This is a genomic window from Micromonospora zamorensis (genome assembly GCF_900090275.1).
Taxonomy (GTDB): Bacteria; Actinomycetota; Actinomycetes; order Mycobacteriales; family Micromonosporaceae; genus Micromonospora; species Micromonospora zamorensis.
This window is the reverse complement of sequence record NZ_LT607755.1, coordinates 5744887-5972212: the sequence shown is the minus strand read 5'-3', so window position 1 is coordinate 5972212 and position 227326 is coordinate 5744887. Positions and strand designations below refer to the sequence as shown.

General features: G+C 71.9%; 212 protein-coding genes, 1 tRNA gene, 2 pseudogenes and 2 riboswitches (2 of these 217 running past the window's edge). Of the genes and pseudogenes, 128 read left to right on the top strand and 87 right to left on the bottom strand.

What is annotated here, in order from left to right:
- The 8 genes and pseudogenes from GA0070619_RS26685 to GA0070619_RS26655 form a co-directional block, all read left to right on the top strand.
- Positions 1–145: the final stretch of a hypothetical protein gene (locus tag GA0070619_RS26685; protein WP_088950575.1), read on the top strand. The gene continues 338 nt to the left of window position 1, outside the view; 145 of the gene's 483 nt are visible here — the last part of the coding sequence; its start codon lies off the left edge, out of view; its stop codon occupies positions 143–145.
- A gap of 44 nt (positions 146–189) precedes the next feature.
- Positions 190–345 carry a DUF4177 domain-containing protein gene (locus tag GA0070619_RS26680; protein WP_088950574.1) on the top strand — a complete coding sequence of 52 codons (156 nt, stop codon included), beginning with the start codon at positions 190–192 and terminating at the stop codon, positions 343–345.
- A complete protein-coding gene (locus GA0070619_RS26675) occupies positions 342–803 on the top strand; it encodes a RidA family protein (RefSeq protein ID WP_088950573.1) in 462 nt (153 codons plus the stop codon). Before GA0070619_RS26680 ends, GA0070619_RS26675 begins: the two co-directional genes overlap by 4 nt.
- A 133-nt stretch (positions 804–936) precedes the next feature.
- Positions 937–1773 carry an MBL fold metallo-hydrolase gene (locus GA0070619_RS26670; RefSeq protein ID WP_088950572.1) on the top strand — a complete coding sequence of 279 codons (837 nt, stop codon included), beginning with the start codon at positions 937–939 and terminating at the stop codon, positions 1771–1773.
- A pseudogene (locus GA0070619_RS34185) lies at positions 1770–3338 on the top strand (adenylate/guanylate cyclase domain-containing protein); the annotation flags it as partial. The gene GA0070619_RS26670 and the pseudogene GA0070619_RS34185, both read left to right, overlap by 4 nt.
- A gap of 141 nt (positions 3339–3479) precedes the next feature.
- A pseudogene (locus GA0070619_RS34180) lies at positions 3480–5489 on the top strand (ATP-binding protein); the annotation flags it as partial.
- A 269-nt stretch (positions 5490–5758) separates the two neighbouring features.
- Positions 5759–6262 (top strand): hypothetical protein, encoded by a 504-nt coding sequence (locus tag GA0070619_RS26660; RefSeq protein WP_088950570.1) that lies wholly within the window; start codon positions 5759–5761, stop codon positions 6260–6262.
- 30 nt (positions 6263–6292) lie between these two features.
- Positions 6293–7792 carry a serine/threonine-protein kinase gene (locus GA0070619_RS26655; protein WP_088950569.1) on the top strand — a complete coding sequence of 500 codons (1500 nt, stop codon included), beginning with the start codon at positions 6293–6295 and terminating at the stop codon, positions 7790–7792.
- Here GA0070619_RS26655 and GA0070619_RS26650 read toward each other — a convergent pair.
- On the bottom strand, positions 7776–8111 hold the full coding sequence (locus tag GA0070619_RS26650; RefSeq protein ID WP_141911636.1) for a hypothetical protein: 336 nt from the start codon (positions 8109–8111) through the stop codon (positions 7776–7778). The two genes, GA0070619_RS26655 and GA0070619_RS26650, sit on opposite strands and share 17 nt — an antisense overlap.
- A gap of 177 nt (positions 8112–8288) precedes the next feature.
- Between GA0070619_RS26650 and GA0070619_RS26645 the strand changes: the two genes are divergently transcribed.
- Together GA0070619_RS26645 and GA0070619_RS26640 are read left to right on the top strand one after the other, a co-directional pair.
- On the top strand, positions 8289–9230 hold the full coding sequence (locus GA0070619_RS26645; RefSeq protein WP_088950567.1) for a transporter substrate-binding domain-containing protein: 942 nt from the start codon (positions 8289–8291) through the stop codon (positions 9228–9230).
- The gene (locus GA0070619_RS26640; RefSeq protein ID WP_088950566.1) at positions 9227–10417 is read left to right on the top strand and encodes a hypothetical protein; all 1191 of its coding nucleotides are present in this window, start codon (positions 9227–9229) and stop codon (positions 10415–10417) included. Before GA0070619_RS26645 ends, GA0070619_RS26640 begins: the two co-directional genes overlap by 4 nt.
- A gap of 137 nt (positions 10418–10554) precedes the next feature.
- On the opposite strand, the gene GA0070619_RS26635 is transcribed toward GA0070619_RS26640, so the two are convergent.
- From GA0070619_RS26635 to GA0070619_RS26600, 8 genes are all read right to left on the bottom strand, one after another.
- Complete coding sequence (locus GA0070619_RS26635) at positions 10555–11718, bottom strand: acyl-CoA dehydrogenase family protein (RefSeq protein ID WP_088950565.1); 1164 nt, start codon at positions 11716–11718, stop codon at positions 10555–10557.
- Positions 11715–13787 (bottom strand): acetyl/propionyl/methylcrotonyl-CoA carboxylase subunit alpha, encoded by a 2073-nt coding sequence (locus tag GA0070619_RS26630; protein ID WP_088952073.1) that lies wholly within the window; start codon positions 13785–13787, stop codon positions 11715–11717. Before GA0070619_RS26630 ends, GA0070619_RS26635 begins: the two co-directional genes overlap by 4 nt.
- A 14-nt stretch (positions 13788–13801) precedes the next feature.
- Positions 13802–15403, bottom strand: a complete 1602-nt coding sequence (locus tag GA0070619_RS26625) for an acyl-CoA carboxylase subunit beta (protein WP_088950564.1) — start codon at positions 15401–15403, stop codon at positions 13802–13804.
- On the bottom strand, positions 15400–16596 hold the full coding sequence (locus GA0070619_RS26620) for an acyl-CoA dehydrogenase family protein (RefSeq protein WP_088950563.1): 1197 nt from the start codon (positions 16594–16596) through the stop codon (positions 15400–15402). Before GA0070619_RS26620 ends, GA0070619_RS26625 begins: the two co-directional genes overlap by 4 nt.
- Positions 16593–18209 carry an acyclic terpene utilization AtuA family protein gene (locus GA0070619_RS26615; RefSeq protein WP_412769121.1) on the bottom strand — a complete coding sequence of 539 codons (1617 nt, stop codon included), beginning with the start codon at positions 18207–18209 and terminating at the stop codon, positions 16593–16595. Before GA0070619_RS26615 ends, GA0070619_RS26620 begins: the two co-directional genes overlap by 4 nt.
- Before the next feature lie 56 nt (positions 18210–18265).
- Positions 18266–19063, bottom strand: a complete 798-nt coding sequence (locus GA0070619_RS26610; protein WP_088950561.1) for a TIGR03084 family metal-binding protein — start codon at positions 19061–19063, stop codon at positions 18266–18268.
- Between the two features lie 37 nt (positions 19064–19100).
- Entirely contained in the window at positions 19101–19706 is a 606-nt protein-coding gene (locus GA0070619_RS26605) for a TetR/AcrR family transcriptional regulator (RefSeq protein ID WP_088950560.1), read from the bottom strand.
- A gap of 315 nt (positions 19707–20021) precedes the next feature.
- On the bottom strand, positions 20022–20699 hold the full coding sequence (locus GA0070619_RS26600) for a Crp/Fnr family transcriptional regulator (protein WP_007466162.1): 678 nt from the start codon (positions 20697–20699) through the stop codon (positions 20022–20024).
- A 143-nt stretch (positions 20700–20842) separates the two neighbouring features.
- Between GA0070619_RS26600 and GA0070619_RS26595 the strand changes: the two genes are divergently transcribed.
- The 6 genes from GA0070619_RS26595 (at position 20843) to GA0070619_RS26570 (ending at position 26132) form a co-directional block, all read left to right on the top strand.
- Positions 20843–21505, top strand: a complete 663-nt coding sequence (locus GA0070619_RS26595; RefSeq protein WP_088952072.1) for an adenosylcobinamide amidohydrolase — start codon at positions 20843–20845, stop codon at positions 21503–21505.
- A 56-nt stretch (positions 21506–21561) separates the two neighbouring features.
- Positions 21562–22740 carry a CapA family protein gene (locus GA0070619_RS26590; RefSeq protein ID WP_088950559.1) on the top strand — a complete coding sequence of 393 codons (1179 nt, stop codon included), beginning with the start codon at positions 21562–21564 and terminating at the stop codon, positions 22738–22740.
- Between the two features lie 40 nt (positions 22741–22780).
- Positions 22781–23569, top strand: coding sequence for an endonuclease III (nth, locus tag GA0070619_RS26585; protein ID WP_088950558.1), 789 nt, complete (start codon positions 22781–22783; stop codon positions 23567–23569).
- Positions 23566–24201: a TlpA family protein disulfide reductase gene (locus tag GA0070619_RS26580; protein ID WP_088950557.1), complete on the top strand. Its 636-nt coding sequence runs from the start codon at positions 23566–23568 to the stop codon at positions 24199–24201. The genes nth and GA0070619_RS26580 overlap by 4 nt, the downstream gene beginning before the upstream one ends.
- Entirely contained in the window at positions 24198–24890 is a 693-nt protein-coding gene (locus GA0070619_RS26575; RefSeq protein ID WP_088950556.1) for an NUDIX hydrolase, read from the top strand. Before GA0070619_RS26580 ends, GA0070619_RS26575 begins: the two co-directional genes overlap by 4 nt.
- A 63-nt stretch (positions 24891–24953) precedes the next feature.
- Positions 24954–26132, top strand: a complete 1179-nt coding sequence (locus tag GA0070619_RS26570) for a MarP family serine protease (protein WP_088950555.1) — start codon at positions 24954–24956, stop codon at positions 26130–26132.
- Positions 26133–26145: 13 nt separating this feature from the next.
- On the opposite strand, the gene GA0070619_RS26565 is transcribed toward GA0070619_RS26570, so the two are convergent.
- The 4 genes from GA0070619_RS26565 to eccCa form a co-directional block, all read right to left on the bottom strand.
- A complete protein-coding gene (locus GA0070619_RS26565; RefSeq protein ID WP_088950554.1) occupies positions 26146–26853 on the bottom strand; it encodes a phosphatase PAP2 family protein in 708 nt (235 codons plus the stop codon).
- 37 nt (positions 26854–26890) lie between these two features.
- Entirely contained in the window at positions 26891–27682 is a 792-nt protein-coding gene (locus GA0070619_RS26560; RefSeq protein WP_088950553.1) for a phosphatase PAP2 family protein, read from the bottom strand.
- 52 nt (positions 27683–27734) lie between these two features.
- Entirely contained in the window at positions 27735–29075 is a 1341-nt protein-coding gene (mycP, locus tag GA0070619_RS26555; protein ID WP_088950552.1) for a type VII secretion-associated serine protease mycosin, read from the bottom strand.
- Between the two features lie 74 nt (positions 29076–29149).
- The gene (eccCa, locus tag GA0070619_RS26550; RefSeq protein ID WP_088950551.1) at positions 29150–33133 is read right to left on the bottom strand and encodes a type VII secretion protein EccCa; all 3984 of its coding nucleotides are present in this window, start codon (positions 33131–33133) and stop codon (positions 29150–29152) included.
- Between the two features lie 101 nt (positions 33134–33234).
- Here eccCa and eccD point away from each other — a divergent pair, with 101 nt between their 5' ends.
- Entirely contained in the window at positions 33235–34638 is a 1404-nt protein-coding gene (gene eccD / locus GA0070619_RS26545) for a type VII secretion integral membrane protein EccD (protein ID WP_088950550.1), read from the top strand.
- A gap of 32 nt (positions 34639–34670) precedes the next feature.
- On the opposite strand, the gene GA0070619_RS26540 is transcribed toward eccD, so the two are convergent.
- Complete coding sequence (locus GA0070619_RS26540) at positions 34671–35177, bottom strand: inorganic diphosphatase (RefSeq protein WP_088950549.1); 507 nt, start codon at positions 35175–35177, stop codon at positions 34671–34673.
- Positions 35178–35479: 302 nt separating this feature from the next.
- Between GA0070619_RS26540 and dacB the strand changes: the two genes are divergently transcribed.
- The 3 genes from dacB (at position 35480) to tilS (ending at position 39438) form a co-directional block, all read left to right on the top strand.
- The gene (dacB, locus tag GA0070619_RS26535) at positions 35480–37261 is read left to right on the top strand and encodes a D-alanyl-D-alanine carboxypeptidase/D-alanyl-D-alanine endopeptidase (protein ID WP_414855616.1); all 1782 of its coding nucleotides are present in this window, start codon (positions 35480–35482) and stop codon (positions 37259–37261) included.
- Between the two features lie 103 nt (positions 37262–37364).
- Entirely contained in the window at positions 37365–38435 is a 1071-nt protein-coding gene (locus tag GA0070619_RS26530) for a zinc-dependent metalloprotease (protein ID WP_088950548.1), read from the top strand.
- 10 nt (positions 38436–38445) lie between these two features.
- Positions 38446–39438: a tRNA lysidine(34) synthetase TilS gene (gene tilS / locus GA0070619_RS26525; RefSeq protein ID WP_088950547.1), complete on the top strand. Its 993-nt coding sequence runs from the start codon at positions 38446–38448 to the stop codon at positions 39436–39438.
- 7 nt (positions 39439–39445) lie between these two features.
- On the opposite strand, the gene GA0070619_RS26520 is transcribed toward tilS, so the two are convergent.
- The gene (locus tag GA0070619_RS26520) at positions 39446–40408 is read right to left on the bottom strand and encodes a GlxA family transcriptional regulator (protein WP_088950546.1); all 963 of its coding nucleotides are present in this window, start codon (positions 40406–40408) and stop codon (positions 39446–39448) included.
- A 150-nt stretch (positions 40409–40558) separates the two neighbouring features.
- Here GA0070619_RS26520 and GA0070619_RS32895 point away from each other — a divergent pair, with 150 nt between their 5' ends.
- From GA0070619_RS32895 to folE, 4 genes are all read left to right on the top strand, one after another.
- The gene (locus GA0070619_RS32895; RefSeq protein ID WP_172862125.1) at positions 40559–40696 is read left to right on the top strand and encodes a hypothetical protein; all 138 of its coding nucleotides are present in this window, start codon (positions 40559–40561) and stop codon (positions 40694–40696) included.
- Between the two features lie 100 nt (positions 40697–40796).
- Entirely contained in the window at positions 40797–41372 is a 576-nt protein-coding gene (gene hpt, locus GA0070619_RS26510) for a hypoxanthine phosphoribosyltransferase (RefSeq protein WP_088950544.1), read from the top strand.
- A gap of 529 nt (positions 41373–41901) precedes the next feature.
- Positions 41902–43920: an ATP-dependent zinc metalloprotease FtsH gene (gene ftsH, locus GA0070619_RS26505; RefSeq protein WP_088950543.1), complete on the top strand. Its 2019-nt coding sequence runs from the start codon at positions 41902–41904 to the stop codon at positions 43918–43920.
- Between the two features lie 35 nt (positions 43921–43955).
- Positions 43956–44615 carry a GTP cyclohydrolase I FolE gene (folE, locus tag GA0070619_RS26500; RefSeq protein WP_088950542.1) on the top strand — a complete coding sequence of 220 codons (660 nt, stop codon included), beginning with the start codon at positions 43956–43958 and terminating at the stop codon, positions 44613–44615.
- Between the two features lie 89 nt (positions 44616–44704).
- Here folE and GA0070619_RS26495 read toward each other — a convergent pair whose 3' ends face one another.
- Both GA0070619_RS26495 and GA0070619_RS26490 read right to left on the bottom strand, forming a co-directional pair.
- Positions 44705–45424 carry a hypothetical protein gene (locus tag GA0070619_RS26495; RefSeq protein WP_088950541.1) on the bottom strand — a complete coding sequence of 240 codons (720 nt, stop codon included), beginning with the start codon at positions 45422–45424 and terminating at the stop codon, positions 44705–44707.
- Positions 45425–45452: 28 nt separating this feature from the next.
- On the bottom strand, positions 45453–48014 hold the full coding sequence (locus GA0070619_RS26490) for an FtsK/SpoIIIE domain-containing protein (protein ID WP_088950540.1): 2562 nt from the start codon (positions 48012–48014) through the stop codon (positions 45453–45455).
- 195 nt (positions 48015–48209) lie between these two features.
- Here GA0070619_RS26490 and GA0070619_RS26485 point away from each other — a divergent pair, with 195 nt between their 5' ends.
- A complete protein-coding gene (locus GA0070619_RS26485) occupies positions 48210–48767 on the top strand; it encodes a hypothetical protein (RefSeq protein WP_088950539.1) in 558 nt (185 codons plus the stop codon).
- A 3-nt stretch (positions 48768–48770) separates the two neighbouring features.
- Here GA0070619_RS26485 and GA0070619_RS26480 read toward each other — a convergent pair whose 3' ends face one another.
- The 7 genes from GA0070619_RS26480 to GA0070619_RS26450 form a co-directional block, all read right to left on the bottom strand.
- A complete protein-coding gene (locus GA0070619_RS26480; protein WP_088952070.1) occupies positions 48771–49370 on the bottom strand; it encodes a hypothetical protein in 600 nt (199 codons plus the stop codon).
- Between the two features lie 13 nt (positions 49371–49383).
- Positions 49384–50544, bottom strand: coding sequence for a M23 family metallopeptidase (locus GA0070619_RS26475; RefSeq protein WP_088950538.1), 1161 nt, complete (start codon positions 50542–50544; stop codon positions 49384–49386).
- Positions 50541–51098 carry a hypothetical protein gene (locus tag GA0070619_RS26470; protein ID WP_088950537.1) on the bottom strand — a complete coding sequence of 186 codons (558 nt, stop codon included), beginning with the start codon at positions 51096–51098 and terminating at the stop codon, positions 50541–50543. The genes GA0070619_RS26475 and GA0070619_RS26470 overlap by 4 nt, the downstream gene beginning before the upstream one ends.
- Entirely contained in the window at positions 51095–53050 is a 1956-nt protein-coding gene (locus GA0070619_RS26465; protein WP_088950536.1) for an MraY family glycosyltransferase, read from the bottom strand. The genes GA0070619_RS26470 and GA0070619_RS26465 overlap by 4 nt, the downstream gene beginning before the upstream one ends.
- 1 nt (position 53051) lies before the next feature.
- The gene (locus GA0070619_RS26460; RefSeq protein ID WP_088950535.1) at positions 53052–56465 is read right to left on the bottom strand and encodes an ATP-binding protein; all 3414 of its coding nucleotides are present in this window, start codon (positions 56463–56465) and stop codon (positions 53052–53054) included.
- Between the two features lie 70 nt (positions 56466–56535).
- A complete protein-coding gene (locus GA0070619_RS26455) occupies positions 56536–56898 on the bottom strand; it encodes a hypothetical protein (protein ID WP_007466101.1) in 363 nt (120 codons plus the stop codon).
- Between the two features lie 13 nt (positions 56899–56911).
- Positions 56912–57226 carry a hypothetical protein gene (locus GA0070619_RS26450; protein WP_074315118.1) on the bottom strand — a complete coding sequence of 105 codons (315 nt, stop codon included), beginning with the start codon at positions 57224–57226 and terminating at the stop codon, positions 56912–56914.
- A gap of 356 nt (positions 57227–57582) precedes the next feature.
- On the opposite strand from GA0070619_RS26450, the gene folP reads away from it, so the two are divergent.
- From folP to GA0070619_RS26415, 7 genes are all read left to right on the top strand, one after another.
- Complete coding sequence (gene folP / locus GA0070619_RS26445) at positions 57583–58485, top strand: dihydropteroate synthase (protein ID WP_088950534.1); 903 nt, start codon at positions 57583–57585, stop codon at positions 58483–58485.
- Positions 58482–58850 carry a dihydroneopterin aldolase gene (gene folB / locus GA0070619_RS26440; protein WP_088950533.1) on the top strand — a complete coding sequence of 123 codons (369 nt, stop codon included), beginning with the start codon at positions 58482–58484 and terminating at the stop codon, positions 58848–58850. Before folP ends, folB begins: the two co-directional genes overlap by 4 nt.
- The gene (gene folK / locus GA0070619_RS26435) at positions 58847–59374 is read left to right on the top strand and encodes a 2-amino-4-hydroxy-6-hydroxymethyldihydropteridine diphosphokinase (RefSeq protein ID WP_088950532.1); all 528 of its coding nucleotides are present in this window, start codon (positions 58847–58849) and stop codon (positions 59372–59374) included. Before folB ends, folK begins: the two co-directional genes overlap by 4 nt.
- 19 nt (positions 59375–59393) lie before the next feature.
- Positions 59394–59933: a DUF3180 domain-containing protein gene (locus GA0070619_RS26430; protein WP_088950531.1), complete on the top strand. Its 540-nt coding sequence runs from the start codon at positions 59394–59396 to the stop codon at positions 59931–59933.
- Positions 59934–60051: 118 nt separating this feature from the next.
- On the top strand, positions 60052–61266 hold the full coding sequence (locus tag GA0070619_RS26425) for an ABC transporter permease (RefSeq protein WP_088950530.1): 1215 nt from the start codon (positions 60052–60054) through the stop codon (positions 61264–61266).
- A 53-nt stretch (positions 61267–61319) separates the two neighbouring features.
- Positions 61320–61628 carry a hypothetical protein gene (locus GA0070619_RS26420; protein ID WP_088952069.1) on the top strand — a complete coding sequence of 103 codons (309 nt, stop codon included), beginning with the start codon at positions 61320–61322 and terminating at the stop codon, positions 61626–61628.
- 65 nt (positions 61629–61693) lie between these two features.
- Positions 61694–62185, top strand: a complete 492-nt coding sequence (locus GA0070619_RS26415) for a hypothetical protein (protein WP_088950529.1) — start codon at positions 61694–61696, stop codon at positions 62183–62185.
- Between the two features lie 102 nt (positions 62186–62287).
- Here GA0070619_RS26415 and GA0070619_RS26410 read toward each other — a convergent pair whose 3' ends face one another.
- Positions 62288–63292: an ABC transporter ATP-binding protein gene (locus tag GA0070619_RS26410; RefSeq protein ID WP_088950528.1), complete on the bottom strand. Its 1005-nt coding sequence runs from the start codon at positions 63290–63292 to the stop codon at positions 62288–62290.
- Positions 63293–63294: 2 nt separating this feature from the next.
- On the opposite strand from GA0070619_RS26410, the gene GA0070619_RS26405 reads away from it, so the two are divergent.
- The 4 genes from GA0070619_RS26405 to GA0070619_RS26390 all read left to right on the top strand — a co-directional run bounded on the left by GA0070619_RS26405 (position 63295) and on the right by GA0070619_RS26390 (position 67664).
- Positions 63295–63981, top strand: a complete 687-nt coding sequence (locus GA0070619_RS26405) for an ABC transporter permease (protein WP_088950527.1) — start codon at positions 63295–63297, stop codon at positions 63979–63981.
- The gene (locus GA0070619_RS26400; protein WP_088950526.1) at positions 63978–64718 is read left to right on the top strand and encodes an ABC transporter permease; all 741 of its coding nucleotides are present in this window, start codon (positions 63978–63980) and stop codon (positions 64716–64718) included. Before GA0070619_RS26405 ends, GA0070619_RS26400 begins: the two co-directional genes overlap by 4 nt.
- A 201-nt stretch (positions 64719–64919) precedes the next feature.
- Complete coding sequence (locus GA0070619_RS26395) at positions 64920–65924, top strand: glycine betaine ABC transporter substrate-binding protein (protein WP_088950525.1); 1005 nt, start codon at positions 64920–64922, stop codon at positions 65922–65924.
- Between the two features lie 108 nt (positions 65925–66032).
- A complete protein-coding gene (locus GA0070619_RS26390; protein WP_197699572.1) occupies positions 66033–67664 on the top strand; it encodes a hypothetical protein in 1632 nt (543 codons plus the stop codon).
- A 19-nt stretch (positions 67665–67683) separates the two neighbouring features.
- On the opposite strand, the gene GA0070619_RS26385 is transcribed toward GA0070619_RS26390, so the two are convergent.
- Positions 67684–68871: an NADH-quinone oxidoreductase subunit D gene (locus GA0070619_RS26385; protein ID WP_172862124.1), complete on the bottom strand. Its 1188-nt coding sequence runs from the start codon at positions 68869–68871 to the stop codon at positions 67684–67686.
- Positions 68868–70022, bottom strand: a complete 1155-nt coding sequence (locus tag GA0070619_RS26380; RefSeq protein ID WP_088950523.1) for an SAM-dependent methyltransferase — start codon at positions 70020–70022, stop codon at positions 68868–68870. The genes GA0070619_RS26385 and GA0070619_RS26380 overlap by 4 nt, the downstream gene beginning before the upstream one ends.
- 253 nt (positions 70023–70275) lie before the next feature.
- Here GA0070619_RS26380 and GA0070619_RS26375 point away from each other — a divergent pair, with 253 nt between their 5' ends.
- The 6 genes from GA0070619_RS26375 (at position 70276) to nadC (ending at position 76371) form a co-directional block, all read left to right on the top strand.
- The gene (locus tag GA0070619_RS26375) at positions 70276–71250 is read left to right on the top strand and encodes a Rossmann-like and DUF2520 domain-containing protein (protein WP_088950522.1); all 975 of its coding nucleotides are present in this window, start codon (positions 70276–70278) and stop codon (positions 71248–71250) included.
- A 114-nt stretch (positions 71251–71364) separates the two neighbouring features.
- Entirely contained in the window at positions 71365–72213 is an 849-nt protein-coding gene (gene panC / locus GA0070619_RS26370; protein ID WP_088950521.1) for a pantoate--beta-alanine ligase, read from the top strand.
- 41 nt (positions 72214–72254) lie between these two features.
- On the top strand, positions 72255–72683 hold the full coding sequence (gene panD / locus GA0070619_RS26365) for an aspartate 1-decarboxylase (RefSeq protein WP_088950520.1): 429 nt from the start codon (positions 72255–72257) through the stop codon (positions 72681–72683).
- 98 nt (positions 72684–72781) lie between these two features.
- Complete coding sequence (locus GA0070619_RS26360; RefSeq protein ID WP_088950519.1) at positions 72782–73675, top strand: septum formation family protein; 894 nt, start codon at positions 72782–72784, stop codon at positions 73673–73675.
- Positions 73676–73783: 108 nt separating this feature from the next.
- Entirely contained in the window at positions 73784–75478 is a 1695-nt protein-coding gene (locus GA0070619_RS26355; RefSeq protein WP_088950518.1) for an L-aspartate oxidase, read from the top strand.
- Positions 75475–76371, top strand: a complete 897-nt coding sequence (gene nadC / locus GA0070619_RS26350) for a carboxylating nicotinate-nucleotide diphosphorylase (RefSeq protein ID WP_088950517.1) — start codon at positions 75475–75477, stop codon at positions 76369–76371. The genes GA0070619_RS26355 and nadC overlap by 4 nt, the downstream gene beginning before the upstream one ends.
- Before the next feature lie 17 nt (positions 76372–76388).
- Here nadC and GA0070619_RS26345 read toward each other — a convergent pair whose 3' ends face one another.
- Positions 76389–77480: a hypothetical protein gene (locus GA0070619_RS26345; protein WP_141911562.1), complete on the bottom strand. Its 1092-nt coding sequence runs from the start codon at positions 77478–77480 to the stop codon at positions 76389–76391.
- A 117-nt stretch (positions 77481–77597) separates the two neighbouring features.
- Between GA0070619_RS26345 and GA0070619_RS26340 the strand changes: the two genes are divergently transcribed.
- Positions 77598–78356 carry a type III pantothenate kinase gene (locus GA0070619_RS26340; RefSeq protein WP_088950515.1) on the top strand — a complete coding sequence of 253 codons (759 nt, stop codon included), beginning with the start codon at positions 77598–77600 and terminating at the stop codon, positions 78354–78356.
- Between the two features lie 33 nt (positions 78357–78389).
- Here the strand turns inward: GA0070619_RS26340 and GA0070619_RS26335 are convergent, their stop codons facing one another.
- Complete coding sequence (locus GA0070619_RS26335) at positions 78390–79130, bottom strand: class I SAM-dependent methyltransferase (protein WP_088950514.1); 741 nt, start codon at positions 79128–79130, stop codon at positions 78390–78392.
- Positions 79131–79218: 88 nt separating this feature from the next.
- Between GA0070619_RS26335 and lysS the strand changes: the two genes are divergently transcribed.
- The 3 genes from lysS to GA0070619_RS26320 all read left to right on the top strand — a co-directional run bounded on the left by lysS (position 79219) and on the right by GA0070619_RS26320 (position 84252).
- Complete coding sequence (gene lysS, locus GA0070619_RS26330; protein WP_088950513.1) at positions 79219–80727, top strand: lysine--tRNA ligase; 1509 nt, start codon at positions 79219–79221, stop codon at positions 80725–80727.
- A gap of 112 nt (positions 80728–80839) precedes the next feature.
- Positions 80840–81184: a histone-like nucleoid-structuring protein Lsr2 gene (locus tag GA0070619_RS26325; RefSeq protein WP_088952068.1), complete on the top strand. Its 345-nt coding sequence runs from the start codon at positions 80840–80842 to the stop codon at positions 81182–81184.
- Between the two features lie 518 nt (positions 81185–81702).
- Entirely contained in the window at positions 81703–84252 is a 2550-nt protein-coding gene (locus GA0070619_RS26320) for an ATP-dependent Clp protease ATP-binding subunit (RefSeq protein ID WP_088950512.1), read from the top strand.
- A 309-nt stretch (positions 84253–84561) separates the two neighbouring features.
- On the opposite strand, the gene GA0070619_RS26315 is transcribed toward GA0070619_RS26320, so the two are convergent.
- Positions 84562–85473: an HhH-GPD family protein gene (locus GA0070619_RS26315; RefSeq protein ID WP_088950511.1), complete on the bottom strand. Its 912-nt coding sequence runs from the start codon at positions 85471–85473 to the stop codon at positions 84562–84564.
- A gap of 96 nt (positions 85474–85569) precedes the next feature.
- Here GA0070619_RS26315 and GA0070619_RS26310 point away from each other — a divergent pair, with 96 nt between their 5' ends.
- From GA0070619_RS26310 to GA0070619_RS26300, 3 genes are all read left to right on the top strand, one after another.
- Positions 85570–86082: a glycine cleavage system transcriptional repressor gene (locus GA0070619_RS26310; protein ID WP_088950510.1), complete on the top strand. Its 513-nt coding sequence runs from the start codon at positions 85570–85572 to the stop codon at positions 86080–86082.
- Positions 86079–86663, top strand: a complete 585-nt coding sequence (locus tag GA0070619_RS26305) for a peptide deformylase (RefSeq protein WP_088950509.1) — start codon at positions 86079–86081, stop codon at positions 86661–86663. Before GA0070619_RS26310 ends, GA0070619_RS26305 begins: the two co-directional genes overlap by 4 nt.
- 118 nt (positions 86664–86781) lie before the next feature.
- Positions 86782–87495: a hypothetical protein gene (locus GA0070619_RS26300; RefSeq protein WP_088950508.1), complete on the top strand. Its 714-nt coding sequence runs from the start codon at positions 86782–86784 to the stop codon at positions 87493–87495.
- A 7-nt stretch (positions 87496–87502) separates the two neighbouring features.
- Here GA0070619_RS26300 and disA read toward each other — a convergent pair whose 3' ends face one another.
- The 4 genes from disA to GA0070619_RS26280 form a co-directional block, all read right to left on the bottom strand.
- Positions 87503–88687, bottom strand: a complete 1185-nt coding sequence (disA, locus tag GA0070619_RS26295) for a DNA integrity scanning diadenylate cyclase DisA (RefSeq protein ID WP_088952067.1) — start codon at positions 88685–88687, stop codon at positions 87503–87505.
- A 131-nt stretch (positions 88688–88818) separates the two neighbouring features.
- Complete coding sequence (gene radA, locus GA0070619_RS26290; protein ID WP_088950507.1) at positions 88819–90276, bottom strand: DNA repair protein RadA; 1458 nt, start codon at positions 90274–90276, stop codon at positions 88819–88821.
- 84 nt (positions 90277–90360) lie between these two features.
- On the bottom strand, positions 90361–91140 hold the full coding sequence (locus tag GA0070619_RS26285; protein WP_088950506.1) for a hypothetical protein: 780 nt from the start codon (positions 91138–91140) through the stop codon (positions 90361–90363).
- Positions 91141–91280: 140 nt separating this feature from the next.
- Entirely contained in the window at positions 91281–92120 is an 840-nt protein-coding gene (locus GA0070619_RS26280; RefSeq protein ID WP_088950505.1) for a UbiA family prenyltransferase, read from the bottom strand.
- A 46-nt stretch (positions 92121–92166) separates the two neighbouring features.
- On the opposite strand from GA0070619_RS26280, the gene GA0070619_RS26275 reads away from it, so the two are divergent.
- From GA0070619_RS26275 to GA0070619_RS26260, 4 genes are all read left to right on the top strand, one after another.
- Entirely contained in the window at positions 92167–92940 is a 774-nt protein-coding gene (locus tag GA0070619_RS26275) for a class I SAM-dependent methyltransferase (RefSeq protein WP_088950504.1), read from the top strand.
- 42 nt (positions 92941–92982) lie between these two features.
- Positions 92983–94149 (top strand): acyl-CoA dehydrogenase family protein, encoded by a 1167-nt coding sequence (locus tag GA0070619_RS26270; RefSeq protein ID WP_088950503.1) that lies wholly within the window; start codon positions 92983–92985, stop codon positions 94147–94149.
- A 94-nt stretch (positions 94150–94243) separates the two neighbouring features.
- The gene (locus GA0070619_RS26265) at positions 94244–95293 is read left to right on the top strand and encodes a type III polyketide synthase (RefSeq protein ID WP_088952066.1); all 1050 of its coding nucleotides are present in this window, start codon (positions 94244–94246) and stop codon (positions 95291–95293) included.
- A 32-nt stretch (positions 95294–95325) separates the two neighbouring features.
- Positions 95326–95970, top strand: coding sequence for a hypothetical protein (locus GA0070619_RS26260; protein WP_088950502.1), 645 nt, complete (start codon positions 95326–95328; stop codon positions 95968–95970).
- A gap of 136 nt (positions 95971–96106) precedes the next feature.
- On the opposite strand, the gene GA0070619_RS26255 is transcribed toward GA0070619_RS26260, so the two are convergent.
- Positions 96107–96793 (bottom strand): hypothetical protein, encoded by a 687-nt coding sequence (locus GA0070619_RS26255; protein ID WP_088950501.1) that lies wholly within the window; start codon positions 96791–96793, stop codon positions 96107–96109.
- A 328-nt stretch (positions 96794–97121) separates the two neighbouring features.
- Between GA0070619_RS26255 and GA0070619_RS26250 the strand changes: the two genes are divergently transcribed.
- From GA0070619_RS26250 to GA0070619_RS26235, 4 genes are read left to right on the top strand one after another with little or no spacing between them, the layout of a single operon-like run.
- On the top strand, positions 97122–97607 hold the full coding sequence (locus tag GA0070619_RS26250; protein ID WP_088950500.1) for a CarD family transcriptional regulator: 486 nt from the start codon (positions 97122–97124) through the stop codon (positions 97605–97607).
- A 56-nt stretch (positions 97608–97663) separates the two neighbouring features.
- The gene (gene ispD / locus GA0070619_RS26245) at positions 97664–98359 is read left to right on the top strand and encodes a 2-C-methyl-D-erythritol 4-phosphate cytidylyltransferase (protein ID WP_088950499.1); all 696 of its coding nucleotides are present in this window, start codon (positions 97664–97666) and stop codon (positions 98357–98359) included.
- A 16-nt stretch (positions 98360–98375) separates the two neighbouring features.
- Positions 98376–98858 carry a 2-C-methyl-D-erythritol 2,4-cyclodiphosphate synthase gene (ispF, locus tag GA0070619_RS26240; protein WP_088952065.1) on the top strand — a complete coding sequence of 161 codons (483 nt, stop codon included), beginning with the start codon at positions 98376–98378 and terminating at the stop codon, positions 98856–98858.
- A gap of 10 nt (positions 98859–98868) precedes the next feature.
- On the top strand, positions 98869–99897 hold the full coding sequence (locus GA0070619_RS26235; RefSeq protein ID WP_088950498.1) for a tetratricopeptide repeat protein: 1029 nt from the start codon (positions 98869–98871) through the stop codon (positions 99895–99897).
- Positions 99898–100033: 136 nt separating this feature from the next.
- On the opposite strand, the gene GA0070619_RS26230 is transcribed toward GA0070619_RS26235, so the two are convergent.
- On the bottom strand, positions 100034–101200 hold the full coding sequence (locus GA0070619_RS26230) for a homogentisate 1,2-dioxygenase (protein WP_088950497.1): 1167 nt from the start codon (positions 101198–101200) through the stop codon (positions 100034–100036).
- Between the two features lie 94 nt (positions 101201–101294).
- Here GA0070619_RS26230 and GA0070619_RS26225 point away from each other — a divergent pair, with 94 nt between their 5' ends.
- From GA0070619_RS26225 to GA0070619_RS26200, 6 genes are all read left to right on the top strand, one after another.
- Complete coding sequence (locus tag GA0070619_RS26225) at positions 101295–102164, top strand: hypothetical protein (RefSeq protein ID WP_088950496.1); 870 nt, start codon at positions 101295–101297, stop codon at positions 102162–102164.
- The gene (fahA, locus tag GA0070619_RS26220) at positions 102161–103357 is read left to right on the top strand and encodes a fumarylacetoacetase (RefSeq protein ID WP_088950495.1); all 1197 of its coding nucleotides are present in this window, start codon (positions 102161–102163) and stop codon (positions 103355–103357) included. The genes GA0070619_RS26225 and fahA overlap by 4 nt, the downstream gene beginning before the upstream one ends.
- Positions 103358–103531: 174 nt before the next feature.
- On the top strand, positions 103532–103741 hold the full coding sequence (locus tag GA0070619_RS26215; RefSeq protein ID WP_088950494.1) for a DUF397 domain-containing protein: 210 nt from the start codon (positions 103532–103534) through the stop codon (positions 103739–103741).
- A gap of 143 nt (positions 103742–103884) precedes the next feature.
- Entirely contained in the window at positions 103885–104367 is a 483-nt protein-coding gene (locus GA0070619_RS26210) for an SRPBCC family protein (RefSeq protein ID WP_088950493.1), read from the top strand.
- Positions 104368–104468: 101 nt separating this feature from the next.
- The gene (locus tag GA0070619_RS26205) at positions 104469–105725 is read left to right on the top strand and encodes an outer membrane protein assembly factor BamB family protein (RefSeq protein ID WP_088950492.1); all 1257 of its coding nucleotides are present in this window, start codon (positions 104469–104471) and stop codon (positions 105723–105725) included.
- 100 nt (positions 105726–105825) lie between these two features.
- Positions 105826–106191, top strand: a complete 366-nt coding sequence (locus GA0070619_RS26200; protein WP_088950491.1) for an LPXTG cell wall anchor domain-containing protein — start codon at positions 105826–105828, stop codon at positions 106189–106191.
- 87 nt (positions 106192–106278) lie between these two features.
- On the opposite strand, the gene GA0070619_RS26195 is transcribed toward GA0070619_RS26200, so the two are convergent.
- The 6 genes from GA0070619_RS26195 to hppD form a co-directional block, all read right to left on the bottom strand.
- Entirely contained in the window at positions 106279–107199 is a 921-nt protein-coding gene (locus tag GA0070619_RS26195) for a hypothetical protein (RefSeq protein WP_197699571.1), read from the bottom strand.
- A gap of 130 nt (positions 107200–107329) precedes the next feature.
- Positions 107330–107884, bottom strand: a complete 555-nt coding sequence (locus tag GA0070619_RS26190; RefSeq protein ID WP_231927163.1) for a hypothetical protein — start codon at positions 107882–107884, stop codon at positions 107330–107332.
- A gap of 136 nt (positions 107885–108020) precedes the next feature.
- Positions 108021–109124 (bottom strand): histidinol-phosphate transaminase, encoded by a 1104-nt coding sequence (gene hisC, locus GA0070619_RS26185; RefSeq protein WP_088950489.1) that lies wholly within the window; start codon positions 109122–109124, stop codon positions 108021–108023.
- On the bottom strand, positions 109121–110176 hold the full coding sequence (locus GA0070619_RS26180; protein ID WP_088950488.1) for an RDD family protein: 1056 nt from the start codon (positions 110174–110176) through the stop codon (positions 109121–109123). Before GA0070619_RS26180 ends, hisC begins: the two co-directional genes overlap by 4 nt.
- Entirely contained in the window at positions 110173–110880 is a 708-nt protein-coding gene (locus GA0070619_RS26175) for an RDD family protein (RefSeq protein ID WP_088950487.1), read from the bottom strand. The genes GA0070619_RS26180 and GA0070619_RS26175 overlap by 4 nt, the downstream gene beginning before the upstream one ends.
- Before the next feature lie 11 nt (positions 110881–110891).
- Positions 110892–112097 carry a 4-hydroxyphenylpyruvate dioxygenase gene (hppD, locus tag GA0070619_RS26170; RefSeq protein ID WP_088950486.1) on the bottom strand — a complete coding sequence of 402 codons (1206 nt, stop codon included), beginning with the start codon at positions 112095–112097 and terminating at the stop codon, positions 110892–110894.
- Positions 112098–112236: 139 nt separating this feature from the next.
- On the opposite strand from hppD, the gene GA0070619_RS26165 reads away from it, so the two are divergent.
- The 5 genes from GA0070619_RS26165 (at position 112237) to GA0070619_RS26145 (ending at position 120734) form a co-directional block, all read left to right on the top strand.
- Positions 112237–112740, top strand: a complete 504-nt coding sequence (locus GA0070619_RS26165) for an Lrp/AsnC family transcriptional regulator (RefSeq protein ID WP_088950485.1) — start codon at positions 112237–112239, stop codon at positions 112738–112740.
- A 70-nt stretch (positions 112741–112810) separates the two neighbouring features.
- On the top strand, positions 112811–114256 hold the full coding sequence (locus GA0070619_RS26160) for an outer membrane protein assembly factor BamB family protein (protein WP_371409946.1): 1446 nt from the start codon (positions 112811–112813) through the stop codon (positions 114254–114256).
- A 126-nt stretch (positions 114257–114382) separates the two neighbouring features.
- The gene (locus tag GA0070619_RS26155) at positions 114383–116050 is read left to right on the top strand and encodes a fumarate hydratase (RefSeq protein ID WP_088950484.1); all 1668 of its coding nucleotides are present in this window, start codon (positions 114383–114385) and stop codon (positions 116048–116050) included.
- 257 nt (positions 116051–116307) lie between these two features.
- The gene (locus GA0070619_RS26150) at positions 116308–119289 is read left to right on the top strand and encodes an AfsR/SARP family transcriptional regulator (RefSeq protein ID WP_088952062.1); all 2982 of its coding nucleotides are present in this window, start codon (positions 116308–116310) and stop codon (positions 119287–119289) included.
- 35 nt (positions 119290–119324) lie between these two features.
- Entirely contained in the window at positions 119325–120734 is a 1410-nt protein-coding gene (locus GA0070619_RS26145) for a class II fumarate hydratase (protein WP_172862123.1), read from the top strand.
- 17 nt (positions 120735–120751) lie between these two features.
- Here GA0070619_RS26145 and GA0070619_RS26140 read toward each other — a convergent pair whose 3' ends face one another.
- Positions 120752–121042, bottom strand: coding sequence for a hypothetical protein (locus GA0070619_RS26140; RefSeq protein ID WP_088950483.1), 291 nt, complete (start codon positions 121040–121042; stop codon positions 120752–120754).
- Positions 121043–121330: 288 nt separating this feature from the next.
- Between GA0070619_RS26140 and GA0070619_RS26135 the strand changes: the two genes are divergently transcribed.
- From GA0070619_RS26135 to GA0070619_RS26125, 3 genes are all read left to right on the top strand, one after another.
- Positions 121331–122143 (top strand): helix-turn-helix domain-containing protein, encoded by an 813-nt coding sequence (locus GA0070619_RS26135; RefSeq protein WP_088950482.1) that lies wholly within the window; start codon positions 121331–121333, stop codon positions 122141–122143.
- Positions 122134–122316: a DUF397 domain-containing protein gene (locus GA0070619_RS26130; RefSeq protein ID WP_414855615.1), complete on the top strand. Its 183-nt coding sequence runs from the start codon at positions 122134–122136 to the stop codon at positions 122314–122316. Before GA0070619_RS26135 ends, GA0070619_RS26130 begins: the two co-directional genes overlap by 10 nt.
- Positions 122317–122492: 176 nt before the next feature.
- A complete protein-coding gene (locus GA0070619_RS26125; protein ID WP_088950481.1) occupies positions 122493–123074 on the top strand; it encodes a GNAT family N-acetyltransferase in 582 nt (193 codons plus the stop codon).
- On the opposite strand, the gene GA0070619_RS26120 is transcribed toward GA0070619_RS26125, so the two are convergent.
- Entirely contained in the window at positions 123041–123586 is a 546-nt protein-coding gene (locus GA0070619_RS26120; protein WP_088952059.1) for a CGNR zinc finger domain-containing protein, read from the bottom strand. The two genes, GA0070619_RS26125 and GA0070619_RS26120, sit on opposite strands and share 34 nt — an antisense overlap.
- 85 nt (positions 123587–123671) lie before the next feature.
- Between GA0070619_RS26120 and GA0070619_RS26115 the strand changes: the two genes are divergently transcribed.
- From GA0070619_RS26115 to GA0070619_RS26105, 3 genes are all read left to right on the top strand, one after another.
- A complete protein-coding gene (locus GA0070619_RS26115; RefSeq protein ID WP_088952058.1) occupies positions 123672–124637 on the top strand; it encodes an EamA family transporter in 966 nt (321 codons plus the stop codon).
- Positions 124638–124742: 105 nt separating this feature from the next.
- Positions 124743–125534, top strand: coding sequence for an HAD family hydrolase (locus GA0070619_RS26110; protein WP_088952057.1), 792 nt, complete (start codon positions 124743–124745; stop codon positions 125532–125534).
- Between the two features lie 97 nt (positions 125535–125631).
- The gene (locus tag GA0070619_RS26105; RefSeq protein ID WP_172862122.1) at positions 125632–127323 is read left to right on the top strand and encodes a S8 family serine peptidase; all 1692 of its coding nucleotides are present in this window, start codon (positions 125632–125634) and stop codon (positions 127321–127323) included.
- Positions 127324–127505: 182 nt separating this feature from the next.
- Here GA0070619_RS26105 and GA0070619_RS33615 read toward each other — a convergent pair whose 3' ends face one another.
- Positions 127506–128129: an endonuclease domain-containing protein gene (locus GA0070619_RS33615; protein ID WP_231927161.1), complete on the bottom strand. Its 624-nt coding sequence runs from the start codon at positions 128127–128129 to the stop codon at positions 127506–127508.
- 859 nt (positions 128130–128988) lie between these two features.
- Entirely contained in the window at positions 128989–129786 is a 798-nt protein-coding gene (locus GA0070619_RS26095) for an IclR family transcriptional regulator (RefSeq protein ID WP_269458533.1), read from the bottom strand.
- 63 nt (positions 129787–129849) lie between these two features.
- On the opposite strand from GA0070619_RS26095, the gene cysS reads away from it, so the two are divergent.
- Positions 129850–131265: a cysteine--tRNA ligase gene (gene cysS, locus GA0070619_RS26090; RefSeq protein ID WP_088950478.1), complete on the top strand. Its 1416-nt coding sequence runs from the start codon at positions 129850–129852 to the stop codon at positions 131263–131265.
- Entirely contained in the window at positions 131265–132398 is a 1134-nt protein-coding gene (gene rlmB, locus GA0070619_RS26085) for a 23S rRNA (guanosine(2251)-2'-O)-methyltransferase RlmB (protein WP_088950477.1), read from the top strand. Before cysS ends, rlmB begins: the two co-directional genes overlap by 1 nt.
- A gap of 49 nt (positions 132399–132447) precedes the next feature.
- Here rlmB and GA0070619_RS26080 read toward each other — a convergent pair whose 3' ends face one another.
- Positions 132448–133044, bottom strand: coding sequence for an NUDIX hydrolase (locus tag GA0070619_RS26080; protein ID WP_088950476.1), 597 nt, complete (start codon positions 133042–133044; stop codon positions 132448–132450).
- Between the two features lie 168 nt (positions 133045–133212).
- On the bottom strand, positions 133213–134304 hold the full coding sequence (locus GA0070619_RS26075) for an ABC transporter ATP-binding protein (RefSeq protein WP_088950475.1): 1092 nt from the start codon (positions 134302–134304) through the stop codon (positions 133213–133215).
- Between the two features lie 351 nt (positions 134305–134655).
- Here GA0070619_RS26075 and GA0070619_RS26070 point away from each other — a divergent pair.
- Positions 134656–134732 (top strand) — tRNA-Thr (locus GA0070619_RS26070).
- 61 nt (positions 134733–134793) lie between these two features.
- Here the strand turns inward: GA0070619_RS26070 and GA0070619_RS26065 are convergent.
- Both GA0070619_RS26065 and GA0070619_RS26060 read right to left on the bottom strand, forming a co-directional pair.
- Positions 134794–135519 (bottom strand): tyrosine-type recombinase/integrase, encoded by a 726-nt coding sequence (locus GA0070619_RS26065; RefSeq protein ID WP_231927160.1) that lies wholly within the window; start codon positions 135517–135519, stop codon positions 134794–134796.
- 126 nt (positions 135520–135645) lie between these two features.
- Entirely contained in the window at positions 135646–136143 is a 498-nt protein-coding gene (locus tag GA0070619_RS26060) for a hypothetical protein (RefSeq protein ID WP_088950474.1), read from the bottom strand.
- Positions 136144–136333: 190 nt separating this feature from the next.
- Here GA0070619_RS26060 and GA0070619_RS26055 point away from each other — a divergent pair, with 190 nt between their 5' ends.
- Positions 136334–136597: a hypothetical protein gene (locus GA0070619_RS26055; protein ID WP_197699570.1), complete on the top strand. Its 264-nt coding sequence runs from the start codon at positions 136334–136336 to the stop codon at positions 136595–136597.
- 214 nt (positions 136598–136811) lie between these two features.
- Here the strand turns inward: GA0070619_RS26055 and GA0070619_RS26050 are convergent, their stop codons facing one another.
- The 3 genes from GA0070619_RS26050 to GA0070619_RS26040 form a co-directional block, all read right to left on the bottom strand.
- A complete protein-coding gene (locus GA0070619_RS26050; RefSeq protein WP_088950473.1) occupies positions 136812–137261 on the bottom strand; it encodes a hypothetical protein in 450 nt (149 codons plus the stop codon).
- Positions 137262–137314: 53 nt separating this feature from the next.
- Positions 137315–138079 (bottom strand): ATP-grasp domain-containing protein, encoded by a 765-nt coding sequence (locus tag GA0070619_RS26045; protein WP_088950472.1) that lies wholly within the window; start codon positions 138077–138079, stop codon positions 137315–137317.
- 149 nt (positions 138080–138228) lie between these two features.
- On the bottom strand, positions 138229–138849 hold the full coding sequence (locus GA0070619_RS26040) for a CGNR zinc finger domain-containing protein (RefSeq protein WP_172862121.1): 621 nt from the start codon (positions 138847–138849) through the stop codon (positions 138229–138231).
- 92 nt (positions 138850–138941) lie between these two features.
- Here GA0070619_RS26040 and GA0070619_RS26035 point away from each other — a divergent pair, with 92 nt between their 5' ends.
- Genes GA0070619_RS26035 through GA0070619_RS33870 form a run of 3 tightly spaced genes read left to right on the top strand, consistent with a single transcriptional unit; the run spans position 138942 to position 140457 of the window.
- Positions 138942–140159 carry an MFS transporter gene (locus GA0070619_RS26035; RefSeq protein WP_088950470.1) on the top strand — a complete coding sequence of 406 codons (1218 nt, stop codon included), beginning with the start codon at positions 138942–138944 and terminating at the stop codon, positions 140157–140159.
- Positions 140156–140314 (top strand): hypothetical protein, encoded by a 159-nt coding sequence (locus GA0070619_RS33610; protein ID WP_231927159.1) that lies wholly within the window; start codon positions 140156–140158, stop codon positions 140312–140314. Before GA0070619_RS26035 ends, GA0070619_RS33610 begins: the two co-directional genes overlap by 4 nt.
- 17 nt (positions 140315–140331) lie before the next feature.
- On the top strand, positions 140332–140457 hold the full coding sequence (locus GA0070619_RS33870; protein WP_269458532.1) for a hypothetical protein: 126 nt from the start codon (positions 140332–140334) through the stop codon (positions 140455–140457).
- On the opposite strand, the gene GA0070619_RS26025 is transcribed toward GA0070619_RS33870, so the two are convergent.
- Positions 140450–141106 (bottom strand): type 1 glutamine amidotransferase domain-containing protein, encoded by a 657-nt coding sequence (locus tag GA0070619_RS26025; RefSeq protein WP_231927158.1) that lies wholly within the window; start codon positions 141104–141106, stop codon positions 140450–140452. The two genes, GA0070619_RS33870 and GA0070619_RS26025, sit on opposite strands and share 8 nt — an antisense overlap.
- Before the next feature lie 132 nt (positions 141107–141238).
- Between GA0070619_RS26025 and GA0070619_RS26020 the strand changes: the two genes are divergently transcribed.
- The 4 genes from GA0070619_RS26020 (at position 141239) to GA0070619_RS26005 (ending at position 143491) form a co-directional block, all read left to right on the top strand.
- Positions 141239–141640 carry a helix-turn-helix domain-containing protein gene (locus tag GA0070619_RS26020; RefSeq protein WP_088950468.1) on the top strand — a complete coding sequence of 134 codons (402 nt, stop codon included), beginning with the start codon at positions 141239–141241 and terminating at the stop codon, positions 141638–141640.
- 35 nt (positions 141641–141675) lie between these two features.
- Positions 141676–142095 carry a VOC family protein gene (locus tag GA0070619_RS26015; RefSeq protein WP_088952055.1) on the top strand — a complete coding sequence of 140 codons (420 nt, stop codon included), beginning with the start codon at positions 141676–141678 and terminating at the stop codon, positions 142093–142095.
- A gap of 11 nt (positions 142096–142106) precedes the next feature.
- Positions 142107–142778 carry a DUF998 domain-containing protein gene (locus GA0070619_RS26010; protein WP_088950467.1) on the top strand — a complete coding sequence of 224 codons (672 nt, stop codon included), beginning with the start codon at positions 142107–142109 and terminating at the stop codon, positions 142776–142778.
- 68 nt (positions 142779–142846) lie between these two features.
- Positions 142847–143491 carry a histidine phosphatase family protein gene (locus tag GA0070619_RS26005; protein ID WP_088950466.1) on the top strand — a complete coding sequence of 215 codons (645 nt, stop codon included), beginning with the start codon at positions 142847–142849 and terminating at the stop codon, positions 143489–143491.
- Here the strand turns inward: GA0070619_RS26005 and GA0070619_RS26000 are convergent.
- The gene (locus tag GA0070619_RS26000) at positions 143479–144048 is read right to left on the bottom strand and encodes a hypothetical protein (protein ID WP_088950465.1); all 570 of its coding nucleotides are present in this window, start codon (positions 144046–144048) and stop codon (positions 143479–143481) included. The genes GA0070619_RS26005 and GA0070619_RS26000 overlap by 13 nt on opposite strands.
- Positions 144049–144215: 167 nt before the next feature.
- Here GA0070619_RS26000 and GA0070619_RS25995 point away from each other — a divergent pair, with 167 nt between their 5' ends.
- The 4 genes from GA0070619_RS25995 to GA0070619_RS33145 all read left to right on the top strand — a co-directional run bounded on the left by GA0070619_RS25995 (position 144216) and on the right by GA0070619_RS33145 (position 149700).
- Positions 144216–146603 (top strand): M4 family metallopeptidase, encoded by a 2388-nt coding sequence (locus tag GA0070619_RS25995; protein ID WP_088950464.1) that lies wholly within the window; start codon positions 144216–144218, stop codon positions 146601–146603.
- A gap of 66 nt (positions 146604–146669) precedes the next feature.
- Positions 146670–147446 (top strand): enoyl-CoA hydratase/isomerase family protein, encoded by a 777-nt coding sequence (locus GA0070619_RS25990; protein WP_088950463.1) that lies wholly within the window; start codon positions 146670–146672, stop codon positions 147444–147446.
- Positions 147447–147499: 53 nt separating this feature from the next.
- Positions 147500–148087 carry a hypothetical protein gene (locus GA0070619_RS25985; protein ID WP_088950462.1) on the top strand — a complete coding sequence of 196 codons (588 nt, stop codon included), beginning with the start codon at positions 147500–147502 and terminating at the stop codon, positions 148085–148087.
- 77 nt (positions 148088–148164) lie between these two features.
- A complete protein-coding gene (locus tag GA0070619_RS33145; RefSeq protein WP_231927157.1) occupies positions 148165–149700 on the top strand; it encodes a serine/threonine-protein kinase in 1536 nt (511 codons plus the stop codon).
- A gap of 70 nt (positions 149701–149770) precedes the next feature.
- On the opposite strand, the gene GA0070619_RS25975 is transcribed toward GA0070619_RS33145, so the two are convergent.
- The 4 genes from GA0070619_RS25975 to GA0070619_RS25960 form a co-directional block, all read right to left on the bottom strand.
- Positions 149771–150214 (bottom strand): HNH endonuclease, encoded by a 444-nt coding sequence (locus GA0070619_RS25975; protein ID WP_088950461.1) that lies wholly within the window; start codon positions 150212–150214, stop codon positions 149771–149773.
- Between the two features lie 212 nt (positions 150215–150426).
- Positions 150427–151635, bottom strand: a complete 1209-nt coding sequence (locus GA0070619_RS25970; RefSeq protein ID WP_088950460.1) for a hypothetical protein — start codon at positions 151633–151635, stop codon at positions 150427–150429.
- Positions 151636–151702: 67 nt separating this feature from the next.
- Entirely contained in the window at positions 151703–153256 is a 1554-nt protein-coding gene (locus GA0070619_RS25965; protein ID WP_088950459.1) for an FAD-dependent oxidoreductase, read from the bottom strand.
- Between the two features lie 32 nt (positions 153257–153288).
- Positions 153289–153771, bottom strand: coding sequence for an MSMEG_6728 family protein (locus GA0070619_RS25960; protein WP_088950458.1), 483 nt, complete (start codon positions 153769–153771; stop codon positions 153289–153291).
- Between the two features lie 95 nt (positions 153772–153866).
- Here GA0070619_RS25960 and GA0070619_RS25955 point away from each other — a divergent pair, with 95 nt between their 5' ends.
- The 8 genes from GA0070619_RS25955 (at position 153867) to GA0070619_RS25925 (ending at position 163186) form a co-directional block, all read left to right on the top strand.
- On the top strand, positions 153867–155837 hold the full coding sequence (locus GA0070619_RS25955; RefSeq protein ID WP_231927156.1) for an NAD-binding protein: 1971 nt from the start codon (positions 153867–153869) through the stop codon (positions 155835–155837).
- Between the two features lie 61 nt (positions 155838–155898).
- Entirely contained in the window at positions 155899–156135 is a 237-nt protein-coding gene (locus GA0070619_RS32570; RefSeq protein ID WP_143743126.1) for a hypothetical protein, read from the top strand.
- Entirely contained in the window at positions 156113–156916 is an 804-nt protein-coding gene (locus GA0070619_RS25950) for a tetratricopeptide repeat protein (protein ID WP_157744086.1), read from the top strand. The genes GA0070619_RS32570 and GA0070619_RS25950 overlap by 23 nt, the downstream gene beginning before the upstream one ends.
- On the top strand, positions 156900–158048 hold the full coding sequence (locus tag GA0070619_RS25945; RefSeq protein ID WP_157744085.1) for a DUF416 family protein: 1149 nt from the start codon (positions 156900–156902) through the stop codon (positions 158046–158048). Before GA0070619_RS25950 ends, GA0070619_RS25945 begins: the two co-directional genes overlap by 17 nt.
- 44 nt (positions 158049–158092) lie before the next feature.
- Positions 158093–158404: a hypothetical protein gene (locus tag GA0070619_RS25940; protein WP_197699569.1), complete on the top strand. Its 312-nt coding sequence runs from the start codon at positions 158093–158095 to the stop codon at positions 158402–158404.
- 109 nt (positions 158405–158513) lie between these two features.
- Positions 158514–161384 carry a BTAD domain-containing putative transcriptional regulator gene (locus GA0070619_RS25935; RefSeq protein WP_231927155.1) on the top strand — a complete coding sequence of 957 codons (2871 nt, stop codon included), beginning with the start codon at positions 158514–158516 and terminating at the stop codon, positions 161382–161384.
- Positions 161385–161414: 30 nt separating this feature from the next.
- On the top strand, positions 161415–162404 hold the full coding sequence (locus tag GA0070619_RS25930) for an ATP-binding cassette domain-containing protein (RefSeq protein WP_088950454.1): 990 nt from the start codon (positions 161415–161417) through the stop codon (positions 162402–162404).
- Entirely contained in the window at positions 162401–163186 is a 786-nt protein-coding gene (locus tag GA0070619_RS25925) for an ABC transporter permease (RefSeq protein WP_088950453.1), read from the top strand. Before GA0070619_RS25930 ends, GA0070619_RS25925 begins: the two co-directional genes overlap by 4 nt.
- 27 nt (positions 163187–163213) lie before the next feature.
- On the opposite strand, the gene GA0070619_RS25920 is transcribed toward GA0070619_RS25925, so the two are convergent.
- Both GA0070619_RS25920 and GA0070619_RS25915 read right to left on the bottom strand, forming a co-directional pair.
- The gene (locus tag GA0070619_RS25920) at positions 163214–164452 is read right to left on the bottom strand and encodes an APC family permease (protein WP_088950452.1); all 1239 of its coding nucleotides are present in this window, start codon (positions 164450–164452) and stop codon (positions 163214–163216) included.
- Between the two features lie 11 nt (positions 164453–164463).
- Positions 164464–165210: a phosphatase PAP2 family protein gene (locus GA0070619_RS25915; protein ID WP_088950451.1), complete on the bottom strand. Its 747-nt coding sequence runs from the start codon at positions 165208–165210 to the stop codon at positions 164464–164466.
- Positions 165211–165312: 102 nt separating this feature from the next.
- On the opposite strand from GA0070619_RS25915, the gene GA0070619_RS25910 reads away from it, so the two are divergent.
- Positions 165313–166524, top strand: a complete 1212-nt coding sequence (locus GA0070619_RS25910; protein ID WP_370453056.1) for a DUF4032 domain-containing protein — start codon at positions 165313–165315, stop codon at positions 166522–166524.
- Positions 166525–166916: 392 nt separating this feature from the next.
- Here the strand turns inward: GA0070619_RS25910 and nagA are convergent, their stop codons facing one another.
- From nagA to GA0070619_RS25895, 3 genes are read right to left on the bottom strand one after another with little or no spacing between them, the layout of a single operon-like run.
- Entirely contained in the window at positions 166917–168026 is a 1110-nt protein-coding gene (nagA, locus tag GA0070619_RS25905; RefSeq protein ID WP_088950449.1) for an N-acetylglucosamine-6-phosphate deacetylase, read from the bottom strand.
- Complete coding sequence (locus GA0070619_RS25900) at positions 168023–168988, bottom strand: ROK family protein (RefSeq protein WP_255509063.1); 966 nt, start codon at positions 168986–168988, stop codon at positions 168023–168025. Before GA0070619_RS25900 ends, nagA begins: the two co-directional genes overlap by 4 nt.
- Positions 168989–169043: 55 nt before the next feature.
- The gene (locus GA0070619_RS25895) at positions 169044–169973 is read right to left on the bottom strand and encodes an SIS domain-containing protein (RefSeq protein WP_088950448.1); all 930 of its coding nucleotides are present in this window, start codon (positions 169971–169973) and stop codon (positions 169044–169046) included.
- 200 nt (positions 169974–170173) lie between these two features.
- Between GA0070619_RS25895 and GA0070619_RS25890 the strand changes: the two genes are divergently transcribed.
- The 9 genes from GA0070619_RS25890 to GA0070619_RS25850 all read left to right on the top strand — a co-directional run bounded on the left by GA0070619_RS25890 (position 170174) and on the right by GA0070619_RS25850 (position 176969).
- Positions 170174–170959 carry a DeoR/GlpR family DNA-binding transcription regulator gene (locus tag GA0070619_RS25890; protein ID WP_088950447.1) on the top strand — a complete coding sequence of 262 codons (786 nt, stop codon included), beginning with the start codon at positions 170174–170176 and terminating at the stop codon, positions 170957–170959.
- 121 nt (positions 170960–171080) lie between these two features.
- A complete protein-coding gene (locus tag GA0070619_RS25885; RefSeq protein ID WP_088950446.1) occupies positions 171081–172091 on the top strand; it encodes an ABC transporter ATP-binding protein in 1011 nt (336 codons plus the stop codon).
- Positions 172088–173104, top strand: coding sequence for an ABC transporter permease subunit (locus tag GA0070619_RS25880; protein ID WP_088952052.1), 1017 nt, complete (start codon positions 172088–172090; stop codon positions 173102–173104). The genes GA0070619_RS25885 and GA0070619_RS25880 overlap by 4 nt, the downstream gene beginning before the upstream one ends.
- Positions 173105–173215: 111 nt before the next feature.
- The gene (locus tag GA0070619_RS25875; protein ID WP_088950445.1) at positions 173216–173626 is read left to right on the top strand and encodes a DUF3263 domain-containing protein; all 411 of its coding nucleotides are present in this window, start codon (positions 173216–173218) and stop codon (positions 173624–173626) included.
- A 178-nt stretch (positions 173627–173804) separates the two neighbouring features.
- Entirely contained in the window at positions 173805–174440 is a 636-nt protein-coding gene (locus GA0070619_RS25870) for a hypothetical protein (protein ID WP_088950444.1), read from the top strand.
- Entirely contained in the window at positions 174437–174832 is a 396-nt protein-coding gene (locus GA0070619_RS25865) for a phage holin family protein (RefSeq protein ID WP_088950443.1), read from the top strand. Before GA0070619_RS25870 ends, GA0070619_RS25865 begins: the two co-directional genes overlap by 4 nt.
- Positions 174833–174854: 22 nt before the next feature.
- Positions 174855–175454: a DUF3618 domain-containing protein gene (locus GA0070619_RS25860; RefSeq protein WP_088950442.1), complete on the top strand. Its 600-nt coding sequence runs from the start codon at positions 174855–174857 to the stop codon at positions 175452–175454.
- On the top strand, positions 175423–176310 hold the full coding sequence (locus GA0070619_RS25855; RefSeq protein ID WP_088950441.1) for a hypothetical protein: 888 nt from the start codon (positions 175423–175425) through the stop codon (positions 176308–176310). The genes GA0070619_RS25860 and GA0070619_RS25855 overlap by 32 nt, the downstream gene beginning before the upstream one ends.
- A 149-nt stretch (positions 176311–176459) precedes the next feature.
- Positions 176460–176969, top strand: coding sequence for a GNAT family N-acetyltransferase (locus GA0070619_RS25850; protein ID WP_088950440.1), 510 nt, complete (start codon positions 176460–176462; stop codon positions 176967–176969).
- A gap of 69 nt (positions 176970–177038) precedes the next feature.
- Here GA0070619_RS25850 and GA0070619_RS25845 read toward each other — a convergent pair whose 3' ends face one another.
- From GA0070619_RS25845 to GA0070619_RS25810, 8 genes are all read right to left on the bottom strand, one after another.
- Positions 177039–177962 carry an SMP-30/gluconolactonase/LRE family protein gene (locus GA0070619_RS25845; RefSeq protein WP_157744084.1) on the bottom strand — a complete coding sequence of 308 codons (924 nt, stop codon included), beginning with the start codon at positions 177960–177962 and terminating at the stop codon, positions 177039–177041.
- A 102-nt stretch (positions 177963–178064) separates the two neighbouring features.
- A complete protein-coding gene (locus GA0070619_RS25840) occupies positions 178065–180290 on the bottom strand; it encodes an AAA family ATPase (RefSeq protein ID WP_088950438.1) in 2226 nt (741 codons plus the stop codon).
- A 36-nt stretch (positions 180291–180326) separates the two neighbouring features.
- Positions 180327–180854 (bottom strand): hypothetical protein, encoded by a 528-nt coding sequence (locus GA0070619_RS25835; RefSeq protein WP_088950437.1) that lies wholly within the window; start codon positions 180852–180854, stop codon positions 180327–180329.
- Positions 180855–180892: 38 nt separating this feature from the next.
- Positions 180893–181654, bottom strand: coding sequence for a GTP-binding protein (locus GA0070619_RS25830; RefSeq protein ID WP_172862120.1), 762 nt, complete (start codon positions 181652–181654; stop codon positions 180893–180895).
- Positions 181632–182117 carry a DUF742 domain-containing protein gene (locus GA0070619_RS25825; protein WP_088950436.1) on the bottom strand — a complete coding sequence of 162 codons (486 nt, stop codon included), beginning with the start codon at positions 182115–182117 and terminating at the stop codon, positions 181632–181634. Before GA0070619_RS25825 ends, GA0070619_RS25830 begins: the two co-directional genes overlap by 23 nt.
- A complete protein-coding gene (locus GA0070619_RS25820) occupies positions 182114–182587 on the bottom strand; it encodes a roadblock/LC7 domain-containing protein (protein WP_088950435.1) in 474 nt (157 codons plus the stop codon). Before GA0070619_RS25820 ends, GA0070619_RS25825 begins: the two co-directional genes overlap by 4 nt.
- Positions 182584–185151 (bottom strand): sensor histidine kinase, encoded by a 2568-nt coding sequence (locus GA0070619_RS25815; RefSeq protein ID WP_088950434.1) that lies wholly within the window; start codon positions 185149–185151, stop codon positions 182584–182586. The genes GA0070619_RS25820 and GA0070619_RS25815 overlap by 4 nt, the downstream gene beginning before the upstream one ends.
- The gene (locus GA0070619_RS25810) at positions 185138–186310 is read right to left on the bottom strand and encodes a hypothetical protein (protein WP_088950433.1); all 1173 of its coding nucleotides are present in this window, start codon (positions 186308–186310) and stop codon (positions 185138–185140) included. The genes GA0070619_RS25815 and GA0070619_RS25810 overlap by 14 nt, the downstream gene beginning before the upstream one ends.
- A 373-nt stretch (positions 186311–186683) precedes the next feature.
- On the opposite strand from GA0070619_RS25810, the gene GA0070619_RS25805 reads away from it, so the two are divergent.
- Both GA0070619_RS25805 and GA0070619_RS25800 read left to right on the top strand, forming a co-directional pair.
- Positions 186684–189548, top strand: coding sequence for an alpha/beta fold hydrolase (locus GA0070619_RS25805; RefSeq protein ID WP_088950432.1), 2865 nt, complete (start codon positions 186684–186686; stop codon positions 189546–189548).
- A complete protein-coding gene (locus GA0070619_RS25800; protein ID WP_088950431.1) occupies positions 189548–190444 on the top strand; it encodes an ABC transporter permease in 897 nt (298 codons plus the stop codon). Before GA0070619_RS25805 ends, GA0070619_RS25800 begins: the two co-directional genes overlap by 1 nt.
- 10 nt (positions 190445–190454) lie before the next feature.
- Here GA0070619_RS25800 and GA0070619_RS25795 read toward each other — a convergent pair whose 3' ends face one another.
- On the bottom strand, positions 190455–191153 hold the full coding sequence (locus GA0070619_RS25795) for a DUF4232 domain-containing protein (RefSeq protein WP_172862119.1): 699 nt from the start codon (positions 191151–191153) through the stop codon (positions 190455–190457).
- A 452-nt stretch (positions 191154–191605) separates the two neighbouring features.
- On the opposite strand from GA0070619_RS25795, the gene GA0070619_RS25790 reads away from it, so the two are divergent.
- Complete coding sequence (locus GA0070619_RS25790; RefSeq protein ID WP_088950429.1) at positions 191606–192067, top strand: DoxX family protein; 462 nt, start codon at positions 191606–191608, stop codon at positions 192065–192067.
- 77 nt (positions 192068–192144) lie between these two features.
- Here GA0070619_RS25790 and GA0070619_RS25785 read toward each other — a convergent pair whose 3' ends face one another.
- Positions 192145–192450, bottom strand: a complete 306-nt coding sequence (locus GA0070619_RS25785; protein WP_088950428.1) for an ArsR/SmtB family transcription factor — start codon at positions 192448–192450, stop codon at positions 192145–192147.
- A gap of 91 nt (positions 192451–192541) precedes the next feature.
- Between GA0070619_RS25785 and GA0070619_RS25780 the strand changes: the two genes are divergently transcribed.
- The 4 genes from GA0070619_RS25780 (at position 192542) to paaN (ending at position 198171) form a co-directional block, all read left to right on the top strand.
- Positions 192542–193510, top strand: coding sequence for a DMT family transporter (locus GA0070619_RS25780; RefSeq protein ID WP_157744083.1), 969 nt, complete (start codon positions 192542–192544; stop codon positions 193508–193510).
- 67 nt (positions 193511–193577) lie between these two features.
- Positions 193578–193713: riboswitch (SAM riboswitch) on the top strand.
- Between the two features lie 10 nt (positions 193714–193723).
- Positions 193724–195010 (top strand): threonine synthase, encoded by a 1287-nt coding sequence (thrC, locus tag GA0070619_RS25775; RefSeq protein ID WP_088950426.1) that lies wholly within the window; start codon positions 193724–193726, stop codon positions 195008–195010.
- 323 nt (positions 195011–195333) lie between these two features.
- Positions 195334–196353, top strand: a complete 1020-nt coding sequence (locus GA0070619_RS25770; RefSeq protein ID WP_088950425.1) for a GNAT family N-acetyltransferase — start codon at positions 195334–195336, stop codon at positions 196351–196353.
- Between the two features lie 144 nt (positions 196354–196497).
- The gene (gene paaN, locus GA0070619_RS25765; RefSeq protein ID WP_172862118.1) at positions 196498–198171 is read left to right on the top strand and encodes a phenylacetic acid degradation protein PaaN; all 1674 of its coding nucleotides are present in this window, start codon (positions 196498–196500) and stop codon (positions 198169–198171) included.
- Between the two features lie 177 nt (positions 198172–198348).
- On the opposite strand, the gene GA0070619_RS25760 is transcribed toward paaN, so the two are convergent.
- Complete coding sequence (locus GA0070619_RS25760; protein WP_088950423.1) at positions 198349–198879, bottom strand: GNAT family N-acetyltransferase; 531 nt, start codon at positions 198877–198879, stop codon at positions 198349–198351.
- Positions 198880–199217: 338 nt separating this feature from the next.
- On the opposite strand from GA0070619_RS25760, the gene GA0070619_RS25755 reads away from it, so the two are divergent.
- The 3 genes from GA0070619_RS25755 to groL all read left to right on the top strand — a co-directional run bounded on the left by GA0070619_RS25755 (position 199218) and on the right by groL (position 202550).
- Positions 199218–199421 carry a cold-shock protein gene (locus GA0070619_RS25755; RefSeq protein WP_088950422.1) on the top strand — a complete coding sequence of 68 codons (204 nt, stop codon included), beginning with the start codon at positions 199218–199220 and terminating at the stop codon, positions 199419–199421.
- Positions 199422–199518: 97 nt separating this feature from the next.
- Positions 199519–200655 carry a hypothetical protein gene (locus GA0070619_RS25750; RefSeq protein ID WP_157744082.1) on the top strand — a complete coding sequence of 379 codons (1137 nt, stop codon included), beginning with the start codon at positions 199519–199521 and terminating at the stop codon, positions 200653–200655.
- A 272-nt stretch (positions 200656–200927) separates the two neighbouring features.
- Positions 200928–202550: a chaperonin GroEL gene (groL, locus tag GA0070619_RS25745; protein WP_088950420.1), complete on the top strand. Its 1623-nt coding sequence runs from the start codon at positions 200928–200930 to the stop codon at positions 202548–202550.
- Between the two features lie 56 nt (positions 202551–202606).
- On the opposite strand, the gene GA0070619_RS25740 is transcribed toward groL, so the two are convergent.
- The 3 genes from GA0070619_RS25740 to GA0070619_RS25730 all read right to left on the bottom strand — a co-directional run bounded on the left by GA0070619_RS25740 (position 202607) and on the right by GA0070619_RS25730 (position 206520).
- Positions 202607–202855 (bottom strand): hypothetical protein, encoded by a 249-nt coding sequence (locus tag GA0070619_RS25740; protein WP_088950419.1) that lies wholly within the window; start codon positions 202853–202855, stop codon positions 202607–202609.
- Positions 202856–202933: 78 nt separating this feature from the next.
- Positions 202934–203869, bottom strand: a complete 936-nt coding sequence (locus GA0070619_RS25735) for a GNAT family N-acetyltransferase (protein WP_088950418.1) — start codon at positions 203867–203869, stop codon at positions 202934–202936.
- 68 nt (positions 203870–203937) lie between these two features.
- Positions 203938–206520 (bottom strand): S8 family serine peptidase, encoded by a 2583-nt coding sequence (locus GA0070619_RS25730; protein WP_088950417.1) that lies wholly within the window; start codon positions 206518–206520, stop codon positions 203938–203940.
- 161 nt (positions 206521–206681) lie between these two features.
- Between GA0070619_RS25730 and GA0070619_RS25725 the strand changes: the two genes are divergently transcribed.
- Both GA0070619_RS25725 and GA0070619_RS25720 read left to right on the top strand, forming a co-directional pair.
- Positions 206682–208496, top strand: coding sequence for a glycerol-3-phosphate dehydrogenase/oxidase (locus GA0070619_RS25725; protein ID WP_088952050.1), 1815 nt, complete (start codon positions 206682–206684; stop codon positions 208494–208496).
- Between the two features lie 88 nt (positions 208497–208584).
- A complete protein-coding gene (locus GA0070619_RS25720; RefSeq protein WP_088950416.1) occupies positions 208585–209121 on the top strand; it encodes a hypothetical protein in 537 nt (178 codons plus the stop codon).
- Positions 209122–209133: 12 nt separating this feature from the next.
- Here GA0070619_RS25720 and GA0070619_RS25715 read toward each other — a convergent pair whose 3' ends face one another.
- Complete coding sequence (locus GA0070619_RS25715; protein ID WP_088950415.1) at positions 209134–210534, bottom strand: FAD-binding oxidoreductase; 1401 nt, start codon at positions 210532–210534, stop codon at positions 209134–209136.
- Between the two features lie 68 nt (positions 210535–210602).
- On the opposite strand from GA0070619_RS25715, the gene GA0070619_RS25710 reads away from it, so the two are divergent.
- A complete protein-coding gene (locus GA0070619_RS25710) occupies positions 210603–210887 on the top strand; it encodes a DUF4031 domain-containing protein (RefSeq protein WP_088950414.1) in 285 nt (94 codons plus the stop codon).
- On the opposite strand, the gene GA0070619_RS25705 is transcribed toward GA0070619_RS25710, so the two are convergent.
- A complete protein-coding gene (locus tag GA0070619_RS25705; RefSeq protein WP_231927154.1) occupies positions 210859–211515 on the bottom strand; it encodes an HD domain-containing protein in 657 nt (218 codons plus the stop codon). The genes GA0070619_RS25710 and GA0070619_RS25705 overlap by 29 nt on opposite strands.
- Positions 211516–211621: 106 nt before the next feature.
- Here GA0070619_RS25705 and GA0070619_RS25700 point away from each other — a divergent pair, with 106 nt between their 5' ends.
- The gene (locus tag GA0070619_RS25700; RefSeq protein ID WP_088952049.1) at positions 211622–212857 is read left to right on the top strand and encodes an FUSC family protein; all 1236 of its coding nucleotides are present in this window, start codon (positions 211622–211624) and stop codon (positions 212855–212857) included.
- An 18-nt stretch (positions 212858–212875) separates the two neighbouring features.
- Here the strand turns inward: GA0070619_RS25700 and GA0070619_RS25695 are convergent, their stop codons facing one another.
- Entirely contained in the window at positions 212876–214120 is a 1245-nt protein-coding gene (locus GA0070619_RS25695) for an aminotransferase class V-fold PLP-dependent enzyme (protein WP_088952048.1), read from the bottom strand.
- Between the two features lie 76 nt (positions 214121–214196).
- Positions 214197–214317, bottom strand: a riboswitch (SAM riboswitch).
- 23 nt (positions 214318–214340) lie between these two features.
- Between GA0070619_RS25695 and GA0070619_RS25690 the strand changes: the two genes are divergently transcribed.
- Complete coding sequence (locus GA0070619_RS25690; protein WP_088950412.1) at positions 214341–215822, top strand: PrsW family intramembrane metalloprotease; 1482 nt, start codon at positions 214341–214343, stop codon at positions 215820–215822.
- Positions 215823–215842: 20 nt separating this feature from the next.
- On the opposite strand, the gene GA0070619_RS32890 is transcribed toward GA0070619_RS25690, so the two are convergent.
- Positions 215843–216010, bottom strand: a complete 168-nt coding sequence (locus tag GA0070619_RS32890) for a hypothetical protein (RefSeq protein WP_172862117.1) — start codon at positions 216008–216010, stop codon at positions 215843–215845.
- A gap of 93 nt (positions 216011–216103) precedes the next feature.
- Positions 216104–216442, bottom strand: a complete 339-nt coding sequence (locus GA0070619_RS25685) for a GroES family chaperonin (protein ID WP_088950411.1) — start codon at positions 216440–216442, stop codon at positions 216104–216106.
- A 160-nt stretch (positions 216443–216602) separates the two neighbouring features.
- Between GA0070619_RS25685 and GA0070619_RS25680 the strand changes: the two genes are divergently transcribed.
- Positions 216603–217913, top strand: a complete 1311-nt coding sequence (locus GA0070619_RS25680) for an AI-2E family transporter (RefSeq protein ID WP_231927153.1) — start codon at positions 216603–216605, stop codon at positions 217911–217913.
- 108 nt (positions 217914–218021) lie between these two features.
- On the opposite strand, the gene GA0070619_RS25675 is transcribed toward GA0070619_RS25680, so the two are convergent.
- Complete coding sequence (locus GA0070619_RS25675) at positions 218022–220226, bottom strand: ATP-dependent DNA helicase (protein WP_172862116.1); 2205 nt, start codon at positions 220224–220226, stop codon at positions 218022–218024.
- Between the two features lie 102 nt (positions 220227–220328).
- Here GA0070619_RS25675 and GA0070619_RS25670 point away from each other — a divergent pair, with 102 nt between their 5' ends.
- Positions 220329–220835, top strand: a complete 507-nt coding sequence (locus GA0070619_RS25670) for a DUF402 domain-containing protein (protein WP_088950409.1) — start codon at positions 220329–220331, stop codon at positions 220833–220835.
- Positions 220836–220858: 23 nt separating this feature from the next.
- On the opposite strand, the gene sigJ is transcribed toward GA0070619_RS25670, so the two are convergent.
- Positions 220859–221821, bottom strand: coding sequence for an RNA polymerase sigma factor SigJ (gene sigJ, locus GA0070619_RS25665; protein WP_088950408.1), 963 nt, complete (start codon positions 221819–221821; stop codon positions 220859–220861).
- 134 nt (positions 221822–221955) lie between these two features.
- On the opposite strand from sigJ, the gene GA0070619_RS25660 reads away from it, so the two are divergent.
- The 3 genes from GA0070619_RS25660 (at position 221956) to GA0070619_RS25650 (ending at position 224664) form a co-directional block, all read left to right on the top strand.
- Positions 221956–222897 carry a PPK2 family polyphosphate kinase gene (locus GA0070619_RS25660; protein ID WP_088950407.1) on the top strand — a complete coding sequence of 314 codons (942 nt, stop codon included), beginning with the start codon at positions 221956–221958 and terminating at the stop codon, positions 222895–222897.
- Positions 222898–223025: 128 nt separating this feature from the next.
- Complete coding sequence (locus tag GA0070619_RS25655; RefSeq protein ID WP_053655020.1) at positions 223026–223652, top strand: DUF47 domain-containing protein; 627 nt, start codon at positions 223026–223028, stop codon at positions 223650–223652.
- A 4-nt stretch (positions 223653–223656) separates the two neighbouring features.
- A complete protein-coding gene (locus GA0070619_RS25650; RefSeq protein WP_088950406.1) occupies positions 223657–224664 on the top strand; it encodes an inorganic phosphate transporter in 1008 nt (335 codons plus the stop codon).
- 54 nt (positions 224665–224718) lie between these two features.
- Here GA0070619_RS25650 and GA0070619_RS25645 read toward each other — a convergent pair whose 3' ends face one another.
- Positions 224719–225687 (bottom strand): Gfo/Idh/MocA family protein, encoded by a 969-nt coding sequence (locus GA0070619_RS25645; protein WP_088950405.1) that lies wholly within the window; start codon positions 225685–225687, stop codon positions 224719–224721.
- 137 nt (positions 225688–225824) lie between these two features.
- Between GA0070619_RS25645 and GA0070619_RS25640 the strand changes: the two genes are divergently transcribed.
- Complete coding sequence (locus GA0070619_RS25640) at positions 225825–226658, top strand: NUDIX hydrolase (protein WP_088950404.1); 834 nt, start codon at positions 225825–225827, stop codon at positions 226656–226658.
- Positions 226659–226805: 147 nt separating this feature from the next.
- Here GA0070619_RS25640 and pstB read toward each other — a convergent pair whose 3' ends face one another.
- Positions 226806–227326, bottom strand: partial view of a phosphate ABC transporter ATP-binding protein PstB gene (gene pstB, locus GA0070619_RS25635; RefSeq protein ID WP_088950403.1) — the 3' portion only. It continues 256 nt past the right edge of the window; 521 of the gene's 777 nt are visible here — the last part of the coding sequence; the start codon falls outside the window, past its right edge — the gene reads right to left on this strand; the stop codon is at positions 226806–226808.

The window sequence follows — 227326 nt, the reverse complement described above, 5'->3', positions numbered from 1 at the left end:
GAACAACCGGCACCGGGTGTTCTGCGACCTGCTGCTGCCCGACCGCTCCCGCTGCCCCCAGGGATACGAGCACGAAGGGCTCTGCGGGGAGCTGCCGGCCGCTCCGGAGCAGCGTCCCGCACCTCGCCCCGCCAGCGGACCGTAGGCTGTCCCTCGAACAATTCCGCACCGAGAGGGAGCCCTTCAGCGATGCAGAAGTGGGAATACTCCACGGTCCCGCTGCTGGTCCACGCGACCAAGCAGATCCTCGACAACTGGGGCGAGGACGGGTGGGAGCTCGTCGCCGTGATCCCCGGGCCCAATCCGGACCAGCTGGTCGCCTACCTGAAGCGGCCCAAGGCGTGAGCAACGGTCCGCACGCGAAACTCGCCGAGCTGGGGTTCGAACTGCCCGAGGTCGTGCCACCGGTGGCCAGTTACGTGCCGGCCGTACAGTCCGGGCAGCACGTGTACGTCTCCGGCCAGCTGCCGATCGCCGAGGGCAAGCTGCTCGCGACCGGCAAGGTCGGCGCCGGGATCTCCGCCGAGCAGGCGAAGGATCTGGCCCAGCGGTGCGCGCTCAACGCGCTGGCCGCTGTCGACTCGCTCGTCGGCCTGGAGAACGTCGTCAAGGTCGTCAAGGTGACGGGTTTCGTGGCCTCCGCGCCCGGCTTCACCGGTCAGCCGGCGGTGATCAACGGTGCCTCCGACCTCTTCGGGACCGTCTTCGGCGAGGCTGGCCGCCACGCCCGCAGCGCGGTTGGAGTGGCTGAACTGCCCCTCGACGCCCCGGTGGAGATCGAGCTCATCGTCGAGGTCGCCTGACGCGTCACCAGCACCCCCGCGATCCGCGCTCAGGAGGGGCCCCTTCCTCGCCACCAGGCGTCGACGGGGCCTTCCTCCGGGTTCGGTGGGCAAGATCGTGGGGTGTTGCGGGCGGGGCCGTACCATCGCAGCCATGAGCGGGCACGTGACGGCACCGGCTGCGGCGCTGGCCGACGAGCTGCCGACCTGGGTGACACTGCTGCGTGCACCGAACCCGGGGCCGATGACCCTCGACGGCACCAACACCTGGGTTCTGCGCGCCCCGTCGGCCGAGCAGGCCGTCGTGGTCGACCCGGGGCCGGCGGACGAGGGACACCTGACCCGGATCGCCGAGCACGGCCCGATCGGGCTGGTCCTGATCACCCACGGCCACCCCGACCACACCGAGGGCTCCGCCCGGCTGAGCGAACTGCTCGGCGGCGTGCACGTCCTCGCTGTCGACCCGGCGCACACCATCGGCGGCGAGCCACTGACCGAACCGGGCGAACGCCTCGGCGGTTTCGGCCTGGAGATCAGCCTGCTGGGCACTCCAGGGCACACCGCCGACTCGGTCTGCTTCCTGGTCGGGCACGGTGACGAGCGGGTGGTGTTCACCGGCGACACCATTCTCGGCAGGGGCACCACCGTGGTCGCCCATCCGGACGGGCACCTCGGTGACTACCTGACCAGCCTGGAGCTGCTGTCCGCGTACCGGGGGATCCCGGCGTTGCCCGGGCACGGCCCGGCGCTGGCCGACTGCGCCGCCGCCGCCGACTTCTACCTCGCGCACCGTCGCGCCCGGCTCGACCAGGTCCGGGCGGCGGTCGCGGCCGGCGCCCGCACGCCCGCCGACGTGGTGGCGGCGGTCTACGCGGACGTGGACCGCTCGCTCTGGTGGGCGGCCGAGTGGTCGGTCCGTGCGCAGCTTGAGTATCTGGGTGTCGGCATCGGGGAATCTGCGCCGGGGGTCAGTGGGTTGGAGCACATGTGACCTGCCCCGTGTGTGGAACCGTCGCCGTTCCCGGCGCGCGGTTCTGCCACAACTGCGGTGCCGCGCTGCCGGCCGCCGCCACGTTGCCGGCAGCCGAGCGCCGGGTGGTCACCGTGCTCTTCGGCGACCTCTCCGAGTTCACCTCCTGGTCGGAGGACCTCGACCCGGAACGGGTCGGTGCGGTCACCGACCGGGTGCTCGCCGCGCTCGCCGGTGCGGTGAAGACCTTCGGCGGGCACGTCGACAAGCTGACCGGCGACGGGATCATGGCCGTTTTCGGCGCCCCGGTGGCGCACGAGGACGACGCCGAACGCGCCGTCCGGGCCGCCCTGTCCATGCAGCGGGCCGTCCGCCGGGTGCTCGACGACGAGCGGGGCGGCGGCGCGCCGCTCGGGCTGCGCGTCGGGTTGAACACCGGCGACGTCATCGCCGGCATCCAGGCCGCCATCGAATACACGGTCATCGGCGACACGGTGAACACGGCCGCCCGGCTGGCCGACGCCGCAGCGGTCGGCGCGGTCTACGCCGGCGGCCGCACCGCCGCCGCCACCCGACACGTGTCGTCCTGGCGGGCGCTGCGCCCGCTGCGGCTCAAGGGCAAGCGTGAGCCGGTCGAGGCGTACGAGCTGCTGGGCCTGCTGGACGCACCGGGCACCCGCTCGGGGCTGGGCGACGAAGCGCCGTACGTCGGCCGGGAGACGGAGATCGGTCGGGTCGCCGGCCGGCTCGCCGAGGTGATCGACCAGGGTGACCCGCGGGTGCTGCTGATGACCGCCGAGGCGGGCATCGGCAAGTCCCGGTTCGCCGCGGAGGTCGAGCGCCTCGCCGCCGGGTACGACGTGGGCGCTGGCCGGTACGCGGCGCACACGGGCGCCCGGGTGCTGTCGGTGCGGTGTGCCGCCTTCGGTGAGCGACGTCGGCTCGCGCCGCTGGCCGACCTGGTGCGTGCCGCCGTCGGCCTGCCCAGTGACGCCTCCACCGCACTGACCCGACCGGCGGTGGACGAGAGGTTGCGACGGCTCGGGCAGCGGCTCGCCCGCTCCGGCGGCGAGACCACCCCGATCGCCGTCGAGCAACTGCTCGCCCTGCTCGGCTACGGCGAACTCCCGGCCCACGGCGGCACCGACTCGGGCGAGTGGGGCGGGTCGAGCGTCCCGGCCGCGGATGCCGAGGCGGTGCCGAACGCTGTCGCCAACCTGCTCAGCGGGCTCGCCTCGGAAGCGCCACTGGTGATCGTGGTGGACGACCTGCACGACGCCACCCCCGAGACGATCAGTGCCCTCGGGCTGACCCTGTCCCGGCTCACCGGCCCGGTGCTGGTGCTGCTGCTCGGCCGGCCGGAGCTGGTGCGTACGGCCGGCGCGCTGACCCGGGTCGCGGACGCCGAGGTGCACTCCCTGCCGCCACTGCGCGGTGCCGACGCGGCGCGGCTGCTCACCAGTTACCTCAGCGGCGGCAAGCTGCCGCAGGCCGACACGGACCGGCTGCTCGCCACCGCTCAGGGCAACCCCTTCTACCTGGCCGAGCTGGTCACCCTGCTCATCGAGCGCGGAGCGCTCACCACGGAAACAGCGCGCGGTATCCGCGCCTCGGAGGCGGCGCGCGGTGCCCGTGCCTCGGAGTCGGCGTTCGGTGTCGGTGCCCCGGAGGAGGCGCCCGGTGCGCGCGCCTCGGTTGATCGTCCCGGCTCCGGCGAACGCGACCAGAGCCCGTCGACGGGTTGGCGGTTGGTGCCCGGGTCGCTGGGCAGCCGGCTGCTCTCCCGCGACCTCGCCGCCGTCCTCGCCGCCCGGATCGACGCGCTGCCACCGGACGCCCGTTCGGTGCTGCGTGACGCCGCGGTCATCGGTGACACGGTGCCGACCGGGGCCCTGGAGGCGATGCGTGAGCAGCGCGCCGGCCGCGACGGCCGGCCGTCGGCCGTGGTCGCCGTGGAACTCGACAGGGCTGTCGAGGAGCTGCTGCAACGCCGGATGCTGCACCGCTCCCGCACCGGCTACTCGTTCGCGACCCCGTTGATGCGGGAGGCCGCGTACGCAGGGGTGAGCAAGGCGGAACTGGCCGAGCGGCACGCCGCGCTGGCCCGCTGGGCGGCGCCCGCGAACGAGGCCGCCGCCGGGGCGCCGGGCGGGTTCACCGACGAGGCCCGGGACGACTTCGTGGCGATGCACGTCGAACGGGCCGCCACGCTCGCCGACGCGGTGAAGCTGCGCCCCGACGCGCCGGCCCGGGCGGTGGTCCCGCTCGGCGTCGCCGCGCTCGGCCGGGCCGCCCGCCGGTCGCTGTCCGCCGGTGAGCCGGTGCTGGCCGTGGAGTACGCCGAGCGCGCCACCGAGTTGGCTCGCGACGGCATGCCGGCGGCCGATCGGGTGGTGCACGCACGGGCGCTGCTCCAGGTCGGCCGGGTGGCCGACGCGCTGGCGTACGCCGAGAAGATCGCCGCGAACGCGGGGGACGAGGTCACCCGGGTCAGCGCGCTGCTGCTCGCGGGGCAGGCCCAGGAAACCCTCGGTGATCAGGGTCGGGCGGTGACCGCCTGGCAGGAGGCGTTGCAGGTGGCCACGGCGGGCCAGTTGCCCATCCAACGCGCCACGGCGATGCGCCGGCTCGGCATGGCCGACTTCGTGGCTGGCCGGCTGAGTCAGGCGAGCAGCCGGTTGGCTGCCGCGTACCAGGTCAGCCTCGGCGCGAAGGACCGACGCGGGCAGGCCTGGTCGTTGCAGAACCTGGCCTGGGTGACCACCACCCGGGGTGACTTCGCCGGCACCGACGCGGTGCTCGGCCGGGCTGCCCGGCTCTTCGCCGAGCTGAAGGACCCGTACGGGCGGGCCTGGCTGCGCGGCACCACGGCGTTCGCCCGACTGCTCGCCGGCCGACTGCGCGAGGCGTGTCGGATGGCGCAGGTGTTCCTGCCCTTCGGAGAGCGGGTCGGTGAGGCGTGGGCGGTGGGCACGCTTCGTGCGGTGGCCGCCTTCGCCACGGCCGAGCTGGGTGACCTGGCCGAGGCGGACCGGGAGGCCCGACGGGCGTACCGGGAGTTCGCCGCCGCCTCCGACGACTGGGGGCGCGGGTTCGCGCTGGTGGTGCGCGCGGTGGTGGCGCGTGGGCTGGGCGAGCCGGCGCACGCGGCGGACCTGCTCACCGACGCCCTGGCGTACGCGGAGCGCACCTCGCACCCGTTGCTCACCGGGATGGCCGGCACGCTGCGCGGCTTCGTCGCGTTGGACATGGGCGACTGCGAGACGGCCGAGCGGGTGGCCCGCTCGGTGCTGACCGCTGTGGAGCCGCACAACCCGCAGGCCCCGGCGCAGGTGGCGCCCCGGGTGCTGCTGGCGACGGCCCGTCTGGCCGCCGGTGACTCGGCGACTGCGGTCGGGTTGCTCGCTCCGGTGGCCACGGCCGCCGCGAACGCGCCCTCGCTGCTCTTCTCCCGTCGCCAGACGATGGCCCAGTACGCGGCGGCGCTGCTCGCCCACGGTCAGCGGGAGCAGGCGTTGGACTGGGCCCGCCGGGCGGTCACCGCGCCGGCCGAGGACGTGCGTAGTCAGGTGATCGCGGCCAGCGTGCTGGCCGAGGCGCTGGCTGCCTGCGGCCAGCCGACGGAGGCCCTGGCCAGCGCGGACGAGGCGGTCCGCCTGGCGTACGCGACCGAGCAGCGCAGCGAACGCGCCGCTGCCGACGCCCTCCGCGCCCGCCTGACCCCCGCCCTCACCTGACCCCACCACCCACCCTGCCCCACCCACCCCCACCCCGCCTGACCCTCGGTGATCAAGAGGTTTGCGTCAGGAATCAGGCTCCCGGTGACCGAAACCTCTTGATCAACGCGGCAGGCGAGTGCGACGACCGCACCGATCAACGCGGCAGGCGCGTGGGTGGCACGGTTTCTGCCGGTTCCGGGGATGTGGCGGTCGGGGTGAGCGGCTAGCGTGTCACCACCGTGTGCCGGTCCACAGTGTGATCGTCGCCGTGCCTGGGGAGGCCCTTCATGAAGCTGCCGCGTTCCATCGCGGGCTGGACCATCGCGGTCTTCGGCGTGTTGGCGCTGGTGATGGGCACGGTCGGGCTGCTCTGGCCGGAGGCGCAGTTGCGCATGCTCGGGTTCGAGGTGCCGGAGACGCGTGCCGTCGGTGACCACACCGGCACGTTCCTGCTGGCGTCCTCGATGGCGGCGTTCAACATGGGCGTCTACTACCTGCTGGCCACGGTCACCGAGTGGCGGGTGTTCTACCGGTTCACCGTCGTCTTCCGGCTGGTCACGTTCACCGTGTTCACCATCGCGGTGCTGGCCGACATCGCTCCGGGCCGGTTCTTCGGCGTGGCGGCCTGGGAAGGCCTGGGGGCGGTGGCCACCGCCGTCGGCCTGCGCCTGGACGCCCGCCGGGGCGCGCCGGCTGGCGACGTGGTGACGTCCGACGGTGCCGGGGCGACTGCGGACGCTGAGGAGGGTACCGGTCCGGCCGGTGCCGCTCCGGCGGACGCGGTGCGCTGAGCCATCGGTCGGGTTGGGTATTTTCGAGCGGTGACCGACACCCCGACCGGCGGCTTGCGAGTTCCGATCGTGCCCGGTCTGACGGATTTGCGGGTCTTTGCCCGAGGCGGCTACGCGACCGTCTACCAGGCCACCCAGATCTCGGTGGGTCGCGAGGTCGCCGTCAAGGTAGAAAACCGGACGCTGGACAGCGAGCGGGATCAGGCCCGTTTCCTGCGCGAGGCGCGGGCTGCCGGCCGGATGTCGTCACACCCGCACGTGGTGGACCTCTTCGACGTCGGGGTCACCGTCGACCAGCACCCCTACCTGATCATGGAACTCTGCGACGGCTCGTACGCCGAACGGATGCGTACGTCGCCGCTGGGCCCGGTGGAGGCCCGTGACCTCGGCATCAAGATCGCCGACGCGCTGGCCCACTCGCACGGGGCCGGAGTGCTGCACCGCGACGTCAAGCCCGCCAACATCCTCCACTCGCACTTCAACTCGGCAGTGCTCGCCGACTTCGGGCTGGCCGTGCTCGCCGAGCACCGGGACGCCTCGGTCACCCTGGAGGTGCTCACCCCGGCGTACGCGCCACCGGAGATGTTCAGCCACAGCCCGCCGTCGCCGGCCGTCGACGTGTACGCGCTCTGCGCCACCCTCTACGCGGTGATGCACGGCCGGCCGCCCCGCTGGCAGTCCGAGCGCAACCCCAGCCTGGTCACCGTGCTGGAGTTGTTCAACCAGCCGCTTCCCGCCCTGCCGGGCGTACCGGACGAGCTGATCGACGTCCTGCGCCTCGGCATGGCCAACGACCCGGCCGCGCGTCCCTCCGCCCTCGAACTGCACGACCTGCTCGCCAACCTGCCCCTCGGCTCACCGTCGGCCCCGGTCAGCGGTGCCCCGGTCAGCGGCGGCGTGACCCTCTCCGGCCCGTACGCGGCCAGTCAGCCGGTGCCCCGCCCGCCCATTGAGGACACTCAGCAGGTGGTGACCGGCGGCCGGCGCTGGCGGCGCTGGTTCCTCGGCGGCGCGGGAGTGCTGGCGCTCGCCGCTTCCGCCACCGCCGGGGCCTGGGTCGCCGACCGGGCGCCATCACCCACCCCGAGCCCGTCGGTCACCCAGGTCGCCGCCCCGGCCACCGGCCCGCTGCCCGGCTGCGTGACCGGCGCCGGCTCGCCGACCGCCCTGCCCGAGGGCGCCCGCTGCCTGCCCGAGCTGGAGTGCTTCGGCCCGGTGCGGATCCGCGGCAGCCGCGCCGAGGCAGTCCGGCTTCCCTGCGCCGGCCGGCACACCTGGGAGACGTACGCCGAGGGGATTTTGCCGGTGGCGCTGGTCGGTGCCGACTACGACGAGGTGGTCGCCGCTGCCCCGGTCCGGCAGGTGTGCAGCGCCACGACGTTCCGTTTGACCACCGGGATCGCCGAGCCGAGCGGCTGGCACCTGGAGGTGCTACCGCCGGTCGACGGCAGCATCGACCGGACGTACCGGTGCCTGGCCGGGCGGGGCGTGGACGCGCTCGCCGCGCCCACCCTCACCGGCCGCCGCTGAGTCCGTTCGACCCGCGCCGCCGGTCACGTACCGCACGCAGGGTGGCCCGGCTGTCCAGGGCGTCGAGGGTGTCCGCGTCGATCCCGTACGGCATCAGCTCGGGCGGCCCGACGGTCGCCGACCGGTCCGCCGGCTCCGGGTCGTCGGCCTGACGCGCGGCGGAGACGGCGACCCCGGCCACCATGGTCAACAGGACGCAGAGTAGCGCGAGGACCACGCCGACAAGATCTTGTCGGCGCCAGATGACCAGCATGACCAGCGGCGCGAGGGCTCCCAGCGCCGCGAGCACCGCCACCGTCCGCGCATCGGGTCTGGGCAATCGACTCACCTGTCCAGCATGTCGCCACGGGGCCGGCTGTCAACCGCAGAACCGACCGCCGCGCAGATCGCCGTCGATCCGCCAGGACCCGCCGACAAGGCCGACGACGTCCACACTCAATGGACAAGAGCCGCTACTCTCGGTGTCCCGCAAGCTCATCCGGCAGCGAGGTCGCCCATGAACGCAGGCAGTTCGCAGTCCCGGCTCCGCTCGGTCGCGTCGACGCTGGCGGTGGCCCTCACGCTCACCCTTGCCGCCGCCGCTGGGTGCGACAGCCGGCGGGAACCGGACCTGCCCTCGGTGCAGGAGAAGATGCGCGAGACGCACATCTACGGTCAGTCGAAGTTGCGCATCGGCGTCGCCACGAACGAGCCGCTGATGGGTGAGCTGCGCAACGGGCAGCACGTCGGGTTCGACGTCGAGATCGCCAAATACATAGCGGCCTCCCTCGGCTACGAGGGGGACCAGCGGCTGGAGTTCGTTCCGGTGGCCACCGAGGAGCGGATCCCCGCGTTGCAGGGCGGCACTGTCGACCTCGTGGTGTCCAGCTTCTCCATCACCGAGGAGCGTAAGAAGGTGGTGAGCTTCGCCGGGCCGTACTTTGTCACCACGCAGGAGGTGATGGTGCCGACGCGGCTGAGAGGCAAGATCAGCACCATCGAGGACCTCCGTAACCCGGACTACAAGATCTGCACCAGTGGCGGCTCCACCTCCGAGGCCGAGCTGGGAGGTCACCAGGTCAAGGCCCTGGTCGTGAAGACCGTCGGTGACTGCGTCGCCGGCATCCGGGCGGGCCGCTACGACGCGGTCAGCTCCGACGAGACGATCCTCGCCGGCTTCCTGGCGCGCCACCCGAAGGAGTTCGAGATCGTCGACATGCCGTTCGGCACCAGCGAGCTGCTGGGCGTCGGCGTGCCGATCGGTGACCCGGCACTGCGCGACCTGGTCGCGTTCTTCCTGCAGAAGAGCTACCAGCAGGGGCGCGACGAGCAGGCGAGCCCGTGGCAGACCTCGTACAACCGGACGCTGGGTCCGTGGCTCAAGGCCGAGAAGCGCCAGCCGCAGCCGCTGGAGGTGCCGAAGCTGGTCGACTTCGACGACAAGGCGCCCACGAAGTGAGCGCGGCGACCACCGCCGCCGGCGGCGACGGCACAGTCCCGCCGCCCCGCAGCTCCGTGCCGGGCGTCGCAGCCGCACCGGCAATCGACGGTACGGAGTCGGCGCCGCCCGCCGGGGTGGACGGTGTCGACTGGCCAGCCGGTGTGCCCGTCGCCGAACCCGCCGAGCCGATCATCGCCGACGTCGAGCCCGGGCGGGTCCGCTGGGACCCGGCGGAGCGACGCGCTCGCGCCAGCCAGTCGTTCTGGACCGCCGTGGTGGGCGTACCGGCGATCTTCTCGGTGCTCCGCCTCGGGGTGGAGGCCGGCGGCGAACTCCAGACCACACTGCTGCTGGTGGCGAACGTCGGGCCGGTCAATCTGCTCGCCGGCTTCCTGACCACGGCAGCTCGGCTGCTCTCGACCGGCCTGGTCGCCGTCTTCGCGCTCGGCGCGGTGCTGGCCGTCAGCGCCGACCGGCTGCCGCCGGGTGCCCGTCGCCGTCCGCTCTTCGCCCGCTGGGCCGACATCACCCCCGCCTGGGTGGTGCTGGCCAGCTTCCTGCTCGCCCTGATCACCTGGCCGCTGCTCTATCTCCCGCTGCTGCTGCCGGCATTCGTGGCCGCGTTCCAACTCCGTCCCGCGCGCCTGCACGAACGGGTGCTGCCACGGCTGCTGATCATCGTCGCGCTGCTGGCCGGGTACGGCTGGCTGATGCTGCCCACCCTGCGAGAAGCGGTGCGGCAGGGCGACGAGGGGCTGGTGCTGGCGCTCATCGTGGTGCCGCCGCTGCTGGCCCTGTTCATCGCCGGACCGCTGCCGGGTGTGGTGATCCGGCCGCTGGCGTCGGCGACCGAGGTGGCGGTCCTGGCCACGCTGGTCTGGGCCGCGGTGCCGGTGATCAGCACGCCGGTGTTGCCGCTGACCGTCACCACCGTCGGCGAGGAGAACGGGCCGACCGAGGACGTACGCGGGCACGTGGTCACCACTGACGACGTCAACATGGTGATCCTTCAGGAGCAGGGCGGCGTCCGGTACGTGCCGGTCGATCTGGTCCGCGCGCAGGTGCTCTGCCCGAGCGAGGAGGAGTTGCCCCGCCACCAACTGCGCATTCACGACTTCCACGTCGAGGATTCACTGTTGGAGGGCATGGGTCGGCGGGTCCGCCCGGTCCACCGCATCGATGCCACCTGTCGCACCCCGGGCTGACCACCGCCACGCGTGGCTCGCGCTGATCGACTCGGCTTCCTGGAAATCGGGGTGTCATTGGCTCTCGGACACCCCGGAATCAAGAAATCCGAGTCGATCATGCAGCGAGGGCACGTGCGGGAACGCGGGGGCCCGGGTCAGTACGACTTGTCCTGGCCCAGGACGTGTTGCGCCACGAAGTTGAGGATCATCTCCCGACTGACCGGGGCGATCCGGCCGGCCCGCACCGCGCCGAGCAGGGTCGCCACCCCGTACTCGGTGGTCATGCCAGCCCCGCCGAGCACCTGGACGGCGGTGTCCACGGCGAGCGCGGCGGCCTCCCCGGCCGCGTACTTCGCCATGTTGCCAGCCACCCCGGCCTCCAGGTCACGGCCGGCGTCGTACAGGGTGGCAGCCTTCTGGATCATCAGGCGGGCAAGCTCCACCTGCACCGCCGCGTGCGCCAACGGGTGCGACACCCCCTGGTGGGAGCCGATGCTCCGACCACCCCAGACCTTGCGGGTGGCGGTGTACTCGCTGGCCCGTTCGATGGCGTACCGGCCGGTGCCGGCCCCCATCGCGGCCACTGTGATCCGCTCCGGGTTGAGCCCGGCGAAGAGCGCCGGCAGCCCGGCGTCCAGCGACTCACCGAGCAGTGCGTCGGCGGGGACCCGGACGTCGTCCAGGTAGAGCAGGAACTGGTTCTCCGGAGACAGGATCTCCATGTCCAACTTGGACCGGGTCAGCCCGGCCGCGTCGGTCGGCACGAGGAACAGCGCCGGCTTGAGCTTGCCGGTGGAGGAGTCCTCGGTCCGGGCCACCACCAGGACGTGATCCGCCTCGTCGACGCCGGAGATGTAGCACTTGCGGCCGTTGAGCACCCAGCCGTCACCGTCGCGGCGGGCCACAGTGCCGAGGCGGTGGAAGTTGGAACCGGCCTCCGGCTCGGTGATCGCGAAGACGATCTTCTGGGAGCCGTCGGCGAGGCCGGGCAGGTGCCGTTTGCGCTGTTCCTCGGTGCCGTGCCGGCTCAGCACGGTGGCCGCGATCGCGGGGGAGACCACCAGCAGCAGCAACGGACAGCCGACCGCCGCCAACTCCTCGCAGACGATCGCCAGCTCGGTGATGCCACCGCCCCCGCCGCCGTACTCGGTGGGGATGTTGACGCCCAGGTAACCGAGCCGTCCGGCGTCGGCCCAGAGCTCGGTGGTGTGTTCGCCGGACTTCGCCTTCTCGACGAAGTAGCCGTGGCCGTAACGACGGCCCAACGCCCGCACGGCGTCGCGCAACTGGTCCTGCTCGGGGGTGAGGTCGAAGGTCATCGGGGGTCCTCCTCGGGATTCGACGGCTCCAGGTCGCCGGTGGCGGGGGAGCTGTCGATGACGGCCAGCACGGCGCCCGTCTGGACCTGACCGCCGGCCGGCACCGGCAGTTCGGCGACCACACCGTCGGTCGGGGCGAGCACGGGATGTTCCAGCTTCATCGCTTCCAGCGTGAGCAGTGGTTCGCCGGCCGTGACCCGCTGACCGACCTGAACATGCACCCGGGTCACCGCGCCGGGCAGCGGCGCGAGCAGCGACCCGGCGGCCACCTCCGCCGTGGGCAGGGGGAGACGCGGCAGCTCGGCCAGGCTCGCCGCCCCGTCCGGGCCGTCCACGAAGACCGCCGACCCCACCCGGTGTACGCGGTACGCGCACCGCACCCCGTCGACGTCGAGCACCACCCGGTCCGGGGTCGCCTCGACCAGTGCCACGACGGGCTCGGCGGCCGGTTCGGGAGCTTCGGGTCCATTTGCGGAGCCCCCGGAGGCCGTCGCCGAGGTGCTGGACCACTCGGCGAGCCCACCCGTGCGATCCAGCCGGTAGCGGATCTCGATCTCGGTGCCGTCCGGGCCGGTGAAGCGGGCGACCTGGGGAAACGCGGCCACGTTGCGCCAGCCGGAGGGGAGCCCGGCAAGCACCGGGGCGGTCGACCGGCGGTGCGCGGCACCCGCGAGCGCGGCGGCGAGGGCGGTGAGCGGAACCTGATCGGCGGGCAGGAGCGGGGCGAAGACCTCCGGGTGCCGATCCAGGAAACCGGTGTCGATCTCTCCTGCCGCGAACTCCCGACTACGCAGGACGCGGACCAGCAGATCGCGGTTGGTCGCCACCCCGTGGATCTCGGCCCGGGCCAGCGCGCCTGCCAGGGCCCGGGCCGCCTCGGACCGGGTCGGTGCCACGGCGATCAGCTTGGCGAGCAGCGAGTCGTAGTGCACGCCCACCACCGAGCCCTCCACCACGCCGGAGTCGAGCCGTAGACCCGCCCGCTGGATCCAGCCGAACTCGCGGTCCACCCCCGGCACGCTGAAGCGGTGCAGGGTGCCGGTGGCGGGCCGCCAACCCTGCGCCGGCTCCTCGGCGCACAGCCGTACCTCAATCGCGTAGCCGCGCGTGGCCGGGTAGTGGTGATGTGCGGGCAGCGGTGCGCCCTCGGCCACCAGCAGCTGCATCCGAACCAGGTCCAGCCCAACCGGGGTGACCAACTCGGTGACGGGGTGCTCCACCTGGAGTCGGGTGTTCATCTCCAGGAAGAAGAACTCGCCGGTCGGCGCCAGCAGGAACTCAACAGTGCCGGCGCCCACATAGTCGACCGCCCGTCCGGCAGCCATGGCCGTCTCGTGCAGGCGATCATGCAGCCCCGGCGGGAGATCACCCGGAGCCTCCTCAATGATCTTCTGGTGTCGGCGCTGGATCGAGCACTCCCGGACACCGAGCACGTGCACGGTCCCATGGGTGTCGCCGAAGATCTGCACCTCGACGTGCCGGCCGCGTTCGACGTACCGCTCGATGAAGACCGTGCCGTCGCCGAACGCCGCAGCCGCCTCGCGGCGCGCGGACGCGACGGCCTCGGCCAACCCCGCGGCGTCCCGGACGATCCGCATCCCCCGCCCACCACCGCCGGCGGACGCCTTCACCAGCACCGGGAAGTCCGAGATCCCATCGGTGTCGGTCCAGCTCGGCAACATCGGCACGCCCGCCTCGGCGAGCATCGCCTTGGCCGCCAGCTTGTCGCCCATCGCCGCGATCACCTTGGCCGGCGGACCCACCCAGGTCAGCCCCGCGTCGGTCACCGCCGCCGCGAACTCGGCGTTCTCGGCAAGGAAGCCGTAACCCGGATGGACGGCGTCCGCGCCGCTGCGCCGGGCCGCGTCCAGGATCTTCTCGACCTGAAGGTACGTCTCGGTCGGCGTGGCCCCGGGCAGCCGGACCGCCTGGTCGGCCTCGCCGACGAACGGCTCGGCGGCGTCCGCGTCCGAGTGCACGGCGACCGTCTCCACGCCCAGCGCACGACAGGTCGCGAAGACCCGACGCGCGATCTCACCGCGATTGGCAACGAGCAGTTTCCGAATCATCATCAGTTCGCCTCTCACATCCGGAAGATGCCGTAGCCGTCGGCACCCTTGACCGGGCCGTTGTGGATCGCCGAGAGGCAGAGCCCGAGGACGGTCCGTGTGTCCCGGGGATCGATCACGCCGTCGTCGTAGAGCCGGCCGGAGAGGAACAGCGCGCCCGACTGGGACTCGATCTGCTGCTCGACCATCATCCGCATCGCCGCGTCGGAGTCCTCGTCGTAGTCGCGCCCCCGTGCGGCCGCCGCCTGCCGGGCCACGATGGACAGCACCCCGGCGAGCTGCGCCGGGCCCATCACCGCCGACTTGGCGTTCGGCCAGGTGAACAGGAACCTCGGGTCGTACGCCCGGCCGCACATGCCGTAGTTGCCGGCCCCGTAGGAGGCGCCCAGGTTCACCGTCAGGTGCGGCACCGTCGAGTTGGACACCGCGTTGATCATCAAAGCGCCGTGCTTGATGATGCCGCGCTGCTCGTACTCGGTGCCGACCATGTAGCCGGTGGTGTTCTGGAGGAAGATCAGCGGGGTGTTCGAGGCGTTCGCGAGCTGGATGAACTGAGCCGCCTTCTGCGCCTCCTCGCTGAACAGCACACCGCGGGCGTTGGCCAGCACGCCCACCGGGTAGCCGTGCAGCTCGCCCCAACCGGTGACCAACGCGCCCCCGTACGCGGGCTTGAACTCGTCGAAGTCGCTGCCGTCGAGGATCCGGGCCAGCACCTCACGGGGATCGAACGGCACCTTCAGGTCGGCGCTGGCGATGCCGAGCAGCTCGTCCGGGTCGTACTTCGGCGGCTGCGGCACCGCCGTACGGGGCGACGGGCCGTGCTTGCGCCAGTTCAGCCGTCGTACGCACTGCCGGGCCAGCCGGATGCCGTCCCGCTCGTCCTCGGCCAGGTGGTCGGCGAGCCCGGACGTGCCGGCGTGCATCGCCGCACCGCCCAGCGACTCGTCGTCGGTGACCTCGCCGGTCGCCATCTTCACCAGCGGCGGCCCGGCCAGGTAGACCTGTGACCGGTCCCGGATCATGATCACGTGGTCGGACATCCCCGGCACGTACGCGCCACCGGCCGTGGCGTTGCCGAAGACCACGCTGACAGTGGGGATGCCCGCGGCCGAGAGTCGGGTCAGGTCACGGAACACCCGACCACCCGGGATGAAGATCTCCGCCTGGGTGGGCAGGTCCGCCCCGGCCGACTCGACCAGGTTGACCATCGGCAGCCGGTTGGCCAGCGCGATCTCACCGGCCCGCCGCGTCTTCGCCAGCGACCACGGGTTGACCGCGCCGCCGCGTACCGTCGGGTCGTTCGCGACGATCAGGCACTCCACGCCCTCGACCACGCCGATGCCGGTGACCACGCTGGCGCCCACCGGGAAGTCCGTGCCGTACGCGGCGACCGGCGACAGCTCCAGGAACGGGCTGTCGGCGTCCACCAGCAGCTCGATCCGCTCCCGGGCCAGCAGCTTGCCCCGCTTGTGGTGCCGGGCCACGTACTTCTCGCCGCCGCCCGCGCGGGCCTGGTCCAGCGCCGCGTCCAGCTCGGCGAGCCGTTCCAGCAGCGCCGCCCGGTTCGCCACGAAGCCGGGCGCGGACGGATCGACCGTGGTGTCCAGTGTGGTCACAGGCCCATCCCCTTCACGATGATCTCGTTCATGATCTCGGTGGCGCCGCCGCCGATGCCGAGGATCCGGGCGTCGCGGTAGTGCCGCTCCACCTCGGCGTCGCGCATGTAGCCGAACCCGCCGTGCAACTGCAACGCCTGGTCGACGACCTCGTCGCAGGCGGCCACCGCCACGTTCTTGGCCATCGCCACCTCGGTCACCACCGGCTCACCGGCCGCCACCCGAACGGCGACCTCGTGCACGTACGCCCGGGCGGCCTCGGCGCGGGTGTGCATCTCGGCCAGCCGGTGCCGGACCACCTGCCGGCTGGCCAGCGGACGCCCGAAGGTCTCCCGGTCCCGGCACCAGCGCACCGCCAACTCGACGCAGCGCTGCGCGGTGGCGTACGCCTGGGTGGCCAGCGAGAGCCGTTCCGCGGCGAAGTTCTGCATGATCGCCAGGAAGCCGGTGTCCTCCGCGCCGATCCGGTTGGCCACCGGCACCCGCACGTCGACGAACGACAGCTCGGCGGTGTCCGAGCAGTGCCAGCCCAGCTTCTCCAGCCGGCGCCCGACCGTGAACCCGGGCAGCCCCTTGTCGATGACCAGCAGGGTGAGCTCGCCGCTGCCGGGGAAGTCGGTGCAGACCGCCGTGGTCACGAAGTCCGCCCGGTGGCCGCTGGTGATGTACGTCTTCGACCCGTTCACCACGTAGTGGTCGCCGTCGCGGCGGGCGGTGGTGCGAATGCCGGCCACGTCCGAACCGCCGTCCGGCTCGGTGATCGCCAACGCCCCGATCATCGTGCCGGCCAGGGTCGGCCGGACGTACCGCTGGACCAGGTCGTCGTCGCCGGGCGCCGAGGTGCCACCGAGCCGGCCGCCCAGCGAGCCGCCGATGCTCACACCGGCGGCCGCGACCATGTGCGGCAGGGCAATGCCGTGCGTGAACAGGGCCGCGATCAGGCCGGACGAGCCGCCGGAGCGGATCACCTCCTCGGTCACGATGATCGAGTCGAGCAGGTCACCGCCGCTGCCGCCGACCGATTCGGGGAAGCCGACGCCGAGCAGGCCCAGCTTCGCGGCGGTGGCGTGCAGGGCCCGCGGCACCTCGCCGGCCCGTTCCCAGTCGTCCAGGTGCGGCAGCACCTCGCGGGTCACGAAGGCGCGGGTCAGCTCCCGCAGCTGCCGCCGTTCCGGAGTGTCCACGATGCTCATCGGGCCACCCCCGTCGGCGCGTCGGCGGGCAGGTCGACGATCCGGGCGCGCAGCAGCTCACCGAGCGCCTTCGCCTGCGGGTCGAACCGGGTGGACGCGGCCACCCCCGCACCGAGCAGGCCCTCGATCACGAAGTTGACCGCGCGCAGGTTCGGCAGGTCATAGCGCCGCACCGACAGCGGCGCGGTCTCCGGGAGCAGCTCGGCCAGCCGTGCGACGGTCAACCAGCCGCGCAGCCACGCGTACGCCTCGTCGTTACGCGCCCAGACGCCGAGGTTGGCGTCCCCGCCCTTGTCCCCGGAACGCGCACCGACCAGCTCGCCGAGCGGGCCGCGCCGGGTCGGACCGTCGTGGGTCGCGTCGCCCTCCGGAGCCGTCTCGGCCGCCGAGATGGGCGCGGTGCGGGTCGGCGCGGCGATCGGGACCCGTGCGCCGCCGGGCAGCACCGCCACGTGTGGCACCGCGTCCTGCGGCACCACGTCGGCGGTGAAGACGCCATACGCTGTCGCGTCGCCCGGGAGGGTGGTCAACGTGCAGCCCGGGTACGAGGCCAGGGCCAACTCCACGGCGGCGGCTGAGAAGGCCCGGCCGGCCCGCGCCTTGTCGCCGTCGCGCAGGTGGACGTGCAGCAGGGCGCTGGCCGCCTCGGTGTCGGCGGCGTCCGGGTGGTCGGTCCGGGCCAGCACGAACTCCAGGCCGTCCTTGCCGACCGACTCCTCGACCTGCCCGCGGACCAGCGCCGCCTTCGCCTCGATGTCCAGTCCGCAGAGGACGAACGTCATCGAGTTGCGGAAGCCGCCGAGGTTGTTGACGCCCACCTTCAGCGTGGGCGGCGGCGGGGTGCCCCGGACGCCGGAGACCCGGACCCGGTCCGGCCCGTCGGGGCGCAACGTCACCGTGTCCAGTCGGGCGACCACGTCCGGTCCCAGGTACGCCGGCCCACCGACCTCGTAGAGCAGTTGTGCGGTGACCGTCTCCACGGTGACCGCGCCACCGGTGCCCGGATGCTTGGTGAGCACCGTCGAGCCGTCGGCGGACACCTCGGCGATCGGGAAGCCGGGCCGGTGCCCGCCGTCGGGCAGCTCGGTGAAGAAGCTGAAGTTGCCTCCGGTGACCTGTGCGCCGCACTCGATGAGATGCCCAGCGACTGTTGCCCCGGCCAGTTGGTCGAGGTCGTCGCGGCCCCACCCGTACCGGGCGATGGCCGGGCCGACCACCAGCGACGCGTCGGTGACCCGGCCGGTGACCACCACGTCCGCGCCGCCGTCCAGGCAGGCGGCGATGCCGAAAGCGCCGAGGTAGGCGTTCGCGCTCAGCGCGTCCGGCCGTTGGATCGTGTCGCCCTCGACGTACCCCACCTTGGCGGGCAGGCCCAACCGGGTGGCCAGGGTGTCGATGGCTGCGGCCAGGCCGGCCGGGTTCAACCCGCCGGCGTTGGTCACGATCCGCACCCCACGGTCGAGGGCGGTGCCGAGACAGGTCTCCAGTTGACGGAGGAACGTCTTCGCGTAGCCCAGGTCGGGGTCGCGCAACCGGTCCCGGGCGAGAATCAGCATGGTCAACTCGGCCAGGTAGTCGCCGGTCAACACGTCCAGCTCGCCGCCGTCGAGCATCTCCCGCCAGGCGGTGAACCGGTCACCGTAGAAGCCGGAGGCGTTGCCGATCCGGATCACGCTCGTGCTCCGTCCGCGCTGGCCGGCTCGCGGCCGACACCCGGCGGGCCGGCGAACGCCTGCGCCACGTCGAGCCATTCGTCGGCGATCGGACCGGTGGCGACCAGGGCGAGGTCCGCGCGGTGGCGGCGCTGGGTGACCAGCAGGCAGAAGTCCCGTGCCGGGCCGCTCAGTCGGTCGGCGGCGTCCGCCGGACCCCAGCTCCACGTGTCGCCGCCGGGCCCGAGCAGCTCGACCCGGACCGGCGACGTCGGTGTCGCCCGGCCGTGGGCGGCGAAGCCGTGCCCGAGGGTACGCACACCGAGGTGCGCGACGTGCCGGAGCCGGTCAGTGGCGGGACGGACGACGCCGAGCGCGTCGGCCACGTCCTCACCGTGTGCCCAGGTCTCCATGATCCGGGCCGTCGCCATCGACGTGGCAGACATCCGGGTGCCGTACCAGGGCAGCTTCTCGCCGACCGGAACGGCGGCCAGCGCGTCGGCGAGAGCCGTCCGGCCGGCCCGCCAGCGTTCGAGCAGCTCCACCGGCGGGGCGAGGAACTCCTCGGCGCCCGCGTCGACCAGCCGGGTCGCGTTCGGGGCGGTGGTCACCGTCGCGTAGAACGCCTCGGGATCGGTGGCGGCGAGCAACGCCACATGATCGGTCCAGGCGAGGTGGGCGATCTGGTGCCCGATGCTCCAGCCCTGCGCAGGGGTTGGCCGGGCCCAGTCGGTGGCCGGCAGCGGAGCCACCAGGGCATCGAGCTGGGCGGACTCGGCGGCCAGATCCGCGAGCAGGTCGGTGAGGTCGACCATGGTGCCTCCGGTCGGTGGTGGCCGGTGCGGCCGGCGGTCAGGGCGTGAGCAGGGTGGCGAGCTGGCGTTTCCAGGTGGTCAACAGGGCGGTACGACGGGCCGAGTCATCACTGAGCAGGTTGGCCACCCCGAGCCCGCGCAGCAGGTCGAGGGTGGCCTGCACCGCCTCGCGGACGCCGGGTCGACGCTCGTCGACGCCCAGCAGGGCAACGGTGAGCCGGTGCATCTCCCGGCCGACCATCGCCTCCAACGGCACCAGGGCGTCCCGGAGTTCCCGATCGGTGCGGGCGGCGACCCAGAGCTCGAGAGCGGCCACGAACAGCGGCCCGGTGAACGCCACGCCAAGCAGGTCGATGACCCGGTCCAGCCGCTGCGGCCCGGCCGGCAGGGCTTCGGCTTCGCTGCGCAACTCGGCGGCCCGTCGCTCGGCGAGATGGGCCACGGCGGCCGTGACCAGCGCGGCCTTCGTCGGGTAGTGGTGCAGCTGGGCCCCGCGCGAGACACCGGCCCGCGCGGCGACGACGGTGGTCGTGGTGCCGGACCAGCCGTGCTCGATCAGGCAGTCGACGGTCGCCTCCAGCAGCCGGGCCTGAGTGGCGCGGCTGCGTTCCTGCTGAGGGACGCGGGTTGATGCGGGGGACACGCGAACAGCCTGCGGCCTGAGAAACAAACAGTCAAGACTGACTTTTTCTGTGTCGCTCGGCGCGGGGGGACGGCTCAGGGGGGTGGGTTACGGACTGTTGGCTCGCTGTGGAGCTGATATCGCAAGCGAGTCATCCAGCCGAACGCGCCGGCCGATGTCGCAGACGACTCAGCTCCAAAGGACGCTGACCCAGGTCCCCGACCGGCCGGGTCAACGGCCGTCGCGTGGGCCGAAGACGGCCAGCGTTTCTGCGCCGGGCAGACGAAACGTCCCCGCCGTCCGTCGGTGACGGAAGGCGGGGACGGGACGTACCGCTCAGACGCGGGCGCGACGGGCCAGGCGCTCCGGGTCCAGGATGATGATGCTCTTGCCGTCCAGACGCAGCCAGCCGCGCGAGGCGAAGTCGGCGAGCGCCTTGTTGACCGTCTCCCGCGAGGCGCCGACGAGCTGGGCGATCTCCTCCTGGGTGAGGTCGTGGGTCACCCGCAGGACACCGCCGTCGCGGGTGCCGAACCGCCCAGCCATCTGGAGCAGGTTCTTGGCGACCCGGCCCGGCACGTCCGTGAAGATCAGGTCGGCGAGCGAGTCGTTGGTCCGACGCAGCCGCCGGGCGAGCACCCGCAGCAACTGCTCGGCGATCTCCGGGCGGTTGTTCAGCCACGGTCGCAGCGCCTGCTTGCGCAGTCGCACCAACCGGGTGTCGGTCACCGCGGTGGCGGTCGCCGTACGCGGGCCAGGGTCGAAGAGCGACAGCTCACCAACCATGTCCGACGGCCCCATCACCGCGATCAGGTTCTGCCGGCCGTCCGCTGCGCGGCGACCAACCTTGATCTTCCCGGACAGCAGGATATAGAGGCTGTCACCGGGCTCGCCCTCATTGAAGACGATCTCGCCCTTGCGGACCTCGATCGTCTCCATCTCCTTGGCAAGCGCCTCGGCAGCTTCCGGGTCAACACCCTGGAAGATCCCGCTGCGGGCCAGTACCTCGTCCATCGCGCACCTCCGCTTACGCGTGCCGTCCGTCGGCCGGGTCCGCCGTCCGCTGATCCCCTCGCGCGCCGCCAAGTCTAGGCGCACGTGAGCACGAATCGGAGGTCGCCCCTGGAATCTTGATCGGTGGGCGTAACCTGCCCGACGTGCTGAGCGAGCCGACCCTGACCAGCCGCGCCGAGGATGGGCTTCACATTCCGCTGCTCGTCTGGCGCGCGGAAGTGCCCCTACGAGCTGTCAGCAGCGGCCCACTGGGCGGTGGCATCGGCGTCCGGCACTGGGTGCTGAACGCGACCGTACCGATGTCGTACGACCGGGATGACCCCGCCGCGCACCTGACGGCCCTCGCCGCCGACCTGGCCCTCGACGGGCCCGGGGTGGGTCTGCTGACCGGGGTGGACGTGGGCGAGGTGGTGGCGCGCACCGACACCGGCGTGCGGGCCTGGGCGACGGTCGGGCTCGGCACGCCGGTGCTCGCGGCCGCGCCAGCTCCGGCCGGGCTCGTGCAGCGGGTCGGCACGGTCAACATCGTGGTGTACGTGCCGGCGCGTCTCGCCGACTCGGCACTGGTCAACGCGGTGGCCACCGCGACCGAGGCGAAGACCCAGGCGATCAGCGAGCTGGGACTGCCGGGGACCGGCACCCCGACCGACGCGGTCACCGTCCTCTGCCCGGTCGACGGGCCCGAGGCCGCGTACGGGGGACCGCGCTCCAGTTGGGGCGCCCCGCTGGCTCGCGCGGTGCACGCGGCGGTGCTCGCCGGGGGTTCACGGGCGGTCGTGCCCTGGTCGGACCAGCTGACCAGCTGAAGATTCGACCGATCGGCTGTCGTCGGCGCGTTTGCCGACCGGTAGGGTCGCGGACGATGTATGCTCCCGCCCCCCTTGCGTCCCGCCCGCGTCGCCGCGTCGCCCTCGGCCTCGCCGCGCTGCTGGCTGCCCTGCTCGTCGCCGGCTGCTCCGATGCGGGCGGCGAGGCCCCCGTGTGGCAGCCCGGCGCCGGTGGTGGTGGCACGGGCGCTCCGGTGGCCACGGCCGGCCCGGATGCCAGCGGGGGCGCGACCTCCGGCGCGGGTGGCGCGATCTCGCTCTCCGCCACCGGCGACATCATCATGGGCAACGCGCCGAGCCGGCTGCCCTCAGCCGGCGGCAAGGGCTTCTTCACCTCGGTCACCGAGGCGCTCAAGGCCGACCTGGTGATGGGCAACCTGGAGGAGCCGTTGACGGTGGACACCGGCACCGGCAAGTGCGGGGCCAACTCCACCCGTTGCTTCCAGTTCCGGGCCCCACCGGAATACGCCGCACACCTGCGTGACGCGGGTTTCGACGTGCTCAACCAGGCCAACAACCACGGCTACGACTACGGGCCGAAGGGCTACGAGAACACCCAGAAGGCGCTGGAGAAGTACGACCTCAAGCACACCGGTGCCCCGGACCAGATCACCGTGGTCGACGTCAAGGGCGTCAAGGTCGCCGTGGCCGGCTTCTCGTCGTACGTCTGGTCCAACAGCCTGGTCGACATCGCCAAGGCGAAGACGGTGGTCGCCAAGGCCGCCACCATGGCCGACCTGGTCGTGGTGCAGGTGCACATGGGTGGCGAGGGCGCGGAGAAGACCCGGGTGAAGCCGGGCACCGAGATGTTCCTGGGCGAGAACCGGGGCGACCCGGTCAAGTTCTCCCACGCCATGATCGACGCTGGCGCCGACCTGATCGTCGGGCACGGGCCGCACGTGCTGCGCGGCATGGAGTTCTACCAGGGGCGGCTGATCGCGTACAGCCTGGGCAACTTCGCCGGTGGCGGCAACTCGCTGAACAACGACGGCCGCCTCGGTTGGGGCGGAGTGCTGAAGGTGTCGCTCAAGCCGGACGGCACCTGGGCCGGCGGCTCGTTCACCTCGACGTACATGAACGACGCCGGCAAGCCGACGATGGACCCGAACGACCGGGGTCTGGGCCTGGTCACCGAGCTGAGCCGCACCGACTTCCCCAAGGGCGGCGCCCGGCTCGACGGGCAGGGCAAGATCTCGCCGCCGGCCGGCGGTTGACCCGCCAGGAACGTCCGGGGCGCGACGTAGGCTGACCGTCGTGACCGACAGTCCTCCCGGCGCCAGCGAGACCGACCTCGGGCGCACCCGCCGTGCCCGCAAGATCGGTCGAGTGCTGACCGAAACGCACCCCGACGCGCATTGTGAGCTGGACCACTCCAACGCACTGGAGTTGGCCGTCGCCACCATCCTCTCCGCGCAGTGCACGGACAAGAAGGTCAACGAGGTCACCCCCAAGCTCTTCGCCCGCTACCCGAGCGCCGCCGCGTACGCCGGGGCCGACCGGGCCGAGATGGAGGAGCTGATCCGGCCCACCGGGTTCTACCGCAACAAGACCGACTCGCTGCTCAAGCTCGGCCAGGCGCTCCTCGACCGGTACGACGGCCAGGTCCCGGGCCGGCTCGTCGACCTGGTGACCCTGCCCGGCATCGGCCGCAAGACCGCCAACGTGATCCTCGGCAACGCGTTCGACGTCCCGGGCATCACCGTCGACACACACTTCCAGCGGCTGGTCCACCGGTGGCGGCTGACCACCGAGACCGACCCGGTCAAGATCGAGCATGCGGTCGGCGCCCTCTACCCGAAGCGCGACTGGACGATGTTGTCGCACCGGATCATCTTCCACGGGCGACGGGTCTGCCACGCCCGCAAGCCCGCCTGCGGGGCGTGCACACTCGCGAAGCTCTGCCCCTCGTACGGCACCGGGCCCACCGATCCGGCAGCCGCCGCGAAGCTTCTCAAGGGCCCTCGGGCGCGTGACCTGGCGGTGGCGGCCGGGGTCGACCCGGAGCTGGTGCCCGCACAGGCGATCGCCGCGGAGGTGCCGTGAACCGGCGGCTCGCCCTGCTCGCCCTGCCGCTGCTGCTGGTCGTCGCCGGCTGCACCGCAGGAAAGGCCGACGACGACCCGGCCCCCCGGCCGCCGGCCGCCGCTGAGCGGCCGTCGCCGTTCCGGGACTGTTCCAAGCTCGGCACCGCGCCGACGTCGACCGCGACGACGGCCCCCACCACGACCGGCACGACGGCCGCCGCCGGTGGAAAGGCGCTGCCGGAGCTGACGCTGTCCTGCTTCACCGGCGGCGCCCCCGTCGCCCTGCGGGACGTGGCCGGGCCGGCCGTGATCAACGTCTGGGCGTCCTGGTGCGGGCCGTGCCGCAAGGAACTGCCCGCCTTCCAACGGCTGAGCGAACGGACCGCCGGCCAACTCCAGGTGGTCGGGGTGAACACCCGCGACAGCCGGGGCGGCGCCCAGTCCATCGGCGAGGACTTCGGCGTACGCTTCCCGATCCTGGTCGACCAGGGCGACGCGCTGCAACGGGAGTTGAAGCGCAACGCCTTCCCGCTCACCCTCTTCGTCGACGCGCAGGGCCAGATCCGGCACATCGACGCCACCGGCGCGCTCGACGATGCCCAGCTCGCCAAGCTGGTCCGCCAGCACCTCGGCCTGGCGGTGCCGGCGTGACCCGTCGACCACCCGAGTGGATCGAGCCCCTGCTGACCCGGCTCGGCACCGCCCGCGCCGAGGACTTCACCCGGCTGACCACCCCGGCCGAGGGCGGCCGGGAGAGCGCCGTGCTGGTGCTGCTCGGTGAGCAACCCGGTGCCGGCCCCGACGTGCTGGTGCTGCAACGCGCCGCCACCCTGCGCAACCACGCCGGCCAGCCGGCCTTCCCCGGCGGCGCTGCCGACCCGGAGGACGCCGACGTCCGCGCCACCGCCCTGCGCGAGGCGAACGAGGAGGTCGGTCTCGACCCGACCAGCGTGACCGTGCTGGCCGAGCTGCCGAAACTGTGGATCCCGGTCAGCGACTTCGTGGTCACCCCGGTGCTGGCCTGGTGGCACGACCCGCACCCGGTGCACCCCCGGGAGCCGGCCGAGGTGGCGCACGTCGCCCGGTTGCCGGTCAGCGAGCTGGTCGACCCGGCCAACCGAATGCGGGTCCGCCACCCGAGCGGCTGGATCGGGCCGGCGTTCTCGGCGCGCGGGATGCTCGTCTGGGGCTTCACCGCCGGGGTGCTGGCCACCCTCCTGGAGATGGGGGGCTGGGCGCGTCCGTGGCCGCACGGCCGGGTGGTCGAGCTTCCGCCGAGCGGGGCGACGCCGGCGCCCTCGGCGGGCACCGACAACGCGGACGAGACAGCCCTGCGCTGATCGCACGGTCACCTTCGGCAAGCGATGGTCATCCGGGAGGCGCACTGCCCGTACGCTTGACTCGTGTCCGTCGTGGATCTCGTCCTCCTGCTGCTCATGCTCGTGTTCGCGATCAGCGGATACCGCCAGGGTTTCGTCATCGGCATCACGTCGCTGTCCGGCTTCTTCCTGGGTCTGCTGCTGGGCCTCCAGCTCGGGCCGCTGTTCGCCCGACAGTTCGTGGATGCCGGCACCCGCGTGCTGATCTCGCTCGTGGCGATCTTCGGGTTGGCCGTGGTCGGGCAGGCGCTGGCCGGTTGGCTCGGGTCGCACCTGCGTAAGACCATCACCAGCGACGTGGGCAAACGGGTCGACGACGTGGGTGGGGCGTTCGTCTCACTGCTCGCGGTGCTGCTGCTCGCCTGGCTGGTCGCGGTGCCGCTCGGCTCGTCCTCGGTGCCCTGGCTCGCGGCCGCGGTGCGCAACAGCGCGTTGATCTCGGTGGTCAACCGGGTCGTGCCGGAGCAGGCCCACCAGTTGTCGACCGCGCTGGAGGACACCGTCGACACCGACGGGTTCCCGGACGTCTTCGGTGACCTCACCCCCACCCGGGCCCGGCAGGTCGACCCACCGGACCCGGCCCTGGCCGGCTCGCAGGTCGTCGTCAACGGCCAGAAGTCGGTCGTCAAGGTGCTCGGCTCGGCGCCCAGCTGCTCGCGCCGCATCGAGGGTTCCGGCTTCGTGTACGCCGACGACCGGGTGATGACCAACGCGCACGTCGTCGCCGGCACCCGCTCGGTCGCTGTGGAGCTGGGCGGCGAGCGGTACGAGGGCAAGGTGGTGGTCTACGACCCGGACCGGGACCTGGCCGTGCTGCTTGTGCCCGGGCTGCCCGGCCCGTCCCTACGGTTCGCCGCGGGCAACGCGGGCAGCGGCTCCGACGCCATCGTGCTGGGCTTCCCGCTCGACGGCCCCTACAACGCGCAGTCGGCGCGGGTCCGCGACGTCGACCGGATCAAAGGCCCGGACATCTACTCGTCCGGCGACGTCACCCGGGAGATCTACACCATCCGAGCGCTGGTCCGCAGCGGCAACTCCGGCGGCCCGCTGCTCTCCGCCAACGGCCTGGTGCTCGGCGTGATCTTCGCGGCGGCGGCCGACGACCCGAACACCGGCTTCGCGGTGACCGCCGCGGAGGCCCGCCCGGTGGCGTTGGCCGGCGCCGAACGCAACCGGCAGGTCGCCACCGGCGAGTGCACCTGAGAGCCGCGCGGGGTCAGCCCCGGGTCGACAGCGCCGGCCGCCCCACGGTCGGCAGCTTCGCCCGCCCCCACCGCAGCCCCCGGTCGAGGACGGCCCGAGCCATGATCACGACGCAGGTGCCGCCGTTGAGGAAGGACGCCACCACATCGCTCGGGTGGTGCATCCCCCGGTACATCCGGGTCAGCGCCACCCCCAGCGGCACCGTCAGCAGCAGGCTCCACCAGGCGACCTTCGCCCCGGTGCTGCGCGCCCGCAACGCCATCAGCACGGCAATGCCGACGTAGAGCGCCACCGCCGCAGAGGTGTGCCCGGACGGAAAGCTCGACGTGGGCGGTGAGACGTCCATGTGCTCCACCGCCGGCCGCTGCCGGTCGATCGCCAGCGTGGTCAGCAGGAACACCAGCGCCTGGGCGATCACCGCCGCGCACAGGAACAGCGGCTCCCGCCAGCGCTTCAACCAGAGCCGCAGCGCCAGCGCCACCAACACCGTGACCACGACGATCATCTGGGTGCTGGCCAGCGTGCTGAACACCAGAGAGACGTCGTTCCATCCGCCGGTGCGGTCGGCGGCCAACTCACGGTTCACCGCGTCTTCCACTGTGAACGGCCATGTTCGGGCGAACACGCGGGTGACCAGCACCCCGAGCAGGACCATGACGCCGAGCAGGAGGGACACCGGCAGCAGCACCCGGCGGACGATCTGGAGCGCGGTCTCGGACATGCGCCGCCCATTACCCGGCCGACCCCGTCGGCACGCCTCAGGCCGATCCCGGGTGACGCTCCACCTCGGGAGCGACGCCGTCACGGGTCGGTCGGACCGGCCGGAGGCCGGTGTGCGCCCGCCAACTGGTGAACGCGGCGGTGGTCGCCGCCAGCACCGCCACAGCGAGCAGCCAACCGCCCAGCACGTCGCTGGCGAAGTGCACGCCGAGCGCCACCCTGCTCAGCCCGGTCAGCACGGTGATCAGCAGCGCGGCGGCCCAGAGCGCGGCCCGCGCCGCCCCCCGCCCGGCGAACGGCAGGAACACCAGCAGCAGCACCCCGGCGGCCAGGGTGGCGTTCGACGCGTGCCCGGAGGGGAACGAGTAACCGGCGGCCCGCGCCACCGGGTCCAGCAGCTCCGGCCGGTCCCGGCCGACGAGCAGTTTGAGGAGCGGACCGATCAGCCCACCGACCACCATTGTGGTGGTCGCCCAGAGGGCCAACCGACGGGCACCCCGGCGCAGCAGCCAGATCACCAGGAGCAGTGCGACGGCGCGCATCGGCATCGGGGCGAACACCTCGGTCCAGATCCGCATCAGCGTGACCCAGGCAGGGTGGTCGAGCGCGTAGCCGTGCAACGCGTGGGTGACCGCCGCGTCCAACCGGTGCAGCGGCGCCCAGGCGCCGAGCACCAGCAGTGTGAGCAGCGCGAAGGGCACCAACACCAGGAACGCCGCCGTCGCGGCCAGGGTCAGCCGCAGACCCAGCGAATGGTCCGGATCAAGCCGGCGCCGCCGCCAGGACGGCTGGCCGGCGGGGGCGAGGGTGGGCGGCCGATGCGTACTCATGCGTCGGTTCTACCCGACCTGGCGGTCGGTCAGGCCTGACGGTGGGCAGCGATCAGCGGGCCCGTTGCCGGAGCCGGCGCACCACCAGGGCAGCGCCCCCGACCAGGGCGACGAAGAGCACGACTCCGGTCCACAGCTGTTCCGGTGCCGAGGTGTCCTGGCCGCCCGCCGCCCGGGCCGTCCACCTGGTCTGCTGGCGGGGTGCGGCGAGACCGAGCGGGTCGCTGCCGGCGCCGGCCACCGGCTCGTCGTCGGCCGAGCCGGGGGCGGGGCCGAAACCCGTCACGCCCGGCGACGTCTGGTCGTCCAGTGGGTTGGCGGTCACCGGCGGCACCTGGGCGGTCAGCGCGGCCACCGGGTCGACCACCCCGTACCCGAAGCGGTCGTCCCGCCCGGTCGGGCCGAGGTCCCGGGCGGTGGCCAGCAACCGGTTGACGACCTCGCCGGCGGGCATCTGCGGGTAGCGGGACCGGACCAGCGCGGCGGTGGCCGTCACCAGTGGCGCGGCGAAGCTGGTGCCCTGCACCCGCCAGTACCCGTCGGGAGACTTGGCGCCGACGAGCCCGCTGGCGGGAGCGGTGAGCACCGTCGCCTGGCCGGTGATCGACCCGGACCACAGGTTGTCGCTGCTGCGTTCGAGGCCGGCGACCGCGATCACGCCCGGCTCGCGGGCCGGGTACCAGACCTTGGTGCTCGTGGAGGTCGCCAGGTTGCCGGTGCAGGCGATCACGACCACGTCCCGCACGAACGCGTAGTCCAGGGCCGCGGCCAGGGCCGGGCTGTCGCCGCTGCCGCCCAGGGACAGGTTGATCACGCGGGCGCCGTTGTCGACGGCCCAGCGGACCCCCTGGGCGACGATCAAGGCGTCGTCGTAGCGGTTCTGCTCGTCGAGCACCCGGACCGGCAGGATCCGGGCGTCCGGTGCCAGGCCCACCACGCCTCGTTTGTCGTCGCTGCGCCCGGCGATCAGGCCGGCGACCGTCGTGCCGTGCCCCACCGGATCCGGACCAGCCCCACCCTCGGGGCCGACCAGATCCTTACCGGGCAGCACCTGGCCGACCAGGTCGGGATGATTGCCGTCCACTCCGGAGTCGACCACCGCGACGATCACGCCCCGGCCGGTCGAGCTGCGCCAGGCCGTGTCGGCCCGCAACTCGTCGAGCTGCCACTGCTCGTCGCGGACCTGGTCGGTGCGGGTGACGGTGTCACCGGGGGCGAACGCCATCGGCGCGCCGGCGAGCTGTCCGCCGTTGGTGGGCGCGGTGACGGGGGCGGCCGCCGCGGTCGGGGCCACGACAGCGAGCGCCGCGGCCACACCGAGCAGCGCCCGGCCTGCCGTCCGGCGGGCCACTGACGGACCGCTGTGCCGAACCCCAGTCACATCCTCAGCCATTCATCCCGACGGAACCATGACGATCGGAGATTACCGGTTTCCCCACCTGTCACGGGAAGAACCGGCGAGTCAGGTCACGGTGGCGGAAGTTGCGCGAGCTGAACGAGGCGTACGCCCTCTCGCCGGGTGACCAGTCGGCCACGGCCCGGCGGCAGCGGGCCGGGTCGCACCGATCCGACGAGCGCGCCCTCCTCGGGGCTGCCCGCCATCACCAGACCAGCTGTGGACAGCTCCCGCAGTCGCTGCACGATCGGCTCGTACTGGGCACGGCCCGCGCCACCGGAGCGACGGGCCAGCACCAGGTGCAGCCCGACGTCACGGGCGTGCGGCAGGTGCTCCTCCAGCGCCCGCAGCGGGTTCGCAGGACCGGACGCCACCAGGTCGTAGTCGTCCACCAGCACGAACAGCTCCGGGCCAGACCACCAGGAGCGGTCCCGCAGTTGTTGCGGGGTGACCTCCGGCCCGGGGGCCCGCCGTTCCAGATAGCCGGCGGCCGACTCGACCAGCTCGGCGGTGTGCGCCGCAGCGGTGCCGTACCCGATCAGGTGTGGCGTCTCGATGGCGCCCAGCAGGCTGCGCCGGTAGTCGACCAGGATCACCCGGGCCTGCTCGGGAGTGAACCGGGTGGTGATCGACGTGGCCAGCGCGCGGAGGAACGAGGACTTGCCGCACTCCGAGTCCCCGAAGATCACGAAATGTGGCTCGGTGGCGAAGTCGAGCAGCACCGGGCGCAGGTCCGCCTCCGCGATCCCGATCGGCAAGCGCAGCCCGGTCGTCGCGGCGAGGTCCAGATCGGCGTACGGCAGCACGGGCGGGAGCAGCCGGACCCGAGGCGCCGGAGGACCCGCCCACCCGTCGGCAGCCCGTTTGACCAGGTCGGCGGTGTCCCCGTTGGTGGCGGCGAGCTGAGGTAGCGCGGTGAGGAAGTGCAGCCCCTCCGCGGTCACCCCTCGACCCGGGCGCTCCGGCACGTTCGCCGCCGCACGCCTGGCCACGAGCGAGTCGGACGGGTCGCCGAGGCGCAACTCCAGGCGGGAGCCGAACAGGTCCCGGATCGCCGGGCGGAAGTCCAGCCAGCGCAGAGCGGTGGCGACCACGTGCAGCCCGTACGACAGGCCCCGGGTGGCCAGGTCGGTGACCAGGGGTTCCAGGTCGTCGTACTCGCCTCGGACGGTGCTCCAACCGTCGATCACCAGGAACACGTCACCGAACGGGTCGGTGCCCGGCTGGTTGGTCGTTCCCGCCGCGGCGCGGCGCTGCCGGTACGTGGCCATCGACTCCACGCCCAGCTCCGCGAAGCGGCGCTCCCGATCGGCCAGCAGGGTGGTCATCTCGCCGACGGTGCGCCGGACGGCGGTCGGGTCGGCCCGGCCGGTGACCCCGCCCACGTGCGGAAGGTCGCGCAGCGCGGCCAACCCGCCGCCACCGAAGTCCAGGCAGTAGACCTGCACCTCGGCCGGTGTGTGGGTGAGCGCCAGCGCGCAGATCAGCGTGCGCAGCGCGCTGGACTTGCCGCTCTGCGGCGCGCCGACCAGCGCGACGTGCCCGGCGGCGCCGTCCAGGGCCAGCCAGAGCAGGTCCCGGCGTTGCTCCAACGGCTTGTCCACGACGGCCAGCGGCACGCCGAGTGCGCCGTGCAGCTCCGGGTTGCCCACGGTCAGGCCGCGTTGCGGGTCCACCTCGACCGGGCCGAGCAGCTCGTCCAGGGTCGGCGGCTGACCGAGCGGCGGGAGCCAGACCTGGTGCGCCGGTGGGCCCTGCCCGACGAGCCGGTCCACCAGCAGGTCGAGCAGTGTGCCCCTGCCCTCCTCCTCGGCGACGACGGGCACGACCGGGGCGGTCGGCTCGGGCACCGGCACGACGTGGGTGGTGAAGGTGAGCAGTCGCGCGCCGCCCTCGACGGCGACGCCGGCCGTCGCGCTCCGACGGCGGACGGCGCCGGAGACGTACGCGGCCTTGAACCGGGCCAGCGGGTCGGTGCCGGCGCGCAGGTAGCCGTGGCCGGGCGAGCGGGGCAGCTCGTGCGCGTCCGGCACCCCGAGCACCGTGCGGGACTCCAGCGCGGAGAAGGTACGCAGCCCGATCCGGTACGACAGATGGGTGTCCAGCCCGCGAAGCCGTCCCTCCTCAAGTCGCTGACTGGCGAGCAGCAGGTGCACACCGAGGGACCGGCCCAGCCGGCCGATCTGCACGAACAGGTCGATGAAGTCGGGCTTGGCGGAGAGCAGCTCGGAGAACTCGTCGCAGATCAGCAGCAGCGACGGCAGCGGGGCCAGTGGGCTGCCGGCCGCCCGGGCCCGCTCGTAGTCGCGCACGCTGGCGAAGTTGCCGGCGCGCCGCAGCAGCTCCTGGCGGCGGACCAGCTCCCCGTTGATGGCGTCGACCATCCGGTCGACCAGGGGCAACGCGTCGGCCAGGTTGGTGATCACGGCCGCGGTGTGCGGCAGCCGGTCGAACGAGGCGAAGGTGGCACCACCCTTGAAGTCGACCAGCACGAAGTTGAGCTGCTCGGAGCTGTGGGTGGCGGCCAACCCCAGCACCAGCGTGCGGAGCAGCTCGGACTTGCCGGAACCGGTCGCCCCGATGAGCAGGCCGTGCGGGCCCATCCCGTCCTGGGCGGACTCCTTGAGGTCCAGTTCGATGGCACCGCCGTCGGTGCCCACCCCGATCGGCACCCGCAGCCGCTCCCGCGCCGAGCGTGGCAGCCAGCCCTGCTCGGCCGTGAAGCTCTCCGGGTCGCCGAGACCGAGCAGCTCGGGAAGGCCAAGGTCGGCCTGGAGCGGGGCGTCCGGCCCGCGTGCCGTACCGGCGAGCCGGAGCGGTGCCAACCGTCGGGCGACCGCCTCGGCGTCGGCGAGGTCGAGCTGGTCGGCGATGCCCACCTCGGCATGCCCGTCGGACGACCGCGAGTGCAGTCTCCGGCCGTGCAGCTCCAGCAGCAGCGCGTACCGGTCGAGCAGCCGGGGCGGCGGAGTGTCCAGGTCCAGCACGGTGACCGCGTCGATGCCGCCGTCACCGGTCAGGTCACTGGCCCCGGTCAGTTCGCCGCCGTCGAGGACCACCACCACGTGCGGGCCGTCGGTGGCCGGGCCGGCCGGGCTGAACCGGGAGCGGCTGGCCAGCACGTCGGCCAGCAACGCTTCCAGGTCGGCGGCGGAGCTGGTCACCAGTCGTACCGGGCCGAGCGCGTCGGTGCGGCTGGGGTGGTGGGCGTGCGGAAGCCATTTCACCCACTCCCAGCAGGTGCGGCGTTCCGGTCCCGCGCACACCGCGACGAGCAGCTCGTCGGGGGCGTGGAAGACCGCGAGTTGGGTCAGCACGGCCCGGACCAGCGCCTGCGCCCCCGGGTCACCGGTGGCCGGCCCGCTGGCGGCCGGCCCGCCACCCCCGGTGCGGCCGGCGGGCCGGACGTGCACCCGGGCGAAGCTGCGCAGCGACAGCGCCACCGGCAGGTCCGGCACCACGGAGTACGCGTCCAGGAAGCGACGCAGCGCGCCGGCGGTCATCGGCTCCAGCTCCTCCAGTGGCCGGGTGACCGGCGGGACGAGCGGGGTGGCCAGTGTCTGTGGCCCGACGGCGACCCGCACCACCGCGAAGTCCGGGTCGGCGGGGCGCCGCTCCCAGACCCGGTGGCTGTCCACCGTCGACCAGAGCCCGCCCGGGTCCGGGTGCCGGTAGAAGAGCCCGGCCCGCTGCTGCCCGGCGGTCCGCCGCACCCGCCGGCGCAGCGTGGCCAGGTGCCGCAGGTACTCCCTGCGGGCGGCCATCATCTCGGACTTCTTCGGGGTGCCGGAGGCGCTGCCCCAGGACGTCACCAACATCGCCAGCGAGGAGAGCCCGAACATCCCACCCACCACGTACGAGTAGGCGCCCCCGCCCCGGCCGAACATCATGGCCATCGCCACCGTGCCGCCGAGCATGGGCAGCAGCATGAGCATCTGCTGCCACCGCCCGCCGGCCACCACGGGAATCTCCGGTGGGGCCTCGACCGGCAGCTCGCCGCTGGGGATCTCCGGCGCTGGTCGACGTGGCGGACGCTTGATGACGACGGTGGACACTCGGCCTCCTGACAGCGCTGGGTAACCCGAGCCGGACTCATGGTAGGTAAAGTCCTGTCGTCCGCGCAGCCTCCGATCCCCCTCGATATGGAGACCAGTCGATGACTACCGGGCTGGCACGCGTCACCATCAGCGCGCCGCAACGACGGGTGGACGTCGCCCTGCCGGAGCAGGTACCCCTGGCCGAGTTGCTGCCCGACGTGCTCCGGCACGCCGGTGTCGGGCTGGCCGACGACGGCGAACAGCACGGCGGCTGGGTCCTGCGCCGCACCGACGGCGCGTTGCTCGCGACCGCCCAGGCGCTGCTTCCCCAGGGCGTCCGCGACGGCGAGGTGCTGCACCTGGTGCCGGCCCGCGCGCACTGGCCCGAGCTGGAGTACGACGACGTGGTCGAGGCGATCGCCGACGGTGCCCGTCGCCGGGGCGGCGCATGGTCGCCCACCGCCACCCGGGCCGCCGGTCTGGCCGGTGCCGCCGTGCCGCTCGCCGTCGGGCTGCTCGCCCTGCTCGCCGGTGGGCCGACGTACCGGCCTGGCTGGCTGGCGGCCGCTGCCGTGGCGCTGCTGCTCACCGTCGCCGGCGTGGTGGCCTCCCGCGCCAACGGCGACGGCACCGCCGGGGCGACGCTCGGCGGCTACGCGCTGCCGTACGCGTTCACGGCCGGCGCCCTCGCGGTCGGCTCCGGCGACCCGGTCGTGCCGTTCGGGCCGGCCCGCTGGGTGGGCGCTCCCGAGCTGCTGGCCGGCTCGGTGGCGCTGCTGCTGGTGGCGTTGATCGGCCTGCTCGGGGTGGCCAGCCGGCTGAGGGTCTTCGTGGCCGGTGTCACGGTTGGGCTGACCGGCGCCTGCGCAGCGCTCGGCGGGCTGCTGCTGACCCCGGCCGGCACGGCGGCGGTGCTGCTCAGCGCACTGGTCTTCGCCGTCGGCGTGATCCCGCTGCTGGCCATCCGGCTGGGCAAGTTGCCCCTGCCGCCCATCACCCTGCCGACCTCGGCCCTCGCCGAAGAGCCGGAGCGGGCCCGGGACCTGCCGGACCGGAGTCGGGTACACGCCGCGGTGACCCGCACCGAGGAGATGCTCACCGGGATGTTGATCGGGCACGCCCTGCTGGCGGTGGCCGCGGCGGTCGTCCTCGGGGCGGTCGGCGGAACGGCCGGCCGGGTGCTCGTGGCGGTCACCTCGGCCGTGCTGCTGCTGCGGTCGCGGCTGTTCGTGGCACTGCGACACCGGGTCCCGACGGTGCTCGCCGGGCTGGCCGGCTACGCGGTGCTGGGCACGGCACTTGTCGGCCGGGCCGACGACACGGGGCGGCTGGCGCTGGTCCTGGCCGGTGCGGCGCTGGCCCTGGTGGCCGCCGCGGCCGGCACCTCGTACGCCCGTCGGCCGGTCTCGCCGTACGTCGGAAGGGTCGCGGACCTCACCGACACGGCCCTGGTGGTTGCCGTGGTGCCGATCGCCTGCGCGGTGCTCGACCTGTACGACCGGGCCCGGGGGCTGCTCGGTTGAGCGGCCCCCGGGCCCGGTGCGTCAGCGGTCGGTCAGTGCATGGATTCGCCGCGCGCCTCAGCGTCCCGGGCCCGCTTGTAGGAGGCGTGGACCTCGGCCTCGGCCTCGGTGCGGCCGACCCAGGTCGCGCCCTCCACCGACTTGCCGGGCTCCAGGTCCTTGTACACCTCGAAGAAGTGCTGGATCTCCAGCCGGTCGAACTCGCCGAGGTGGTGGATGTCGCGCAGGTGCTCCTGGCGAGGATCCTCGTAGGGCACGCAGAGGACCTTGTCGTCCCCGCCCTTCTCGTCGGTCATCCGGAACATGCCGATGGTGCGGCAGCGGATCAGGCAGCCCGGGAAGGTCGGCTCGGGGACGAGCACCAGCGCGTCCAGCGGGTCGCCGTCCTCGCCCAGAGTGCCCTCGATGAACCCGTAGTCGGCCGGGTACTGAGTCGAGGTGAAGAGGGTGCGATCCAGCCGGATCCGGCCGGTCTTGTGGTCCACCTCGTACTTGTTCCGGTGACCTTTGGGGATCTCAACCGTCACGTCGAAATCCATCTGCACGCTCCCTCGTCTGCCCACGCTGGCTAACGGAACCACTGGCGCCCCTCCGGACAGGTGAATGCCCACCCGCCGACTCCGGCCGCCGCATAGTCTTCGGACCGAAGTAGTGTCACCCAAGCCGATTTTCGCTGGGGGAGGAGGGGGTCGTGGGGAGGGAAGATTCACACTACCGCCCGGACGGGGGCTCCGCGCACGGTACCGGACGATCCGGATCCGGCGGTGCGACGGGGCGGGTCCCGGTGCCCGACGCCCACCTCCCACGGGCCCCCGAGCCGGCGAATCCGGGCCCGGAGCGGATGCCCGAGCGGCCCGCGCCGCTGCCCTGGCGCTCGCCGACCGGGTCGCCCTCGCCCAGCCCGAATCCGGGTCGCTTTCCGGTGGTCGGTGGCGACCGGCCGGTGAGCGGTCCGTCGCGCGGCAGCGCCTCGGTCCCGGTGAGCCCCGCCTCGGGCGGCCCGTCGCGTGGGAGCGCCTCGGTTCCGGTCAGCCCCGCCTCGGGCGGTCCGTCGCGTGGGAGCGCTTCGGTTCCGGTCAGTCCGGCACCGACCGGCCCGCAGGGCCCCGGTCCGAGTGACCTCGGTCGGGTTCCACCGCTGGGTCCGCCGATCTCCGCACTGCCCGCGCCCGGTGACGCCGGGCCGGCGCCCGCGCCCGTCGCGTCGGGCCGCCGACGGCTACCTGTGGTGTTGGCGGTCGTGCTGCTGCTGGTGCTCGCCGGCGTCGGAGTCGTCGTCGCCCGGCCCGGCCCGGTCGCCGGGTGGCTGGGCGACGAGCCCGAGTCTGCGTCGAACGCCGCCGGGGCGACCCCGGAGCCCAACCCGTCGGACGTGCTGGCCGGCCCGGACCCGAACGCCCCGGTGCCCACCCCCGACGGGGTACGTGCCGCGCTCGACCCGCTGGTCGGTGCCGCCGTCCTGGGCAGCCGGGTGAACGTCTCGGTGGCCGACGTGATCTCCGGCCAGACGCTGTTCGCCAAGGGGGCGGACGACGGCACCGTGCCCGCCTCGGTGACCAAGCTGGCGACCGCGGTGACCGTCCTGGCGGCCCGGGAACCCGGTTACCGGATACCCACTCGCGCGGTGGCCGGCGCGAAGGCCGGCGAAGTGGTGATCATCGGGGGCGGCGATCCGACCCTGGCGATCGACAAGAAGGGCTACTACCCGGGAGCTGCGCGCCTCGACGACCTGGCCGCCCAGGTGCGCACCGCGCTCGGCGGCACCACCCCGACCAGCGTGACAGTGGACGGCTCGGTCTATTCCGGCCCGGTCTACGGCCCAGGCTGGGACGCCGACATCCCCACCGGCGGGTCCGGGGGCGCGGTGACCGCGTTGATGACCGACGGCGGGCGCAGGGACCCGGGCGCCGAACACGGGGCCGCCGCGCGGTTCGCCGAGCCGGACCTGGCCGCCGGCAAGTCGTTCGCCCGACTGCTCGGCGTGCCCACCGACGCCGTGAAGCGTGGCGCGGCGCCGGCCCAGGCCGCCGGTGGCACCCCGGCACCGGGCACCGAGCTGGGCGTGGTGCAGTCCCCACCGCTGATCCGGATGGTCGACATCATGATCAGTGAGAGCGACAACCTGGTGGCCGAGGCGCTGGCCCGTCAGGTCGCGCTGGCCCGCAACCAGCCGGCCTCGTTCGACGGGGGCGCCGCCGCGATGGACGCGGAGGTGGCCGAGCTGGGCCTGCCGGCGGACGAGATCACCCTCTCCGACGGCAGCGGGCTGTCCCGACGCAACCGGATCAGCCCGTCGCTGCTGACCGACCTGGTCCGGCTGGCGGCCAGCCCGGACCACCCGGAGTTGGCCGGCGTGTTCGGTGGTCTGCCGGTGGGCGGCTGGTCCGGGACCTTGGACGAGCGCTACCGCACCGCACCCGGCACCGCTCCCGGTGCGGGCAGCGTCCGGGCCAAGACCGGCACGCTGACCGCCGTGCACTCCATCGCGGGCCTGGTCACCACCGCAGACGGTCGGCTGCTCACCTTCGCGGTGCTCACCGACCAGGTGCCGGGCGGCAAGGAGACCGCCCAACCGGCGCTGGACCGGATCGCCGCCGCCCTGGCCGGCTGCGGCTGCCGCTGACCGTCGCCGGGCGCGGGTCTCCGCGCCTGCCGGCGACCGCCATCGGTGTCGATCGAGGGCGCGAGGCCGGGCCGGGGTGTCGCGGCGCGGGTACGGTGGGTCCATGGCGCAGTTCGTGGACTGGGATCTGGCCGCCGCCACTGCGGGGGCGCTGAGTAAGTCGGGCCCCCGGGTGTCGTACACCGAGGCCACCGACGTGGTCGGCGACCTGCGTCGGCTGACCGACGAGGCGGCCGGGCACGTGGCCGACTACACGGGGTTGAAGGCGCAGGTGGCGCACCCGCCGGTGCGGGTGGTCGACCGGCGTGACTGGGCCGCGACCAACATCGCCGGTCTCCGCGAGGTGATCACTCCGCTGGTGAGCCGGCTCTCCGGTGACAAGCAGCCGGGCGCCTTGACCGAGGCGATCGGGTCCCGGTTGACCGGGGTCCAGGCCGGCACCGTGCTGGCGTACCTCTCCGGCCGGGTGCTCGGCCAGTACGAGGTCTTCTCGGCCGACCCGGGCCAACTGCTGCTGGTCGCACCGAACATCGTCGAGGTGGAGCGCAAGCTCGGCGCCGACCCCCGGGACTTCCGGCTCTGGGTCTGCCTGCACGAGGTGACCCACCGCACCCAGTTCACGGCGGTCCCGTGGATGCGCGCGTACTTCCTGAGCGAGGTGCAGGCCTTCGTGGACGCCTCGTCCAGCGGCGGCGAGCACATGGTCGAGCGCCTGCGGCGGGGCGTTTCCACGCTGTCCGACGTGGTCCGCGACCCGGACAGCCGCACGAGCGTGCTGGACATCGTGCAGACCCCCGCGCAGAGGGCCGTACTGGACCGTCTCACCGCGTTGATGACCCTGCTGGAGGGGCACGCCGAGTTCGTCATGGACGGCGTCGGCCCCCAGGTGATCCCGAGTGTGGAGCGGATCCGGGCGTCGTTCAACCGACGCCGGGAGGCGGGCAACCCGGTGGAGAAGGCGATCCGCCGGCTGCTCGGGGTGGACGTCAAGATGCGCCAGTACGCCGAGGGACGCAAGTTCGTCCACGGTGTGGTGGAACGGGTCGGCATGGAGGGGTTCAACTCGATCTTCAACTCGCCGCTCACCCTGCCCCGGCTGTCGGAGTTGGGTGACCCGGACGCCTGGGTCGCCCGGGTGCACGGCCCGGCCGGCACCATCCCGGCCGCTGGCTGATCACCCGCCGGTGGCCGCGCTCGCCCCGCCGGTGGCCGCGATCCGGGTGGCGGTTCGCCGCGCTCTGATTGGTCTGTCGTCCGACGGGCCGGTGCTGGTCGCCTGCTCCGGCGGCGCCGACTCACTCGCCCTCGCGGCAGCCACCGTGTTCGTGGCGCCTCGGATGGGCCGCAGCGCGGTGCTCGTCACCGTCGACCACGGCTTGCAGGACGGCTCCACCGAGCGCGCCGAGGCGGTGGCCGCCTGGGGCCGCGAGGTCGGGTTCTCGTCGACGACAGTGGTGCCGGTGGAGGTGGCCGGGCGCCCAGGTGGGCCGGAGGCGGCCGCCCGGGAGGCCCGCTACGAGGCATTGGCCGAGGCGGCCCAACAGCAGAACGCGGTAGCGGTGCTGACCGGGCACACCCGCGACGACCAGGCGGAGACGGTGCTGCTCGCCCTTGCCCGGGGCGCCGGCCCCCGCGGGTTGGCCGGGATGCCCGCCCGGCGGGAGCTGGACGGTGTGCCGCTGCTGCGCCCTCTGCTGGAGATCAGCCGGGACCAGACGCGGGCCGCGTGCGCTGTGCTGGGGCTGAGCCCATGGCAGGACCCGCACAACGCCGACCCGTCGTACGCCCGGTCCCGGGTGCGGGCCGACCTGCTGCCGGCGCTGGTACGCGCGCTCGGTCCCGGCGTGGTGGACAACCTCGCGCGTACCGCCCGGCTGGTGGCGGCCGACAACGCCGCGCTGGACGAGTTGGCGCAAACGGCACTGGCGGCGGTCCGGCACCCTGCCGGCGGCCTGTCGGTGCCGGAGCTGCTCGGCCTGGTCCCCGCGGTGCGTGGCCGGGTGCTGCACTCCTGGGCTCGTGAGCTGGGCGCCCTGCCGGGGGCGCTGTCGCACCGGCACGTCGCCGCGCTGGACGCGCTGGTCACCGACTGGCACGGCCAGGGCCCGACCGATCTGCCGGGCGGTGTCCGGGTGCTCCGCCGCGCCGACCGACTGTCACCCGTCACCGCGGGCTGAGTCCTGGTCAGGCGCTGTGCGCCCGGTCCCGGAAGGTGGTCCGGTAGCTGTGCGGGGTCGCACCGACCCGGCGGCTGAAGTGGTGCCGCAGCGCCGCCGCGTCGCCGAAGCCGGCCTGGTCGGCGACCGCCTCCACGCTCAACGGGGTCTCTTCGAGCAGCCGTCGGGCGAGGAGCACCCGCTGGTTGGTGAGCCAGTCGTGCGGGGTGGTGCCGGTCTCGGCACGGAAACGGCGGGCGAACGTGCGAGGCGCCATCCCGGCGCGGGCGGCCAACTCCTCCACGGTGATCGCCCGGTCCAGGTGACCCATCAGCCACTCCAGCACCGGCTCCAGGGTGGGCGCCTCGGGTGCCTTCGGGATGGGCGCCTCGACGTACTGGGACTGGCCGCCGTCGCGGTGCGGCGGGACCACCATCCGCCGGGCCAGTCGGGTCGCGGTGGCCGAGCCGTGCTCCTGGCGGATCAGGTGCAGGCAGGCGTCGATGCCGGCTGCGGTGCCTGCACTGGTGAGCAGGCGACCGTCCTGGACGTAGAGCGAGTTGCAGCGCACCCGGGCGAGCGGGTGGCGGCGTTGCAGCTCGTCCACGTACCGCCAGTGGGTCGTGCACTCCCGGCCGTCGAGCAGGCCTGCCTCGCCGAGCAGGAAGGCGCCCGAGCAGACGCTGAACAGGTGCGCCCCGCGCGCGTCGGCCCGGCGCAGCGCGTCCAGCACCGGGCCGGGAACTGTGGTGCCCTGGCTGTGCGCGGGGATGGCCACCAGGTCGGCCTCGTCGACCGGGCCGAGGTCGGCGTGCGGGGTGAGGTGGAAGCCGGACGACGTACGCACCGGAGCACCGTCGGCGCTGCACACCTGGAAGCGGTAGCCGGGGAAACCGTCGGCGGTGCGGTCGGTGCCGAACACCTCGGCGAGCACGCCGAGCTCGAAGGGGGCGACCTGGTCGAGAGCGAGAACGGCGATGGACCGGAGCATGTGACGAGGGTAACCCGACGGGTGGCAGTAAATCGATGACCAATGGCATTGCTGCCACTGTCCGGTCGGCGTGAGTGGTCGCAGACTGGTCTCAGTCCGGTGCGCACCGGCGGCGAAACCGACAGCAATCATGCGAAAGCGAGCGCCGCCATGGAGTTCCTGCTCTTCCTCCTGTTCCTCGTCCTGCTCGTCGCCGCCTCGGCCGCCGGCCTCACCGCCGACAGCCACGACTCGGCCGACTGGAAGCCCACCGACGACGGCCGCCGCTGGCGGTCACGCACCAACTGATGTGATTAGCGTAATTTGCCGAGAAAATCCCCGGCGGGACCGCGCCAAAAGGTGCGGCCCCGCCGACGGAGGCCATCCGACGTACGGCAGGCTAGGAGCCATGGCTGACGGCTCCTGGTACGACGCCGACATCGACCACGTGATCATCTCGGAGGCGCAGATCCGCGAGAAGACGGCGGAGCTGGCCAAGCAGGTCTCCGCCGACTACTCCCACGTGACTGACGGCCTGCTGCTGGTGTGCGTACTCAAGGGTGCGGTGATGTTCATGGCGGACTTCGCCCGTGCGTTGGGTCGCAACGGCCCGCCGGCCGAGCTGGACTTCATGGCCATCTCCTCCTACGGCCAGGGCACCACCTCCTCCGGGGTGGTCCGCATCCTCAAGGACCTGGACCGGGACATCGCCGGCCGGCACGTGGTGGTCGTCGAGGACATCGTCGACTCCGGGCTCACCCTCTCCTGGCTGCTGCGCTACCTGGAGTCGCGTTCGGCGGCCAGCGTCGAGGTGGTCGCGCTGTTCCGCAAACCGGACGCGGTCAAGGTGCCGGTCCCGGTGAAGTACGTCGGCTTCGACATCCCCACCGAGTTCGTGGTCGGGTACGGCCTGGACTTCGGTGAGCGCTACCGGGAGCTGCCGTACGTCGGTGTGCTCAAGCCCGAGGTCTACGCCCGCACCTGACGCGGGACGCGAGCTGTCGGGGCGACCCGGCGGCGTCGTGAGGCAAACTCGCATCGGCATCCATCAAGCCGACGTTCAGCGCGCTCTCAGCTCTTGCGGTTACCGTGGACCACGGTGGCCCGGAGGTAACTCCGCGCCCGACCCCCTCGACCGCGTGACCGGGCGTTCAGGTGGCCGGGCAGGACTCCCCGCCACGCCGGTTCCTACCCGGACCCGCCGTACGTTCGGTGCCGGGCTGGTGGGCCTGCCCACGGTGCGTGCCGTCGATCCCGAAGGTGCGCCTGGTGCGGAGGCTCGCAAGCTCGCTTCTCGCGTACGCGCGGCTTTTGATGGTGCACGACTGCGGGGCTCGCAAGCTCACTCCTCGCGTACACGGTGTACCGTCGAATGACCGCGGCGCGGCAGTTTCGCGCCTCGGGGTCGAGGCCGGCCCGCACGGCGGCTCCGGCTGCCGCTCACCGCGGCGACACCATCAGACGGTCAGGACGTCGATCAGGAGGATGCGGGCGCCCCGGCGCTCGACAACAGTATGGAACGTACGCGTTTCTTCCGCCGACCGGTGGTCTGGATCATCCTGGTCATCCTCGGCGCCGTTGTGCTCAGTCAGCTGTTCACCGCTGGTCCCAGCTACCACCGCGTGGACACTTCCGTTGCGCTCGATCAGCTGCACACCGCCAAGATCAACAAAGTTGTCTTCCAGGACAAGGAGCAGACGCTCCAGCTCGACCTGGCCCAGAAGACCAAGTTCGGTAAGACCGAGACCAACAAGATCGAGGCTCAGTTCCCGTACCAGGCTGGCGACCAGATCTGGAACGAGGTGCTGGACGCCAAGGCGAACAACCGGGTCACCGGCCCGGCCGACGCCAAGGTCTCGTCGGACAGCATCTGGGTGAGCCTGCTGGTCAACCTGCTGCCGATCGCGCTGCTCGTGCTCCTGCTGCTGTTCTTCATGTCGCAGATGCAGGGCGGCGGCTCCCGGGTGCTCAACTTCGGCAAGTCCAAGGCCAAGATGATCACCAAGGACACTCCGAAGACGACCTTCGCGGACGTCGCGGGTGCCGAGGAGGCCGTCGAAGAGCTGTACGAGATCAAGGACTTCCTGCAGAACCCGGCGAAGTACCAGGCCCTGGGCGCCAAGATCCCGAAGGGCGTGCTGCTGTTCGGCCCGCCCGGCACCGGCAAGACGCTGCTGGCCCGCGCGGTCGCCGGCGAGGCCGGGGTGCCCTTCTACTCCATCTCCGGCTCCGACTTCGTGGAGATGTTCGTCGGCGTCGGCGCCAGCCGGGTCCGTGACCTGTTCGAGCAGGCCAAGACGAACGCCCCGGCGATCGTCTTCGTCGACGAGATCGACGCCGTCGGCCGGCACCGTGGTGCCGGCATGGGTGGCGGCCACGACGAGCGGGAGCAGACGCTCAACCAGCTGCTCGTCGAGATGGACGGCTTCGACACCAAGGGTGGAGTCATCCTGATCGCGGCCACCAACCGGCCGGACATCCTCGACCCGGCGCTGCTGCGCCCGGGCCGGTTCGACCGGCAGATCCCGGTGGACGCCCCCGACATGGAGGGCCGCAAGGCAATCCTGCGGGTGCACGCCAAGGGCAAGCCGTTCACGCCCGACGTCGACCTCGACGCGGTGGCCCGTCGCACGCCGGGCTTCAGCGGCGCCGACCTGGCCAACGTGATCAACGAGTCGGCCCTGCTCACCGCTCGTAAGGAGCAGCGGGCGATCACCAACGACTCGCTGGAAGAGTCGATCGACCGGGTGGTCGCCGGTCCGCAGCGACGGACCCGGGTGATGAGCGACAACGAAAAGAAGATCACCGCGTACCACGAGGGTGGGCACGCGCTGGTCGCCTGGGCGCTGCCGCACGCCGCGCCGGTGCACAAGGTGACGATCCTGTCGCGTGGCCGCTCGCTGGGCCACACCCTGGTGCTCCCGACCGAAGACAAGTACACCCAGACCCGCGCCGAAATGATCGACACCCTGGCGTACGCGCTGGGCGGCCGGGCCGCCGAGGAGCTGGTCTTCCACGAGCCCACCACCGGTGCTGGCAACGACATCGAGAAGGCCACCCAACTGGCCCGCGCGATGATCACCCAGTACGGCATGAGTTCCAAGCTCGGTGCGATCAAGTACGGCACCAGCGGAGACGAGCCGTTCCTCGGTCGCAACATGGGCCACGAGCGGGACTACTCCGACTCGGTGGCCGCCGAGATCGACGGCGAGATGCGGGCACTGGTCGAGCTTGCGCACGACGAGGCCTGGGAGATCCTGGTGGAATACCGGGACGTCCTGGACAACATCGTGCTTGAGCTGATGGAGAAGGAAACCCTCTCCACGGCCGACATGGCGCGGATCTGCTCCCGGGTGGTCAAGCGCCCGCCGCTGGCTCCGTACAACGGCTTCGGCAAGCGCCAGCCGTCCACCGAGCCGCCCGTGCTCACCCCCGCGGAGAAGGACAAGCTCAAGGCGCAGGCCGAGGCTGACGGCGCGCAGGCGTCCGTCGGTGGCGGGGCGCCGTCCAACAACTCGGACGGCACGCACTGAGCAACGACCCGACGGCCAGCTCCCCCCACCGGGAGCTGGCCGTCTCCGCGACCGAACCCGACGACGAGCTCGACTTCGTGGCCGCGCGGCTGATCAGCGGCAAGCTGACCGGCCGCCCGGTCGAGGACGCCGTCGACCTCGGCCGGATCGAGAAGGCCGTCCGCGAGATCCTGATCGCCGTCGGTGAGGACCCGGACCGCGACGGCCTCCAGCAGACCCCGGCCCGGGTCGCCCGCGCGTACGCCGAACTCTTCGCCGGCCTGCGGGTCGACCCGGCTCAGGTGCTCAGCACCACCTTCGAGGCCAACCACGAAGAGCTGGTGATCGTTCGGGACATCGACGTGATGAGCCTCTGTGAGCATCACCTGCTGCCGTTCCGCGGCAGCGCGCACATCGGCTACATCCCCGGCCCGGACGGGCGGATCACCGGCCTGTCCAAGCTGGCCCGACTGGTCGAGGTCTTCGCCCGTCGACCCCAGGTGCAGGAGCGGCTCACCTCGCAGGTCGCCGACCTGCTGATGAGCAAGCTCGCCCCACGCGGCGTCGTCGTCGTGCTGGAGTGTGAGCACATGTGCATGGCGATGCGCGGCATCCAGAAGTCCGGTGCCAAGACCATCACCTCAGCCGTGCGCGGCATCCTGCAGACGGACTCAAAGTCGCGGGCCGAGGCGATGGCGTTGATCATCCCCCGTTGACACCCCTGGACACACCACGGCCGGCCGACCCCCTCCCGGGACGGCCGGCCGTTTCCGTTGCTGCCCGTCCTCCCGGGAGACCCCGGTGGTCAGCCGGCCAGCAGGGCCAGCAACAGGCCTGCCGTGACCAGCACCGCCGGCACCAGGCACACCAGCGCGCCGAAGCGCACCGTACGGTCCAGCCGCTCGGCGGGGCCCACACGGAACAACCGACCGATGCCCACCCACCCGGCGACGAACGCGACCGCCGGCATCGGCAGCCCGCAGATCAACGCCGCCACACTGGCCGGCCCGATCCCCGTGGCCGCGTAAACCGCGACCTGGATCAGCGGCACCACCAGCGCGAACGGCCCGTACACCAGGAGGTTGCGGGCCCGCGCCGGCCACGACCCCGGCCGGAACCGGCCGCGCGCGGCCAGGGCCGCGTCCGCCGCCTCGGCTCGACCCCGCGCGGCCCGCAGCGCCGCCAACACCGCAGCCGGGCCGCCCGCCATCGACCGGGCCGCCTCGGTCAGCTCCGGCGGCGACGGCACCAGGGAGATCGCCGGTACGCCCAGCTCCCGCAGAAGTTCCTGCTGACTAGCGAGCCCACTACGGACCACCGTCAGCTCCTCCCGGGCAGCCTCCGCCGACCGGGCCTGCTCACCCGCTGCGGCAGCCGCGCTGCGGCGTACCCCGTCCAGCTGACGTGCCGCGGCCAGATACTCACCCCAGGCCGCGCCGGGCTCGACCGCCGTCGGCGTGGCGTCTCCGCCCGCCGCAGCGGCCCGCTGCCGCCCCGGCCCGGTCACCGTCGCGTTCGGACCCATCTCGACACCCCCCGCTCGCGTCACCGGATCAGCCGGCCTCGTCGGCGAACGGCACCAGGACCCTGCCCCGCTCGTCCGGGCCGTCCCAGAGCACCGCCCGGTCGGGGCGGGCCCGCCACTCCACCGGCCGCCCGAAGACCGGAGTGAGCTGCGCGACCGGCACGTCCAACACGACCACGGCGGCAAGCTTGTCGACCTCGCCCGCCGGCTCGAACAGCGCAGCGAACGGCGGCACCGCCCGCCACCAGCCCAGCAGGTGTCTGCCGGCCGGCGGCCCGTCCCGCAGGAGCGCCCGCAGCCGGTCCACCGGCAGCTCCCGGGGACCCGGCCGGTCCAGGCCGAAGACCACCAAGTACGTCGGCAACTCGTCGGGCGGGTCCGCGAGCAGCGTCGGCAGATCCACCATCTCGGCCGAATGCCGGGCCGCCAACTCGGCCGTCAACGCCTCCGCCAGCGCTCGGGAGCCCGGGTCCGGTGCCGCCACCAGGAAACGGGCGGTGCCCGGCGGGTGATGGTCCGCGGTGCTCCGGGCCGCCGTGACCAGCAGCCCGCCCGCTGCGACACCCGACCCCAGCACCGCCAGGTTGCGCCCGGCCGCAGGCCCCAACGGCACGGCGACCGTCGAGCGGGTCACGTCCACCGCACGACCCAGCAGAGCGGCCGGACCGTGGGCCTGCCCCGCCAGGGCCGCCCGGTGTCGCGGATCGTTGCTCAACAGGGGTCGGGCGTAACCGGCGAAGACCACCGGTGGGACCGAACCGGCCGGCCGGGCCGCCCACAGCTCGTGCCGCAGCGCCTCCACCACATCCGGGTGGTCCTGCGGGTCGGGGTGACGGATCAACCGTTCGTGACCTCGGATCGCGCCCCGGGGACCACCGAGCCCACCAGCGGTGTTGACCACCGCGCTGCCCACCGGCAGACCAGCCGCCGAATCGTTCGTCGGCTCCAACACCGGGCTGCCACCCGGCAACGCCACCCGCACCGGGAACTGCCCGAGCACCGAATCCCGGTGACCGGCATCCGCGCGGGCACTCAACCCCAGCTCACCCGCACCGGCCAGCACCAGATGCACGCCGTACGCCCGACCGGCCCGGGCCAGCCCGTCCAACTGCGCCGCCACCTCGGCCGCCAACCGGTCCCGTTCGGCGAAGAGCAGCGGCACATTATCCAACACACAGACGATCCGCGGCAGCTGCCGATGCTGACGCAACTCCGCGAAGCGCTGCCCGCCAGCCCGCGCACCGGCCTCCGTCCGCCGCTGCACCTCGGCCGTCAGCTCGTCGAGCAGATCCCGGACGTACTCCCGGTCGGCGGCCATCGCGGCAGCGCGCACCTGCGGAATCCACGACCGGTCGCGCTCGGTCTGCAGGAACTCCACGAAGGACTCACCGTCACCGAGATCCGCCAGGTAGAGCGCCAGATCGTCCGGGCCGTACCGGGCGGCCAGACCGAGCAACGCGGTGGTCAGGAACGCCGCGCGACCTCCGGCGGACCGGCCGCTCACCAGCCAGTGCGGAGTCAGCTCGGTGAAGCCCAACGGCACCGACCGGCCCCCGGCGTCACCGACTGTAGTCGTCAACCCGTCCGCGGAACTCGACTCCCACAGCCGCTCACCCGTCACCGGCAACAGGGCCGCCAACCCCAACCGGGAACCCGCCTCCACCTGCTCGGCGAGCCGCCGACAGACCGCATCGACCAGCTCAGCCGGCGGGTCCGACTCGACGAAGACCGGTGAGTTCAAGCCACCCGGCGGATCGGCGCCCGGCCCGGCGAAGGACGCCCCCGGCGGATCACCGAGCAACGCGTACGCGTTGCGCAGCACCAACGAGGTGGTGTGCGGCAGCGGCGCCCGGGCCGAATACGGGCCGGCCGGCGGCCAGCCCGCCACCACCAGGTGCAGCCCCGCCGCAGGCCCCTGCTCGGCCAGCGCCTCGATCCGCGCCAGATCACTCGGACCGGTCGAATCCGGCAGCGCCGCGACCACCAACAACAACGTCCGGTCGTGGCGGCGTCGCCCGCTCGCACCCGGCGTGACCCACTGCTCCGCCTCGGTCAGCACCGCACGCAGACTCGCCACGTCCACCGCCGGCGGCGGCAGCAGGCCAGCATCAGCGAGCGCACCGAACGGCGTCAGCACGACACCCGTGGCATCCACCGCGCGAATCAACAGGGCACCCGCCGGTGCCGCACCCAACAACCGCAGGAGTACGGCCCGGAGCAACCCCGCCACCCGCGGCTCCCGGGCGTCAGCGTCCACGCTCAGATGACCGGTGCCGACCAGTGGCACCAACGCGGGAAAGCGGGCGTCGTCCAACGGCGCTGCCGTGCCGACCCGGACGAACGGCGGCGGACAGTCACCCGCCGGAGTCTCCACGGTGAGCGAGTCCAGAGCCGCGCCCGACCAACCCGGCGCCAGTCGTGCCGCAACCTCCCGCAGGCGGTCGGCCACCTCGTACTGGCGGCGCTGATCGGCCGGAGCGGGTCGGGTCTCGTCCAGGATCCCGGCGGCTGCGGTGGCGACGGCCGCCGCCCGTCGGTGCAGAGCTGCGGCGCGGTTCGTACGTGCCTTCGGACCGGCCACCGCGTCCACCCCCTCTGCCCGAGGTTGGCAACCCCTCCCGAGCAGAGACGGTATCCCAGCCGGGTCCGCTCCTCCGGGAGGTGCCCCGGCGATGCGCCAGGGATGTCGTGGATCTCACCGGTGGGGAGGGGTCCGTCACGATCCGCTGGATCTGAGGCTATTGGCTCCGGGGCGTCCAGCCGATAACTTCAGGAGGTGGAATCAGTGCAGCCCCCCGCCGGTTCCCAGGTCTCCCGCGTACCGGCCCAACGGACACCGTCCGAGCAACTGCCGCCGGCCCCACCGACGCCGGCGCCGCAGCCGCCTCGCCGCCGAATGCGGACGGTGCTCACGGTCGTGGCTGGGGTGCTGGCGTTGCTCTGCCTGGGCGGGGTCATTGCGGGATATGTGCTGTACAACCGAGCGGCGGCCCCGGATCGCAGCGCACCCGACGTGGCGGTGGACAACTACCTGCGCGCATTCCTCGTGGATCGCAACGACGCAAGGGCCGCTCTCTACACCTGCGAGCGCGGGGCGCAGTTGGAGGCACTGGACGCCCTGCGGGCCGACCTTCTCGAGCGTGAGAAGCGTTTTGCCGTAACGATTTCTGTCAGCTGGGCGAGACTCAACGACCAGAAGCAGGGCGACAACGCTGCTGTCGAGGTCACATTGATCATTTCCGCTCGTGTAGACGGTATAAATCAAAGCGATCGTCAGCCCTGGCGGTTCGAAACAAAGAACGATGATGGGTGGCGAGTCTGCGGCGGCACACGGGCCAGCTGACTCTCACTCGATCCACAACAGATGGACCGGGACCTCCAGCGTGGTGGGTGACTGACCGCGCCAGGCCCAGCGGTACCACTCCACCTCGGGCGTGATCCGCACGCAGATGTCCCCTTCGGCACCGGAGTAGGTTTCGGTGACCGCTCGCAGGTCGCGGTGCTCCAGACCGCCCTCGACGTGCACGACCCGGCGCCCGGTGACGGCGTCCGCCTCGAAGACCGGTGTGGGGGTCCGGTGTGCCGGACCGTCCAGCGAGACCAGCCGGATTCCGGTGTCCCGACCACCTTCCGAGTCAACCTGCCTGCCGACCGTCTCCACCCAGACCCGCTCCACCGGCACCAGCGGCGCGAACACTTCGACCTGGTCGGCCTCGGCGCGGTACCACTCGTGCTCGGGGATCACCGGCACGTAGGTCCTGGCGCTCTGCACCACCCGGTCGTCCGCGCGCAGGTCGCCGCGCCAGCCCAGCCCCGGCAGCCCGACGAGAACTCGGCGCCCGCGGAGTTCCACCCGCTCGGTGGCGGGGACGATGGTCAGCGGACGGGGTGGCCGTGGTGCCCAGTCGGGCTGGTCGGCGAACGGGTCCGGCAGCGGTCCGGTCATCCCCGTGGCGGTCTCACTCGGCGGCGCGCAGCGGGGCACCCCGTGCGCGCATGAACGGGACCGGATCGACCGCGCCCCGGCTGGACCGGTCGTTGCGCAGGTGCACCTCGAAGTGCAGGTGCGGCCCGGACGAGTTGCCGCTGCTGCCAACCTGCCCGATGACCTCACCGGCCGGGACGATCTGATGCAGTCTGACGCGCGGCTGAACCACCATGTGGCAGTACCGGGTGATGTAGCCGCCAGCGTGCAGCAGGTCGACGTACCAACCGCAGCCGCCCTTGTCGGGGTAGCCGTCCACGTCGCAGTCCCGCCGGCCCCTGTTGTCCGGGTCGCAGCGGGCGACCAGCACACGACCGGCTGCGGCGGCGCGAATCTCGGTGCCCTTGGCCGCGCCGATGTCCACCCCGTTGTGGCTGGGCCGGCTGGCGGTGCGGAAGCCGGAACCGACGTCGCCAGGGATCGGCGCGGTCCAGCCGGAGGCAGCAATCTCGCCACGCTCGGCCGCGTCGCACACCGCCTTGCCGTTGATCTCGACGGTACGGGCCGCCCCACCGGCCAGCGCATCCACGATCTTGCTGGCCAGCTCCTCGTGCTTGGCGTACGCGTCCGGATAGGCGCTGATCTGAACCTGCTGCGCCACCACCGTCAGCGGTCGGCGCTGCCAGCTCCGGACCTTGACGAGCTTCTCGTAGAACTTGCGAGCCGTGTACGAGGGGGTCATCCGCTCGGCGACCGAGCCCCACCCCGGCCGCTGCTGGAACAGGCCCAGCGAGTCGTGGTCCGCTCCGACGCCCTCGTGTGGCAGGGCCAGGGACTCGGGCACGTCACTGTTCGCCAGGTTGCGCAGCGCGGATTCCTGCATCGCGGTCGCCAGCGCGATCACCCAGCCCCGGGAGGGCACCCCCAGGTCCTGGCCGACCTTGATGATGATGGCGGCGTTGCGGACCTGTGCGTCGCCGTACTCGGTGAACCGCGGCAACTCGCCCACGATGTCCACCGGGCGGATCGGGCCGCAGCCGAAGCCTGCCAAGGAGTCCCCGTCCTCACCGTCGCCGCCGAGCCCACTGAGGAAGAACGCCGCAGTACCCCCGGTGCAGCAGAGGAGGAGAAGCACACCGGTGAGGATGCTGGCGATCACGCCGATCCGCACCGACTGCCGGCTGGCGCCGGTCATGGCCGTTCCCAATCCACCACGTCGACCAGCCATCCGCCATCCGCAGCCACCAGTTCCAGCCGCAGTTGGCCGTTGTCGAGCGGCAGTAGTACCTCGACGAACGTCTCGGTGCGCGCCCGCACCGACGGTGCGCCGCTGACCTTCTCGGCCGGGACGCCCTCGGGATCAACACCGGCGAGCTTCTCGGTCAGCGCCGGTGTGGACAACGGCTTGAGGCCGTCCTGCCACTGCTCAGCGGTCATTCCAGGTCGGCCGAGCCAGGCTGCGGCAAAACGGTCGGAGGTCTGCTCCGGCGTGCCGGCGCCGGGCGACGTCACGGGTGACGGTGGCGCCGGGCTGGTGAGCACGCCATCGTCGCCAGCCGTCGGGTCCACGGTGGTGATCGGCCGGTTCGGCCGGTTACTCAATCCGTCCGCCGGAGCGGCCGGGTCGGAGATCAGCCGTGCCGCCCCGAGCACACCGAGGACGATCACCGCGATGACCAGTGCCACTCCCAGCCGGGACCGCAGCGCTCGGGTGAAGAGAAACTCCAGAGCCCGTCGCATCGCCGTCACCGTGCCTCTGAGCGCACCCGCGGTCCGGTCCGGTCCGGCGTGCGCTCCGTGGAGCCCGGACGGTAGACCACGAACGACGGGTTCTCGGCCGGCACGTCCGGCTCGGTCCACGTCGCCGGCTGCCGGCGACGAGGTTGGGGGGCGACCGGACGACCTCGGCCTCTGGTCTCCTCCGCCGGTGCCTCGTCGGGCCGTTCCCGACCGTCGGGTCGCCCGGCGCCAGCACGCTGGCCCTCGGCAACAACCGTCGGCGTGGAGACCGGGTCCTCCCGGCGGGCCTCCGGGCGCAGCCGGGTCTGCTCCGCGTTCGGCGACCGTCGACGCCCACCCACCGGTTCGGCCGTGCCACCCGGCTCGGCCACGTCCAGTCGCGCGGCTGTCCGCATGTCCCGGAAGAACCGGCGGTGCCAGGACCCGGCGGAGCTGACCGCTTCGCTGCTGTCCTTGCCGCCGAGTTGGGTGATTCGCCGGTACGGCCGCAGCAGCAGCCAGCCGACCACGCCGCAGAGCCAGACCAGTACCACCTGGAGCCAGCCCGGCAGGGTGGGCGTGCTCATGATCAGGTCGACAGCGAACAGATAGATGGCAGCCCCGGTGCCGAAGATGGCGATGTTGAAGACGGCGGCCACGACCGCGTTCGCCAGCCGGCGCAGCCCAGCACTGGCCGGCCGGAGCAGACCGACCGTGCCGAGAATGGGTGCCGCGATCACCGCCCACCGGAAGATGAGGAAGCCCAGCAGAACCAGCAACGACGCTGTCAGGTCGAACATCGCGAACAGAAACGCGGCCAGCACCGCGATGAATCCCGCGCCCACCCGATCCATGTCCCGCACACCCTGGAGATACTCGTACGCCTCCGGATCCTCGGTCTGGATCTGCTGGGCCACCCGCGCCCACTGCTGCTGCTTCGCCTTGATCGTCGCCTCCCGGGTAGCCGGGTTGGCGCGCAGCTTCTCTGCCTCGTCCCAGGAAAGCGCCTTCGCGTCGTACAAGGCTGGGCCGTACTTGCGAGCGGTCTCGCTGTCGGCGGAGCCGAGTACTCCACGCAGCCAGTTCCGGTAGAGCATCGCCTCGGTGGCGGTGTCACTGGCTCGCACAGCGGGTGGCCGCTTGTCCACACAAGCGTCTGGGTTGGGGACGACGCAACGGTCCGGTGGGGTGTCTCGGGCCGCAGGACCCACGGCGTCATGCACCACACCCAACGTGGTGACCAGCGTGCCGTCCGCGATGTTCGCCGACTTGACCGGCCAGGCGGCCAGGGCCGTGACCGCGACCATCACGAGCAGCGCCCAGCCCGCGGTGGTCATCGCGTTACTCATGTCCGATTGGCGGGACCGCCAGAGCAGATATAGCCCCACCACGCAGAGGGTGACGATGCCGAAGACGCTGAAGACCTTCTGGTAAACGGCCTTTGTTGCCTGCTCGACCAGGGGATCGGCCCAACCCCACATCGAACGCGGATCCCAGGCCCGCTCTCGCAACGCGTTCGAAGCGCCGACGATCGCGGTGGCGATCATGAACTCCCCGTTCGCCACGGTGGTGGTGAACTTGTAGTCCGGATGCAGGACCGACGACGCGCAACCGCCTGGGATGTCGTAGGTCGGGTAGCTGTAGCCGGCGTAGCCGTAGTCGCTGTAAAGCCCCTTCGGCCCGAGTTCCTTGGCGGAGTCTGGCCGGCCGGCGAACCAGCCGGCGAGTCCAGAGTCCGGCGTGCCGGGGGTCGGCGCGTTACGACACTTGACCTCGTCCTCACTGACCGCTTGGAGCTTTCCCACGCAGGCCCGGAAGTCGGCCTGCCACTCGGCCGTGGTGCAGAGGTCGGCGCGGGCCTGGGCCACGGGCGGTGCGGCGGCTGCGGCTTCCGCTCCGATCAGCGGCCAGCTGAGTGAGGCCCCGGCCAGTACGCCGAGGGCGAGCAGGAACGACACGATCCTCGCTCGGGCCCTCGCCATGTCACGCCTCCAGATCCGGCAGGGGGATGCTCGGCAGCACTCCAGCCGCCGCGGCGATCGCGGCGGGCGTCGTGTCGAGGTGGTCCAGGAGCCCTTCGACGTACGAGACGTCGACGCGGACCTTCTGTACCCGCCCGTCGACGTCGCGCATCACGAACTCGCGGAAGCCGAGCCGGTTGGACGAGCTGGTGTCGGCGGCGGAGAGTGAGGCGAGGGTGGCTTCGTACCCGTCGTTGACGGGCACCCGCAGCAGTCGTAGCGCTTCGGAGGCGATCTCGGCGTCCTCGGCGATCCGGCCGACGAAGACGGTGGAGACGAGGTTCTGCACGTCGAGGCCGAGGATGTCCTTGGGGTTCTGCGAGGCGACCAGCGCGGCGAGGTTCCACTTGCGGGAGTCGCGGGCGAGCCGGACCAGGAATGAACGCCCGGATCGCCAGCCCTCCATGAAGTGCGCCTCGTCCAAGCCGACGAGCTTGCGCGACGACATCGAGCCGCCGTAGCAGCGGCGTACGGCGAGCCGGTGCGCGGTGTGCAGCATCGGCAGGGCCAGTGCCTCCTCGGCTGACCAGTACTCCCGTTCGATCTTGAGGTCGGGCAACCGCAGCCCGGCCATGGTGATCACGGTCAGCGCGGCGTCGGCGCCGAGCAGCCCTTCCGGTGGTCGGCCGAAGAAGAGCATGGCCAGGGGCATCTCGGCGGTGTCCAGCAGGAGGTTGGCCAGCTCCTTGCCGGCGTCGTCGTCGAGGCGCCCGAGGCAGCTCACGACGTCGTCCAGGGTGGACGTCTCCTCGGCGGGGACCTGACGGACCGCGTGCCGGAACAGGGTGGCGGTCGACGCCTCCCGGGCGACCTGCGGCGGAACGAGCATCATGCAGATGTCCTGGACCAGCATTCGCCGTTCGGCCCGCGCGTTGGAGACCGCGATCTCGAACTCCCGGTCACCGGCGGCCCCGGCGCCGAACTCGCTGCGCAGTGGCGTCGGGATGAGCGAGTAGGGCGCCAGGGTGCCGTGCTCCGAGCCGGTCAGGTTCAACACCCGGGAGTACGGCCGCAGCTCGGGCATGGCGCAGAGTCGGGCCAGCGGCCCGGACGGGTCGAGCAGGGTCACCTGGACACCTCTGCGGGCGGCCAGGTAGCCCAGCGCGCCGAGCAGGGTGGACTTTCCACCGCCCGGTTCGGCGACGAAGACAGCGAGCCCGGAGCGTTCCCGGACCTCCATGGGGAAGTGCAGGTCGAGGAAGACCGGGCGGCGGCAGGTGCCAGCGGTCCGGCCGATGAGGTCGCCCCGCCGGTCGCCCACGTTCGATGCGGCCTGGGGGAGTGCGGCGGCCAGCAGCGGCACCGGCATGCGGCGAACGTAGCCGGTGTTGGCGATCGGCTCGCCGGGGATGAACTCGCGGGCCAGCCAGTCCTGGTTCTTCGGGTGTTGCAGCGAGATGCGCAGCTCCCGGGAGTAGAGCTGGATGAGCCTGCGGGCCCGCTCCATGCACTCCTCCCTGGTCCGGCCGCCGACGGCGATCCGGTGCCAGCCGTGCGCGCGGGCCGAGTCGACCGGCAGGCCGGTGGTCATCTCGTCGCCGATCACCAGCGCCCGCTTGGCCAGTCGCTCCAGCTCCGGCGGTGCGTCGATGCCGTGCTCGGCGTAGTCGAGCTGCTGGGAGCGGATCATCCGTAGCCGGTGTTCGAGGTTACGGAAGGAGTCGCCGGAGCCGAGGATGTCGACGCGGGTGGAGATTTCCATCGGCCAGGGCAGCCGCTCGTGGAAGTGCAGCCAGGGCTCGTGCCGTTCCGGGATCTCCAGCGGCTCCATCCGGCCGACCGCGAGCACGGCCACGTGCCGTTCCTCGCCGGTCATCCGGTTGACCAGCTTGACTGTGGAGCCGTACGGGGTGCGGTAGCGCTCGACCTGCTCGGTCAGGGCGAGCAGGTCACCGCGCTCCCACTGGCCGTTGGTCACCGGGGAGAGCCGCCCGGGGGGTGCCATGCACAGCGCCACCGAGCGGTAGAGCAGCCATTCGAGCTCCTGTGCGGTGACCCGTCGGCCGCGCATGCCGAACGCGCCGAGCACCTCGTCGAACTGCTCCACGGTGCGGCCCAGCTTGCGGCGTTCGCCGTCGGCGGTGCCCCGACCGAAGGTGCGCAGCAGGCGTTCGGTGAGCGAGTCGCCGAGGGATCGGCGGGCGAAGGTGACACCCAGGTAGGTCTGGCCTTCGGCGTGGTTGACCGCCATCAGGTGCCGCTGGGCGGCGACCAGGTGGTCGGCCCAGCCGGTGGTGCCGGGAACGTCGGCGAGCGGTGCGGCGGTGTGGGCGTCGATGGTGCGCGCCCACTCGTCGGCGGGGAACGGCCGGGTGGTGCGGCGCAGGTGCAGCCGGAAGCCGGCCAGGCCGGCGTACTGCTCGGAGATCGCCGACAACAACGCTTCGCGTTCGGCGTCCGGGCGGAACGCCCAGCGAACCTCGGGCAGCCAGTACCAGGCGGTGACCGTGTTGGGAGTGAAGGTCAGGTGACCGGCGATCTCGGTGATGGCCAGCTCGACCGCCGGGTCCCGGTCACCGAACTTGATCTTCGGGGCGCGGATCCGGGTCGGCTTGGTCGGTCGGTCCTGGCGGCTCGCACCACGTTCGCGGGGTGGGGCGACCTCTTTCCCGGCACCCTTGGGTCGCTCCGAGTCGGCGGCGCGGCGCTGGGTCCCCTCCAGAGCTGGCCGGTCCGCTCTTGCGCGGACTGCCGGGCGATCCACCGGGGCGGTTGGTCCGCCAACCGGCGACACTGGCTGGTCCACCGGTGCCGTTGGCCGACTCGACGGCGTTGCCGTCGGCCGTGCGGTGGGTGCGATGTCAGGTTGTCGGGTCGTCGGGCCGTTGGGCCTCGACCCGGATGTGCCGTCGGGGGTGACGTCCGGCTCGCGCGGCGGACGGACCATCGGCAGCCGGTCGCCGGCCTGATGCGGCACCCGTGACTCGCCGCCCAGGTGAGCGCCGCCGTGTCGGGGCTCGACACTGCGGCCGCCGGCCTGGTCGTCGGGCGTCCACGGTGGCTCCAGCTCGGGAGCCGGTCGAGCTGGTGCCGGGAGCTGCTGCTGCGGGATCGCCGGCTGCTCCCGGGTGCTCGGGCCGGCCGTGACGGCTCGCGCCCCGCCGGGCCGAGCGCCGCCGAAGAGGTCCAGGAAAGGGGAGTCGATGTCGGCGTTCTCGCCGGCCGAGACCGCGCTGGGCTCGGCCGGGGGCGTCCGGCGCGGAATCGGCCGGGGCGCCTGGAACACGCCGACCGCGCCGTGGCCGGGTGACGTCACCAGCGCGGGGTCGAGCGCCACCTCGTCCTCATCCTCGGTGTAGTCGAACGAGTGCGCACGGTGACCTGCCGGCCCGGCCGGGCGGCCGGCCGGAGAACCCGGCGTGGAAGAGCGGCTCATGCGACCGCCTCAGCGACTGTGGGCACGGTGTCGCCCGCGTCGTGCGACGGACCGATCGGCGTACGCCCGGTCATGCCAGCTCCTCCCGAATCCTGATCCGGCTGCCGACCAGACGCGGATCGCGCTGCTCGATCGCCGGCTCCCGGGTGCGTCGCCAGTCGGTCAGCGCGGTGCGGATGACCACCCGCGCCGGCCGATCGGGGTCGACGTGCCGGAAGATGAACGACGTGGTCACGATGGCGAGCGCGATCTCCCAGGCCGGGAAGAGCTCGACCGTCAACGTGAACAGCCAGTGGATGAACATGTAGAGGGGGACCAGCAGCATGAAGAGCCCGTACTGGGCGTAGGGCAGGTGGACCGGAAGGGTGTAACCGGGCGGCCCGAGGTAGACCAGGCGGGCCCGGTAGATGTCGTCGTCGGTGCGCAGCCGCATCTGGTGAACGCGCCTATTCGAAGATCAGGTCGATCAGGTAATCGCCGACGAAGAAAAGTGTTGCCGCGCCAGCGATGAACGCGAGCCCGACGATGGCGATCGCGGAGCTGGTCAGCACCTTGGAGATCTCGCCCCGGCTGGCGCGACCGATGAAGATGACGCCCAGGACGGCGAGCAGGATCGGCGCGATCTTGCTGGCGAAGAAGGTGACGACACTGTTGGTGTCGATCCCCTTCGGTGCCGGCTCCGCGAGTGGAGTCGACGCCAGAGTGGAGAGCGCGTGGGCGACGCCCGAAGACGCCGTCTCCATGAGCTCGAAGGCGATCACTGGAACCTCCCCATAGCGCGGCCGGCGGTGCCGCGGCGGTGCAATGGACGAACCTGGCGGGAAATGTGCTCCACAGGGCGCAGCGTTCTTGACCCTGCGTTCGTTACTCACCACGGAGGGTGGCGAGGTTTGGGCGGTTTTCCCCCGCTTCGGCCCTCCCTCCAAGCTTCGCCATCTCGATGCTGGCCAATTCCAAAGCGTACGGGCCGCCCCGGATTGCGACAAGCCGCGAAGGGCCTGCCCGATGCTGCCCGAATGACCGATCGTACACCTGTTCTAACGAGCACGTCAGGGGTGGTGATGGGAGCCCGACCCGGGCCGGCGAACGCCGCTGCCGCGACCGGTACCGTCTAGTCGTGACCGATCTGGTGCGGGCTCCGGGCCCGGTGGTGATGGGCGTCCTCAACGTCACACCGGACTCCTTCTCCGACGGCGGACGGTACGCCGACCTCGAAGCGGCCGTCGGACACGGCGTCCGTCTGCGCGACGCTGGCGCGCACCTGGTCGACATCGGCGGCGAGTCGACCCGTCCGGGCGCCGAGCGGATCGACGCCGCGACCGAGGTCGACAGGGTCCTGCCGGTCATCCGCGAGCTGACCGCGGCGGGCGTCGCGGTCAGCATCGACACCAGCCGAGCGCGGGTGGCGGAAGCCGCCCTGGCCGCCGGTGCGGCGGTGGTCAACGACGTCTCCGGCGGGCTGGCCGACCCGGACATGGCCCGCGTGGTCCGCGACGCGCACTGCCCCTGGGTGCTGATGCACTGGCGGGGGCACTCCCGCACGATGCGCGAGCTGGCCACCTACACCGACGTGGTGGCCGACGTCCGAGCCGAGCTGGCCCAACGCATCGACGCGGCGCTCGCCGCCGGGGTGGCCGCCGACCGTCTCGTCGTCGACCCCGGCCTCGGCTTCGCCAAGACGGCCGCGCACAACTGGGAGCTCAGCGCCCGACTGCCGGAGCTGCTGGACCTCGGCTACCCGCTGCTCTTCGGGGCCAGCCGCAAGTCCTATCTCGGTGGGCTGCTGGCCGCCCCCGACGGCACCCCACGGCCGACCGCCGAGCGGGAGGCGGCCACAGTGGCCACCAGCGTGCTGGCGGTGGCCGCGGGCGCCTGGGGCGTACGCGTGCACGACGTGCGGGCCACCGCCGACGCGCTCGCCGTCTGGGCCGCGACCGGCAGCCCGCGCCTGGCCGGCGCGCACCACGACCGCCAGCAGGGCGCGCGCAGCCACCACCACCGGCAAGAGGTGCAACGATGACGACGGACCGGATCCAGCTGACCGGCCTGCGGGCCCACGGCCGGCACGGGGTGTACGACTTCGAGCGGGCGCAGGGGCAGGACTTCGTGGTCGACGCCGTCCTCGAACTGGACCTCGCCCCGGCCGCTGCCAGCGACGACGTCAGCGACACCGTCCACTACGGCGAGTTGGCCGAACGCCTGGTCGCCGTGGTGACCGGCGAGCCGGTCAACCTGATCGAGACCCTCGCGGACCGGCTCCTCGCGGTCTGCCTGGCCGACGAACGGGTCGGCGTCGCCACGATCACCGTGCACAAACCGGAGGCCCCGGTGCCGCACACCTTCAGCGACGTGGCCGTCACCATGACCCGGGCGCGTGCCCGGTGACCCGGGCGGTGCTGTCGCTCGGCAGCAACCTGGGCGACCGTCTGGAGCACCTGCGCACGGCTGTCGCCACGCTCGGCGACGCCGTGCTCGTGCTCTCCGGGGTGTACGAGACTCCACCGTGGGGCGACGCCGACCAGCCCGCGTACCTCAATGCGGTGCTGCTGGTCCAGGACGAGAGCGCGACCCCGCGCGACTGGCTGGAGCGGGCCCGCGACGCGGAGCGCGCGGCCGGTCGCGTGCGTGACCCACAGCGGCGGTTCGGGCCGCGCACCCTGGACGTGGACGTGATCGCAGTCTGGGGCGACGACGACGAGCCGGTGCTCAGCGACGACCCGGAGCTGACCCTGCCGCACCCACGGGCGCACCTGCGCGCCTTCGTGCTGCGACCGTGGATCGACATCCAGCCGTACGGTCGGCTGCCCGGTCACGGCTGGCTGACCGACCTGCTGACCACCGGCCCCGCTGCGGACGAGGCGCTGGAACTGCGTCCTCGGCCGGAGTTGGCGTTAGAGTCGACGGCATGACCGAGCGGAGCCGGCCGGCATGACGCAGGCGAAGTCCCCACCACCGGGCGGGTCGGGCCCGGACCGGTCCAGGATGGGTCCCACCCGGATCTCGACCCTGGTCGTGGCCGCCCTGGCCGCCGCGGCGGTGGCCTGGCTGCTGATCAGCACTCTCTACTACAGCGGCATCCCCCGGCTGCCCTGGCTGCCGGTGGTGACGCTGGCCGGGCTCGCCGTGCTCGAGGCGTACGCCGCGATCAACACCCGGGGCCGGATCGAGCGCAAGCCCGGCCGGGAGCCGGTCAACCCGCTGATGGTCGCCCGTTTCGTGGTGCTGGCCAAGGCATCGGCGCTGGCCGCGGCCATCTTCGCGGGGTTCTACGCGGGGCTCACCGGCTGGCTCTTCGTGGAGACCACCCGCGCCGCCCTCGACGACCGTCCGGCGGCGGCCGGGGGCCTGCTCGCCTCGCTGGCTCTGGTCGGTGCCGCGTTGTGGCTGGAGCGCTCCTGCCGGGTGCCGGAACGCCCCGACGACGAGCGCGAGCAGGACCCACGGGAGAGCCGCCCCGGCCAGCGCTGAGCAGGGGGTTACGCCCGGCTGCGGGCGCGGGTACGGTGCCTGCGATCGGGGAGCAAGGGCCGCCCCCTGTTCGTCCGCGCGCCGGACCGGGGACGGCCGGCCACTGGGGAGGCGGCGTATGGGGTACGAAGAAGCTGGCCGGGACCGGTCGGCGGAACCCTCGTCGGGGGTGCCCGCCGCCGTTCTGGAGAACGTCTTCGACGACCCCACCCACGGAGAGCCCGGCCGGGATCGGATCGGCGTGCACCTGGGCTGGGAGTTCCTGCTGCTGGCCGGGCTGGCGGCGCTGGGCTGGCTGCTCTGGCAGGAAGACTCGGCCGCCCTGCGCGGCGACAACCTGCGGACGCTGCTGGTCGCCGCGGTCGGGCTGGGGCTGCTCGCCCTGGCTGCCGGGCTGAGCCTGCGGACGGCGGCACCGAACCTGGCCGTCGGGCCGATCGCGCTCGCCGCCGCCCTGCACTACGCCGAGCAGGGCGATCGGGGCCTGCCGGCGTCGGTCGGCCCGGCCGTGGGCGTCGCCGCGCTGGGTGGGCTGGCGCTGGCGCTGGTCGTGGTGGTGCTGCACGTGCCCGGTTGGGCTGCCAGCCTGGCCGGCGCTGCCGGTGTGGTGGTGTACATCGAACGTCGGTCGGCGCCCGTGCTGGTGCAGGGCGACTACGACCCGGGGCGCAACGCCGGGTATCTCATCGCCGGTTTCGCCGCGGTGGCCATCCTCGGCGGGTTGTTCGGCGCCACCCGGGCTGTTCGCCGGCTGGCCGGCCGGTACCGGCCGATCGCCGATCCGGCCCGTCGGCGGGGCACGTTGGCCGCAGTGGTCACCGCTGTCGCGTTGGTCGGTTCCAGCGTGCTGGCCGCCCTCGCCGGCGTGCTGTTCGCCGCCAACGGCCTCGAAGCGGTCGCGCCCACCTCGGGCCTGGACTGGACGGTGCTGGCGGTGGGGGTGGCCATGCTCGCGGGCACCAGCGCGTACGGCCGTCGGGGCGGGGTGTTCGGCACGGTGCTGGCGGTCGGCGTGGTCGCCCTCTTCCAGACGTACGCGCCGGAGCGTGGCTGGACGTTGAGCAACTGGGCGGTCGGCGGGGTGGCGCTCGGCGTCGGCCTGCTGGTCACCAGGCTGGTCGAGACGTTCGGACGGCCCCGACCGGGCAGCACCGACCGGCCCGAGCCGGTCGGCGACGGCACGATCAGCACGGGTTGGACCATGCCCCAGTCCCGGCCGGTCGACAACTGGCCCCCGACGCTGCCGACTCCCGCCGCGCCCCAACCGGCCGACCCGTGGCGGGATCCGCGCTGGGAGGACAGCCCACGCCGGTGGGACACCGACGAGCGGTGAGCCGCGTCGCGTCCGCCGGGCCGGGGCTGATCTCGACCGTTAGGCTCGGCGACATGACCGACACACCTGCCGCCGCCCCCGGCGGAACCTCGTTCGAGGAACTCGACGCGTTGTCCACCGAGGAGCTGCGGGAGCGGGCGTTCGCCCTGGCCCGGGAGCGTCGCGACGTCAAGTTCTACTGGTCGGTGCTGCGGCACCTGCCGAACGCGGACGAGGCCACCGTGCTGGACGGCGCACCGAACTCGATCGGCCCGACGATCGACGAGGCCAACGCGCTGTGGCGGGAACTGACCGGTCACGGTTATGAGGAGTCCGCGCCACTGCTGCGGGCCGCCTTCATCGACTACCTGATGAAGCACTGAGCCGCTCGGGGCAGCCCAGGTCCGCCCGAACGACCGGTTCGGGGCCTGGGCGGATCACGTCGCTCATGCACCGATCCGGCCCGGTCGGGCGCTACGGCACGGCGGCCGGCACCGGTGCTCTCGCCGTGTTGCTGCTGGTCGGCATCTGTGGCAGCCCGGCCTTCACCAGCTGGGCCGGTACGCAGACCGACCCGGACTCGGCCGCCGCCTTCTACGTGCGCCTCCTCGCGTGGCCGGCCTGGCGGCTCGACGCGGACGGGCAGGCCGGCGGGTTGTTCGCCGCTGACGTACGGGCTGTGCTGCTGGTGATTCTCGCGGTGGGCCTGCTCTACCTGTTGCCCGCCGCCCAGGTCGCCCGGGTGCCCGGCTCGGTCAGCCAGTTCTTCTCGGGCTGGGCCGCGTACGTGTTGGCTGGCGGGCTCGCCGCCGTGCTCGCGGCGCTGCTCGGCCCGAACCCGTCGATGCTGGGCGCTCTGCAGGATGCCAGCACGGGCGCCGGCTACGGCTTCCTGACCGGGTGGATCATCGGCACCGCCAGCCTCGGCGGGCGCGCCTGAGCCGGTCGGCGCGGTCGCCCGGACGGCCGGCGGCCACCTGGACGTGACCGCCTCCGGCAGCGGGACCGGGCCGCCGACTGCGGCAGCCCGGTCGTCGTCAGTTCAGTTTGCCGGGCGGCCGAGGTCGAGCAGCCGCTGTCGGCTGAGCGTGCCCACCGGTCGGCCGCCGTCGGTCACCACGAGTTGGTCCCGTCCCGAGGTGAGCAGCACGGCCAGCGCGTCGTACGCGGAGCCGTCCAGCGCAACGGTCGGCAGGTCCGCCGCGGCGTCCCCGGGTACGGGTTCGAGCGACTCCCGGTCCAGTGGAGTGACCGCCAGCCGGCGGATGCCCCGGTCGGCGCCGACGAACTCACGCACGAACGGGGTGGCGGGTGCGCCGAGCAACGCGGCAGGCGTGTCGTACTGCTCCAGATGCCCGCCCTCGGAGAGCACCGCGATCCGGTCGCCGAGCCGGACGGCCTCGTCGAGGTCGTGGGTGACCAGCACGATCGTCTTGCGGACCTCGGCCTGGAGGCGGAGGAACTCCTCCTGGAGGCGCGCCCGCACGATCGGGTCGACGGCCGAGAACGGCTCGTCCATCAGCAGCACCACCGGGTCGGCGGCGAGTGCCCGCGCCACCCCGACCCGCTGCCGCTGGCCGCCGGACAGCTCGTGCGGGTAGCGACCGCCGAACTCGGCCGGGTCCAGCCCGACGAGGTCGAGCAACTCGTCGACCCGTGCCCGGGTCTGGTCCTTGGGCCATCGCAGCAGGCCCGGCACTGTGGCCACGTTGGCCCGGACCGTCTGGTGTGGAAAGAGGCCGACGTTCTGGATCACGTAACCGATTCGGCGGCGCAGTCGGACCGGGTCGACGTCGGTGACGTCCTCGTCGCCCAGCAGGATCCGGCCGGCGGTCGGCTCGATCAGGCGATTGATCATGCGCAGCACTGTCGACTTGCCGCAGCCGGACGGGCCGATCAGCACCACCAGCTCGCCGGCCCGGACGTCCAGGCTGAGGTCCCGGACGGCCTCGGTGCCGTTCGGGTAGCGCTTCTGGATGCCCTGTAGGCGGATCGGCGCCGCGCGAGGGGATTCGGCCACGTCGGCGGCCTCCGGGGTAACGTCCACGTATGTCCTTCCGCCTGAGCTACCGGGCCGACCCGGGTAACCCCTGGTTCTCCTGGCAGTACGTGCGGGACAACTCTGACACGATCCTCGCCGCGGTGCGCGAACACGCCTCCCTCACCGGGCGAGCGGTGCTGTTCGCGGTGTTGATCGCCCTGCCGTTGTCCGTTCTGGCGTACTGGTTCCGCCCGCTCGCCGGCCCGATCCTCGCCGTCAGCGGGGTCGTCTACACCATCCCGTCGCTGGCACTCTTCGCGTTCATCGCCCCCTACCTGGGCACCGGGACGACCACGGTGCTGGTCGGGCTGGTCCTCTACGCGTTGCTGCTGATCGTGCGCAATGTGGTGGCCGGGCTCAACCAGGTGCCTCCGGAGGTCGGCGAGGCCGCCGAGGGCATGGGCTACGGCCGGTGGGGGCGGCTGTTCCGGATCGATCTGCCGTTGGCGCTGCCGGGCATCGTCACCGGCGTACGGTTGGCGACCGTCTCGACCGTGGCGTTGGTCACAGTCGGGGTGCTGGTCGGGCACGGCGGTCTCGGGCAGTTGATCTTTGCGGGTTTCCAGAACAACCTCTACAAGGCTGAGATCATGACCGCCGCGCTGCTCTGCGTGGCGCTCGCAGTCGCGCTCGACCTGCTGCTCGTCCTGGTCGCCCGGCTGGTGACCCCCTGGTCCGCCCGGAGGGCACGGTGAGCGTCGCGGACAACCCGATCGGCCAGGCGATCGTCTGGATCAACGACCCACTCAACTGGACCAACCCCGGCGGCATGCTGGACCGCCTCGGTGAGCACCTGACGATCTCGGCGATGGCGGTGGCGCTCGGCTGCCTGGTGGCCTGGCCGGTCGGGCTCTGGCTGGGGCACCTCGGCCGGGGCGGTGGCCTTGTGGTGCTGGTGTCCAACGCCACCCTGGCCATCCCCACTCTGGCGCTGTTGACCATCCTGCCGGTGGTCTTCGCCAGCGGCTTCGGGCGTACGCCGGTCGTGGTGGCGTTGGCCGTCTTCGCCGTGCCACCGCTGCTGGCCAACGCGTACACCGGGGTGCGGCAGGTGGACCCGGAGGCCCGCGACGCGGCCCGGGGGATGGGCCTGTCCGGCGGGCAGCTGCTGCGCCGGGTCGAGTTGCCGCTCGCGGTGCCCTACCTGGCGGCCGGTTTCCGGACCGCGGCGGTCCAGGTGATCGCGACCGCGGCGCTGGCCTCGTTCGTCAACGGCGGTGGCCTTGGCCAGATCATCCGCACCGGGTTCGGCCTGGGTGTCGCGGTCGGCGGGGGTCAGATCGTCGCCGGCGGTGTGCTGGTGGCCGGGCTCGCGCTTCTGGCCGAGGTGGTCCTCGGCGGCGTCGAACGACTGGTCACCCCCCGGCCACTGCGGCGCGGCCGGCAGCGCCTCGGACGGCCCCGGCCCGCCGACGCCACCGGGAACGCCTGACCCGTCCGGGTGAGCCCTGCGTCGAGCCGACGACCCGCATCCATCCGATCGGTGACGATGCGGTGACGAAGTCCACCTCAGGTTGTCGGTCGGTTCCGGAGCATGTTGGGTGGATATTCGCGGGCGACCGACAGTCAGGATCGCCCGTCGGACACGCGGCCGGCCCGGAACGGGCCGCGCCGGGACACGGAAGGCGGGCACATGCGCGCAGGTTCACGTCTGGCGATCGGCGCTGTCGGCGTCGTCGCCGGGGCAGCACTCCTCACCGGATGCGGTGGCGCCGGCTCGTCCGGCACCGACGCACCCCAGACGAGCGCCTCCGGCGCCGGGTGCGCCCCGGTCGCCGGTCAGCAGCTCATCGCTCTGCAGGACGACAAGAAGCTCCAGAACTCCGACAACGTCATTCCCGCGGTCAACAGCAAGGCGGCCAACCCGCAGCTGATCGCCGCACTGGACAAGGTCTCCACCGCGCTCGACACCCCGAAGCTGATCCAGCTCAACAAGGCCGTCAACGAGGACCGCAAGACCCCCAAGGTGGCGGCCGAGGAGTTCGCCAGCGCGAACAACCTCACCGCGGGCATCGCCAAGGGCCCGGGCGGCGACATCACGGTGGGTGCCGGCAACTTTGCCGAGAGTCAGATCCTGGGCGAGCTGTACCGGATCGCGCTCACCGCCGCGGGCTACCAGGTCAAGGTGCAGCAGATCGGCAACCGTGAGCTGTACGCGCCGGCGCTGGAGAAGGGCGAGATCCAGGTCGTCCCGGAGTACGCGGCGACCATGGCCGAGTTCCTCAACACCAAGGCCAACGGCGCCAACGCCCAGCCGATCTCGTCGCCCGACATCAACACGACGGTGACCGCGCTGAAGACCGAGGGCGACAAGGCCGGCCTCACCTTCGGCACCCCGGCGGCCGCTCAGGACCAGAACGCCTTCGCGGTGACCCAGGCCTTCGCCGACAAGTACGGCGTTCGGACCCTGTCCGAGTTGGCCGCGAAGTGCTCGGGCAGCGCGACCGTGCTGGGCGGCCCGCCGGAGTGCGAGCAGCGTCCGTTCTGCAAGCCGGGTCTGGAGAAGACCTACGGGCTGTCGGTGGGCAAGTTCTCCTCGCTGGACCAGGGCGGACCGCTGACCAAGAGCGGCCTGCGTGACGGTTCGATCAGCGTGGGCCTGATCTTCTCCTCGGACGGCGCCTTCGCCACGAGCTGACCTCTCCCCCAGGCGCTGAGGACGCCCCCGCCCCGACCCGGGCGGGGGCGTCCGCGCGTCCGGGGACCCCGTTCCCTCCGGCGAATCTCCTCGGTAGGCTGCACATCCATGCCAGCCCCGGCCACCTCTGAAGCCCGACGTCAACCGCCGCTGTTGACCATGCTCTTCTGGGCGGGCGTCGCTCTGGCGCCGGTGGCGGCGCTGATCCTGCTGGTCGCCGACGGCAACGGCCCGCTGCGCTTCGCCGCGGTGCTCGCGATCCTCGCGGTGGTGCTGATCGGTCTCTCCATCGCGTTGCGTCCCGACGCGGAGGGCGCCTCGGCACGAGCCGACGAGCTGCTGGACGAGATCGAGGAACTCCGCCGGGAGTTGCGCGCCGAGATCGTGGCCGCCGCGCAACGCGGCAACCAGGCACTCGACCAGGCGCAACGGGCCCAGGAGGGGATCGTCGCGGTCCGCCGCCGTCTCGACGCCAGCGGTGCCGCCCTCGCCGGCGCCGCCCCCGCCGCCGAGCCGGCCGGCGCCGGGCGGGCGCGGGTGCCAGCCGTCGAGCCACCCGTGGACGACGTGCCGGTGGCCCGCAGCCGGGTCCAGGCACCGGGTGACGCGTCTGCGGGCCGCGCGCGGGTCGCGGGCCCGGCCGACGCGCCCCGGCGGGCTCGCTCCGAGCACAGGCAGGACGACGAGCCGGCGTACCCACGGGAGGCCGCCACGCCGCCGGCCGCCTCCGGGATGTACGGCGCGGAACGGCCGGCCGCCGCCGCGTACGGCTCAGCCCGCCCCCGGGAGCACGACCGCCCCGAACCGGGGCACCGGCCGGGCGTGGTCCGGCACACCGAAACCGTGCACGTCACCACCAGGCACACGGTGGTGGATGGCGGGCCGGCCGAGCCGGCTGGGCGCTACGGCGGTGGATACGCGGGCCAGTGGACCCCGCCAGCGCAGGAGTGGACCGATCCGCGCGACGCGTACGCCCAGCCCGACGAGCCCAGCCCGGCGGCGCGGTCGCACCGCACACCGGAGAGGCCCGACGCGCCCTCCTGGGACGACCCGGACGATCGTGGCTGGTCCGAGCAGCGCGACCGGGCGGGTGCCGCACCGCAGCCCGGGCCACCTCTGCGAGCCGACGACACCGGCGAGTACTGGTCGCAGTTGCGGGCCGGCGACCGGTGGGCCGCCGTCCGCGACGACGAGAACGGCCGTGAGCTGCGGGTCGGCGAGCGCCGGGCCGAGGTGCACGCCGACGCCACCGGCACCGAATACCGGGTGGCCGACCGCTGGGCCGAGGTCCGCCACGAGGAACCGCGCCGCCATGACGAGCCGCGCCGGCACGAGGAGCCGCGCCGTTACGACGAGCCGCGTCATCACGAGGAGCCGCGCCGCTACGAGGAGCCGCTCCGCTATGACGAGCCGCGCCGGCACGAGGAGCCGCGCCGGCACGAGGATGCGCACCGCTATGACGAGCCGCGCCGGCACGAGGATGCGCACCGCTATGACGAGCCGCGCCGGCACGAGGAGCGCGAGTCGTACCACCGGGCCGAGCCGACGGACCGGCCAGCGCTGCCGACGGGTGGCGTCCCGGTGCCGGACGAGTGGCGTCCACCGCGCCAGCGCGGCCACCAGGCCGAACCCGCCCCGGAACGGGCCGGTCGACGCCGGGTCGACGAGCGCTACGGCTACCCGCCGCAGGACGACGTACCGCGTGCCGGTGGCACCCCGCCCGGCGACCGCTGGCGCTGACCCGGTCAGGCCGCCCGGCTCACTTGTCGATGTCGCCGACCACGAAGAACATCGAGCCGAGGATCGCGATCAGATCCGGCACCAGGCAGCCGGGGAGCAGGGTCGCCAGCGCCTGCACGTTCGCGTACGAGGCGGTGCGCAACTTCAACCGCCACGGCGTCTTCTCACCCCGGGACACCAGGTAGTAGCCATTGATGCCGAGCGGGTTCTCCGTCCAGGCGTACGTGTGCCCCTCCGGCGCCTTGAGCACCTTCGGTAGCCGGGTGTTGATCGGCCCGGTCAGCTGGTCAACCCGGTTCAGGCACTGCTCGGCTAGGTCAAGCGACGCGTACACCTGGTCCAGCAGCACCTCGAAGCGAGCGTGGCAGTCGCCGGCGGTGCGGGTGACCACCGGCACGTCCAACTCGTCGTACGCCAGGTAGGGGTCGTCGCGGCGCAGGTCCAGGTCGAGCCCGGAGGCGCGGGCCACCGGCCCGGACGCCCCGAACGCGGCGGCGTCGGCGGCGGACAGCACGCCCACACCCACCGTCCGGGCCAGGAAGATCTCGTTGCGCCGGATCAGGTGGTCCAGGTCGGGCAGCCGCCGACGTACCTCACCGATCGCCGCGCGGGCCCGACCGGTCCAGCCGTACGGCACCTCTTCCTTGAGGCCGCCCACCCGGTTGAACATGTAGTGGATCCGGCCGCCGGAGACCTCCTCCATCACCGCCTGGATCGTCTCCCGCTCCCGGAAGGCGTAGAAGATCGGCGTGATCGCCCCGATCTCCAAAGGGTACGAACCGAGGAACATCAGGTGGTTGAGCACCCGGTTCAGCTCCGCGAGGGCCATCCGCAGCCAGGTGGCCCGCTCCGGCACCTCCATGCCCATCAGGCGTTCCACAGCGAGCACCACACCCAGCTCGTTGGAGAACGCCGAGAGCCAGTCGTGCCGGTTGGCCAGCACGATGATCTGCCGGTAGTCACGCACCTCGAACAGCTTCTCAGCGCCCCGGTGCATGTAACCGATGATCGGTTCGCAGGCGACCACCCGCTCGCCGTCGAGCACCAGCTTCAGCCGCAACACGCCGTGCGTGGACGGGTGCTGCGGGCCGATGTTCAACACCATGTCGGTGCCGAGCTGCTGGTCGCCGGTGCCGGCGACCAGCCCGGCCCCGGTGCCGACGGTCAGTTCGCGAAGGTCCCCGGCGTCGGTGGTCATGCCCGTCATCGTGCCACGGCCGGCTCGTGCGGGATGCCGACCGGTTGGCGCAGCCACCAGTGCCCGCCGAGCCCGGCCGGATCGGTCAGCTCGGCCACCGCCGACGCCACCGCCAACGCCCGCACATACCCCGCCGGGTCGGTGCCGGCCAGGCTGAGCGGCGGTCGGCCGCCGTCGGCCCCGAGCGCCCGCAGCGCCTCCCGCTGGAGGACCAGGGAGTACGCGCACCGGGCGACCTCAGAACCAGCGGAGGCGACCGAGTCCATGGCCACGTGCGCTGTCACATCACTCGACCCGTCCGGCACCGGAGGCACCTGCCGCCCACCCCGATACCCGGTCAACGTCCCGTCGACAGGCCGGTCGCCGCTCAGGTGCCCGTAGTCCACGGCCACCGCGAGCCCTCGGCTGATCTGTCGTACCGCGTTGGCCCACGCTTCATCTCTGCTGCGGCCGATTTCTGCGCGGAAACCCGACTCGCTTGGGCCCGTGGGCCACCACTTGCTGAGCCAGTCGAGATCGGCGGGGCTCACCCGCTCGCCGATCTCTTCCACGCCGCTCTCGGGGTCAACCAGCACGTACCGCCAGCCGTCGGCGGTGTGCACCGCCACGTCGAGTGGGACGTTGTCCAACCACTCGGTTGCCAGCAACACCCCGTTGATCTCGGCGGGGATCTCAGAGGTCCAGGCGATCTCTTCGGGCAGGTTCTCCGGGCGGCTCGCGTACTCGACCGCTGTGAAGCGCACGCGTTCCGCAAGCGACGGTCGAGCCGTGCCGGACGACGGCTCGTCCCGTAAGGAACGGGCGGAGGCCGTGGGAGTCAGGGTTTCCGGGGAGCCCGCCCGCGCAGGGATCAAGCCTGACCGCCCGGAGCGGGTGGGCTCCCCGGAAACCCCCACCGCGGGCCCGGCGGCGTCTCCCACAGTCAGCAGCAGAGTGCGGAGCAGTTCCCCGCGCCCAGCCCCCACGTCGACCACATCGAGCCGGGACGGGTGGCCGAGACCAGCGTCGACGTCGTAGATCAGCCGCAGCAGCGCCGTGGCGAAGGCGGGGGAGGTGTGCACGCTGGTCCGGAAGTGGTCGGCCGGTCCGGTGCCGGCGACGAAAAAGCCGTTCGGACCGTAGAGGGCTCGGCTCATCGCGTCCCGCCACCGGATCGGCATCAGATCACCTCTGGTTCAGCCTGCGTCACGGTGCCGACCCTACGGTCAGTGGTTACGACATGGACCGAACACCCCGGAGGCCCCAAACGGTGGCATTCCGCCTGTTAGTAGGGGTCTCCTGTGCAATCGGATGGGTCGGCGGGGGACCCTTGTTTCGCTGGTGAAGGTTTTCACACATGCTTGTCCTGGTTCGGCGGGGCGGGCGCATACTTGCGATCGACCGGTACCCCTTCTCGAGGACTGGATCATCGCCATGAGCGCACCGCTGCGTCCGCGTCCGGCAGCCCCGCACGGGCCCGCCGCATCGCGGGATCGCGCCGTTCCCGGCGCCCCTGCCGCCCCCCGTCTGCTGACCGTCGGTGTCATCGGTGCCGGCCGCGTCGGAGCCGTGCTGGGCGCCGCACTCACCGCCGCCGGGCATCGGGTGGTCGCCGTCGCCGGCGGCTCCAGCGCCAGCCGCGCCCGGTTGGCGCTGCTGCTGCCCGAGGTGCCGCGCCGCCCGGTCGCCGCCGTGGCCCACGCCGCCGCCGACCTGCTGCTGATCGCGGTGCCCGACGATGCCCTGGCCGGTGTGGTGGCCGACCTCGCCGACCGGGGCGCGCTGCGCCCCGGCCAGGTGGTCGCGCACACCTCCGGCGCGCACGGCCTCGCCGTGCTGGCGCCGGCCGCCGAGGTCGGTGCCCGGCCGCTGGCCCTGCACCCCGCGATGACCTTCACCGGTACGCCGGACGACCTGACCCGGCTGGCCGGCATCTCGTACGGGGTGACCGCCCCGGCCGAGCTGCGTCCACTGGCCGCCCGGCTGGTCGCCGACCTGGGCGGCGTGCCCGAGTGGGTGGCCGAGTCGGACCGCCCGCTGTACCACGCCGCGCTGGCCCACGGCGCGAACCACCTGGTGACCCTGGTGAACGAGGCGGCCGACCGGCTGCGCGACGCCGGGGTGGACCGGCCGGAGAAGGTGCTGGCCCCGCTGCTGCGCGCCGCCCTGGAGAACGCCCTGCGGCTCGGCGACGACGCCCTGACCGGCCCGGTCTCCCGGGGCGACGCGGGCACCGTTGCGCGGCACCTGGCCCGGTTGGCCTCCACCGCGCCGGAATCCGTCCCCGCGTACCTGGCGTTGGCCCGACGTACCGCCGACCGGGCGATCGCCGCCGGCCGGCTCCAGCCGGTGGACGCGCAGTCGCTGCTCGGCGTGCTGGCCGACAACGGTAGGGAGGTGGCCGCGTGAGCGCGAGGAGTGAGCCGATCTTGCGAGCCCCGCAGTCGCGAACCGAGGTGTGGCTGTGAGCGCGAGGAGTGAGCCGATCTTGCGAGCCCCGCAGTCGCGAACCGAGGTGCAGCGATGACGCAACTCGTACACACGCGCGCCGAGTTGGCCGAGGCTCGGGCCGCGCTGAAGGGCACGGTCGGGGTGGTGATGACCATGGGCGCGCTGCACTCCGGGCACGAGACGTTGCTGCGCGCGGCCCGGGAACAGGCCGACCACGTGCTGGTGACGATCTTCGTGAACCCGTTGCAGTTCGGGCCGAACGAGGACTTCGACCGCTACCCGCGCACCCTCGACGCGGACCTGGAGGTGTGCCGCCGGGCGGGCGCCGACCTGGTCTTCGCCCCGTCGGTCGCCGACATGTATCCGGACGGCCAGCCCCGCGTACGCCTCGACCCGGGCCCGCTCGGCGCGGAGCTGGAGGGCGCGAGTCGTCCCGGCTTCTTCCACGGCGTACTCACCGTGGTGTTGAAGCTGCTCCAGCTCACCCGGCCGGACCTGGCGTTCTTCGGCGAGAAGGACTACCAGCAACTGACCCTGGTCCGGCGGATGACCCGGGACCTGGACGTGCCGGTCGAGGTGGTCGGCGTGCCGACCGTCCGGGAGTCGGACGGGTTGGCGTTGTCGAGCCGCAACCGCTACCTGAGCGAGTCGGAGCGGGCCGCAGCGCTGAGCCTGTCCGCCGCGCTGCGGGCCGGTGCGCGGGCCGCCGACGACGGCCGCGACGCGGGGGCGGTGCTGACCGCCGCGCACGCCGCGTTCGGAGCCGGTACGCCCGGCGCCCGCCTCGACTACCTGGTGCTCACCGACCCAGAGCTGGAGCCGGGGCCGGTTTCCGGGCCGGCCCGGCTGGTGATCGCCGCCTGGGTGGGCGCCACCCGGTTGATCGACAACGCGGCCATCCGCCTCGCCCCGCGTCCCTGACCCGGCCGCCACCCTCCACCAATCCGCGAAAGGCCACCCCGATGTTCCGGACCATGCTCAAGTCGAAGATCCACCGAGCCACCGTGACCCAGGCCGACCTGCACTACGTCGGTTCCGTGACGGTGGACGAGGATCTGCTCGACGCCGCCGACCTGCTCCCCGGCGAGCAGGTGGCGATCGTGGACATCACCAACGGTGCCCGACTGGAGACGTACGTGATCCCGGGCGAGCGGGGTAGCGGCGTGATCGGCATCAACGGTGCGGCCGCGCACCTGGTGCACCCCGGTGACCTGGTCATCCTGATCTCGTACGGGCAGATGGACGACGCCGAGGCCCGGTCGTACCGGCCACGGGTGGTGCACGTGGACGCCGACAACCGGGTGATCGAGTTGGGTGCGGACCCGGCCGGCGTGGCACCCGGCATGGCCGGTGACCCGGTGCCCAGCCCGTTGGCGGTGTCCGCCGTCTGACTCCGAGCGGCCCGATTCCGCTCTGTCACCAGAAGGTCATTTGCGGTTACCCTGGGCGCGCTGGCGTAAGCCGGCGGGTGGCTGGGGGAGGCCGCTATATGCGCAGTGCCATGACGACCCTGTTCGCCGCTGCCGTGACGGCAACGTTGCTGGTCGGCTGTGCCGGCTCCGGCGGCCTGGATGGTGATCTGACCGACGACTGGGCGGCCCTGCCGCCACCGGCGGCGTTCACCCCGGCCGCCGGTGTGTGTCAGGCCGCCGATTTCACCGACGTGGTCACCCTCGCTGCCTATGAGCCGGTGGACTGCGCCGGCCCGCACCGGGTGGAGACCGTGCACGTGGGGGCGTTCCCCGTCGAGCGGGCGAGTGCCCCGGCAGGTGGCTCGGCCGAGCTGCGGGGCGCGTTCGCCGAGTGCGACACCCGCGCGACCGGTTACGTGGGCGACGAATGGCGGGTTGGTCGGCTCCGGCTGTCCGTGGCGTTGCCCTCCGGGCCGGGCTGGGCGGCTGGCTCCCGCTGGTTCCGGTGCGATCTGACGGAGCTGACCACCGTGGAGGCGGCGCCCACCGTGGTCGTCCGGTCGGGCAGCCTGCGGGACACGTTGAAGGGGGCCTCGGGGCTGCGGCTGGGTTGCCAGCAGACCGGCCGCACCGCCAGCCGGGTGCAGACCCTGGCGCCGGTGGAGTGCGGCAAGCAGCACGACGCCGAGTTCGTCGGGGTGTGGCGCGCGCCGGACACGGCGTACCCGACCAGGGACAGCGACTGGTCCCCGCTGTACGACGGCTGTCGCAGCGTCCTCGGCCGGTACGTGGGCGTGCCGGACGACGCCGACCTGAGCTTCCGCAGCGGCGTGGTGGTCCGTCCGCCGGGTGCGGGGCGTTGGCGGGTCGGTGACCGGGGCGTCCGCTGCTACCTGTGGCTCAGCGACCGTACGGTGACCGCCTCGCTGAAGGGCGCGGGCCCGGCCGGCCTTCCGGTCCGGACGAAGTGACCGCAGGGCCCCGGCTGACGCGCCGCGGACGGCGCCGGACGGGGTAGCCGAAAACACTCGTCCCGCCCCCGCCGCCCCGAGCGAGGACCGTTCGGGTTGACTGGGAGGATGGACGTTCCGACCGTCGACCTGCCGGCCCTGCCCGCGTTACTGGCCGCGCCCGCGCCCGGCTGGGTCGAGACCACCGATGTGATCGTGGTGGGCTCCGGGGTGGCCGGCCTGACCGCGGCGTTGCACCTGCGTGAGGCGGGTCTGCACGTCACGGTGGTCACCAAGGTCAACATCGATGACGGCTCGACTAGGTGGGCGCAGGGCGGCATCGCCGCCGTGCTCGACCCGACGGACACCCCGGCGGCCCATGCCCGGGACACCGAGATCGCGGGAGTCGGTCTCTGCGACCCGGCGGCGGTCGGGGTGCTGGTCGACGAGGGCCCGACCCGGCTGCGGGAACTGATCCGGATCGGCGCCGAGTTCGATCGCCACCCCGACGGCTCGCTGATGCTGACCCGTGAGGGCGGCCACCGGGCGGACCGGATCGTGCACGCGGGCGGGGACGCCACCGGCGCCGAGGTGCAGCGGGCCCTGCACGCCGCCGTGCAGCGCGACCCGTGGATCCGGCTGTTCGAGCACGCCCTGGTGCTGGACCTGCTGCGAGCCCCGGGCGACGGCCCGGACGGGCTCGGCCCGGCCTGCGGGATCACCCTGCACGTGCTCGGCGAGGGCAGCGAGGACGGCGTCGGCGCGCTGCTGGCCCGCGCGGTGGTGCTCGCCACCGGCGGCATGGGGCAGATCTTCTCGGCCACCACCAACCCGGCGGTCTCCACCGGGGACGGGGTGGCGCTGGCGCTGCGGGCCGGCGCGGCGGTGACCGACGTGGAGTTCGTCCAGTTCCACCCGACCGCGCTGATCACCCCGCCCGGCGCGGGGGTGCCCGGTGCCGGGCACGCGCAGCAGCCGCTGGTCTCCGAGGCGCTGCGTGGCGAGGGCGCGTACCTGGTGGACGCGGACGGCAAGCGGTTCATGGTGGGTCAGCACGAGCTGGCCGAGCTGGCCCCCCGGGACGTGGTGGCCAAGGGCATCCACCGGGTGCTGCTGGCCTCCGGGGCGGACCACGTCTTCCTCGACGCGCGGCACCTGGGCGGGGACTTCCTGGCCGGGCGGTTCCCCACCATCGTGGCCTCCTGCCTGGCGATCGGCGTGGACCCGGCGACCGACCTGATCCCGGTGGCGCCGGCCGCCCACTACGCCTCCGGAGGTGTCCGCACCGACCTGCGTGGCCGCACCTCCATCCCGGGCCTGTACGCGTGCGGCGAGGTGGCCTGCACGGGTGTGCACGGCGCGAACCGGCTGGCCAGCAACTCGCTGCTGGAGGGTCTGGTCTTCTCCCGGCGGATCGCCGAGGACATCGCGGCCGGCCTGCCCGAGCAGGTTCAGCCGGCCGACACAGGCGCCTGGCGTGGTGGTGCGGGCTGGGTGCTGCCCGCGGAGGTGACGCCCACCCTGCAACGGGCGATGACCCGGGGGGCCGGGGTGCTCCGGTCTGCGGCGACGCTGGCGGAGACAGCCGCGACGCTGACCGAGCTGGGCGTGGCCCGGGGCCGGCCGCGGACCGCCGACTGGGAGGCGACGAACCTGCTCACAGTGGCGTCGACGCTGGTCGCCGCCGCGTACGCCCGTGGTGAGACCCGGGGCTGCCACTGGCGGCAGGACTTCCCGACGGCCGACGAGCGGTGGCTGGGCCACCTGGTCGGGTCGGTCGGAGCGCAGGGCCGGGTGACGCAACAGTGGGAGGGAAACTCGTGATCGAGTCGACGGAGACGGCGTTGCGGGCGGCTGGGTTGGACCCGGCGCACGTACGACAGGTGATCGAGGGTGCGCTGGTCGAGGACCTGGGCCCGGATTTCCTGGACGTCACCAGCGTGGCCACCATCCCGGCGGAGCAGACCGACACCGCCGACCTGGTGGCCCGCGCGGACGGGGTGTTGGCCGGGATGGCCGTGGCCGCCGCCGTGTTCGAGCTGGTGGGCGAGGTGACGGGCTTCGGTCGTACCGTCGAGGTGTCGGTGCTGGCCCGCGACGGCGAGCGGGTGGCCCGCGGCGACGTGCTGGCCACGGTGACCGGCCCGACCCGGCTGCTGCTCACGGCCGAGCGGACGGCACTCAACCTGCTCTGCCGGATGTCCGGGGTGGCCACCCACACCCGCGCCTGGGCCGACGCCCTGGCCGGCACGAAGGCGATGGTGCTGGACACCCGCAAGACGACGCCGGGCCTGCGGGCGCTGGAGAAGTATGCGGTGCGCGCCGGCGGGGGCACCAACAAGCGGATGGGCCTCTACGACGTGGCCATGATCAAGGACAACCACAAGCTGGCGGCCGGGGGCATCACGGCGGCGTACCGGCGGGTCCGGGAGGCTTTCCCGGAGGTGCCGGTGCAGGTCGAGGTGACCACCGTTGACGAGGCGGTGGAAGCGGTGGAGGCCGGGGCGGACTTCCTGCTCTGCGACAACATGACGCCCGAGCTGCTGGCCGAGGCGGTGGCCGCGGTGGGTGACCGGGCCGAGCTTGAGGCGACCGGTGGGCTGACCCTGGAGGTCGCGGGCCGCTACGCGGCGACCGGCGTCGACTTCCTCTCGGTGGGCGCGTTGACCCACTCCTCGCCGATCCTGGACATCGCGCTGGACCTGCGGACCGAGTAGCGGCGCGCGTCGGCGTCTCAGACGGTGGTCAACGAACTGGTGGTGAGGTTGAAGATCACCCGGTTCTCGGTGTCCTGTCTGCCGTCCAGGCCGTACTTGGCCCGGAACAGCTCCAGCACCCGGTTGTAGATCTCGGGCGGCAGCTCGTCGGCCTCTCCAATGGCGAAGATCTCGCCGGCCGCCTCGGGCCGCTGCAGCACGACGGTCAGCCCGGCCAGGCCGTGCCGGGCCACGTTGCGCACCAGGTCGGTGCCGGCGATGTACCACTCACCGTCGGAGCGGACGTAGAGCGCGTCGCAGGTTTCCAGGTCACGACCGGCTTGGCGCAGGCAGAGCCGCAGCGTGAGGCAGGCCGCCAGGTCCTCCAGTGGGGCGGTGTCCCACAGCTCGGCGAACCGGTCGTCGACGAACTCGCCCAGCGGGGTCGACACGAACGCCTCGATCTGCTGGGTGTCGAAGGTGCTGCCCTGCACGGGGAAGAACGAGATGAACGCCTTGCCGTCCCAGCGGTACATCTGCACGGAGGGCGCGGCGCTGTAGACCCGGACCTGGAGCCGGGCGCGGGCCGACTCGGGCAGTTCCTCGCTGAGCCGCGCGAAGTGCCACAGGTTGTTGAGGATGGCGACCGAGGCGTCCCGCCGGCGCACCTCCTCGCCGCGCAGCCGGACCGCCGGTGAGTCCGGGTCGAGGAGGAGCACCTTGACGGCGGCGCCGTTGACGAGCGCGGAGCGCAGCGCGGCCACGAAACGGGCAGCGTACGGGCCCTCCAGCATGCTGGTCCAGGTTTCCAGGATGGCCACGATCTCCCGGGACTGGGCGACCCGTTCGATCAGGGCGTCCCGGTCCAGTCGGGGGTGTTCGATGATGCTGACCGTCTGGAGTTCGCGGAAGAGCGGGTTGAGCACCACGTAGGTCAGCAGCGTCATGATCAGAGCGGCGCCGATGTTGAGGTAGAGGTCGCCGGTGAAGCTGCCGCTCTCCCGAATGGATGCCCGCCACGCCTGCACGATCATCCAGATCGCGCCGCCGGCCAAGGCGACCAGCACCAGCACGTGTCGTCGACGTCGGCGCAGGGTGTTACGACCCCGCACCCACCACGTCCCCGACATGTCGCTCCCCGTCCGGCCGCGCCGTGGATTGACCCATGTTCATGTCGCGATGCTCCAAGGATACGGTCCGCCGGCCGGTCCGCACCTGCCCGCACGGTCGTTGTCTAGGCTGCGTGCGTGCTGCTCTGCATCGACATCGGAAACACCAACACCGTGCTGGCGACCTTCGACGGCGACAAGCTGGTGCACTCCTGGCGGATCAAGACCGATGCCCGCTCGACGGCGGACGAGCTGGGCCTGATGTTCCGGGGCCTGCTCGCCGGGGACAACGTCGAGATCACCGGCGTGGCCGCCTGCTCCACGGTGCCGGCCGCGCTGCGGTCGCTGCGCACCATGCTCGGCCGTTACTACGCCGACCTGCCGAGTGTCGTCGTCGAGCCCGGGGTGCGGACCGGGGTGCAGTTGGCGATCGACAACCCGAAGGAGGTGGGCGCCGACCGGGTGGTGAACACCCTGGCCGCGTACACCCTCTACGGCGGGCCGTCGATCGTGGTGGACTTCGGCACCACCACCAACTTCGACGTGATCAGCGGTCGGGGCGAGTTCCTCGGCGGCGCGTTCGCCCCGGGCATCGAGATCTCCTTCGACGCGCTTGCCGCCCGGGCCGCGCAGCTGCGCAAGGTCGAGGCCACCAAGCCTCGCTCGGTGATCGGCAAGAACACCGTGGAGTGCCTTCAGGCCGGCCTGTACTTCGGCTTCGCCGGTCAGGTGGACCGGATCGTCGAGCGGATGACCGAGGAGTTGGGCGAGGTGCGGGCGGTGATCGCCACCGGCGGCCTGGCCTCCCTGGTGATCAACGAGTGTCACACCATCACCCACCACGAGCCGATGATCACGCTGATCGGCCTGCGGATGGTCTACGAGCGCAACCTCTGACCGGCCCACGCGGACTCGGTGGTCGCGGTGGTGTCAGCGCCGCCGGGCCCGCAGGACCATCGTGCGGTACGGCAGCTCGACGGTCTCCCGACCGGCCAGTTCGGGGTGGGTGGCCAGGAGCTCCCGCAGCTCCTGGTCGATCGTCGCCCGCCGCTCGGCCGGGGCGGTGAGCCAGTATGAGCGGGTGTGCAGCATCGCGACGATGTCGTCCGGTGTGAGCGTGGTGTGGTGGTTGAACTCGCCCAGCTCGATCGGCTCGAACGCGGGGCCGAACTCGGTGTACCTCTCGATCACGTTGCCGGCGTTGTCCCCCAGGTGTGCGATCCGGCCCAGCTCGGCGACCCAGTCCACCCGATCGTCGCGCATGTTCCAGATCGGGGCGAACGTCCCGCCGGGCCGCAGCACCCGGGCGATCTCGATGTGCGCCAGCTCCCGGTCGAACCAGTGGTACGCCTGCCCCACCACCACGGTGTCCGCGACCTCGTCGGGCAGGGGCACCGACTCCGCGCCACCGGCCAACGCCGTGAGTCCGGGGGTGGCGGCTGCCAGTTGGGCGCGCATGGCGGGGTCCGGCTCCACGGGTGTCACCTCGTGGCCCAGGGCGAGCACGCCGCGCGTGAGGATGCCGGTGCCCGCGCCCAGGTCGACGATGCGGGCGGAACTCCCCAACCCGTCCAGTGCCCACCGCACTGCCGGTTCCGGATAACGGGGACGAAAGCGGTCGTAGTCGGCTGCCGCCGCACCGAATGAGAGAGCCTGGGTGTGATCCGCCATGCCGGGCAGGTTATCCGGTAACGACCCCCTGAGGGCTTGAGTACGCTCGGGCCTGACCCCTGTATCTCCCGTGACGAGGAAGCGTGCCGTGAGCGAGCAGAACCCCGTGCCAGTGGACCCCGCAGACGACCTTCCCGAGCAGATGAAGGTCCGCCGGGAGAAGCGGGACCGGATGCTCGCCGAGGGCGTCGAGCCCTACCCGGTCGGTTTCTCCCGCACGACCACGCTGGCGCAGGTCCGGGCGCGCTACGCCGACCTGCCAACCGACACCGCGACCGGTGACCAGGTCGCGGTCACCGGCCGGGTGATCTTCGTACGCAACACGGGCAAGCTCTGCTTCGCGACCCTCCGGGACGGCGACGGCACCGAGTTGCAGGCGATGCTCTCGCTGGACCGGGTCGGCCCGGAGCGACTGGAGGCCTGGAAGCGCCTGATCGACCTCGGCGATCACGTCGGCGTCACCGGTGAGGTGATCACCAGCCGCCGGGGTGAGTTGTCGGTGCTGGCGCAGGAATGGGAGATGACCGCGAAGGCGCTGCGTCCGCTGCCGGTGGCGCACAAGGCGCTCTCCGAGGAGGCGCGCGTCCGGCAGCGTTACGTCGACCTGATCGTCCGGCCGCAGGCGCGGGAGATGGTTCGCACCCGGGCCGCCGCCGTACGTAGTCTGCGCGATTCACTGCACGGGCAGGGCTTCATCGAGGTGGAAACACCGATGTTGCAACTGCTGCATGGTGGCGCGGCGGCCCGACCGTTCGTGACCCACAGCAATGCGTTGAACACCGATCTGTATCTGCGAATCGCGCCGGAACTGTTTCTCAAGCGCGCTGTGGTCGGTGGCGTCGACCGCGTCTTCGAGATCAACCGCAACTTCCGTAATGAGGGTGTCGACTCTTCGCACTCGCCGGAGTTCGCGATGCTGGAGACGTACCAGGCCTACGGCGACTACAACACGATGGCCGAGTTGACCCGCAATCTCGTGCAACAGGCGGCGATCGCGGTCAGCGGCTCGATGGTGGTGACCCACGCCGACGGTCGGGAGTTCGACCTGGGCGGCGAGTGGCGATCCGTGACGCTGTTCGGCGTGCTTTCCGAAGCGCTGGGCGAGGAGGTCACGGTCCGCACCGATCGTTCCCGCCTCGTCGAGTACGCGGACAAGGTGGGATTGGCCGTGGACCCCAAGTGGGGGCCGGGCAAGCTGGCCGAGGAACTGTTCGAGGAGCTGGTCGTCCCCGGCCTTGTGGCGCCCACCTTCGTGCGCGACTACCCGGAGGAGACCAGCCCGCTCACCCGGGCCCACCGCAGCGAGCCGGGTCTGGCCGAGAAGTGGGACCTCTACGTGCTCGGCTTCGAGCTGGGCACTGCGTACTCCGAGCTGGTCGACCCGGTGGTGCAGCGCGAGCGGCTGGTGGCCCAGGCGCAGCTGGCCGCGCGGGGCGACGACGAGGCGATGCGTCTCGACGAGGACTTTCTCCGTGCGATGGAGTATGGAATGCCGCCGGCCGGCGGCATGGGAATGGGAATCGACCGGATGTTGATGGCCCTGACGGGGCTCGGAATTCGGGAAACGATCCTCTTCCCGTTGGTCCGCCCCGAGTAGTCGGGCCCGGCTCACGCCGGGCCGTAACGGCATCCTATTGACGCGGCGAGCGGCGCGCGGGTTATTGTGCTCTCGTTAAGCAGGAGCGCCCTGCTCGAAAGGAATGTGGGACGTGGCCAAGCAGATCATTCACAAGCTGGTCGATGACCTGGACGGCGGGGACGCTGACGAGACCGTCAAGTTCGCCCTCGACGGCGTTCAGTACGAGATCGACCTGTCGAAGGCCAACGCCGCTAAATTGCGCGACGCTTTTGCCGCGTACGTGGGCGCTGGCACCAAGGTCGGTCGCGGCGGCGTCGTGATCGGTGGGCGTGCCGCCCGCGGTCGGGGTGGCGCGACCGCCGATCGGGAGCAGAACAAGGCGATCCGGGAGTGGGCCAAGAAGTCCGGCAAGGACATCTCGGACCGGGGTCGTATCCCGCAGGAGATCGTCGACGAGTACCACGCGAAGCGCTGATCCGTCAGCGACCTGGTGGCTCTTCCGCCACCGCAGGCGACACCGACGCCGGGCCGGAGCACCTCTCCGGGCCGGCGTCGCCGTATCCGCCGACGCCCGCCCGGGGCCCGGGAAGCATTCGGCGCCCGGCGGCGTTGTCCACAACCAGTGGAACAGCTATCCACAACCTGTGGACAACCTTCCTCAGGGCCCGGCGCGGCGTTCGTCGCGACCTCCGGCCCACCCCCTCCGAGCCCCTCGGAGCGCCTCCACGGCGCTTCCGGAGCCCGGATCGGGCTTCTGTCACGCCAGTCGGATTTCGCTCTGCGCGTAGCGACAGGGCTACCGGAACACCTCCTGAGCGCGGACGGTTGTCCAAAACGACGTGGAACCGACCCAGAGCAGAGACACACGACCTCAGCTGAGTCGGTGAACGACGATAGAGTAAGGAGGCACGGACGCCCGTCCCGGACGTTCGTGCACCGGCCCCGCCAAGATCTTGACCATCAAGGCGCACGGCACGTGAGGAGCACGAGGGCATGTTCGAGCGGTTCACCGACCGAGCGCGACGGGTTGTCGTCCTGGCCCAAGAAGAGGCCCGGATGCTCAACCACAACTACATCGGTACGGAACACATCCTGCTGGGCCTGATCCACGAAGGTGAAGGCGTCGCGGCAAAGGCCCTGGAGAGCCTCGGCATCTCCCTGGAGGGCGTCCGCCAGCAGGTCGAGGAGATCATCGGCCAGGGCCAGCAGGCGCCGAGCGGGCACATCCCGTTCACGCCGCGGGCCAAGAAGGTGCTGGAGCTGTCGCTGCGCGAGGCGCTGCAGCTCGGCCACAACTACATCGGCACGGAGCACATCCTGCTCGGGCTGATCCGTGAGGGCGAGGGCGTTGCCGCCCAGGTGCTGGTCAAGCTCGGCGCCGACCTCAACCGGGTCCGCCAGCAGGTGATCCAGCTGCTTTCCGGCTACCAGGGCAAGGAGCCTGCCGCGGCGGGCGCCACGCCGGGTGAGGCCGCGCCGTCGACCAGCCTCGTGCTGGACCAGTTCGGCCGCAACCTGACTCAGGCCGCCCGCGAGGGCAAGCTCGACCCGGTCATCGGGCGCGAGAAGGAAATCGAGCGGGTCATGCAGGTGCTCTCCCGCCGTACCAAGAACAACCCGGTCCTGATCGGTGAGCCCGGCGTCGGTAAGACCGCCGTGGTGGAGGGGCTTTCCCAGAAGATCATCAAGGGCGAGGTGCCCGAGACTCTGAAGGACAAGCAGCTCTACACGCTCGACCTGGGTGCGCTCGTCGCGGGTTCCCGCTACCGCGGTGACTTCGAGGAGCGCCTCAAGAAGGTGCTCAAGGAGATCCGCACCCGCGGCGACATCATCCTGTTCATCGACGAGATCCACACCCTGGTGGGTGCGGGTGCCGCCGAGGGCGCGATCGACGCCGCGAGCATCCTCAAGCCGATGCTGGCCCGTGGCGAGCTGCAGACCATCGGTGCCACCACCCTCGACGAATACCGCAAGCACCTGGAGAAGGACGCCGCTCTCGAGCGCCGCTTCCAGCCGATCCAGGTGGGTGAGCCGTCGCTGGCGCACACCATCGAGATCCTCAAGGGCCTGCGTGACCGCTACGAGGCCCACCACCGGGTGAGCATCACCGACGCCGCTCTCGTGGCTGCGGCGACGCTGGCCGACCGGTACATCTCCGACCGCTTCCTGCCGGACAAGGCGATCGACCTGATCGACGAGGCCGGTGCCCGGATGCGGATCCGTCGGATGACCGCGCCGCCAGACCTGCGTGACTTCGACGAGCGCATCGCCCAGGTGCGCCGCGACAAGGAGTCCGCGATCGACGCTCAGGACTTCGAGCGCGCCGCTCAGCTGCGTGACAAGGAGAAGCAGCTCCTTGGTCAGAAGGCTCAGCGGGAGAAGGAGTGGAAGGCCGGTGACCTGGACGTCGTCAGCGAGGTTGACGACGAGCAGATCGCCGAGGTTCTCGGCAACTGGACCGGCATCCCGGTCTACAAGCTGACCGAGGAGGAGACCTCACGCCTGCTGCGCATGGAGGACGAGCTGCACAAGCGCGTCATCGGCCAGGAGGACGCGGTCAAGGCGGTCTCGAAGGCGATCCGGCGTACCCGGGCCGGCCTGAAGGACCCGAAGCGCCCGTCGGGCTCGTTCATCTTCGCCGGTCCGTCCGGTGTCGGTAAGACCGAGCTGTCCAAGGCGCTCGCCGAGTTCCTCTTCGGCAGCGAGGATTCCCTCATCCAGCTGGACATGTCCGAGTTCCACGACCGCTACACGGTCTCCCGGCTCGTGGGTGCCCCTCCCGGCTACGTCGGTTACGACGAGGGCGGGCAGCTGACCGAGAAGGTGCGGCGTCGGCCGTTCTCGGTGGTCCTCTTCGACGAGATCGAGAAGGCCCACCCGGACGTGTTCAACACGCTCCTGCAGATCCTGGAGGACGGTCGGCTCACCGACGGTCAGGGTCGGATCGTGGACTTCAAGAACACGGTCATCATCCTGACCACCAACCTGGGCACCCGTGACGTCGCCAAGGCGGTGTCGCTGGGCTTCCAGCAGTCGGAGGACTCCGAGTCCAACTACGACCGGATGAAGCAGAAGGTCAACGACGAGCTCAAGCAGCACTTCCGGCCTGAGTTCCTCAACCGGATCGACGACACCATCGTCTTCCACCAGCTGCGTCAGACCGAGATCCTCTCGATCGTGGACATCATGATCCAGCGGATCGAGGGCCAGCTGCGCAACAAGGACATGGGTCTGGAGCTGACCGACAACGCCAAGAAGTACCTGGCGGCGAAGGGCTTCGACCCGGTGCTCGGTGCACGTCCGCTTCGTCGCACGATCCAGCGCGACATCGAGGACAACCTCTCCGAGCGGATCCTGTTCAACGAGCTGACCCCGGGTCAGATCGTCGTGGTGGACTGCGAGGGCGACCCGAACGACATCGACAAGTCCAAGCTCGTCTTCCGGGGTGCCGAGAAGCCGGTCGAGGTTCCGGACGCCGTTCCGGCCGACCTCGGTGGCACGGCCGCCGGCACCGCGGCAGCGGCGACGGACGAGGTGGCGTAACAAGCAGTAAGAAGGGCGGGGCCCCGGTGGCGTGAGCCACCGGGGCCCCGCCTTTTTGCGCTACCCCCACAGGTCACCCGCGCCTGCCCGCCCCTGCCCGTGCCCGCCGCGCCTCTCTGCGCCGCGCTACGCAAGATCCGCGCAACATCAGGGAAAGTGGTGCCTCACGGCGTCCGGAGGCAGCAACTTCCCTGATGTTGTGGGCGGAGTGCGGCTGGCGGCCCGGCGTGGCGCGGGGCCGTCCGCGCGGCGGGGCGCGGCCCGCGCGGCGGGCGGGGGCAGGACAAGACAGGGTCAGGGCGGGGTGGGTCAGGTGGTCAGGTCGGCTGTCGGGTGGGACGGGCCGTCGCCGACGAGGCGGAAGCTGTCGGCTCCGGCCGCTTCGACCAGCCCGTCCTGCACCAGGCCGGCCAGGGCTCGGGCACGTTGGACGTCATCGGTCCAGACCTGGTCCAAGCGCTGGTGTGGGACCGGCCCGGTGGTCTCCCGGAGCACCCCGAGCAGGAGACCGCGTACCTGTCGGTCGGTGCCCGCGTACCGCTGGGGTCGCCGGGTTGGCCCTGCTGGCGCCTCCTGGCCGGAGGCCCGCCAGGCGCAGACCGACTCGACCGGGCAGGCGGGACAGCGTGGTGACCGGGCTGTGCAGATCACCGCGCCCAGTTCCATGAACGCGGCGCTGGCGAGTGCCGCCGCGGCCGGTTCCACCGGGAGCAGCTCTTCGGTGGCGACCAGGTCGGCTGGCCGGGTGACCGGTCCGGCGTCCGGCTCGCCGGCCACCGCCCGGCAGACCACCCGGCGCACGTTGGTGTCGACCACCGGGTGCCGCTGCCCGTACGCGAAGGTGGCCACTGCCCGCGCCGTGTAGGTGCCGACCCCGGGCAGTGCCAGCAGTTGCTCCAACCGGTCCGGCACCTGGCCGCCGTGCCGGTCCACGATCGCGATCGCGCACTCCCGCAGCCGCACCGCCCGACGGGGGTAGCCGAGACGTCCCCACATCCGGATCGCCTCGGCCGGGGTGTCCGCGGCCAGCGCCGCCGGGTCCGGCCAGCGGGCCAGCCATGCCTGCCAGGCCGGCACCACCCGGACCACGGGGGTCTGCTGGAGCATGACCTCGCTGACCAGGATGGCCCAGGGAGTGACCCCGGGCGCACGCCACGGCAGGTCACGGGCGTGTTGCTGGAACCACCGACTGACCAGGGTGGCGAAATCGGGTTGAGTCATGGCGCCGTCGATGATGTCACGCCTGGCGATCCCGCTGGATGGGCGGCTCGGGCGGGGTGCCACGGCTGCGCCCGACGGATCGGAGAGAATGCCCGGATGAACGAGCTCGCGATCACCGTCATCGGTAGGGACCGGCCGGGCATCGTGGCCGACGTCGCCGAGGTCCTCGCCCGACTGGGTGCGAACCTCACCGACAGCACGATGACGCGCCTGCGGGGGCATTTCGCGATGACCCTGATCTGCACCGGGCCGGCCTCCGCCGAGGTCGAGGCCGCGTTGGCGCCGCTGGCCGCCGAGGGGCAACTGCTGGCGACGGTACGCGCGGTCACGCCGGACGGCGAGGTGCCTGCGGCGGGTGAGCCGTACGTGATGGCGGTGCACGGTTCGGACCGGATGGGCATCGTCGCGGCGATGACCCGGGTGCTGGTCGACGCTGGCGGAAACGTCACCGACCTGAGTACGCGGTTGGCCGGGTCGCTCTACGTGGTGCTGGCCGAGGTCGAGTTGCCGGCTGGTGTGGCCGACACACTGATCGACCGGTTGCACCGGACGGCTGCCGAGCTGGGCGTGGAGGTCACCCTCCGGCCGGCGGACCCGGATCTGTTGTGAGCGGCGAGGAGAACGGGCCGGACGTCGAGGCGTATTTCGGTCTGGGCGACTGGACACCCGAGTCGCTGGTCGTGCCCGGTGAGGTGCGGCCGGTTGTGTCGGCCCCCCATCCGGTGTTGAGTCGGGCCGCCGAGGGGGTCGATCCGACCGCGAAGGAGACCGTCCAGCTCGCGGCCGACCTGGTGGCGACGATGCGGGTGTCGCCGGGCTGCGTCGGGCTGGCCGCGCCGCAGGTCGGGGTGGGTGCGCGCGTCTTCGCCGTCGATGTGACCGGGCACCCGAAGGCGGTTACGGTCCATGGCACCTTCGTGCTCTGCAACGCCCGGGTGGTTGAGGCGACGCGGTGGAAGCCCGGACGGGAGGGGTGCATGTCGGTGCCGGACCTGACGGGGGATGTGAAGCGGGCCAGCCGGCTGGTGGTGGAGGGTGACCTGCCGGGCACCGGTGAGCCGGTCCGGTTGGTGACTGACGGCTTCGAGGCTCGGGCGTTGCAGCACGAGATTGACCACTGCGCGGGGTTGCTCTTCCTGGATCGGGTGGCCGGTGCGCACGCCGTCTACCAGCGCAAGGTCTACCTCTGATCGGTCGCCGGACGGTCGGCAGTTTTGTCCTGAGTGGAGAGTGGATCGGGTGCCCGCGGGCGGCCCCGGCGCGTCGCGCCGTACTGGCCGGGGGAGCGCGGCTACGGTGGGAGGCATCATGCGTCTGACGGTCGGCCCCCTGCCACCCGCCGTGTACTGGCGGCGTCGCGTCGTCGTACTCGGAGCGGGGCTACTTTTCCTGATTGTCCTGCTCTACTCGTGCACCCAGTCGGGTCGTTCCGGCGAGAAGCCGACGGCGGGGGCGACTTCGACGCCGACCTCCGCCGGCGCGCCCGCTCCTGAGGGCCCGGTGCTGACCCCGGAGACCGGGGCTCCGCCGCCGCCCGCGTCCGCCGATCCGGCTGTGACGAGTCCGAGCCCCGCGATCACCAGCAATACACCTCCGCTGGGCGCGGCGGCCGGTTCGGAGGACGACGGCACCTGCACCGACGCGGAGATCAGCGTGGTCTCGTCGGCGAGCCCGACCTCGGTTCAGCGTGGGGCGGTGGTCGAGCTGCAACTCAAGATCAAGAACACGTCGGACCGCACGTGCAGTCGGAACGTCGGCGCCGACCTGCAGGAGATCTTCATCAAGTCCGGTGCGGAGAAGATCTGGTCGTCGGACACCTGCGGCAAGGTCCAGGGCTCGGACGTGCAGACGTTCACGCCGAACTTCGAGCGCGCCTACCAGGTGCCGTGGAACGGGCGGGACACCAGCCGGTGCGACGGTGCGCTGGCCGGCGGGCCGTTCCCGCCGCTCGGGTCGTACCAGGTGTTCGCCCGGGTGGGCACGAAGCTCAGCTCACCCGTGAAGCTCACCATCACCGGCTGAGCCGGGGTCAGACGTACCGTTCCAGGATGGATGCCTCGGCGAGCCGGGACAGCCCCTCACGGACGCCTCGGGCCCTTGCGTCGCCGACGCCCTCGACGGCCTGCAGGTCCTCCACTGTCGCGCCCAGCAGTCGCTGGAGGCTGCCGAAGTGCACCACCAGGCGGTCGACCACCGCGACCGGCAGCCGGGGCACCTTGGCCAGCAGCCGGAAGCCGCGAGGGCTGACCGCGGCGTCCAGCGCGTCGGACGCGGCCGGGTAGCCGATCGCCTTGGCCACCGCCACCAGGTCGATCAGCTCGGTGGCGCCGAGCAGGTCCAGCTCGACGAGTGCCTCGTCCAGGGTGCGCGACTTGCGGCCGATCGGGAGGTAGTCCCGGATGACCAGCGTGCGGTCGGCGTCCACGCCGGCCATCAGCTCGTCGAGTTGCAGGGCGAGCAGGCGGCCGTCGGTGCCCAGCTCGACCACATAGCCGGCGATCTCGTCGGCGATCCGGCGAACCATCTCCAGTCGCTGCACCACGGCCACCGCGTCCCGTACGGTGACCAGGTCCTCGATCTCCAGTGCGGAGAGCGTGCCGGAGACCTCGTCCAGCCGGAGCTTGTAGCGCTCCAGGGTGGCGAGCGCCTGGTTGGCCCGGGAGAGGATGGCGGCCGAGTCGTCGAGCACGTGCCGCTGGCCGTTGACGTAGAGGCTGATGATCCGCATCGACTGGCTGACCGAGATGACCGGGTAGCCGGTCTGCCGGGCCACCCGCTCGGCGGTGCGGTGCCGGGTGCCGGACTCTTCGGTCGGGATGGACGGATCGGGCATCAGGTGCACGGCCGCCCGGACGATCCTGGTGCCGTCGCTGGAGAGCACGACGGCGCCGTCCATCTTGCACAGCTCCCGGACGCGCGTCGCGGAGAACTCCACGTCCAGCGGGAAGCCTCCGGTGCACAGGCCCTCGACGACCTTGTCGTAGCCGAGCACGATGAGCGCGCCGGTGCGGCCGCGCAGGATGCGCTCCAGACCGTCGCGTAGGGCGGTGCCCGGGGCCATCAGGGCGAGGTTGGCCCGCAATGGGTCCCCGGCGCTCCCGGCGGCTCCCGCGGTCACGCTCACGCTGATCGGGCGGGCGGGCGAGCCCACGGCGCCGGTGCGGGCCTGGGGCGGCGCGCCGGCTGGCTTGGTGGTTTCGCGGTCGATCGGCACGGGCACAGTCTACGGACTGCCGTGCGGTGGGTGCTGTCGTGGTTACTGTGATGTGTCACGATGCGGCCCTTCCAACCGATTCCCGCTTGCGACGTGCTGTCCGGTATCGCCGTCTCCGTCGGCACGGTGCGTCACTCGGCGGACGCGCGGGCCGCATGGTGCAGTGCCGAACGGACGTCCGTGACCTCGGTCACCCGCATGTGCTCGGGGCCGGCGCCGGTGCTGGCCGGCCCGCAACCGGTCGGCACCAGGGCCACCTTGAACCCCAGCCGGGCCGCTTCGGCCAGCCGGCGCGGCACCGCCCCGACGCGGCGCACCTCGCCGGTCAGCCCCACCTCACCGATCGCCACCAGGTGCGGCGCGATGGCCAGGTTGAGCCCGCCGGAGGCGACCGCCAACGCGACCGCCAGGTCGGCTGCCGGCTCCACCACCCGGATCCCGCCCACAGTGGCGGCGAAGACCTCCCGGTCGTGCAGGGTCAGCCGCTCGGTGCGTCGTTGCAGCACCGCGAGCACCATCGCCAGACGCGCCGAGTCGAGGCCGGAGACGGTGCGTCGGGGTGAGCCGGCCACCGTTGCGCCGATCAGGGCCTGGACCTCGGTGACCAGGGCCCGCCGCCCCTCCATGGCCACTGTCACACAGGTGCCCGGGACCGGCTCCGCGTAGCGGGTCAGGAACAGCCCGGACGGGTCGGCCAGGCTGCTGATGCCACCCTCGTGCATCTCGAAGCAGCCGACCTCGTCGGCCGCGCCGAACCGGTTCTTCACGCCGCGCACCAGGCGGAGCGACGAGTGCTTGTCGCCCTCGAAGTGCAGCACGACGTCGACCAGGTGCTCCAGCACCCGGGGCCCGGCCACCTGGCCGTCCTTGGTGACGTGCCCGACCAGCACGGTGGCGATGCCCCGCTCCTTGGCGACCGAGACCAGCGCGGCGGTCACCGCGCGCACCTGGGTCACACCACCGGGCACGCCCTCGGTGCCGGTGGTCGAGATGGTCTGCACCGAGTCGAGCACCAACAGGCCCGGCTTGACCGCGTCGAGGTGACCGAGCACCGACGCCAGGTCGCTCTCCGCAGCGAGGTAGAGCTGCTCGTGCAGGGTGCCCATCCGTTCGGCGCGCAGGCGCACCTGGCTGACCGACTCTTCGCCACTGACCACCAGTGAGGGGCTGCCGGCACCGACCGCCCAATGCTGCGCCACATCGAGCAGGAGGGTCGACTTGCCGACACCGGGCTCGCCGGCGAGCAGCACCACGGCACCGGGGACCAGGCCGCCGCCGAGCACCCGGTCGAGCTCGCTCACCCCGGTGGGCACGGCGCGGGCCGGAGCGGCGCTGATGGTGGCGATCGGCCGGGCCGGCTCGGTCGGCATCCGGGAGCTGACCACGCGACCGGAGACGGTCGGGCCGGTCACCGTGCTCTCGACCACCGCGCCCCACTCGCCGCACTCCGGGCAGCGCCCCACCCACTTGGGTGGCTGGTGCCCGCACGCGTCGCACTGGTAGGCCGGACGCGGCTCGCGGGCGGCGGACCGGCCACGGGCGGCACCGGCGGTGCCGCCGCGCGAAGGGGTCGATCGGGAGGTGGTCACATCAGGACGCTAGCCCTCGCGTACGACGAAAACACCCCGGCGTGGTGGTCACCACGCCGGGGCGTTTGTCGATGTGGGCTCGGGTCACTCGTGGGTGGTGCCACCCTCGTCGCCCTCGTAGCCGCCCTCGCGCTCGATGATCGGCGAGGGGGGTGCGGCCGGAGTGAGCGGCACCGCGATCGGCGCCTGGCCGGTGACCGTGTTGCCGTTGCCGAAGTCGAAGGTCACCAGGACGTTCTGCCCGGAGCGCAGCGCCTCGGTCAGACCGACCAGCCGGAGCTGGGTGGTGGCCTCGGAGTTGAACTGCACGTAGCTCAGCGGGGCCAGCTCGATCCGGGCCGGCGTGCCCGGAGCGGAGGGGCTGGCCGAACCGGACGCCCGCGCCGACTCCGGGGCGGACGGGGTGGCCGAGGACGACCCGGTCTCGGAGGGGGTCGCCGACGGGCTGGCCGAGCCGGACCCGGAGGTCGACGGGCTGGCCGAGCCGGAGGGAGACGGGCTCGTGGAGGCGGACTCCGAGGCGGACGGCGACGGGCTCGCCGAGCCGCCGCTGATCACCAGCTCACGGGCGCTCTCGGTGGTGACGGTGACCGTTACCGTCTCCTTCGAGTCGTTGTAGATCACCGCGCTGAGCCCAGCGTCCTGGCCGGCCTTGTAGCCCTCGGTGCCCGGGTAGTCCACGAGCAGGCCACGCACGGAGAAGGAACCGTTGTTGGTGGTGAGGCTGACGCCCTGGACCGAGGCCTCCTTGGTGGCGGTCTCGGCGATCTGTCCGGCGCCGCAGCCGGACGTCAGCAGACTGGCCGCCGCAATTCCGGACAGCAACAGGGCCGCACGCCGGGATCCCCTGATCGAGCGCGTCACGTCGGTCCTCCTCGTCACAATCCCCACCCGGGCCGCACGCCGGGCACGGTGGCCATACCCGCGCAGACCGCGCTCCAGGGTAGTTGGGACTGATCGAGGCCCGCACGCGGACCCGGCAATGCCACCTGCCCGGGTGCCGTTCACACCACCCGACCGCTCGCGACCAGCAGGACCACGTCGATGAGGGCCACCAGCATCACCGCCCGGAAGGCCGACACCGGCCGCCGGCCGGCCCGGACCGCCGAGCGCCCGGCGTACCAGCTCAGCGGTGGCACCACGGCGGCCGTGACGACCGCCGCCACCCCGATCGCCGACGGCGGCCCGGGTGGCCCGAGGACCAGGGCCGCGGTCGCCGCGAGGAGCAGGCCGGCCGCCGCGATCCGGCTGCCGGCGGCGCCCAGCCGGTGCGGCAGGCCGCGCACCCCGGTCCGTGCGTCGTCGGCCAGGTCGGGCAGCACGTTGGCGAAGTGCGCCCCGGCCCCCAGGCAGGCCGCCGCGACCAGCAGCCAGGCGGGTGGGGTCGGCTGACCGGGCAGCGCCAGCACCACGAAGGCGGGCAGCGCGCCGAACGAGACGGCGTACGGCAGCACCGAGAACGCGGTGGCCTTGAGCGGCCAGTCGTAGAGCAGCGCCGAGACCAGTGCGACGGTCAACCAGAACGCCGCGGTGGGGTTCGTGGTCAGCGCCAGCAACGGACAGGCCACCGCGGCCACCGCCGCGGCCCAGGCCGTGGTGCGCCGACCGACAGCGCCGGCGGCGACCGGTTTGTCGGTACGTCCCACAGTGGCGTCCCGCTCGGCGTCCAGCGCGTCGTTGGTCCAGCCGACGGCGAGCTGGCTGGCAAGAACGGCGAGCACGACGGACACGATTCCGGTCGGCCGATGACCCACTCCCCAGGCCAGCAGGCCGGAAACCGCGGTCACCGCTGCGGCCGGTTCCGGATGGCTCGCTCTGACCAGCCCTAACACCCTCGACGACATAAGGGAAGTCTGGTCGTTACCGAGCAGTCGTGCCACGCTCGGTGCCATGCGAGACGTGGCTGCGTCCGCGGCGTCCACCGGCCCCCGGGTGCTGCCGCGTAACGATCCGCGCCAGTACGACGACCTGGCCGGTGAGTGGTGGCGGCCCGATGGCGCGTTCGCGATGCTGCACTGGCTGGCGGAGGCACGGGCGGCGCTGGTGCCGCCGGCCACCCGTCCGGGCGCGCTGCTGGTCGATCTGGGTTGCGGCGCCGGTCTGCTCGCGCCGCACCTGGCCGGCAAGGGTTACCGCCACGTCGGGGTGGATCTGACCCGCTCGGCGCTGGTCCAGGCGGCCGAGCACGGGGTGCGCGTGGTCCAGGGCGACGTCACCGCCGTCCCGCTGCCGAGCGGTTGCGCCGACGTGGTCTCCGCAGGTGAGTTGCTGGAGCATGTGCCGGCCTGGCCGAGTGCGGTGGCCGAGGCGTGCCGTCTGCTGCGTCCGGGCGGTCTGCTGGTGTTGGACACCCTGAACGACACGGCGCTGGCCCGGCTCGTCGCGGTACGGATCGCCGAGCGGCTGCCGACCGTGCCACGCGGCATCCACGATCCACGGTTGTTCGTGGACGCCCGGGCACTGGTGGCCGAGTGTGCCCGGCACGGTGTCGACCTGCGGCTGCGAGGCATCCGTCCGCAGGTCGGGGGCATGCTTGCCTGGTTGCTACGCCGGGCCCGCGCGACCCGGACGTCCGGTGCGACGTCCACGGGCCGCGCGCCACGCATCGTGCCGACCCGGTCCACCGCCGTGCTCTACCAGGGCCGGGGGGTCCGCAAAGGATAGTCCGGGCCTGGCGGGGGTATGGGACGCCGAGGAGGAGACGATATGACGGTGCAGGCGCTTGAGGCGGCCCGCCGGTTGGCGCCGCGGTTCGCCGCGCGTGCGGCGGACCATGACCGGGACGGTTCCTTCCCCGTCGAGGACTTCCGTGACCTGCGGGAGGCTGGCCTTTTCGGTTTGATGGTGCCCCGGGCACTGGGCGGCATGGAGGCCAGCTTCGCCGAGTACGCCGCGGTGGCCACTGAGCTTGCCCGAGGCAACGGCGCGACGGCCCTGGTGTTCAACATGCACGCCTCGGTGACCGGTGCCCTGGGCGCGGTCACCGAGGAGTTGGCCGAGGCGTTGGGTGTGCCGGACGAGGCGCTGGTCGCCCGGGACCGGCTGCTCACCGCTGCGGCTCAGGGCTCCTGGTACGCGGTCGCGATGAGCGAGCGTGGCGCCGGTGCCCGGCTGTCCCAGCTGACCACGGCGTACGAGGCGACCGACGCGGGTTGGCATCTCAAGGGCAGCAAGACCTTCTGCTCCGGCGCCGGGCATGCCGACGGTTACCTGGTGGCGGCGCGCAGCGCGGCCGACCAGTCGGTGGTCTCGCAGTTCCTGGTGCCGGCCGGTGACGGGTTGACAGTGGAGCCGACCTGGGATGCGCTCGGCATGCGCGCCACCTCCTCGCACGACCTGCACCTGGACGTGACGGTTCCGGCGGACCGGCTGCTCGGTGGTGTGGAAGGGCTGGCGCTGGTGGTCGCCCAACTGATGCCGCACTGGCTGGTCGCCAGCTACGCGGCGGTGTACGTGGGGGTGGCCCGGGCGGCGATCGACGCGGCGGCCGAGCACCTCAACGCCCGCAACCTGGCCGGTCTGCCGGCGGTGCGGGCCCGACTGGGCCGGGCGGACGCGGCCACGGCGGCCGCCCAGCTGGTGGTCGCCGAGGCGGCCCGTCGGGTGGACGAGGCGCCGGGCGACGAGGAGACCAACCGTTGGGTGTGGCGGGCGAAGCTGCTCGCCGGCACCACGGCCGCCGAGGTCGCGGCGTCGGTGTTGGAGGCGGCGGGCACCTCGGCGACCCGACGTGGTCATCCGTTGGAGCGGCTCTACCGCGATGCCCGCTGCGGCTCGCTGCACCCGGCCACCTCGGATGTCTGCGCCGACTGGCTGGGCATCGCCGCCCTGGGCGGCGACCCGGACCGCGACGGATCGGCACCGCGTTGGTGAGCCGGCCCTGCGGGGCTCGCACGCAGGATAGGCCAGCCGAGGCGGCTGGTGGGACGGCCAGGGGGAGGACAGCATTTGACGAGAGGTGGGGATCGTGTCCGTACCAGTGATCGCGGGGCTCGGGATTGCACAGCCGCCGTCCGCTTCGCAGGACGAGTTGTGGGAGGGCTACTTCTCCCGGCACTTCACCGGCACCACCAGGTCGTTGGCCCAGCGGATCTTCGCGCACTCCGGGGTGACCCGGCGTCAGGCTGCGGTCAACCCGCTGTTGGAGGACGTGTCGGACTGGCCGACCGAGCGCCGGATGCGTCGCTATCAGGTCGAGGCGCTGCCGCTGGGCAAGGAGGCGGTGGGCCGCGCGTTGACCGCAGCCGGCTTGGACGCCAGCGACATCGGGCTGTTCATCGTCTGCTCCTGCACGGGCTACGCCACCCCGGGGCTGGACATTCTGCTCGCCCGGGACCTCGGCATGGCCGCGGACACCCAGCGGATGTTCATCGGCCACATGGGCTGTTACGCGGCGATGCCGGGCCTCGGTGCGGCGAGTGACTTCGTCACCGCGCGAGGACGACCGGCGCTGCTGCTCTGCGCGGAGCTGACCAGCCTGCACATCCAGCCGTCGAGTGCCAGGGTGGACACCCAGCAGATCGTCTCCCACGCGCTCTTCTCGGATGCGGCGGTCGCCGCCGTGGTCACGCCGAGCGGCCCGGGGTACGCGTTGCGCGAGGTCACGTCCGTCACCGACACCTCGACAGCGGACCACATGACCTGGGACGTCACCGACGCCGGTTTCCGGATGGGGCTGTCGCCGAAGGTGCCGCAGGTGCTGTCGAGGCACGTCCGTGCGCTGGTCGACGACCTGCTGGCCCGGCACGGCCTCACCAGTTCCGAGGTGGACGGCTGGGCGGTGCATCCGGGCGGGCCGCGGATCCTCAACGTGGTGGAGCGCGAGTTGGCGTTGCCGCCGCAGGGTCTGGCGGCGTCCCGGGCGACGCTCGATGAGCATGGCAACTGCTCGTCCCCGACCGTGCTGCTGATCCTGGATCGGCTGGGCCGTGCGACTCCTGCGGCTCGACGTGTCGTCATGTTGGCGTTCGGTCCCGGCCTCACCCTGTACGCCGCCCTGCTCGATCGACAGGACTGATCACCTCCTCCTCCGGCCGGTACGCTCGCTGGATGGATACGACGGCGGACGACCGACTGCGCTCGGGCGTCCTGGTGGGTGCCGCGGTGGCCGTGCTGGCCGTTGGTGGCTGGTGGTGGCAGGCCACCGCGCCCGCCTCGACGGCCAGGTCGGCTGCTCCTTCGGAGACCGTCCCGTCCACCGGGCCGAGTGTGAGCACGGCGCTGGAACGCGCCCTGGTCACCGGGGTGCCCGGTGAACGGCTGACGATGCGGGTGGACGCGAGCGGCGAGGTCGTCAGCATCCCGGAGGGCGTACGGACGGAGATCGACCCGGAGACCGGCAAGATCGTCGACATCGACGGCAATCTCGCTGCCTTCTTCTTCGGGGATGATCTGCCCTCGTTCCGCGACACCGTTTGGCAGGAGCGGGCGACACTCGCTCCGGGGCAGAGTGTGGTCCGGCAGGCAGCGGGCGACAGTGGCCGTCACCTCCTGCAATACCGGTGCACCAGGCCGGGCGCCATGCTGGTGAGCGTCTCCGGGGCCGGGCTCGCCGGGCCGTCCGAGATCGACTGCGACGGCACGGTCGCCAGCGCCGAGGTGCTGGCGCACGGCAGGCCGTTCCGGGTGTCGCTGTCGGCGACGGGTGAGCGGGAGATCGACGTGCAGGCGCAGCTCGTCCTCCTGCCCCGCTAGGCCCCCAGGCTGCGCTCGGGCGCGTCGCGCCGGCCCTCATGCGCTGAGCCGCGACCGGGCCGCTCAGGCGGTGAGCCGCGCTCAGGCCGCTCAGGCGGTGAGCCGCGACTAGGCCCGCCCAGGCGCCGAGCTGCGCTCAGGCGCCGAGGGCGGTCAGCTCACCTCGGTAGGTGTCCACCGGCCCCAGGTCGGGCAGCACCAGGGCCACCGTGCCGGCGCGGTCGACCAGCAGGGCGGTGGCGACGCCGGGGCGGGCCGGTTGGCCCAGGAACGAGCGCAGCCCTCCGGCGGGGTCGGCCAGCGCCCGGACCTGCGGTCGGTTGGTCGGTGGAGCTGGCGCCGTCCGGCCGCCGCTGACGGTCACCACGGAGACCCCGGCGGGCGCAGCCGTCAGGGCGTCGGCGACGCGGTCCGGGCAGGGGCAGCCGTCCAGCAGGATGATCATGGCGGGCAGCAGGCCGCGCAGTGGCACCGGTGCCTGGCCCGCGTCGACCAGGTCCAGTGCGGGCAGGGCCCGCCCGGCGAGGGTCGCGGGTGGCGAGTAGGGAGCCGGGGTCGGACGGTCGCTGCGGCTGGCGCGTGGCCAGGTGACCGCGACCAGCCCGGTCAACGTGGTGAGGACCGCCACCAGCAGGACCAGCAGCGGTAGGCCCAGAGCGCGGCTGCGGGGCAGGCCGGTGGCCCTGCGGAGTTCACGGCGGATCTGGGCGGCCTCGGCGGCGAGCGCGGAGGCGTCGTCGGGAACCACGACCCGGCCCCACTCGGGCGGCAGGCCGGGCAGGCCGTCGGTCGGCCCGTGGCCCTCTGCGTCCGGCTTGCCCATCGGACCTCCTGGAAGCGTCTCGAGAGCGGAGTGCGGCTCGGTCTCAAGGGTCGCGCACCAGGGGCTCCTCCCGCTACACCTGGGCGCAGTCCCGCTGGCCGGGCTACCATGGGAGGAGCGCGTAGCCCTTGATCTCGACGTTCCGTTCACCCGTACCGGGCAGTCATTCGTTCGTTACGGAGCGTGTTCGAACCATTGGTTTGACCGCCTGTCAAGCTGAAGCAAGACCTCTCACAGGGCCCCTGAGCTGCGCCAATGGTCAGGACATCGGAGAGACATCAGTGCCTGACCGTGTTACCCTAGACACAGCGAAAGGGGTTTCGAACCTATGGTTTTCAGTGTCGGCGAGACCGTTGTTTACCCCCACCACGGGGCCGCACTCATCGAGGCAATCGAGACTCGGATCATCAAGGGCGAGCCTAAGAAATACCTCGTCCTGAGGGTCGCGCAGGGTGACCTGACGGTCCGGGTGCCCGCCGAGAATGCCGAGATCGTGGGTGTGCGCGAGGTGGTCGGCGAAGAGGGCCTGGGCAAGGTCTTCGACGTTCTCCGGGCTCCGCACACCGAGGAGCCGACCAACTGGTCGCGGCGTTACAAGGCCAACCTGGAAAAGCTGGCCTCCGGCAACCCGCTGAAGGTCGCCGAGGTCGTTCGCGACCTGTGGCGCCGGGAGCGGGAGCGGGGCCTTTCCGCTGGTGAGAAGCGGATGCTGGCCAAGGCCCGCGACATTCTCGTCGGTGAGGTCGCGCTGGCTGAGAAGAGCACCAAGGACGAGGCGGAGACGCTGCTCGACAAGGTCCTCACCGAGGCCTAGTCCGCACAGCATCGTCGTACCCACTTCGTAGCAAAGAAACCACCGAGGACCGTGACGTGACCGCGCAGCTCAATCCGCGCGGTGACGTCGCGGTCCTCGTGCCTGCGGCGGGTGCCGGCGTACGTCTCGGCCCCGGCCGACCCAAGGCGCTTCGCCTGCTCGGCGGCGAGCCGCTCCTCGTGCACGCCGTGCGACGGCTGGCCGCCGCACCGTCGGTGCACACGATCGTGGTGGCCGCGCCGGTCGCCGAGGTGGCGGCCGTCCGTGACCTGCTGGCCCCGGTCGCGCCGGTGATCGTGGTGGCCGGCGGCGCGGAGCGACAGGCGTCGGTGGCCGCCGCGCTGGCCGCGGTGCCCGCTGGCCCGACGATCATCCTGGTGCACGACGCCGCCCGCGCGCTCACGCCGCCCGAGCTGGTCGAATCCGTCGCCGCGGCAGTCCGTGGCGGGCGTGACGCGGTGATCCCGGTCCTGCCGGTCGTCGACACGATCAAGGAGGTCAGCGCCGGCGAGGTGGTGCTCGGCACCGTCGACCGTTCCGCCCTGCGCGCGGTGCAGACCCCGCAGGGTTTCCGCCGGGCGGTGCTCAGCGCCGCGCACGCCGCAGCCGGTGACTCCCTCACCGACGACGCCGGTCTCGTCGAGAAGCAGGGCGTGACGGTGAGCTGCGTGCCGGGCTCGGAGTACGCAGTGAAAATCACCCGACCGTTCGACCTGGCTCTGGCGGAGCATCTGCTTGCCGCCGGCGGTTGACGCGTACGCTCTGTTCATGATCGTTCCCCGGGTGGCCATCGGCACCGACGTTCACGCGTTCGAGCCGGGTCGGCCCTGCTGGGTGGCCGGGCTGCTCTGGCCCGACCAGGACGGCCTCGCCGGGCACTCGGACGCCGACGTGGTCGCGCACGCCGCCTGCAACGCGTTGCTCTCCGCCGCCGGCCTCGGTGATCTCGGCGCCGTCTTCGGGGTGGGTGAGCCGGAGTGGGCCGGTGCATCCGGTGTGGCGCTGCTGACCGAGACGGCCCGCCGGGTGCGGGCCGCCGGCCTGGAGATCGGCAACGTGTCCGTGCAGGTCATCGGCAACCGCCCCAAGATCGGCAAGCGTCGTGCGGAGGCGCAGGAGGTGCTCTCCTCCGCCGTCGGCGCCCCGGTCACGCTGTCCGCCGCGACCACCGACGGGCTCGGTTTCACCGGCCGCGAGGAAGGGCTCACCGGCATCGCGGTGGCTCTGGTGTACGACGCGCCGGCCGCCTAAGCTCGCCGCGATGTCCAGCGACCCCGCTCCCGACCAGTCCGCCGCCGACGGCTACGTCCAGCGCGCCCAACTCCTCGCCGAGCTCGGCCGCCACGACGAGGCGGCCGGCGAGCTGACCTACGGGCTGGCCCTCCAGCCGGACGACGTGGATGCCCTCACCATGCTGGCCCGGGTGCACCTGGCCGCCGACCGTCCGGCCGAGGCGCTCACCGCCGCGGACACGGCCGTGGCCGCCGCACCGGAGGCGCTCCCGCCGCTGGTCGCCCGGGGCATGGCCCTGGCCGATCTGGAGCGCTACGCCGAGTCGGCTGCCACCGCAGACCGGATCCTCGCCCTCGGCCCGGCCGACGCGTACGCCCAGCGCAGCGCGGCGGCGATCCTGGCCGGCACCCGCAACGGGCAGCCGGCGCTGAACGCGGCCTGGCGCGGGGTCGAGCTGGCACCGGAGGAACCGCAGGCCCATCTGGTGCTCAGCCTGGTCGCCGCCCGGCTGGACCTGTTCGACCTGGCCGAGCGGGCCTACCGGGAGGCGTTGCGGCTCGACCCCCGCCTCGCCGAGGCCGGGCACGAGGTCGGTGTCATGCGTCTGGAGCAGCGCCGCTGGTCGGAGGCGTTGGCGCACGTGGCGGACGCGGTGTCGATCAGCCCGAGCCGAGTCGACTCGCCGCGAACCCTCGCGTCCGGCCTGCACCGCCTGGTGCTCTACGGGGCGGGGTGGTCGCTGGTGGCGGCGGTGCTGGTCGCGGTCGCGGCGTCGGCGAGCGACGGGTTCTCCCGCATGCTGGCGGTGCTCGCCGCGCTCACCGGTGGGATCGTCGTCTGGCAGCTCGCCGCCCGGTTGCCCGGGCTGGCCCGGACCGTCCTGCCCGCCATGCTGCACTCGGACCGCGCGATGGCCCTGGCGGTCTACGCCGTGGCCGCCGCGCCGGTGCTGCTGCTGGTGTACGCGGTGATCGGCTCGCCGTGGCCGCTGGTGCTGGCCATCGCCGCGACGGCGATCGCCGAGTTCGCCGTATTCACCCGCACCGCGATCCGTTAGCCCTCTCCGGCAGCACCGCGACAGATCAACAAGCGTCGCCCAGCTCGCGCACGTCAGGGTTTCGCCGGAGCCCGCCCGCGTCGGGATCAAGCCTGACCGCCCAGAGCGGGTGGGCTCCGGCGAAACCCCAGCGCGACTAGACCGAACGCGCCCAGGTCCAGGCGTATCCCTCGTCCTCGCAGCCGGTGGCGGCGTCGCAGAGATCCAGGGGGCGGAACGTGTCGACCATGACGGCCAACTCGTCGAAGTAGTCCGCACCGATGGAACGCTCGGCGGCACCCGGCTGGGGGCCGTGGGTGAACCCGGACGGGTGCAGGGAGATCGAGCCCTGCTCGATGCCGGAGCCGCGCCGGGCCTCGTAGTTGCCGCCCGTGTAGAAGAGCATCTCGTCGGAGTCGACGTTGTGGTGGTTGTACGGCACCGGGATCGCGTCCGGGTGATAGTCGACCTTGCGGGGCACGAAGGAGCAGATGACGAAGTTGGGGCCCTGGAAGGTCTGGTGCACCGGCGGGGGCTGGTGGATGCGCCCGGTGATCGGCTCGAAGTCGTGGATGGAGAACGCCCACGGGTAGAGGTGCCCATCCCAGCCGACCACGTCGAACGGGTGGTTGGCGTAGACGTAGCGGGTCCAACCACGGCGGTGGCGGACCAGCACCTCGACCTCCTCACCGTCGACGAGCAGCGGCGAGTCGGGGCCGCGGACGTCGCGCTCGCAGTACGGCGAGTGCTCCAGGAACTGGCCGCGGACGGAGAGGTAGCGCTTGGGTGGGCCGATGTGCCCGGACGCCTCGACGGTGAGCAGGCGGACGGGCTGGTCACCGGTGGGCACCAGCCGGTGGATGGTCGAGGTGGGGATGATGACGTAGTCGCCGGCCACCGCGTCCAGCACCCCGAACGGGGACTCGACCCGCAGGGTGCCCGACTCGACGTAGAGGCAGTGGTCGCCGGTGGCGTCGCGGAACAGCGGTGAGGGCCGGTCGGCGAGCACGTAGCCGATCCGTACGTCGTCGTTGGCGAGCAGGTACTGCCGGCCGAGGACGGGGTCGGAGCCGCCGGTGTCCAGTTTGTGGGTGCGCAGGTGGCGGGGCTTGAGTGGCAGGTTCGGTGCCCGGGTGAACGCGGGCGGGGTGAACTCGTCGGCGGCCAGGATCGCTGTGGGCGCGTGCCGGTGGTAGAGCAGGGACGAGTCGGAGGAGAAGCCCTCCTGGCCCATCAGCTCCTCGGCGTAGAGGGTGCCGTCGGGCTGGCGGAACTGGGTGTGGCGCTTGCGCGGCACGTCGCCGACGCTGCGGTAATACGGCATCTCGCCTCCCGATATGTTCCGTTCACCGATCAACCGCGTCCGATAATCGGACGCTGTTGTCCGTTCCTCGTAGCGTCCCGTACATTCTTGTTCCGTGTCAACGCAGGTGCCCGCACTCCTCGACGGCCTGGTGGACGACGCCGCCGTCTTCCCCCCGGGCAGCGCCACGCTGCCCGACGCGCTGACCGCCCACCGCCGGCACCGCGCAGCCTGGTACGCCGACCTGGTCGGCCCGCTGCTGATCCCCGCCTCGACAGTCTCGGCGGGCGAGCTGACTGGTCTCGTCGACCCGGGTGAGGGCCTGGTGATCGGGCTGATCGGTGACACCGGGATCGGGAACCTGCCGTACGCGCTCTCGTTTCTCGCCCCGGACGGCGTCACCGCCCGCCAGGTCGAGGTGGCCGTCGCCAAACGCGGCGAGGACCCCCTCCCCGGCATCGCCGAGCTGCTGCGGCTGACCGATGCGCTGCCGGACGTCGAGACCGTCTACGCCGAGCTGCCGCTGACCTTCGGGCTGATGGGCGCGCTGGACGCACTCGCCGCGGCCCGGAACGACGGGGTGCCCGTCGCGGCCAAGTTCCGCACCGGTGGCCTGGCCGCCGAACTCTTTCCCACGCCAGCCGAGCTGGCCGCCGTGATCTGCGCCTGCCGCGACCGGGGCCTGCCCTTCAAGCTCACCGCCGGGCTGCACCAGGCGGTCCGGCACCTGGATTCGGAGACCGGGTTCACCCACCACGGATACGCCAACGTGCTGGCCGCCACCCTGGCCGCCGCCGACGGCGACGGTGTGGAGGCGGTCGCCGAGCTGCTGACCGTGGTCGACCCGCGCCCACTGGTGGAGCGGGCGACGACACGACTAGACCTACCGCGCCCACTGTGGGTGGGCTTCGGCTCGTGCAGCATCCTGGAACCACTGACCGATCTGATCCGGCTGGGGCTGGTGAACGGGGGCTACGACGCATGACCTGGGTGACCGGCGCTGACGGATCGCCGTACGGGGTGACGAACCTGCCGTACGGGGTGTTCCGGTCCGACGAGGGTCAGCCGCGCATCGGCGTACGGATCGGGTCCTGGGTGTTCGACCTGGCCGCCGCGGAGGCAGCCGACCTGGTGCTGGCCGCCGGTGCGCTGTGCCGGCCCACCCTCAACGAGTTCATGGCGCTGGGCCGTCCGCAGTGGACGACGGTGCGGCAGCGCATCACCGAGCTGCTGACCGACCCGGCGCACCGACCCGCGGTGGAGCCGCTGCTGGTGCCCCTCGACGACGTGGAGATGCTGCTCCCGATCGAGGTGGCCGACTACGTCGACTTCTACTCGTCCGAGCACCACGCGTCGAACGTCGGGCAGATCTTCCGCCCCGGCCAGCCGCCGCTGCTGCCGAACTGGAAGCACCTGCCGATCGGCTACCACGGGCGGGCCGGCACCGTGGTCGTCTCCGGCACGCCGGTGATCCGACCGACCGGGCAGCGCGCCTCCGCCGAGGGCCCGGTCACGGGCCCGTCCGTACGCCTCGACATCGAGGCCGAGGTCGGCTTCGTGGTGGGCGTGCCCAGCCCCATGGGGCGTCGGGTGTCGGTCGACGACTTCGCCGACCACGTCTTCGGGGTGGTGCTGGTCAACGACTGGTCGGCCCGGGACATCCAGGCCTGGGAGTACCAGCCGCTCGGGCCGTTCCTCGGCAAGTCGTTCGCCACCTCGGTCTCGGCCTGGGTGACGCCGCTGGACGCGCTCGGCGACGCGTTCGTGCCCGCCCCCGACCAGGACCCGCCGGTGGTCGACTACCTGCGTGACGTGCCGCACCTGGGCCTGGACCTCCGACTGGCGGTCGAGTGGAACGGCGAGCAGGTCAGCGAGCCGCCGTTCGCCACCATGTACTGGACGCCGGCTCAGCAGTTGGCGCACCTCACCGTCAACGGCGCGTCACTGCGCACCGGCGACCTGTACGCCTCCGGCACCGTCTCCGGCCCGGACCGATCGCAGGTCGGCTCGTTCCTGGAACTGACCTGGGGTGGGGCGGAGCCGGTGAAGGTCGGCGACGAGAGCCGCACCTTCCTCGCCGACGGCGACACGGTGACCATCACCGCCACCGCGCCCGGCCCGGACGGCACCACCATCGCCCTCGGCGAGGTCAGCGGCACCATTCGTCCGGCCAACTGAACGGTCGCATTCCATCCGTCTCGTGCACGGGACCGGTCATCGCACAGCCCGTGCGATAACCGGCCCCGGTTGACCCGTTGATCGTCCGGATCCCGTTGCCTCGCCGCGCGATCCGGGCCGGGCTCCGCCCGGCTCTCAGCGGTGGGGCTTCCATTGCACACGGAGGTAACGACGATGCACGATCTTACGGGCGCAATCTGGCGTACCAGCAGCCGTTCGAACGACCAGGGGCTCTGCGTGGAGGTCGCGGACAACCTGGTTGACGTCCACGGTCTGGTCGCGGTCCGCGACTCCAAGGACCAGGCCGGCCCCACGCTCGCGGTCAGCCCGCCGGGGTGGACAGCCTTCATCGGCGCGATCCGGGCCGGTCGATTCGAGCACTGACCGGAGCATCGGCACCGGTCGACGACGTCCGGTGCCGAGCAACGGTCCAAACTGACAGCGTGGCCTCCGGGTGGTGGAAATTCCGTCCCGGGGGCCCCGTCCGGCCCTCACTCCGCGTACCGTCGGGGACACGGGAGGGTGGCATGTCGACGGTCGCGGTTACCGGGTTCATCGAGGCGCACGCTGTCGATGTCTGGCGTCTGCTGACCGACCTGCCCGGCCGTGCGGCCCGGCTGACCGCCGCCGGCCCGATCGAGATCCTCACCCCGGGGCCGTTCGGCCCGGGCACCGCCTGGCGTGAGGAGCGCGCCCAGCCGGGCGGCGGCACGCTGAGCGAGGAGTTCCTGGTGGTGGAGGCAGTCGCTCCCCATCGGCTGGTTCTCTGTTCCTCCGGCGCCGGCGTGGATTACCGCATCACCTGGAGCCTGCGTCCGGTCCGTCGTCGCCGCCGGGGTTGCACGGCGATCACCGTCAGCCAGGAGGCGGCGCCGACCGACCCGTACGGTCGCGTGGTGGCGCTGCTGCTCGGCGGCCTCGCCGCGCGGGCGGTCGAGGTGGCGTTGCGGCGTGATCTCGCCGACCTGACCGTCGCGGCCGGCGTCCTCGGCTCGGTCGAAGCCGCCTGAGCGCCGACCCGTCAGATCCGCCCTCCGCGCGACCGTCGTCGCCGTGACCTGAGCGGGGTGCGGCTGGTTCCGCTGGGTAGGGTGCCGGTCGGAGGTGCGGCATGGGGTTCCCGAGGGGTCGACGACGGCTCGTGATGGCGGTCGCGGCGCTGCTCGCGATCGCAGCTGTCGCGGTCATCGTCCACCGGGTGCTCGCACCGGCGGAGGTGAGCACGCTGGCGCGGGGTGACTACCCGGCCCCGGCCCGACCGGCTGCCGGAGTGATCGGTCGGTTGCCGGTCGCCCCGTTGATCGTGGACGGGCGACTGCGGGTGTACGCCGCACACCGTCAGGTCTACGCCGACCGGCCGGTCGACGGGCGGTATCGGACCAGCCCGTACTGGTCGTACCGGCGCTGGCCCGCCGAGCTGACCGGGATCGTCGCCAGCGGCAGCACGGTGGTCAGCCGCTGGTCCGACGGCCAACTCGTCGCCCTCGACGCGCGGACCGGCGGGGTGCTCTGGAAGGCCGACGGTCCGAAGCCGGCCGCAGGCACGGCGGTGGTGCGACGTACCTGGGCGGCCCCCGTGTGGGACCCGCGCGGGCTCCAGCTCGCCGACCTCCCGGGCGGTCGAACGGTGCTGCTGGTCAGCGGGGACGCCCAGGCGCGCGGGGTCGAGTTGAGCGACGGCCGGGAGCTGTGGCGGGTCGACCTGCCGGGAAGGTGCCGCAGCGATGTCGGCACCAGCTCCTCGGGACAGCTGATCGGCCTGGACACCTGCGCCGGACCGGCCACGATCGAGTTCCGGGACGCCGCGACCGGCGTGGTGCGCGAGCGCTGGCGACCGCCGGGTGGCCCGGACGAGTTGGTGGTGACTCCCCTCGGCTGCCGTACCGGCCAGTCGGACTGCCTCGCCCTGCGGACCTCCGGTCCGGGTGACGAGGGCGGCCGGGGTTGGTTGCTCGGTGCTGATGTGCCGGCCGCCGCCCCGGCGCTGGATCCGGCCGGCGCGGTGCTGGTCGGTGACCAGGCCGTTGTTGTGCTCGACGGGGTCGCGGTGGGCCGGTCGGCGGCCACCGGCACGGAGCTGTGGCGGTCCGAGGGCCTGGGTACGGCCCGGGTGCTGGCCGCGCAGCCTGGCCGGGTGCACCTGCTGACCGAGGCGAACGACCTGGTGACGCTGGATCCGGCGACGGGTACGCAGTTGTCCCGCTTCCTGCTCAACGTCGGTTCGGACGGGACCGGCTGGGCCCCCGGGGCGGTGGCGGCGGCGGACGGTTACGTCGCTGTCGAACGACTCCGCAAGCCGGTCGACCCGGACGGTGACGACCAGCGCTACTACTACACCGGCGAAGCGGTGATCCTGGCTGCCACCTGATCGTGGCGTCTTCGGCACCTGAACCCTCGACCAGCCCTTACCCTTTGTCCATAAAGGGTAAGTTTTTCATGGTTCAGGTTCCCGGGAAAGGGGTCGGCGCATGGGTCGGACAGCAGCCAGCTACCTCGTGGGCGGCGCGCTCGCCGCGACCGCGAGCCTCGTGCTGGCGGTCCCGCCGGTGCTGAGCGCCGACCCCGCATCGGCGCGCGGGATCAGCGCCGTCCGGGCCGAGCCGTCGGCGGACACCGGCGTCACCTTCGAGATCCTGCCGGCGACACCGACACCGACACCGACACCGACCCAGCCTCCACCCACTCCCACGCCCGACCCTCCTCAACCCACGCCCAGCCACGGTGGTCAGTTGCCGGTCACCGGCCCGGGCGGGTCGACACTGTTGCTCGTCGGGCTGGGCGGGGGTCTGCTCCTCGTCGGTTGGCTCGCTGTCCGCCGGAGGCGGCCGGTCTGACCTGAGCCTCCCCGGCCAGGCCCGTGCGGCCTCCGGCCGGCGGCCTGTGCCCTCAGGCCGGCGGCCCGTGCGGACGCCGGCGTGCTGTCAGCCGCCGGCGCGGATCCGCTCCCTCGGCCGGCCGGCTGACGGCCGACCGGATCGCCGGGATCGGCGGACCAGCACCGCGAGACCGGTGACCAACAGCAGGCCCACGACGGCCGCCCCCACGGCCCAGCCGGACACGATCCGGCTGACGACGCTGCCGCGTTTTCCGACCTGACCCGCATCGGGGAACTGGATCTGCGCGGTGACGCTCCGCTTCACCAGCCCGCTCTCCAGGTTCACCTCCGCTTTCCAGGGGCCGTTCGGCAACTCGACCGGGAATCGGGCGATGACCTGCCCGGCGTTACCCGGTGCCAGCGTGACGCCCTGCCCGATCGGGAAGGGGCCGGCTCGGCTGCCGGCTGGACCGTCGGTCAGGGAGACCGTGCCGGTCAGATCGAGGGCGCGGCCGCCGGTGTTGCGGACCTGGACGGTCACCGACGGGTCACCCTCCGGGCCGCGGGCGGGACGTACCTCACCGATCGAGAAGTCGGAGACCGGTTCGCCGCCGGGCCCGATGTCGAGGTACATCCGGACGCCGACCCGGTGGACCTGTGTCACCTCACCGCTGGCCCGGGGTGCCGAAGCGGTGGACGCCCAGATCACCCCGTACCTCTCGCCCTTCGAGGCGGTCTGCGGCACCGTGACGGTCGCCCGGACCCGGGCCTCGCCCCACGGTTGCAGTTCCAGCGCGCGCTGGTCGAGGGTGACCCAGGAGGTCAGCTCGTTCTCGGCACGACCCTCGCCGAAGCGGAACGCCGAGGCTTCCAGGGTCGCGGCTGCCGGATACACGTCGACGCGACGGGTCTCGTCGGTGCGGTTGACGATCAACAGTTGCCGATTGATGGTGGTGCCCGGCGGTAGGTGGTCGACGACGTAGCGCAGCGCCCGAGGATCGGTGCGGCGGTCGGCCGGGGCTTCCAACAGCCGGATCCCGATGGCCCCGTCGTCCGACCCCGCGTCCGGTTCGACCGCGCCGGCCCGGGTCGACAGACCCGGACCGGCGAGGCAGAACAGAGCGAGCGCGACCGCGATGGTCGACCGCCCCCGGGGGCTACGCCACCGAATGCGTCACCGTGCCGGTGTAGACGCCCGCGATGCTGTCCAGCGGGACGTTGACCACCAGGGTGGGGTTCCAGCTGGCGGTGTTGCCGCCGGTGCCGCCGGAGTGGGTGAACGCGGTGAGCGGGGTGACGCTGGACAGCGGATCGGCGTCGCCGGCGGCCGCCTGTCCCGGCGTGAGGGTGCCGTCGCCGGTGGACGCCGTCAACGGGCCGGACCAGTAGTTGATCTCTTCCGGAAGGATCGTCTCGGGCGGTGAGGCGCCGCCGGTCTGGAAGACCGTCGCCGTCACCGAGGCCACCCAGGACGCGTTGGTGGCACCCCGGGAGTCGGTGACGGTCACCGTGCCGAGCTGGCCGGTGATGGTGCCGCCGGGGGCGCCATCACCGAGGTCGGCGGCGGCCGGCGCGTCGATGTCGAGGGTGCCGACGAGCACCTCGAAGGTGGTGGTCGTGGTGTCGGTCGGCGCGGCAGCGGCCGGTGCAGCGAGGACTCCCACCATCGCGGCGGCGGCCGCCCCGGCGAGACAGATCTTGGCAGTACGCACTGTTCGTTACCCCGTTTTCTCGAAGTGAGCAGGCGTGCGTCCTCGCACGGCCGGCTACTTCGAAAGATAGGGGTAAAAACACCCTAAACAGGACAAACGCCTCTTATGTCACTGGTTGGTCACACCAGGTCAACGCTCAGGTCAGCGCCGCCTCGGCGGCGGCCAGGAACGCGTCGTTCTCGGCCGGGGTGCCGACGGTGACCCGGACGCCGTCCCCGGCGAACGGCCGGACGATCACGCCACGCGCCTCGCACGCCTTGCCGAACGCCACCGCGCGGTCGGCCAGCGGGAGCCAGACGAAGTTGGCCTGACTCGTCGGCAGGTCCGGCACGAACTTGCGGACAGCCTCGGTGACCCGGTCCCGCTCGGCGACGACCAGGGCGCAGCGGCGCTCCATCTCGGCCGCCTGGGTCAGCGCCGCGAGCGCACCGGCCTGGGCCGCCGTGCTGCTGGAGAACGGCGTCGCCACCTTGCGGATCGCGGCGGCCACCACCGGCTGGGCGACCAACCAGCCCATTCGCAGCCCGGCGAGCCCCCACGCCTTCGACAGCGTGCGCAGCACCGCCACGTTGGGCCGGTCCAGGTAGTCGAGCCCGTCCGGCACCTCCGGGTCGGTGACGAACTCCCGGTACGCCTCGTCGATCACCACCAGCACGTCGTCCGGCACCGCGTCGAGGAACCGGTCCAACTCGGCCCGGCGCAACGCCGTACCCGTGGGGTTGTTCGGGTTGCAGACGAAAATCACCCGGGTCCGTTCGGTCACCGCCGCGGCCATCGCCGCCAGGTCGTGCCCGTGCCCGGCGTCGTTGGGCACCCGCACGCTGGTCGCGCCGCTGGTCGCCACGATGATCGGGTACGCCTCGAACGACCGCCACGAGTAGAGCACCTCGTCGCCGGGCAGGCAGGTGGCCCGGACCAGGTGCTCGGCCAGCGCCACCGAACCGCAGCCGGTGGCGATCCGGTCGGCGTCCACGCCGTACCGCTGGGCCAGCGCGTCACGCAGCGCGACCACGCCCATGTCCGGGTAGCGGTGCGAGGTGGTGATCGCCTCGGTGACCGCCTCCACCACGCCGGGCAGCGGCCCGTAGGGAACCTCGTTGCTGGCCAGCTTGATGGCCTCCGGCAGGCCCAACTCCCGAGCCAGGTCGGCAGGGCTGCGCCCCGGCACGTAGTTGGGCAACGCGTCCAGGTCGGCGCGGGTCAGCCGCAGCGCCGGCTGGTGACGTCCGGAGTCGGTCATGGGGTGTCTCCCGGGGGCTGGTCGCGGTCGTTCGAGGGGGCGGAAGCGGAGCGGTAGGGGACTTCGACGACCACCGTCTGCGCGCGCTTGTCGTGCAGCGCCTGGCGCAGGGGGTGGTCCCAGAGGGGGGACAGGGAATCGACGAATTGCAGCACCAGGCCGATCCCGGCGCAGTACCAGAGCAGCGTCGGCAGGCCCAGCGTGCTCCACCGGCTCAGCGCCCGGCCGAAGCCCAACGGCTGGTCAGCGGCCATCGGCACCGCCCGGATCCGCATCACCCGCTTGCCGACGGTCTGCCCACCGGCGGCCATGGCGGGCACCTCGAACGCCAGCCACAGCGCGGTAGCGATCAGCAGGATCACCACGAGGAGCGATCCTGCCTGCTCGCCAGGAACGGGCAGGCCCTCGGCGGAGGTGTCGCCGCGCGCGGCGCGCCGGAACAACTCCTGCCAGTACGGTGCCCACTCCTGTGCCCAGCGCCAGACGAACCAGCCGTTGACCACCACGTTCAGTGCGAGGAGGAGCGCGAGGTCGATCAGCCGCGCGGTGAGCCGGCGGCCGTAACCGGCCAGCCTGAGGCCGTGCGGCCGAGGCTCGGGCGGTCGTATCACCCAGCCGGGGTGACCAGCCGGAGGCGCCCAGCCGGGTTGACCGGCCGGGGGCGTCCCGGCGGACTGGTCACCCGGAGGGGCCCAGCCGGGAGGGCCGCCCTGCGGACCCCAACCGGGCGGGCCGGCCTGCGGACCCCAACCGGGCGGGCCGGCCTGCGGTCCCCAGCCCGGGCCGTGACCCGGCGGCGGGCCATACCCCGGTTGTGGTCCGGGTTGTGGGCCCTGGTGTGGCGGCCAGCCGGGTGCGACGGGCCCCGGGGAGGTCGGGCCGGAGGTTGGGGGCGTGGGCGGCTCGGGCGGCGTGACCGGCTCGGGCGGCGGTGGGCCGTCCGGCGGGGTGGCGTCGACGGGAATGGGCGCGCCGAGCCAACCCTCGCCGTCCCAGTAGCGCCGGGTCTCGGTGTCGGCGGGGTCGACGTACCAGCCGGGTTGCACACTCACGAGGACACCTTAACGACGACTGTTTCGGCGAACTTGTCGTGGAGGCACTGCTGCCACGGCTTGTCCCAAAGCTGCCAGAGCCCATCGAGGTAGCTGCTCCCGGGGACCAACGAGCCCGCCAGGTACTGCACCACCCACCGTCGCCCGGCCATTCCCCGGTTGAGCGTGCGGGTCGGGTCGAGCGGCACCACCCGCAGCTTCATGACCTTCTTGCCGAGGGTCTGACCGCGGCGCTTGAGGTATTCCACGTGGTAGAGCCAGTAGAGCCCGAGCATCACCACGATGAGCCCGAACTGGAGCAGGATCATCGGCAGGAAGAAGTCCACGAGGAAGACGGCCGGGTCGGGTTCCACGAGGGTTCCGTCCGGGTTGGTCCGGGTCATCTCGCTGAACATGCGCAGCCACAGGATGACGAAGAACGGGCTGAACAACGCCAGCGACACGGCGGTCGCCAGCGCCGTGTCGATCAGCCAGGCCAGCAGCCGGTCGGCGAAGCTGGCCAGCGGCTGACCGCCCGGGCTCAGCGGCGGGGGCAGCGGGCCGGGTGGTCCGGCGTGCCACTGCGGCGGGGCGTAACCGGGTGGAGCGTACTGCGGCGGCGCGGCGTACCCCTGCGGGTGTGGTCCGGGCGGCGGCGCGACGGCGCCGGCGGCGGGCTGAGGCCCACCGACCGGCGGCGTCGGGTACGACGGAGGCTGCGTCACGCTCGCAAGTGTTACAGGTTGCCGCGGGCTTCCTGCTCCCGCTCGATCGCCTGGAAGAGCGCCTTGAAGTTGCCCTTGCCGAAGCCCAGCGAGCCGTGCCGCTCGATCAGCTCGAAGAAGACCGTCGGGCGGTCCTGCACCGGCTTCGTGAAGATCTGGAGCAGGTAGCCGTCCTCGTCCCGGTCGACCAGGATCTTGCGGGCCTTCAGCTCCTCGATCGGCACCCGCACGTTGCCGATGCGGGCGCGCAGCTCCGGGTCCTCGTAGTACGAGTCGGGGGTGTCCAGGAACTCCACACCTGCGGCCCGCATCGCGTCGACGCTGGCCAGGATGTCGTTGGCGGCGACGGCGATGTGCTGGGCGCCAGGCCCCTGGTAGAACTCCAGGTACTCGTCGATCTGCGACTTCTTGCGGGCGATCGCCGGCTCGTTGAGCGGGAACTTCACCTTGCGGGTGCCGTTCGCCACGACCTTGCTCATCAGCGCCGAGTAGTCGGTGGCGATGTCGTCGCCGATGAACTCCGCCATGTTGGAGAAGCCCATCACCCGCTTGTAGAACTCGACCCACTCGTCCATCCGGCCCAGCTCCACGTTGCCGACCACGTGGTCGACGGCCTGGAAGAAGCGCTTCGGCTGGATGCCGGCGTCGATCATCGGCTGCCGGTTCACGATCGGGCCACGGGCCACGAAGCCGGGCAGGAACGGGCCGGTGTAGCGGGACCGGTCGACCAGGGTGTGCCGGGTGTCGCCGTACGCGGCGATGGCGGCCATCCGGACCGTGCCGTGCTCGTCGGTCACCTCGTGCGGCTCGACGACGCTGGTGGCGCCCTGCGCGACGGCGTGCGCGTACGCGGCGTCCACGTCCGGGACCTCCAGCGCGATGTCGCTCACCCCGTCGCTGTGCCGGGCCACGTGGTCGGCGCCGTCGGCGTCCGGGCGCACCATGCCGGTCAGTACGAAACGGGCCGAGCCGCTGGTCAGCACGTACTGGGCGTGGTCCCGGTAGCCCTGCTCGGGGCCTCGGTACGCCACGCAGGTCATGCCGAACGCGGTGGAGTAGTAGTGGGCGGCCTGCTTGGCGTTGCCGACCAGGAAGTGCACGTGGTCGAGGCCCCGGACCGGGAACGGGTCGTGGCTGATGTCGTGGTCGACTGCGCCGACGAGCCGGTCGACGTCGACGTCCTCGGTCGACTGGGGTCGGTCGATCGCCTGGGTCATGGTGGGCTCCCTCGCGTACCGGCCGGCCTTGCGGGCCGCCGTGGTCGGTTCTTGTGGCGAGGATCGCTGGCCCGGCACCGGGTGGGCAACTGTTGGCGGAAATGCTGGTCAGGTTGCGCATTCGGTATGGTTGGCACCCATGAATGGTGAGCAGAATGTACAGCTCGACGGGCTCGATGTGCGCTTGATCGAACTGCTCGCCGAGGAACCGCGGATCGGGGTCCTGGAGTGCTCCCGTCGCCTCGGCGTGGCCCGGGGCACCGTGCAGGCCCGGCTGGACAAGCTGGTCGAGCGGCGGGTCATCGAGGGCTTCGGCCCGGAGATCTCACCGGCCGCGATCGGGTTCGGAGTGACCAGCTTCGTCACCCTGGAGATCAGCCAGCGGCACGGCCACGACCCGGTCACCGCCCACCTCGCCGCCATCCCCGAGGTGCTGGAGGCGCACACCATCACCGGCTCCAGCGACCTGCTCTGCCGGATCGTGGCCCGCTCGAACACCGACCTGCAACGGGTCATCGACCAGATCGTCTCGTCCGCGGGCATCACCCGGGCGTCCACGATCATCGCGTTGGCCGAGCAGATCCCCTACCGCACGCTTCCGTTGGTGCGGAGCGCCGTTCGGGCCGAAGGAAGGGCGCTCTAACACCTCCGAGCCCAGAAAGCGTGGCGACACGGCGGCGTGGGCGTACGGAAGATCCGTGATCGTGGCTACGGTGTGCGGTGTGGCGAAGGGGAGCGTGCGCGGTGGGCTGCTGCTCGGCCTTGCCGTGGTCGTCGCCCTCGCCGCGACCGGCGTGTGGAACCCCTTCCCCGGCCTGTGGGACTGGGTGGACCGCAGCGAACCCATCTCCGAGCCCGACGTGGTCTGGCAGCAACGGGTCGGCGGCACTCCGCGCAGCGTGACCATCGCCGGCGACTCCGTCGTGGTCGAGCAGCGCACCCGGGTGGAGGCCCGCAGCCTGGCCACCGGCACCCAGCTGTGGGAGCGCAAGGCGGACTGGTCGGCGGTCGCCGGCGGCGACCGTGACCCGGTCGTCGCCGTGGGCAAGCTCCTGGTCAAGGGGTACGAGCTGCTCGACCCGGCCACCGGGGTGACCCGGCGACGCGACGACGACGCGGTGGCCGTGTGGACGTACCGCAACCTGCTCCTCGACGCCCGCTGCACGGACGCCACCGACTGCACCCTGAGCGCCTGGGACCCGCGCGGCACCACGCCACTCTGGACGGCGTTCCTGCCCGGTGTGCACAGCGGCCTGCTCGCCGACAACCCTGGCCTGCGCGGCACCCGCCGGCTCACCAACACCCGGATCGACGACGGGGTGGCCGGGGCGGAACCCGCGCCACCGCTGCTCGGGTTCCCGGTGGACGGCCGGGTGCACGTGGTCGACACCGCCACCGGTCGTGTGTTGCAGAACGTCGAACCCGGCCGGGACGAGCGGCTGTCCGTGGTGGGCGGCCGGATGCTGCGGATCGCCGCCCGATCCCAGGACGGCACCTGCTACTTCGCCATCTCCGCCCGGGACCCGGCGACCGGGCAGGAGGCCTGGCAGCGTGCCGGGGTCAACCTGCGCACCGCCGACTCCGCCGGCTGCGTGCAGCGCGAAGACCCGCAGGGCGCGCGGAACGTGCTGATCGGCGTCGGCCCGGACGGCCGCGAGGCGGTCATCGACGGGTACGACGGGCGACTGCTCTGGGTCGGCGGCTCGGGCACCAAGTTGATCGCGGTCGACGACCGCCTGGCGGTGTTCCGGGCGGCCGACAAGCGGTCGGTGGCCGCCCATGAGCTGGGCACCGAGAAGGTGCTGTGGACCCGACCCGCCAGCGGCAAGGCCGGTGCCGCGCTCACCCCGTACGCGGCGGTGGTCGCCGACGAGAAGCCGTCCCGGTTGGCCGCGCTGGACCCGCGCACCGGCCGGGAACTGGCCGTCCTGCGCACCTCGGCGAACGCCCTCGCGGTCGGGTCGCAGGGCATGATCGTCGGCGAGGGGCGGGAGATCGGGTACGTCCGCTTCGGTGCGGCCGGGGGCTCGCCCGCCCGACCGCCCGGCGACGGCGGGAATCCCGCGCCGGGTGGCACCGGGCCGGGCGGGTCGAACAACGGCGACTGCGGGCCGAAGGGCGAACTCTGCCCCGAGCCGGACGGCGGCAAGGACGGCTGAGCGGGCGAGTCACCAGCGGATCTGGACGGCGGGGAGGCGCGGCGGGCCCGAGGCGATGAGAGCGGCGTCCCAGGACCCGCCCGGCGGGTGGGAGTGATCGACCGGTCTGCCCTAGGCTTGCCGCTCATGAGCAGTGCCGCCGCATTCTCGTACGCCCCTCTGCTGCCGACCGGCCCTGACCAGACGGACTATCGCCTGGTCACCGACGAGGGCGTGGACGTCGTACACGGCCCGGGAGGCCGCCGGTTCCTCACTGTGGAGCCGGCCGCGCTCACCGCGCTGACCGCCGAGGCGATGCACGACATCGCGCACTTCCTGCGCCCCGCGCACCTGACCCAGCTCCGGGCGATCATCGACGACCCGGCGGCCTCGCCGAACGACAGGTTCGTCGCACTGGACCTGCTGCGCAACGCCAACATCGCCGCCGGTGGGGTGTTGCCGATGTGCCAGGACACCGGCACCGCGATCGTCATGGGCAAGCGCGGCCGGCACGTGCTGACCGACGGTGGCGACGCCGAGGCCATCTCCCGGGGCGTCTACCAGGCCTACACCAAGCTCAACCTGCGCTACTCCCAGCTCGCCCCGCTGACCATGTGGGACGAGCGGAACACCGGCAGCAACCTGCCGGCCCAGGTGGAGCTGTACGCCGAGGACCCGGACGGGCACCCCGACGCGTACAAGTTCCTGTTCATGGCCAAGGGTGGCGGCTCGGCCAACAAGTCGTACCTCTACCAGGAGACCAAGGCGCTGCTCAACCCGACGCGGATGATGCAGTTCCTGGAGGAGAAGCTGCGGCTGATCGGCACCGCCGCCTGCCCGCCGTACCACCTGGCCATCGTCATCGGCGGCACCTCCGCCGAGTACGCCCTGAAGACCGCGAAGTACGCCAGCGCCAAGTACCTCGACGCGCTGCCCACCTCGGGTTCGATGAGCGCACACGGCTTCCGTGACCTGGAGCTGGAGGCGGAGGTGCTGGAGCTGACCCGCAACTTCGGCATCGGCGCGCAGTTCGGCGGCCGGTACTTCTGCCACGACGTGCGGGTGGTCCGGTTGCCCCGGCACGGTGCGTCCTGCCCGGTGGCGATCGCCGTCTCGTGTTCGGCGGACCGGCAGGCGGTCGCCAAGATCACCCCGTCGGGTGTGTGGCTGGAGCGGCTGGAGACCGACCCCGCCCGGTTCCTGCCCGACGTCACCGACGACTCGCTCGACGCCGAGCTGGTCGTGCGGGTCGATCTGAACCGGCCGATGGACGAGATCCGCGCCGAACTGTCCAAGTACCCGGTGAAGACCCGGCTGTCGCTGTCCGGCCCGCTCGTGGTGGCCCGGGACATCGCGCACGCGAAGATCGCTGAGCGGTTGAACGCCGGCGAGCCGATGCCCCAGTACCTCCGCGACCACGCGGTTTACTACGCCGGCCCGGCAAAGACCCCCGAGGGCTACGCCTCCGGCTCCTTCGGCCCGACCACCGCCGGCCGGATGGACGCGTACGTGGAGAAGTTCCAGGCCGCGGGCGGCTCACAGGTGATGCTGGCCAAGGGCAACAGGTCGGGTCAGGTGACCCGCTCCTGCCAGCAGCACGGCGGCTTCTACCTCGGCTCGATCGGTGGCCCCGCGGCCCGCCTCGCCCAGGACTGCATCAAGCACGTCGAGGTCCTCGAATACGCGGAGCTGGGCATGGAGGCGGTCTGGAAGATCGAGGTGGAGGATTTCCCGGCCTTCATCGTGGTCGACGACAAGGGCAACGACTTCTTCGCCGAGGTCACCAAACCGGTGCTCACCGTCGGCCGCCGCTGACCGCCACGTACGCGACGGGGTGCCGGGCGAACTCGCCCGGCACCCCGTCTGTCGTCCGTGCTCTGCCGACATCGGTGCGCCCGCCCCGATTGGGTGGGGCGGGCGCACCGCCCCCGTCGGATGCCGTCACCGACAACCCGGTGCGAGTCTGAGGCGCACCCCTGTCGATCCGCTCTCACATCACTATCACCAGCATGCGTCAATGTGTGACCGCCGGGTTACGCTGCTGCAAGTTGCAGATCACGGCGGGGGAGCAGATGCGGTTCGGGATCCTGGGGCCTCTGCGCGTTGGCGATGGCGAGGCCACCGTCACCGCCGGCCGGGACCGGATCGTGCTCGCCATGCTGCTGCTGCGCTCCGGCCGGCTGGTGCCCGTCGAGGATTTGGTGGACGCGGTCTGGGAGGAGCGTCCGCCCGCAACCGCCCGGGCCCAGCTGCAGACCTGCGTGTCGCGGTTGCGGCGACGGTTCGCCGAGCTGGGGCTGGCACCGGAAATCATCGTCACCGACCCGGCCGGGTACGGCATCCGTATCGCCCCGAGCGACCTGGACGCCGACACCTTCACCCGCGGCGTCGATGAGGCCCGATCCGCTGTCGCAGCCGGCCGGTTCGCCGAGGCGGCTGAGCGGTTCCACGCGGCCCTGGCGCTCTGGCGAGGGCCGGCGCTCAGCGGCATTCCCAGCCGCAGCGTCCGCCGTCGCGCACAGACCCTCGACGAACAGCGCCTCACTGCGCTGGAAGAGCGCGTCGACGTCGAGCTGCGCCTCGGGCGGGCCGCCGAGCTGATCGAGGAGATCGCCGAAAGCGTCGACCAGCATCCGCTGCGAGAACGGCTGCGCGGCCAGCTGATGCTCGCCCTGTCCTCGGTCGGTCGGCAGGCCGACGCGCTCGCGGTCTATCGCGAGGGCCGGCGGTTCTACGCCGATGAGCTGGGCATCGAACCAGGTGCCGAGCTGCAGGAGCTGCACCAACGGGTGCTCGCTGGCGACCTGGCCGTCACCGGTTCGGAGGAGTGGTCCTTCGCTCCGGTCCGGGCACTGCCCAGGGCGATCAACGATTTCATCGGACGGCAGGAGACCCTCGCCCGACTGGTGAAGGAGATCGAGGAAGACGACGCCCGAATCCAACTCGTCGACGGCATGGCGGGCAGCGGGAAGACCACGCTGGCCGTGCACGTCGCCACGGCGCTCGCGGACCGTTACCCCGACGCGCACCTCTTCATCGACCTGCACGGGCACAGCGAACGGGAGCCGTTGCCGCCGGCCGCTGCCCTTGCCGCGCTGCTCCGCCAGCTCGGTGTCCCCGGGGACCGGATCCCCGCCGACGCTGACGAACGCGCCGCCCTGTGGCGGAGCAAACTGTCCGGACGGCGGGCGATCGTGGTGCTCGACAACGCCGCCAGCGCCGCTCAGGTCGCGCCGCTGCTGCCCAGTGGTCGGGACAGCCTCACCCTGATCACGAGCCGCCGCCGGCTCGCCGGGCTGGACGGCGGCAAACCGTCGTCACTGGCCGTGCTCGACCCCGAGGAGGCGGTGGAGCTGCTCGGACGGGTGGTCGGTGCCGACCGGGTCGCCGCCGAGCCGGAGGCGACCACCGAGGTGATCACCCGCTGCGGGCACCTGCCGCTGGCGATCCGGCTGGCGGGGGCCCGACTCGCCCACCGGCCCCGGTGGCGGGTCCGCGACCTGGCGGACCGGCTCGCCACCGGACGGGACACCCTGACCGAGCTGTCGGCCGGCGAACGCTCCGTCGGGCAGGCCTTCGCTCTGTCGTACGCACAGCTCGACCTCGACCAGCAGCGGATGTTCCGGCTGCTGGCGCTGCATCCCGGGGGCTTCTTCGACGATCGGGCGGCGGCGGCGATCGCCGACCTGCTCCTGCCGGACGCCCAGGACCTGCTGGACAGTCTCGTCGACGCGCACCTCGTCGACGAGCCGGAAGCCGGCCGTTTTCGCTTTCACGACCTGATGCGCGAATACGCCCGACAACTGTTGGAGACCACCGAGACCGCAGCGAGCCGGACGGCCGCCACCGTCCGACTCCTTGATCATTACCTGCACGTGGCCCACGCCATCGCCAGTCGGATGGAGCCGGTCGCCAGTCGGTCCGCCCTGGTGCTGCCGGAACCTCCCCGAGCCGATCTGGTGCGGGCGTCCGTCTCGGATGATGCTGCCTGGTTCGACGCCAACCGCGCGGCGCTTCCGGCGCTGGTGCGGCTGGCCGCCGACGAGGGGCACCTGGAACGCTGCTGGCAGCTGGCCCGCACATCCTGGTTCTATCTGTTCAGGCACGGCCACCTGGACGAGCTGGTGGACACCCACACCGTCGCGCTGAGCGCCGCCGAGCAGCTCGGCGACGCGGGAGCCATCGCCACAGTGCGCAACTACCTCTCCTCGGGCTACTTCCGGCTCGGGCGGTTCCCGGAGGCCATTGAGCTGATGGAGGTCGCGCTCCGGCTGCGTCAACGGCTCGGCGACCGGCGTGGTGAGGCGACGGTCCGCCGGAATCTGGCCGTCGCGTACGGCGCGAACTGGCAACTGGCTCCCGCCATGGCCCACTCCGCCGCGGCACTGTCGCTCGTCTCCGGCGGTGACCAGCCGGCGGAGGTCATCGCGATGCTCAACAATCAGGCGTTTCTGCTGCTGGCATCGGGTCGCTACCCGGAGGCGCGGCTGGCCTCGCGGCGGCAGTTGCGCCTGGCCCGCGAGACCGGCGACATGAACAGCCTGTGCAACGCCCTCGGTCACCTCGGGGCGGTGCGGGCCCGGCTCGGCGACTATTCGGGAGCACGCCGGTTCCTGCGGCTCGCGTTGAAGTTCAAGCGCCGGCAGGGCAACCGCTTCGGCGAGGGCGAGGTCCTCAACGAGCTGGGCACCATCGAGCGGATCCTGGGTCGGCCGGAGGAGGCCGCGACGCTGCATCGCGAGGCGCTCGCCGCCATGGCCAAGTCCGGCGACCGCATCGCCGCCAGCGTGTCACGCAACCTGCTGGCCCGTGCGCTGCTCGACCAGGGGGACGTGGCCAGCGCGGCGGACCTGCACCGGCGGGTGCTCGCCGATGCAGTCCGGATGAACGCCCCGCACGAACAGGCCGGGGCGCTGGACGGTATCGCCCGCTGCCTGCGAGACACCGACCCGGGTGCGGCACGGTCGCACTGGTTCCGGGCGCTGTCCCTGTTCCGCCAGATCGAGTCACCGGAACAGCACGAGGTGGAACGGCTGCTGGCCGAGTTGGGCTGACGGATCATCTGCGAGTCGGCCACGGGCGCGGCAGGATGGTACGCGTGACGACTCCAGAGGCGACCGGTTACCGGATCGAACGCGACTCGATGGGCGAGGTGGAGGTGCCCGCCGAGGCGCTGTGGCGGGCACAGACCCAACGCGCGGTGCAGAATTTCCCGATCTCCGGCCGGGGCATCGAACCGGCCCAGATCAAGGCGCTCGCGCAGATCAAGGGCGCGGCGGCCCAGGTCAACGGCGAGTTGGGCGTGATCGACGCCAACGTGGCCGCTGCGATCGCCGCCGCCGCCGCGCACGTGGCCGACGGCGGCTACGACGACCAGTTCCCGGTGGACGTGTTCCAGACCGGCTCCGGCACGTCGTCGAACATGAACACCAACGAGGTGATCGCCACCCTGGCCAGCCGGGAGCTGGGGTCGCCCGTGCACCCGAACGACCACGTCAACGCCTCCCAGTCGAGCAACGACGTCTTCCCGTCCTCGATCCACCTCGCTGCCACCCAGTTCATCGTCGAGGATCTGCTGCCGTCGCTGGCCCACCTGGCGTCGGCGTTGGAGGTCAAAGCCGCCGAGTTCGAGACGGTGGTCAAGGCCGGGCGTACGCACCTGATGGACGCCACCCCGGTCACGCTCGGCCAGGAGTTCGGCGGGTACGCCGCGCAGGTCCGCTACGGCATCGAGCGGTTGGAGGGCTCGTTGCCCCGACTGGCCGAGCTGCCGCTGGGTGGCACCGCCGTCGGCACCGGGATCAACACCCCGCTCGGCTTCGCCGCCGCGGTGATCGACAAGCTGCGCGAGTCGACCGGGTTGCCCCTGTCCGAGGCGCGCAACCACTTCGAGGCGCAGGGCGCCCGGGACGCGCTGGTGGAGACCTCGGGGCAGCTGCGTACCGTGGCGATCGGCCTCTACAAGATCGCCAACGACATCCGCTGGATGGGCTCCGGCCCCCGTGCCGGCCTCCGTGAGCTGCGCATCCCCGACCTCCAGCCCGGCTCGTCGATCATGCCGGGCAAGGTCAACCCGGTGGTGGCCGAGGCGATGCGGCAGGTCTGCGCACAGGTGATCGGCAACGACGCGACCGTCGGCTTCGCCGGCTCGCAGGGCGACTTCGAGCTGAACGTGATGCTCCCCGTGATGGGCCGCAACCTGCTGGAGTCGATCCGGCTGCTCTCCGCGGTGAGCCGGCTGTTCGCCGACCGGCTGGTGGTCGGCCTGGTCGCGGACGCCGAGGTCTGCCTGGCGTACGCCGAGGGGTCGCCGTCGATCGTCACCCCGCTCAACCGCTACCTCGGGTACGACGAGGCCGCGTCGATCGCCAAGGAGGCGCTGGCCAAGCAGACCTCCATCCGCGAGGTGGTGATCTCCCGGGGGCACGTCGACTCCGGCAAGCTCACCGAGACCCAGCTCGACGAGACGCTGGACCTGCTGCGGATGACCCACCCCTGACAACCGGCCTGCCCGGCTCAGCGGGTGTCGCGTGGTCTGGCCCAGCCGAGGAAGCGGGTGAAGAGCGCCGCGGGCTCCGGGCCGTCGTGTGGGTTGAGCCGGTACAGGTCGGCGGCCGCCTCGTGCAGGACCGCGCACAGGTAGACGCTCAACCCCACCCGGTCGTCGGCGTACTCCTGGCGGAGGGTGAGCCGCGCGACCGGGCAGGGCCAGGGTGCGGCGCAGACCCGGCACAGCCAGAGCGGGCGCAACGGCAGGTGTGGCCGACAGGGCGTCGTGGCGCGGTTGTCCGGGGCGGTCCGGGACATGCTGCTGCCTTCCTTTGGAGCTGAATCGTTTGTGGCATCGGCCCCGTTCGCCCCTCGCTCAGCCCTTTTCCACCGGAGGTGGGACCGCCCGGCCGGGGGAGCGGGCGGTCCCGTGCGGCGCCGACAGACCCGGGGGACGGGGAGCGGCGCCGCACTTCACAGTCTGGTGATCAGGCGACTACGGTCGGAAGGGTTTGGCCGCGTCGTCACAGTCGCCCTGTTTCGGGTGGCGCCGCCGCTGGCGGCCGACTGGAGTTGATCGTCAGCGGGGTGGAGGGGCGGCACGGCATGGCCGATGGACAGATGACGGCGGCGGCGTTCCTGGTCGCGGAGCTGCGCCGGGCCCGGGCTCGGCGAGGCTGGAGTCAGGACGAGCTGGCCAAGGCGGTCAACTACTCGGCATCGATGGTCAGCGCCGTCGAGCTGGGCCAGCAACCGCCCACCGCCAAATACCTGGAACTCGTCGACCGCGCCCTGGACACCGGCGGCCTGTTCGGCCGCATGTCCACCGAGCTGGTCAGCCTGGACCGGGCGCAGCCCTGGCTACGTGGCTGGCAGGCAATCTTCGCGCAGGCGCGGACGGTTCGGTGGTACGAGCCTTGCTACGTGCCAGGGCTCTTCCAGACGGAGGACTACGCCCGCGCGGTCTTCGAGGCCGGCGGCCTGCTCGCTCCCGAGGAGGTCGAGCGGCGGCTGACCGACCGGATGAACCGCCAGGACGTGCTGCACAGCGAACGTGCGCCGCAGATCGTGGCGGTGCTGGACGAGGCGGTGCTGCGGCGACGGGTGGGTGGGCGGAAGGTGATGCGCGACCAGACGCTGCACCTGGTGGGCATCGCCACCGGGCACCCTCGGGTCCGATTGCACGTGGTGCCACGATCCGCCGAGGAGTACCCGGGGCTCGGTGGGCAGTTCGCGCTCGCCGCCCTGCCCGACGGCGCCGAGGTGGCCTACCTGGAGGGCCAGGTTCGCGGCCAGGAGCTGGACCAGCCGCGGGATCTGTTGCGGTTGCAGCGGGTCTGGGAGGCTACCTTGGGCGAAGCCCTGCCCCCGCAGGCGTCCATCGAGTTGATGAGCGAGGTGGCCGAATCGTGGAGTTGACCGACGCTCGATGGCGCAAGAGCAGCCGCAGCAACCAGGACAACTGGTGCGTCGAGGTGGCGACGAATCTGGGGGACGTGGTCGGGGTGCGAGACAGCAAGGACTTGGGCGGGCCCGTGCTGGTTGTCGACGCGTACTCCTGGCGGCTCTTCGTGGTCGCGCCCCCGCGCTGACGCGACCGCCTCGCCCGCGATGGTGGTCGCGGGGTTGGTTGCCCGCAACTTCGGGGAAGTTGCTGCCTCGTCGCGGCCTGACGCAGCAACTTCCCCGATGTTGCGCGGATCTTGCCTGCGGACGGGCGCGGGTAAAACGGCTCGACGGTGGGGTGGGGCGGCGGGATGATCCCGTCATGAGTGACCTGCCCCGCACCGAGCGGCTGCGGTTTCGGCGGTTGACCATGGCTGACGTGGACGCGCTGGTCGACCTGGACAGCGATCCCGAGGTGATGCGGTTCCTCAGCGGTGGTGTGGCCACGCCGCTGGCCACGGTCCGCGACGAGCAGTTGCCGAGGCTGCTGGCCCAGTACGAGCGGCATCCCGGGTTGGGCCGTTGGGCGGCGCTCGACCGGGGGACCGGCGACTTCCTGGGTTGGTTCGCGCTCGACCCGTCGGCGGACGGCACCGAGGCCGAGCTGGGCTACCGGCTGCGGCGCTCGGCGTGGGGGCTCGGGCTGGCCACGGAGGGGTCGCGGGCGTTGGTCCGGTACGCCTTCGACGCCGTCGGGGTGCGTCGCGTCTGGGCCGAGACGATGACGGTCAACGAGCGGTCCCGGCGGGTTATGGCGAAGGCGGGGTTGCGCTACCTGCGGACCTTCCACCTTCAGTGGGACCACCCGATCCCGGGCACCGAGCACGGCGAGGTGGAGTACGAGTTGCGGGCCGAGGAGTGGGCCGCCGCTCAGGAGCGACCCGCCGCCCGGCGGGCGCGGTAGGCGGTCACCGCGGCGCGGTTGCCGCAACCGGCCTCGCAGAACCGCCGCGACCGGTTGCGGGACAGGTCGACGACCACGCTGTCGCAGTCCGGGTACTCGCAGATCCGCAGCCGGCGCAGCTCGCCGGCGCGAACCAGGTCGGCCATCGCCATCGCCGCCTCCACCGCGATCCGGGTGGCCAGAGGCGCGTCCCGGGGTACGGCGTGCAGGTGGTACGGCTCGTCGTCGTGCTCGATGAGCTGGGGCAGCGCCTTGTGTTCCAGCAGCAGGCCGTTGACCAGCGCGACGATCTCGGGTGGCTTCGCGTACCAGATGCGGCGTAGCTGGGGCCGCAACTCCCGGACGGCGCGTAACTCGGCGTCGGTGTGCTCGTGTCGCCCGCTGTAGGAGTAGCGGACGAAGAACGCGTCCAACGCGGCGACGTCGGGCAGCTGCTCGCCGTCCCGACCCGTCGTGTTGACCAGCGCGGCGGCGGCGATCAGGGAACATTCAGTGTCATGAGCAAATAGCATCTTGACTCCTGTCATGGCTTCCGCCTAACGTCACGGGCACAAGGATAGTTTGCTCATGACACGGTGCCGTCCCGAGGAGCGCGACATGCACTCACGACCTGCTGCCGGCGCCGCGTTGGCGTTGCTCTCCGCAGTCACCTTCGCCACCTCCGGCACCTTCGCGCGCTCACTCATCGACGCCGGCTGGTCGGCCGGGTCCGCAGTGATCGCCCGGGTCGGCATCGCCGCCCTGGTGCTGGCGATCCCCGCCCTGCTGTCGCTGCGGGGCAGGTGGGCCGTGCTGCGGAGCAACGCCACGGCCATCGGGCTGTTCGGCCTCCTCGGGGTGGCGCTGGCCCAGGTCTGCTTCTTCAATGCCGTGCGCTACCTGCCGGTCGGTGTCGCGTTGCTGCTGGAATACCTCGGCATCATCCTCGTCGTCGGCTGGATGTGGGTGCGGCACGGACAGCGACCCCGCCGGCTCACCGTGGCCGGATCGGTAGCCGCACTGGCCGGGCTGGCGTTCGTGCTCGACCTCGCCGGCACCGCCGACTTCCACCCGGTCGGTGTGCTCTGGGGACTGGGTGCGGCAATCGGCCTGGCCGGGTACTTCGTGCTCGCCGGGCGGGTCGACCCACGGCTGCCCTCGGTCGCCCTGGCCAGCGGCGGGATGGCCGTCGGCGCCGCCGTCCTGCTCCTCGTCGGGCTGACGGGTCTGCTGCCGCTGCACGCCACCTTCGGCGAGGTCACGTTCGCCGGGCAACCCACCAGTTGGCTCCTGCCCATCGCCGGGCTCTCGCTGGTGGCCGCCGTCATCGCATACCTCGCCGGTATCGCCGGCACCCGGATCCTCGGCCCCCGCCTGTCGTCGTTCGTCGGGCTGACCGAGGTGCTCTTCGCGGTGCTGATCGCCTGGCTGTTCCTGAACGAGCTGCCCACCGGCTGGCAGCTCTTCGGCGGCGCGATGATCATTGCCGGGGTCGCGCTGGTACGCCTCGACGAACTGCGCGGGACACCGGCGGCGTCCGCGCCGGTGTCGACCGAGCCGGAGTTGGTGCTCGCCGGTCGGTGAGTGTGCTCGGTGCTGGCGCTCGGGGGTCGGTGCCGGTGACCGGCGGTCGTGCTGGTGCTCGGCGGCTGCGGTCGGTGGTCGGTGGCCGGTGGGACAGTGGGTGGCGTGCTGACCACTGTGGTGTTCGATGCCGACGAAACCCTGCTCGACCTGCGGCCGGCGGTGACGGGCGGGCTGGTGGCCGTCCTCGACGAGATGCGGCGGCTCATCCCGGCGGCGGCCGAGGTGACGCTCGCTGAACTGGAGTCGGACTGGGGCGCGGTCTTCGGCGAGATGAAGGCCGCGCCGGTGGCGGAGATCCGCCGGGCCGCGCTGGCCCGGTCGCTGGCCCGCGCCGGACTGGACGACCACCTGGACGAGGTCGCGATCCTCTTCTTCGCCCGCCGGTTCGCCCTCACCCGACCGTTCCCGGACGTGCCACCGGCGCTGGCCACACTGCGCGACCGGTACACCCTGGGCTTCGCCACCAACGGCAACAGCCGCACCGAACGGTGCGGGCTCGCCGGTGAGTTCGCCTTCGAGGTGTACGCGCACGTGAACGGCCTGCCCAAGAAGCCTGCGCCGGAGTTCTTCGCAGCGGTGGTGGCGGCGGCCGGGGTGCCGGCCGAGCAGATCGTGTACGTCGGAGACTCGTGGGAACACGACGTGGTGGCACCCCAGCGGGCCGGCCTGCGGTCGGTGTGGTTGAACCGGCAGGGGCTGCCCCGCCCCGCCGGGTGCACGCCCGACGCCGAAGTGTCCAGCATGGCCGAACTGCCGATCGCGCTCGCTCATCTGCATGCCGGTGCCGCTGTGGGTGGCATTGGTGTGGGCGCTGGTCCGGGCGGTGTTGGGGTGGGCAGCGCTGGTGTGGGCGGCGCTGGCGTGGGCGGCGTTGACGTCGAGCTGGGTGGATGAAGGAGAGATTCACCGCCATAACGGGCGTTCATCTGGCGCAAACTCGAAGGTTGTTGTGTGATGGCTGCCACGTCCCTCAACGAGAGGATCTGATGTGGTGAGCAAGCGCTTCACCGTCGGCACTGTCGCAACCGCGGCAGTGCTGGCACTTACGGCTTCGGGGCTGGGTGTACCGGCCAGCGCCGCGCCAAGCGACTCCCGCACCTTCACCGTCGTTGCCGAGGACGGCGTCGCCGCCGACACGGCCGTCGCCGCGATCCGGGCAGCCGGCGGCACGGTGGTGTCGCGGTCCGACGAGGTCGGCATGTTCCAGGTCACCAGTGACCGGGCCGACTTCGCGGCCAGGGCGAACGCCGCCCCGACGCTGCTCGGCGCCGCCGAGCAGAAGGCCATCGGCCGCAAGCCGAAGCTGGACCGCGTCGAGCAGGAGCACCTGACGGCCGCTGCCGCCAACGGTGCCGCTCGTGCCGCAGCCAAAAAGGGCACCAAGCTCGACCCGCTCGACGACAAGCTCTGGGGCCTGGAGATGATCCGGGCCGACAAGGCCCGCAAGATCGAGCCCGGCGACCGTCGCGTGACCGTCGGCGTACTGGACACGGGCGTCGATGCCAGCAACCCGGACATCGCGCCGAACTTCAACTGGTCGCTGTCGCGCAACTTCGCGCCCGACCTGACCGACGTGGACGGCCCCTGTGAGGTGCCGAGCTGCCTCGACCCGGTCGGCACCGACGACGGCGGGCACGGCACCCACGTGGCCGGCACCATCGGCGCAGCGGCCAACGGCTTCGGCCTCTCCGGCGTTGCCCCGAACGTCTCGCTGGTCGAACTCAAGGGTGGCCAGGACTCCGGCTACTTCTTCCTCGACCCGGTCGTCAACGCCCTGGTCTACGCCGGCCGGTCCGGGATCGACGTGGTCAACATGTCGTTCTACGTCGACCCGTGGCTCTACAACTGCACCGCCAACCCTGCCGACTCGCCCGAGGACCAGGCCGAACAGCGGGCCATCATCAAGGCGATGAAGCGGGCGTTGATCTTCGCTCACAACAAGGGCGTCACCCTCGTCGGTGCGCTCGGCAACAACAACGAGGACCTGGGCGCACCCCGGACCGACGTTACGAGCCCGGACTACGGTGCCGACCCGTACCCCCGGCCGATCGACAACAACAGCTGCTGGGACATGCCCGCCGAAGGCCCACACGTGATCGGTGTGTCGTCGGTCGGCCCGTCCGGCAAGAAGTCGGATTTCTCCAACTACGGCACCGAGCAGACCTCGGTCGCCGCCCCGGGCGGTTGGTTCCGGGACGGCTTCGGGACCGACACGTTCCGTACCGACGCCAACATGATCCTCTCCTCGTACCCGAAGCACGTGCTTCAGGAGGAGGGTTCGGTCGACGCCGACGGCAACATCGTCGCCGGGTTCGAGGAGTCGGTCTTCAAGCAGTGCAAGGCCAACGGTGAGTGTGGCTACTACACCTACCTCCAGGGCACCTCGATGGCGTCCCCGCACGCCGCCGGCGTCGCCGCGCTGATCGTCAGCCGGTACGGCAAGCCGGAGCGCCGGGGCGGCTTCGGGATGTCGCCGGACCTGGTCGAGCAGCACCTGTACCGGACGGCAGCCGAGCACGCCTGCCCGGAGCCGCGCCTCCAGCAGTACCGCAACGAGGGCCGGGACGAGACCTACGACGCCTACTGCGCCGGTGGAGTCAACTTCAACGGCTTCTACGGCTACGGGATCGTCGACGCCTACGCGGCGGTGAAGACCCTGCTCAAGCCGAACGCCCGCCCGTAAAGCACCACCTCGGGGCCCGGTCGACAATCGTCGACCGGGCCCTGTCGGCGTGCGCGGTGGTGTCCGTGTGCGTGGCTCCGTTCCTCGCCTTGATCGACTCGGGTTTCTTGAAGGTGGGGTGTCGGGGGCCGATGGATGCCACGGTTTCCAGGAACCCGAGTCGATCAAGGCCAGCTCGGGGATCACCGTCGCCACCCGCGGCTGACCAGCGCGTCGCGCACCTCTCTGAGCACCGCCGGAAACTCGGCGTGCAACCGTCGACTCGTCACATGCAGGACCAACCAACCCGCGCCGACCAGCAGGTTGAGCCGACGGCGGTCGCGGTGAAGCTGATCTGCGTCGGAGTGCCACTTTCCGTCGTACTCGACCGCGACCCGATACTCCGGCCACGCCAGGTCGGGGTGCAGGACAACGCCGCTGGCCAGGCGTACCCGATGTTGAACGACCGGCCGTGGCAGCCCACCGAGCACCAGCCGTACGCGCAGGTGTGACTCCGGCGGTGACTGGGCTCCGCCGTCAGCCAGGTCGAAGACCCATCGTGCCCGCCGCCCACCAGGCCGCTCGGCGTTGCGGGCAGCCAGTGCGGCCAACGTGTCGCGATCGGTCAGCCCCTGCCCGAGCAGAGAGTCGACAACGGCGACTGCCGGGATCGGGTCGAGCCACACCGCCGTTTCCCAGGCGGCCCGCCCCGGGTCGGAGCGGGGGATCGGGCCGCTCGGGTCCCAGTTGGGCTGGGACGTGACACCCGCTCCGCCCCCGTCGGCCAGCCTGGAGACCACGACGCTGTCCGGTCTGGTGATCGCCATGCTGCCCGTCCTGGCCGTCACCGCTTCCGGTCGGGCAAGCTGCCGAGCTGGGCGTGATGGTGCTCCGATGGTCGGCGGCCGCCCTGCTCCCGTGGGGAGCCCGGTTCGCGATGGGCGCGCTACGTCACGTGATCGTCCTGTCTCCTGCGAACGTTCTGCGTCCGGCGGATCCCATGTTCCTGGTGGGCGGCGCGAGGCCGGTGGCGGCGCGGCGAGGGCCGGCATCTCGTCCATCTCGTCGTCGAGGAGCGGGGTGATGGCGTTGACGTGCACGCGAAGGCCGCGCTGTGGGCCGATCCGCATCGGCCGGGGCACGAGGACGTGCACGTCGTCGGTGAAGGCGGCGGCGTGTTCGACACCGTGCAGGTAGGCGGCTGACGGGCCTCCGATCACTACCCCGGGCGGGAGTCGGAGGAGTGCGGCGCGACAGGCCAGGGTGTGGTCCCGGTCGAGCCGTGCGTCGGCATAGATGTCCTGGCGCACCCGCAGCCAGGCAGCACTGCGCAGCTGATGTTCGGTGAGCAGGCCATGCCGGACAGCATCGGAGCCGCGGAAGACCCGCCACGTCAGGGCGTCGGGGCGGTGCGGACGTGGTGGCATGCCAAGCAGCCTGCCGACCACCCATGGACCGCCGAAACCCCTGTGGACAACCTGGCCCGGGCAGCCGTCCGACCCTGTGGACAACCGAAAATTCGTGCGGCGATCGTGGTATGACGCGATCGTGCTGCTGTGATCCACTCGCGTTTTTGAAAGCCGGGGTGTCGTTGGCACCGGGATACCGCGAGTTTCAGGAATCCGAGTTGATCAAGCGGGGCGCGAGCCCGCCCGCCTTTGGTCGGAACAGGCGGTGGCTCGTTTTTCAGCGGAGGGCGTTGGTGATGGCCGTGGCTGCGGCCAGCACCTGGGGACCGATCGTGTCGACGTCCAGCGGGGCGAGCGCGACCACGCCGACGCTGGCCTCCAGACCGGGTACGCCGAGCACCGGCGCAGCCACCCCGTACGCCCCGGCCTGCAACTCCCCGCTGCTGCTCACCGGCGCCGCATCCCCGGCTCGACCGGCCAGGATGGCCCGGCCCGCCGCCCCTCGGTCCAGCGGATGCCGTGCCCCGGCGCGGTACGCGACGTGGAACGACGTCCAGCTCGGCTCGACCACGGCCAGGGCCACGCCCTCGCCACCCTCGACGACGGTCAGATGCGCGGTCGCTCCGGCCTGCTCGGCGAGGCGGCGCAGCGCGGGTAGCGCACCCTCGGCGAGCAATGGCTGGGCCCGTCGGGCCAGGTGCAGCAGCCCGGCCCCGAGGCGCAGCCTGCCGTCGCCGTCGCGGCGCAGCATGCCGTGCCCGATCAGCGGGCTGACCAACCGGTAGACGGCCGCCCGACCGATGTTGAGCTGGTTGGCGGCCTCGGTGACGGTCAGACCGCCCGAGGCGTCGGCGACCAGGTGCAGCAGCCGCAGACCCCGGTCGAGGGTCTGCGACGTCTCAACGCCCCGTCCCGCAACGGCGTCAGCCCGCCCGACAACCCGATCGCCCTGTCCGGCCGCACCAGCCTGTCCGGCCGCATTGACATGCCCCGCCGCGCCCGCCTGTCCAGGGACGGCGTCAGCGGGGGCGCTGGGGTTGGCCGGAGTCTCACCCGAGCGTGCGGTCGCATCCACGCCTGGCAGCGTACGACCCGGCACCGCCGGACCCGGACAGGCACGGACAGCTACCCTTGTGCGGTGACGCTACGCCTGTATGACACCGCCACCCGATCGGTGCGGGACTTCGTCCCGCGGGAAGCCGGCAAGGTGGGGGTCTACCTGTGTGGTCTCACTCTTCAGGCCCCGCCGCACATCGGTCACCTTCGCTCCGGCGTCAACTATGACGTGCTGCGCCGCTGGCTGCTGGCCGCCGGCTACGAGGTCACCTTCATCCGCAACCTGACCGATATCGACGACAAGCTTCTGGTGAAGGCGGGCGAGCAGGGTCGGCCGTTCTGGTCGATCGCGTACGTCAACGAGTTGCTTCTCGCCGAGTCGTACCGGGCGTTGAACGTGCTGCCGCCCACCTACGAGCCGCGCGCCACCGGGCACATCCCGGAGATGCACGAGCTGATCACGAAGTTGATCGCCGACGGGCACGCGTACCCGGCGACTGACGGTTCCGGCGACGTCTACTTCGATGTGGCGTCCTGGCCCGCGTACGGGTCGCTGTCGGGTCAGTCCCCGGACGCGATGCAGTCGGCCGGGGACGCCCCGGACCGGGGCAAGCGGGACCCGCGCGACTTCGCGCTCTGGAAGGGTGCCAAACCGGACGAGCCGGCGGACGCCTACTGGCCGTCGCCGTGGGGGCTCGGTCGTCCGGGCTGGCACATCGAGTGCTCGGCGATGTGCTGGCGGTATCTGGGCCCGGAGTTCGACATCCACGGCGGTGGGCTGGACCTGACGTTCCCGCACCATGAGAACGAGATCGCCCAGTCCAAGGCCGCCGGGCTGCCGTTCGCGCGCTACTGGGTGCACCACGGGTTGCTCAGCATCGGTGGGGCCAAGATGGGCAAGTCCGCCGGCAACGCGCTCGACCTGGCGTACGTGGACTCGCTCGGGGTGCGGCCGGTCGAGCTGCGTTACTACTACGCCGCCGCGCACTACCGCTCGGTGATCGACTACTCGGAGGATTCGCTGCGCGACGCGGCCACCGCGTACCGCCGGATCGAAGGGTTCGTGCAGCGGGCGGCCGAGCGGGTCGGCGCCGGGCAGCCCGGTGAGCTGCCGGCCGGCTTCGTCGCGGCGATGAACGACGACCTCAACACCTCCGCCGCGCTGGCCGTGCTGCAACAGCACCTCCGGGACGGCAACACCGCGCTGAGCGCCGGTGACGATGTGACCGTCCGCACCACCCTGGCCGTGGTACGGGCAATGCTGGATATCCTCGGGATCGACCCCCTCAACCCGGCGTGGACCGGTGGCAGCCGATCGAATGATCTGCGTGCCGTGGTGGACTCCCTGATCGCGCTGGCCCTGGAGCAGCGCGCGCAGGCCCGGGGCCGCAAGGACTGGGCTGCCGCCGACGCGGTGCGTGACCAGCTCAAGCTGGCCGGCGTGGTGGTCGAGGACACCCCCCAGGGCCCCCGTTGGACTATTGGAGAGCAGGACTGATGGCCGGCAACTCGCAGCGCCGTGGCCGGCGACTGACGTCAAAGGCAAGCGCCCCCAAGGGCACCGGCGGCAAGAACAAGGACTCCCTGGCCGGGCGGGGTCGCACCCTGCCCGCGGACGAGCGTCCCTGGCACAAGGGCTACTCGGGCACCGAGAAGCTGCCCCAGCGCACCGCCTGGAAGCAGGACAAGGAGCGCCGCGCGGCGGCCGAGGAGGGGCGCCCCCCGAAGATCGGTCAGCCGGGCAGCAAGGACACCACCTGGGGCAGGGGCGGCGGTCGGGGCGTACCGGTCGGTCGGGGCGCCAGCGGCGGCGGTCGGGGCGGCAAGCCCACCGGCCGGTCCGGCCCGCGGGTCGCGCCGGGGCGCAAGTCCAACCCGTCCAAGGACTCCCCGGAGCTGCTGGTCGGGCGCAACCCGGTGCTGGAGGCGCTGCGCGCCAACGTGCCGGCGACGGCGCTCTACACCGCCCAGGGCATCGACATGGACGACCGGATCAACGAGATCATCCGGACCGCCGCCGACCGGGGCATCGCCAACCTGGAGATCAGCCGGGCCGAGCTGGACCGGATGACCGGCGGGGTGCTGCACCAGGGCGTCGGGTTGCAGGTGCCGCCCTTCGCGTACCAGCCCTTCGAGGACATGGTCGCCGCCGCCCTGGAGCAGCAGGCCCCCCTGCTGGTCGCGCTGGACGGCGTCACCGACCCGCGCAACCTGGGTGCCGTGATCCGTTCGGCCGCGGCGTTCGGCGCGCAGGGTGTCTTCGTACCCGAGCGACGTGCCGCCGGAATCACCGCGACCGCCTGGCGGACCAGCGCCGGCGCGGCCGCGCGGGTGCCCGTGGCGCAGGTGACCAACCTGACCCGGTCGCTGAAGGCGTGCCGGGACGCCGGCTTCATGGTGGTCGGGCTGGACGCCGACGGTGACACCGACCTGTACGACCTGGAGGCCGCTGTCGGTCCGCTGGTGGTGGTCGTCGGTTCCGAGGGGCGCGGGCTGTCCCGCCTGGTCGGGGAGACCTGCGACCTGACCGTCAGCATTCCGATGATCTCCGAGGTGGAGTCGCTCAACGCCAGCGTGGCCGCCGCGGTCACCCTGGCCGAGGTCGCCCGCCGACGCTCCGCCGAGCTGTAACCACGTCGACGAAGCCCCCTTCCGCCCAGCGCGGGAGGGGGCTTCGCCGTCAGATCTGACGGGTCCACGCGACGAAGAGCAGCGCCCCGGCGAGCGCCAACAGCAGCACGGCCGGGATCAGCCAGCGGGGACCCCGCTCCCCGTCCAGGCGTCGGGTGAGCCGCTGGTGCACGGCAGCGATGCCGATCAGAGCGGCCAGCCCGGCAGCCGTGATCGGCAGGCCGACGAGGAAGTGCGCCACCCACGCGCCGGCCCGGGTCGGACCACCCCAGGAATCGTCGTACGGCCCCCGGTCCATCAGGCCGTACAGCGCGCCGCGCAGCACCATCAGCAGTTGGACGCCGAGCGGCAGCAGAGCCACGGCACCGAGGAGCAGGCTGAGCAGCGCGTGGCCGAGCACCGCGACCGTGCCGGGCCGCCGGCCGGGCACGGCCGCCGGTGGCATCCCGAGCAGCCCGGTGCGCAGGGCACGCCAGCGTGCGACGGCGGCGCCGGCCCCGCCCAGCGGGGCGGTCACCAGCGCGAGTACGGCGACCGGGACCAGCGTCGCGCAGTAGGCGAGGCTGCGGCCCGCCAGGCGAACCACCTGGTACGAGCGGGCACGCGCGGTCGGGTGAGCAGTGGACTGGGCGGGAACGGTGGGCACGGCGTCTCCTCGGGCTCGGGTCGCCGTGACGGTACGAGCAAGAGCCGCCGTGCCGAGTCACCCCACAGAGCCACCTCCGCGCTGGCTCCGCAGGGTGAAGAGCCCTTGCCGGTACGACGAAAGGGGCGGCCCGCCGAAGCGGACCGCCCCCGTCGGTGAAGCGTTACGTCAGATCCGGCCACCCGTGGCGGCGTGGAAGACGTGGCTGCGACCGGCGACCGGCTTGACGAACACGGTGTCACCCATGTTCGGCATGGTGCGCCGGTCGGTGCGGACGACGAAGCGCTCCGAGTTGCCACCCAGCGCGGCGTGGCCGTAGACGTTGGCGTCCGAGCCGAGGTCCTCGACCAGCTCGACCACGACCGGCATGCCGCCCTCGGTCGGGCTGACCAGCTCGCAGTCCTCCGGGCGGAAGCCCACGGTGACCTTGCCGTCGCCACCCTCGGCGCGGGCCGCCGCGACCTGCTCCCGGGTCAGCGGGATCTGCAGCTCAGCGAACTCGGCGCCCTGCTCGTTCAGCGGAACGGTCTTGATGTTCATGGCGGGAGAGCCCATGAAGCCGGCGACGAACACGTTGGCCGGGGTGTCGTAGAGCGCCCGCGGGGTGTCCACCTGCTGGAGGACACCGTCGAGCAGCACCGCGACCCGGTGACCCATGGTCATGGCCTCGACCTGGTCGTGCGTGACGTAGACCGTGGTGACGCCCAGCTTGGCCTGCAGGGACGCGATCTGGGTACGGGTCTGCACACGCAGCTTGGCGTCGAGGTTCGACAGCGGCTCGTCCATGAGGAAGACCTGCGGCTCGCGGACGATCGCCCGGCCCATCGCGACACGCTGACGCTGACCACCGGAGAGCGCCTTCGGCTTACGGCCGAGGTATTCCTCCAGCTGGAGCAGCGCCGCCGCCTCCTTGACCCGCCGGTCGATCTCCGACTTGGAGGTCTTGCGCAGCTTGAGGGCGAACGCCATGTTCTCGTACACCGTCATGTGCGGGTAGAGCGCGTAGTTCTGGAAGACCATCGCGATGTCGCGGGCCTTCGGAGGAAGGTGGGTGACGTCACGCTGGTCGATGTAGATCGAGCCGGCGTCCACGTCCTCCAGGCCGGCGAGCATCCGCAGGCTGGTGGACTTGCCACAACCGGAGGGGCCGACCAGGACGAGGAACTCGCCGTCGCCGATCTCGAGGTCCAGCTCGTTGACGGCGGGACGCTCTTGGCCCGGGTAGACCCGGGACGCCTTGGAATAGGTGACCGTAGCCATGGTGAAGCGCTTCCTTTCACCGGCAGGAACGTGCCGGACGATCCGAGTGAAGGAGCAACCGGCGCGTATCCGTGCCGGTCAGCGGACGGCGGCTCGGTCACGCGGGGGCGCCGGGCTGTCGTCCGTGTGTGAACCGTAAACGTGTTTCCCCTTGCTGCCAAGGTCGGGGAGCGTCGGAGGTGACATAGGGATTACACATTCCGGTCACTCCGGCACGGTCGGACATCAATCGACACACGGCCAGGCGGCGGAAAGGCGTACAGGCGTCGGGTTGTTGACGTTTCCCGTGCTCGGGAGGCATCGCGAGCGGGATATCCGGACGTCACTCGCTATGCTGACCTCGACGCACGCGCCCCTGTAGCTCAGCTGGCCAGAGCACTCGCCTTGTAAGCGAGATGTCGCCGGTTCGATCCCGGCCGGGGGCTCCAATTCCACAAGGCGTTTCGGGGCGGTGCTCGCCGCGAAGCAGCCGAATGACAGCAACGGCACTCACGAGAGCTTCCCGTGGAGCTTGCCGAGAGCCTGACGCATCGCGTCGAGGTTGGCGTGAGCGTAGACCTTGAGCGTGATCTTCACGTCGGCGTGCCGAGCGATGGCCTGGACGACGTGCGGCGGTACGCCCAGCTCCATCAGTAGCGAGACCACGGCGTGCCGCAGGTCGTGAAGGCGGACACCAGGCAGACCGGCGGTTTCCGGAGTCGGGCGAAAGAGCGGCTGAGGTTGGTCGGCTCCATCGGAGTGCCCCGCTCCGAGGGAAACACGAGATCGTGGTCCTCCCACACCTCGGCGAGGGCGGCTCGCTCTGCCTGCTGTCGTTCCTGGTGTTCGAGGAGAGTGAGCGCAGGCGACCTCGGACAGCGGCAACACCGCCTCCGAGTCCTCGGTCTTGGCGTCCTGGACGTGGAGCTGCCCGGCGATCCGCTGCAGTGTCCAGGATCTTTCGTACCTGGTCGACGGACAGCCCTTTGCCGACCTTGTAGCGAGGCGAGGGGATTCGGACCAGCTTGGCGACGTTGCGCGACACCAGCTCTTCCCGCATGGCGTGTTGAAGCGCGTTGCGGAGCACCGCGTGCACGAACTGGACTGGCGAGAACTGGGGTGGTGCTGGCAGCAGCGACCGACAGAGCAGCAGCCGCACAGGGGGCACAAGACACTGTCAAACGTCGTCAAACAGCCACCAACGATGGCAGCCCGAGATGCCGTGTGAGCAGGCATCAGGTAGCGTTCTCGCTGGTGGCGAGACGGCGGCTTTTAGTTCCGCTTCAACGTCTGAATCCGCCTGTTCCGCTGGTCAGCGGGTCGCTCCTTCCCATTGCGACACACCGGTCGCGACTTGCTTGGTCACCGGGGCGGGTCGACGGCAACGAACTCGGCGTCCAGCAGATCGGCTGCTTCCTCGACGGTGGCCACGAACTCGTCCGGTGGGATTTTGGCGACGAAGACCTTGCCCAGGTCCTTCGGAAAGGGGTGGGTTGCCCGCCAAAACTGGAAGACGATCACCAGGTCGTCATCCAGGTAGGCGTACTTCGACAGGTTGTCGACGGTCTCGCCCCACTGCATGAACCGGAACTGCTCCCGGAACTCCGTGTCGTCCGCGTGGAGCAGCCGGAAGATCTGCTCCGGTGCGCGGCCCGGAAAGGGGCAGGGCTTAACGTCGCGTCGGCGCACCTCCGCCGCGGTCGACCGCATAATGCGAAGGAAGAACGGGACGAAGGCCGAGTTGTCATCGACAGTCAGCCTTTTGCCAGCCAACCACAGGTCGACGACGCGGAGTGCGTGCGACTCGATCTTGCCGATCTCCACGGCGAATGTGGCCCGGTCACCGAAGCATCGTGTCATCAGCCGATGAGACTAGCAGCGACCGGGCAGCCGGCCACCGGCCGTGCGTTCTGCCGGCATCAGCCAGCCGTCGACCGGTTCGCCAATACGGGAGCCGCTGCGGTACCCGTTGACAGCAACGGCGACAGCAACGAGCCTGGTCCGAGGCTGCCGGCGCGACACGCAGACAGACGGCCGACCGAGGTGGACGATGCAGACGGACGTCGCCGGACGAGCCGCACGGAGCCGGGGCGCGCAACTGTTCGGCACCGCGAGGACGCTCGAACGCGATGACCCGGAGGTCGAGGCCTACTGGGAGGCATTCCGCTGGCAGTCCGACCACGTGGAACGTGGCCGTTCGCTCGACGAACCGCCTGGCGACCCGCTGACGATCATCACACCTTCCCGGGTCGTATATACCGAGCACTGGCTGCGCCGCTCCGGTTACCGACCCCGCCAGACTTGGCGAGCGTGAACCGGCCGGAGAGATGCTCACGCATCTAGCCTGCGATCAGCGCGCGGAGGTATCGCAGATCAGTGGCGGACGAGTGTCGCGCATCAGTCGACGGAGGACGCCGGACTGCCGGCGATTCGGGCAACCACTTGATGCGTTGCGGATCGCTGTCACTTGACCCGTGACACGTCCGGCTAGACGATCTCGGTTGTCCCTTGTCTCAGAATTCTGGGGCTCAGTCCCAGAAGTTGAACAGCAGCTCGCCGACGGTGGTCGGTTTCCAATAGTTGACCTGGTCGTGTTCGTGCGGACTGAGCGCGCTCAGGTCGACCTGTGACAGGGAGGTCTGTAGCTGCTCGGCGGTGAGGGCCTCGGCGTCGGTCAGGTTGGTGAGGGCGGCGGCGAGGTCGGGGTGGTCGACGAACGTCACCATGACGTCGCCATCGGCCTGGGGGCGGGCGAAGGCGATGAACGGCAAGGTGGTGTGTCGCAGCACCGCGATGGGGTGCTGGGCGTGGGCGATATCAACCCTGTGGAAGTTGGGCGCGACGCCAGCGGGCATGACGCCGGTGACGGTGGCGTCGATGCTGCGGGCGGCGTGGTGGCAGACGGCGGTGAAGGTCTTGAGGTCCGCTGGGGCGCCGGGTGGCGGGTTGAAGCCGGTGGCTCCGGCCAACAGCTTCATGCTCGGGCTCCGTGGTCGTCGCGGTCGGTGCAGGCTATCGGCGCTCACAGAGCCTAGATCGCAGCGGTCGCCTGAGGTCGTCGGATGAACTGTCTGTCGCGGGCGGTGACCGAAGCCGTTGGGCCGGCCGCTCGGAGGATGACATCGAGAACCAGGTCTGGATCCGCCAGGTAGGCGCCGCTGGCCCATGCGGCATTTGCCTCGATCACAGCCCAGGAGCCGTCGACCAGTCCTACGTCCACGACGATGGCGGAGGGCAGCGTGTGCCCGTGTCCGGCGATGAGATCGGTGCCGAAGGCTAGTGCGTCAGTCGACGGAGGGCCGAGGTGCAACCGGCCGTGCGCGGCGTACTGGCTGCCTGTGTGGACAACACCGTCGAGCAGGTGTAGCCGGTACTCGGCGGTGAAGTCGACGATGTCGCTGACGAGCACTGGAGTCCATCGGTCGACAGCATCCGGGCCGGGCAGGCGGGAGCCATCGGTGTAGATCATCGCCGGGATGTTCTTGTCGTTGGGCGACTTGATGAACGCCGGTCGCCGGAGTTCGTAGGCCTCGCCGATGGCGACCAAGGTGATTTCGCGGCGGGTAAGTTCACGAGGAAGGCCAGTCAGCCAGCCAGGTGCAGCTTCCAGGGGCGCGATCCCGAGCAGCGGTGCGACGACGTCGGCGAAGCTCGGTCCCGCATGAAGGTGATCAGCACGCAACCCGGCAGGTACTTCGAAAGTGCGAAGTTGGACGGTGCGTAGTCCGCGTCGGTGAGCGGCTTCGCGCAAGCTCTGAGCCGAGGCTGTCAGGCGCGGCGGCAGGACAAGTGTCACGGCCGATGATCCTGCCCGAATGCACCGTGACCGTTACAGCGGTTATCAGGCGTTCTGGTGCGGCCGGCGCGCGAGCGCGCGGTGGGCTGCCGACAGCAACGGCGACAGCAACGGGTATTCACCAGGCTTTCCCGACGGCGGCAGCGCGCTCATTGCGTCGCGCGCGTGCGGCGCGCTGCGACGTAGCGGCGCATCTTCTCGGCAGTTCCGCAGTCGTCCATGCTGCACCAGCGGCGACTGCGGTTCTTGCTCTCGTCGTTGAAGATGAAGCGGCAGCCTCCGCATCCCTTGATCCGGTCCAGCGCACCCGTGGTGAGCAACTGGACCGCTGCGTGCACCACTGGCCGCAGAGGTCGGGCAAGCGTGTGGTCGTCTCGCCAGACCCAGTCGAACGTGCTGCCGCCCTCAAGCTGTGCGTGGCCGAGTGCGTCCGCTTCGTCGTCGCGCAGCCGGGCCAGTGCAGACGTGCTGGGGGCTTCTCCAACGGTCAGCGGCCGGAACACCTCGTCGAGGTAGTCGCGGGTGTGCAGCGCTCGCGAGAAGGCAGCGCTGGCGCCGTCCGGGTCGTTGCGGGACAGCCGGCGCAACGCTGTCGCCTCTTTCTGGGTGAGGGCGCCCGCGTGCACCCCCCAGGCGACCAGCTCCGGATAGCCGGTCAGCACGTCGTCGTCCGGGAGCCCGACGGGTGGGCCGGAGCGGGTGTTGATGAAGTCCAGGGCGAGGTTGCCGCCCACCAGGTTCATCCGCGTGACGCCCTCGACTGTTTCCATCAAAACCCACTTTACCAGTTGACCGTCGGCAAGGGGGATCGCTAGCTTGTTTCTGGCGTACATGGTTTAGCTGGTAACAAGGGGAGGGTCGCATGGGCCACAGGCGAGCAGTGGGAGCACTGATCGGCTTGTCGGGCGGGACGTTCCTCTACACCACAGCGGAGGCGCTGCCCATCGGGCTGCTGCTCCCGATGGCCGCGGACCTTGCCGTCTCGCCGTCGCAGGTGGGCATGCTCGTCACCGCGTACGGCGCGGTGGTGGTCGTCGCCTCGATCCCGCTGACGGCGCTGGCCCGGAGAATCCCCCGTCGGCGACTGCTGTCCGCGCTCCTGGCCGGCTTCGTGGTGAGCACCGCGATCACGGTGTTCGCGAGCTCGTTTGCGCTGCTGCTGGCGGCCAGGATGGCAACCGCGGCGACCCATGCGTTGTTCTGGGCAGTGGTGGTGCCGGCCGCGGCCGAGCTGTTCCGACCCGGACTGCGCGGTCGGGTGGTCGCGATCGTGTTCGCCGGCGGCAGCGTCGCTCTGGTCCTGGGCGTGCCCGCGGGCACCTGGCTGGGCGAACGCGCCGGCTGGCGGGTGTCGTTCCTGGCGGTGGCCGGGCTCGGCGCGATCGTGCTCGTTGCGGTGGCCTCGCTCCTGCCGTCGACGCCACCAAACGAGGGACATGCCGCCCGGGGCGCGACACCCGACGTCTACCGCTTCTGGCTGCTGGTCGCGGTGGCCATCATGGCGACCGCCGGTGCCATCGCCGGCTACACCTACGTCGCCCTCTTCGTCACCGAGGTCAGCGGGTTCGCCGCCTCGGCGGTCGGGGTCATCCTGCTGGTGCGCGGCGTTGCCAGCGTGCTCGGGATCCTCGCCGTCGGAGCGGTGGTGGACCGCAGCCCGTGGCTCGCCCTGGCTGCGACCGTCACCCTCCAGTCGGTGGCACTGCTCGGGCTGTACGCGGTCGGCCACCGGCCGGCGGCTGCCGTGGGCCTGCTCGCCCTGGCCGGGCTGGCGTTCGCGGCGTTCACCGCGGTGCTCGGTGGCATTGTGCTCGAGGTTGCGCCCGGGCGCTCCGACCTCGCCGCCGCCACCGTCTCTGCCGCCGTCAACGTCGGCATCACCGGTGGCGCCCTGGTCGCCGGCCTCGCGCTACCGAGCCACGGTGTGCGCAGCACGGTGCTGCTGGGCGCACTGCTCGGCGTCGTCGCTCTGATGATGGTCGCCGGTGCTTTCACCGGGCGGCGGCGCGCTACCCGACCGGCGAAGGCACCGGCGGTAGCCTGGGGCCAGGCGACGAGCGGAGTGGACGGGGGCCGATGAGTCGCGCGGTGGAGGAGTCGAACCGGGCGATGCTGCGTGCCCGGGACGCGATGGACCGGGCGTACGCCGTGCCGCTGGACATCCCCGCGTACGTGGTGGCGAACTTGGTCGCGATCAAGGACGAGACCCGGAACGGGGGACTGTTGACGATGTGAGGTGAGGCGGGCTGACCGTGATCCGTCGCAGCTCGGACGGCCCGTCGACGCTCGTCGCGCTGAACGACGTCACCGACCTGCCGCCCGAGCTGCGTGCCACCGGCCCGCCAGACGACTACCGGATCCGACCGGCGCTCAGCTGAGCAGCTTGACCACGGCGTCGGCCACGGCGCGGGCGGACTGCGGGTTCTGACCGGTCACCAGGCGGCCGTCGACCACCGCGTGCTCGGTGAAGTCCGGTGCCGGTACGTGCTGCGCGCCAGCCTCGGTGAGCTTGTCGGCGAGCAGGAAAGGCACCTCGTCGGTGAGGCCGACGGAGGCCTCCTCGCTGTTCGTGAAGCCGGCCACCCGCTTGCCGGCGACGAGCCGGGAGCCGTCGGTGAGGGTCAGGTTCACCAGCGCCGCCGGACCGTGGCAGACGGCGGCCACCACGCCGCCGCGCTCGTGGACCGAGCGGGCGATGCGGGCCAGGTCGGGGTCGTCGGGGAAGTCCCACATGGTGCCGTGACCTCCGGCGAAGAGGATCACGTCGTACCCGGCCGGGTCGACGTCGGCGGCCCTCGGGGTGTCCGTTACGCCGGCGGTGGCGAGGAAGTCGTTCTGGGTGCTGTCGTTCTCGTCCCGGCCGTCAACCGGCGGCTCGCCGCCGGCCACGGACACCAGGTCTACGTCGTAGCCAGCGGCCCGGAACACCTCCCACGGTTCGGCGGCCTCGCCGACGTAGTAGCCGGTCGAGCGGCCGGTGCGGCCCAGCTCGGAGTGACTGGTCAGGGCAATGAGTGCACGAGTCATGCCCTCCATGCTGGCGTGGCCGGTCCGTCCCGGCCATAGGCCGATGTCACAGCGGAGACGGGTTTGAAAGCCGGGTCACCGGGGTCGGCGGTAGCCTGGGGCCGGGCAACGAGCAGGGCGGGACGGGGGCCGATGAGCCGCGCGGTGGAGGAGTCGAACCGGGCGATGCTGCGCGCCCGGGACGCGATGGACCGGGCGTACGCCGAGCCGCTGGACATCCCGGCGCTGGCCCGGATCGCGCTCGTCTCTGAGGCGCACTTCATCCGGACCTTCCGGGCCACGTTCGGTGAGACCCCGCACCGCTACCTGCAACGCCGCAGGGTGGAGCGCGCGATGGCACTGCTCGTGGAGTCGAACCGGGACGTGACGGACATCTGCTACGCCGTCGGCTTCGGCAGCCTGGGCACGTTCAGCCGTACGTTCCGGCAGATCGTCGGGGAGTCGCCCTCGGATTTCCGGCGGCACCGCGTCGCGGCGGCCAATGTGCCGTCGTGCTTCGCCAAAGCGTGGACCCGACCCAGCAGTTTTGGATAAGCCGCAGGTCACGGTCTACCTCTAGCGTCATGGGCATGACGATGAACGCGATCAGCCGCTCCCAGATCTACGTCCTCGACCAGGACGCCGCGCTTGACTTCTACGTCAACAAGCTCGGCATGGAGGTCAACACCGACCAGGACCTCGGTTTCATGCGGTGGTTGACGGTCAACCTGCCCGGCGACCCGGAGCGCGAGATCCTGCTGGAGAAGCCGGGCCCGCCCGCACTGGACCCGGCCACCGCCGAGCAGGTCCGGGAGCTGCTCACCAAGGGTGCCCTCGGCGGGTACCTCTTCATGACCACCGACGACGCCCGCAAGACGCACGAGGATCTTGTGGCGAAGGGCGTCGAGATCACCGACGAGCCGACCGAACGCCCGTACGGGATCGACTTCGGCATCCGGGACCCGTTCGGCAACCGGATCCGCATCGGCCAGATGTTCCCACGGGCGTAGGGGAGCCGACGATGAGCCAGGCCGCACCTTTCCCGCTGGTAGGACCGGCTGCTGTCGGTCGGGACCGCGCACTGCTGATCGGCGGTGTGCTGGCCGGCCCGATCTTCGTCGGCTCGGCGATCGTGCAGGCGTCGACCCGGGACGGCTTCGACTTTCGCCGGCATCCGGTCAGCGTGTTGAGCACCGGCGAGCTGGGCTGGATCCAGATCGTCACGTTCCTGGTCACCGGCGCGCTCTGCGCGCTGGCCGCCGACGCGCTGCGCCGCCGTACCGGCGGAGGCGGCGGGTCGGTCTGGCTTCCCCGGCTGCTCGCGCTGTACGGGCTGGGCCTGATCGGCGCGGCGATCTTCAGCGCCGACCCGGCCGACGGGTTCCCGGTCGGCACGCCCCGGGGCGCCGGTCAGATCAGCTGGCACGGCGGCCTGCACTTCCTGGTGGCGGCGGTCGCCTTCGTGTCGCTGATCGCGGCGACCGTGGTGGCGGGCCGTCGGGCCGCACGGCAGGGGGCACGTGGTCGAGCCGCGTACAGCCTGGTGATCGGGGTCTTCTTCGCGGTGGCCTGGGTCGCCCTGATCGTCCGACCGGCTCCGGCCGTGATGGTGGCGTTCGGTCTGGCGGTGACGGCCGGTTGGCTGTGGGTGTCGGTCACCTTCGCGCGAGCGGCGTCCGGCCAGGCCGACTGAGCTGACGGCCGCAGGCCCGGGAGGTGCGGGGTGGAGCCCGCACCTCCCGGTGTGTTGAGGTGGGCGGCATGGTGACTCGCCTGCTGTACCTCGCCCGACACGCCGAGCAGGACCTGACCGCGCTGCGGGAGTCGGATGCCGGTGAACCGGACACCGGCCTGACGGAGCGCGGCCAGCAGCAGGCCACGCTGCTCGGCGAGCGCCTGCGAGGCCGCCGGTTCGCCGCCGTCCACCACGGACCGCTGCGCCGGGCCGCGCAGACCGCCGAGCTGATCGCCAGGTCGCTGCCCGAAGCTCCGGTGTACGCGACGGAGCTGGCCGGCGACCACCTCCCACACGACACGGACCCGGCCGGCCTGCCGCCCGCGTACGCCACATTCCTGGCGCAGTTCTCGGCAGCCGAGCGGGCCGACGGGCCGCGGGTGACGGCGGAGGCCGTGCGGCGGTTCACCGGCCCGGTCCCGGAGGAAGCTCCCGATGGCGAGCCGGTCCACGAGCTGGTCGTGACGCACACCTTCCTGATCGCCTGGCTGGTGCGGCACGCCCTCGACGCGCCGGAGCGGCGATGGCTGGGCTTGAACCTGCACAACGCGGGGTTGACAGTGATCCGGTACAGCTCCGGTGGCCCACCCAACCTGATCGCCCTCAACGACGTGGCCCACCTGCCGCCGGAGCTGCGTGGCACCGGCCTGCCTCCGGACTACGCGGTCTGAGTGCCGGTGGCCCGCAGTAGGAGCTCGACCAGCGCGCGGGTGGCCGGCAGCTGTTGCGTGTCGTCGCTGGGGCAGTCGTCGTACCCGATCTCGATGGTGCCGACGGTCAGCCGGTAGCTGAACACGTCTGCGCAGATGGTCGCGCCCGCCGTCTGGCGGGCCTCGGCGGCCAGCCGGGCGTCGGCGGTCAGCCCGCGCAGCCGGCCGAGGTCGGTGGGAGTGAGTTGGCCGGTACGCCGACCACCGGCACGGTCCACGGCCATCCACCGGCCGTCCGGCTCGACGGTCACGGTGTCAGCGCGGCCAGCGAAGCCGCCGGAGCGAAAAAGCATCACCCGCGTCGACGCGCTATCGGTGGCCGGCGGCCCGGTCGGCAACGTGGAGGCGGGGCCCGCGGTTGGCGTCGGCGGGGCGTCGGTGGCCGGCCCGGTCGGGGCGGGGTCGGCGCTGGTCGGCGGCTGGTCACGAGCGGCGCCGGTGCGGTCGGTGCTGGTGCAGCCGGCCAGGAGCGCGACCAGTAGGGCGAACGTGACGCCGGCTGTCGAGACGGGTCTCATGTCCGTCGGACGTGCTGGGGCAGGTATTGGTTCCCTCGTCAAGCCCCTCATCCGTTCGGCCAATGTCGATGCCTGACATCGGTTCAGGGCTTCTCTTTTCTTCAATACATAGCTATATCTACATGCGTGACTACCTCCGTCACATCCTTCTCCTCTCAGGAGCGCACTTGAAAAGAGCTCTTGCCGCCGTCAGTGCAGTGCTGCTCACCAGCGGCCTGCTGACCTGCGTCGTCACCACGGCGCACGCGGCCCCGCCCACCTCTCCCGCGCCGGACGCCTCCGCTGCGGCCCGAGCGGCAACCGTCCTACGAGCGAACCCCGGCGCCGTCCAGGGTTCGAGCGCCGAGTCCTACCAGGTGCGCAGCACCAAGGTGGACCCCAGCGGCGCTGCCCACACCCGCTACACCAGGACCTACCAGGGCCTACGGGTGTACGGCGGTGACTTCGTCATCCACACCGCGCCGAACGGCACGTACGCCGGCAGTTCGGTCGGGCTGGCCGCGCCGCTGACCCTCGCCACCTCGGCCAGGACCACCGCGGCGGCCGCAAAGAAGGCCGCCAGCGCCCGGTTCGTCGGTAAGGCCGAGGCGGTGGGCACGCCGGAGCTGTTCGTGGACGCCAGTTCCGGGCAGGGTCGACTGGCCTGGGAGACCGTGGTCAGCGGATGGCAGCCCGACGGGCAGACCCCGTCCCGGCTGCACGTGATCACCGACGCCGTCACCGGCGCGACCGTCGGGTCGTACGACGAGATCGAGTCGGTGGTCGGCAGCGGCCAGGGCATCTACACCGGCGCGGTCAGCATCGACACGACGCTCTCCGGCAGCACGTACCAGATGATCGATCCGTCGCACGGCAACGGCCGTACCTGCGACATGAACAACGGCACGTCGACCTGCACCACCTTCACCGACGCGGACAACGCGTGGGGCACCGGGGCCAACTCCAACCGGCAGTCCGCCGGCGTGGACGCGCACTTCGGCGCGGCGAAGACGTTCGACTACTTCAAGAACGTGCACGCCCGCAACGGCATCTTCGGCAACGGCTCCGGCGTGCCGAGCCGGGTGCACTACGGCAACAACTACGTCAACGCCTTCTGGGACGGCGCCCAGATGACCTACGGTGACGGCTCCAGCAACTCCCGCCCCCTCGTCTCGCTGGACGTGGCTGGGCACGAGATGAGCCACGGCGTCACCGAAGCGCTGGCCGGCCTGGTCTACTCCGGCGAATCCGGCGGCCTCAACGAGGCCACCAGTGACATCTTCGGCAACATGGTGGAGTTCTACGCCGCCGCGCCGAGCGACCCGGGCGACTACCAGGTCGGCGAGAAGATCAACATCAACAACAACGGCACGCCGCTGCGCTACATGTACAACCCGTCGCTGGACGGCTCGTCCGACAGCTGCTGGTCCACCAGCACCAAGAACAAGGACGTGCACTACTCCTCCGGCGTGGCCAACCACTTCTTCTTCAACCTGGCCGAGGGCACCGGCGCCACCTCGTACGGCACCTCCCCGGTCTGTGGTTCCGCCCCCGCGGTGACCGGCATCGGCCGGGCCAAGGCCGAGAAGATCTGGTACCGGGCGCTGGACGTCTACTTCACGTCCAACACGGCGTACGTCAGCACCAGCAACCCGGCGAACACCTCCCGCGCGTACAGCCTGCGGGCAGCCACCGACCTGTACGGAAGCTGCTCCACCGAGTACAAGGCCGTGCAGGCCGCCTGGACCGCGGTGAACGTGGCCGGCAGCGACTCGGCCTGCTCGACCGGCAACGACTTCTCGGTCGCGCTCTCGCCGACCGCCGGCTCGGTCAACCCGGGCAGCGCGGTCTCCACCACCGTGTCGACCGCCACCACCAGTGGCTCGGCGCAGACGGTGACGTTCTCGGCGTCCGGCCTGCCCAGCGGGGCCAGCGCCGCGTTCAGCCCCGCCTCGGTGACCTCGGGCGGCTCGTCCACCCTCACCATCAGCACCTCGGCGAGCACCCCGCCCGGCACCTACTCGATCACCGTGAACGGTGCGGGCGCGGTCACCCGCAGCGCCACCTACCGACTCACCGTGAACGGCACCGGCGGTGGCTGCACCGCGCCGGGGCAGAAGCTGGCCAACCCGGGCTTCGAGTCCGGCGCGACCGGTTGGACCGCCAGCTCCGGCGTCATCACCACCTCCAGCGGCCAGGCTGCCCGCACCGGCTCGTACAAGGCATGGCTGAACGGGTACGGCAGCACCCGCACCGAGACGCTCGCCCAGTCGGTGAGCCTGCCGGCCGGCTGCTCGTCGTACGCGCTCAGTTTCTGGCTGCACATCGACTCGGCCGAGACCACCACCAGCGTCGCTTACGACAAGCTCAACGTGCAGGTGCTGAACTCGAGCGGAACCGTTCTGGCCACGCTGGCGACCTACTCGAACCTGAACAAGGCCACCGGCTACAGCCAGAAGTCCTTCTCCCTGGCGGCGTACGCCGGCCAGACCGTCAACCTGAAGTTCACCGGCACCGAGGACTCCTCGTTGCAGACGTCCTTCGTGGTCGACGACACCGCGCTGACCGTCTCCTGACCTGACCGCGGGCCCAGCGACCGCCCCTCGGGGTGGCCGCTGGGTCCGCGCCGTTATGGTCGCCGTATGTCGGACGCGGAGTTGACCGTCGAGGTGACCGGACCGGTCGCAACCGTGGTGATCCACAACCCGGCCCGGCGCAACGCGATGACCGCAGCCATGTGGCGTCAGCTCCCCGAACTGCTCGACCGGCTGGAACCCGACCCGGGCGTACGGGCGTTGGTGCTCACCGGCGCGGGCGACGCCTTCTGCGCGGGTGCCGACCTCGGCGACCTGGCCGAGCTGTTGGACGCCGGCGACGCCAGCATCGCGGTGGCCGCCGAGGAACGGCTGGCCAGTTTCGCCAAGCCGACCGTCGCAGCCATCCGAGGCGCCTGCGTCGGGGGTGGCGCTCAGCTCGCGGTCGCCTGCGACCTGCGGATCGCTGCGGACGACGCCCGGTTCGGCGTACCGCCGGCCCGGCTCGGTCTGGTCTATCCGGCACCGACGACGCGCCGGCTGGCCCGGCTGGTCGGCCCGTCCGCCGCCAAGCATCTGCTGTTCACCGCCGAACTGATCGACGCCGAGCGCGCCCTGCGGATCGGCCTGGTCGACGAGGTGCTGCCTGCCGATCGGCTCGCCGGGCGGGTGGACGAACTGGTGATGACGATCGCCCAGCGGTCACCACTGAGCGTCGCCGCCGCCAAGGAGATCATCGACGACCGTGCCGGGCCCGCGCGGATCGCCTGGTGGCACCGGAAGGTGGCGACCACCGGCGAGGCCCGCGAGGGGGTCGCGGCGATGGCCGAGCGACGTACGCCCCGCTTCGCCTGGCGGGAACCGGCCGACGACCGACCGGTTTGAGCCGTCGCCGTCGATGGGTAGTCCCCGCTCCACACGGTGATCGGGGGACCACTATGGACGCGGCAGCATCGAATCCGGGGCAGACCGAGCGGGGCCAACGGCGACTCCGTCTGATTCTTCTCTTCGTGCTGCTGCCCGCCGTGGTCGGCGGTCTCGCGGTGGGTGTCGCGATGGGTGGTGAGAACACCGGCATCTTCGACGGCGACCCGCCGCACTGGGCGAGCAACCTCGGCCTCGTCCTGGTGATTGTCGGAGTCGTCATCGAGGTGGCCGCAGCCATCTGGCTGGTCGCCACCGGCCGCTACCGGTCGGGACGACAGTCGCCCCTGATCGGGCTCAGCTGGTCGCATCGTCGTCGGCTGGATCGGCAGGTGCGACGCGACGCACCCGAGGCCGACGAAGACCGGGCTCTGCTCGTGGAGACCGCCAGACAGTTCGTCAGTCAGCGCTATCTCGCGGTGCTGTGCGCTGGGCTGGTGATGACGAGCGTCGGCCAGGTCTTCGTGGGGTTCGCGCCGTTCCACGCATTGATCGGCGGCTTGCTGCTGGTGATCTGGGTGGTGCTGATCGTGTCGGTCCTGCGAAACGCCCGACGGGGTGAGGCGTTCCTCCGGAACCACCCGGATCTGAGCGAGCGGTAGCCGAGGCTCCGTCCCACCCATCGCAACACCTCGATCCGGGGTGGCCCGCCGCCGGTCGGTACGGCAGGCTGTCGGTCGTGCAGCGTGATCAGTTGCTTGCGGGGCGCTACCGGCTCCTGGAACGCCTCGGCAGTGGTGGCATGTCGGCGGTGCACCGGGCGTACGACGAAGTGCTCGAACGGGACGTCGCGGTGAAGGTGCTCGTCGCCACCCACCACAACGCGCGGCAGCGGATCCGGGCTGAGGCCAAGGCCGCGGCCCGTCTGTCGCACCCGCATGTCACCAGCGTCTACGACTTCGGCGAGTCGTTGGTCGACGGTGCCCAGGTCCCGTTCGTGGTGATGGAGATGCTCGGCGGTCACACCCTCGAACAACGGCTGGCGTCCGGGCCGTTGCCGCCCCGCGCGGGTCTGCGGGTCTGCGCCCAGGTGGCCTCCGCGCTGGCCGCCGCGCACGACCAGGATCTGGTGCACCGCGACATCAAGCCGGGCAACGTGATGCTCACGCCCGCCGGCGCCAAGGTGCTCGACTTCGGCATCGCGGCGGCCGCCGGTGAGTCGGAGATCGACTTCGAGGGGCGGCTGCTGGGCACGCCGGCCTACCTGGCTCCGGAGCGACTGGAGGCCGGCGAGGTGCTGCCGGCCTGCGACGTGTACGCCCTCGGCCTGCTGCTGCACCGGGTGCTCACCGGCCGGCTGCCGTGGCCCGCCGAGGCGCAGACCGGGATGCTCCGCGCCCACACGCACGTCGAGCCGGATCCGCTGCCCCGGGTCGACGGCGTGCCGCCCGAGGTGCACCGGCTCTACCGCTGGTGCCTGGCCCGCGACCCCGTCGACCGGCCGCCGGCCGTCGAGGCGGCCCGCATCCTGCTCGCCGCCGCCGCCGCCAGCGCAGCGACTGCCGTGGTCGAGGCGGCCGGCGCTGTCGACCCGGCGGCCGACGCGACCGAGCAGCCCGGCGACACGCCCGCCGATGCGAGCGAGCCGACCGGGCCGAAGGTCGAGACGGCCGGGCCGACGGGTGAGACGGGCGAGGCGGCTGCCGGGTCCACGTCCCGGCGAGGAGCGTGGCGTCGGGGGCGGGCCGTGCTGGCGGTCAGCTGCGCGGTGATCGCCGCGGTGGCGATTGCCGGGTCGCTCGGTGACTCGCACAACCGCCGGCTGGGGCAGAAGGGGCCCTCGACGGGAATCGGCCCGGGCACCACCACTGTGGGAATGCCGCGCAGCGAGGAGCCGGCCGACACCGGACCGGCCGCCGTCCCGCCGGCCGGGAGCACCGCGCCCGCTTCCCGGTCAGCCCCTCGGGCCAGGCCGAGCCCGACCGTCACCACCCCAGGGCCGACCCCGACCAGGGCTGCGCACACGCCCACGCCCACCCCTGGCTCGGGTGCGTCCGTGGACGCGCGAGGCGGGACGGTCACCATTCGCTGCGTCGGGAAGTCCGTCGAGGTGCTCGCGGTGACGCTCGTGCCCGGGTTCCGGGTCGAGGCGTACGACCCGGGCCCGGCGAAGCAGATCCAGGTCGAGCTGGTCTCCTCCGAGCACCGCAGTGAGGTCCGGGTGCGCTGCCCCGGCGGCAGCCCGAAATCGAGGGTCAGGGAACGCGCCGTCTGACCGGGGGCCGGCGGGTGCCGCGCCCGGGACGTACCCGGAACGCGGCCCCCCGTTCCCGCCGGCCGGTCCGTCACCGCCCGGCCAGCGCCCCCCACCCGGGGTTGACCGGCTCCCGGCGCAGCGGCATGCCCGCTTCCGACGGCGTCCGGTCACCCTTGCGCTGGTTGCAGGCGTAGCAGGCGGCGGTGGTGTTCCGCCAGGTGTTCCGACCGCCGCGCGAGCGGGGCAGGATGTGGTCGATCGTGGAGGCGGACCCACCGCAGTACGCGCAGCACCTGCCGTCGCGGCGCAGCACCCCGGCGCGGGACCAGGCCGGCCCGGAGTTGAACCTCCACCGGGTGACCACGAAGCGGACCAGCCGCACCACCCGGGGCATCGGGAAGACCCCGATCACCCGGTCCGGCTCGGCCTCGTGGATCTCGGCCACCCGACGGCAGAGCATCCGTACGGCGTGTTGGACGGTGACCCGGTGCAGCGGGCCGAGGTCGGCGTTGATGACGAGGACGGCGTCCACCGGGACTCCTTTCCAGAGGCTGACGGACAGCGAAGAGCCGCCCGGTCCGGCTGTCGGACGGGGCGGCTCAGCGCGTACGGATACGCGTCAGTCGGGCCGGCCCGCCCGGGGAACTTCCGCTCGGCAACCGCCGCCGGGCAGCGTCGACGGCACGATGGTGACGTGCGACATCGCCATGAGCTGCTCCCGCGGTGGTGGTTGACCTTGCGCGATCACGGTAGGCCGGGACGGGACAGACGGGCAACGGATTTCGATCGGCTGGTCTCGTCGGAACGTCGTTGGCGGCGGGTGGGGGTGGTGGCGTCCGTCGAGATGTGGGCGGTGGCCAGGGGGCGGTTCAGTCGCAGGGCCATCCGCACTGTGAGTTCGCTGTCCAGCAGGGGTCGGTTGACCTCACCGGCGACCGCCAGCGCCGGGCCCGAGACCGACCGCCAGATCGCGGCCAGACCGGCGCCGAGGCCCACCAGGGCGACGGTGGCCCGGGTGGCCGGTGAGCCGGCGGCCGCGGCGGCACTCACCCCGACCACCGCGAAGAGCACCAACAGCACCGGTACGAGCACCGGCCAGAAGATGCCGCGTGCCGCCTGCGCCACCAGCCGCCGGTCCCGGATCATCAGGTTCCTGGCGATCACCGCGTAGTCCTCCTCGTCGAGCAGGTCGCGAGGGTGCAGGCCGCCGGTGAGCACGTCGCGCCAGAGGTCGCCCTGGCCGCGCAGGGCCCGGCTCAGCTCGGCGGGCGCCGGCACGGCCGGGTCCCCGAGGCCGGCCCGGTCGACAGCGTTCGACCAGGCGGCGAGTGACCGGCGCACCACCGCGGCCGAGTACGGCGGCAGGACGGTGGCCAGCTCGTCCAACCACCGGCGGATCTGGATCTGCCGCCCACCGAACTGCCTCAGCAACTGGGCGGCGTCGCCGGCTCGGACGGTGTCGGCCACCGATCGGCCCAGCCGGTAGGCCAGGCCGACCCGGTGGTTGGTGGCCATCGTCCAGCGGAGCACGTCCACGTTGAGGTCGTCGAGGGCGAGCAGCAGGGGTACCGGGTCTGCGGGGTCGGCCCGGTCCAGGTCGGGGAGGAGGGCCCGGGCGGAGGCGGTGTCGGGCACCGGCCCGTTGTGCCGGGTGAGGTCGGCGATCTGGGCCAGGGCGACGTCCACCCCGTCGAGGTACATCCGCATCCGGCGGTGGGCGGACATCTCGGTGAGGTTGGAGAGCTTGGCCGGGGGTACGGCCGGTCGGGCCTCCACGGGAGCGCCGAGCTCCGCGTGCTGCCCGTGGTGGTAGGCGTCCGCCATCCACCAGCCCAGCCGCAGCGCGGTGACGATGCACGCGCGTTCGTCGCGGATCAGGGGGTACGCGTCGTCGCGGCCGATCTCGTCGTTCGGCGGGCCGCTTTCCGCGCCGACGCGGTGCAGTGGTGACATCTGCCGCTGCCCTCCCGCCCGGTCGATCGACGGTTGATCAATCGAGCGTACGACAGCGTGCCGATGTTTATGGTGCGTTTTGTCGCTTTGGTGCGCCGCGACCGGCGAGCAGCCCACGTGGTCGGATCGAGCGCACCGGCTCGGCCGAGGCGCCCTCGGCGCGCAGGATGTGGTTCGCGGCGATGATCCCGGTCGCCGCCGAGCGTTCCATCAACGCGCTCGGGAAGTCCGTGGCGATGCCGTCCCCAGCCAGATAGACGCCGGTCGCGTCGGTGCGTACCCCCGGTCGCCAGGCGTGGCTGCCCGGCGTGAACGCCGGCGCCTGCGCCTCGACCCGGGCCCGCAGCTCGCGGACCCGCAGGTCGCCGACCTCCGGCCAGAGCGCGACCAGCTCGCGGCGCATCCGCTCGGCCAGCTCCTCCGCCGGCACGCCGGGCTCGCAGGCGTACGCGTGCAGCTCGATGACCGACCCGCCGGTCTGCCGCGCCCAGCGCCGCGGCTCGTTCTCCAACCGGTGGTAGAGCGTCACCGAGTCCAGAGTGGGCTGCCGGGACACGCCGTTGAACACCGCCCGCTCGGCGGCCACGTCCCCGTCACACCAGAACCGCGCCACCGCGTACGGCGGGCCGGGCTGGCCGAAGGCGGGCATCCGCGCCGCCAGCTCCGGTGCCTGCCCGGTCAGGTCCGGGGAGGCCGCGACCAGCGCGGCGAGCGCCGGCGGGTCGACGGCGAGCACGACGTGACCGGCCGGGTGGCTGCCGTCGTCGGTGGTCGTCACCCGCCAGCCGTCGCCGTCGCGGTGCACACCGGTCGCGGCGGAGCTGGTCAGCACCCGGCCGCCGTGCTTCTCGACGTGCCGGGTCAGGGGCTCCCAGATAGCAGTGGCGTAGTCCTCGTCGGGGCAGTCGAACGCCAGCCCCTCCGGGTTGCCGAGCAGGTAGAAGTGGAACTGGGCGACCATCTCGGCGGCCGACATCTCCGCCTCGTGGTTGAAGAACGAGTGCGAGAAGACCTCGAACAGCATGGCCCGCGCCCGGTCCGGCAGTCGTAGCGACGCCAGCAGCTCGTCGGCGGTGGTGCCGTCCAACTCGGCGTAGGTGCGTACCGGGTCGTAGCTGAGCAGCGGCAGCGCGGCGTCCCGATCCATCAGTCGCAGGTCGGCCAGGCGCAGGCTGGGGCTGCGCAACAGCAGTGCGAGAAGGTTCGTCGGCGGTGCCGGCGGCAGCTTGCCGAACTCCTCGGTCGGCCACTGCTCGCTGAGGATCGGGTAGCCCGGGATGGGCTTGAGGAAACCCAGGTCACTGTCGACCCGGCGGAGAATCGACCGCCAGTTGTAGTACTGCCGGAAGAACGCGTGGAAGCCGTGCTCGTTCTGCTGGGTGCCGTCGGCGAGTGCCTCCGGCCAGGCGCCCAGTCGACCACCGAGCGTCGGCGCCGCCTCCAGCACCGTCACCGCCACACCCCGCTCGGCGAGCACCACCGCCGCCGACATGCCGGCGATGCCGCCACCAACCACCACCGCCGTGGCCGGTCGCGGCACGCGGTCCGCGCCACCGCCGCCCGGGTCCACCAGGTGCTGGCGTACGCCGATGAGCCGACCCACCACTTGCGACAGCGCCATGGGCACCTACCTCTCTCGGGCCCCAGTCTCCCCTACTCCAGGCATCGGCGCGCGCGGTCGGAGGCAGGCCAGACGTACTCCAGGTCTGCTGGAACGTCGTCACCGAAGAGGGGCCGGTAGTGCGCCGGGTCCTTGCGCACCAGCGACGAGCGGTGGCTCAGGTGCAGGTCGTCGCGGCCCAGCCACGGTGGCAGTTCGCCGTCCCGGGCCAGCTCGTCCTGGGTCCGTACGACACCGGCCCCGCAGGCGGCAGCGAGGTCGACGGTCATCGTGGTGGCACAGGTGTCCGCCCGCCCCGGTTCGGTCCACACCGCGCACATGTCCAGCCCGTAGCGGGTGAGCGCCTCCTCGTACCCGGCCCACATCTTCACCGCCGGGTGGTTGCGCCAGCCGTACCCGGGTCGGGTGAGCCCGCGCAGCACCTGGATGGCCTCCACCCGTTGCTTGCCCAGCCGCTTCTGGTCCAGCGTCCGGGCGCTGGCCAGAAAGTCCGGGTACGGGAGGAACGTCTGCATGTCGCTGCTCTACCCGTCGCCAGGGCGGGCATGCCTGGCCGGGGGATGATCCGGACGGGGTCGCCCACCGTGGCCGTGCTGATTACGATCCGGGCATGGCGGAGCCGTGGCGGGACCGGGCGCGACGGGCGGTCGAGTGGAACTGGCGGCTGCGCTCCGTCGGTGATCCACGCCCGCACTATGTGATCTGCGGGAAGGACGCGCTCGCCTACTACGTGGCCAGGGCGATGCTCGAATCCGAGCTGCCGACGGGTGGCGCCCGGGTGACCGTCGTGGTGCCGGAGCGTTACCGCAGCAACGGCCCGGACGTGGCGGCGCTGCGGGGGGTCCGGGTGGTCCGCTCGGATCGGCTGGACGTGGCCACCTTCGAGGCCGCCGGCCTGGCCGGGGCGTCCGGGCTGGCCCTGCTGCACCAGGACGACGTGGGCAACCTGCACGCCGCGCTCTGCGCCCAGGCCGTCGACCAGCGGGTCCGCCAGGTGCTGCGAATGTTCAACGGCACCCTCGCCGACGGTGTGCGCAAGTTGCTCAAGGCATCGGTCGAGGTGCTCTCCGACGCCGAGATGGCCGCGCCGGCCTTCGTGGCAGCCGCGCTCGGCGAGGTCGACCCGAGTTCCTTCCAGCACCGGGACAAGACGCTGCGGGTGGCCCGCCGGGCCGACGTCCGACCGCAGGACGTGGTCTGCGCACTGGCCCACCTCACCGAGGCGCAGGGGGTGGAGCTGCTTCCGGCCGAGCAGGCTGGCGCGGACCTGGTGCTCGCCGAGGCGACGGGGCAGCCACCCGCCACCGAGGTCGCCGCCCGTCGACTGGTCCGGGCCCGTCGGCGACGCCGTCCGGTCGCGGTGCTGCTGGGCGCGGTACGCGGCTTCGCGACCCGCAAGATCGGCGTTGCGGTGATGCTGGTGCTCGCGGTGATCGCGGTGCTGGGGGCGCTGATCTCCCGCACCGAGGGTGCCTCCCCACTGGAAGCCCTGTACCTGACGCTGGTGACCACGCTCAGCGGCGCCGACCCGGACACCACCAAACCAGCCGGCGCGCAGATCATGCAGGTGGTGCTCAACCTGGCCGGGCTGGCGCTGATTCCGCTGATCACCGCCGTCGTGGTGGACGGCATCGTCAACGCACGACTGGCCCTGCACACGGGCCAGTTGCAACCCGCGCGGGTCGGGCACGTCGTGCTGATCGGCCTGGGCAACGTCGGCACCCGGGTGATGGCGCAGCTTCGCGAGTACGACGTCGAGGTGGTGGCGATCGACAAGGACCCGGAGCCGCGCGGCGCCGCCCTGGCCCGTCAGCTGGAGGTGCCGCTGATCGTCGGTGACGCCGCGCTGCCGGAGACGCTGGTCGCCGCGTCGGTGGCCGACTGTCAGGCGCTGGTGGTGGCGTCTACCGACGACGTGGCCAACCTGGAGGCGGCGCTCGCGGCCCGTGATCTTCGTGGGGACCTGCGGGTGGTGCTGCGGTTCTTCGACGGTGACTTCGCCGAGCGGGTGGAGGAGACCTTCGCTCTCGGCGTCTCCCGGTCGGTCTCCTACCTGGCTGCCCCGGCCTTCATCGGTGCCCTCACCGAACGGGCGGTGATCACCACGATTCCGGTCGACCGGCACGCGCTGCCGGTCGCCGAGGTGCCGGTCGCCGCCGGCGCCGAGTTGGACGGCCGGCCCCTGGGCATGGTCAACCGGGACGGGCAGGTCCGGCTGATCGCCCGGACCCCGGCCGGTGGCGGCAGGACGATCTGGTGGAAGGACCTCGACCCTCGCCAGGTGATCTTCGCGGGCGACCGGTTGACAGTGGTCGCACGCCGACGCGGATTGGACTGGCTGACGCGGCAGTGTGCCCCGCCAGCCCGCCCGGGCCCGGTCTCCCGGCCGGCCGGAGCGGTCCACGGCGGAGTGCCCACCCCAGCGGCGGCGTCTCCCTCGGTGCCGGGCCAGACGGACTCGGGGGCCGGCGTGGCCCACCCCGTTGCCCCCGCCGCAGGCGCTTCCTCGACAATCGCTGGCGGACCACCGGACGACTTCGCGCTGACCCGCCGACATGACGAGAGCGGCGAGGTGAGCTGACATCACCCGGCGCGGCCGCTGCGCTATCCACCGGGTCAGGGAAGAAGGGCAGCGTAAGCGGTTGTCAATCACCGACTCGTGGTCATCGGGTTGCCTGCCGATCAAGAACGGTCTCTATCGTGCTGATGGCCTGGCTCGAGCGGTGCGAGTGGGGCCCAGGCAGCCCGGCGGTCTGGAACTGCTTGATTCGTTCTCCCCCGCAGGGATTCTCTCGGACGACCCGGAATACGTGACCTACGTCGACGTCACTGGGTTGGTCATGGAGGTGGATTTGGATGATGCTGCATTCGATTTATGACCGGTGGAGTTGGGACCGCCAGGATCCGGTTGAAGTGGCGGACTCGTGCCTCAGGTCTGCTGCCGCAGGCGATGACTCGGCTGTCGCTGAGCTGCTTCGCCTGTGCCCTGTGCTGAAGGCGCAGGCTGACCTCGGAAACACTCGTGCACGTACGATGTTGGGCGTCATTTTCATGCTGTATGTCGACGCTCCGGAGGAGACTGTCGACTTCCTGGGTCAGTCCGCCGCCGAGGGCGACGTGGTCGCTCAGCGGACTATGGCGTACCTGCTGGAGCGAGGGCAGGGGGTCGCCTTTGACAAGGAAAGGGCGATGCGGCTCTATCGTGCGGCAGCCGAGGGCGGAGACGGGATAGCTGCCTTCAACCTTGGCCTGCATTACGCCAATGGCGAATTCCTTGCGGTCGACATCCCTAACGCCGTGCGCTGGTTGAGGGTAGCTGCGAAGGCGGAAGTCACTGAGGCGTACCCGTTCCTGGGAAACTATCTGGCTGCCCTTGACCTTGATGAAGAAGCGTTCGAGTGGTATCTCTTCGGTGCCGAGGCGGGTCAGTCCAACTGCATGTTCGTCGTGGGCAGTTGGTACCGGGACGGCATTGGGACGAGCGTGGATCTGGTGCAGGGTCTGCGGTGGTTCATTGCGATGCTCAATGAGGGCAGCGGCGACGGAGTGCACGAGGCCCACCAGCTGGTCTCACGGATGACCTCCGGAGAGGTTCGAGAGGCTGCTCGCCTGGCGGGCCGACCATTCGACGCGGAGGTGTTCCTTGAGCAAGGAAACTGAGCCCTCTTGCCGTCCTGAAGCTGGAGCAGCGTCTACCGAGAGCTTCAACGGTCAGCGGCTGCGCACGGTCCTTGCCGCACTCGAACCGTGGCAGCGTGTTGCGTTCGCGGTCAGTTGTGTCGAGGTTCTGGTGCCGTCCTATGTCAAGTTCAGCGAGCCGGACCAGATCGGTGACGCTGACCTCGTGCGGGCCAGCGTCGATGCTGTCTGGTCGGCCTCGGCCGGTCATCAGCCGGCTGTGCACGGTCCCGAGTTGCCCTCGCCGGACGCAGTGAAGGAGTTGCTGCCCTCGGAGGATGACTGGAATGACTGGGCACCTCAGGCGGAGGATGCGGTCGCGTCGCTCATCTACCTGCTTGAGCTGGTGGGCAGCGATGACGTCACCTACGCCGTCTACGCAGCCGAGCGGGCATATGCGGCGGCCGACGAGCTCTCGGCTCGGGAGCAGGGCCTTGGGGTGCTCGACGCCGATGACCGTGAAGCTCTGCTTGGGTCGCCGTCAGTCCAGGTTGAGCTGCGGCGGCAGGCGGAGGCTCTCACAATTCTCGGAGACTCGGCCGGTGACCGGTCAGCCGTCGCAGAGCTTCGCGCCGCTGCTCGACGAATTCCGGTCGGTGGTGTGCGGCAACTGCCGTGGGACGACGGTGTTCTTAATGGCGACACGGACGCTCCCTGTCAGACCCTAGGCAGCTTCTCGGCCGCTTCGTCAGTGATTAAAGATCGATTGAGGGTGGCCGGCTTCCACGTGCTCGAGGCGTATGACATGGCGGAAGGGCTGCCGTCCGAACAGGAAGCCTGGAAGCCGGTCGTCAGTTCGCTGGCAAGCCCCGAATGGTCGATCGCACTCGCCGCGGTCGATGCAGTGGAACAGGTGGAGCGGCGGTGGCGCCGCTTGGTGCATGAGCGCGGGTTGACGAGCGGCGATGGCACCCTGCTAATCAGCCTCACCGAACAAAGTGGCGACAGGGGTTGGGTGGCGGTGCGGCTGCCAGACGGGCCGTTGGCGCTCGACGCGCTCGGTCCGAATCCTGGCGAGCCGGAGTTTGTCGCGATGTCGCTGGCTGGCGATGGTGTATGCGGGGTAACGGCAGAGGAGTACGAGTTGTGGGTGGTATGCGCTCGACTTGATTGAGCGGGGGCCGATGAGACAACCGTGCGACGCGGAAAGGAGTCGGGATGGCAGCGCTGAGCGAACACATAAATGTCTACACAACGGCAATCGCAGTCCTCGAAGATAAACGATTCTCGATTTGGCACGACAGGGAAACCGATACCTTTTGTGCTCAGCGGGATGGCTGGGACTTCGGGGCGGACAACCCAGTTTCCCTACTCGGCCTGGTAGCGATATTTGAATACAAGAATCCAAGCGAGTACATAAGCTCTTGGTGGGAGACTGAGGGCAGCATTCGCTACCCGAATGTTCCCGATAATGCACCTGAATACACCCCTGTCTACGCTAGATTCCGACACCAAAGCGAGCGCGAATAGGGACTTCTCCTTCCTGTGCGGAGCACCGAAATTGCGGTTCACCCTCCGACCCGCAAGCTCGGCGGATCGGTCAGCCGGAACCGGCCGGAGCTGAGCGACAATGGACGGCATGCGTTTCCGCATCCTGGGACCGACCCAGGTGGTGCTGGCCGACGGGCGAGAGGTCCCCGTGGGCGGTCCGCGGCTGCGCGCCCTGCTGGCGCTCCTCCTGCTCGACGCGGGTCGGGTGGTCTCCGCGGAGCGCCTGATCGACGGCCTGTACGGGGAGCATCCGCCGCGTGGTGCGTCCAACGCGCTCCAATCCCAGGTGTCACGGCTGCGCCAGGCCCTGCCTGCCGGGCACGACCCGGTCGAGTTTCACCCGGCCGGCTATCGCCTGGCCGTGGACCCCGACGATGTCGACGCGTACCGGTTTGAACGGCTTGCCCGGGCGGGACGCCGCGCGCTCGTCGACGGCGACTGGCCCCGGGCGGCGGCGGTGTTGCGCGAGGCGCTGGAGCTGTGGCGTGGTCCCGCCCTGGCCGATGCCGTCGGCGCAGCCGGCGCGCCCGCCCAGGCGGCCCGGCTGGACGAGCTGCGGTTGGCCGCCATCGAGGATCGGGTCGAGGCGGACCTGGCGTTGGGCGCACAGAGCGCGCTGATCGCGGAGCTGCGGGAGTTGGTCGTCGCGCATCCCCTCCGGGAGCGCTCGCGCGGCCAGCTCATGCGGGCCCTGGCGGCACTGGGTCGGCCAGCGGAGGCGCTGGCCGAGTTCGAGGACGCCCGGCACACGCTGGCCGAGCAGCTCGGCGTCGACCCATCGGCGGAGTTGGCTGCCGTTCACCTGGCGGTGCTGCGTGGTGAGGAACGCGCGGCGGCCGAGCAGGCGCTGCCGAGCCAGCTCACCACGTTCGTCGGGCGGGAGGAGGAGCTCAAGCGCGTTCGAGCGTTGCTCGGCGAGCGCAGGCTGGTCACCCTCACCGGCCCTGGGGGAGCGGGCAAGACCCGGTTGGCCATCGAGGCGGCGGGACGCGTCGACGGCGACGTCCGTTTCGTCGAGCTGGCCGGGCTGGCCGACGGGTCGGACGTACCACAGGCGGTGCTGAGCGCGCTCGGTCTGCGTGACGCGGGTCTACGGGCCCCGGCCGAGCCGGGCCGGCAGTCTACCGACCGACTGGTCGAGGCGTTGGCCGAGCGGCGGCTGCTGCTGGTGCTCGACAACTGCGAGCACGTCATCGCCGACGTGGCCCGGCTCGCCGCACGACTGCTGGGCGCGTGCCCGGCGCTGCGGGTGCTGGCCACGAGTCGCGAGCCGCTCGGGTTGGCCGGTGAGGCGCTGTGCCCGTTGTCCGGGCTCACCCTGCCGCCACCCGACGCGTCGACGGAGAATGCCGACGACTACGCCGCGGTCAGCCTCTTCGCCCAACGGGCCGCCGACGTCGCACCCGACTTCACCGTCACGGAGGCCAACGTCGACGTGGTGCTGCGGATCTGCCGCACCCTCGACGGCCTGCCGTTGGCGATCGAGCTGGCCGCCGCGCGGCTGCGGGCGTTGCCCGTCGCGGAGGTGGCCGCCCGTCTGGACGACCGGTTCCGGCTGCTGTCCATGGGCAGCCGGGCCGCGTCGCCCCGACACCGCACGCTCCGGGCCGTGGTCGAGTGGAGCTGGGACCTGCTCGACGATGCCGAACGCAGGCTGGCCCGCCGGCTGACCGTTTTCGCTGGCGGCGCCACGCTGGAGGCCGCCGGGCGGGTCTCCGGCCTTCCCGCGGCAGAGTTCGTCGACGCGCTGAGCGGTCTGGCCGACAAGTCCTTCGTGGAGCTGACCGGCGGCCGTTACCGGATGCTGGAGACGGTGCGTGCCTTCTGCGCCGAGCGTCTCGCCGAGGCCGGCGAGGCCGACCAGCTACGTCGTGCGCACACCGCGTACTTCCTGGAGTTCGCCTGGACCGCCAGCGACCACCTTCGGCGAGCCGAACAGTTGCACTGGTTGCGGCGGCTCGACGCCGAGCGGGACAACCTGCACGCCGCCCTGCGCCGTGCCACCGCGGCCGGTGACGCGCCCGACGCGGCCGGGTTGGTCGCGGCCCTGTCGTTCTACTGGTGGCTGCGGGGCATGCGCGGGGAAGCGGCCCGATTGGCCGCCAACGTCCTCGACCTGCTGGGGGCCGAAGCGCCGCCGGGGCTGAGCGAGGAGTTCGCCCTCTGCGTCTACAACAGCTCGCTCGCCGGTGCCGGCCACCTGCCTTCGCTCGGAAATCAGCGGTCCGTGATCCGCAGCCTCGACCGGGCACCTCGACAACCGTTCCTGCTGTATCTGTCGGGGATCTCGACCGGGCCGCCGTCCGGCGGCGCAGAGCACGTCGAGGAGCTGATGCGGGAGCTGCGGCGACTGGTCGGTCCGGACGTGTGGATCAACGCGCTCGGCGCGATGGGAAGCGGCTCGGCGCTGATGTGGAGTGGCGAGTGGGACCGGGCCAGGAGCGCGCTGACCACCGCGCTCGACGGCTTCCGGAGCACCGGGGACCGGTGGGGCTGCATGATCACACTCGGTGCGCTCGGCGAACTGGCTGCCTGGCAGGGTGATCCGGAGACGGCGGGCGCCCACATGGACGAGGCCATGGGACTGGTCGAGGCGCTCGGGTCGGCCGTCGACCAGGCCGACATGCTGCGGACCAGGGGCGAGATCCGGCTGCGTGCCGGTGACCTCGCCGCGGCACGGGACGACTTCGCCGGTGCGCTGCTCCTTGCGCAGCGCAGCGGCGCGCCCGAGTTCGTGGCCAGCGCTCGCCTCGGCCTCGCCCAGGTGGCCCGGCTGCGCGGCGATCTGGTCGAGGCGAGACGGCTCTGCGAGGAGGCGTTGGTCGGCGGGCTCACCGGCTGGTACGTCGGCGAGGCCACCCGGTCGGAGATCATCCTCGTGCTCGACGAGATCACCGAGCAGGAGAAGGCCGAAGCCGCGAGCAGGCCTGGTGCGCTGCCGTCAGCGGACGGTGCGTGACCCGTCAGCGCCTGACCGCACCGTGGGGTCATGACGACATACGAGGTGGTCGCCGAGGGTCTGGGCAAACGGTACGGCCCCACCCGCGCGCTCGACAGGTTCGACCTGGCCGTACCGACCGGCACTGTGTACGGGCTGCTGGGGCCCAACGGCGCGGGAAAGACGACGGCCGTACGGATCCTCACCACTCTGCTGCGCTTCGACGCGGGCAGGGCCACCGTGGCCGGGTTCGACGTGCTGCGACAGCCGGACGAGGTGCGGGCCCGGATCGGGTTGACCGGGCAGTACGCCGCGGTCGACGAGACCCTCAGTGGTCGGCAGAACCTGGAGCTGTTCGGCCGCCTGTTCCGGCTGGGCCGGCGGGAGGCCCGGCAACGCGCCACCGAACTGCTGGAACGGTTCGGGCTTGCCGAGGCGGCGAGCCGCTCCGCCGGTGAGTACTCGGGTGGGATGCGCCGTCGGCTGGACCTCGCCGCCAGCCTGATCCGTACGCCGCGCGTGCTCTTCCTCGACGAGCCGACGACCGGCCTGGACCCGCGCAGCCGCAACCAGGTGTGGGACCTGGTCCGCGCCCTGGTCACCGAGGGGACGACGGTGCTGCTCACCACCCAGTACCTGGAGGAGGCCGACCAGCTCGCCAACCGGATCTCGGTGATCGACGCCGGTCGGGTGGTGGCCGAGGGGTCACCGGACGAGCTGAAGTCGATGACCGGCGGCGACCGGATCGAGGTGGTGGTGCGCGATGCGGCCGACCTGGACCTGGCCGCCGGCATCGTCGCGCCGATCTGCGGCGCGGAGCCCGAGCGTGACCCGGAGATCCGGCAACTCAGCGTGCCGGTGGCCGACCGGGTTGCCGGGCTGGTCGACGTCGTGCGGGCGTTGGACGACGCGGGGATCGCGGTCGAGGACATCGGCCTGCGGCGCGCCACGTTGGACGAGGCGTTCCTGCATCTGACCGGTCATCGTCCCGACGAGGCCCGCGAACCCGTTGGCGCCGGACGAAAGGCGGACGTGGCATGACTACTGCGGTAGCCGACGGTTGGACGATGACCAGGCGCAACATGATCCATGTCGTCCGTCAGCCGGAGGAGGTGATCCTGTACTTCTCACTGCCGATCATGTTCGTGCTGGTCTTCGGGTACGTGTTCGGCAGCGGCATGCAGGTCCCCGGTGGTGGCAACTATCGCGAGTTCCTGCTGCCCGGGGTCTTCGTGATGACGATGCTGTACGGCCTCGGCGCTACCGCGACCGGCGTGGCGCTGGACCTCAGCCGGGGTGTCGTCGACCGGTTCCGGTCGATGCCGATGGCACGGTCCGCCCTGATGACCGGCCGCAGCGCCGCCGATCTGCTGCGCGCCTTGCTGGAGATGTCCACCCTCCTGGTCTGCGGCCTGCTCGTCGGTTGGCAGTGGCGAGAGGGTGTGGGCAAGGCGTTGCTCGCCGTCGGGCTGCTCCTGCTGCTGCGGGTCGCGATCACCTGGATGGGGATCTACCTGGCGCTGCTGGTCCGCAGCCCGGACACCGTCGGCGTCATCGTCTTCCCGGCGGCGTTTCCGCTCACCGCGATCTCCAATGTCTTCGTGTCGCCGGAGCTGATGCCCCCGGTCATCGGGACGATCTCGGAGTGGAACCCGTTGTCGGCCACAGTCGCGGCGATCCGCGAACTGTTCGGCAACCCGGGTCTGGGTGGCGACTCCTGGCCGGCGGAGCACGCCATGCTGTTGGCGGTGCTGTGGCCGGTGCTGCTGATCGCGACGTTCGCTCCGCTGGCGGTGCGCCGCTACCGACGCCTGAGCCGTTGACCCCCGCGCGCCGGTGGCCCGCTCAGGTCACCGGCGCGCGAGGCGCAGCGCGTACCAGGCGGTGCCAGCGACGAGCACACCGAAGCCCGCGAGGACGCTGGTCACGGGCAGGTTGACCGCGAGCAGCAGACACCCGACCAACCCCAGGCCGGCGAGCACCTGCACCGGCAGCCGCCGACCGGGTTCCCGCCCCAGTGTGAGCGCCGCCGCGTTGGTGATCGCGTAGTAGACCAGCACCGTGCAGCTGGAGAAGCCGATGGCCCCCCGTACGTCGCCGAGGAGCACGACCACGATCACCACGGCGGCAACCGCCAGCTCCGCGCGGTGCGGCACCCGGTGCACGGGGTGCACGGCGGCCAGGGCGCCGGGCAGGTCGCGGCGGCGGGCCATCGCGAGGGTGGTCCGGCCGACTCCGGCGACCAGGGACAGCAGCACCCCGACGACCGCGATCGTGGCCCCGGCGCGGACCACCCAGGCCAGGCCGGGCAGCCCGGCGGCGGTCACCACGTCGACCAGGGGCGCGGCGGACCCGGCCAGCCGGTCGGCGCCGAGTACGCCGAGCGTGACCACGGCCAACACCACGTAGATCGCGAGCACCGCCCCGAGCGCCAACGGGACCGCGCGGGGAATGGTCCGCTGCGGATCGCGGACCTCCTCGCCGAGCGTGGCGATCCGGGCGTACCCGGCGAAGGCGAAGAAGAGCAGCCCGGCGGCGGTGAGCACACCCCGGGCGGAGCCGCCGGGCTCACCGAGCCGATCCAGGTGCACCGGCCCGCCCGCCACTCCGACGACCGCGACCAGGGCCAGCACCGCGAGCACCAGCGCCACCAGCAGTTTCGTGACGGTCGCCGTCTTGCCGATGCCGCGCAGGTTCACCCCGGTCACCGCGAGCACCGCGCCGACCGCGACCAACCGGGCCTGGCCCGGCCACAGGTACGCCCCGATGGTCAACGCCATCGCCGCGCAGCTCGCCGTCTTGCCGACCACGAAGCCCCAGCCGGCCAGGAACCCGGCGAACGGCCCGAGGCGTTCCCGGCCGTAGACGTACGTGCCGCCGGACTCCGGGTAGCGGGCCGCCAGCCGCGCCGAGCTGGCCGCGTTGCAGAAGGCGATGAAACCGGCCAGCACCAGCGCGGGCAGCAACCCGGAGTCGCCGGCCGCCGCCGCGGCCGGGCCGAAGACCACGAAGACGCCCGCGCCGAGCATCGAGCCCAACCCGATGACAACCGCATCCGGTACGCCAAGCCGCCGCGACAGTTGGTCCACGGACCGAAACCCTAGGGGTACGAGGTGAACGGCCGGTCCCAATCGCGTAGCCGGCGGGGGAGCGGGATGTCGTCCCAGGGCACCCGGTGCAGCAGCCGGTCCAGGAAGACCCCGAGCAGCAGGGCCGCCACGCCGTCGGTGAGCCAGTGGAAGTTCAGGTAGGTCGTCGTGACCAGCAGGATCGCCGGGGGAGCGAATCGGATCAGTCGGTGCACGCTCGGGTGCAGTCGCCCCGCCGTGAGCGCGGTCAGCAGGACGGCCATCACCCCGTACCAGACGATCGCGTTGGCGACGTGCCCGGACGGGTAGGACAGGTCGTACTCGGTGGGCGGCAGGTCGTTGAAGATCCGAACCGACTGGGTCGGCGGCAGGTCGGAGCTGGGCGCGGCCCGGTCGGTCAGGACCTTGAGTGGCCCGACCGTCAGATACAGGAGGACGAACGCCCCCGCCAGCAGCAGCAGTGGCCGGACGGTACGGCTCCGCCAGGCCACCGCGACGGCGAGCGCCCCGGAGAGCGGCATCAGCAGCCATCCACCCTGCCCGAGGAAGTTGAACACCCGGGCCGTCCAGTAGATCGGCGCGGGGTGATGGGCGTAGGCCCACTCCCGGACCGCGAGGTCCAGACCGAGCAACGCACCTCCGGCGAGGGCGAGGGTCAACGCGCCGAACCCGACCAGCAGCAGCGCGTCGAACCACCAGCCGGCCGGTCGGACGGGCCGTAGCCGCAGGTCACGTCGTACCGCCGTGGGTTTGAGCACGCGACCACGCTACCGGCCCGGTGCCAGGCCGGGGTGTTCGGCGCTGTGGGCCCAACCACGATGTGAGGCGGATGCGGGGGGCGAGGCGTCATGCTTGTGCCCGTGCGGATCACGTCTGCCCTCGTGGACCCGGCGCTGCTCGACCTGCCCTGGTCGACACCGCTGGAGGAGTGGCCTGCCCAACACCTGGTGGCCCTGCCGCAGGGCATCTCCCGACACATCGTCCGGTTCGTCCGGCTCGGTGACTATGTGTACGCGTTCAAGGAGACTCGCGAGCGGATCGCTGAGCGGGAGTACGACCTGCTCAGGGCCCTGGAGCGGATCGACTTTCCCTCGGTCGAGGCGGTGGCGGTCGTCGCCGACCGGCAGACCGAGGACGGGGAACCTCTCGAATCGGTGCTGATCACCCGGCACCTCCAGTTCTCCCTGCCGTACCGGGCGCTGTTCTCGCACACCCTGCGGCCGGAGACGATGAGCCGGCTGCTCGACGCGCTCGCCGCCCTGATCGTGCGGATGCACCTCACTGGCTTCTTCTGGGGTGACTGCTCGCTGTCGAACACGCTGTTCCGCCGGGACGCGGGCGCGTTCGCCGCCTACCTGGTGGACGCGGAGACGGGCGCGTTGCACAACTCACTCTCCAACGGTCAGCGCGGTGAGGACCTGGAGATCGCCCGGGTGAACATCTTCGGTGAGGCGCTGGACCTCCAGGCCGCCGGCCTGCTGCACGAGTCCATCGACCCCGAGGTGGTCTGCGAGGAGGTCGTGCAGCGCTACGAGCGACTGTGGCACGAGATCACCTACGAGCAGGCGGTCGAGCGGGAGGCCCGGCACGACATCGAGGGCCGGATCCGCCGCCTCAACGAGCTGGGCTTCGACGTGGCCGAGGTGGCCATGTCCTCCATCGACGACGGGCGTTACCTGGTCCGGCCGAAGGTGGTCGACGCCGGCTACCACACCCGGCGGCTGCTGCGGCTGACCGGTCTGGACGCCGAGGAGAATCAGGCGCGCAAGCTGCTCAACGACCTGGACGCCTATCGGGCGGAGAGCGACCTGACCGACGAGCAGCAGGCCGCACACCGCTGGCTCACCGAGGTCTTCGAGCCGGTGGTCCGGGCCGTTCCCGCGCACCTGCGCCGCAAGCTGGAGCCGCAGGAGCTGTTCGCGCAGATCATCGAGCACAAGTGGTTGCTCTCCGAGCAGGCCGGCCGGGACGTCGGGATGCGCCACGCGGTCCAGTCGTACCTGGCCGACGTGCTGGTGCACCGTCCCGACGAGCAGGCCATCCTCGGCGTGGAAGTCCCCGCCATCGGCTGAGCTCGGGCTATGCCTGCTCCGCGTCGCATCGGGAGTATGTGGTAGCTGCCTTTGGAGCTGATGTCGTAAACGAATCACTCGCTGGCCCGTGTCCCGGCCCGCTGGCCCATGGCCTTGGCCCCTGACCCTGGCCCCGCTCTGCCCCCTTGGCCGTTGCCCTGGCCCAGGATCGTTGGGGCCGGCTGATTCGTTTACGCCATCAGCTCCAGAGGGGCCGCGGGGTGCCACGCCGCGCCGGGCCAGGCCACGCCGCGCCGGGCCAGGCCACGCCGCGCCGGGCCAGGCCACGCCGCGCCGCGCCGCGCCAGGCCGAGCAGCGCCGGGCCCGCCGGGAGCACGCCGCGCCACGCCGGAGCACGCCAGACCGGGCCCGGCCAGGGCGACGGCCGCCGTTACTCCACCCAGGAGCCTCGGCGCAGCACCCGGACCACATTCAGGTCGGCGTCCAGCACCACCAGGTCGGCGCGGAGGCCCACCTGGAGGGCACCCACCTGGTCGCCCAGGCCGATGGCCCGTGCCGGGGTGGTGGCCACCATCCGGGCGGCGTCCGAGATCGGGATCCCGGCGTCCACGGCGTGCCGCAGGGCAGCGTCCATGGTCAGGGTGCTGCCGGCGATCGACCCGTCACGGGCCAGTCGCGCCACCCCGTCGGTCACGGTGACGGCCTGGCCGCCCAGCTCGTACTCGCCGTCTGCCATCCCCGCGGCTGCCATCGCGTCGGTGATCAGCGCGGCCCGGTCCGGGCCTGCGGTCGCGGTCGCGAAGGTCAACATGCCGTCGTGCAGGTGCACCCCGTCGGCGACAAGTTCGCAGATCACGGTGGGCTCGTCGAGCAGGGCCACCACCGGACCCGGTTCGCGGTGGTGCACGGGACGCATGCCGTTGAACAGGTGGGTGCCGACGCTGGCGCCGGCGGCGACCGCCGCGCGAGTCTGCTCGTACGTGGCGTCGGTGTGGCCGACCGCCGCCACCACCCGCTGCGCGGTGAGGAGCTTGATCGCCTCCAGTGCGCCGTCGCGTTCCGGGGCGAGGGTGACCATCCGCACCGCGCCCCGGCCCAGCTCGATCAGCTCGGCCAGCTCGTCGGTCGACGGGTCGCGCAGGTACTCCGGGTTCTGCGCGCCACACCGTGCTGAGGAGAGGTAGGGCCCTTCGAAGTGGACGCCCGCCAGCACACCCTCGTCGACCAGGGGAGCGAACGCCTCGGTGGCCGCGCGCATCAGCGGAAATGGTGAGCTGACCAGGCTCGCCAGCAGGGTGGTCGTGCCGTGCGCGAGGTGGAAGTCGGCCGCCGCCCGAGCCTCGGCGGCATCCCCCGTGGTGAAGGTGTGCCCGCCACCGCCGTGGGTGTGCATGTCGACGAAGCCCGGCAGGATCCAGTGCCCGTCGCGGACCGAGGGATATTCGGCCACCGCGGTGATCCGATCCCCGTCCCACTCGACGCAGCCCTGTCGGATGACACCGGTCGGGGTCACCACGCGGCCGTTCACCCGTACGGTCATCGTTTCTCCTGGTGGTCACGGACGCGAACGGCGTCCAGGGCGAGCAGGGCGGCACCGAGGCAGCCGGCCTCGTCGCCGAGGGCAGCCGCGACCAGCCGCGGCTCCCGGTGGAAGGTCATTCGCTCGTGCAGCGCTGCCCGCAGGGGGGTCAGCAGCCGGTCGCCGGCCTGGGCCAGGCCGCCGCCGAGCACGATCGTCGCCACGTCGTACAGCGCCTGCCCGGTGGCAAGGCCGTCGGCGAGCGCCTCGACGGCCTCCTGCCAGACCTCGCCGGCGAGTGGCTCGCCGGCCGCGGCCCGCTCGGCCACCTCGGCGGCTGTCACCGGGGCGTCGGCTGTCGCACCGGAGAGTTCGGCGTAGCGGCGTCCGATCGCGGAGGCCGAAGCGATCGCCTCCAGGCAGCCGGGTCGACCGCAGCCGCAGCGCGGGCCGTCGGGTCGGACCAGGATGTGGCCGATCTCCCCGGCGGCGTCGTGGGCACCCACGGCGGCTCTGCCGTCGACGACGTGCGCGGCGGCGATGCCGGTGCCGATCGCCACGAACAGCACGTGCCCGGTGCCGCGCCCGGCGCCGAGCCGGGCCTCGGCGAGACCACCGACGCGCACGTCGTGGCCGAGCGTCGTCGGCAGGCCGAGCCGCCTGACCGCCAGGTCCCGCAGGGGTACGTCCCGGAAGCCCACGTTCGCCGACCAGACCGCGACTCCGCGTGCCTCGTCCACCACCCCGGGCACGGCGATGCCGACAGCGATCGGGGTGAGGCCGTCGGCGCGGGCCTTCTCGGCAAGCCCTTCGGCCACGTCCAGGATCGTGCCGACCACTGCCGTCGGGCCGCGGCTGGCGTTGGTGGGGTGCCGCTCGGTGCGTACCGTGACGCCGTCCGGCCGGACCAGGGCGCACTTCATGCCGGTGCCGCCCACGTCCAGCGCGACGACCACCTGGTCGGCGTCCACGGCGTCGCTCACTGGGCCAGCTCGGTTCGCGACTGCGGGGCTCGCAAACCCGGCTCACTCCTCGCGCTCACGCCAACACCACGGACCGGCTCAGGTGCCGGGGCGCGTCCGGGTCGAGACCCCGGCTGGTGGCGAGCGCGACAGCGAAGCGTTGCGCCAGGATCAGGTCGGCCATCGGGTCGACCGGGGTGCGACCGGCGGACCAACTGCCCAGCACCGTGCGCCAACCGTGGGTGCGGCTGTGCACGAAGGCGGCGCCGGTGGCGGCCACGTCCTCGGGGAGACCCTCGGGCAGCTCGCCGAACGCCCAGACCAGCCGGCCGGGCGCGGCGACCGAGATGGGGCCGTGCCGGTAGTCCATCGCCGGGTACGCCTCGGCCCAGAAGGTGGCCGTCTCGCGACACTTCAGCGCTGCCTCCTGGGCCAACCCGACCGTCCACCCCCGACCGAGGAAGGTGACCTGCCCGATGGTGGCCGGGTCGATCGGCAGCGGGGAGCGCACGGCCACCTCGGCGTCGGCGGCGAGCGCGGTCACCGGGTCGCCCAGGTGGGCCCGGAGCAGGGCCAGGGCCGTGGTCGGGAAGCGGGTCTGCACCACCGACCGCTCGTCGGCGAAGGGCATGGCGACCGTGGCGGTGGCCAGGTCGACCGCCGGGGACGCCGGGTCGCCGACGATGACGGTGGTGGGTGTACGCCCGCGCAGCGCGGCGAGCAGGTCCAGCACCTCCGTCGTGCAGCCCGAGCGGGTGATCGCGATCAGCCGGTCGTACTGGCGGCCGGCGGGGAACTCGGACGCCTGGAACGCGTCGGTCTCGCCCTGGCCGGCCTGCTCGCGGCGGGCCGCGTACGCCATCGCCATGAACCACGACGTGCCGCAACCGACGACGGCGACCCGCTCACCGGGGCGCGGCAGGTCACCGCGTACGACGTCGGCCAGCTCGGCGGCCTCCCGCCAACAGTCGGGTTGGCTCGCGATCTCCGCGTCCACGTACGCCATGGGAAACTCCTCGCAGGGGCGACCGGTGCGCAATACGGCTCGTTAGACCCGCATTTCGCGCGTTATTCTGCGCGAACGCGGGTGGCCGTGGCAACCGACCAGCCGATCGCGCAGGTCAGTCTTTTGCGCCAGCCTAGTTTCGCGCACTAGTGTGCACGCAATCAATCACCGTCCGTGCAGTTACTGGGAGGGCCTCCGCGGTGGACCGGTACGCCAGATGGAACGCCCTGCTCGAAATGCTGACCGACAACGGCCGGGTCAGCGTGGAGGCGGCAGCCGAGCGGCTCGACGTCTCCCAGGCCACCATCCGGCGTGACTTCGACCAGCTCGCCCAGCAGCAGATGATCACGAGGACCCGGGGCGGCGCGGTCGCCAACGGCGTCTCGTACGACCTGCCCCTGCGTTACAAGACGGCCAAGCACTCGGCGGAGAAGCAGCGCATCGGGGCTGCCGCCGCCGCGCTCGTCACGCCGGGCACGGTGGTCGGCCTGAACGGCGGCACCACCAGCACCGAGGTCGCGAGGGCCCTCGCCGTCCGGCCGGACCTCAACACCAGTGCCGAGGGCGCCCAGCTCACCGTGGTGACCAACGCGCTCAACATCGCCAACGAGCTGCTGGTCCGGTCCCGGATGAAGGTCGTGGTGGCCGGCGGGGTGGTGCGCCCGAAGTCGTTCGAGCTCGTCGGCCCGCTGGGCGGGGCGCTGCTGCGCGAGGTCACCCTGGACGTCGCGTTGCTCGGCGTGGACGCGATCGACCCGCAGCTCGGCGCCGCAGCCCACCACGAGGGCGAGGCGGCGATGAACAACCTGATGGTGGCCCGGGCCAAGCGCGTGGTCATCATCGCGGACTCGTCCAAACTGGGCGGGCACGCCTTCGCCCGGATCTGCCCGGTCGAACGGGTGGAGACGCTGGTGACCGACTCCGGTGCCGACCCGACGGTGGTGGAGGGGTTCCGCGCCGCCGGCGTACAGGTCATCTGCGCCTGAGCCGTCACGTTCCGTCGATGAAGTAGCCCGATCGGCGCGTCGATGCATACCGCGTATTGCGACCGTCTGCATACCGCGTATGGTGTCGGCTGTCACGCCCACCCATCGGGGGAGGTGCAGCTTGCCAGCTGTCCTGGAGATCGAAGGTCTCCGTAAGACGTACAAGAGTCGTCGACGCGGCACCCGCAACGCGCTCGACGGCTTCGACATGCGGGTCGACGCGGGGCAGGTGCACGGCTTCCTCGGCCCCAACGGATCAGGCAAGACGACCACTCTGCGTACTCTGCTCGGCCTGATCCGGCCCGACGGAGGGCGGATGTCACTGCTCGGGCACGAGGTGCCCCACGCGCTGCCCGCCGTCGCCGGCCAGGTCGGCGCGATCGTGGAGAGCCCGCAGTTCTTCCCGCACTTCTCGGCACGGGACACGCTGTCCCTGCTGGCCGGTGCCGGCGAGGTGCCGGCCACCCGGGTCGACGAGGTGCTGGAACTCGTCGGGCTGCGCGACCGGTCCGGTGAGCGGGTCAAGACGTACTCGTTGGGCATGAAGCAGCGGCTCGCCGTGGCCTCGGCCCTGCTGAAGAACCCGAAGCTGCTCATCCTCGACGAGCCGGCCAACGGCCTCGACCCGGGCGGCATCCGGGAGATGCGCACGCTGATGCGTACCCTTGCCGAATCCGGCATGACAGTGGTGCTGTCCAGCCACATCCTCGGCGAGATCCAGCTGATCTGCGACTCGGTCACCATCATCTCGCTGGGTCGGCGGGTCGCCTTCGGCCCGGTCGACGAGGTGCTCGCGCAGCACTCGTCCAGTGCGGTCCGGATCCGGCTGGAAGCGGTCAGCGACCTGCCGGCGGCCACCGAGGTGCTCACCCGGGCGGGGATCCAGGTCGCCGGGCACCCCGACCACCTGATGCTCGCCGGCGTCGACAAGCCGGCCTCGGTGACACGGCTGCTCGCCGAGCAGAACCTCTATGTCAGCGAGTTGGCGCCGATCGCCGTCGATCTGGAGAGCGTCTTCCTCGAACTGACCGCCACCGCGCCGGTCCCCGGCCAGCACCGGCAGGTCGACGAGTCCATGAAGGTCGGCGGGGCGGGTCAGCCCGGCCCCGCCGGAGGAGGGTGGGGCGCGTGAGCCTCTTTCGGACGGAGTTGCGCCGGCTCACCAAGCGGCGTTTCAGCCGGTACATGACACTGCTCGGTCTGCTGGTGCTGGCCGCGGTGGTGATCGGGGTCTTCTTCAGCAACCAGAAGCTCGGCGCCGAGCAGCTCGCCCGGGCTGAGCGTCAGGCCGACCAGCAGTACCAGGAGCAGGTGCGCTACATCGAGCAGGAGCGCGTCGCGTGCGAGCAGGCCAAGACGGCCGGCACGCCGAACGACGGCCGCTACCCGGACGACTGCTCGATGATCACGCCGCCGTCGCGGGACCAGATCGAGGCGCAGTGGTTCCTGCCCTCGACGTTCGACTTCCGGGAGACGTTCGACGAGACGCTGATCCCGTTCGCGGCGATCCTCGCCCTGGTCGGGTTCGTGATCGGCGCCTCCTTCGTCGGTGCCGAGTGGAGCACCGGCGGCATGATGAACCTGCTGCTCTGGCGGCCCAAGCGGCTCACCGTGCTGCTCACCAAGCTGGCCGCGCTGCTGACCGGCATCCTGGCGGTGACGCTGCCCGCCGCGGTGCTCTGGTTCGCCGGGTTCTGGGCGGTCGCGTCCTTCCGGGGCAGCACCGAGAAGATGACCTCCGGTGCCTGGCAGTCGTTCATGCTGACTGGGCTGCGCGGCGTGGTGCTGGTGCTGGTCCTCACCACCATCGGCTTCGCCCTGGCGTCGCTGGGCCGGCACACCGCGATGGCACTCGGCGGTGTCGTGGCGTTGATGGTGGTCGGCCAGTTCGGCCTGGGCATCCTGCTGGCGATGGCGAACGTGCGCTGGGCCGAGGCATTCCTGCTGCCCACGTACGCGCTGGCCTGGATGACGAAGACCGTCACCCTCCAGGACTGGAATTCCTGCAATGCGACCTACTACGGAGAGTGCAAGCCGGACACTCTGGACATCACCTGGCAGCAGTCCTCCGTCCTGCTCTCGGTCGGGGTGGTGGTGATCCTCGGGGCGGCGCTCTGGGCGATGCGTCGCCGCGACATCTCCTGACCTGACCGAAGTGACGCGGCGCGGCCGGCCCGCACCGTCGGGGTTCCCGACGGTGCGGAGCGGCCGCGCCGCTTGCTGCGTCCCTGGTCGCCGCTGACTAGGCTGAGCGACATGTCCGCCGACGCCACCCCCGCCACCCCCGAGCCGTCCACCGACGCTCGTCCGGGTGACGCGGCGGGTGGTGCCGGGCCGATCCCGACTCCCCGGCCGGCGCCGTCCATCGAGACCACGGACGAGTCGGCGCTGTCCGCCGAGACCATCGACGAGCCGGCGCCGCCCGCTGATCCGCCGCCCGGGCTGACCGAGCGGGAGCGGGCCATCCTCGCCTTCGAACAGCAGTGGTGGCGCCACGCCGGTGCCAAGGAGCAGGCCGTCCGGGACACCTTCGGGATCTCTTCGACCAGGTACTACCAACTGCTCAACGGGTTGCTGGACAACCCGGCCGCGCTCGCCGCCGAGCCGCTGCTGATCGGCCGGCTGCGCCGCCTGCGCTCGTCGCGCGCCCGCAACCGGCGCCGCTGACCGCGTTGCTCCCTTCGCGCCCTGGCGTCTGATTCCTCGGTTTTCTCCCGTTGCCGCCTCCGTCGCCGATCCTCGCGACCGGGCCGGACGGCAGAACCGCATGCCGGCTGACGAGGCGGGTAGGCGGGAGGCGTTCCGAGGTCGCCACGCGACCCCGGACTCAGGAAGGGAGCGGAGGATGACGGCTACGAACCAGAGCGGCAGAGCGCAGCAGGCTCGACAGGAGGCCTCCCGGGTCGGCCAGCAGGCCAGCCAGGCCGGGGGTCAGGTCGCCCATGCCGCTGCCGAACAGGGCGGGCAGGTGGCCGCCGAGGCGCGGCACCAGGCCCGGCAGTTGACCGGCGAGGCCGGTGGGCAGCTTCGTGACCAGGCGCAGACGCAGCAGCGGCGAGCGGCTGAGGGACTTCGCGACCTGGGGCAGAACCTCAGCTCGATGGCCGAACGGGACGGCGATTCCGGACTGGCCGGTCAGGTGGTGCGCAAGGCCGCCGACGCCGCCCAGCAGGCCGCCGGGTGGCTCGACGAGCGCGAGCCCGGCGAGGTGCTCGATGATGTCCGCACGTACGCGCGGCGCCACCCGGGGACTTTCCTCGCGGGCGCGGCGGTGGCTGGATTGCTGGTCGGGCGGCTCACCCGTGGCCTGACGGCGTCGGCCTCCGGCAACGGTGGAACGGGCAGCGCAGCCGGCGGGCCGTCGCAACCGCAGGCCGCGCCGGCGGAGACTGGTCAGCCCTACGTGGGTACGGCACGGGCGCAGAACGTCTCGCCCGCCGGCCGACAGTCGTCCGACCTGCCGGGTGGGGTGGCCCCGTGAGCGCCCCCGAGAAGGAACGGACCCAGGCCTCGGTCGGCGAGCTGCTGGGCGATGTGACCCGGGACATGTCCACCCTGGTGCGCAAGGAGGTCGAGCTGGCCAAGGCCGAACTCCGCGAAGAGGTCAGCCAGGCCGGCAAGGCTGGCGGCATGTTCGGCGGCGCCGGGCTGGCCGGGTTCCTGGCGGTGCTCTTCGTGTCGTACGCCCTCTGGTGGGGGCTGTCCAACACGATGGACCAGGGGTGGGCGGCGTTGATCGTCGCGGTCCTCTGGGCCGCCGTTGCCGGTGGTCTCTTCATCAACGCCCGGACCCAGCTGAAGCGGGCGCGTGCGGTTCTGCCCCGGACGAAGCAGACTGCCCGGGAGTTGCCGGACGCCCTGCGGGGTCGGTGAACGAGTCGGGAGGAGACAGATCATGTCCAGTGATCCGGATCGGATCCGGCGGGAGATCGAGACCACCCGCACCGAGTTGAGCTATGACGTCGACGCGCTGACTGACAAGGTCAACCCGCGTCGGATCGCCGGTGACCGTGCCGGGCAGGCCCGGGATGCGTTCACCCGAGCGAAGGAGAAGATGATGGGCAGCTCGAGTCACATGGGGCAGGAGGCCAGCCAGCGGATGTCGCACATGGCCGGCTCGGTCCGCGAAGAGACCCATTCTCTCGGGCAGCAGTCCCGCGAGCGGGCTCAGGGCAACCCGATGGCCGCTGGCCTGGTGGCCTTCGGCGTCGGTTTGCTGGCTGCCTCGCTCATCCCGCCGAGCGGGCGCGAGCGGCAACTCGCCGGGCGTGCGCGGACCATGGTGAGTGAGCACTCTGACCAGCTGCGTGAGCAGGCGAGTCAGGTCGGCCACCAGGTGCAGGACAACCTGCGGGAGCCCGCACAGCAGGCGGCACAGTCGGTGCGGTCCAGTGCCCAGCAGGGCATGTCCGCCGTCCGCGACCAGGGCCGTTCGGCCGCCGGTCAGGTGCAGGGGGAGGCCCATGCGGCCGTCGACGACGTTCGGCAGCGCTGACCCGATGGGCGCGTCGGGGCCGGGGCGGGTGATGCGGGTACGTTCCGCGTCCGCACCGGCCCCGGCCCGGCCGGTCAATGAGGACCTGGTCTTCCGGTTCGGTCCGCTGGTCGGCGTCCTGGACGGCGCGACAGTGCCGGACGGCTTCGACACCGGCTGCGTTCACGGGCCGGAGTGGTACGTCCGGCACCTGGCCGCCCGGATCGGTGTGGCGGAGGCGGTCCGCCCGGCGGCCCGGCTGACCAGCAACCTGGCCGCGGCCATCCTCGCCGTACGCGCCGACCACGGCGGGCAGTGCGACCTCGACCATCCGGGCACCCCGTCCAGCACGGTCTGCCTGCTGCGTGACTGCGGCGACCAGGTGGACTACCTGGTGCTCTGCGACAGTCCACTGGTCCTGGACACCGGCGGCCAGGTCAGTGTGGTGACCGACAACCGGCTGGACACGGCCATGGCGGAGCTGCGGGAGACGGTCGCGGCCGTGCCGGGTGGTGGGGCGGACCCGGTCACCCGGTTCCGGCACGCCGTGAGCGTCCAGCGGGAGCGGATGAACCGCACCCACGGCTACTGGGTAGCGGCGGCCGACCCCGACGCGGCCTTCCACGCGGTGACCGGGACCCTGCCACGGCACGGCCCGGCGGCGGTACGCCGGGCGGCGCTGCTCAGTGACGGCGCGTCCAGCGCGGTCGAGCAGTTCGGGTTGACCGACTGGGCCGGTCTGCTGGACCTGCTGAGCACCGACGGGCCGGGCGGGTTGATCGACCGGGTCCGGGCCGCCGAGCGCGACCACCCCGATCGGCTGCGCCGGCACAAGCCCACCGACGACGCCTCGGTGGTGTTCTGCGAGTTCGAGTAGTCGGATCAGGAATTTTCTACCCCGACGGGTGACAACGGAGCGTGAGGAGGAACACCCACGCCGCCCGACCGGCCGGTACGACTGACCGGACCGCCACTGGATGTCCAATGGGGTGGACTTCGACCATTGAGGCCGGCAGACTGCGGCACGTGGCGGGTGCGGTCCGGCTGGAGCCGGTGGACGAGCAGAACCTGGAGCCGTTGCTCTCCGTAGCGGCTGCCGAGGCCGAGCCGGATGACGTGATGCCTCCGGTCGAGGCGCCCGCAGGTTGGTCGCTCGCCCGCCGGGAGGCGTTCCGGGACTTTCACCGGGCCAGTTTCGGTGGCCTGGACGGCCCGACCGGTTCCCAGATGTACGCGATCCTCGTCGGCGGCGAGGTCATGGGCATGGTCCGGATGACTCGCTGTGACGAGCCCGGCACGGTGGAGGCCGGCATGTGGCTCGGGCGCTCGGCCCGGGGCCAGGGGATCGGCGTCGTCGCCCTGCGCGAGCTGCTGAACGAGGCCGCGCGGGCCGGCATGCGGGCCGTCGTGGCGGAGACGACCCGGGACAATTTCGGCGCGGTCTCCGTACTCGAAAAATGCGGCGCGAAACTGCGCGAGGACGGCGGGAAGGTGCACGCCGAAATCTGCCTCGACTCGACGCCGCCCGCGCTCTGAGCGAGGCCGGTCGACGGCGACCCGAGTTGGTCGGCGGCGACCACGGAGGGCCACCGCCGACCGCCTGGATCAGGCTGGCACGCGGACGATGTCGTAGTCGGTGCTCGGCGTCGACTCCACGTCGAACCGGCCGTTGACCACGTACAACGCCGAGCCGAGCAGGTCGCCGGTGGCCGGCGACCGCAGCTGCGGGCCGGTGATCTCCCGCTGGACCACCCCGGCGGTGTAGCCGGCGTTCATCCGGACCACAGCGATGACGTTGGTCAGGTTGCGGATCACATAGAGGGTGCGCCCTCGCAGCACCAGCCCGTCGGCCCGCTCCACCGAGTAGCCACCGAGGTCGACGACGCGGCTGCCGCCGGTGCGCGGGTCGACCCGCACGAGCTGACCGCTGAGCATCTGCGCGACCAGCAGATCCCCGTCCGGCAGCGCCACGATCCCGTTGTGGTAGACGTCCGGCGTCGCGGCCGGGCCGGTGAGCTGGAGGACCCGGAACGCGGTAGGGGCTGGCAGGCGACCACCCGGACCCAGCGGTACGACGTACAGGACCTGCCGGCCCGAGTCGGTGAAGTAGACCGCCCGGGCCGTGATCACCAGGTCGTTGACGTAGCTGCCCGGCTCATCGGTGAACTGGTAGTGGGCCAGCTTGGCGCCGGTGCCCGCGTCGTACACGCTGGCGCCGCCTCCGGAGAAGTCGGCTGTCCAGAGTCGGCCCTGTGGGTCGAGCTTGAGGCCCGCCTTGTCGGTGCCCGGTGTGCCGGGGATCAGCACCGACCCTCGGCCGGTGCGTAAGTCGCCCCGCCACACCGCTCCGTCCAAAATAGATCCCACGTACACGGTCGTCCCGCGACCGATCGTCAGCCCTTCGGGGGTGAATCCGTTCGGCAGGGCGATCCGGGCCGGGAATGGCTTCGCCGGATGAGCGGTCGCCGGTGCACCAACCGTGACCAGGGTCGCCGCCACCACCAGGGGGACGAGGAGGAGAGAGGACAACTTGCGCAAGGAACACCGCCTGACGTCGCAGTGGATGACTCCACTGAGGAAAGTGACGTCCTAGGAACGCTCGGGGTGTTACGAAAGGTTGTCCTTCTCTGATCACTCCCGGTTGGCGGCGTACGCAGCCAACCAGGCGACCTGGGCCGGGTCGAGTGACGGGCGTACCCGCGCTCGTGCGGCCGCGACGTGTTCGGCGGTCACCGTGGCGGCGGCGAGCGACTCACGCATCGCGGCCAGCGCCGCCTCCCGGACCAGCGCCGCGCAGTCCGCCGCGGAGAAGCCGGTCAGCTCGTCGCCGAGGGCGGCCAGGTCGACGTCCGGGGCCAGCGGCACCTGTCGGGACGCGGCCCGCAGGATCTCCGAGCGGGCCGGCCCGTCCGGCGGTGGCACGTAGACCAGCCGTCCCAACCGGCCTGGTCGCAGCAGCGCCGGGTCGACCAGGTCCGGCCGGTTCGTCGCGCCGACCACCACCACGTTGCGCAGCGTCTCCACCCCGTCCAGTTCGGTGAGCAGCGCGGCGACAACCCGGTCCGTGGTGCCACCGTCGGTGGCCTGGCCGCGTACCGGGGCCAGCGCGTCCACCTCGTCCAGGAAGATCAGGGTGGGAGCCGCCTCGCGAGCACGGCGGAACAGCTCCCGGACCGCGCGCTCGCTCTCGCCGACCCACTTGGAGAGCAGCTCCGCGCCCTTCACCGACAGCACGTTGGCCCGCCCCGACCCGGCCAGCGCGGTCACCAGATAGGTCTTGCCGCAGCCCGGCGGCCCGTAGAGCAGCACGCCGCGTGGCGGCTGCACCCCGAGCCGGGCGAACGTGTCCGGGTAGGTCAACGGCCACAGCACCGACTCGGTCAAGGTCTGCTTGACCTCGTCCAGGCCACCCACGTCGTCGAGGGTCACCGAGGCCAGATCCAGTGTGGACGCAGCCATCGTGGTCGGCCGGACCACCTCCAGTGCAGCGCTGAAGTCGGCCATCGACACCGTGGGCGTCTCGGCGGACTTCTGCCGCAGCGCCGCGCGTACCCCGGCCTCCCGGACCAGCGCGGCCAGGTCCGCCGCGACGAACCCGGGGGTACGCGCGGCCACCTCGTCCAGCCGGACGTCGTCGGCCAACGGCACCTGCCGGGTGAGCACTGTGAGTTGTTCGCGGCGCAGCGCCTGATCGGGGAGCGGGATGCTGATCCGCAGCGACAGCAGGTCAGGCGCGCGCAGTGCGGGATCGGCCGCCTCCGGTCGGCTGGTGGTGCAGACCACGGCGACGCCGGCTCGAATGCACTCGGTGAGCACCTGGCGGAACACCGTCGCCACCGGGCCGGGACTCTCCGCCGGCGCGAGCGCCTCGACGTCGCTGACCAGCAGCACCGCCGGCCCGCCGTCCCGGGCCTTCGCCGCCGCGCCGCGCAACCGGTCGGCTGCGGCCTGGTTGGTCAACGCGGCCACCTCGGGCGCCCAGAGCGGATGGACGCGGGCACCGACCCGGGCGGCAACGGCGCGGACCAGCGCCGACTTTCCCGAGCCCGCCGGGCCGACGAGCAGCACGCCCAACGAGATGGTGGTGCCCAGCCGGCCCAGCACCTCCCGGTGGTGGAAGCCGAGGTCGAGCAGTTCGGTCAGCTCCTCGGCCTGGGCCCGCAGCCCGGGCAGCTCGTCCACGTCCGGCGCGTCGTCCGGCACGTCGGCCGCCGGCGTCGCGTCGGTCGCCCCGCGCGGCCGGCCCGACGCGGTGTCGACCGGGGTGGGCCCGCCGTGGGTGGTCGCGCCATGCTCCCAGGCGATGACCGTGTTCATGGTGACCAGAGCGCCGGCCGAAGGTTCGATCGCGACCACGGTGAGCAGGGTGCTGGTCCAGGCGAAGCCGACCGTGTTGGCCAGGCTGCGTCGAGCCGCCTCGACCAGGCTGCGCACCGACGCGTCCGGCAGCACGTCCTGCGGCAGCAGCGACACGTCGTCGCCCGCGGTGAGCACCTTGCCCAGCAGGGCGAGCCGGAGCATCTCCGGGCTGACCGCCGCGACCACCTCCACCGGGCCGGCCAGGACGACCCGGCCCGCCGGGGTCAGCGGCACCGGAGTGAGGAGCACCTGACCGCCGTCGCGCAGGCCCAGGTTGCCCAGGATCAGGTCGTCGGCGTACAGCAGGGCGCTGCTCGCGCCCGGTGCAGCCGCCGCGACGATCCCGGCTGTCTCCCGGCGGCCGACAAGCCGGACGGGGTCGCCGGGGCGCAGCCCCAGCGCGGTCAGCGCCTCCGGGTGCAGCCGGACGATGCCCCGTCGGGCGTCCAGCGCGGCCGGCCGAAGGCTCGCCGTCAAGGTCAGGTCGGGTTGCGCCACTGCCCGACCGTAGCCGCCGACAGCCAGCCTTGCCGGTCAGCGCCGCGGATCCAGCTCGTCCAACAGCGACGGGTCCCGTCGGATCAGCTCGGCCAGCCGGGCCGCCGGGTCCGGGGTCAACCCGTTCGGGCCGGGCGCCCAGCCGGGAACCGTCCGGCCGGACAGCGGCCAGGTCGGTGGAGGTGTCACCGGTGCCACCGGCGGTGCTGCCGGGGGCACCGGCCCGACCGTGACGTCCGGCCCGTCCCAGGAAACCCGCAACGGGTACGTCCGCCCGGCGTGCTCCACGTGCACGGTCACCGCCAGCCCCGGGTGGGCGCCGACGATCTGACGCACCGCCTCGGCCACCTCCTCGACCGGCCCCCAACCGGCCACTTCGGCCGAGGGGTCCGTCCCCGCGTGACGGGGACCGTGGCCGCCCGGCACCGCGTCGCGCTCGTCGCCGCGCGCGAGCTCGGGCTGACCCGAGGGCGGTGTGGTGTCGGCACGGTCGTTGACCCGTCGGCGTAGTGCCTCCTCGCGCCGGGCCAGTCGGGCCAGCGTCTCGTCCAGGTCACCCCTCACCACAGACCTCCTTCCCGCCACGGCCGGAGCCGGTCAGCTCAGGCCCTCCGGTCCCGCGTAGCCCGGTCCAGCGCACGGTCCAGGACGACCAGCAGGGCGTCCCGCACCGAGAGCCGGTCCCGGGCGTCGAACTGCACCAGGGGAACGTGGTCGCCGATGGCCAACGCCCAGCGGATCTCGCCGAGTTCCAGGGCCAGCCGCCCGTCGAAGGCGTTGACCCCGACGACGAACGGCAACCCGGCCCGCTCGAAGAAGTCGATCGCAGGGAAGCAGTCGTCCAGCCGGGCGCTGTCCACCACCACCAGGGCGCCGAGCGCACCCCGGGCGAGGTCGTCCCACATGAAGCCGAAACGGGACTGCCCCGGGGTGCCGAACAGGTAGAGCTTGAGGCTGCGGTCGATGGTCACGCAGCCGAAGTCCATGGCCACCGTGGTGGTGGTCTTGGATGATCGGGCGCCCGGGTCGTCCACGCCGATCCCGGCGGTGGTCATCTCGGCCTCGGTGGTCAGGGGTGCGATCTCCGAGATCGCGCCCACTGTGGTCGTCTTGCCCACCCCGAAGCCGCCGGCAACCAGGATCTTGACCGGGACCGGCGGCGCGGCGGGTCTTCCGACCGGCGGCGATGACGCCCGCGTAGCGGACGGAGGCTGGTACGGCGGCGGCGGAGCGCTCGACGGCGGCCCGGCCCGCCCGACGATCGGCCCGGTGCCCGATGACATGCCGTACCGGGCGGCGGCGCTGTTCGCGGCTACCCCGCCGAGCGGGGCGACCGGCCATTCAGGAGATCGCACGGAGTCCATCAATCACTCGCAGGATGAGGTTGGGGTCGAGAGCGTCGTCGGTGTCGGTGACGTGCACGTCCAGGTGCCCGGCCGCCCGGAGGTCACCGACCAGGACCCGCGTCACCCCGAAGTGCAGTCGGGTCCGGGCCGAGATCTCGGCCACCGAGATCGGCTCGGCGCAGAGCGCGATGATCGCCTGGATCTCCGGTGCCATCAGGACCCCGGGAGGGCTGCTCCACCAGCCGCTGTCCGGGCGGACCGTCACCTGCGTCTCCAGCCCGATCGCCGGATCGGCACCCGCCACCCGCCCTGAGGTGAGCACGAATGGACGGGGACCGGCCGGCCCACCGCCACCCTCCTCCGGCTCGGGCAGCGCCGGTGCCGCCACGCTCTCCCCGGTCGGGGAGAACGCGCGCAGGTACGGGCGGATCCGGACCCGGGGGTCCGGGTCCGGATCCTCGCCGGCGACCTCGGGGGTCATTGTTGGACGGCGTTCTTCAACTCGACGATCAACCGCGGGGTCAGGGCGCCACCGGCCCGCCCGGCGAAGAGCGTCATCTCGTACGCGACGGTGCCCAGGTTGGCCGACCGGTCCGCGACGACCCCGAGCACGGAACCGCTGCTGATCGCGCTGATCAGCAGATAGCCGTCGGCCATGTCGACGATCACCCGGTTCAGGCCGCCGAGCGCGTACCAACTGGCCGCCCCACCGGCGAGGCTGGTCATTCCGGAGACCACGGCGGCCAACCGCTCGGCGTTGGACCGATCCTTGATCGCCGACATGGCCATCAGCAGGCCGTCCGAGGAGACCGCGATCGCCTCCAGGACCCCGGCGGTGCTGGAGGTGAAGGAGTCCAGCAGCCAGTTGAACGTGCGAGCCTCCGGGCTGAGGTCCCCGATGGCGCCGGTCGGGCTCTGGTCGACGTTGTCGTGCAGGAAGGGGCTGGTCACCGTGATGATCCCTCTTCGTTCCGGTGGTCTGGGCTGACTTCGCGGAGAGCGCGGGCGACGCCCTCCTCGAACTCGCTGATCTGATCTCGGACCTCGGCCGGGTCACCGAGGTGCGTACTGGGCGGCTGGCAGGCCGGGATGGCGGTCAGGTTCGCCCCCGGCACCCGCCGGCTCAGCCGGCCCCGACCCGACGTGCCATCCGACGGTCCCGCGTTGTCCGTCACCGTCGGGCCGGCGCCGCCCGGTGTGCTCGGCAGGTCGACGGTCACACTCGGATCCGCCATGGTCGACCGGACACCGGCTGCGGCCTCGGCCCGGCGTACCCCGGCCTGGAACGCCTCGACCAGGGCGCGGGCGGCGGCGGGGTCCGCGGCGGTGGCGTCCACCGGCCGGGTCGGCGCGGCGGTGGCGTGCAGGCTGGCCCCGGGCACCCGCTGCCGGACCCGCGGTCCGGCCGGCGTGCCCGACGGCTCCGGCGCCTGGGGTGCGGGAGCGACCTGCTCCGTCTGGCCGGGGCCGAACGCGTTCCAGGACGGGCCGGCCTCCAGGCTGCGGGTGGCTCGGCTGAGCAGGTCCGAGTCGAAGCGGGCCGGCGCGGCGACGGCCGCCGCGAGGGACCGCGTGTCGTGGTCGTCGACCGCCGGGGTGGCCGTACGTCGGTCCCGTGCCGGCACGGCGGCCCGGGCCACGGCGGCCCCGGCCCGGTCGGCGCGGCGCAGCACCAGTGACGCCGACGGGATCTCCAGGTGTGCGGTCACCCCACCGCCGCCGGTGGCGGTCAGGCCCACCTCCCAGCCGTGGCGACGGGCAAGCCGGCCCACCACGAACAGGCCCAGCACCTCGGTCGGTGCCAGGTCGAGCCGTTCCCGGCGGGTGAGCCGGGCGTTCTCCTCGGCCAGCCGTTGCTCGCCCATGCCGATGCCGTGGTCCACCACGGTGATCCGGGCGCCGAGGCCGGACGCCTCGGCGGCAACCAGCACCCGGGTGTGCGGCGGGGAGAAGACTGTGGCGTTCTCCATCAGCTCGGCCAGCGCCAGGATGAGGTCACCGACCACCGCCGGCGCGGCCGAGATGCCCGCCGGCACCCGCACCTCCACCCGGGTGTAGTCCTCGATCTCGCCCAGCGCCAACCGGACGACGTCGGCCAGCGGCACCGGCGCGGTGTGCGCGTCGGCCCCGGCCGCGCCGGAGAGCACCACCAGGCTGCCGGCGTTGCGCCGCAGCCGGCTGGAGATGTGGTCGAGGCGGTACAGGTGCTCCAGCCGGCCCGGGTCGGCCTCCTGCTGCTCCAGCCGGTCGATGAGGGCGATCTGCCGGCCCACCAGGTTCTGGGTGCGCCGCCCGACGTGACCGAACATCTGCGCCACGTTGCGTCGGCCGGCGACCTGCCGCTCGACCAGCCGCGCGGCGGTGGTCTGCACCCGGTCGAAGGCCCGCGCCAGGTCGCCGATCTCGTCGTTGGCCCGGACGTCCACCGGCTCCAGCCGGACCGCTTGTGAGCTCTCCGTCTCGTCGTCGGTGACCCGGACGAGCTCGGCCTCGGCGACCCGGGCGACGCGGTCGGCCGAGCGGGTGAGGCGGGTCAGCGGTCGGGCCACCGTCCGTGCGACCGCCGCACTGAGCATCACCACCAGCATCAGGATCAGCACCGTCGCGGCACCGACCAGGTACGCGGCGGTCAGCGCCCGGCGCTGCTCGGCGGTCACCTCGGTGAGCACGTCGGCGACCAGCTTCTTCTCGACGAACTGGCCGAGTCGGATCATCGTGCGGACGGCTGGGAAGAGCGCCTCGATCGGCACGTCGCGGACTGCGCCGGCCGGGTCCCGGGCGCTGGTGACCAGGAAGTCGGGGCTGGTACGCGCGGCAACCGCCGCGTCGTTGAGCTGGGCCACCGCGAGCTGCTCGGGCGTGATCAGGGCGCGGAAGCGCCGACTGTCGACCTGGAGCGCGGCGATGCACGCCACGTAGGCCGCGCTGGTGTCCGGGCTGCCGATGACCTTGACGAGCACGCTCAGGGTGGCGCAGGCGCCCAGGCCCTCGTCGGCGCGGAGCAGCCCGTCGAGGGCGAGCACCTGACGGCCCGCCTGCGTCTCGGTGTCCACACCGAACGCCAGCCGCAGCGAGTCGATCATGCCCACGTTGACCGGGCCGAACGCGTTCATCACCTGCCCGGGGTTCGCGGCCCGGGCCAGCACTGCCGTGCGCAGGTCGCTGAGGCTGGACACACCGTCCAGGGCACGGTCGACGCGGTCGGTCAGCGCGTCACTCCCGTCGGCCCGCAGGTCGGCCACCCGGTCGTCCACGTCGGCGGACTTGCGGATCAGCTCACTCCGGTCGACCCGGCCGAGCAGGAAACCGACGGAGAGGATGCGTTCCTGCTGGAGGTCCTGGACCAGGCTGCCGACGCGACTGGCGAGTCGTACCCGGTCGGCGGTGTCGCCGGCCCGCTGTGCCGCGGCCACCCGGTCGAGCATCACGGGCACGGCCAGGCCGACCATGCTGAGCAGTGGGATCACCACGAGCAGCGCGAGCTTGCCGCGGATGCGGAGCCTACCGAGCAGCATCGAATGCCCCCCACTGCGCAGTCTCCGGGGCCCGGAGCGCGCCGGTCGGTTGCAGCTCTCGCGGTTCGGAGGCGGCCGGTTGCCAGGGGTCTGCCCGGGACGGGGTTTCGGGGGCGTCCGTGTGGGTCGTGGCCAGGGCGGCCCGGCGTCGGGCCCGGCGACCCGCACCGATCAGCAGTGCGGCGAGCCAGCCCAGCAACAGCACGGCGACGACCCCCGAGGCGATGGTCAGCCAGCGGTCCCGGTCCAGCCCGTCGATGCGCTCGACCAGCAGGGCGTCCAGTTCGGCGAGGATGACCGGCTGAAGTTGGCGCGCCGCGCGGTGCGTGTTGAGCCCGGCGGCAGCCAACTGACCCTGGTCCACGCCTCCGCGGCCGGGGGTGGAGAACGCGGCCAGCGCCTCCACCGAGCGCTGGTAGGTGTCGAGCGGGGTCAGCACGTTGGCGCCGAGATCGGTGCTCTCCGAGCCGTCCACGGCGGAGCGCAGGTTGTCCACGACGTCGTTGGCCGGCGCCAGGGCGGTGACCCGCAGGCCGGTCAGCTCCATCAGGCCACGGGGTTGCTCGGCGGCGGGCCGGCGGGAGATCAGCGTGCCCAGGTCGGCGAGCCGGCCGGCGGCCACCACCGCCTCGGGCAGCTCCTCGCCGGCGCTGTCCTGGAGGAAGAAGGAGTCCACTGCGGGGTCGCGTACGAGTCCGGAGCTTTCCCGGACCTTGCGGTGCAGGGCCAGCAGCAGGTCGGCAGCCTCGCCGTACGCGGTGTAGGCGGACTCCGGGTCGGCGGGGCTGCGGCCGCGCAGTGCTTCCAGCTTGGCGCGTACCCCTGCCCACCGCTCCTGGCTGAGCAGCTCGACGCCGATGCGGGCGTCCACGGCGGCGGCCTTCTCGACCGCCTGGTCCAACGCCTCCCGGGCGACGGGGCGACCGTTGACCGCGGCCGACTGGGCCTCGACCAGGGCGTCGGTGACCCCGGCCAGGGCACCGAGGTACTGCACGCCGAGTCGTTCGCGGGCGGCCAGGGTCCGGTCGTCGCTGGTCTGCTGCCAGGCAGACGTGACGAGCAGACCCACGGGCGCCAGTAGTGCCCCGACGAGCAGCAGCGGCAGCAGTCGGCCCAGCGTGGACGGCCGTCGACGGGCCCGCGGCGCGGGGACTGTCATGTGTGTCTCCTCCGGCGGGGAAGCGCGAATTGGCGCGGTCTCGGGTCAGCCGAAAAGTCCCGTGCACCGGACCGGAAAACTAATCGAACCGCCTACCGGTCAGACCTCAGTCGGCGAGTCAGGTTCGCGTCAGTTCGAGCAATGTCAGCATTTGTCCGCGCCTCCGGCCCACTTTGTTTCGTCGATGGGTGTGACATGGAGGGATCGAGGTGGATATCCGTCAAAGATCGGAATTCACGGAATCCGAAGTCAACTCACTGTGCCGCGTCCGACGTTGCGCGCTCGCACCCATCTCGACACCGATCGGGGCAACCGGACGGACGTACGGCGGATCTCAGCCAACGCTCAGGCTGCGGGCCGTACCGTGTGCCGCATGACATCGCCGTCGCCGGCCGCGTGGTTCCGGCGTGCCCTGCCCACCCGCCGTCGCGCGATTGCCGCAGGGGCGGTCGTCGTGCTGCTGGCCGCCGCCGTGACCTGGGCGGTGTGGCCGCAGGGGCCGGGCGTACGCACCGAAAGCGCGATGCTCACCGTCCGCTCCGGACCGTCCGGCGACCAGCCGGTGGACCTGGACACGACCTTCTACCTGCCCGACGACGCGTCGTCCGGGCGGAAGGTGCCGGCGGTGCTGTTGGCACACGGGTTCGGCGGCACGAAGGAGTCGGTGCGCTCCGACGCGGAGGAGTTCGCCGGGCGCGGCTATGCGGTGCTCACCTGGACGGCCCGGGGCTTCGGCCGCAGCGGCGGTGAGATCCACCTGGACAGCCCGGACCACGAGGTGCGCGACGCTCAGCGCCTGCTGGACTGGTTGGCCGCTCGGCCGGAGGTGCGCACCAACGCCACCGGTGACCCGCAGGTCGGTGTGGTCGGTGGCTCGTACGGCGGCGGGTTGGCACTGCTGCTGGCCGCCCAGGACAGTCGGGTCGACGCGATCGTCCCCATGATCACCTGGAACGACCTGTCCCGCGCCTTCCTGCCGGAGAGCACCGGTGGAGCGCCGACCGAGGGCGTGTTCAAGAAGGGCTGGGCCGGTCTGTTCTTCGGTGGCGGTGGCAACGTCGGTTCTGGGCCGGCCGGGCTGTCCGGTGCGACCGCCGCCCAGCCGCAGGGAGCCCCGGAGTCGGCCGGTCCGCCCAGTCCCGGGCCGGGCGCTGGCCCGGGCACCGGTCCCGGTGGCGCCCCGGCCGGTGCCGCCGACCCGTCCTGCGGCCGGTTCGCCGCCGACGTGTGCGCCGCGTACCTGCGGATCGCCACCACCGGTCAGGCCGACCAGGCCGCCGTGGACCTGCTGCGCCGATCCAGCCCGGCGGGTGTCCTGGACCGGATCAAGGCGCCCACCCTGCTGGTGCAGGGTGAGGCGGACACCCTCTTCCCGCTCGCTGAGGCGGACGCCAACGCGCGCGGCATCGCCGCCGCCGGCACCCCGGTGCGGGTCGCCTGGTTCACCGGCGGGCACGACGGTGGCAGTGGACCCCGCTCGGACGAAGACCGGGTGAAGTTCCTGACCGTCCAGTGGCTCGACCACTACGTCAAGGGCGAGGGCGACGCGCCCGGCGACGACTTCACCTGGTCGCGGATCGCCGGCTTCGACGCGCTCGACAGGGGTCTCGTCGCCACCGGCTTCCGCCGCGCCGACTACCCGGGCCTGACCGGCAACGCCCGCCGGGAGATCTCGGTCGCCGGCCCGGCCCAGCCGATCGCCAACCCGCCCAACGGCAACCCGGCTGCGATCTCCTCGATCCCGTTCGCCGGCGGGCTCGCCTCGCTGCTGGACGGCGTGGCCGGTGACGTGCCCGGCCAGCACGCCCGGTTCGAGTCGACGCCGCTGACCGAGGCGGTGGACGTTGCCGGTGCGCCGACCGTCACCGTGCGGGCCGCGTCGCCCACCGGCGAGGCGGTGCTGTTCGTCAAGCTCTACGACGTCGACCCGGACGGCGCGGCCACCCTGCCGAATGGGCTGGTCGCCCCGATCCGGCTCACCGGCCTGCCGCAGCAGGTGCAGGACGCCCGCCCGGTCACCGTGACGCTGCCCGGGATCGTCCGACGGGTGGAGGCCGGCCACCGGCTGCGCCTCGTCGTGGCCACCTCCGACCAGGCGTACACCACGCCCGCCCAGCCCACCGTCTACACGGTGGCGGTGGACGGCGCGGTCACCCTGCCCACGGTCAGCGGCGAGCCGATCCCCACCGCCGCGACGCTCTGGCGCTGGGTGCTCGCCGGCCTGCTCGCCGCCATCGCGGTCGGGCTCGTCGTGGTCGTCGCCGTGGTCCGCCGCCGGCACCGTCGCCAGGACCGCTCGGTGCACCCGGAGTACGCGGACACCCCGCTGGCCGTGCGCGCACTGCGCAAGGAGTACGCGGACGGCTTCGTCGCGGTGTCGAACGTGGACTTCGAGGTGCACCCGGGTCAGGTGGTGGGTCTGCTCGGGCCGAACGGCGCCGGCAAGACCACCACCCTGCGGGTGCTGATGGGGCTGACCCAGCCGACCGCCGGGGAGATCTACGTCTTCGGTCGCCGGTTGGTGCCCGGCTCGCCGGTGCTGTCCCGGATCGGCGCGCTGGTGGAGGGCCCCGGCTTCCTGCCGCACCTGTCGGGTCTGGACAACCTCAAGGCGTACTGGCGGGCCACCGGACGGCCGTGGGAGGACGCGCAGTTCGACGCGGCGCTGGAGATCGCCGGACTGGGCGACTCGGTGCACCGGAAGATCAAGAACTACAGCCACGGGATGCGTCAGCGCCTCGCCATCGCCCAGGCCATGCTCGGTCTTCCCGAGCTGCTGGTGTTGGACGAGCCGACCGACGGGCTCGACCCGCCGCAGATCGCCGAGATGCGCCGGGTGCTCCAGCGCTACGCCACGGACGGGCGCGCCGTGCTGGTCTCCAGCCACCTGCTGGCCGAGGTGGAGCAGACCTGCACGCACGCGGTGGTGGTCAACAAGGGCCGGATCGTGGCGTCCGGGCCGGTGGAGGAGATCGTGGGCGAGTCGCCGAGCGTGCTGTTCGATGTCACCGACCCGGTGGCGGCGCGCGCGGTGCTGGACCGGCTGCACGGGGTCCGGGTCCTACCGGAGAGCGACGGCCAGTTGGTGGTCGACACCAACGGCACGGCCCGCAGCGAGGTGGTGGCCGAGCTGGTGCGCGCCGGCATCGGAGTGGACCGGGTGGTGCCCCGGCGGCGCCTGGAGGACGCGTTCCTCGCCCTGGTGGGCGAGAACTCTCGGGGAAGCGGTGACCGGTGATGGCAGGCTCTTCCGTCGAGACGCCGCTGGGCGTGACCGACCCGGCCGGTGCGGCCCGCGGTTACCGGCCGTCGGCCACCATGCCCTTCGCGGCGGAGTTCCGGCGGCAGGCGTCCCGGCGGCGCACCCAGCTGGCGCTCGGGTTCATGGTGCTGCTGCCGCTGATCATCCTGATCGCGTTCCAGTTCGACTCGGGCGGCGACGACGACAACGGTCGCAACGAGTTCTCCAGCCTGGTCGAGCTGGCCACCTCGGGTGGCCTCAACTTCACCCTGTTCTCGATCTTCGTCTCGGCGTCGTTCCTGCTGGTGGTGGTGGTCGCGCTGTTCTGCGGCGACACCGTCGCCAGTGAGGCGAGCTGGGGCAGCCTGCGCTACCTGCTGGCGATCCCGGTGCCCCGGGCCAGGTTGCTGACGGTGAAGCTGGTGGTCGCGCTCGCGTACTCGGGGCTGGCCCTGATCCTGCTGGCCGGCACCGCGCTGCTGGCAGGGACCCTGCGCTACGGCTGGTCGCCGCTGCGCAGCACTGTCGCCGCCGAGCTGGAACCCACCGAGGGGCTGCTCCGGTTGCTGGCGGTGCTCGGCTATCTGGCGGTCGTACTCCTGGTGGTGGCCGGGCTGGCGTTCCTGCTGTCGGTGACCACGGACGCCGCGTTGGGCGCGGTGGGTGGTGCGGTGCTGCTGTGGATCCTGTCCAGCATCCTGGACCAGATCACCGCCCTGGGCGCGGTACGCGACTTCCTGCCCACCCACTTCAGCACCGCCTGGCTGGGGTTGCTCTCGACCCCGGTGCAGACCGACGACGTGGTACGCGGCTGCATCTCGGCGATCAGCTACGCGACGCTGTTCTGGGGGTTGGCGTTCTGGCGCTTCACCCGCAAGGACATCACCAGCTGACGGGCCGGGCTCACAGCCGACTGTCGGGCGGGCTCACCGACGACGGCACGGCGCTCGGTATCGGCAGCGGGGCCGGGCGCGTCGGTGCCGGCGCAGACGGGTCGGCCTTCTTCCAGGCGCTGACGCCGATCCGGCCGGTGTTGCCCAAGTCGACCGGCCCGTCCGGGTCGACCTCGTGGGGCGGTTGGCCGGCCGCGGGGGCCACCGTCAGGAACTCCCCGTTGGTGGCCACCACTGTCGAGTCGGTGACCAGGTTGCGCCAGAGCACCACGGCGGTGGCCCGCTCGTTAGGGGCGAGAGTGACCTTCCGGGGCGGCTGGTCGAAGCCCGAGGTGATCTCCTTGGCGCCGTTGACCACGCGCAGCATGATCGGCTCGCGCTGCTCGTCGTAGACGTGCAGCACCGGGTAACCGTTGAGCTGGTAGGGACGGTCGCCGCAGTTGACCAGCTCCAGGCCGAGGGCGCGAAGGCCCATCGCGGCGTCCGACCCGGTCGACCGGATCCGGACGCCGGACGCCGGGCACTCGGCCAGCGGGTCGGTGCTCCCGGACGGGCTCGCCGACGCACCGGGTGCGGTCGGCGGCGGGCTCGGGGGATCCCCGGACTGGCCGCGATGATCGCCGGGTACGCAGGCGCCGAGCGCCAGCGCTGACGCGAACACCGCGAGCGACCGGCCGGCCCGTCGTGCTGCCATCTTCCGGGAGATCATCCACCGATCCTCGCGCACGGAGGCGTCCCGTCGCTGCCCACCCTGCCCGTCCCGGCCGCCGAGCCGCTTTGATCGACTCGGTTTCCCTGAACCCGGGGCATCCTGGCCTCGGGATACCGCGCCTTCAAGGAAGCCGAGTGGATCATCGGGGTCGGCCAGCCGTCCGCGTCTGCGGCGGCTCGGCGGGCTGCGCGCACCGCCTGGTGGGCTGTACCGTCATTCGGGAGCGCTCCCATGGAGCGAACAGCGCCGTGCTGAGGTCGGTTTTCCCGCGCAGCCGCAGCTCAGAGCCTCGGCACGACGCATTCGCCGCCCCGCCTGCTCGGCGCCGGCGGGCGTGGCCCCGACATATTTCAACCGGGGATCTTCCCACCAGCAAGGAATTTATTAACTTCGATGTAACCATGCGTCACGATGGACGGGATCCATCCATTCACCTCAATGGAGGTCCCATGAACGTCTCTCGGCTCGGCGGGCCGACCCTGTCCCTGTTCCGCATCGTGATCGGCCTGCTGTTCACGTTGCACGGCCTGACCTCGGTCTTCGGGTTGTTCGGCGGCAACCCGATGACCGGCAAGGCGGTACCGCTCGGCACCTGGCCGGGCTGGTGGGCCGCCCTGATCCAGTTGGTCTGCGGCGCGCTGGTGCTGGCCGGGCTCTTCACCCGACCCGCCGCTCTACTGGCATCCGGCTCGATGGCGTACGCCTACTTCGTGGTGCACCAGCCGGATCACCTGCTGCCCATGCAGAACGGGGGCGAGTTGTCCGCCCTCTTCTGCTGGTCGTTCCTGCTGATAGCGGCCCTCGGCCCGGGCGCCTGGGCGCTCGACACGTTGCTCGCCCGGCGTCGCACCGACTCCCCGTCGGCACCAGCGCCCGCCTCGGTGGCCGAGCCCAGCTCGGTGGCTGTCTGACCGCACGCGTGCCGCGCGTCGCCGGGGCCTCGACGAGGCGGCTCCGGCGACGCGCTCGGCGACGGTGGTGGCGGGGGTCAGGCCGGCGGGCGAGGGCTGAGGACCGCGTCCAGGAGGCCGGGGTAGAGCTTGTTCAGCTCGTCGCGGCGGAGTCGGACCAGGCGGCTGGTGCCGGCGGCGCGGGTGCGGGTCAGGCCGGCCTCGCGCAGCACCCTGAGGTGGTGGCTGCGGGTCGCCTTGGAGACGCCGAAGTCGAAGCTGCCGCAGGCGGCCTCGCCGCCCTCGGCGAGCGCCCGGACGATCTGCAACCGCACGTCGTCGGCGAGTGCGGCCAGCACGGCGGTGACCGGTACGGCGGTCAGTTCGGGTTCGTGCGGCTCCATGTGACCAGTGTAACCCTTGTTCGACAATTATCGAACAAGCTCCTACTGTCGGTTCCGTTGGTTCGACGATACTCGAACATTGGAGCTGACGATGCGATCCCGCGCCGCCGCCTATCCGCTGCTCGCCGTGCTCGCCTGGGGAGTGATGTTCCCGGTCCTGGCCAGCGCGCTGACCCGGGTCGACCCGCTCAACCTGACCACTGCCCGCTACCTTCTCGCCGCCGTCATCCTGGTCGCCGTCCTCCTGCTCCGTGAGGGTGCCGGCGCGCTGCGGTCGGGCGGCCGGGCGGCCGAGGTGGTGGTGCTCGGAGTGGTCGGCTTCGCCGGCTTCAACCTGCTCACCAGCCTGGCCCTCGAACACGCCGCACCGCAGCAGGTCGCGCTCTTCGTGGCCACCACCCCCGTGATCACCCAGCTGGTCCGTTGGGCCCGTGACGGCGTACGCCCGAAGCCGTTCCTGCTGGGTCTCTCCCTGGTGGCGCTCCTCGGTGTCGGCCTGGTGATCACCCGCGGGAGCCTGACCGGGCTCGGCCAGTTCGGTCTCGGTGGGCTGATGATGATCGGCGCGGTGCTCGGCTGGGGCATCTACACGCACGGTGCCAGCCGCTTCGGCGAGTGGTCGCCGCTGCGCTTCACCACGCTGACCGCACTCGCCGGCACGGCCGCCATGCTGGCCGCGAGCATCGGCGCCGACGCCGTCGGCTGGCAGCACGCGCCGGCCGCCGCCGACCTCGTGGCGGTCACCCCGCAACTGGCGTACGCGGTGATCCTGGGCGCCGTGGTCGCGGTCCTGGCCTGGAACACCGGCGTGCAGCGACTCGGTGCCGCCAACGCCGCGTTGTTCATGAACCTGGTCCCGGTGACCACGTTCGCGGTGCAGATCGCCCGCGGCTACCGCCCGGAGCCCGTCGAGCTGGTCGGGGCCGCCATCACGATCGCCGCCCTGGTCGCCGCGAACCTCGCCACCCGGCCCCGGACCCGAGCCGCGGCACTGCCCCGGACCACAGCGGTCACGGACCCGATCGCGGTGACCGACCCCGCAGCGGTGAGCGTCCGCTGACCCACTACCTGGGATCTGCCCTGGAGGCCGCGCCCGGCTTTGCCTAGACTCGACGACACAACTGCATACCTCATCCAGAGGGGCTGAGGGATACGGCCCGACGACGCCCCGGCAACCACCCCGCGCGCTCACCGCTGAGCGACCCGCGGGGCAGGTGCCAATTCCGTCCCCGCCGCACCGTGCGATGCGGGGAAAGATGAGAGGACTCTCGACATGACGTCGACGCTCGCCGCCTCCGGCATCGACACCTCCGCCAGCCCCGCCCGCGCCCTGGTCTGTCGCGCCTGTTCGGCGCGCTACCCGCTCGCCGCCCAGCACGCCTGCTACGAGTGTTTCGGCCCGCTGGAGGTCGACTACGACACGGCCGCCCTGGCGACGGTCACCCGCGAGCAGATCGAGGCCGGGCCGAAGAACATCTGGCGGTACGCCGCACTGCTCCCCGCCGGTCAGGACCCGGCCAGCCGGGTCACCCTCGACCCGGGGCTGACCCCGCTGGTGGCGGCCCCGCACCTCGCCGCCGAGCTGGGCATCACCGCGCAGCTCTGGGTCAAGGACGACAGCGCCAACCCCACCCACTCGTTCAAGGACCGGGTCGTCTCGGTGGCGCTCACCGCCGCGAAGGCGCTCGGCTTCACCCGGTTCGCCTGCGCGTCGACCGGCAACCTGGCCAACTCGGTGGCAGCGCACGCCGCCCGCGCCGGGGTGCCCTCGGTGGTCTTCATCCCCAGCGACCTGGAGCAGGGCAAGGTCATCACCACTGCCGTCTACGGGGGCGAGCTGGTCGCCATCGACGGCTCGTACGACGACGTCAACCGGCTCTGTGGCGAGTTGGTGGAGACCGACGAGTTCGAGGACACCGCGTTCGTCAACGTGAACGTCCGCCCGTACTACGCGGAGGGCTCCAAGACGCTCGGCTACGAGGTGGCCGAGCAGCTCGGTTGGCGGATCCCCGCGCAGGTGGTGATCCCGATGGCCAGCGGCGAGCTGCTCACCAAGATTGACAAGGCGTTCTCCGAGCTGGTGGAGATCGGTCTGGTCGAGGCGCCGGTCGGCGGCTGGAAGGTCTTCGGCGCGCAGTCCGCCGGCTGCAACCCGATCGCCACGGCCCTGCACGCCGACACCGACACGATCACCCCGGTCAAGCCCACCGGCATCGCCAAGTCGCTCAACATCGGCGACCCCGCCGCCGGCCTCTACGCGTTGGAGGCGGTCCGTCGCACCGGCGGTTGGATGGAGTACGCCGACGACGACGAGATCCGCGCGGGCATCCGCGACCTGGCCCGCACCACCGGCGTCTTCGCGGAGACCGCCGGTGGGGTGACAGTGGCGGTGCTGCGCAAGCTGGTCGAGTCCGGCCGGCTCGACCCGACGGCGGAGACCGTGGTGTTCAACACCGGCGAGGGTCTGAAGACCATCGACGCGGTGGCCGGTCAGGTCGGGCCTACCCACCACATCAAGCCCTCGCTGCGCGCCGCCCGCGACGCCGGCCTCCTGGGCTGACCCGCTGCCGGTCTTGATCCACTCGGGTTGACGGAAATCGGGGTGTCCGGGCTGACTGGACACCCCGACTTCAGCGAAACTGAGTCGATCACTCCGTAACTGGGTTTTAGCTGTGAGTGTGGAAAACCCGCCGCTACGGACTTGACGGCAGGAACCGGACGGCGCAAGATGCTCCGTGCGGGAGGGCATTTCGCCGAAGACTTTTGAAGTTCTTGCGACCCAACGCCGGAGGCGTTGTGCGAGTGTCCCTCCCGACCAACGTTCGATCGGGCCAGCGAGTAATTCGCTGGCCCGATCGCTTTTGTACGGTGCACGCTCACCGCATGAGCATCACCATCGCGTCGTTCGACGGCGCCGACCGCACCTCGGTCGACGAGGCGTACCGGATCGGCGCGGCGGCCACCGAGGTCGACCTGCCGGACCTCCCACCCTTCTGCCGACGCCGCTTCGACGCGCTGTTCCACACGCCGATGCCCGGCACCGAATCGCTCTGGGCGCTGGCCCGGCTGGACGGCGCGCCGGCCGGCTACCTCCAGCTGGACCTGCCGCAGCTCGACAACACCGACAACGCCACCGCCGAGCTGACGGTGCATCCCGAGCTGCGGCGCCGGGGTGTCGGTCGCGCGCTGCACGAGTACGGCGTACGCCTGCTCCGCGAACGCGGCCGCAAGCGGGTCGTCGCGATGACCGTCTCCGCGCTGCCCGACGGGCCGGCGCGATCAGCGGCGGGAGACGCGTTCGCCGCCACCACCGGCGCCCAGTCGGCGCTGCCCGAGGTGCGTCGCCGCCTCGACGTCGACGCGATCGACCGGATCGCCCTGCGCGCGGCGCTGGCCGAGGCCCGGCCGCGGGCGGAGGGCTATCAATCGGTCTGCTGGCAGGGCTCCACCCCGCAGGAGTACGTGGCGGACATCGCCTACCTGGACGGCCGGTTGCTCATGGACGCGCCCATGGGCGACGTGCAGTGGGACCCGGAGCAGGTGGACGCCGAGCGCATCCGTGGCACCGAGCGCGCCCTGGACGCCCGGGGTCGGCGGCGCTACCACCTCGGGATGCGCCACGAGGCGTCCGGGCGGCTGGTCGCCTGGACCCTGCTGGACGTGAGCGCCTCCACCGACTGGCACTCCTACCAGCAGATCACCATCGTCGACCCGGCCCACCGTGGGCACCGGCTCGGTCTCATCGCCAAGGCGGAGAACCTGCACCACCTGCTGACCCACGAGCCGACGGTCCGCGTCATCGACACCTTCAACGCCGCCAGCAACAGCTACATGGTGGCGATCAACGAGCAACTCGGCTTCCGCCCGGTGGACGCCTGGAACAACTGGCAGCTCACCCTCTGACCCGGGCGGTCACCCGCTGCCGCCGCAGGCAACCGCGGTGCCGTCGGTCATTGGCGCTTCTGCTCCCGAACCCGACTGCGGCATGAGCCGCTGTCGGGCATTCGCGCTACTGCTCGCGGACCGCTCTCAGGCATGATGGCGGGCATGACGGAGACCCCGCAGCCCCTGTACGACAGGCACGCCGACACCCTCAACCGTGCGCTGACCGCGATCACGGAGCGGGGCTACTGGTCCGCCTATCCCGAATCCCCCAGCCCCCGGGTGTACGGCGAGACCGCCGCCGCCGACGGCAAGGCCGCCTTCGAGGCGTACCTCGGTGGTGACTTCCCGCTCGACCAGCCGGGCGCTGGCGACCGGGTCGCCACCGAGACGAGCCCGTTCGGGGTGGAGCTCGCGGTGCGTTACCCGCACGCCGGCCCCGGCGAGCTGGTGAGCGCCGCCTCCGCCGCGCTGCCGGCCTGGCGCGACGCCGGCCCGCAGGCCCGGGTGGGAGTCTGCCTGGAGATCCTCGACCGGCTGCACAAGAACATCTTCGAGCTGGCCAACGCGGTGCAGTTCACCAGCGGGCAGGCGTTCGTGATGGCCTTCCAGGCCGGCGGCGCGCACGCACTGGACCGGGCCCTGGAGGCGCTGGCGTACGCGTACGCCGAGATGACCCGGCACCCGGGCACGGCAGGCTGGGAGAAGGCCGCCGGCAAGGGTGACCCGCTGCGGATGACCAAGACGTTCCACGTGGTGCCGCGTGGGGTGGCGCTGGTGATCGGCTGCAACACCTTCCCGACCTGGAACTCGTACCCCGGGCTGTTCGCCTCGTTGGTCACCGGCAACCCGGTGATCGTCAAGCCGCACCCGCGCGCGGTGCTACCGCTGGCCATCACCGTGAAGTACGCCCGGGAGGTGCTCGCCGAGGCCGGGTTCGACCCGAACCTGATCATGCTGGCGGCTGAGGCGCCCGGTGAGAAGCTCGCCAGCGACCTGGCCCTGCACCGCTCCGTGAAGATCGTCGACTTCACCGGCTCCACGGAGTACGGCGACTGGCTGGAGACGCACGCCCGGCAGGCCTCGGTCTACACCGAGAAGGCCGGTCTGAACACGGTCGTCATCGACTCCACCGACGACTTCGCCGGCATGTGCCGCAACCTTGGTTTCACGCTGACCCTCTACAGCGGCCAGATGTGCACCACCTCGCAGAACATCCTGATCCCGGCCGGCGGCATCGAGACCGACCAGGGTCACAAGAGCTTCGACGAGGTGGCCGGTGGGATCGCCGCAGCGGTCGGCAAGCTCACCGCCGATCCGGCGCGAGGCGTGGAGCTGACCGGCGCCATCGTCAACGACGGGGTGTTGGAACGGCTGGCCGAGGTGACCAAGGTCGGCGAGCCGGTGCTGGAGTCGCGGGTCGTGGCGCACCCGGCGTACGCCGACGCGGTGGTGCGTACCCCGACGATCGTGAAGCTGGCGGCGGACGACGCGGAGACGTACGGCCGGGAGTGGTTCGGGCCGATCTCGTTCGCCATCGCCACCGACTCCACCGCCCAGAGCCTGGAGCTGCTGCGCCGGACGGTCGGCGAGAAGGGCGCGCTCACCGCCGGGGTCTACTCCACCGACGAGGCGGTGCTGGACGCCACCGAGGCGGTCGCGGTCGAGGTCGGGGTGCACCTGTCCTGCAACCTCACCGGCGGGGTCTTCGTGAACCAGTCGGCGGCGTTCTCCGACTTCCACGGCAGCGGGGCCAACGCGGCGGCCAACTCGGCGTTGACCGATGGGGCTTATGTGGCGAACCGGTTCCGGATCGTTCAGTCTCGGCGTCATGTTTGATCTTTAGTTGCGGTGGGGGTTTCCGGGGCAGGCCCGACCCGCTCCGGGCGGTCAGGCTTGATCCCTGCGCGGGTCGGGCTGCCCCGGAAACCCCTTGTGGGCACTGTGGCGCGGGCGCTTCCGGTTTCTTTATTGGGGGGCGTCAGAGTGGTTCTGCCTTGGGATGAGTTCTCTGTTCTAGGCGGGTCGGCGCATCTGTAGCTCGTTCAGGGCTGGGATTTTGGGGTGGGGGACTCGCACGCCGGTGTCCTTGAAGCCCAGCCGCTGGTACGCCCGATAGGCGCGGTCGTTGCCGACCACGACCTCCAGCAGCAGCTCCGGTCGGCCGCACGCCCGGGACCACTCGGCCACCCCGTCGATCAGGTCGCCGAGAAGGCCGCTGCCCCGCCAGGTCGGCGTGACGTACACGGCGTAGATCACGGTCAGCCCAGGCTCGTCCGGGGTGACCGTGCCACCGGCATGCCCGACCAGCCGGCCGCCCGGGTCCGCGACGAACTGCGCGTTGTTCGGGCCGGCCGAGGTGTACGCGACCCGTGCGGCGTACTCGTTGTGCGGTCGGGCCGCCGCGTCCGCCAGGGTCTCCAGGAAGGCCAACGGTGCGTCGGCGAGCATCTCCAGGCGCAGCGCCCGCATCCGGGCGGCGTCCTCCGGCCGGCCCCGGCGGATCTCCGCCCGACGAACGGAGGTCGAGCCCGTATCGGTGGTCATGCCGCATGCCTATCACAGGGCGTGAACGGCATTTTTCGGGTCGGGCCCGATCTTCACCGGCTCGCGGCGCAGCCTCGTCTCCTTCCCCGCTGGCACTCACGTCGATGAATCCGTCGGATCGCCGCGTCGGGTCGACCGGTGCGGCCGGAGCTGGTGTGGAAGCGATCAGGACCATGCCCGATTTGTGGTCGTGCGCGGCTGTCAGTCCTCGTGTAGCGTGCGATTTCGGTCACCTGCTTCAATGGCGGTCATCGATTGCCGGGGTGGTGGTCCGAGGGCGCCCGGCCGCTCCGTGCGCCGGGTCAGGCAGCACCGCGCAGAGTGAGGGAAGTGGCACCGTGGCACAGGGCAGCGTCAAGTGGTTCAACGCCGAAAAGGGCTACGGCTTCATCGCCGTCGACGGCGGTCAGGACGTGTTCGTTCACTTCTCCGCGATCGAGATGGACGGCTACAAGGCGTTGGACGACGGCCAGCGGGTCGAGTTCGAGATCGCCCAGGGCCAGAAGGGCCCCCAGGCGGAGCACGTACGCGTCATCGCCTGACCGTTCCGCACCGGTCGGTCACCGCCTTGGGGGCTGGCGGCACGGGCGCGCAGCCGGGAAGATCGTGAACCGTTCCAGCCGATGCTGAGGAGCGTTCATGACCGACCAGCCACCCTCGTCCACGCCGCCCTACGGGCCGGGTGAGCCAGGCCCGTCCGACCCCACGCAGGGCGCCTGGGGCCCGGCCGGTCAGCCGCCTGGCTCCGTGCCGGGTGTCCCGCCGGCTGGTTGGGATCCTGCGCAGGGTGCCTGGGGCCCGGCCGGTCAGCCGCAGCAGGGGTGGGTGTTCCCGCCCACCGGGGGCTACCCGCCTGGAGCGGGGCCCTACGGTCCGCAGCCGTGGCATCCGGGGCCGCCGGTCAACTGGTACCCGCCGGGTTACGGGTACGACCCGAACGACCCCCTGGTCACTCCACCCGGTGCCGGCCTGGCTGGCTGGTTCAGCCGGTGCTGGGGAGCGCTGGGCCGGGGCTGGCGGCAGCTGGTGCCCATCATGCTGCTGACCCAGGTGCTGCCCGCGGCGGTGCTCTCGGTGATCTCTCTCGGGGCGGACCCGTCGGCGAAGTGGGCCGCCGAGGCCCAGACGAGCACGACCGCCGTCCTGCCGGACAACTTCGCCGTGGAGCTGGTGAGCCTCCTGGTCCTGCTGATCGGCGGCAGCGTGCTGGTCGGGCTGTTGCAGGCCGTCGGGTGGGCCGCCGGCAGTTGGGTGATCACCCAGCAGGCGGCCGGTCAGCCGGGCAGCCTGGATTCCGCGCTGCGCTACGGCATCCGTCGGGCACTCGGGCTGTGGGGGTGGACCCTGCTGATCAGCCTGCTCGTCGGCCTCGGTGCCTGCTTCTGCGTCCTGCCCGGCATCTACCTGGCGTTCGCGCTGAGCATGGCCGGCCCGGTCTACCTCTTCGAACGCCACAACCCGATCGGCCGGTCGTTCCGGATGTTCCACGACCGGCTCGGCCTGCTGCTCGGTCGGGTGGCCCTGGTTGCCCTGGCGGTGATCGTCGGCACCGTGATCCCCGGCGCGCTGGAGGGCGTTGGCACCTCGGCGTTCGGTACGGATCCCTTCGCGTCCCCGGACAGCGCGGTCGGGGCGGTGGTGGTGATCGGGATCACCGCGGTGCTGGCCCTGCCGGCCCACCTCTCCCAGATGATCGGTCTGCTGGTCACGTACGCCGAGCAGCGCGCTCATGAGGCGCCGGTGAACACTCCCGGACTGGCCGCGGAACTCGGCTGAGCGGCCCCATCGTGCTTGCACTCGGCAGGGGAGAGTGCTAAACAAGTCATTGGCACTCGCATACCGTGAGTGCCAACGGTCGGGACGGTGGGGCCAGGTTGTGCCGGTGTGGAGACACCGGGGCAGCACATGGCCGGTCGTCGCGGGCTATCCGGCCCGGCCGAAGGACGTCGTCGTCGCCAGGTGGCGACGTCCCTAGGTGCGCACACCAGGCGGCCCATCCGGGGCACACATCTCGGGTGGCCCGTGAGTGTCCAGGAGGACAACGCCGTATGGCCAAGATGATCGCTTTCGACGAAGAGGCTCGCCGCGGCCTCGAGCGGGGCATGAACCAGCTCGCCGACGCCGTAAAGGTGACCCTCGGCCCGAAGGGCCGCAACGTCGTGCTCGAGAAGAAGTGGGGTGCCCCCACCATCACCAACGATGGTGTGAGCATCGCCAAGGAGATCGAGCTCGAGGACCCGTACGAGAAGATCGGCGCTGAGCTGGTCAAGGAGGTCGCCAAGAAGACCGACGACGTTGCCGGTGACGGCACGACGACGGCGACCGTCCTGGCCCAGGCCCTGGTTCGCGAGGGCCTGCGCAACGTGGCCGCTGGCGCCAACCCGATGGCCCTGAAGCGGGGCATCGAGGCCGCGGTCGCGAGCGTCTCGGAGGAGCTGTCCAAGCTCGCCAAGGACGTCGAGACCAAGGAGCAGATCGCCTCCACCGCCTCCATCTCCGCTGGCGACAGCACCGTCGGCGAGATCATCGCCGAGGCGATGGACAAGGTCGGCAAGGAAGGCGTCATCACCGTCGAGGAGAGCAACACCTTCGGGCTGGAGCTGGAGCTCACCGAGGGTATGCGCTTCGACAAGGGCTACATCTCGGCCTACTTCATGACCGACCCGGAGCGTATGGAGGCCGTCTTCGACGACCCGTACATCCTGATCGCCAACAGCAAGATCTCGTCGGTGAAGGACCTGCTCCCGATCCTGGAGAAGGTCATGCAGTCGGGCAAGCCGCTGCTGATCATCGCCGAGGACCTGGAGGGCGAGGCCCTCGCCACCCTGGTGGTCAACAAGGTCCGTGGCACCTTCAAGTCGGTCGCCGTCAAGGCGCCGGGCTTCGGTGACCGCCGCAAGGCCATGCTGACCGACATCGCCATCCTCGCCGGTGGCCAGGTCATCAGCGAGGAGGTCGGCCTCAAGCTCGACGCCGCCAGCCTCGACATGCTGGGCCGCGCCCGCAAGGTCGTGGTGACCAAGGACGAGACCACCATCGTCGACGGTGCCGGTGACGCCGAGCAGATCCAGGGCCGGGTCAACCAGATCCGGGCCGAGATCGACAAGAGTGACTCCGACTACGACCGCGAGAAGCTGCAGGAGCGGCTGGCCAAGCTGGCCGGCGGCGTTGCGGTCATCAAGGTCGGCGCGGCCACCGAGGTCGAGCTCAAGGAGCGCAAGCACCGCATCGAGGACGCCGTTCGCAACGCGAAGGCCGCCGTCGAGGAGGGCATCGTCCCGGGTGGTGGCGTCGCGCTGGTCCAGGCCGGCAAGACCGCCTTCGACAAGCTCGACCTGGTCGGCGACGAGGCGACCGGTGCGAACATCGTCAAGGTCGCGCTGGACGCCCCGCTGCGGCAGATCGCCGTCAACGCCGGCCTTGAGGGCGGCGTCGTGGTGGAGAAGGTCCGTAACCTCGAAGCGGGTCACGGCCTCAACGCCGCCAACGGCGAGTACGTCGACCTGCTGGCCGCGGGCATCATCGACCCGGCCAAGGTGACGCGCTCGGCGCTGCAGAACGCCGCTTCCATCGCGGCGCTGTTCCTCACCACCGAGGCCGTTGTCGCGGACAAGCCGGAGAAGAACCCGGCTGCCCCGGCTGGCCCGGGTGGCGGGGACATGGACTTCTGAGTCCAGTTCCGACACGGAACGGGGCGGGCCGCTGACGCGGTCCGCCCCGTTCGTCGTCAGGTCGGCAGTGGGCGCTGGTTGCGCCGCTTCTGTGCCCGGTCGTACGGCGGAAGCAGTTTGATCGGCTCGTCCACCATCTCCCGTGACTCCTCGACGACCGCCGACCCGTCGTCGGTGGTCATCTCGGCCAGTTGCTCGGCGTCGCCGTAGTCGAGCCGGTCGAACGGCAGTTGGCCGGGGAGTTCGCCGACCGGTTTCCAGGTGATCGGCGGGCCGTCCTCGGTCTGGTCGTCATCCGTGGTCATGGCTGCCTCCTCTACCGAAACGGTAGGGGGCGTCGATGACCGACGCGGGCGAATGGATCAATGTCCCCTTTGCCCCGGTTATGCCACCGGCAGGGCCCTCCGGTACAGGAAGAAGACCCGCTCGATCCGGGCACCCGCGCTGCCCGAGTAGAACGGCACGGGCCCCACCCAGCCGATCTCCGCCCGGGTCAGCCCCGCCGCCTGCTGGTCGCGCAGGCAGCGCCGCAGCAGCACACCACCGATGCCCGACCCCTCGGCCGCCGGTGCGGTGCCCATCGGTCCGAACCAGCTCGGCCGGGACGACCCGTACGCGGCGAAGCCGAGCACCTCGCCGCCCCGCTCCGCCAGGTGGCAGCCGGCGCCGTCACGACCCACCGACCCGGCCAACTCGCCGTCCCACGTGCCGCCGAAGTTGGACCGGGCGAACGCGGTCAACGCCGGGAGATCCGCCGGCTCCGCCCGGCGCACCGTGATGCCCTGATCGGCCAGCCGCCGCTCCGCCGCCTCGGTGGACCGCAGTGCCGGTGACCCGTCGTACGACAGGTCGGCGGTCATGTTCCAGGCGGTCCGGTCCTGCTGGTAGCCGAGCGCGAGGGCGGCGCAGACCGCCGGGGTGTAGCGGACGTCGATGCCCGGCCACGCGTAGTACGGCGGGTTCCCGGCCAGCAGCACCTCGGTCGCTCCGCGCTCGGCCAGCACCTGCTCGGCCCGCCGCAGCAGCGCCCGGCCGACGCCCCGGCGGCGCTGATCCGCACGGACCGCGACCAGGTCGACGTGCCCGATGCCCGGCTCGGCCGACGAGACCGAGCAGAACAGCACCCCGACCAGGTCCGCACCCCGGTACGCGCCCAGCCCGACCACCGGCCGGTCGGCGGCGGCCCGGGGCCAGAGTACGTCCACGATGGCGGCGGCCTCGGTGGCGTCCTCGGGCAGGTCGAGAGCCTGCTCGCAGAGCCGTACAACGGTGTCGGCCAGGTCGGGGGTCAGCTCGGTGACGGTGATCTCGGCGTCCATGGTCGCCGACCCTAGAACACCGTGTGGCGGCCCGCGCTCCCGCCCGTCGGATCCGGAAGGAAACCTGCCTATTGCTGGGCGGCGCGCACGGCGGCGTACGCGTCCACCTCACCGGCACCCGTGACGTTCGACGGGGCACCACAGGTGTCGGACGGGTTGTCGGAGCGGTAGGTGGGCGTCGCCGCCGTGGCGGTGTCCCGCAGGATCTGCCGGGTCCGGGCCACGTCGCCGACCAGCGCCGGGTTCGCCGACCACATCAGCGCGACCACCCCGGCCACCTGCGGGGTCGCCATCGACGTGCCGTCCAGCGCGGCGTACGTGCCGCCCGGCATGGCCGACACCACACCCACACCCGGTGCCAGCACGTCCGGCTTGCTCGCACCCGGCACCGGCCCGCGCGAGGAGAACTCGGCGACCCGGCGCTGCGCGTCCACCGCACCCACGGTCAACACGTCCGCGTACGGCGCCGGTGGGTCGTCGATCGACGCGCACCACGGCCCGGTGTTGCCGGCCGCGGCGACCACGAAGATCCCGGCGGCGTCCAGCGCGGCGGTGGCCGGCCGCAGCACGCGCTGGTCGCAACCCTCGATGGGCGGGCAACCCCAGGAGTTGGTGAGCACCTGTGGGGCGCGCTCCGGACGGCCGTCGGTCAACGGGTCGCCGCCGGTCGGGAAGGGCGCCAGCATGAACTGGAGGCAGTCCAGGTAGTGCGCAGGGCTGCCGAGGTTGCGGTCCAGGTTGACGCAGCCCACCCACTGCGCGTCCGGCGCCACCCCGATGCCGTCGCGCCCCACCGCACTGCCCACCGTGTGGGTGCCGTGCCCACCCTGGTCGGTCGGGCTGCGGGTGTCGTCCCACGGGTCGTACCAGGAATCGTCTCCGCCCCGGAACCCGGCGCGCAGCGCCGGATGGGCGCCGTCCACCCCCGAATCCGAGCTGCCCACCACGATGCCCGTGCCCGTCACCCCGAGCTGGGACCACACCCGGTCCGCGCCGATCTGGCGGATGTTCCACTCCGGGCCGGTGGGCCTGGGCGCGGTGCCGCGGCTCTGCCCCGCCGGGGCCGGCAGTGGCCGCAGACGTTGGCTGACCAGCACCCGGGCCACCTCAGGCCGGCGGGCGAGCCACGCCCGCACCGCCGGACCGCCGTCGACCTCCACCGCGTTGACCAGGTAGTACGACACCGGATCGAGTCGCAGTCGACGCAACCCCCGGAGCAGGTCGGCCTGGCTCTGCTCGGCGGTCGTCACCAGCCGTCGGTAGACCTCCGTCGCACGGGCGTCCCTCCCGGCCCGACCCGCAGCGCCGGCCGGCAGTCCACTCAGATCGGCCTGCGCCCGCAGCACCACGAACAGCCGCTCGCCGTGCAGGCCCGGTTGGCCCGGACCCAGGTCGACCACACCGAACGCCACCAGCAGCACCACGGCCGCCACCGCTGCCGACCGGCGACTCGGGGTACGTGCCGTCGGCCGGGCGAGCAGCACCGCGTACCCGATGGCGACCAGGACCGCGACGGCGAGCCCGGTGCCGGCGGCGACCGCCACCCAGAACGGGATGTCCCGGGTGCCGACAAGTAGCAGGGTGATCTCTTCCGGGTCGGTGAAGGCCAGCGGGCCGAGTGCGGCCAGGCCCACGAGCCAGCCGGTCGCCGTCCGGCCGGCGCGTGCGGCGACGGCCGGGTCGGTGCTGGGTCGCCAGGCCGCGGCCCACAGCGCGGCCAGTGCGAAACCCACCGGGGGAAGGGTCAGCAGCGCGGGCAACTGTGCGCCGGACTGGCCGGTGCCGGCCGCGAGCAGCAGCAGCGCCACCCCGGCGACCAGACCTCCCAGCAGGACGAGCCGGGCCGGCCGCGGCGGTCGGCCAACAGCGAACCGGGCCCAGAAGGTGGCGTCCAACAGTGTCGCGGCCAGCACCCCCAGCGCGGCTGCCGCCAACAGCGCGAGCGCGGTTTCCAGGAGCCCGCCGAGCGCGCCCAGCCAGGCCCACGGCAGCAGCAGCGCCAACCCGGCGGCGACCGCGAGCAGAGGCACCGGTCCGGTCCGATGCGATCCACGTTGACGTCCGACCGGGTTCGGACTCCCGGCGGCGTCGGCGCTCGACCCCGGGCCTGCGACGGTCTCGGCTCGGGCGGCGGCATCGTCGTTCAGCGCCGCACCACCGGTGGCGTCGCGTTGCTCAGTGCGCTCGCCGGCCCACTGTGCGGCGGCGGGCGCGGTGTCGACATCCGGGCCGGACGATCGTCGCGCCGACCAGCGCGCGGCTAGCGCGGTGAGCAGCGCGACGCCGGCCAGCCCGGCGAGGTACGCCTCGTGGTGCACCGGCGGCACGACCCGCAGCAGCGTGAGCACGCCGAGGGCGAGACCCCCGATCAGCCAGGCTTTCCCGGTGGCCCGGACCGCAGCCGACCGGGGCAGCACGGCCAGCAGCAGGGCGGGTGTGCCCACCAGCACGACTGTGGTCAGGCCGAGCACCGGCCAGAGCCAGCCGACGCGGTCCAGCCCGAAGCCCAGCAGCACCTGATCGGTGACCCAGCCGCCGGTCTGGGTGGCCGCGGTGACCGCGACCGTCCAGCAGCCGACCAGCACGGCTGCGACCACCGACCACGGGGAGCTGCGGTCGCTGAATCCGGGTTGCGCGGGGTGACCTTGCATCCGAGAACCTTACGACCACGGCGAGCGGTTTCCATCCGACCGTCGTGTTGCGGGTCGACCGGAGAACCGTGCCGGTGCTGGACAGTTTCCGTCAGCCGGGCGGGCGGCGAATGCCGGCACGGTGGCATGGCGGTTACCGTGGACCTGTGCGTGACCCCAACATCTCCCGATCCGTCGCCGGCCAGCTCTCGCCGGTCCGCCGTGTGTCCGACCTGCGTCGACTGCGCGCCGAGCGCTTCGACGTCCTGGTCATCGGGGGCGGGGTGACCGGTGCCGGTGCCGCTCTGGACGCGGCGTCCCGGGGCCTCAAGGTGGCCCTCGTCGAGGCGCGTGACCTCGCGGCGGGCACCTCCAGTCGGTCGAGCAAACTCATCCACGGTGGCCTGCGCTACCTGGAGCAGTTGGAGTTCCACCTGGTGCACGAGGCGCTCACCGAGCGCGGCCTGCTCGCCACCCGGCTCGCGCCGCACCTGGTGCGTCCGGTGCCGATCCTGGTGCCCCTGCCCGCCGGGCGAGGGCTGCGGGACCTGCCGGCCCGCATCTTCCGCCGCTCCTACTACGGCGCGGGTGTGGCTGCCTACGACGCCTTCGCCGGGATCTTCGGCGGTGGCCGGGGCATGCCACTGCACCGGCACCTGACCCGTGAGGGGGCCCGGCGGGTCTTCCCGAGTCTGCGGCCCGACACGCTGGCCGGGGCGATCCGCTACTACGACGGGCAGGTCGACGACGCCCGCCTGGTGGTGACCCTCGCCCGCACCGCCGCCAGCCTCGGTGCCACGGTCGTGAGCAGCGCCCGCGCCGTCGGGCTGATCCGGCAGGCGCGTGAGGTGACCGGTGTCCGCGTCCGTGACCTGGAGGCGCCGGCCGGTTCGCCGGACGCGGAGTTCGAGGTGCACGCCCGTACCGTCATCGCCGCCACCGGTGTCTGGAGCGACGACATGTCGCGGATGCTCAACGACGTGGGCCTGCGGCCGGGCGTCCGGGTGCGCGCGTCGAAGGGGGTGCACCTGGTGGTGCCCCGCTCGGCGATCACCGGCGAGGCGGGGCTCATCCTGCGCACGGCGAGTTCGGTGCTCTTCGTCATCCCGTGGGGCGGGCACTGGATCATCGGCACGACGGACACTGACTGGCGGCTGGACCGGTCTCACCCGGCCGCCTCGGCCCGCGACATCGACTACCTGTTGCAGCAGGTCAACACCGTGCTGGACCGGCCGTTGACCACCGCCGACATCGAGGGGGTGTACGCGGGGCTGCGGCCATTGCTGGCCGGCGAGGCCGACTCGACGTCGAAGCTCTCCCGCGAACACGCGGTCTTCGAGCCCATGCTCGGACTGCTGCTGGTCGCCGGTGGCAAGTACACGACGTACCGGGTGATGGCCTCCGACGTGGTCGACCGGGCGGCCCGCCGGCTCGGCGGCGCGCGCTCGTCGCGTACCGCCGATCTGCCTCTGCTGGGTGCCGACGGCTACCCGGCGATGTGGAGGGACCGGGCCGACCTGGCCCGCCGGCACGGCGTGCCGGTGGGTGTGGTGGAGCACCTGCTGGAGCGGTACGGCACCCTCACCCTGGACCTGCTGGCCCTGGTCGACGCCGATCCGTTGCTCGCGTCTCCGCTGGCGGGTGCTCCGGAGTATCTGGCGGCGGAGGTCGCGTACGCGGCGCGGGCCGAGGGTGCGCTGCACCTGGAGGACGTGCTGACCCGGCGGACCCGGATCTCGTTCGAGACCAGCCACCGAGGGCTGGAGTCCGCGGAGCACACCGCCGAGCTGATGGGCGCGGTGCTCGGCTGGGACGAGGCGACCCGGGCCCGCGAGGTGGAGCACTACCGCGCCCGGGTGGAGGCGGAGCGGCAGTCCCAGTTGATGCCGGACGACGCCGCGGCGGACGCCGCTCGGCTCGGCGCTCCGGACGTGCGGGGTTACGCCGCCGACCGTGGCGGCGACGATCAGGCGGAGCTGCGTCCGTCCGCTCGATGACGAATTGCGACGTTACCAATGGGTAACCATCGATACCGACCCGGATGGTGGTTTCGGTCGCTACCTACGGTGGGGTAGGTTTCCGCGCGTGCTACCCCGCGCGCACCCTCGTCTGCTCCTACCCCTCCTCGCCGTCGCGCTCGTCGGTGCCCTGACCGGGTGCTCGCTGTTCGACCGGGACAAGCCGGGTACGACTCTGGCGCAGCCATCCGCCCCGGTTGCGGGGGGCGGATCGCAGCTGGAGATCCCGACCACGGTCGCCGCCGGTCAGGTCAGCCTGCTCCAGCGGCTCGGCGAAGACGGGCCGATGCGCACCCTGAGCGTCGAGCGCAACGGCGCGTGGCAGTGCCTCGACTGCGCCGGCGACGGGGTCACCTCCCGGGGCACCCTCGCGCCGGAGCTGACCGAACGGCTCCAGGTGCTGCTCGCCAACCCGAAGTTGGCCGCCGAGACCGATCAGGCCCGGAGGTACCGGACCACCTGCATCGACGCGTTGACGTCCAGCCTGCTCACCTCGACCGGGCTGATCACCTCGCAGGACTGCCCTGGTGAGGAGCGCACGCCGGTCGCCGGGGAGATCCTGCTGCTGCTCACCCAGGCGACCCCGGCCGAGGTCAAGGGCTGACCTTCAGCCAGGTCAGAGCACCTTGCCCGGGTTGAGCAGACCAGCCGGGTCGAGCGCCGACTTGATCGCCTGGTGCACCCGGACGCCGACCGGCCCGATCTCCCGGGCCAGCCAGTCCCGCTTGAGCAGCCCCACCCCGTGCTCGCCGGTGCACGTGCCGCCGAGGTCCAAGCCGAGCTGCATGATCTCGTCGAACGCCCGCCGGCCCCGCTCCACACTCGCCGGATCGGCCCGGTCGACCACGATGTTCGGGTGCATGTTGCCGTCCCCGGCGTGCCCCACCACACCGATCGGCACCTCGCACTCCGCCGCGATGCGGGCCACCCCGTCCAGCAGCGCGGCAAGCGAACCGCGCGGCACTGCCACGTCGTCGATCACCAGACCGCCGTTGCCACCCGGGTAGGCGTCGGCGGCGAACTTCTCCATGGCGGGGTGGGCCAGCCGGCGGGCCTGGAGCAGCGCCGCCGCCTCCACCGCGTCGGTGGCCGCGTAGACCTCGTCGGCGCCGGCCGCCTCGCACACAGCGGCCAGGGCGGCAAGGTCGTCGGCGGCTCGGCTGCCGGTGTCCACGGAGGCCAGCAGCAGGGCCTGCGCGTCGGTCCGCAGCCCCATCGGCTGGTACGCCTCGATCGCCCGCAGGTGGGTCTGGTCGAGCAGTTCCAACAGGCTGGGCGTGAGCCCGCGGGCCGCGATCTCGGCCACTGCGGCGCCGGCCGCCGCAGTGGACGGAAAGACCGCCACCAGGGTCAGCGACTCGGCCGGCGCGGGCCGCAACGCCACGGTCACCTCCGTGATCACCCCGAGGGTGCCCTCCGAGCCGACGAAGAGCCGGGTCAGGTCGTACCCGGCCACCCCCTTGGCCGTACGCCGGCCGGTGCGCAGCACCTCACCGGAGGCGAGCACCACCTCCAGGCCGAGGACGTACTCGGTGGTCACGCCGTACTTCACGCAGCACATGCCACCGGCGTTGGTGGCCACGTTGCCGCCGATCGTCGACGACTCCCAGGAGCCGGGATCCGGCGGATACCAGAGGCCCTGCTTCGCCACCGCCCCGGCCAGCGCCGCGTTGACCACCCCGGGTTGGACCACAGCGATCCGGCTCACCGGGTCGATCTCCCGGATCTCGTCCATCGCCACGGTGCTCAGCACCACCGCGCCGTCCACCGCGTTCGCCGCGCCGGCCAACCCGGTCCGCGCACCCTGCGGCACCACGGGTACGCCGTGCCGCGCCGCTGCCCGGACCACGGCGACCACCTGTTCGGTGCTGCGCGGACGGGTCACCACGAGCGGGGTGCCGGCGGCGCACAGGTCGGCCTCGTCCCGCTGGTGCATCCGCAGCAGGTCCGGGTCGGTGAGCACGGCGTCGCCACCGAGCGCGTCGCGCAGGTCGTCGAGGAGATTGGTGGGGGCCATGCAGCCGAGGCTAGGTCGCCAGCGGGCGATCATCAACATGATCAACTGAGCGAGATAGCTTGGGCACCATGCTCTACCTGGACCGGCCTGCCTGGCCGTGGCGTGGTCGGCTCTGGTCGCACCTGATCAGCGACGTCTCGTACGCCGAGCTGCACGCCTTCGCCGAGACACTCGGCGCGCCCCGACGCGGCTTCGACCGGGACCACTACGACATTCCGGCCGACCGGTTCGCGGCGGCGGTGTGGCTCGGTGCCCAGGTGGTGCCGAGCCGGGAGCTGGTCCGGTTGCTCCGCTCCGCGGGACTGCGTCGCCCGAAACACCTGGTCAGCCCGCGTCCGTCGACCCCTCGCTGAGCGTGGCCAGCTCGCGGCGCACGTTGTCCCGGGCAGGCTCCTCCCATCGGGCGGCCAGCGGCGGCAGCCGGAACAGCGCGGGCAGCGCCAGCAGGCCGGTCAACACCGCGGCCCGCCCGGCCCGGAAGGCCGGCTCCGGCACGTGTGCGTACTCCCGCCGGATGGCTGCCGCGTACCTGTCGTAGTCGGCCGGCGGGGCGGCCAGCACGGCGAGGTCCGCGTCGCACAGCAGGGCGCCGTCCGGGTCGCCCGGAGCCACGGTGTGCCCGGCGGTGAGCAGTACCAGCCGGCGCACCTCCGCCGCCGTGGGTGCCGGCACTCCGAGCCCGGCGAGCACGCTCTCGGCCAGCGCGGCACTGTCGCGTTCGTTGGCGTCGCCGGCGGCCCGCGGGTCGTAGACGGCATCGTGGAACCATGCCGCCAACCGGACCACGTCGGGTCGGCCGGCCAGGTCGGCGTGCTCGTCCACCACGTCGAGCACCGCCGTCAGGTGGGCCACCGTGTGATAGTGCCGGTGCGGCTCCCGCCACCGGGCGAGCAGCTGCTCCCCGGCACCGGTCGACGTCAGGCCCGAACCCGCACCGGCGCCCCGGGCCGCGATTCGCCAGCGATCCAGCAGATCAACCACCGCCCGAGTCTGCCGCATCCGCCCACGAGGCGCGAGAAGGGAGGATTCAGCGGGCCCACCACGGGTAGTCGCGCCCATGGCCGTGGCCCGGGACAAGCGACCTCCAATGGTGCGACGTACCGCGCTGCGCAAAGGGCTGGTGGACATCGACGGTGCCCGGATCGCCGAGGCCACCGAGGAGCTGCGCCATCGCGGCCGGGCCACCCTGCACGACCGGCTGCACCGGGTGCGGATGGCCGGCGGACTCGCCGTGCAGGCCGGGCTGGCTGCCGGGCTGGCGTACTTCGTCTCGCACCGGCTGCTCGGCAACCCGCAACCGGTGTTCGCGCCGATCTCCGCGGTCGGCACCCTGGCCGCGTCGGTCGGCCAGCGGTTCCGCCGGACCGTGGAGTTGATCGTCGGGGTGGGCGTCGGGGTGGGCGTCGGCGACCTGTTGATCTATTTTCTCGGCACCGGGGCGTGGCAGCTCGGCCTGGTGGTCACGGTGGCGATCCTGCTTACGATCTTCGCCGGGGCGAGCGTCGCCATCGTCATCCAGGCGGCGGCCACGGCGGTGCTGATCGTCACGCTGAGCCCGTCGACCCAGAACCTGGAGATCCCCCGCTTCGTCGACGCGTTCCTCGGCGGTGGGATCGCGCTGCTGGTCACGGCTGTGCTGCTGCCACTGAACCCGCTCCGGGTGATCAACCGGGCCGCCCGGCCGGCGCTGGACCTGCTCGCCGCCCAACTCGACGCCACCGCCGACGGGCTGCGCAGCCGGGACCGCGCCGGCATCCAGCGGGCACTGGACCGGCTGCGTAACAACAAGGAGGAGCTGGCCACGTTGGGGGAGGCGATCGAGGGCGCGAAGGAGACAGCCACCCTCTCCCCGGCCCGGTGGCACCGCCGCGACGAGTTGACCCACTACGCGGAGGCGGCCGACCCGATCGACCGGGCGATGCGCAACAGCGGCACGCTGATCCGCAGGTCCGTGACCCTGGTCGAGGACGAGGAACCGGTGCCCGATCCGATGCCGGACGCGATCAACCACCTCGCCGAGTCGGTCCGGCTGCTCAAACACGAGTTCGCCGCCGGCGAGGAACCGGAGAAGGCCCGCGAGCGGTCGCTGCGGGCCGTCAGCGAGGCCGGGCGAGCGTACGCCGACGGGGTCGGCTTCTCGGGCAGTGTGGTGGTCGCCCAGATCCGGACCACCGCGAGCGACCTGCTGGTGGCCTCCGGAATCGAACAGGAGGAGGCGAACCGGTGGATCCGCACCGCCTTCGGTGAGCAGGAGCGCCCCGTCGGAGAGCCCGCCGAGCCGGGCGAGGCGCCGAAACCACCCACCGCCCCGCCGGTCGGCTGAGCGAGGCGCGCGGAGGCCTCAGCCCAGCTCGGCAAGCGCGGCGAGCAGCCGGTCCACCTGGGCCGCCGTGCTGCCCAGGCCGATGCTGGCACGCAGCGCGGTGGGCGGCAGGTCCCGCCGACCGGTACGCCCCGCCGCCTCGGTGAGCAGCCGCCGGGCCAGCGGGTGAGCGCAGAACAAGCCGTCGCGTACGCCGATGTGGTGCTCGGCCGCCAGTCGCGCGGCCACGTCGCTGGATTCCCAGCCGGCGACCACGAACGAGACGATCCCGACCCGGGGCGCGTCCGGACCGAAGGTGCGCAGCTCCACGACGTGCGGCAGGGCGGCGATGCCGGAGCGCAGTCGAGCCAGCAGCGCCTGCTCGTGGGCGGCCAGTGCGGCCCGGTCGGCGTCGTCGAGCGCCGCACACACGGCTGCCAGCGCCACCGCGCCGAGCAGGTTCGGGGTGCCGCCCTCGTGCCGGGCCGGCCCGGTCGCCCAGGTCACGTCGTGGGTCGCCGGCCCGACGTGGCTGGTGGCACCACCACCGGCCAGGTACGGCGGGGCGTCGTCCAGCCAGTCCGCCCGGCCGATGAGCACACCCGCACCGAACGGCGCGTACAGCTTGTGGCCGGACACGGCCAGATAGTCGACGTCGAGGGCGAGCAGGTCGACCGGGACGTGCGGGGCGAGTTGCGCGGCGTCCAGCACGATCCGGGCGCCGTGCCCGTGTGCCACCCGGGCCAGCTCGGCGACCGGCCACAGCTCACCTGTCACGTTGCTGGCACCGGTCACCGCGACCAGCACCGGCAGCGCCGGGTTGCTGCCCCGGCGCAGCTCGGTGAGGGCGGCGGCGAGGTCGCGTACCGCCGCGTCGGGGTCGGTGGGCACCGGCAACCGCACCGAGCCGCGCGGCCAGGGCAGCAGGTTGGCGTGGTGCTCGGAGGCGTTGGTGACCACTGTCGTGCCGGCCGGCAGGGCCCGCGCCAGCAGGTTGAGCGCGTCGGTCGTGTTGCGGGTGAAGATCACGTGGTCGTCGGCGCGGCCGCCGAAGAAGTCACCGACCGTCTGGCGGGCCTGCTCGTAGGCGAGGGTGCAGCGCCGGGACAGCGCTCCCGCCCCACGATGCACGCTCGCGTACCAGGGCAGCAGTTCGGTCACCGCGTCGGCGGCGGCCCGCGCGCACGGTGCGCTGGCCGCGTAGTCCAGGTTGATCTCGCCCGGCACGCCGAGGACGTCCAGCGGTCGCGACGAGGCCGGCCGGGGCGCGGCGTCGACGCGGATGGGCAGCGAGGAGACAAGGGTGACGGACACGCCGGAACCTCCGGGGTCAGGGACCCCGGGTGCGGCATCGGGACGGGGTCCGCGCTTGCCCAGCACACCGATCGGGCTGGGCCCGGTCATCACCCGGGGCACCCCACCGCGAACTCGACGAGGGTTGCCGGCCAGCAAGCCGGGGCTTGACGCTGGCGCTCGTGACCTGCCGGCAGCATAGCGGCTGCCGATGCGACCGGACCAGCCGGCGGCAGATCGCTACGCTGACCGCATGGCCGACACCCCGCCCGGTTCACCCCTGCCGTCGTCGCCCGCGCCAGCGGCCCCGTCCGTCGGCGAGGCACCCCGGATGCCGCTGCGCCGACTGGGCTGGCGACGGTTCCTGGCGCTGGCCGGGGTGGTGCTGCTCATCGCCGCCTGCGCGGTGTTCATGGTCTTCACGCTCGGCCAGTCGCTCGGCGTGCAGGCCCTGCTGATCGGGGTGGCCGCCGCCATCCTGCCGGTTCCGGTGCTGGTCGCCTGCTTCCTCTGGCTGGACCGGTACGAACCGGAGCCGTTGAAATATCTGATCTTCTGCTTCGCCTGGGGAGCGTTCGTCTCCACCGCCGCCTCGCTCACCGTGAACGACTTCGCGGCCAACCGCTTCGAGGACTGGGGTCTGCCGTCCGCGCTCACCGGGGTGCTGGTGGCGCCGTTCATCGAGGAGTTGACCAAGGCGCTCGGCCCGATCCTGCTGCTGGTGTTCCGCCGCCGCGAGTGGTCCGGGATCACCGACGGCCTGGTCTACTGCGGGCTGTCCGCGGTCGGTTTCGCCATGGTGGAGAACATCCTCTACCTGGGCGGGTTGGGCTACGCGTCCGGTGTCGACCGGTACGGCCCGGCCACCGGCATCCAGCAGGTCATCGCGATCTTCATCCTGCGGATCCTGCTGTTCGGGTTCGCTCACCCGCTCTTCACCTCGATGACCGGTGTGGGGCTGGGCATCGCGGCGCGGACGGCCGACCGGCGGGTCCGGGTGCTCGCCCCGATCGGCGGCCTGCTGCTGGCGATGATGTTGCACGGCACGTGGAACCTGCTGCCCACGCTGACCCAGGCCACCGGCCAGGCGCTGATCATGCTGTACGGCTTCCTGGGCCTGATGGTGCCGGTGTTCTTCGGGATGGTGGGGCTGGCGGTGTGGCTGCGCGCCTGGGAGGGGCGGCTCACCGAGCGGACCCTGCCGGACTACGTACGCGCCGGCTGGCTGAGCCCGCCCGAGGTGGCCGCGCTGAGCAGCCTCGGCCGGCGGCACGCGGCCCGCAGATGGGCCCGGCGGGTCGCCGGCGACGCCGGGGTGCGCGCCATGCGCGGCTACCAGTCCGCCGCCACCCGGCTGGCCCTGCTGCGTGACGGCACGCTGCGCGGCCTGGACCGCAAGCCCGCCGACCAGGACCGGAGCGCACGAGAGGAGCGGGAGCTGTTGGACGCGATCACCGCGTACCGGTCGTTCTTCGTCGGCCGGGACCCGCAGGCCCCGACCGGGGTCTGGGACGGCAGCCGCTACCACCTGCGCTTCCCGGACGGTACGCAGCGCCCGGTGGACGCGCCGGACGAGCCGGTGGTGCCGATTCCGGTGGTGCTGGCCCCTGCTGCGCCTCCGGTGGGCTACGCCCCGTCCGGCTGGCCCGCTGCCCTGCGACCGCCCGCGCCCTGGCCGCCGAATCACCCCTGACGGCCGGCCGGCGGCCCAGCTCAGGTCATCAGGGTGGTGAGGAAGTCACCGAAACCCTGGAACATCGCGATCAGCGCTGCCCCGATCGCCTTGAACATCTGTGCGGCGCCGTCCGGCCGGAAGGCCACGAAGTAGATCAGGAACGCGACGCTGCCCCAGGTCAACAACTTCTTAACGAATACCGGCATCGTCCCTCCCCAGGGCCACGGTCGCCGGATGGCTTCCCGTCGTGCGGCCGGGCAAACGGCGCGCGGCGGGGCGTGGTGGCCCGGGGAGGTGCGTCAGAGGTAGAGGCCGGTGGGGTCGTTCTCGATCCGCTCGGCGGCCACGGCGTGCACGTCCCGCTCGCGCAGCAGCACGTACCCGCGGCCGTGCAGCTCGACCTCGGAGCGGTCGTCCGGGTCGAAGAGCACCCGGTCGCCGGAGACGATGGCGCGGACGTTCGGGCCCACCCCCACGGCGGTGGCCCAGGCGAGGCGCTTGCCGACCTGGGCGGTCGCCGGGATGACGATGCCGGCGGTGGAGCGACGTTCGCCCTCGCTGCCCTCCATCCGCACCAGCACCCGGTCGTGCAGCAGGCGGATCGGCAGGCCAGCGTCGAGATCGTTGTCGACGGTCACGCCGCAGACGCTACCGTGTGGCCGACGGCCGGCCGCCGGTGGTTACGCCGGTGGTGGCGGGGGCAATGTGTGGCGGAACTGCCCTACGGTGTCGGCAACGGACGTATGCTGTCCGACCTGTCGCCGTGGGCGGACCGATTTCTTCTGCCAGGAGGTGCGCTTGAGCCGCTTCGAGCGGGTACGCGGGCGGCTGCGCCGCGCCTACCAGTCACGACAGGAGTCGGCGCGCTCCGACGAGGGCAGCACGACCGAGGAGTTGAGCGGCGTGTCGGACGCCGCCCGGGTGGCGTCGCCGGCCGTTCCGGGGCCGACCGCACCGCCGAGCGCCTCGGTCTTCGGCGCGGAACCTCCGGTGGACCTGCACAGCTCGACCTCCAGCCGGGATGACGCTGACGTTCCGCACGGGCTGCGGATCGCTGCCGCGTGGTGCTGGCGCCTGATCGTGATCGGTGTGGTGGCCTGGGCCCTGCTCCGGATCGTCGGCACGATCAAGATCGTGATCATCCCGTTGGCCATCGCTCTGCTGCTCTCCGCGCTGCTCGCGCCGGCGGTGGGCTGGCTGCTGCGGGCCCGACTGCCCCGGTCGCTGGCGACGGCGGTGGTGCTGGTCGGCGGCCTGGCCGCGGTGATCGGCACGCTGACGCTGGTGGTCAACGAGTTCATCCGCGGTGTGCCGGAGCTCAGCGAGAAGTCCTCGGAAGGCGTGCGGCAGATCCAGGACTGGCTGAAGACGGGCCCGCTGCACCTCTCCGACGGCCAACTCGACCGCTACATCGACGAGGCGCAGGCCTGGATCAACGACAACACCTCGAACTTCACCAGCGGCGCGCTGAGCACGGCCGCGACGCTGGCGGAGGTGCTGACCGGCACGCTGCTGGTGCTCTTCGCGACGTTCTTCTTCCTGCGCGACGGCAACCGGATCTGGCGTTTCCTGGTCCGGCTGCTGCCCGTCGCCGCTCGGTGGAAGGTCGACGACGCGGGCCGCGCCTCCTGGCACACGCTCGGCGCCTACGTCCGCGCGACAGTGCTGGTCGCCTTCATCGACGCGGTCGGCATCGGCATCTTCCTGGTCATCTTCGACGTTCCGTTCGCCTTCCCACTGGCCGCGCTGGTCTTCCTCGGCGCGTTCATCCCGATCGTCGGTGCGGCGCTCTCCGGTGGCGTGGCGGTGTTGGTGGCGCTGGTCGACAGCGGCCCGGTCACCGCGTTGATCATCCTGGGTGCGGTGATCGGTGTGCAGCAGATCGAGGGGCACGTGCTCCAGCCGCTGATCATGGGGCGGGCGGTCGCTCTCCACCCGCTCGCCGTGATCATCGGTATCGCCGCCGGTGTCGTACTCGCCGGCATCACCGGCGCCCTGGTCTCCGTGCCGCTCATCGCGGTGCTGAACACCGCGGTCCGCCGGCTCGCCGCCCGAAGGGTCCCGGACACCCCACCCGACGCCGTGGTCGTCGCCTCCCAGGCACCCTGACCTCCCAGGCCGCCGGCGACAAGATCGCGCACGATCGTGGAAACAGTGGCCTCCCCGCTCGGGGAGGCCACTGTTTCGTGTTGTAGCGCGATCTTGGCGGCGCGGGGCTCAGGACTTGGCGAGGCGTTCCAGGGCGCCGCGGGCCACCTCGGGGCGGGTCGTGTACCAGAAAGGCGGCAGCGAGCGGCGCAGGAACGGCCCGTAGCCCCGGGCCGTCTCCAGTCGGGAGTCGAGCACGGCGACCACGCCCCGGTCGCCGGTCGCCCGGATCAGCCGGCCCACACCCTGAGCCAGCCGGACCGCCGCGATCGGCACGCTGACGGCGGAGAAGCCGGACCCGCCGCCGGCGTCCACAGCCGCCGCGCGGGCGGCGGCCAGCGGCTCGTCCGGACGGGGGAAGGGCAGCCGGTCGATGACGACGAGCTGACAGGCGTCACCCGGCACGTCCACCCCCTGCCACAGCGACATCACCCCGAACAGGCAGCTCGCCCGCTCCTCCCGGAACCGGCGGACCAGCAGGGGCAGGGCCTCCTCGCCCTGGAGCAGCACCGGCAGGTCGGTCCGCGCGCGCAGCAGCTCCGCCGCCTGCTGCGCGGCCCGCCGGGAGGAGAAGAGCCCGAGAGTACGACCACCGAGTGCTTCGACCAGCCCGAGCAGCTCCTCCCCGGCAGCCTCGGGCAGCCCGGAGACGCTGGGGCGGGGCAGGTGCGCGGCGACGTACAGGATGCCCTGCCGGGCGTAGTCGAACGGCGACCCGACGTCGAGTGACCGCCAACCGGGGCCCTCGGTGGCCGGTACGACGGCACTGAGGGTGACGTCTCCGGCGAGGCGACGGCCCGGCGCCTCGGCGGCCGGACGACCCGGGCCGGTGCGGGCGGCCAGCGCGGCCGCGGCGGGAGTCGGCGGGGCGGGCGGCGGCGCGTCCAGCCCGAGGGCGCGGGCCACCGTGTCGAACCGGCCGCCCAGCGCCAGGGTCGCCGAGGTGGCGACGACTGTGCGTTCGTCGTACAGGTGGGTGGCGAGGGTGCCGGCCACCGAGAGCGGCGCGACGACCAGCGCACGACGGCTGCCGCTGTCGTTCTTCTCCACCCAGGCAACGTCGTGGTCGGCCTCTTCCAGCAGCCGCTGCGCGGTGGTGGAGAGCTCGTCCAGTGCGGCCTTGGCCTGCTGCTTGCGCACCGGGTCGGGGTCGTCGGACTTGATGTCGCCGATCGCGTCCAGGGCGGAGCGGGTCGCCGCGTCGAGCAGCGTGCACGCCTCCCGAAGGGGCGTCGGCAGCCCGGCGGTGAGTCGCCCGGCCGGCGCCTCGGCCAGCCCGACCGCGAGGGCGTCACCGGCAGCGGTGAGTGCCTCGGCGGTCTCCGGCCGCAGCAGCGTACGGGCCCGCCGGGTGGTCCGGTCGATCAGCTCGGGCACCAGCTCCGCCTGGGCCGCGGAGGAGACCCGGTCGGCCAGCTCGTGCGCCTCGTCGACGATGAGCAGCTTGTGCGGTGGCACGATGTGCCGGTCGGCGAGCATGTCGACAGCGAGCAGGCTGTGGTTGGTCACCACGATGTCGGCCTCGCGGGCACGGGCCCGGGACGCCTCGGCGAAGCACTCCTGCCCGAACGGGCACCGGGTCGCGCCGACGCACTCGCGGGCCGGCATGGACACCAGCCGCCAGGCCTGGTCGTCGACGCCTGGGTCCAGCTCGTCGCGGTCGCCGGTGGCGGTCTTCTCGGCCCAGTCACGCAGCCGCTCGATCTGCTTGCCCAGTCGGCCCGCCTCACCGAGCCACTTCGTCCCACCGCCGGGGCGGGCCGCCGGGGCGTCGAAGAGGGTGTCCTCCGGCTCCTCCTCGGTGGAGTTGTCCAGTCGGGCAAGGCAGAGGTAGTGGTGGCGACCCTTGAGCACCGCGAAGGTGGGCCGACGCCCCAGCACCGGCTCGACCGCGTCGGCCAGCCGGGGCAGGTCGTGGTCGACCAGCTGGGACTGCAACGCCAGGGTGGCTGTGGAAACCACCACCGGGCCGTCCACGGTGAGCGCCGGCGCGAGGTAGGCCAGCGACTTGCCGGTGCCGGTGCCGGCCTGCACGAGCAGATGCTCGCCCCCGGCCACGCACTCCTCGATCGCTTCGGTCATCTGCTGCTGGCCGGGGCGTTCCGCGCCGCCGGGCACCGCGCCGACCGCAGCCGCCAGCAGCTCCGTGCCGCTGGGCCGGGCACCCCGCCGGCGGCCCTTGCCGCGGGCCGACGGGGTGGCGGAACCGGTGGCGGTGCGGGGCGGAGTCACCGTGCGACGGTACCCGTCGCCGCCGACACCGGCCGCGCCCATCCGCCGCGTGGCGAGATGCCGGCACGACCGGCCGGTCCGGTCCGTGCCGTCCGGTTACCGCCGCGCTACGACGCGTGGGCAGTATCGGTTAGGGTGCGAATCATGCCGAGCGACATGGTCCGAGTGATCTACCGCAAGTACGACGGCAGCGCCCACCGCGACTACCCGGCCCGTCGGCTTACCGAGGACGATCTCGGCATCTGGCTCGGCGTGCCCGAGGGCACCGCCTCGGTCTACCACGGCCGGCCATCGGTGGAGAAGATCCCGTTCGTGCTGCTGGTGCCACATCGCGCCTGGTGGACGGCCATGTTCAACCCGCCGCCCCGCACCAGCGAGGTCTACTGCGACATCACCACCCCGGCCCACTGGGAATCCGACGACGTCGTGCACATCATCGACCTGGACCTCGACGTGGTCCGGCGTCGGGCCACCGGCCTGGTGGAGCTGCTCGACGAGGACGAGTTCGCCGAGCACCGGGCCCGGTTCGGTTACCCGGACGACGTGGTGGCCGAGGCCGAAGCCGCGGCCCAGCGGCTGCTCGGATCACTCGGCGACGGCACCGAGCCGTTCGCCACCGCGTACCGCAAGTGGTTGGCCCTCGTGGTCTGAGGCCGCACCCCCGCTCGTGCGGCTCACCAGCGCGGCGGCCAGGCGTCGTCGTCGCCCAACGGCACCAGGCCGGTCAGTTTCTCCGGGTTGAGCTGGTTGTAGATCGCGGTGATCCGCCCCTGGTCCACGGCGAACGCGGTGACCAGGCGGATCGGCCGCCCGTCGCTGTGCACCGTCTCCATCTGCAGGCCGAGCGCGCCGTCGACCAGAACCGGTCGCGACCGCACGCGGTCGGCGTACCGGCCGGCACGGCCGAACAGGCCGAGCGTGAAGCGACCCACCGCCGCCGCGCCCAGCACCGGCTGCCGGGCCGCGGGGAAGTGCCCGCCGGAGTCGCCGACGAAGACCACGTCCGGCGCGAGCACCCGGAGCAGCTGGTCCAGCTCGCCGGACTCGGTGGCGGCGACGAACGCTTCGAGCACCCGGCGCTGCTCGGCGAGGTCGGCGGTGTGCCGGGGGACGTCCGACGAGGTGATCGCCCGTCGTGCGCGGGAGGCGAGCTGACGGGCGGCCACCTCGGTGGTGCCGAGCGCGTCGGCGACCCGGGCGAACGGCACCGCGAACACGTCGTGCAGCACGAGGGCGACCCGCTGCTCCGGCGCGAGCCGTTCCAGCACCACCAGCAACGCCGCGCCGACCTGGTCGGTGCGGACCGCCCGTTCCGCCGGGTCCGCTGCGTACGCGTCCGACGACGGGCCGCCCACCGCGCTCACCACCGGTTCCGGCAGCCACTGCCCGGGGTACGCCTCCCGCCGCACCCGGGCCGAGCGGAGCACGTCCAGGCAGATCCGGGCGCAGGTGGTAGTCAGCCACGCGGACAGTTCACGGATCTCGGCGCGGGCCGCCGGGTCGGCGAGCGCCCCGGCGTAGCGCAGCCAGGTCTCCTGCACCGCGTCCTCCGCCTCGCTGCGGCTGCCCAGCATCCGGTGGGCCACCAGGAGCAGCCGGCCCCGCTCGGCCTCGAACTCCGTCGCCAGGTCCCGCACGACCCACCACCCTCCCGGTCGGCACCGTCCTGGCCTACATCCTCCCGTCGACCGCACGCGCTGGCAGCCCCGCCCGTCACCCGAGGGGTGGCCCTCGGCGGGCGGAAGGCCTGCGGGTGGGCGATGATCCGTGGATGAGCGCACCCCAGCAAGGGCAGATCGTGGCACCGGCCGGCGGCTCCGTGCGGGAGCTGCTGCGGGTCACCGCACCCGTGGATCTCGGCGCGATCGACCCCCGTTCCACGCCCGGCCTGCCGGAGACGGTCGGTCGGGGTGAGCGCCGTAAGGCCTGGGCGCGAGAGCAGGTGGAGCTGGTCGGCGGCGAGCTGGGCCGGCAGCAGGAGATGCTGTTCGCGATGGCCAAGACCGGGTCGGAGCAGCCCGCGCACCGGGTGCTGCTGGTGCTCCAGGCGATGGACTGCGGTGGCAAGGACGGCACGATCAAGCGGGTGGCCGGTGCGATGAACCCGCTGGGTCTGCACATCCGCTCGTTCGGGCCGCCGACCCGGCAGGAGTTGCGGCACGACTTCCTCTGGCGGATCCGGCGGGAGCTGCCGCCGCCGGGGTACGTGGGGATGTTCAACCGCTCGCACTACGAGGACGTGTTGATCGCCCGGGTCGGTGGGCTGGTGCCGGAGGCGACCTGGCGGGCCCGCTACGACGCGATCAACTCGTTCGAGCGGGAGCTGACCGAGGGCGGGATGACAGTGGTCAAGGTGATGCTGCACATCTCGTACGAGGAGCAGGGCAACCGCCTGCTGGAACGGCTCACCGACCCGCAGAAGCACTGGAAGTACAACCCCTCCGACATCGACTCCCGGGGGCACTGGGACGACTACCAGGCCGCGTACGCCGAGGCCCTCAGCCGGTGCGCGACGGACGCCGCGCCCTGGTTCGTGGTGCCGGCGGACCGCAAGTGGTACCGGGACTGGGCGGTGGCCCATCTGCTGCGTGAGACGTTCGACACGCTTGATCTGGGGTATCCGGCTGCCGATTTCGACGTGGCTCAAGAGCGGGAACGGTTGCTTGCTGGGGGACCGGGTGCGGGTGGGACGGCCGAGATGAACAGCAGGTGAACGAGCGGTGAATGAGGCCTGGCCAGGGGTGGGCCGGCGAATTCGCGGTTCTGTCGGCTCCTAGCATTCACCGAGCGGACGCTCTTCGGGCGCCGCCACCCTTCCACCGACGCGACGAGGTCTGTGCTGTGAAGTTTTCCTTCCGCCCCACCGAGGGCGCCTTCTACGAGCTCTTCACCAGGGCCGCGCAGAACCTGGTCCGGGGCACCGCGCTGCTCAACGAGCTGGCCCTGCCCGGTGTCGACGTGCAGTCCGTGAGCGAGCGGCTGACCGAGGTCGAGCACGACAGCGACCAGATCACCCACGACCTGTACAAGAAGATCAACTCGACCTTCATCACGCCGTTCGACCGGGAGGACATCTACCGGCTCGGCTCGCTGCTCGACGACGTGATGGACCACCTGGAGGCCGTCGGTGACCTGCTCTACCTGTACGGGCTGACCGAGCTGCCGGCGCTGCCCCGTGAGCTGCACGAGATGGTGAACGTGCTCGACCAGCAGGCCAAGCTGACCGCCGACGCGATGCCCCGGCTGAAGTCGATGAAGGATCTTGAGGACTACTGGATCGAGTGCAACCGGCTGGAGAACGAGGGCGACCGGATCAACCGGCAGCTGCTCGTCCGCCTCTTCTCCGGCGAGTACGACGCGTTGACGGTGCTGAAGATGAAGGAGGTCGCCGACGAGCTGGAGGCCGCCTGCGACGCCTTCGAGCACGTGGCGAACACCGTCGAGACCATCGCCGTCAAGGAGTCCTGAGCCGGTGTCCCCTGAACTCATCGCCGTGCTGGCGGTGATCGCGGTGGCCCTGGCGTTCGACTACACCAACGGCTTCCACGACGCCGCCAACGCGATCGCAACAAGCGTCTCCACCCGGGCGCTGACACCCCGGATCGCCCTCGGGCTCGCCGCGGTCGGCAACTTCGTCGGCGCGCACTTCGGTGCCGGGGTGGCCAAGACCGTCGGCGACGGCCTGGTCACGCTCCCCACCGGGGTTGCCAGCCTCGGTGTGGTCTTCGCCGGTGTGCTCGGCGCCATCGCCTGGAACCTGATCACCTGGTACTTCGGTCTGCCCTCGTCGTCCTCGCACGCGCTCTTCGGCGGTCTGGTCGGCGCGACCCTGCTGTCCACCGGCGGCATCGTGCAGTGGGTCACCATCGGCGAGAAGGTCATCCTGCCGATGATCCTGTCGCCGATCGTCGGTCTCACCCTCGGCTACGTGCTGATGCTGGCCATCCTCTGGCTGTTCCGCAAGGGGCAGCCGGGCAAGCTCAACCGTGGCTTCCGGTGGGCCCAGACCGTCTCGGCAGCCGCCATGTCCGTCGGTCACGGCATGCAGGACGCCGCGAAGACGATGGGCATCGTGGTTCTCGCCCTGTACACGGGCGGTTTCCAGGACGACAAGACGCACATCCCCGGCTGGGTGTTCTGGACCTCGGCCACGATGCTCGCCCTGGGTACCTACGCCGGCGGTTGGCGGATCATCCGCACCCTCGGTCGTAAGATCATCGACCTGGGCCCGCCGGAGGGCTTCGCCGCCGAGACGGTCGCCAGCGCGGTGCTCTACTTCAACGCCCTGGTGCTGAAGGCCCCGATCTCGACCACCCACACCATCACCTCGGCGATCATGGGCGTGGGCGCGACCAAGCGGCTCTCCGCAGTCCGCTGGAACGTCGCCGGCAACATCGTGCTCGCCTGGATCGTCACGTTCCCGGCCGCCGCGCTGATCGCCTGCGTCACCTACCTGCTGGTCCGACCGCTCTTCGGCTGACCCGGCCCCGGGCCCCTTGTCGACGCCTCGCGCGTCAACAAGGGGCCCGTTCCGTCAGACGTAGCGCACGCCGATCTGCTCGCGGACCGTGTCCAGCAGCGCCATCACCTCAAGGGTCGTGGAATGCGGCACCACCGGGCTCTCGGTCAGGCCGGCGGCCAGGCAGCGCTGCACCTCGATCGCCTCGTACTGGTAGCCGTTGCCGGCCCCGTCGGCGACGATCGTCTCCGGCTCCGCGCCGGCCCGGTGCACTGTCACGGAACCGGGTCGGAAGAACGGCTCCGGCAGGTCGATCCGCCCGATGGTGCCGGTGATCGAGGCAGTCTGCCCGCTCAACCCGACCATGCCGCAGCTCAGGGTTGCCAGCGCTCCGGTGTCGTAGCCGAACAGCATGCCGGTGTTCTCGTCCGTCCCCTCCGGGCCGAGCTGCGCCCAGGACCGGATGTGCTGCGGCACGCCGAGCAGCAGGTGGGCCAGGCTGATCGGGTAGATCCCCAGGTCGAGCAGGGCGCCCCCGCCCAGCGCCGCGTTGCGCATCCGGTGCTCCGGCGGGAACGGCCCGGCCACCCCGAAGTCGGCCCGGACGCCGGTCACCGTGCCGATCGCCCCGTCCGCGATCAGCTCGACCACCCGCAGGATCATCGGATTCAGCCGCATCCACATGGCCTCCATCAGGAAGACCCCGGAGGCGCGGGCGGTGTCCACCAGTTCGGTGCTGGTGGCCAGGTCGAGGGTGAACGGCTTCTCCAACAGCACCGCGCGCCCGGCGGTCAGGCAGGTCATCGCCGCCTCGTAGTGCGCGGAGTGCGGCGTCGCCACGTAGATCGCGTCGATCTCCGGGTCGGCGGCCAGCTCCACCCAGGAGCCGTACGCGCGCTTCGCGCCGTAGGTGTCGGCGAAGCGCTGCGCGCTCTCCGCGGCGCGGGAGCCGACCGCGACCAGCTCGGCGTCCGGCACCAGCCGGAGGTCTTCGGCGAAACGGCTGGCGATGTGGCCGGTGGCCAGGATGCCCCAACGAGTCATGTCGGGCACGCTAGCCCAGCCAGGTGAACCACCCGCCGCCCGGCCCGATGACCGATGGCTCGTCCGCCCAACCTCTGCCGCACCGAGGTGCCTGGCACACCAACCAGCCCCGCCGGTCGGGGAACTAGGCTCGCGGCATGACGATCGACAGCGCTGGCTTCGCAGCCCCGGCCGCACTGGTCGAGCACGCCCGCCGGTTCCAGGCCGAGGGTGGCACCCCGGCGACGCCGCGGGTCGCGGCCACCGTGTTGCTGCTGCGTCCGACCGACGCCGACTTCGAGGTGTACGTCATCCGCCGGGTCGCCGCCATGACCTTCGGCGGGATGTACGCCTTCCCCGGCGGCGGGGTGGACCGCTCCGACTCCGAGGCACACCTGGACTGGGCCGGGCCGGCACCCACTGAATGGGCCGGGCGACTCGGGGTGACCCCGGACGCCGCCCAGGCGGTGGTCTGCGCCGCCGCTCGGGAGGTCTTCGAGGAGGCGGGCGTGCTGCTCGCCGGCCCGGACCGCGAGACCGTGGTGGGCGACGTCAGCGGCGACGACTGGGAGGCCGCCCGGCAGGACCTGGAGGGGCGCCGGCTGGGCTTCGCCGCGCTACTCGCCGAGCGTCAACTCACCCTGCGGTCGGACCTGCTGTTGCCATGGAGCCGGTGGATCACTCCCGAGTTCGAGCCGCGCCGCTTCGACACGTACTTCTTCGTCGCCCTGCTGCCGGCGGGGCAGCGGACCCGCGACGTCTCCGGCGAGGCCGACCACACCCTGTGGATCCGGCCGGCGGACGCGCTGGCCCGGGCCCAGGCCGGAGAACTGACCATGCTGCCGCCGACCCTGGTCACGCTGGCGCAGGTTGCGGCGGCCGGCGACCTGGCCGGTGTGGCGCGAGCGGCGGCCGAACGGGACGCGGCCACCCCCGTCACCCCGCGCCTCGACCTGCCCCCGAACGGCGAACCCCGCTTCGTCCTGAGCTGACCGCTGCCCGCGCCCCCCGCGCGTGTCCGACGCGCACCGTCAAGATCCGCGCAACTTCAGGGATACTGCTGCCTCGGACGCGCGGGAGGCAGCAGTATCCGGGTAGTTGCGCAGATCTTGGGCGCGGTCTGGGTAGGGGTATGCGGCTCAGCCGAAGCGGCCGGTGATGTAGTCCTCGGTCTTCTTCACGCTCGGGTTGCTGAAGATCTTCTGGGTGTTGTCGTACTCGATCAGCCGACCCGGGTCGCCGGTCTTCTCGATCGAGAAGAAGGCGGTCCGGTCCGACACCCGCGCGGCCTGCTGCATGTTGTGGGTCACGATGATGATCGTGAACTTGTCCTTGAGCTGGAACATCAGGTCCTCGATCGCCAGGGTGGAGATCGGGTCGAGCGCGGAGCACGGCTCGTCCATCAGGACGACCTGCGGCTCGACCGCGATGGTCCGGGCGATGCAGAGCCGCTGCTGCTGACCGCCGGAGAGGCCCGCGCCGGGCTTACCCAGCCTGTCCTTGACCTCGTCCCACAGGTTCGCCGAGCGCAGCGCCTTCTCGGCCGTGTCCTCCAGGATCGACTTCTTGCGGACCCCGTTGAGCTTCAGCCCGGCCACCACGTTCTCGAAGATGCTCATGGTGGGGAACGGGTTCGGCCGCTGGAAGACCATGCCGATCG

Coding starts and splice junctions, on each gene's coding strand:
- GA0070619_RS26680 (WP_088950574.1), top strand. CDS start 190: ATGCAGAAGTGGGAATACTCCACGGTCCCGCTGCTGGTCCACGCGACC.
- GA0070619_RS26670 (WP_088950572.1), top strand. CDS start 937: ATGAGCGGGCACGTGACGGCACCGGCTGCGGCGCTGGCCGACGAGCTG.
- GA0070619_RS26660 (WP_088950570.1), top strand. CDS start 5,759: ATGAAGCTGCCGCGTTCCATCGCGGGCTGGACCATCGCGGTCTTCGGC.
- GA0070619_RS26645 (WP_088950567.1), top strand. CDS start 8,289: ATGAACGCAGGCAGTTCGCAGTCCCGGCTCCGCTCGGTCGCGTCGACG.
- GA0070619_RS26635 (WP_088950565.1), bottom strand. CDS start 11,718: ATGACCTTCGACCTCACCCCCGAGCAGGACCAGTTGCGCGACGCCGTG.
- GA0070619_RS26630 (WP_088952073.1), bottom strand. CDS start 13,787: ATGATTCGGAAACTGCTCGTTGCCAATCGCGGTGAGATCGCGCGTCGG.
- GA0070619_RS26620 (WP_088950563.1), bottom strand. CDS start 16,596: ATGAGCATCGTGGACACTCCGGAACGGCGGCAGCTGCGGGAGCTGACC.
- GA0070619_RS26615 (WP_412769121.1), bottom strand. CDS start 18,209: ATGCTCGACGGCGGCGAGCTGGACGTGTTGACCGGCGACTACCTGGCC.
- GA0070619_RS26610 (WP_088950561.1), bottom strand. CDS start 19,063: ATGGTCGACCTCACCGACCTGCTCGCGGATCTGGCCGCCGAGTCCGCC.
- GA0070619_RS26600 (WP_007466162.1), bottom strand. CDS start 20,699: ATGGACGAGGTACTGGCCCGCAGCGGGATCTTCCAGGGTGTTGACCCG.
- GA0070619_RS26590 (WP_088950559.1), top strand. CDS start 21,562: ATGTATGCTCCCGCCCCCCTTGCGTCCCGCCCGCGTCGCCGCGTCGCC.
- GA0070619_RS26565 (WP_088950554.1), bottom strand. CDS start 26,853: ATGTCCGAGACCGCGCTCCAGATCGTCCGCCGGGTGCTGCTGCCGGTG.
- GA0070619_RS26560 (WP_088950553.1), bottom strand. CDS start 27,682: ATGAGTACGCATCGGCCGCCCACCCTCGCCCCCGCCGGCCAGCCGTCC.
- mycP (WP_088950552.1), bottom strand. CDS start 29,075: ATGGCTGAGGATGTGACTGGGGTTCGGCACAGCGGTCCGTCAGTGGCC.
- eccD (WP_088950550.1), top strand. CDS start 33,235: ATGACTACCGGGCTGGCACGCGTCACCATCAGCGCGCCGCAACGACGG.
- GA0070619_RS26540 (WP_088950549.1), bottom strand. CDS start 35,177: ATGGATTTCGACGTGACGGTTGAGATCCCCAAAGGTCACCGGAACAAG.
- dacB (WP_414855616.1), top strand. CDS start 35,480: ATGCCCGAGCGGCCCGCGCCGCTGCCCTGGCGCTCGCCGACCGGGTCG.
- GA0070619_RS26530 (WP_088950548.1), top strand. CDS start 37,365: ATGGCGCAGTTCGTGGACTGGGATCTGGCCGCCGCCACTGCGGGGGCG.
- GA0070619_RS26520 (WP_088950546.1), bottom strand. CDS start 40,408: ATGCTCCGGTCCATCGCCGTTCTCGCTCTCGACCAGGTCGCCCCCTTC.
- GA0070619_RS32895 (WP_172862125.1), top strand. CDS start 40,559: ATGGAGTTCCTGCTCTTCCTCCTGTTCCTCGTCCTGCTCGTCGCCGCC.
- hpt (WP_088950544.1), top strand. CDS start 40,797: ATGGCTGACGGCTCCTGGTACGACGCCGACATCGACCACGTGATCATC.
- ftsH (WP_088950543.1), top strand. CDS start 41,902: ATGGAACGTACGCGTTTCTTCCGCCGACCGGTGGTCTGGATCATCCTG.
- GA0070619_RS26495 (WP_088950541.1), bottom strand. CDS start 45,424: ATGGGTCCGAACGCGACGGTGACCGGGCCGGGGCGGCAGCGGGCCGCT.
- GA0070619_RS26480 (WP_088952070.1), bottom strand. CDS start 49,370: ATGACCGGACCGCTGCCGGACCCGTTCGCCGACCAGCCCGACTGGGCA.
- GA0070619_RS26475 (WP_088950538.1), bottom strand. CDS start 50,544: ATGACCGGCGCCAGCCGGCAGTCGGTGCGGATCGGCGTGATCGCCAGC.
- GA0070619_RS26465 (WP_088950536.1), bottom strand. CDS start 53,050: ATGGCGAGGGCCCGAGCGAGGATCGTGTCGTTCCTGCTCGCCCTCGGC.
- GA0070619_RS26460 (WP_088950535.1), bottom strand. CDS start 56,465: ATGAGCCGCTCTTCCACGCCGGGTTCTCCGGCCGGCCGCCCGGCCGGG.
- GA0070619_RS26455 (WP_007466101.1), bottom strand. CDS start 56,898: ATGCGGCTGCGCACCGACGACGACATCTACCGGGCCCGCCTGGTCTAC.
- folB (WP_088950533.1), top strand. CDS start 58,482: ATGACGACGGACCGGATCCAGCTGACCGGCCTGCGGGCCCACGGCCGG.
- GA0070619_RS26430 (WP_088950531.1), top strand. CDS start 59,394: ATGACGCAGGCGAAGTCCCCACCACCGGGCGGGTCGGGCCCGGACCGG.
- GA0070619_RS26425 (WP_088950530.1), top strand. CDS start 60,052: ATGGGGTACGAAGAAGCTGGCCGGGACCGGTCGGCGGAACCCTCGTCG.
- GA0070619_RS26420 (WP_088952069.1), top strand. CDS start 61,320: ATGACCGACACACCTGCCGCCGCCCCCGGCGGAACCTCGTTCGAGGAA.
- GA0070619_RS26415 (WP_088950529.1), top strand. CDS start 61,694: ATGCACCGATCCGGCCCGGTCGGGCGCTACGGCACGGCGGCCGGCACC.
- GA0070619_RS26405 (WP_088950527.1), top strand. CDS start 63,295: ATGTCCTTCCGCCTGAGCTACCGGGCCGACCCGGGTAACCCCTGGTTC.
- GA0070619_RS26395 (WP_088950525.1), top strand. CDS start 64,920: ATGCGCGCAGGTTCACGTCTGGCGATCGGCGCTGTCGGCGTCGTCGCC.
- GA0070619_RS26390 (WP_197699572.1), top strand. CDS start 66,033: ATGCCAGCCCCGGCCACCTCTGAAGCCCGACGTCAACCGCCGCTGTTG.
- GA0070619_RS26385 (WP_172862124.1), bottom strand. CDS start 68,871: ATGACGGGCATGACCACCGACGCCGGGGACCTTCGCGAACTGACCGTC.
- GA0070619_RS26380 (WP_088950523.1), bottom strand. CDS start 70,022: ATGCCGATCCGGTGGCGGGACGCGATGAGCCGAGCCCTCTACGGTCCG.
- GA0070619_RS26375 (WP_088950522.1), top strand. CDS start 70,276: ATGAGCGCACCGCTGCGTCCGCGTCCGGCAGCCCCGCACGGGCCCGCC.
- panC (WP_088950521.1), top strand. CDS start 71,365: ATGACGCAACTCGTACACACGCGCGCCGAGTTGGCCGAGGCTCGGGCC.
- panD (WP_088950520.1), top strand. CDS start 72,255: ATGTTCCGGACCATGCTCAAGTCGAAGATCCACCGAGCCACCGTGACC.
- GA0070619_RS26360 (WP_088950519.1), top strand. CDS start 72,782: ATGCGCAGTGCCATGACGACCCTGTTCGCCGCTGCCGTGACGGCAACG.
- GA0070619_RS26355 (WP_088950518.1), top strand. CDS start 73,784: ATGGACGTTCCGACCGTCGACCTGCCGGCCCTGCCCGCGTTACTGGCC.
- GA0070619_RS26345 (WP_141911562.1), bottom strand. CDS start 77,480: ATGTCGGGGACGTGGTGGGTGCGGGGTCGTAACACCCTGCGCCGACGT.
- GA0070619_RS26335 (WP_088950514.1), bottom strand. CDS start 79,130: ATGGCGGATCACACCCAGGCTCTCTCATTCGGTGCGGCGGCAGCCGAC.
- GA0070619_RS26320 (WP_088950512.1), top strand. CDS start 81,703: ATGTTCGAGCGGTTCACCGACCGAGCGCGACGGGTTGTCGTCCTGGCC.
- GA0070619_RS26315 (WP_088950511.1), bottom strand. CDS start 85,473: ATGACTCAACCCGATTTCGCCACCCTGGTCAGTCGGTGGTTCCAGCAA.
- GA0070619_RS26310 (WP_088950510.1), top strand. CDS start 85,570: ATGAACGAGCTCGCGATCACCGTCATCGGTAGGGACCGGCCGGGCATC.
- GA0070619_RS26300 (WP_088950508.1), top strand. CDS start 86,782: ATGCGTCTGACGGTCGGCCCCCTGCCACCCGCCGTGTACTGGCGGCGT.
- GA0070619_RS26280 (WP_088950505.1), bottom strand. CDS start 92,120: ATGTCGTCGAGGGTGTTAGGGCTGGTCAGAGCGAGCCATCCGGAACCG.
- GA0070619_RS26275 (WP_088950504.1), top strand. CDS start 92,167: ATGCGAGACGTGGCTGCGTCCGCGGCGTCCACCGGCCCCCGGGTGCTG.
- GA0070619_RS26270 (WP_088950503.1), top strand. CDS start 92,983: ATGACGGTGCAGGCGCTTGAGGCGGCCCGCCGGTTGGCGCCGCGGTTC.
- GA0070619_RS26260 (WP_088950502.1), top strand. CDS start 95,326: ATGGATACGACGGCGGACGACCGACTGCGCTCGGGCGTCCTGGTGGGT.
- GA0070619_RS26255 (WP_088950501.1), bottom strand. CDS start 96,793: ATGGGCAAGCCGGACGCAGAGGGCCACGGGCCGACCGACGGCCTGCCC.
- GA0070619_RS26250 (WP_088950500.1), top strand. CDS start 97,122: ATGGTTTTCAGTGTCGGCGAGACCGTTGTTTACCCCCACCACGGGGCC.
- ispF (WP_088952065.1), top strand. CDS start 98,376: ATGATCGTTCCCCGGGTGGCCATCGGCACCGACGTTCACGCGTTCGAG.
- GA0070619_RS26235 (WP_088950498.1), top strand. CDS start 98,869: ATGTCCAGCGACCCCGCTCCCGACCAGTCCGCCGCCGACGGCTACGTC.
- GA0070619_RS26230 (WP_088950497.1), bottom strand. CDS start 101,200: ATGCCGTATTACCGCAGCGTCGGCGACGTGCCGCGCAAGCGCCACACC.
- fahA (WP_088950495.1), top strand. CDS start 102,161: ATGACCTGGGTGACCGGCGCTGACGGATCGCCGTACGGGGTGACGAAC.
- GA0070619_RS26215 (WP_088950494.1), top strand. CDS start 103,532: ATGCACGATCTTACGGGCGCAATCTGGCGTACCAGCAGCCGTTCGAAC.
- GA0070619_RS26210 (WP_088950493.1), top strand. CDS start 103,885: ATGTCGACGGTCGCGGTTACCGGGTTCATCGAGGCGCACGCTGTCGAT.
- GA0070619_RS26205 (WP_088950492.1), top strand. CDS start 104,469: ATGGGGTTCCCGAGGGGTCGACGACGGCTCGTGATGGCGGTCGCGGCG.
- GA0070619_RS26200 (WP_088950491.1), top strand. CDS start 105,826: ATGGGTCGGACAGCAGCCAGCTACCTCGTGGGCGGCGCGCTCGCCGCG.
- hisC (WP_088950489.1), bottom strand. CDS start 109,124: ATGACCGACTCCGGACGTCACCAGCCGGCGCTGCGGCTGACCCGCGCC.
- hppD (WP_088950486.1), bottom strand. CDS start 112,097: ATGACCCAGGCGATCGACCGACCCCAGTCGACCGAGGACGTCGACGTC.
- GA0070619_RS26165 (WP_088950485.1), top strand. CDS start 112,237: ATGAATGGTGAGCAGAATGTACAGCTCGACGGGCTCGATGTGCGCTTG.
- GA0070619_RS26155 (WP_088950484.1), top strand. CDS start 114,383: ATGAGCAGTGCCGCCGCATTCTCGTACGCCCCTCTGCTGCCGACCGGC.
- GA0070619_RS26150 (WP_088952062.1), top strand. CDS start 116,308: ATGCGGTTCGGGATCCTGGGGCCTCTGCGCGTTGGCGATGGCGAGGCC.
- GA0070619_RS26145 (WP_172862123.1), top strand. CDS start 119,325: ATGGTACGCGTGACGACTCCAGAGGCGACCGGTTACCGGATCGAACGC.
- GA0070619_RS26140 (WP_088950483.1), bottom strand. CDS start 121,042: ATGTCCCGGACCGCCCCGGACAACCGCGCCACGACGCCCTGTCGGCCA.
- GA0070619_RS26135 (WP_088950482.1), top strand. CDS start 121,331: ATGGCCGATGGACAGATGACGGCGGCGGCGTTCCTGGTCGCGGAGCTG.
- GA0070619_RS26125 (WP_088950481.1), top strand. CDS start 122,493: ATGAGTGACCTGCCCCGCACCGAGCGGCTGCGGTTTCGGCGGTTGACC.
- GA0070619_RS26120 (WP_088952059.1), bottom strand. CDS start 123,586: ATGCTATTTGCTCATGACACTGAATGTTCCCTGATCGCCGCCGCCGCG.
- GA0070619_RS26115 (WP_088952058.1), top strand. CDS start 123,672: ATGCACTCACGACCTGCTGCCGGCGCCGCGTTGGCGTTGCTCTCCGCA.
- GA0070619_RS33615 (WP_231927161.1), bottom strand. CDS start 128,129: ATGGCGATCACCAGACCGGACAGCGTCGTGGTCTCCAGGCTGGCCGAC.
- rlmB (WP_088950477.1), top strand. CDS start 131,265: ATGGCCGGCAACTCGCAGCGCCGTGGCCGGCGACTGACGTCAAAGGCA.
- GA0070619_RS26075 (WP_088950475.1), bottom strand. CDS start 134,304: ATGGCTACGGTCACCTATTCCAAGGCGTCCCGGGTCTACCCGGGCCAA.
- GA0070619_RS26065 (WP_231927160.1), bottom strand. CDS start 135,519: ATGCCTGCTCACACGGCATCTCGGGCTGCCATCGTTGGTGGCTGTTTG.
- GA0070619_RS26060 (WP_088950474.1), bottom strand. CDS start 136,143: ATGACACGATGCTTCGGTGACCGGGCCACATTCGCCGTGGAGATCGGC.
- GA0070619_RS26055 (WP_197699570.1), top strand. CDS start 136,334: ATGCAGACGGACGTCGCCGGACGAGCCGCACGGAGCCGGGGCGCGCAA.
- GA0070619_RS26050 (WP_088950473.1), bottom strand. CDS start 137,261: ATGAAGCTGTTGGCCGGAGCCACCGGCTTCAACCCGCCACCCGGCGCC.
- GA0070619_RS26040 (WP_172862121.1), bottom strand. CDS start 138,849: ATGGAAACAGTCGAGGGCGTCACGCGGATGAACCTGGTGGGCGGCAAC.
- GA0070619_RS26035 (WP_088950470.1), top strand. CDS start 138,942: ATGGGCCACAGGCGAGCAGTGGGAGCACTGATCGGCTTGTCGGGCGGG.
- GA0070619_RS33610 (WP_231927159.1), top strand. CDS start 140,156: ATGAGTCGCGCGGTGGAGGAGTCGAACCGGGCGATGCTGCGTGCCCGG.
- GA0070619_RS26025 (WP_231927158.1), bottom strand. CDS start 141,106: ATGACTCGTGCACTCATTGCCCTGACCAGTCACTCCGAGCTGGGCCGC.
- GA0070619_RS26020 (WP_088950468.1), top strand. CDS start 141,239: ATGAGCCGCGCGGTGGAGGAGTCGAACCGGGCGATGCTGCGCGCCCGG.
- GA0070619_RS26015 (WP_088952055.1), top strand. CDS start 141,676: ATGACGATGAACGCGATCAGCCGCTCCCAGATCTACGTCCTCGACCAG.
- GA0070619_RS26010 (WP_088950467.1), top strand. CDS start 142,107: ATGAGCCAGGCCGCACCTTTCCCGCTGGTAGGACCGGCTGCTGTCGGT.
- GA0070619_RS26005 (WP_088950466.1), top strand. CDS start 142,847: ATGGTGACTCGCCTGCTGTACCTCGCCCGACACGCCGAGCAGGACCTG.
- GA0070619_RS26000 (WP_088950465.1), bottom strand. CDS start 144,048: ATGAGACCCGTCTCGACAGCCGGCGTCACGTTCGCCCTACTGGTCGCG.
- GA0070619_RS25990 (WP_088950463.1), top strand. CDS start 146,670: ATGTCGGACGCGGAGTTGACCGTCGAGGTGACCGGACCGGTCGCAACC.
- GA0070619_RS25985 (WP_088950462.1), top strand. CDS start 147,500: ATGGACGCGGCAGCATCGAATCCGGGGCAGACCGAGCGGGGCCAACGG.
- GA0070619_RS25970 (WP_088950460.1), bottom strand. CDS start 151,635: ATGTCACCACTGCACCGCGTCGGCGCGGAAAGCGGCCCGCCGAACGAC.
- GA0070619_RS25965 (WP_088950459.1), bottom strand. CDS start 153,256: ATGGCGCTGTCGCAAGTGGTGGGTCGGCTCATCGGCGTACGCCAGCAC.
- GA0070619_RS25960 (WP_088950458.1), bottom strand. CDS start 153,771: ATGCAGACGTTCCTCCCGTACCCGGACTTTCTGGCCAGCGCCCGGACG.
- GA0070619_RS25955 (WP_231927156.1), top strand. CDS start 153,867: ATGGCGGAGCCGTGGCGGGACCGGGCGCGACGGGCGGTCGAGTGGAAC.
- GA0070619_RS25950 (WP_157744086.1), top strand. CDS start 156,113: ATGATGCTGCATTCGATTTATGACCGGTGGAGTTGGGACCGCCAGGAT.
- GA0070619_RS25940 (WP_197699569.1), top strand. CDS start 158,093: ATGGCAGCGCTGAGCGAACACATAAATGTCTACACAACGGCAATCGCA.
- GA0070619_RS25935 (WP_231927155.1), top strand. CDS start 158,514: ATGCGTTTCCGCATCCTGGGACCGACCCAGGTGGTGCTGGCCGACGGG.
- GA0070619_RS25930 (WP_088950454.1), top strand. CDS start 161,415: ATGACGACATACGAGGTGGTCGCCGAGGGTCTGGGCAAACGGTACGGC.
- GA0070619_RS25925 (WP_088950453.1), top strand. CDS start 162,401: ATGACTACTGCGGTAGCCGACGGTTGGACGATGACCAGGCGCAACATG.
- nagA (WP_088950449.1), bottom strand. CDS start 168,026: ATGACCGTACGGGTGAACGGCCGCGTGGTGACCCCGACCGGTGTCATC.
- GA0070619_RS25895 (WP_088950448.1), bottom strand. CDS start 169,973: ATGGCGTACGTGGACGCGGAGATCGCGAGCCAACCCGACTGTTGGCGG.
- GA0070619_RS25875 (WP_088950445.1), top strand. CDS start 173,216: ATGTCCGCCGACGCCACCCCCGCCACCCCCGAGCCGTCCACCGACGCT.
- GA0070619_RS25870 (WP_088950444.1), top strand. CDS start 173,805: ATGACGGCTACGAACCAGAGCGGCAGAGCGCAGCAGGCTCGACAGGAG.
- GA0070619_RS25860 (WP_088950442.1), top strand. CDS start 174,855: ATGTCCAGTGATCCGGATCGGATCCGGCGGGAGATCGAGACCACCCGC.
- GA0070619_RS25855 (WP_088950441.1), top strand. CDS start 175,423: ATGCGGCCGTCGACGACGTTCGGCAGCGCTGACCCGATGGGCGCGTCG.
- GA0070619_RS25830 (WP_172862120.1), bottom strand. CDS start 181,654: ATGGACTCCGTGCGATCTCCTGAATGGCCGGTCGCCCCGCTCGGCGGG.
- GA0070619_RS25825 (WP_088950436.1), bottom strand. CDS start 182,117: ATGACCCCCGAGGTCGCCGGCGAGGATCCGGACCCGGACCCCCGGGTC.
- GA0070619_RS25815 (WP_088950434.1), bottom strand. CDS start 185,151: ATGCTGCTCGGTAGGCTCCGCATCCGCGGCAAGCTCGCGCTGCTCGTG.
- GA0070619_RS25810 (WP_088950433.1), bottom strand. CDS start 186,310: ATGACAGTCCCCGCGCCGCGGGCCCGTCGACGGCCGTCCACGCTGGGC.
- GA0070619_RS25805 (WP_088950432.1), top strand. CDS start 186,684: ATGACATCGCCGTCGCCGGCCGCGTGGTTCCGGCGTGCCCTGCCCACC.
- GA0070619_RS25800 (WP_088950431.1), top strand. CDS start 189,548: ATGGCAGGCTCTTCCGTCGAGACGCCGCTGGGCGTGACCGACCCGGCC.
- GA0070619_RS25795 (WP_172862119.1), bottom strand. CDS start 191,153: ATGATCTCCCGGAAGATGGCAGCACGACGGGCCGGCCGGTCGCTCGCG.
- GA0070619_RS25790 (WP_088950429.1), top strand. CDS start 191,606: ATGAACGTCTCTCGGCTCGGCGGGCCGACCCTGTCCCTGTTCCGCATC.
- GA0070619_RS25785 (WP_088950428.1), bottom strand. CDS start 192,450: ATGGAGCCGCACGAACCCGAACTGACCGCCGTACCGGTCACCGCCGTG.
- GA0070619_RS25780 (WP_157744083.1), top strand. CDS start 192,542: ATGCGATCCCGCGCCGCCGCCTATCCGCTGCTCGCCGTGCTCGCCTGG.
- thrC (WP_088950426.1), top strand. CDS start 193,724: ATGACGTCGACGCTCGCCGCCTCCGGCATCGACACCTCCGCCAGCCCC.
- GA0070619_RS25770 (WP_088950425.1), top strand. CDS start 195,334: ATGAGCATCACCATCGCGTCGTTCGACGGCGCCGACCGCACCTCGGTC.
- paaN (WP_172862118.1), top strand. CDS start 196,498: ATGACGGAGACCCCGCAGCCCCTGTACGACAGGCACGCCGACACCCTC.
- GA0070619_RS25760 (WP_088950423.1), bottom strand. CDS start 198,879: ATGACCACCGATACGGGCTCGACCTCCGTTCGTCGGGCGGAGATCCGC.
- GA0070619_RS25750 (WP_157744082.1), top strand. CDS start 199,519: ATGACCGACCAGCCACCCTCGTCCACGCCGCCCTACGGGCCGGGTGAG.
- groL (WP_088950420.1), top strand. CDS start 200,928: ATGGCCAAGATGATCGCTTTCGACGAAGAGGCTCGCCGCGGCCTCGAG.
- GA0070619_RS25740 (WP_088950419.1), bottom strand. CDS start 202,855: ATGACCACGGATGACGACCAGACCGAGGACGGCCCGCCGATCACCTGG.
- GA0070619_RS25735 (WP_088950418.1), bottom strand. CDS start 203,869: ATGGACGCCGAGATCACCGTCACCGAGCTGACCCCCGACCTGGCCGAC.
- GA0070619_RS25730 (WP_088950417.1), bottom strand. CDS start 206,520: ATGCAAGGTCACCCCGCGCAACCCGGATTCAGCGACCGCAGCTCCCCG.
- GA0070619_RS25715 (WP_088950415.1), bottom strand. CDS start 210,534: ATGGCCCCCACCAATCTCCTCGACGACCTGCGCGACGCGCTCGGTGGC.
- GA0070619_RS25710 (WP_088950414.1), top strand. CDS start 210,603: ATGCTCTACCTGGACCGGCCTGCCTGGCCGTGGCGTGGTCGGCTCTGG.
- GA0070619_RS25700 (WP_088952049.1), top strand. CDS start 211,622: ATGGTGCGACGTACCGCGCTGCGCAAAGGGCTGGTGGACATCGACGGT.
- GA0070619_RS25690 (WP_088950412.1), top strand. CDS start 214,341: ATGCGACCGGACCAGCCGGCGGCAGATCGCTACGCTGACCGCATGGCC.
- GA0070619_RS32890 (WP_172862117.1), bottom strand. CDS start 216,010: ATGCCGGTATTCGTTAAGAAGTTGTTGACCTGGGGCAGCGTCGCGTTC.
- GA0070619_RS25675 (WP_172862116.1), bottom strand. CDS start 220,226: ATGGGCGCGGCCGGTGTCGGCGGCGACGGGTACCGTCGCACGGTGACT.
- GA0070619_RS25670 (WP_088950409.1), top strand. CDS start 220,329: ATGCCGAGCGACATGGTCCGAGTGATCTACCGCAAGTACGACGGCAGC.
- GA0070619_RS25660 (WP_088950407.1), top strand. CDS start 221,956: ATGAGCGCACCCCAGCAAGGGCAGATCGTGGCACCGGCCGGCGGCTCC.
- GA0070619_RS25645 (WP_088950405.1), bottom strand. CDS start 225,687: ATGACTCGTTGGGGCATCCTGGCCACCGGCCACATCGCCAGCCGTTTC.
- GA0070619_RS25640 (WP_088950404.1), top strand. CDS start 225,825: ATGACGATCGACAGCGCTGGCTTCGCAGCCCCGGCCGCACTGGTCGAG.